This window comes from Snodgrassella sp. W6238H11 (assembly GCF_016100525.1).
GTDB classification, from domain to species: Bacteria; Pseudomonadota; Gammaproteobacteria; order Burkholderiales; family Neisseriaceae; genus Snodgrassella; species Snodgrassella alvi.
In genome coordinates, this window is record NZ_JACFSH010000002.1 from 496,630 (window position 1) to 680,931 (window position 184,302).

General features: G+C 41.0%; 154 protein-coding genes and 6 tRNA genes. 76 read left to right on the top strand and 84 right to left on the bottom strand.

Annotated elements, in window-relative coordinates; translation table 11 throughout:
• The 5 genes from H3V00_RS05620 to H3V00_RS11430 form a co-directional block, all read left to right on the top strand.
• Nucleotides 1-894: calcium-binding protein (locus H3V00_RS05620; RefSeq protein WP_304944955.1), on the top strand; the 894-nt coding region annotated here is incomplete at its 5' end.
• Between the two features lie 360 nt (nucleotides 895-1,254).
• Nucleotides 1,255-2,139, top strand: a complete 885-nt coding sequence (locus tag H3V00_RS05625; protein WP_198206838.1) for a hypothetical protein — start codon at nucleotides 1,255-1,257, stop codon at nucleotides 2,137-2,139.
• Nucleotides 2,140-2,223: 84 nt separating this feature from the next.
• Nucleotides 2,224-2,445: a hypothetical protein gene (locus H3V00_RS05630; RefSeq protein WP_198206837.1), complete on the top strand. Its 222-nt coding sequence runs from the start codon at nucleotides 2,224-2,226 to the stop codon at nucleotides 2,443-2,445.
• Between the two features lie 72 nt (nucleotides 2,446-2,517).
• Nucleotides 2,518-3,504 carry a hypothetical protein gene (locus tag H3V00_RS05635; protein ID WP_198206836.1) on the top strand — a complete coding sequence of 329 codons (987 nt, stop codon included), beginning with the start codon at nucleotides 2,518-2,520 and terminating at the stop codon, nucleotides 3,502-3,504.
• 104 nt (nucleotides 3,505-3,608) lie between these two features.
• Nucleotides 3,609-9,860: a calcium-binding protein gene (locus H3V00_RS11430; protein WP_304944950.1), complete on the top strand. Its 6,252-nt coding sequence runs from the start codon at nucleotides 3,609-3,611 to the stop codon at nucleotides 9,858-9,860.
• Nucleotides 9,861-10,295: 435 nt separating this feature from the next.
• Here H3V00_RS11430 and H3V00_RS05660 read toward each other — a convergent pair whose 3' ends face one another.
• From H3V00_RS05660 to H3V00_RS05675, 4 genes are all read right to left on the bottom strand, one after another.
• Nucleotides 10,296-11,816 carry a catalase gene (locus H3V00_RS05660; RefSeq protein WP_198206835.1) on the bottom strand — a complete coding sequence of 507 codons (1,521 nt, stop codon included), beginning with the start codon at nucleotides 11,814-11,816 and terminating at the stop codon, nucleotides 10,296-10,298.
• 292 nt (nucleotides 11,817-12,108) lie between these two features.
• Complete coding sequence (gene erpA, locus H3V00_RS05665; RefSeq protein WP_078474723.1) at nucleotides 12,109-12,456, bottom strand: iron-sulfur cluster insertion protein ErpA; 348 nt, start codon at nucleotides 12,454-12,456, stop codon at nucleotides 12,109-12,111.
• 54 nt (nucleotides 12,457-12,510) lie between these two features.
• Complete coding sequence (gene argC / locus H3V00_RS05670; RefSeq protein ID WP_198207159.1) at nucleotides 12,511-13,557, bottom strand: N-acetyl-gamma-glutamyl-phosphate reductase; 1,047 nt, start codon at nucleotides 13,555-13,557, stop codon at nucleotides 12,511-12,513.
• Nucleotides 13,558-13,588: 31 nt separating this feature from the next.
• Nucleotides 13,589-15,460, bottom strand: coding sequence for a potassium transporter Kup (locus H3V00_RS05675; protein WP_084585113.1), 1,872 nt, complete (start codon nucleotides 15,458-15,460; stop codon nucleotides 13,589-13,591).
• Nucleotides 15,461-15,902: 442 nt separating this feature from the next.
• On the opposite strand from H3V00_RS05675, the gene rimP reads away from it, so the two are divergent.
• From rimP to rbfA, 4 genes are all read left to right on the top strand, one after another.
• Nucleotides 15,903-16,385 (top strand): ribosome maturation factor RimP, encoded by a 483-nt coding sequence (gene rimP, locus H3V00_RS05680; RefSeq protein ID WP_084585112.1) that lies wholly within the window; start codon nucleotides 15,903-15,905, stop codon nucleotides 16,383-16,385.
• 47 nt (nucleotides 16,386-16,432) lie between these two features.
• A complete protein-coding gene (gene nusA / locus H3V00_RS05685; RefSeq protein WP_037392462.1) occupies nucleotides 16,433-17,920 on the top strand; it encodes a transcription termination factor NusA in 1,488 nt (495 codons plus the stop codon).
• A 10-nt stretch (nucleotides 17,921-17,930) separates the two neighbouring features.
• Nucleotides 17,931-20,852: a translation initiation factor IF-2 gene (gene infB, locus H3V00_RS05690; protein ID WP_198206834.1), complete on the top strand. Its 2,922-nt coding sequence runs from the start codon at nucleotides 17,931-17,933 to the stop codon at nucleotides 20,850-20,852.
• An 80-nt stretch (nucleotides 20,853-20,932) separates the two neighbouring features.
• Nucleotides 20,933-21,304 (top strand): 30S ribosome-binding factor RbfA, encoded by a 372-nt coding sequence (gene rbfA / locus H3V00_RS05695; protein ID WP_025330989.1) that lies wholly within the window; start codon nucleotides 20,933-20,935, stop codon nucleotides 21,302-21,304.
• A 76-nt stretch (nucleotides 21,305-21,380) separates the two neighbouring features.
• Here the strand turns inward: rbfA and H3V00_RS05700 are convergent, their stop codons facing one another.
• A complete protein-coding gene (locus tag H3V00_RS05700) occupies nucleotides 21,381-21,866 on the bottom strand; it encodes a YbhB/YbcL family Raf kinase inhibitor-like protein (protein WP_084551039.1) in 486 nt (161 codons plus the stop codon).
• 218 nt (nucleotides 21,867-22,084) lie between these two features.
• Here H3V00_RS05700 and H3V00_RS05705 point away from each other — a divergent pair, with 218 nt between their 5' ends.
• Nucleotides 22,085-22,777, top strand: a complete 693-nt coding sequence (locus tag H3V00_RS05705) for an alpha/beta fold hydrolase (protein ID WP_198206833.1) — start codon at nucleotides 22,085-22,087, stop codon at nucleotides 22,775-22,777.
• A 78-nt stretch (nucleotides 22,778-22,855) separates the two neighbouring features.
• On the opposite strand, the gene H3V00_RS05710 is transcribed toward H3V00_RS05705, so the two are convergent.
• The 3 genes from H3V00_RS05710 to eno form a co-directional block, all read right to left on the bottom strand.
• Nucleotides 22,856-23,233 (bottom strand): STAS/SEC14 domain-containing protein, encoded by a 378-nt coding sequence (locus H3V00_RS05710; RefSeq protein WP_198206832.1) that lies wholly within the window; start codon nucleotides 23,231-23,233, stop codon nucleotides 22,856-22,858.
• Between the two features lie 293 nt (nucleotides 23,234-23,526).
• Entirely contained in the window at nucleotides 23,527-23,847 is a 321-nt protein-coding gene (gene ftsB, locus H3V00_RS05715; protein ID WP_198206831.1) for a cell division protein FtsB, read from the bottom strand.
• A gap of 30 nt (nucleotides 23,848-23,877) precedes the next feature.
• A complete protein-coding gene (gene eno / locus H3V00_RS05720; RefSeq protein WP_100125926.1) occupies nucleotides 23,878-25,161 on the bottom strand; it encodes a phosphopyruvate hydratase in 1,284 nt (427 codons plus the stop codon).
• 459 nt (nucleotides 25,162-25,620) lie between these two features.
• Here eno and H3V00_RS05725 point away from each other — a divergent pair.
• Nucleotides 25,621-25,713, top strand: a tRNA-Ser gene (locus H3V00_RS05725).
• Between the two features lie 303 nt (nucleotides 25,714-26,016).
• Entirely contained in the window at nucleotides 26,017-27,996 is a 1,980-nt protein-coding gene (locus H3V00_RS05730; RefSeq protein WP_198206830.1) for a ligand-gated channel protein, read from the top strand.
• 207 nt (nucleotides 27,997-28,203) lie between these two features.
• On the opposite strand, the gene H3V00_RS05735 is transcribed toward H3V00_RS05730, so the two are convergent.
• From H3V00_RS05735 to leuC, 12 genes are all read right to left on the bottom strand, one after another.
• Complete coding sequence (locus H3V00_RS05735) at nucleotides 28,204-28,971, bottom strand: TatD family hydrolase (protein ID WP_025330982.1); 768 nt, start codon at nucleotides 28,969-28,971, stop codon at nucleotides 28,204-28,206.
• Between the two features lie 44 nt (nucleotides 28,972-29,015).
• Nucleotides 29,016-29,453, bottom strand: a complete 438-nt coding sequence (locus H3V00_RS05740) for a ProQ/FINO family protein (protein WP_025330981.1) — start codon at nucleotides 29,451-29,453, stop codon at nucleotides 29,016-29,018.
• A gap of 101 nt (nucleotides 29,454-29,554) precedes the next feature.
• A complete protein-coding gene (gene aroC / locus H3V00_RS05745; RefSeq protein ID WP_198206829.1) occupies nucleotides 29,555-30,670 on the bottom strand; it encodes a chorismate synthase in 1,116 nt (371 codons plus the stop codon).
• Between the two features lie 253 nt (nucleotides 30,671-30,923).
• A complete protein-coding gene (locus H3V00_RS05750; protein WP_084584731.1) occupies nucleotides 30,924-31,178 on the bottom strand; it encodes a hypothetical protein in 255 nt (84 codons plus the stop codon).
• Between the two features lie 429 nt (nucleotides 31,179-31,607).
• A complete protein-coding gene (locus H3V00_RS05755; RefSeq protein WP_198206828.1) occupies nucleotides 31,608-32,144 on the bottom strand; it encodes a membrane integrity-associated transporter subunit PqiC in 537 nt (178 codons plus the stop codon).
• Nucleotides 32,144-33,781, bottom strand: a complete 1,638-nt coding sequence (gene pqiB, locus H3V00_RS05760; protein ID WP_084564496.1) for an intermembrane transport protein PqiB — start codon at nucleotides 33,779-33,781, stop codon at nucleotides 32,144-32,146. Before pqiB ends, H3V00_RS05755 begins: the two co-directional genes overlap by 1 nt.
• Complete coding sequence (locus H3V00_RS05765) at nucleotides 33,768-35,105, bottom strand: paraquat-inducible protein A (protein WP_198206827.1); 1,338 nt, start codon at nucleotides 35,103-35,105, stop codon at nucleotides 33,768-33,770. Before H3V00_RS05765 ends, pqiB begins: the two co-directional genes overlap by 14 nt.
• Before the next feature lie 108 nt (nucleotides 35,106-35,213).
• Nucleotides 35,214-36,284, bottom strand: coding sequence for a 3-isopropylmalate dehydrogenase (gene leuB, locus H3V00_RS05770; protein WP_084553471.1), 1,071 nt, complete (start codon nucleotides 36,282-36,284; stop codon nucleotides 35,214-35,216).
• Nucleotides 36,285-36,375: 91 nt separating this feature from the next.
• On the bottom strand, nucleotides 36,376-37,017 hold the full coding sequence (gene leuD, locus H3V00_RS05775; RefSeq protein WP_198206826.1) for a 3-isopropylmalate dehydratase small subunit: 642 nt from the start codon (nucleotides 37,015-37,017) through the stop codon (nucleotides 36,376-36,378).
• A 66-nt stretch (nucleotides 37,018-37,083) separates the two neighbouring features.
• The gene (locus H3V00_RS05780) at nucleotides 37,084-37,224 is read right to left on the bottom strand and encodes an entericidin A/B family lipoprotein (protein ID WP_051506459.1); all 141 of its coding nucleotides are present in this window, start codon (nucleotides 37,222-37,224) and stop codon (nucleotides 37,084-37,086) included.
• Nucleotides 37,225-37,242: 18 nt separating this feature from the next.
• Nucleotides 37,243-37,368, bottom strand: a complete 126-nt coding sequence (locus tag H3V00_RS05785; RefSeq protein WP_078474712.1) for an entericidin A/B family lipoprotein — start codon at nucleotides 37,366-37,368, stop codon at nucleotides 37,243-37,245.
• A gap of 95 nt (nucleotides 37,369-37,463) precedes the next feature.
• A complete protein-coding gene (gene leuC, locus H3V00_RS05790; RefSeq protein WP_025330973.1) occupies nucleotides 37,464-38,870 on the bottom strand; it encodes a 3-isopropylmalate dehydratase large subunit in 1,407 nt (468 codons plus the stop codon).
• A gap of 606 nt (nucleotides 38,871-39,476) precedes the next feature.
• Between leuC and gshA the strand changes: the two genes are divergently transcribed.
• The 10 genes from gshA to H3V00_RS05840 all read left to right on the top strand — a co-directional run bounded on the left by gshA (nucleotide 39,477) and on the right by H3V00_RS05840 (nucleotide 48,911).
• The gene (gene gshA / locus H3V00_RS05795; RefSeq protein WP_198206825.1) at nucleotides 39,477-40,835 is read left to right on the top strand and encodes a glutamate--cysteine ligase; all 1,359 of its coding nucleotides are present in this window, start codon (nucleotides 39,477-39,479) and stop codon (nucleotides 40,833-40,835) included.
• A 95-nt stretch (nucleotides 40,836-40,930) separates the two neighbouring features.
• On the top strand, nucleotides 40,931-41,941 hold the full coding sequence (gene trpS / locus H3V00_RS05800; protein WP_198206824.1) for a tryptophan--tRNA ligase: 1,011 nt from the start codon (nucleotides 40,931-40,933) through the stop codon (nucleotides 41,939-41,941).
• 70 nt (nucleotides 41,942-42,011) lie between these two features.
• Entirely contained in the window at nucleotides 42,012-42,983 is a 972-nt protein-coding gene (gshB, locus tag H3V00_RS05805) for a glutathione synthase (RefSeq protein ID WP_198206823.1), read from the top strand.
• Between the two features lie 50 nt (nucleotides 42,984-43,033).
• The gene (locus H3V00_RS05810) at nucleotides 43,034-43,441 is read left to right on the top strand and encodes a diacylglycerol kinase (protein WP_198206822.1); all 408 of its coding nucleotides are present in this window, start codon (nucleotides 43,034-43,036) and stop codon (nucleotides 43,439-43,441) included.
• A gap of 147 nt (nucleotides 43,442-43,588) precedes the next feature.
• Entirely contained in the window at nucleotides 43,589-44,515 is a 927-nt protein-coding gene (locus tag H3V00_RS05815) for an AEC family transporter (protein ID WP_198206821.1), read from the top strand.
• Nucleotides 44,516-44,677: 162 nt separating this feature from the next.
• Nucleotides 44,678-45,610, top strand: coding sequence for a DMT family transporter (locus tag H3V00_RS05820; protein WP_198206820.1), 933 nt, complete (start codon nucleotides 44,678-44,680; stop codon nucleotides 45,608-45,610).
• A gap of 27 nt (nucleotides 45,611-45,637) precedes the next feature.
• Nucleotides 45,638-46,555 (top strand): LysR family transcriptional regulator, encoded by a 918-nt coding sequence (locus H3V00_RS05825; protein ID WP_198206819.1) that lies wholly within the window; start codon nucleotides 45,638-45,640, stop codon nucleotides 46,553-46,555.
• Nucleotides 46,556-46,849: 294 nt separating this feature from the next.
• Nucleotides 46,850-47,707, top strand: coding sequence for a diaminopimelate epimerase (gene dapF / locus H3V00_RS05830; protein WP_084586417.1), 858 nt, complete (start codon nucleotides 46,850-46,852; stop codon nucleotides 47,705-47,707).
• Nucleotides 47,704-48,357, top strand: a complete 654-nt coding sequence (locus H3V00_RS05835) for a DUF484 family protein (RefSeq protein ID WP_198206818.1) — start codon at nucleotides 47,704-47,706, stop codon at nucleotides 48,355-48,357. Before dapF ends, H3V00_RS05835 begins: the two co-directional genes overlap by 4 nt.
• Nucleotides 48,357-48,911, top strand: a complete 555-nt coding sequence (locus H3V00_RS05840) for a hypothetical protein (RefSeq protein ID WP_025330963.1) — start codon at nucleotides 48,357-48,359, stop codon at nucleotides 48,909-48,911. The genes H3V00_RS05835 and H3V00_RS05840 overlap by 1 nt, the downstream gene beginning before the upstream one ends.
• Before the next feature lie 109 nt (nucleotides 48,912-49,020).
• Here H3V00_RS05840 and H3V00_RS05845 read toward each other — a convergent pair whose 3' ends face one another.
• Nucleotides 49,021-49,236, bottom strand: a complete 216-nt coding sequence (locus tag H3V00_RS05845; RefSeq protein ID WP_025330962.1) for a hypothetical protein — start codon at nucleotides 49,234-49,236, stop codon at nucleotides 49,021-49,023.
• Nucleotides 49,237-50,302: 1,066 nt separating this feature from the next.
• Here H3V00_RS05845 and H3V00_RS05850 point away from each other — a divergent pair.
• Nucleotides 50,303-51,958 carry an electron transfer flavoprotein-ubiquinone oxidoreductase gene (locus tag H3V00_RS05850; RefSeq protein WP_084550991.1) on the top strand — a complete coding sequence of 552 codons (1,656 nt, stop codon included), beginning with the start codon at nucleotides 50,303-50,305 and terminating at the stop codon, nucleotides 51,956-51,958.
• A gap of 77 nt (nucleotides 51,959-52,035) precedes the next feature.
• On the opposite strand, the gene H3V00_RS05855 is transcribed toward H3V00_RS05850, so the two are convergent.
• The gene (locus H3V00_RS05855; protein ID WP_084563845.1) at nucleotides 52,036-52,287 is read right to left on the bottom strand and encodes a hypothetical protein; all 252 of its coding nucleotides are present in this window, start codon (nucleotides 52,285-52,287) and stop codon (nucleotides 52,036-52,038) included.
• A gap of 142 nt (nucleotides 52,288-52,429) precedes the next feature.
• On the opposite strand from H3V00_RS05855, the gene H3V00_RS05860 reads away from it, so the two are divergent.
• Complete coding sequence (locus tag H3V00_RS05860) at nucleotides 52,430-53,365, top strand: hypothetical protein (RefSeq protein ID WP_198206817.1); 936 nt, start codon at nucleotides 52,430-52,432, stop codon at nucleotides 53,363-53,365.
• Between the two features lie 166 nt (nucleotides 53,366-53,531).
• Here the strand turns inward: H3V00_RS05860 and H3V00_RS11655 are convergent, their stop codons facing one another.
• From H3V00_RS11655 to H3V00_RS05880, 4 genes are all read right to left on the bottom strand, one after another.
• A complete protein-coding gene (locus H3V00_RS11655) occupies nucleotides 53,532-53,696 on the bottom strand; it encodes a carboxymuconolactone decarboxylase family protein (protein WP_198207157.1) in 165 nt (54 codons plus the stop codon).
• Nucleotides 53,633-53,863, bottom strand: coding sequence for a carboxymuconolactone decarboxylase family protein (locus tag H3V00_RS05870; RefSeq protein WP_198206816.1), 231 nt, complete (start codon nucleotides 53,861-53,863; stop codon nucleotides 53,633-53,635). The genes H3V00_RS11655 and H3V00_RS05870 overlap by 64 nt, the downstream gene beginning before the upstream one ends.
• Nucleotides 53,864-53,962: 99 nt before the next feature.
• On the bottom strand, nucleotides 53,963-54,301 hold the full coding sequence (locus tag H3V00_RS05875) for a sigma-70 family RNA polymerase sigma factor (RefSeq protein WP_198207155.1): 339 nt from the start codon (nucleotides 54,299-54,301) through the stop codon (nucleotides 53,963-53,965).
• On the bottom strand, nucleotides 54,289-54,477 hold the full coding sequence (locus H3V00_RS05880) for a hypothetical protein (RefSeq protein WP_198206815.1): 189 nt from the start codon (nucleotides 54,475-54,477) through the stop codon (nucleotides 54,289-54,291). The genes H3V00_RS05875 and H3V00_RS05880 overlap by 13 nt, the downstream gene beginning before the upstream one ends.
• A gap of 571 nt (nucleotides 54,478-55,048) precedes the next feature.
• On the opposite strand from H3V00_RS05880, the gene H3V00_RS05885 reads away from it, so the two are divergent.
• A tRNA-Thr gene (locus H3V00_RS05885) sits at nucleotides 55,049-55,124 on the top strand.
• 287 nt (nucleotides 55,125-55,411) lie between these two features.
• Here the strand turns inward: H3V00_RS05885 and H3V00_RS05890 are convergent.
• On the bottom strand, nucleotides 55,412-56,389 hold the full coding sequence (locus H3V00_RS05890; RefSeq protein WP_198206814.1) for a bile acid:sodium symporter family protein: 978 nt from the start codon (nucleotides 56,387-56,389) through the stop codon (nucleotides 55,412-55,414).
• A gap of 303 nt (nucleotides 56,390-56,692) precedes the next feature.
• Complete coding sequence (locus tag H3V00_RS05895) at nucleotides 56,693-58,288, bottom strand: inorganic phosphate transporter (protein ID WP_198206813.1); 1,596 nt, start codon at nucleotides 58,286-58,288, stop codon at nucleotides 56,693-56,695.
• A 117-nt stretch (nucleotides 58,289-58,405) separates the two neighbouring features.
• Between H3V00_RS05895 and thiE the strand changes: the two genes are divergently transcribed.
• Nucleotides 58,406-59,032 (top strand): thiamine phosphate synthase, encoded by a 627-nt coding sequence (gene thiE, locus H3V00_RS05900; RefSeq protein ID WP_100116510.1) that lies wholly within the window; start codon nucleotides 58,406-58,408, stop codon nucleotides 59,030-59,032.
• A 214-nt stretch (nucleotides 59,033-59,246) separates the two neighbouring features.
• Nucleotides 59,247-60,254: a ferrochelatase gene (gene hemH, locus H3V00_RS05905; protein ID WP_198206812.1), complete on the top strand. Its 1,008-nt coding sequence runs from the start codon at nucleotides 59,247-59,249 to the stop codon at nucleotides 60,252-60,254.
• 72 nt (nucleotides 60,255-60,326) lie between these two features.
• Here the strand turns inward: hemH and yegQ are convergent, their stop codons facing one another.
• Nucleotides 60,327-61,694 (bottom strand): tRNA 5-hydroxyuridine modification protein YegQ, encoded by a 1,368-nt coding sequence (gene yegQ, locus H3V00_RS05910; protein WP_078474241.1) that lies wholly within the window; start codon nucleotides 61,692-61,694, stop codon nucleotides 60,327-60,329.
• Between the two features lie 196 nt (nucleotides 61,695-61,890).
• Between yegQ and recO the strand changes: the two genes are divergently transcribed.
• From recO to tssH, 9 genes are all read left to right on the top strand, one after another.
• Complete coding sequence (gene recO / locus H3V00_RS05915) at nucleotides 61,891-62,622, top strand: DNA repair protein RecO (RefSeq protein WP_078474242.1); 732 nt, start codon at nucleotides 61,891-61,893, stop codon at nucleotides 62,620-62,622.
• A 581-nt stretch (nucleotides 62,623-63,203) separates the two neighbouring features.
• Nucleotides 63,204-63,707 carry a type VI secretion system contractile sheath small subunit gene (gene tssB, locus H3V00_RS05920; RefSeq protein ID WP_025330951.1) on the top strand — a complete coding sequence of 168 codons (504 nt, stop codon included), beginning with the start codon at nucleotides 63,204-63,206 and terminating at the stop codon, nucleotides 63,705-63,707.
• A 21-nt stretch (nucleotides 63,708-63,728) separates the two neighbouring features.
• A complete protein-coding gene (tssC, locus tag H3V00_RS05925; protein ID WP_037392136.1) occupies nucleotides 63,729-65,261 on the top strand; it encodes a type VI secretion system contractile sheath large subunit in 1,533 nt (510 codons plus the stop codon).
• Between the two features lie 64 nt (nucleotides 65,262-65,325).
• Nucleotides 65,326-65,589 (top strand): PAAR domain-containing protein, encoded by a 264-nt coding sequence (locus H3V00_RS05930; RefSeq protein WP_025330949.1) that lies wholly within the window; start codon nucleotides 65,326-65,328, stop codon nucleotides 65,587-65,589.
• 27 nt (nucleotides 65,590-65,616) lie between these two features.
• Complete coding sequence (gene tssK / locus H3V00_RS05935; RefSeq protein WP_078474412.1) at nucleotides 65,617-66,960, top strand: type VI secretion system baseplate subunit TssK; 1,344 nt, start codon at nucleotides 65,617-65,619, stop codon at nucleotides 66,958-66,960.
• Nucleotides 66,950-67,591, top strand: coding sequence for a DotU family type IV/VI secretion system protein (locus H3V00_RS05940; RefSeq protein ID WP_171991476.1), 642 nt, complete (start codon nucleotides 66,950-66,952; stop codon nucleotides 67,589-67,591). Before tssK ends, H3V00_RS05940 begins: the two co-directional genes overlap by 11 nt.
• 8 nt (nucleotides 67,592-67,599) lie before the next feature.
• Nucleotides 67,600-69,210, top strand: coding sequence for an OmpA family protein (locus H3V00_RS05945; protein ID WP_198206811.1), 1,611 nt, complete (start codon nucleotides 67,600-67,602; stop codon nucleotides 69,208-69,210).
• A 34-nt stretch (nucleotides 69,211-69,244) separates the two neighbouring features.
• A complete protein-coding gene (locus tag H3V00_RS05950; protein ID WP_037392137.1) occupies nucleotides 69,245-69,730 on the top strand; it encodes an Hcp family type VI secretion system effector in 486 nt (161 codons plus the stop codon).
• A gap of 61 nt (nucleotides 69,731-69,791) precedes the next feature.
• Nucleotides 69,792-72,482: a type VI secretion system ATPase TssH gene (gene tssH / locus H3V00_RS05955; protein ID WP_198206810.1), complete on the top strand. Its 2,691-nt coding sequence runs from the start codon at nucleotides 69,792-69,794 to the stop codon at nucleotides 72,480-72,482.
• 453 nt (nucleotides 72,483-72,935) lie between these two features.
• On the opposite strand, the gene H3V00_RS05960 is transcribed toward tssH, so the two are convergent.
• Together H3V00_RS05960 and H3V00_RS05965 are read right to left on the bottom strand one after the other, a co-directional pair.
• Nucleotides 72,936-74,165 carry a hypothetical protein gene (locus H3V00_RS05960; RefSeq protein ID WP_198206809.1) on the bottom strand — a complete coding sequence of 410 codons (1,230 nt, stop codon included), beginning with the start codon at nucleotides 74,163-74,165 and terminating at the stop codon, nucleotides 72,936-72,938.
• A 309-nt stretch (nucleotides 74,166-74,474) separates the two neighbouring features.
• Nucleotides 74,475-75,677 carry a hypothetical protein gene (locus H3V00_RS05965; protein WP_198206808.1) on the bottom strand — a complete coding sequence of 401 codons (1,203 nt, stop codon included), beginning with the start codon at nucleotides 75,675-75,677 and terminating at the stop codon, nucleotides 74,475-74,477.
• Nucleotides 75,678-75,966: 289 nt separating this feature from the next.
• Between H3V00_RS05965 and H3V00_RS05970 the strand changes: the two genes are divergently transcribed.
• The gene (locus tag H3V00_RS05970) at nucleotides 75,967-76,182 is read left to right on the top strand and encodes a DUF4177 domain-containing protein (protein WP_025330941.1); all 216 of its coding nucleotides are present in this window, start codon (nucleotides 75,967-75,969) and stop codon (nucleotides 76,180-76,182) included.
• Entirely contained in the window at nucleotides 76,175-76,390 is a 216-nt protein-coding gene (locus H3V00_RS05975) for a hypothetical protein (protein ID WP_198206807.1), read from the top strand. Before H3V00_RS05970 ends, H3V00_RS05975 begins: the two co-directional genes overlap by 8 nt.
• A gap of 323 nt (nucleotides 76,391-76,713) precedes the next feature.
• Here H3V00_RS05975 and xerD read toward each other — a convergent pair whose 3' ends face one another.
• The 8 genes from xerD to rph all read right to left on the bottom strand — a co-directional run bounded on the left by xerD (nucleotide 76,714) and on the right by rph (nucleotide 83,467).
• The gene (xerD, locus tag H3V00_RS05980; RefSeq protein WP_037392951.1) at nucleotides 76,714-77,613 is read right to left on the bottom strand and encodes a site-specific tyrosine recombinase XerD; all 900 of its coding nucleotides are present in this window, start codon (nucleotides 77,611-77,613) and stop codon (nucleotides 76,714-76,716) included.
• Entirely contained in the window at nucleotides 77,607-78,065 is a 459-nt protein-coding gene (locus H3V00_RS05985; protein ID WP_198206806.1) for a methylated-DNA--[protein]-cysteine S-methyltransferase, read from the bottom strand. The genes xerD and H3V00_RS05985 overlap by 7 nt, the downstream gene beginning before the upstream one ends.
• Nucleotides 78,058-78,504, bottom strand: a complete 447-nt coding sequence (locus tag H3V00_RS05990; RefSeq protein WP_084550013.1) for a peroxiredoxin — start codon at nucleotides 78,502-78,504, stop codon at nucleotides 78,058-78,060. Before H3V00_RS05990 ends, H3V00_RS05985 begins: the two co-directional genes overlap by 8 nt.
• Before the next feature lie 36 nt (nucleotides 78,505-78,540).
• Complete coding sequence (locus tag H3V00_RS05995; RefSeq protein WP_198206805.1) at nucleotides 78,541-78,924, bottom strand: hypothetical protein; 384 nt, start codon at nucleotides 78,922-78,924, stop codon at nucleotides 78,541-78,543.
• 71 nt (nucleotides 78,925-78,995) lie between these two features.
• Nucleotides 78,996-80,234 carry an MFS transporter gene (locus tag H3V00_RS06000; RefSeq protein ID WP_037392964.1) on the bottom strand — a complete coding sequence of 413 codons (1,239 nt, stop codon included), beginning with the start codon at nucleotides 80,232-80,234 and terminating at the stop codon, nucleotides 78,996-78,998.
• Nucleotides 80,235-80,245: 11 nt separating this feature from the next.
• A complete protein-coding gene (ttcA, locus tag H3V00_RS06005; protein ID WP_198206804.1) occupies nucleotides 80,246-81,175 on the bottom strand; it encodes a tRNA 2-thiocytidine(32) synthetase TtcA in 930 nt (309 codons plus the stop codon).
• Nucleotides 81,176-81,284: 109 nt separating this feature from the next.
• Entirely contained in the window at nucleotides 81,285-82,526 is a 1,242-nt protein-coding gene (locus H3V00_RS06010; protein WP_025330933.1) for an aspartate kinase, read from the bottom strand.
• Nucleotides 82,527-82,729: 203 nt separating this feature from the next.
• A complete protein-coding gene (gene rph, locus H3V00_RS06015) occupies nucleotides 82,730-83,467 on the bottom strand; it encodes a ribonuclease PH (RefSeq protein WP_198206803.1) in 738 nt (245 codons plus the stop codon).
• Nucleotides 83,468-83,629: 162 nt separating this feature from the next.
• Here rph and H3V00_RS06020 point away from each other — a divergent pair, with 162 nt between their 5' ends.
• Complete coding sequence (locus tag H3V00_RS06020; RefSeq protein ID WP_084585119.1) at nucleotides 83,630-84,502, top strand: YicC/YloC family endoribonuclease; 873 nt, start codon at nucleotides 83,630-83,632, stop codon at nucleotides 84,500-84,502.
• A gap of 104 nt (nucleotides 84,503-84,606) precedes the next feature.
• On the opposite strand, the gene dapC is transcribed toward H3V00_RS06020, so the two are convergent.
• Nucleotides 84,607-85,794 (bottom strand): succinyldiaminopimelate transaminase, encoded by a 1,188-nt coding sequence (dapC, locus tag H3V00_RS06025; RefSeq protein WP_198206802.1) that lies wholly within the window; start codon nucleotides 85,792-85,794, stop codon nucleotides 84,607-84,609.
• Between the two features lie 153 nt (nucleotides 85,795-85,947).
• The gene (locus H3V00_RS06030; protein ID WP_025330929.1) at nucleotides 85,948-87,117 is read right to left on the bottom strand and encodes a nitronate monooxygenase family protein; all 1,170 of its coding nucleotides are present in this window, start codon (nucleotides 87,115-87,117) and stop codon (nucleotides 85,948-85,950) included.
• A 340-nt stretch (nucleotides 87,118-87,457) separates the two neighbouring features.
• Between H3V00_RS06030 and H3V00_RS06035 the strand changes: the two genes are divergently transcribed.
• Together H3V00_RS06035 and H3V00_RS06040 are read left to right on the top strand one after the other, a co-directional pair.
• Nucleotides 87,458-87,985, top strand: coding sequence for a C40 family peptidase (locus tag H3V00_RS06035; protein ID WP_198206801.1), 528 nt, complete (start codon nucleotides 87,458-87,460; stop codon nucleotides 87,983-87,985).
• 55 nt (nucleotides 87,986-88,040) lie between these two features.
• The gene (locus tag H3V00_RS06040; RefSeq protein WP_078474396.1) at nucleotides 88,041-89,246 is read left to right on the top strand and encodes an acetate kinase; all 1,206 of its coding nucleotides are present in this window, start codon (nucleotides 88,041-88,043) and stop codon (nucleotides 89,244-89,246) included.
• 227 nt (nucleotides 89,247-89,473) lie between these two features.
• Here H3V00_RS06040 and H3V00_RS06045 read toward each other — a convergent pair whose 3' ends face one another.
• Together H3V00_RS06045 and hemG are read right to left on the bottom strand one after the other, a co-directional pair.
• Nucleotides 89,474-92,242, bottom strand: a complete 2,769-nt coding sequence (locus H3V00_RS06045; RefSeq protein WP_198206800.1) for a calcium-binding protein — start codon at nucleotides 92,240-92,242, stop codon at nucleotides 89,474-89,476.
• 757 nt (nucleotides 92,243-92,999) lie between these two features.
• Nucleotides 93,000-93,557, bottom strand: a complete 558-nt coding sequence (gene hemG / locus H3V00_RS06050) for a menaquinone-dependent protoporphyrinogen IX dehydrogenase (protein WP_198206799.1) — start codon at nucleotides 93,555-93,557, stop codon at nucleotides 93,000-93,002.
• 124 nt (nucleotides 93,558-93,681) lie between these two features.
• Here hemG and H3V00_RS06055 point away from each other — a divergent pair, with 124 nt between their 5' ends.
• Entirely contained in the window at nucleotides 93,682-95,400 is a 1,719-nt protein-coding gene (locus H3V00_RS06055) for a proline--tRNA ligase (RefSeq protein ID WP_198186160.1), read from the top strand.
• A 149-nt stretch (nucleotides 95,401-95,549) separates the two neighbouring features.
• Here the strand turns inward: H3V00_RS06055 and nadE are convergent, their stop codons facing one another.
• Entirely contained in the window at nucleotides 95,550-96,341 is a 792-nt protein-coding gene (gene nadE, locus H3V00_RS06060; RefSeq protein ID WP_025330923.1) for an NAD(+) synthase, read from the bottom strand.
• A 153-nt stretch (nucleotides 96,342-96,494) separates the two neighbouring features.
• Here nadE and H3V00_RS06065 point away from each other — a divergent pair, with 153 nt between their 5' ends.
• From H3V00_RS06065 to H3V00_RS06080, 4 genes are all read left to right on the top strand, one after another.
• A complete protein-coding gene (locus H3V00_RS06065) occupies nucleotides 96,495-96,881 on the top strand; it encodes a gamma-butyrobetaine hydroxylase-like domain-containing protein (RefSeq protein ID WP_232335922.1) in 387 nt (128 codons plus the stop codon).
• Nucleotides 96,882-96,950: 69 nt separating this feature from the next.
• The gene (gene ubiE, locus H3V00_RS06070) at nucleotides 96,951-97,688 is read left to right on the top strand and encodes a bifunctional demethylmenaquinone methyltransferase/2-methoxy-6-polyprenyl-1,4-benzoquinol methylase UbiE (RefSeq protein ID WP_025330921.1); all 738 of its coding nucleotides are present in this window, start codon (nucleotides 96,951-96,953) and stop codon (nucleotides 97,686-97,688) included.
• 72 nt (nucleotides 97,689-97,760) lie between these two features.
• Entirely contained in the window at nucleotides 97,761-99,203 is a 1,443-nt protein-coding gene (locus H3V00_RS06075; protein ID WP_198206798.1) for an aminoacyl-histidine dipeptidase, read from the top strand.
• A gap of 217 nt (nucleotides 99,204-99,420) precedes the next feature.
• Entirely contained in the window at nucleotides 99,421-100,608 is a 1,188-nt protein-coding gene (locus H3V00_RS06080) for an LD-carboxypeptidase (RefSeq protein WP_198206797.1), read from the top strand.
• A gap of 41 nt (nucleotides 100,609-100,649) precedes the next feature.
• On the opposite strand, the gene H3V00_RS06085 is transcribed toward H3V00_RS06080, so the two are convergent.
• Both H3V00_RS06085 and hmpA read right to left on the bottom strand, forming a co-directional pair.
• The gene (locus tag H3V00_RS06085; protein WP_198206796.1) at nucleotides 100,650-101,099 is read right to left on the bottom strand and encodes an Rrf2 family transcriptional regulator; all 450 of its coding nucleotides are present in this window, start codon (nucleotides 101,097-101,099) and stop codon (nucleotides 100,650-100,652) included.
• Nucleotides 101,100-101,186: 87 nt separating this feature from the next.
• The gene (gene hmpA, locus H3V00_RS06090; protein ID WP_198206795.1) at nucleotides 101,187-102,404 is read right to left on the bottom strand and encodes an NO-inducible flavohemoprotein; all 1,218 of its coding nucleotides are present in this window, start codon (nucleotides 102,402-102,404) and stop codon (nucleotides 101,187-101,189) included.
• Between the two features lie 307 nt (nucleotides 102,405-102,711).
• Here hmpA and lgt point away from each other — a divergent pair, with 307 nt between their 5' ends.
• Nucleotides 102,712-103,563, top strand: coding sequence for a prolipoprotein diacylglyceryl transferase (lgt, locus tag H3V00_RS06095; protein WP_198206794.1), 852 nt, complete (start codon nucleotides 102,712-102,714; stop codon nucleotides 103,561-103,563).
• Between the two features lie 86 nt (nucleotides 103,564-103,649).
• Here the strand turns inward: lgt and H3V00_RS06100 are convergent, their stop codons facing one another.
• From H3V00_RS06100 to H3V00_RS06120, 5 genes are all read right to left on the bottom strand, one after another.
• The gene (locus H3V00_RS06100) at nucleotides 103,650-106,010 is read right to left on the bottom strand and encodes a DNA translocase FtsK (protein ID WP_084586327.1); all 2,361 of its coding nucleotides are present in this window, start codon (nucleotides 106,008-106,010) and stop codon (nucleotides 103,650-103,652) included.
• Nucleotides 106,011-106,122: 112 nt separating this feature from the next.
• Nucleotides 106,123-107,238 carry an anhydro-N-acetylmuramic acid kinase gene (locus H3V00_RS06105; protein WP_174830270.1) on the bottom strand — a complete coding sequence of 372 codons (1,116 nt, stop codon included), beginning with the start codon at nucleotides 107,236-107,238 and terminating at the stop codon, nucleotides 106,123-106,125.
• Complete coding sequence (gene xth / locus H3V00_RS06110) at nucleotides 107,238-108,002, bottom strand: exodeoxyribonuclease III (protein WP_174830268.1); 765 nt, start codon at nucleotides 108,000-108,002, stop codon at nucleotides 107,238-107,240. The genes H3V00_RS06105 and xth overlap by 1 nt, the downstream gene beginning before the upstream one ends.
• Nucleotides 108,003-108,077: 75 nt before the next feature.
• Entirely contained in the window at nucleotides 108,078-109,409 is a 1,332-nt protein-coding gene (locus tag H3V00_RS06115) for a M23 family metallopeptidase (protein WP_198206793.1), read from the bottom strand.
• Nucleotides 109,410-109,488: 79 nt separating this feature from the next.
• Nucleotides 109,489-110,715, bottom strand: coding sequence for a YihY family inner membrane protein (locus H3V00_RS06120; RefSeq protein WP_198206792.1), 1,227 nt, complete (start codon nucleotides 110,713-110,715; stop codon nucleotides 109,489-109,491).
• A 126-nt stretch (nucleotides 110,716-110,841) separates the two neighbouring features.
• On the opposite strand from H3V00_RS06120, the gene wrbA reads away from it, so the two are divergent.
• Both wrbA and nfsA read left to right on the top strand, forming a co-directional pair.
• Complete coding sequence (wrbA, locus tag H3V00_RS06125) at nucleotides 110,842-111,441, top strand: NAD(P)H:quinone oxidoreductase (RefSeq protein ID WP_198206791.1); 600 nt, start codon at nucleotides 110,842-110,844, stop codon at nucleotides 111,439-111,441.
• Between the two features lie 20 nt (nucleotides 111,442-111,461).
• Nucleotides 111,462-112,202, top strand: coding sequence for an oxygen-insensitive NADPH nitroreductase (nfsA, locus tag H3V00_RS06130; protein ID WP_100125383.1), 741 nt, complete (start codon nucleotides 111,462-111,464; stop codon nucleotides 112,200-112,202).
• Between the two features lie 72 nt (nucleotides 112,203-112,274).
• Here the strand turns inward: nfsA and H3V00_RS06135 are convergent, their stop codons facing one another.
• The 3 genes from H3V00_RS06135 to H3V00_RS06145 are packed head-to-tail and all read right to left on the bottom strand — an operon-like array spanning nucleotide 112,275 to nucleotide 116,128.
• Nucleotides 112,275-113,438: an SGNH/GDSL hydrolase family protein gene (locus H3V00_RS06135; protein WP_198206790.1), complete on the bottom strand. Its 1,164-nt coding sequence runs from the start codon at nucleotides 113,436-113,438 to the stop codon at nucleotides 112,275-112,277.
• The gene (locus H3V00_RS06140; RefSeq protein ID WP_198206789.1) at nucleotides 113,428-114,636 is read right to left on the bottom strand and encodes an SGNH family hydrolase; all 1,209 of its coding nucleotides are present in this window, start codon (nucleotides 114,634-114,636) and stop codon (nucleotides 113,428-113,430) included. Before H3V00_RS06140 ends, H3V00_RS06135 begins: the two co-directional genes overlap by 11 nt.
• Nucleotides 114,623-116,128, bottom strand: a complete 1,506-nt coding sequence (locus tag H3V00_RS06145; protein ID WP_198206788.1) for an MBOAT family protein — start codon at nucleotides 116,126-116,128, stop codon at nucleotides 114,623-114,625. The genes H3V00_RS06140 and H3V00_RS06145 overlap by 14 nt, the downstream gene beginning before the upstream one ends.
• 700 nt (nucleotides 116,129-116,828) lie before the next feature.
• On the opposite strand from H3V00_RS06145, the gene H3V00_RS06150 reads away from it, so the two are divergent.
• From H3V00_RS06150 to H3V00_RS06160, 3 genes are read left to right on the top strand one after another with little or no spacing between them, the layout of a single operon-like run.
• Nucleotides 116,829-117,818, top strand: coding sequence for a cation diffusion facilitator family transporter (locus H3V00_RS06150; RefSeq protein ID WP_198206787.1), 990 nt, complete (start codon nucleotides 116,829-116,831; stop codon nucleotides 117,816-117,818).
• A 44-nt stretch (nucleotides 117,819-117,862) separates the two neighbouring features.
• Nucleotides 117,863-118,516 (top strand): HAD family hydrolase, encoded by a 654-nt coding sequence (locus H3V00_RS06155; protein WP_084564201.1) that lies wholly within the window; start codon nucleotides 117,863-117,865, stop codon nucleotides 118,514-118,516.
• 25 nt (nucleotides 118,517-118,541) lie between these two features.
• Complete coding sequence (locus H3V00_RS06160) at nucleotides 118,542-119,240, top strand: aspartate/glutamate racemase family protein (RefSeq protein ID WP_198206786.1); 699 nt, start codon at nucleotides 118,542-118,544, stop codon at nucleotides 119,238-119,240.
• A gap of 70 nt (nucleotides 119,241-119,310) precedes the next feature.
• Here H3V00_RS06160 and H3V00_RS06165 read toward each other — a convergent pair whose 3' ends face one another.
• The 6 genes from H3V00_RS06165 to H3V00_RS06190 form a co-directional block, all read right to left on the bottom strand.
• Complete coding sequence (locus tag H3V00_RS06165; protein ID WP_198206785.1) at nucleotides 119,311-120,195, bottom strand: NAD(P)H-hydrate dehydratase; 885 nt, start codon at nucleotides 120,193-120,195, stop codon at nucleotides 119,311-119,313.
• 23 nt (nucleotides 120,196-120,218) lie between these two features.
• Nucleotides 120,219-122,783 carry a [protein-PII] uridylyltransferase gene (glnD, locus tag H3V00_RS06170; protein WP_198206784.1) on the bottom strand — a complete coding sequence of 855 codons (2,565 nt, stop codon included), beginning with the start codon at nucleotides 122,781-122,783 and terminating at the stop codon, nucleotides 120,219-120,221.
• 2 nt (nucleotides 122,784-122,785) lie between these two features.
• The gene (locus H3V00_RS06175) at nucleotides 122,786-124,024 is read right to left on the bottom strand and encodes a multifunctional CCA addition/repair protein (RefSeq protein WP_198206783.1); all 1,239 of its coding nucleotides are present in this window, start codon (nucleotides 124,022-124,024) and stop codon (nucleotides 122,786-122,788) included.
• 253 nt (nucleotides 124,025-124,277) lie between these two features.
• Nucleotides 124,278-125,591, bottom strand: a complete 1,314-nt coding sequence (locus H3V00_RS06180; protein ID WP_174833615.1) for an SLC13 family permease — start codon at nucleotides 125,589-125,591, stop codon at nucleotides 124,278-124,280.
• A 338-nt stretch (nucleotides 125,592-125,929) separates the two neighbouring features.
• A complete protein-coding gene (locus H3V00_RS06185) occupies nucleotides 125,930-127,258 on the bottom strand; it encodes an SLC13 family permease (RefSeq protein ID WP_198206782.1) in 1,329 nt (442 codons plus the stop codon).
• Between the two features lie 780 nt (nucleotides 127,259-128,038).
• Nucleotides 128,039-128,221: a hypothetical protein gene (locus H3V00_RS06190; protein ID WP_078475752.1), complete on the bottom strand. Its 183-nt coding sequence runs from the start codon at nucleotides 128,219-128,221 to the stop codon at nucleotides 128,039-128,041.
• Between the two features lie 307 nt (nucleotides 128,222-128,528).
• On the opposite strand from H3V00_RS06190, the gene H3V00_RS06195 reads away from it, so the two are divergent.
• Nucleotides 128,529-129,233, top strand: coding sequence for a hypothetical protein (locus H3V00_RS06195; RefSeq protein WP_198206781.1), 705 nt, complete (start codon nucleotides 128,529-128,531; stop codon nucleotides 129,231-129,233).
• Nucleotides 129,234-129,238: 5 nt separating this feature from the next.
• Entirely contained in the window at nucleotides 129,239-129,862 is a 624-nt protein-coding gene (gene ribA / locus H3V00_RS06200) for a GTP cyclohydrolase II (RefSeq protein ID WP_025330895.1), read from the top strand.
• Between the two features lie 377 nt (nucleotides 129,863-130,239).
• Here ribA and H3V00_RS06205 read toward each other — a convergent pair whose 3' ends face one another.
• Nucleotides 130,240-133,686, bottom strand: coding sequence for a PilC/PilY family type IV pilus protein (locus tag H3V00_RS06205; RefSeq protein ID WP_198206780.1), 3,447 nt, complete (start codon nucleotides 133,684-133,686; stop codon nucleotides 130,240-130,242).
• A gap of 394 nt (nucleotides 133,687-134,080) precedes the next feature.
• Nucleotides 134,081-137,440 (bottom strand): PilC/PilY family type IV pilus protein, encoded by a 3,360-nt coding sequence (locus H3V00_RS06210; RefSeq protein WP_198206779.1) that lies wholly within the window; start codon nucleotides 137,438-137,440, stop codon nucleotides 134,081-134,083.
• A gap of 880 nt (nucleotides 137,441-138,320) precedes the next feature.
• On the opposite strand from H3V00_RS06210, the gene H3V00_RS06215 reads away from it, so the two are divergent.
• The 4 genes from H3V00_RS06215 to H3V00_RS06230 all read left to right on the top strand — a co-directional run bounded on the left by H3V00_RS06215 (nucleotide 138,321) and on the right by H3V00_RS06230 (nucleotide 138,982).
• Nucleotides 138,321-138,396, top strand: a tRNA-Val gene (locus H3V00_RS06215).
• Between the two features lie 32 nt (nucleotides 138,397-138,428).
• Nucleotides 138,429-138,505 (top strand) — tRNA-Asp (locus tag H3V00_RS06220).
• A gap of 28 nt (nucleotides 138,506-138,533) precedes the next feature.
• Nucleotides 138,534-138,609, top strand: a tRNA-Val gene (locus tag H3V00_RS06225).
• Nucleotides 138,610-138,897: 288 nt separating this feature from the next.
• Nucleotides 138,898-138,982: transfer RNA gene (locus H3V00_RS06230), tRNA-Leu, on the top strand.
• 403 nt (nucleotides 138,983-139,385) lie between these two features.
• Here the strand turns inward: H3V00_RS06230 and argS are convergent.
• The 4 genes from argS to H3V00_RS06250 form a co-directional block, all read right to left on the bottom strand.
• On the bottom strand, nucleotides 139,386-141,107 hold the full coding sequence (gene argS / locus H3V00_RS06235) for an arginine--tRNA ligase (RefSeq protein WP_198206778.1): 1,722 nt from the start codon (nucleotides 141,105-141,107) through the stop codon (nucleotides 139,386-139,388).
• Nucleotides 141,108-141,389: 282 nt separating this feature from the next.
• Nucleotides 141,390-141,986, bottom strand: a complete 597-nt coding sequence (gene metW / locus H3V00_RS06240; RefSeq protein ID WP_025330891.1) for a methionine biosynthesis protein MetW — start codon at nucleotides 141,984-141,986, stop codon at nucleotides 141,390-141,392.
• Nucleotides 141,983-143,122, bottom strand: a complete 1,140-nt coding sequence (locus tag H3V00_RS06245) for a homoserine O-acetyltransferase (RefSeq protein ID WP_198206777.1) — start codon at nucleotides 143,120-143,122, stop codon at nucleotides 141,983-141,985. The genes metW and H3V00_RS06245 overlap by 4 nt, the downstream gene beginning before the upstream one ends.
• 336 nt (nucleotides 143,123-143,458) lie before the next feature.
• On the bottom strand, nucleotides 143,459-144,436 hold the full coding sequence (locus tag H3V00_RS06250) for a malate dehydrogenase (RefSeq protein ID WP_025330888.1): 978 nt from the start codon (nucleotides 144,434-144,436) through the stop codon (nucleotides 143,459-143,461).
• Between the two features lie 220 nt (nucleotides 144,437-144,656).
• On the opposite strand from H3V00_RS06250, the gene H3V00_RS06255 reads away from it, so the two are divergent.
• From H3V00_RS06255 to H3V00_RS06305, 11 genes are all read left to right on the top strand, one after another.
• Nucleotides 144,657-145,421: a GntR family transcriptional regulator gene (locus H3V00_RS06255; protein ID WP_172397395.1), complete on the top strand. Its 765-nt coding sequence runs from the start codon at nucleotides 144,657-144,659 to the stop codon at nucleotides 145,419-145,421.
• Nucleotides 145,422-145,562: 141 nt separating this feature from the next.
• On the top strand, nucleotides 145,563-145,943 hold the full coding sequence (sdhC, locus tag H3V00_RS06260; RefSeq protein WP_198206776.1) for a succinate dehydrogenase, cytochrome b556 subunit: 381 nt from the start codon (nucleotides 145,563-145,565) through the stop codon (nucleotides 145,941-145,943).
• The gene (gene sdhD, locus H3V00_RS06265) at nucleotides 145,940-146,287 is read left to right on the top strand and encodes a succinate dehydrogenase, hydrophobic membrane anchor protein (RefSeq protein WP_025330885.1); all 348 of its coding nucleotides are present in this window, start codon (nucleotides 145,940-145,942) and stop codon (nucleotides 146,285-146,287) included. The genes sdhC and sdhD overlap by 4 nt, the downstream gene beginning before the upstream one ends.
• A 2-nt stretch (nucleotides 146,288-146,289) precedes the next feature.
• Nucleotides 146,290-148,059, top strand: coding sequence for a succinate dehydrogenase flavoprotein subunit (gene sdhA / locus H3V00_RS06270; protein ID WP_232335939.1), 1,770 nt, complete (start codon nucleotides 146,290-146,292; stop codon nucleotides 148,057-148,059).
• A gap of 12 nt (nucleotides 148,060-148,071) precedes the next feature.
• Nucleotides 148,072-148,776, top strand: a complete 705-nt coding sequence (locus H3V00_RS06275) for a succinate dehydrogenase iron-sulfur subunit (RefSeq protein ID WP_025330883.1) — start codon at nucleotides 148,072-148,074, stop codon at nucleotides 148,774-148,776.
• On the top strand, nucleotides 148,776-149,027 hold the full coding sequence (locus tag H3V00_RS06280) for a succinate dehydrogenase assembly factor 2 (protein WP_037395189.1): 252 nt from the start codon (nucleotides 148,776-148,778) through the stop codon (nucleotides 149,025-149,027). The genes H3V00_RS06275 and H3V00_RS06280 overlap by 1 nt, the downstream gene beginning before the upstream one ends.
• A 78-nt stretch (nucleotides 149,028-149,105) precedes the next feature.
• Nucleotides 149,106-150,389 (top strand): citrate synthase, encoded by a 1,284-nt coding sequence (gene gltA, locus H3V00_RS06285; RefSeq protein WP_037476469.1) that lies wholly within the window; start codon nucleotides 149,106-149,108, stop codon nucleotides 150,387-150,389.
• Between the two features lie 187 nt (nucleotides 150,390-150,576).
• Complete coding sequence (locus H3V00_RS06290; RefSeq protein ID WP_025330880.1) at nucleotides 150,577-153,399, top strand: 2-oxoglutarate dehydrogenase E1 component; 2,823 nt, start codon at nucleotides 150,577-150,579, stop codon at nucleotides 153,397-153,399.
• 66 nt (nucleotides 153,400-153,465) lie between these two features.
• Nucleotides 153,466-154,683: a 2-oxoglutarate dehydrogenase complex dihydrolipoyllysine-residue succinyltransferase gene (gene odhB / locus H3V00_RS06295; RefSeq protein ID WP_198206774.1), complete on the top strand. Its 1,218-nt coding sequence runs from the start codon at nucleotides 153,466-153,468 to the stop codon at nucleotides 154,681-154,683.
• A gap of 151 nt (nucleotides 154,684-154,834) precedes the next feature.
• Complete coding sequence (gene lpdA, locus H3V00_RS06300) at nucleotides 154,835-156,247, top strand: dihydrolipoyl dehydrogenase (protein ID WP_110414283.1); 1,413 nt, start codon at nucleotides 154,835-154,837, stop codon at nucleotides 156,245-156,247.
• A gap of 200 nt (nucleotides 156,248-156,447) precedes the next feature.
• The gene (locus H3V00_RS06305; protein ID WP_037395175.1) at nucleotides 156,448-157,008 is read left to right on the top strand and encodes a toll/interleukin-1 receptor domain-containing protein; all 561 of its coding nucleotides are present in this window, start codon (nucleotides 156,448-156,450) and stop codon (nucleotides 157,006-157,008) included.
• Nucleotides 157,009-157,085: 77 nt separating this feature from the next.
• Here the strand turns inward: H3V00_RS06305 and H3V00_RS06310 are convergent, their stop codons facing one another.
• The 6 genes from H3V00_RS06310 to H3V00_RS06335 all read right to left on the bottom strand — a co-directional run bounded on the left by H3V00_RS06310 (nucleotide 157,086) and on the right by H3V00_RS06335 (nucleotide 161,818).
• Complete coding sequence (locus H3V00_RS06310) at nucleotides 157,086-157,496, bottom strand: RNA-binding S4 domain-containing protein (protein WP_096765525.1); 411 nt, start codon at nucleotides 157,494-157,496, stop codon at nucleotides 157,086-157,088.
• A gap of 108 nt (nucleotides 157,497-157,604) precedes the next feature.
• Nucleotides 157,605-158,843 carry a nicotinate phosphoribosyltransferase gene (gene pncB / locus H3V00_RS06315; RefSeq protein WP_198206773.1) on the bottom strand — a complete coding sequence of 413 codons (1,239 nt, stop codon included), beginning with the start codon at nucleotides 158,841-158,843 and terminating at the stop codon, nucleotides 157,605-157,607.
• 387 nt (nucleotides 158,844-159,230) lie between these two features.
• On the bottom strand, nucleotides 159,231-159,668 hold the full coding sequence (locus H3V00_RS06320) for a PaaI family thioesterase (protein ID WP_084551261.1): 438 nt from the start codon (nucleotides 159,666-159,668) through the stop codon (nucleotides 159,231-159,233).
• Nucleotides 159,665-160,144 carry a PaaI family thioesterase gene (locus tag H3V00_RS06325; RefSeq protein WP_084551259.1) on the bottom strand — a complete coding sequence of 160 codons (480 nt, stop codon included), beginning with the start codon at nucleotides 160,142-160,144 and terminating at the stop codon, nucleotides 159,665-159,667. The genes H3V00_RS06320 and H3V00_RS06325 overlap by 4 nt, the downstream gene beginning before the upstream one ends.
• Nucleotides 160,145-160,202: 58 nt before the next feature.
• Nucleotides 160,203-161,036, bottom strand: a complete 834-nt coding sequence (locus H3V00_RS06330; protein WP_198206772.1) for a ScpA family protein — start codon at nucleotides 161,034-161,036, stop codon at nucleotides 160,203-160,205.
• An 8-nt stretch (nucleotides 161,037-161,044) separates the two neighbouring features.
• Nucleotides 161,045-161,818 carry a ThiF family adenylyltransferase gene (locus tag H3V00_RS06335; RefSeq protein ID WP_198207152.1) on the bottom strand — a complete coding sequence of 258 codons (774 nt, stop codon included), beginning with the start codon at nucleotides 161,816-161,818 and terminating at the stop codon, nucleotides 161,045-161,047.
• A gap of 102 nt (nucleotides 161,819-161,920) precedes the next feature.
• Between H3V00_RS06335 and H3V00_RS06340 the strand changes: the two genes are divergently transcribed.
• Nucleotides 161,921-162,391, top strand: a complete 471-nt coding sequence (locus H3V00_RS06340) for a universal stress protein (RefSeq protein WP_198206771.1) — start codon at nucleotides 161,921-161,923, stop codon at nucleotides 162,389-162,391.
• A 136-nt stretch (nucleotides 162,392-162,527) separates the two neighbouring features.
• Here the strand turns inward: H3V00_RS06340 and H3V00_RS06345 are convergent, their stop codons facing one another.
• From H3V00_RS06345 to trkA, 4 genes are all read right to left on the bottom strand, one after another.
• Entirely contained in the window at nucleotides 162,528-163,070 is a 543-nt protein-coding gene (locus H3V00_RS06345) for an isochorismatase family protein (protein ID WP_037395161.1), read from the bottom strand.
• Nucleotides 163,071-163,177: 107 nt separating this feature from the next.
• Nucleotides 163,178-165,046, bottom strand: a complete 1,869-nt coding sequence (locus H3V00_RS06350; protein ID WP_198207150.1) for a lytic transglycosylase domain-containing protein — start codon at nucleotides 165,044-165,046, stop codon at nucleotides 163,178-163,180.
• 50 nt (nucleotides 165,047-165,096) lie between these two features.
• A complete protein-coding gene (locus H3V00_RS06355) occupies nucleotides 165,097-166,602 on the bottom strand; it encodes a TrkH family potassium uptake protein (protein ID WP_198206770.1) in 1,506 nt (501 codons plus the stop codon).
• Nucleotides 166,603-166,614: 12 nt separating this feature from the next.
• The gene (trkA, locus tag H3V00_RS06360) at nucleotides 166,615-168,012 is read right to left on the bottom strand and encodes a Trk system potassium transporter TrkA (protein WP_084551249.1); all 1,398 of its coding nucleotides are present in this window, start codon (nucleotides 168,010-168,012) and stop codon (nucleotides 166,615-166,617) included.
• 364 nt (nucleotides 168,013-168,376) lie between these two features.
• Between trkA and H3V00_RS06365 the strand changes: the two genes are divergently transcribed.
• The 4 genes from H3V00_RS06365 (at nucleotide 168,377) to H3V00_RS06380 (ending at nucleotide 174,017) form a co-directional block, all read left to right on the top strand.
• Nucleotides 168,377-169,276, top strand: coding sequence for a M48 family metallopeptidase (locus H3V00_RS06365; protein ID WP_198206769.1), 900 nt, complete (start codon nucleotides 168,377-168,379; stop codon nucleotides 169,274-169,276).
• A gap of 230 nt (nucleotides 169,277-169,506) precedes the next feature.
• On the top strand, nucleotides 169,507-172,092 hold the full coding sequence (gene acnB, locus H3V00_RS06370) for a bifunctional aconitate hydratase 2/2-methylisocitrate dehydratase (protein ID WP_084564385.1): 2,586 nt from the start codon (nucleotides 169,507-169,509) through the stop codon (nucleotides 172,090-172,092).
• 327 nt (nucleotides 172,093-172,419) lie between these two features.
• Nucleotides 172,420-173,352 (top strand): cysteine synthase A, encoded by a 933-nt coding sequence (gene cysK / locus H3V00_RS06375; protein ID WP_025330864.1) that lies wholly within the window; start codon nucleotides 172,420-172,422, stop codon nucleotides 173,350-173,352.
• A gap of 173 nt (nucleotides 173,353-173,525) precedes the next feature.
• On the top strand, nucleotides 173,526-174,017 hold the full coding sequence (locus H3V00_RS06380) for a hypothetical protein (RefSeq protein WP_025330863.1): 492 nt from the start codon (nucleotides 173,526-173,528) through the stop codon (nucleotides 174,015-174,017).
• Nucleotides 174,018-174,146: 129 nt separating this feature from the next.
• On the opposite strand, the gene H3V00_RS06385 is transcribed toward H3V00_RS06380, so the two are convergent.
• From H3V00_RS06385 to H3V00_RS06405, 5 genes are all read right to left on the bottom strand, one after another.
• Nucleotides 174,147-174,428 (bottom strand): YciI family protein, encoded by a 282-nt coding sequence (locus tag H3V00_RS06385; RefSeq protein WP_037395153.1) that lies wholly within the window; start codon nucleotides 174,426-174,428, stop codon nucleotides 174,147-174,149.
• Nucleotides 174,429-174,657: 229 nt separating this feature from the next.
• A complete protein-coding gene (locus H3V00_RS06390) occupies nucleotides 174,658-175,089 on the bottom strand; it encodes a carboxymuconolactone decarboxylase family protein (protein WP_198206768.1) in 432 nt (143 codons plus the stop codon).
• Between the two features lie 463 nt (nucleotides 175,090-175,552).
• The gene (locus tag H3V00_RS06395; RefSeq protein WP_198206767.1) at nucleotides 175,553-176,044 is read right to left on the bottom strand and encodes a peptidylprolyl isomerase; all 492 of its coding nucleotides are present in this window, start codon (nucleotides 176,042-176,044) and stop codon (nucleotides 175,553-175,555) included.
• 52 nt (nucleotides 176,045-176,096) lie between these two features.
• Entirely contained in the window at nucleotides 176,097-177,077 is a 981-nt protein-coding gene (locus H3V00_RS06400; protein ID WP_198206766.1) for a class 1 fructose-bisphosphatase, read from the bottom strand.
• 278 nt (nucleotides 177,078-177,355) lie between these two features.
• Nucleotides 177,356-178,204 (bottom strand): 23S rRNA (adenine(2030)-N(6))-methyltransferase RlmJ, encoded by an 849-nt coding sequence (locus tag H3V00_RS06405; protein WP_198206765.1) that lies wholly within the window; start codon nucleotides 178,202-178,204, stop codon nucleotides 177,356-177,358.
• 140 nt (nucleotides 178,205-178,344) lie between these two features.
• Here H3V00_RS06405 and H3V00_RS06410 point away from each other — a divergent pair, with 140 nt between their 5' ends.
• Nucleotides 178,345-179,076, top strand: a complete 732-nt coding sequence (locus H3V00_RS06410; protein WP_198206764.1) for a glutathione S-transferase family protein — start codon at nucleotides 178,345-178,347, stop codon at nucleotides 179,074-179,076.
• Nucleotides 179,077-179,135: 59 nt separating this feature from the next.
• On the opposite strand, the gene H3V00_RS06415 is transcribed toward H3V00_RS06410, so the two are convergent.
• The 3 genes from H3V00_RS06415 to H3V00_RS06425 form a co-directional block, all read right to left on the bottom strand.
• Nucleotides 179,136-180,197: a hypothetical protein gene (locus tag H3V00_RS06415; RefSeq protein ID WP_198206763.1), complete on the bottom strand. Its 1,062-nt coding sequence runs from the start codon at nucleotides 180,195-180,197 to the stop codon at nucleotides 179,136-179,138.
• Nucleotides 180,198-180,413: 216 nt separating this feature from the next.
• Nucleotides 180,414-180,863 carry a large conductance mechanosensitive channel protein MscL gene (mscL, locus tag H3V00_RS06420; RefSeq protein ID WP_025330856.1) on the bottom strand — a complete coding sequence of 150 codons (450 nt, stop codon included), beginning with the start codon at nucleotides 180,861-180,863 and terminating at the stop codon, nucleotides 180,414-180,416.
• A gap of 269 nt (nucleotides 180,864-181,132) precedes the next feature.
• Nucleotides 181,133-181,477, bottom strand: coding sequence for a hypothetical protein (locus H3V00_RS06425; RefSeq protein ID WP_198206762.1), 345 nt, complete (start codon nucleotides 181,475-181,477; stop codon nucleotides 181,133-181,135).
• A gap of 292 nt (nucleotides 181,478-181,769) precedes the next feature.
• Here H3V00_RS06425 and H3V00_RS06430 point away from each other — a divergent pair.
• Nucleotides 181,770-184,302: DUF6531 domain-containing protein (locus H3V00_RS06430; RefSeq protein ID WP_232339796.1), on the top strand; the 2,533-nt coding region annotated here is incomplete at its 3' end.

Here is a 184,302-nt window from a genome sequence, read left to right on the forward strand (position 1 = left end):
AACACAGGAGATTCAATTGAAATACGAGATTTCTTTTATCCGCATAGAGGGTATGCGATAGAAAATTTTGTATTCAAAGATAAGACAATTACCCTAGAGCAATTCCAGAAAGATGGAATGGTAATACACGGTACTGCCGGCAATGATAGTATTTCGCTTGATACAGGCAGAGCAATATTATTCGGAGAAGATGGGGATGATATTCTCAGTGGAGGAAAATATAATGATGTTTTAGTTGGTGGTAACGGAAATGACGTTTTACAAGCTTATGGAGGAGATAATACATTAATAGGAGGAACAGGTAATGATGATTTAAGAGCAGATGATGGAAAAAATATATTTGTGGGCGGATCTGGTGATGATAATCTTTCCGGCAGTGGCGGTGATGACATATATATATTTTCAAAAGGACATGGAAACGATTTTATCTGGGATGGAAATGTATTATTACAACATAATAATGGTACAGAAGATACTATAATATTTACAGATGTGAATATGAGTGAAGTTATTTTTAGAAAAAAAGGAAATTCATTATTTCTTCTAGGTTATAATCAAGGTGATTCCATTGAAATAAGAGATTGTCTTTCTAAAGGTGTTGGAAATTGGGCTGGGGTTGAGAAATTTGTTTTTAAAAATCAATTAATTACATTATCAGAAATTTTTGCTAGTTTTGAACGAAATGGAAATAAAGATGGTGATTACTATTTTTATACTGGAAATAATGTAAATCATAACGACATAACCGGTCATCCTCAGGTCACACAACAAGTTCAACAGCTTGTTAATGCAATGGCAGGATTAAATACAAATGCAATAGATGATGTGCAATTGTGTGAATTATTAGAACAAAACAGATTACTGGGTAATATTGCAACCAGTTTTGATAAATAATTGAAATTTAATTATTAAAGTCTGTGTAAAATAACCTGTGATTAATATTAATCACAGGTTTATAATATATTTGACAAAGATATTTATATAAAATAAAGGTCTATATTAATTATAAAAATTTTGAAAAATATAAATCCAAGATTTTATTAAAATTATTTCAAATACAGCAAATATAACAATTATACTCGGGTAAATATTAATTTTAAATATTTTATTATTTTATTATTTGAAAAAATTTTTTCTAATGGGATATATTAGCAATGTTTAAACTTATATTGATATTGGATCAGATAGGTACGATCATAATCTTTTTAACATTACTATATTGTCTAGTAAATATGATAGATAAAGTACTGATTATTGAAAAAAATCAAAAAAACAAAATATATAGTAATAGTTTTATCCATGATATTAATTATTGCAGGAGGATTTAAAATAAAAAAGCTATATTATAAAAGACCCCCTTATCACTTTTGGTATGAATTATTAAAAAAGAATTCTAAACCTTTTTACATTTCACAAAACGAGTTTGAGGAAAAGAATAGAGAAGGATACTGCTGGCGAGACAGGAAATATTACACCAAAAAAGAGCTTTGGCATAAAGCAATGAAAAGTCTGATAGGAAAAATCATATATGAAAATAAATTATATTGGGAAAATCGGACAAAAAATATGGATGGTAAATTTTTACCTACTTATGGTCAATGTACCAGCTCGGATAATTGCAGAGTATGGCAAGTACCAGTTGATCTAACAAATCAGAAGCTTAATAATTATATAGGTGTTCAAGATAATTATTTGGATAATATTAATGAACTTATTAAATTACCAAAAGTACAGACTTTTATATATGACTCAGATAAAAATTATATTAATTATAATTTTGGATTAGAAAAATTTATTTTAATACACCGAAAAACAAGTGAAGATTCTATTAAATTATATGGGAGTGATTGTTGTACAGTATATAATAAATCTGAATGGCAATTAATGAAGAAAAGAAAAAATTATGTCTTAGCATATAAAGAATCGATTTTTGATACTTTTGTAGAAGAATCAAGAATTCCTCCAGATGAAGATATAAATTCATTGGGAGTAGGTAATTATTATTTTGGTATAGATGGTTTTTTACCAAAAACCAAAACAAACTATTATCCGATAAATTATCCGTATGAAGTATTTTATTTAAATAATTGTGGCGATATTTTATATAAACCATATTTCTATAAAATAAATAAAATGTAATTATATGACAAATGTGATATATTTTGTAAAGCTTATTAATAATAAGTTTTATTAATCTAAAATTATGTATGAAAGTATAAATATATGGCTTATGAATTAGAAAATGGGAAAGATTTAGTGAGTGTAGATGAGATTCTCGCCAGATATTTATGGAATCAGAAAACAGCACCGTCACCTTTGGAACTAGTTGATGATAAGTGGATACAATATGCAAATACTGAGGGAGACGCCTTGATGATCGAGGCACAGGAATATATGACGCATGGTGGTCGACGATTTGTATCGGCAGCTGATTTTGAGTTGTAAATAGTTTTTATAAGTAATAGTTCTTTCAGTTTAAACAGATGAAATGCTTATGTACAGGGAGGATATAAAGGTATGTTTTTGATATTTTTTGGAATTATCACAATCTATTTTGTCTTACTCTTACTTAGTGTATGGATTTTCGTTAAAGTAATTTCTTTAGCAAAAGCACACCCAAAACCGGCAAAATATACATTAATAACTATGTTCATTATATTGATGGTAGCAGGTGGCTTAAAAATACGAGATATATATTATGAAAAATCGCCGTATTACTTCTGGAATGAATTAATGCGGAAAAATCCTAAACCATTTAATGTATCACAAGAAGAGTTTGAGGCTAAGAACATGGCTGGGTATTGCTGGCGGGATAAGAAATATTATAGCAAGGAAGAGCTATGGCATAAGGCGATGAAAAGTTTAACTGGTCGAATGATATATGAAAATAAATTTTATTGGGATAATAAAGTAACTAATGTCGATGGCGAATTTTTACCAACTGCAGCTGATTGTAGACGTTCTCAGGGTTGTAGGGTGTTCAAGATTCCGATGAATCCAGATAAAGAAAAATTTCTAAAAGATGATATTGAAAATGAAGATGATTTTGGGAGAGTACTTGATATATTAATTAAACATAATGAAGCGGAAAGCTTTATATTTGCGTCGGATAAAAATTATATTAATGATGATTTTAAGTTAAAAAACTATATTTTGATACATAAATTAGATAATCCAAATTATCTTTCTGTCTATGATAGTAATAGCTGCTGTACTGTTTTAAATAAATCAGAGTGGTCATTGATGAGAAAAAACTATATTTTAAAATATATCGGAATGGAAACAGCAGTATTTACGGGAAAATCTAAAATTCCCATTGATATTGACCTTAACTCTTGGGGGGTAGGTAATTTTTATTTGAGTGTTACATATTATGATTCAATAACTTTGCCAGAATTTGTAGCTAAAGATAAAAGTAAAACTTTTAAGGATACCAGAAGAGTTTATTTGTTAAATAATTGTGGCGATGTTTTATATAGACCAAATTATTGGTGGCGCAGGTAATTTAGAATAAATTACATATTAAAACTTTAATTATTTTTTTTGTTAATATAAGTTTTAATTTGTTTAATCTGTGGTTTTAAATATTAAATAAAAGGGGTAATAACATGGCTTATGACGTGAATGCAGGTGAAGATTTAGTGAGAGTAGATGAGATTCTCGCCAGATATTTATGGAATCAGGAAACAGCACCGTCACCTTCGGAACTAGTTGATGATAAGTGGATACGAGATGCGAGTGCTGAGGGAGACGCCTTGATGATCGATGCACAGGAATATATGACGCATGGTGGTGGGCGTTTTGTATCGGCAGCTAATTTTGAGTTTTTTAAAAATTTCTTTTCTTCAGAGTTTTCGGCTGGCAGTTATGATTTTATTTCCATGTGGAATATATTAAAAGCGGACGACCCTCTTAGCCCAGAAATAAGCAATGATAAAAAGATAAAGAAGTTTACAAAATCTATTAGTCAATATACTACTGGTATTGGATCTAGTGATTACTTAACTCGTGCCTTTATTTTTGGTTCAACAGGTTTTACTATTGATTTTGATTCAATAAAATTTGTGGTTAAAGCGGATGGCACAAAGGAAATTCAAGGGTTAAAAATAATTCCATGTGAAGATAATTTTGATTTTGATTCTAAAAACGGGGTTGCTAATTACTTAAATGAAGATTTTAAAAAAGTGATCGATCCCTTTGGTATAGGCAGAACGGTACCGATTAAATTTACAGGAGATGTGTCCGCCGTTACTGTGACAGATAAAGATTTTGCTCAATTGAAGAAAACTAAATTAGAGCAAGAAGATATCGATAAAGTTGGTCTTCTAACAACACCAGCTTATTTAGCTGTAATTTGGAAACTAATCAAAGAATCTCCATCTATTAATTTTAGAGATTCCTTGGGAAGAAAAGTTATTTATGATGCAGATAGTAAATTTCACAATGGTATTTTAGAGGCCGAATCTATAGATGATATTGGAATGGTATTTAATGGCCCTGGATCTGTATTAGTTGGTGGTGGTGGTGAAGATGATTTAATAGGTTGCGATGGTGATGATTTGTTAATGGGCGCCAGTTCCTACTCATATGAAAAAGATCTACTTAAGGGAAAAAACGGATATGATACTTATATTGTTGATACCATGGATGTTATTGAAGACTCAGATGGTTCTGGAGAAGTATATTTAAGAGATGGCAGAAATAAATGTCTTGTACCAATCAGCAGCTATAAAGGTAATAAATTAACCGGTGGTGTTCATGCTGAAAATGATCCTGAAAATACTTACTATGGTGGCGGAATCAAGTATTTTTGGGAAGGCGGGGATTTAATTATTAATGATGGATTGATCATAAAAAATTTCAGAAATGGAGATTTAAATATCCGGCTGAGAGAAAAAGATGATACTCGGCCGGATTTCAAGGATGCGGAGAATATCAGATCACCTATTATCATTGATATGAATGGAGATGGTGTAAAAACTACTGCACAAGGTAAGCATACATATTTTGATCATGATGGAAATGGTTTTGCAGAGAATACTGGCTGGGTTGATAGTAATGATGCACTACTGGTTTTAGACCGTAATCAAAACGGATTGATTGATGACGGAAAAGAGTTATTTGGCAGTAATACTTTATTATCTTCTGGTAAAAAAGCACAAAATGGATTCGAAGCCCTAGCTGAATTTGATGAGAATCGAGATGGTGTAATTGATACTGCTGATTCAGTGTGGTCGAGATTACAATTATGGCAAGATAAAAATCAGAATGGTTTAGTTGATGAGGGAGAATTATTGTCGCTGAGTAATACTCAGATTACAGCTATAGGACTTAATTATCTGAAAGGTGATAAAAAAGATGAGAATGGTCATGAGCACAGAGAAACATCTCAAGTTACCTGGGCAGACGGGCATCAGACAGATGTAACAGATGTATGGTTTAAGGTAGATAAAGGAGATACTTTTAATACTGATTACTTGGCAATTGATAAAGATATAGCGAAATTACCTTATATACAAGGCTTTGGTAATGTATCAGATCTGCATACTGCTATGCAGAAAGATGCTGTTCTAAAGGAAATGGTTAAAGCTTATCTGACAGCTGATACTAAAACACGTGAATCACTACTGAACAATTTGATTTATAGATGGACTGGTTCTGAACAGGTTGATCCCGTAAGTCGAGGAAAATATATTGATGACGCACGGAAGTTGGTAACTTTAGAAAATCTAACCGGCTCAGATTTTTTAGGTATTTGGTGCTCAGGAAGACTTGATTCAGATCCTCATTCACACGCAGCACCTATACTTATTAAGGAGTTTAATAAATTTGCAGAATATGTTTCCGCCAGTTTATTGGCCGAAGGAGTATATAAGGAGCTATTTTTCCCAGTTATTCTGGCGCAGTGGAATGCTGAACAGCAAAAAATCGGATATGATTACTCTAAGCTAGATCAAGAGCTTGTAAGATTAGTTGAAAATAATCAGCTGGCCGAAGCTAGAGAATTGATGCAAATTGATAAGAATCTGGGGAAATATAATAGTGCAGCGCGGGAAAGGCGGCAAGCCAATCTATTGAAAGTAGCTCGTGATAATGGATTAATAGCTCAACTTTATGGTGAGATAGATAATATTTTTATTAGTTCAAATGGAAATGATAGCTTTAATGGAAACAAATGGCAGAAAGATCGCTATCTATTTCGCTCAGGCCATGGGCAGGATGTAATAAAAGATTTTGGATATGTCAGTGAAAAAAGTAAGCGCAATGATTTATGCTTTGAAGGAGCCAAGCTGGCAGATACACAGTTTGTACGTATGGGCAATGATTTAATTATAAAGGCGTATGGAACGAGTGACTCAGTAACCTTATTGGATTATTTTAATAGCGATAATCGTGCATTTAATTTTGTATTTGATAATGAAACGATTACTTATGAAGAGTTGATGAGTCGATACACTTTTACTCATAGTGGAGATGATGGAGATAATAAGATTTCCGGCTGTGATGGAAAAGACATTTTGAGCGGAGGAGCGGGCAATGATACTTTATGGGGAGGAGCTGGCGATGATATTTTGGATGGAGGCGAAGGCAATGATATTCTGGAAGGAGGAGAAGGTTACGATATTCTGATAGGGGGGACAGGCAATGATATCCTGAAAGGAGGAGATTGGCATAAAGACCGTTATGAATTTGAGGCAGGTCATGGTCAGGATGTAGTTAAGGATGATGGTAGAGATTCTAAAGACGATCTAAATGCTCGTAATGAATTGGTATTTAAAGGAGCGAAACTGGCAGATGCAGAATTTATCCGCTTTGGAACAGACCTGATTATTAAAGCGTATGGTTCAACAGATTCTGTGACTCTCTTAGGATATTTCAGCGATAGTTATTACAGCAGATCGTTTAATTTTATATTTGATGATCAGAGCGTTACTCCCTATATAGACCCCATCTGGGGCAAAGGCAGTGATGATATTCTGAATGGAGGAGCTGGTGATGATATGCTGAATGGATTAAATGGTGATGATATTCTGAATGGAGGAGCTGGTGATGATATTCTGAATGGAGGGAATGGTGATGACATTTTAAATGGAGGCGTTGGCGATGATATTCTGAACGGAGGAGCTGGTGATGATATTCTGAATGGTGGCACTGGAAATGACTTTCTGAATGGAGGTGATGGGGGTAAAGATCGTTATGAGTTTGAGACTGGGCATGGCCAAGATGTGATTAATGACCAGGCTTATGATTCACAAGGTTATCAGTTTGGATCTAATGACGTAGTATTTAAAGGAGCCAAACTGGCAGACGCAGAATTTAGTCGATCAGGGAACAGTCTAGTTGTTCGAGCGTATAAATCAGCAGATTCGGTAACTTTATTGGATTATTTCATACATAATAATTATAAGGCTTTTATCTTTATATTTGATGATCAGAGTATTTCTTATGATAATGTTATAAAAGACTATATTTTCACTCAGAATGGAGATGGAAAAGACAACGTTATTTTTGGCTGGCAAGGAACTGATATTCTAAATGGGGGGATGGGCAATGACACGCTATGGGGAGGAGCTGGTAATGATATTCTGAATGGAGGCGAAGGCAATGATATTCTGGAAGGAGGAGAAGGTTACGATATTCTGAATGGTGGTGCTGGAAATGATATTCTGAATGGCGGCTATTGGCATAAAGACCGGTATGAATTTGAGGCGGGGCATGGTAAAGATGTAATCAATGATAGAGGTGATGACAATTATCCTGAAAACTATAATGATTTAGTATTTAAGGGAGCCAGTTCGGCAGATGCAAAATTTTTGCGATATGGAGATGATCTGGTTATTCAGGCGTATGGATCAGCAGATTCAGTAACTCTACCTGATTACTTCATCAATAAATACATTGTTAACAGAGCATTTAACTTTATATTTGATGATCAAACTATCATTTATAAAGATATCTTAAAGCACTTTACGATTAATCAGAGCGGAGATGAGAAAGACAATGAGATTAGTGGCTGGGATGGAAAGGATTTGATTAACGGAGGAGCGGGTAATGATGTTTTAGGTGGAGGATATGGCGATGATATTTTAAATGGAGACGAAGGCAATGATACTTTATGGGGAGGAGCAGGCGATGATGTTTTAAATGGAGACGAAGGCAATGATAATTTAAATGGAGGTACAGAAAATGATATTCTGAATGGAGGAGCTGGCGATGATATTCTGAATGGAGATAAGGGTGATGACATTTTAAATGGAGGAGTTGGCGATGATATTTTGAACGGGGGAGAAGGCTATGATATTTTAAATGGGGGCGCAGGCAATGATATTCTGAAAGGAGGAGATTGGCATAAAGACCGTTATGAGTTTGAGGCGGGGCATGGTCAGGATGTAGTTAATGATAAAGGTGATAACTATTATTCTGAATCCTATTTGAAAAAGCGTAATGACCTTGTATTTAAAGGTGCCAATCTAGCAGAAGCAAAATTTTTGCGATATGGAGATGATCTGGTTATTCAGGCATATGGATCAGCAGATTCAGTGACTCTACCTGAATACTTCAACTATGATAACAGATATAGCAGAGCATTTAACTTTATATTTGATGATCAAACTATCGTTTATGAAGATATCAATAAGCACTTTACGATTAATCAGAGCGGAGATGAAAAAGACAATGTTATTAACGGCTGGTATGGTAAAGACATTTTGAGCGGAGGAGCGGGCAATGACACTTTATCAGGTGAATATGGCGATGATATTTTGGATGGAGGTGAAGGCAATGATATTCTGGAAGGAGGAGAAGGTTACGATATTTTGATAGGGGGGACAGGCAATGATATCCTGAAAGGAGGAGATTGGCATAAAGACCGTTATGAGTTTGAAGCAGGTCATGGTCAGGATGTGATTAATGATAAAGGTAGAGATTATGAATTCACAAAACATGAGCGAAATGATGTTGTCTTTAAAGGTGCCAAGCTGGCAGATGCAAAATTTATTCGCTCTGGAACCGATCTGGTTATTCAGGCGTATGGATCAATAGATTCAGTGACTCTACCTGATTACTTCAACTCTACATACTATAAAGACGATAGTAGAGGATTTAACTTTATATTTGATGATCAAGCCATTACTTTGGAAAATATCAAAAAAGATTATGCCTTCATCCTGAGCGGGGATGAAAAGGATAATATTATTTCAGGCTGGCAAGGAAACGATATTCTTATCGGAGGTGCAGGAGATGATGTTTTAAAAGGTGGTTCTGGTAATGATATTCTGAATGGCGGTGTCGGTAATGATATTCTCAACGGCGGTGATTTTGATAAAGACCGTTATGAATTTGAAGCCGGTCATGGTCAGGATGTGGTGAATGATTTAGGCTATATGGATAAAAAAAATAAAGATCAGCGTAATGATTTGGTGTTTAAAGGTGCTAGTCTGGCCGATGCTGAATTTATCCGTTCTGGTAATGATTTAGTCATTTATGCATATGGATCAGCAGATTCAGTGACCTTACCTGATTATTTTGATACTAAAAATAAAAATAGCCGGGCTTTTAATTTTGTGTTTGAAGATAAAAGCGTCACCTATGAAGATATGAAGAAAAATCGTTCCTTTGGTGTAACTAAAGCTAAAAATGGAAATGATATTGTTAATCTACGGAAAATTGCTTCCAGTGATTTGGCAGATAACTCACCACTTAAAGGTAAATTTGTTTCTAATCATAGTAATGATCCTTCAGCACAGATTCAGAATTTACTTTCAGCCATGGCAGGATTTACTCCCGCTATTGATGATAGATTAAATTCGGTGGAGCCGATACAGCAATCTATGCATTTAACAAGTGCCCCTGCTTATTGAATAAATTGGTTTATTTATTAATTAAGCCTAGGTAATAAAATACCCGTAATTGCTGATTACGGGTATTTTTTATTGTGCATGAAATTATCTGTGGAAAATTTAGAATAAAGATAAATGTTAATTTAATGCAGAATTTGAAGGTTTGAAATAAGTCGATGATCGATGAATAGTCATTAAAGAAATCCAGGTAATTAATATTATGAATTTTAAATATTAAAATATTTTGATACATTTTTATGTTGTAGTTTAATTTATAGTTTTTCATTCCCTTTATATAGAACATTTTTCTGATTAAATTATTTTAATGTTTTAGTTGTTTATGAATCTGGATTAATAAAGATTTTAGTTTTAATAAATTATCTAACGGAAATATATTTCTTTATAAAAATCCTTAAACGTTATTGTTTAAGGATTTTTATCAATTAATGATTAAGTTTAAATCAGAACAGCACATCCCTGTGCTGGGTCACTGCTGCGTGCTGCTATAGCTGCTTCTACTGTCATGCCCAGTGCTTTGGCTACGCCTGCACCATAGTCCGGATGGCAGGCATTGCAGTTACGAATATGTCTGTATTTGATAAAGTCAGGTGCATCACCCATAGCTCGTGCTGTGTTTTCAAACAGTACCTGCTTCTGGTTATCATTCATTAAGTTAAATAAGGCGCGGGGCTGGCTGAAATAGTCATTATCGTCTTCGTGGAAATTCCAGAAATCAGCATCACCATGTATTTTAAGCGGAGGTTCACGAAATTCAGGCTGTTCCTGCCATTGATGGAAGCTGTTAGGCTCGTAATGGGGCAGACTTCCATAATTGTCATCTACCCGGGTTGTACCATCACGATGGTTACTGAAAACGGGACAGCGTGCTTTATTAACGGGTATCTGATGATGATTGACCCCTACACGGTAGCGGGCAGCGTCTGCGTAATTATACAGGCGTGCCTGTAAAACTTTGTCAGGAGAAACGCTGATTCCCGGCACCAGATTACTAGGAGCGAAAGCAGCCTGTTCAACGTCAAGATAATAGTTATCCGGGTTGCGGTTTAGTTCGAATTTGCCCACCTCGATAAGCGGATAATCGCCATGCGGCCATACTTTAGATAAATCAAACGGATGATAGGGTACTTTTTCTGCATCGGTTTCCGGCATAATTTGAATATACATTGTCCATTTAGGAAAATTACCGGATTCGATAGCATTGTAAAGATCGCGCTGATGGCTGTCGCGATCTTGTCCCATAATAGTGGCGGCTTCTTCATCGGTAAGGTTTTTAATTCCCTGTTGGGTACGGAAGTGAAATTTAACCCAGAAGCGTTCTTTATCAGCGTTAATGAAACTGAATGTATGTGAACCGAAACCATGCATATGCCGGTAACTGGCCGGTATGCCTCTGTCGGACATGGTAATGGTTACCTGATGAAATGATTCCGGCAGTAAAGTCCAGTAGTCCCAGTTATAAGTAGGGCTGCGCAGATTGGTACGGGGGTCGCGTTTGACGGCTTTATTAAGGTCAGGAAATTTACGCGGATCACGCAGAAAAAATACAGGTGTATTATTGCCTACCAGATCCCAATTGCCCTGCTCGGTATAAAATCTCATGGCAAAGCCACGGATATCGCGCTCAGCATCTCCACCACCGCGTTCAGCTGCTACTTCAGAAAAGCGTACAAACATTTCGGTTTTTTTGCCAATCTGGCTGAATAGTTTGGCACATGTATATTGGGTTATATCGTGGGTAACTGTGAAAGTACCAAATGCACCTGAGCCTTTTGCATGCATCCGGCGTTCAGGGATAACTTCGCGGACAAAATTGGCCAGTCTTTCGTTCAGCCATAAATCCTGAGCCAGTAAAGGACCGCGTGGTCCGGCTGTGAGACTATTCTGATTATCAGATACAGGCGCCCCCTGATCTGTTGTGAGATGGGTTACCGGGCATTTTTTTATATCATGGTTCATGGCAAAGCTCCTTGTTAATTTATTATTAAAAAAGGCCTTTACTGCTTTTGGCTACCCAGATGATTATAGGCTTAAGTATAAAATCGAATGTTAACTGTTTGTTATTTTTACATTTTATTGTAAATGACAATTATTTTTAAATTGTGTGAAATTTTTAATGTATTGAGTTTTAAAGTGAACAATTTTTGGTTATCGCTGGTTGTTGCCCATAAATAAACCAGCCTGCTTTGGCTGGTTTAGAAAATTAATTCAGTTGTTTGAGTAAAGAAATCTTGCTATATAGTCGATTCACTTAAACAGAGAAAGACGAGCCACAGCCACAGGTGGTAGTTGCATTAGGGTTACGGATAACAAATTGTGAACCGTGCAGACTTTCAGAATAATCGATTTCAGCACCAACCAGATACTGATAACTCATTGGATCGATCAGAAATGTTAAGCCATTTTTCTGGATTTCAAAATCATCATCATTAACGATTTCATCAAAAGTAAAACCGTACTGGAAACCTGAGCATCCTCCCCCTGTTACAAATACGCGCAGTTTCAGGTCCGGATTGTTTTCTTCTGCAATTAAATCTTTTACTTTGGTACAACAGCTTTCAGTAAAGATAATCGGTGTTTCAATATCGGTTTCTGACATGGTGTAGTCCTTTTAATAATATGTGCATACTTGATTGTCTATCCTGCTGACCGGTTATGGCAAGAGGGGAATAAGATTTAATCCGCTTTTTTCATCAAGCCCGAACATGATATTCATATTCTGTACAGCTTGTCCGGCTGCACCTTTTACCAGATTATCAATTACAGAAAGAATAATCCAGGTATTATTCTGCGGCGCAGGTTGTATACTGATGCGGCAGAGATTTGCTCCGTGGACTGAGCGGGTTTCAGGTGTGCTGCCAGCAGGCATGACATCAACAAACGGGCTGGATTGATAATAATCGGCAATCAACTGATATGGGTTGCAACCTTCTTTTACCTGAATATATATGGTGGCATGCATGCCGCGAATCAAGGGCGTCAGATGAGGTACAAACACCAGACTGTTACCTGAATTAGGTTGTAAAAGATTCAGTGTTTGCCTGATTTCCGGTAAATGTCTGTGTCCGCTGATACCATAAGCTTTGAAATTATCGCTGCATTCTGCGAACAGGTTACCGGTATTTGCTTTGCGACCTGCACCAGATACTCCTGATTTACAATCGGCAATAAGCGGCATGTCATGAATCAGACATTGTTGCTGCAATAACGGTAATAAAGGCAGGCTGACACAAGTCGGATAGCAGCCCGGATTGGCTACCAGCTGCGCCTGAGTAATGGCAGTACGGTTCAGTTCTGCCAAACCATAAACAGCTTTTGCGATCCATTCGGGGCTGGCATGAGTAAACGGATACCATTTTTGCCAGACTGCTACATCTTTGATACGGTAATCTGCAGACAGGTCGATTACTTTAACTCCCTGTGTCAGTAATATTGGAGCCTCATGCATGGCTACACCGTTAGGTGTTGCAAAAAATACTAAGTCACATTTACTTAAGTCGGCCTGATCGGGATGTTGGAAAATCAAATGATCATAGATGCCGCGCAAACTGGGAAAATAATCGCTTAGCGTTGTTCCGGTAGTGCTGCGGCTGGTAATGGTGATGATTTCAGCTTCCGGATGCTGTGCCAGTAAACGTAATAGTTCTACACCAGTATAACCTGTGGCTCCGACTATGCCGATTTTAATGCTCATATGGATCTCTCATGAATTTTTTGCAATTGCTGTGTAGTTAAATCACGACCTGAGCGCCGAGTTCGACGACGCGGTTAGCCGGTATATGATAGTAATTACCGGCTGAAGCACTGTTTTTATATAACCATTTGAAAAGGCGTGCACGTAACCGCCCCATATTGCCATGTTTGGTTTTGGCGGCAACAACAATGCTGTCGTGTGACAGAAAAAAAGAGGTATCCATGGTATCAAGTTTAATTCCTTGTTCAGCCATCAATTTCAGAATATGGGTGATATTGGCTGTTTCCTGAAAACCATAATTGGCGATGACTCTGGTAAAGCGGGGACCAATCTGTTTCATGGCAATACGGTCATTATCGGCCACATAGGGTATTTCTTTGGTTTTGACGCTGAGCAATACATTATAGCTATGCAGTACTTTATTGTGTTTCAGATTATGCAGGAGTGCTCGTGGAATGCTGAACGGGTCGGAAACCATGAATACTGCATTGCCGGAAACAATCTGAGGCGGGTAGTCGTGCAGGTTTTCAACAAAATTATCCAATGAAAATTCCTGATTTTGCTGTGCCTGTAGCAATTGTGCCTGTCCGCGACGCCATGTTGAGAATAATGTAACCACAATCAGGGCTACCATTACCGGGAACCAGCCGCCATGAATTAGTTTTAGCAGGTTACTGCTGAAGAAAACCAGATCAAAACACAGAAAAACCGAAGTAAGCAGTAAGGCAAGCGGGATTGGCCAGCGCCAGTTTTTAATCATTACTACGCAGAACAGACATGAGGTAATAACCATGGTACCCGTAACTGCAATACCGTAAGCTGAAGCCAGATGTTCTGAATCGTGAAAAGCCAGTACTACTAATGTGACTGCTACCAGTAACAGCCAGTTAACCAGCGGCAGGTAAATCTGACCAACTTCTTCATTATTGGTATGGATAATATTCATGCGTGGGGCAAAGCCAAGCTGTATTGCCTGACGGGTAAGCGAGTAGGCTCCAGCAATAACGGCCTGACTGGCAATAATAGTTGCAAAAGTAGCCAGAATAATTAATGGAATCAATAGCCAGTGCGGTGCGCTGAGAAAAAACGGGTTATTAATTGCATTCGGATTATGCAGAATCAGGGCACCCTGACCCAGATAATTGATAATCAGACTAGGTAAAACAATTTTTATCCATGCTGTCTGGATTGGTTTACGACCAAAATGTCCCATATCGGCATAGAGGGCTTCTGCACCGGTTACAGCCAGTACAACGCAGCCCAGCCCGATAAAACCGTCCCAGCCATGATTAATGGCAAAATTAATTGCATAGAAAGGGCTGAAAGCAAGAATAATTTTCGGAGCCTGAACTATCTGATACAGACCTATCAGTGCAATAGCACTAAACCATATCAGCATAACCGGACCAAACAGTGTACCGATTTTGTGTGTACCTTTTTTTTGAATGAAAAAAAGTCCGAACAGGATAATCAATGCTATAGGCATAACATAAGGGCGGAAGTTTTCACTGATTACCGTTAACCCTTCTGCAGCGGATAAAACCGATACGGCCGGCGTAATCATGGCATCACCGTAAAAAAGGGCGGTGCCGGTAAGCCCCATCATCATCACAATCCATACAGGTTTACCCTTAAGATGCTGCATTGCCTGCTGCATCAGTACAACAACGCCGCCTTCACCATTATTATCGGCTCGCAGAATAAACAGAACATATTTCAGAGTAACGATCAGGAGTAATGACCATACAATCAAAGAAACAAAGCCCAGTACATTAGTTTCTGTGGGAGCGATTGTAGAAGCGCGGAAGCTTTCTTTTAAGGCATACAGAGGACTGGTTCCAATGTCACCGTAAACAATACCCAATGCAGCCAGTGTCATTGCGGTATTGGCAGAAAACTGTTTACGCATTTATTTACCTCTAGTGATTATAGGGGAGTGCAGTTTAGTCTTAACGTCAACTTTAGCCAATCCCTTAAGTGTGAGTTTCTTTAGTTTTTTATTCAATAGTCATAGTAACTTATAATTAATTCATATTAATTTTGTGCTTTTGGATATGATGCAGATGCCTCATTTATCAGTATATCTGAACGAAACGGTAAATTGTTGACATTATTTCATAATTTGTTATGAAAAATTTACATAATGTTAATTATTATGACTGATTTCAGACAGTGATTATACAGTGCCGATGACGCAATTAATTGATATGTTTGTGCTAATCGGTATTAATTTTAAATTTGAATAATGGCAGGTGGTTTCTTTTTTTTCAACAATGAGTTAAAATAAAGAAATTTTTCGAATTATTGAGAAATGGCCCTAAGGCCATTTTTTTTGTTTTTATGGAGCACAGATGGATATTCAGGGCATTTTAGAAAAAACTTTGCCGGGTCTGGGCTATGAGCTGGTTAATTATGAGCTGACTGCTCAGGGGGATTTACGCGTCTTTATTGATAAGGCAGAAGGCGGTATTTCCCTGGATGATTGTGTTGCGGTCAGTAATCATTTAAGCCGGGTATTGGCTGTAGAGGATGTGGATTATCAGCGTCTGGAAATTTCCAGCCCGGGCTTAGACCGTCCTTTAACCAAACCGGCAGATTTTACGCGTTTTACCGGGCAACTGGCCAAGATTAAGACACGTTTGCCTATAGACGGGCAGAAGAATTTTATTGGCCGGATTAATGGTATTGATGAAAACGATTTAATCAGTATTACGCTGGAAGAAATTAATGAAGCGCGTCGGGCCAAACGTGCTGCTGTGGCAGCCGGTAAGACAGTTTTAATAGAATGGCAGAATATTGATAAAGCACGTTTAAAACCAGAATTTGATTTTTAAATTGAAATTTCATATTTTTGTAAGCAAAGGCTTACAAGGAGAATTAAATGAGTCGTGAAATTTTACTACTGGCTGAAGCTTTGGCGAGTGAAAAAAATGTAGATACAGAAGTAGTATTCAGCGCGCTGGAATTTGCTCTGGCCAGTGCGGCAAAGAAAAAAACTGAGCGTGAAAATATGGATGTGCGGGTGGTGATTAACCGCAATACCGGCGATTACAGCAGTTTTCGCCGCTGGCTGATTGTGGCTGATGAGGATTATACCTATCCCGATATTCAAAAAACCATTGAAGAGATTCAGGAAGAAATTCCGGGAACTACGCTGCAGATTGGTGAGTATTACGAAGAACCAATCGAAAATGTAGAATTTGGCCGGATTGGCGCACAGACAGCCAAACAGGTTATTTTGCAGCGCATTCGCGATGCAGAGCGTGAACAGATTTTAAATGAATTTTTACAGCGTAAAGATAGCCTGGTTCTGGGTACGATTAAACGTGTGGAACGACACGGTGCAATCGTGGAAATTGGCCGTCTGGAAGCACTGTTGCCGCGAGATCAGATGATTCCGCGTGAAAACTTCCGTAATGGTGACAGAGTACGAGCTTTGTTTTTACGGGTAGACCAGATTGGTAACCGCAGTCAGGTTATTCTGACACGTACTTCGCGAGAATTCCTGTTAAAACTGTTTGAAATGGAAGTGCCGGAAATTGAAGACGGTCTGCTGGAAATCAAGGAAGTAACACGTGATCCGGGTTTACGTGCCAAAATTGCGGTGAAATCCAATGATGCACGTATTGATCCGCAGGGTACCTGTATTGGTGTACGCGGTTCGCGTGTCAATGCAGTAACGGAAGAATTAGCAGGTGAGCGTATTGATGTAGTGCTGTGGTCACCTGAAACTGCACAGTTTGTGATTAATGCGCTGAGCCCTGCAGAAGTAACTCGTATTCTGATAGATGAAGATCATCATTCTGTTGATGTGATTGTGGCAGAAGATCAGCTGGCCCTGGCAATCGGACGTGGTGGACAGAATGTACGTCTGGCAGCCGAACTAACAGGCTGGCAGCTGAACATCATGACTGTGGATGAGGCTCAGGAACGCCACGAAGCTGAAGATAAAGCCGTACGTGAGCTGTTTATCAATAACCTGGGTGTTGATGAAAACGTAGCTGAGGTACTGGTTCAGGAAGGCTTTACCAGCCTGGAAGAAGTGGCTTATGTTCCTGTTCAGGAAATGCTGGAAATTGAGGGTTTTGATGAAAGTACGGTAGAAGAATTGCGTAATCGTGCCCGTGATGCCATTTTAACCCTGGCCATCGCCTCTGAAGAGCAGTTAGAGCACATGGACGAAGATTTGAAAAATCTGGAAGGTGTTGATCAGGAAATGCTGCATGATCTGGCCAATGAAGGAATTAAAACCCGTGATGATCTGGCCGAATTGTCAGTAGATGAACTGATTGAAATTACAGGCATTGATGAGGAAACCGCCAAGAAAGTGGTGATGGCAGCACGCGCCCACTGGTTTGACGAAGTATGAGGGTACGCGAATGAGTAATCAAATAACTGTAGAACAATTTGCCTCGGAACTGCATTTATCAACCTCAAGGTTGCTGGAACAGTTAGCCGAAGCAGGAGTACACAAACAGGCAGCGACGGATAAACTGACAGCTGCAGATAAAAAACAGTTGCTGGTTTATTTAAAGCAGTCTAATGGTAGTCAGTCTGCCGGTACCATCACGCTGAATCGTAAAAAACCAGCTGAAAAAAGTACTGTTGGCGGCGTTGAAGTTGAAACCCGCCGGCGGCGGCGTATTGCTGTACCGCCGGAAGAACAGGAAGCCAGACAGGCAGAAGAAAAACAGAATCTTCCGCAGCCTGAATCCGAACCGGTGAAAACAGCAGATACTGAGGCTGAAGAACTGGCAAGAAAAGCTGCTGAAGAGCAGGCTGAAGCGCGACGCAGAGAAGAATCTGCTGCGGCAGCAGCTGCAGAAGCAGCACGTCTGAAAGCAGCAGCGGCGGCCAGTAAAACCGAACAGAAACCTAAAGTGGAATCTGTGCAGACAGAAGTGGTAAAACAGGAAGTGAAACAGCAACAGAACGCAGCAGCTCAACCTGCAGAAGTACCTGCTGATAAAAAGCCAGCAGCAGACAAAACTGAGCAGTCTAAATCCAAACGCAACAACCGTAACCGGAATGCGAAAAAAATTGATTTGGCTGCACTTAAGGCTGAAGCAGCTAAGCCGATTATCAGTCCTGAAGAGCAGGCTCAGCGTGATGAAGAAGCCAGACGTGCTGAAGCCATGCGCGCTCATCGTGAAATGTTACTGAAACAGAAACAGGAACGTCAGGCACGGCGCGAAGCAGCTAAACAGCAGGCTAAGGAAGAAAGTAAAGCAGTTAGTGAGCAGAAAACTGCTGAAGTGCGTTCGGCTAAGCCAACTGAGAAAAAGCCGGTGAGCAGTAATGCACCGAAAGCGGCAGAAAATGTGTCTGAATCAGCAGGCCGGCGTAAAAAGGATGAACAGCGTCATCAGCGTGAAGATGATATGCCAAAAGGTAAATCAGCACGCGGTGGTAAAAACCGGCGTTCGGCAGATGCGGCCAACTCTGAAGAGGGACGCAGCAGCAGACGAGGCAGTAAAAAAGGTGGTAAGAAACAGCTTAAACTGGAACCGAATCAGCATGCCTTCCAGGCACCTACTGAACCTGTAGTACATGAAGTGCTGGTGCCGGAAACCATCACAGCTGCTGAGCTCGCACACAAAATGGCTGTTAAGGCTGCAGAAGTGATTAAAACCCTGATGAAGATGGGTATGATGGTGACCATCAACCAGTCACTGGATCAGGAAACTGCTCTGATTGTAGTAGAAGAAATGGGGCATATTGGTAAGGCTGCTGCAGCTGATGATCCTGAAGCCTTTCTGGATGAAGATACTACTGTTACTGAGGCTGAAAAATTACCCCGTCCGCCGGTGGTTACTGTGATGGGGCATGTAGACCATGGTAAAACATCCTTACTGGACTATATTCGCCGTGCCCGTGTTGTGCAGGGTGAAGCAGGTGGTATTACACAGCATATTGGTGCCTATCATGTGGAAACACCGCGCGGTGTGATTACATTCCTGGATACACCGGGCCATGAAGCATTTACTGCTATGCGTGCTCGCGGTGCGCAGGCTACCGATATTGTGATTCTGGTGGTGGCCGCTGATGATGGAGTAATGCCTCAGACTATTGAAGCCATTGCACATGCTAAAGCTGCAAAAGTACCTTTAGTGGTGGCTGTAAATAAGATTGATAAAGAAGGCGCCAATCCTGAACGTATTCGTCAGGAACTGACCGCACATGAAGTCATCCCTGATTCATGGGGTGGTGATGTACAGTTTATTGATGTTTCAGCCAAACAGGGCACCAATATTGATGCATTGCTGGAAGCAGTATTGCTGGAAGCAGATGTTCTGGAGCTGAAAGCACCTGTAGATTCTGCTGCTAAAGGTATTGTTGTCGAGTCACGTCTGGATAAAGGGCGTGGTGCGGTAGCAACCTTGCTGGTACAAAGCGGTACGTTGCGTAAAGGTGATGTTGTGCTTGCCGGTACAACTTTTGGTCGTGTACGTGCCATGGTAGATGAGAACGGCAAAACCATTACTGATGCCGGTCCGTCTATTCCGGTAGAAATTCTAGGATTGTCAGATGTACCTAATGCCGGTGAAGATTTTATTGTACTGGCTGATGAGAAAAAAGCACGTGAAATTGCTCTGTTCCGTCAGGGTAAATATCGTGATGTACGACTGGCTAAACAGCAGGCCGCCAAACTGGAAAACATGTTTAACAACATGGGTGAAAATCAGGCGCAAAGCTTGCCGATTATTATTAAAGCAGATGTTCAGGGTTCTTATGAGGCCTTAGCAGGTAGTTTGCGTAAACTGTCTACTAATGAAGTACGGGTTGATGTATTGCATAGTGGTGTAGGTGGTGTGACAGAGTCTGATGTGAATCTGGCTATCGCCTCGGGCGCAGTTATCATCGGCTTTAATGTACGTGCTGATGCCACTGCACGTAAACTGGCTGAACATGAAGGTATTGAGATCCGGTATTACAATATCATTTATGATGCTATAGATGATGTGAAGGCAGCTTTAAGCGGTATGCTGGCACCAGAGCAAAAAGAAAATGTGATTGGTACAGTAGAAATCCGTCAGGTTATTAACGTATCAAAAGTGGGTAATATCGCCGGCTGTATGGTAACTGATGGTTTAATCAAACGTGATTCTCATGTTCGGTTAATTCGTAATAATGTGGTTGTGCATACTGGTGAACTGGCTTCATTAAAACGCTTTAAAGATGATGTTAAGGAAGTACGTCAAGGCTTCGAATGTGGTCTGATGCTGAAAAACTTCAATGAAATTATGGAAGGTGATCAGCTGGAAGTCTTTGAGGTAGTTGAAGTTGCCCGTAAGCTTTAAAATGATTTAGGGTATAACAGGCAGCCAGAGAAGTTTCCGGCTGCCTGAATTTACTGGCCTGATCACAGAAAGGAATGATTATGCGTAAACCTCAGCGTGGTTATGCTCGTCAGGATCGTGTTAAAGAGCAGATTATGCGTGAACTGGCCGAACTTGTACGTGTTGGTCTCAAAGATCCGCGTGCCGGTTTTATTACGATTAATGAAGTAGAAGTAACCCGCGATTATAGTCATGCTACTATTTATTACACTGTGCTGGATGACAGTACCCGTGCTGTAACCGAAGAAGCACTGGAACATGCTAAGGGTTATTTGCGTAGCGAACTGGCTCGTCGAATAACTTTATTCCGTACACCTGAGCTGACGTTCATTTATGATGACTCGCTTGAACGAGGTATGAGTATTTCGCATTTGATTGATAAAGTTTCTAAAGAAAAACCGGTTGAAGATTAAATGAAGCTTAAAAAAGAGGTTGTCCAAGATTGGACAACCTCTTTTTATATTATTTAACCTGATTTATATTATGAATTTAGCGGCCATAGTGAACCATTACTGAGGCTTTGGCAATGGCATGACTATTCACTACAAAACCCGTATAACTAGTAGTTGCATCCTCGGGTAAATCAATTTTATCAGTATTCAGAGCATAAACAGTAAAAATATAACGATGGGGCGGATGACCTTCTGGCGGATAAAAACCCGAATAACCTAAAGTTCCGCTATCGTTACGTAGCTGACGTGTTCCGGCAGGTAAATTCTGCCCACCTTTTGCACCAGCATTTCTTTTCAGTTCAGTTAAGTCTTTTGGCAGATTAATCGCCATCCAGTGCCACCAACCTGCACCTCCTGTAGGGGCATCGGGATCATGGCATTGAATTGCAAAACTTTTGGTATTAGCTGGTGCATTTTCCCAAATTAAAGCAGGAGACTGGTTATCACGATCACTTTGATAAGAGGAATCAACAGTATCGCCATTTTTAAATTCAGGACTGGTTAAGGTAAATGTATTTGGCATTATATTTCTCAATGTCATTGGAAAATAAGATATGTAGTGATTTAATTTAGCTGGATAAGGTTGGGTAAGTCAATGTAAATGTAAAAATATTAAATAACAATGGAATTAGTTAAATGGGTTTTAAATTGGCAGCAAACTAATTGCAAACATTAATTTGGCTGATTGATAAACTGTTATAAAATATCAGACCAGTGGTTTGCTCTATTGGGAATATCAAGATGAAAGAAATATTACCTTGGGTATGCATTCCTGGTTTTATGCTCGATGAAACATTATGGAATGATATGAAAGCTAATTTGGCTGAATCCCAGCCGGTATTATGTGCATCACTGGTAAACGGAGACAGTATTGCTGCTATGGCAGAAAATATTGCTGTTTCTGCTCCTGAACGTTTTGTGCTCATTGGTTTTTCGCTTGGCGGCTATGTTGCAAGAACACTGGCCGCCCAGTATCCGCAGCGGGTTGCTGCCCTTGTCTTAATTGCTACTTCATTGCGTGAGGATACACCACAGCAATACGCAGCAAAGCAAAATACTTTACAAATTCAGCAGCATCTAAATTTTCGTGGTTTGGGACATAAGGCTATAATTCAGACGTTGCGACCTGATAATCAAAATAATCAAGAGATGATTAGCAGAATCCGGCAGATGAGTGAACGTTTGGGTTTTGATGTGTTAAGCAGACAATCTTTGCTAAACCGTAAAACTCCGACAGGTCAGAAAATTTCCTGCCCGACTTTGATTATTGTTGCTGCGCAGGATCAGATGCGCTCTATCGATGAAGCTAAGGAGTTGCAGGAATTTATACCACAGGCTAGTCTGAAAATAATCGAAAATAGCGGACATATGTTGCCACTGGAGCAACCGGAAATATTGGCTGAAATGATATCCGGCTGGCTCAATCAGCTTTGATGTAATTAAATTTAATTAAAAATATTTTTGGTTTTATCAGTTAAATATATTAAGTGTGCTTACTGATAAATAAAGCAGTTAATTATTGCGGATGGCATTTGAATTTTGTGTATTCTGTTCCAGCCATTTTTGCGCTGTAGCTGTATCACTAAAGTATCTGGGTCGTTGCAAAGTTAGTAAATTAGCAAGACGTATACCTATACGAATCCAAATATCGTCAACGACAATAGCAGTGCGACCAAAATCATGGGCATGCTGACGCAGAAATCTGAGATGTTCTAAAGCCATATCTATAGTGAAATCTTTCATCTGGCTCAGATCAAGTAACAGATTAGGTAAATGAATGTGTTCAATGGCTTTTAACAAAGCATTTTCCAGCTGATGAAAGTCTTCCAGTGTAAATTCATTGTATAGTACAACGTCTAAACCGTAACTTTTCTGATGGATAGAAATCATATATTTACCTTTAATGCCCAGAACAATTTATCTTAACTGATTCAGCAGATTTTAAAATATCATACTAATTGATTAATACATTGGCTATGATTCTTTTAAGTCTACTCTGATATTGATTAGAAAATTTTAAAACCTGTGGTATTGATACAACCAAGCTATAGGTTGATGGATTTTGTTAGTTAAATTAAATCATCTGTTGGAAATAGAATATATTGCAATTTATTGCTATAAAATAAAACCAGCAGTTTTTAGCACTAAAAACTGCTGGTTTGGTAATGCCAAAGTGTTTTTCTTTATCTTTGAGGAATATTATTCTGATTATTTGTAGTAGTTACAAATGCGCCTGAAGGTACAAAACGATAGAAAACTTCGCCATCCTGTATATAACCCAGTTTATCCCGGGCCATTTCGTTTATCGCATCTTTTCCATCGGCGAGATCTTTAATTTCGGCGGTAAGAGCACGATTACGCTGTATCAGGGTTTCATTACTGGCATTCTGATTTATGACTTTGTTCTCCAGATTCCACATATCGTGCCAGCCGCCATGCCCCATCCACAAGTCGTATTGTAAACCGGCCAATGCTAATAACAGTACCCAGGTTACCCACTTCATTTTATTTGCCTATAATATTCCATACCAGAATTAGCTAAGCTGATAAAAAGCTTTTTTACCCGGATAGTAGGCTGCAGAACCAAGTTCTTCTTCAATTCGCAGCAACTGATTATATTTGGCAATACGATCAGAGCGTGAAAGTGAACCAGTTTTAATTTGCATGCAGTTTGTACCTACAGCCAGATCAGCTATGGTGCTGTCTTCGGTTTCGCCAGAGCGATGGCTCATTACGCTGGTATAGCCAAAGCGTTTGGCTAAATCTACCGCTTTAAGTGTTTCGGACAATGTACCAATCTGATTGACCTTAACCAGAAGTGAGTTAGCCAGACCCTGGGTTATACCTTCGCTTAAAATAGCCGGATTGGTAACAAACAGATCATCACCAACCAGCTGTACTTTTTTACCCAGACGTTCTGTCAGAAGTTTCCAGCCTTCCCAGTCGTGCTCGCTCATACCGTCTTCAATAGACACAATAGGGTATTTGTTAACAAGGTCAGTCAGGTAGTCAGCAAACTCGGCACTGGTCAGGCTCAGATTTTCTGCAGTTAATTCATAATGCCCGTTTTTGTAAAACTCACTGGAAGCGCAATCCAGAGCCAGTACGATATCTTTGCCCGGAATATAGCCTGCTGCCTCTACAGCAGACAGAATCAGCTGAATGGCTTCTTCATGACTGGCTAAATCTGGCGCAAAACCGCCTTCATCACCAACACTGGTAGACATACCTTTATCATTACATAATTTTTTCAGATGGTGAAATACTTCAGCACCACAGCGCAATGCCTGACGAAAAGATTCTGCGCCCACCGGCATAATCATGAATTCCTGAATATCAAGGCTATTATTGGCATGTGCACCGCCATTGATAACATTCATCATCGGAACAGGCATGGACATTGGCCCGGCACCGCCTATATAACGATATAGTGGCAAACCGGCATCTTCTGCTGCAGCACGGGCAACTGCCAGTGAAACTGCCAGCGTAGCATTGGCTCCAAGGCGACCTTTATTATCAGTACCGTCCAGATCAATCATAATCTGGTCGATATAGCTTTGTTCACTGGCATCAATGCCGATAAGTGCCTGTGCAATTTCATTATTAACATTCTCTACAGCCTGTAATACACCTTTGCCCAAATACCGCTGTTTATCGCCGTCACGCAGTTCCAGTGCTTCTTTTTCACCGGTAGACGCGCCGGAAGGCACGGCAGCTCTGCCCATTACCCCAGATTCAAGCAGAACATCACATTCAACTGTCGGGTTACCGCGTGAATCCAGTATTTCACGCGCAAAGATGTCAATAATTGCACTCATGCAAGTCTCCAGAATTTTAAATTTTATATTGTTATGCGATAAAGACTACAAACAATAATTTTGCCAGTCATCGGGTTGACCAGATGGTTAAACTTTGTATTATACCGGAGGCTGAGTATGAGAAAAGGGTAATTTACACTTGATTTTTTGAGCAGTAAATTAAATAGAACAATCAGGTAGCATATGTTTATTATATAAAGTAAACAAATTGATTTCTGTTAAAGGTGCTTTGGAGAATCAGCTAAAACTCTCAGGAACTTATGGTGGCTATATATCAACTTTATCTGAGACCTGAATTTTAGTATAGCTCAGATTTGTATCCATCGGTGGTTTATAGGCGTAAAGAAAATGTTGTTTACTGCTATAGTGTTAGCAAATAGGGCATCATTTCGGAGTTTTTTTTGTATATTTTTGTTTGACAGTTAAGAGTTGATTAGGTATAGTTCGCAACTTCTCTACGGAGAGTTGGCCGAGTGGTCGAAGGCGCTCCCCTGCTAAGGGAGTATACGGGCAAAACCTGTATCAAGGGTTCGAATCCCTTACTCTCCGCCATATTACAAAAAATCCCTGAATTAAATTTCAGGGATTTTTTATTTACTGGTTTTAAAATGAGAGTATGTATCGCTATTGGTAAATCTTATTTTCAAATCATTTAGTTATGTCATTACTTGCCATGACATAATACCTACGCCAACTCAAATGGTATTCTTTTTTATATTTTGTCAATAAATCTGATGCTTTTTAGGTATATTTATGTTAAATTATATAATGATTACTATTATCATTTAAATGAATTTAACTAAATAATTTATTTAAATTTTATTAAAATAAATTCGTCAGAGGTCCGTCTTCATTATGCGTAAACTGGTTCACCATTCGTTTTCACTGGCATTACTCTCAACTTTAATATCTCCGTTATATGCTGCAGAAGCAGTACTGGATGATGTAGTGGTAACAGCTTCGGGATTTAAACAACAGGCAAAAAATGCAGCAGCATCAATTACTGTGATTAATGCCAAAGAACTCGAAACTAAGGAATATCACGATGTCACTGATGCTTTGCTGGATGTACCAGGAGTGGTAGTAACCGGTGGCGGCAGTACGAAAGATATCAGTATCCGTGGGATGTCGGGTGCTTATACTATGTTGCTGATAGATGGCAAACGGGTCAATTCGCGCGGGGTTCGTCCTAATTCCGATGGTCCGGGAATTGAGCAGGGCTGGATGCCACCAATTTCAGCGATTCAGAGGATTGAGGTGATTCGTGGTCCTGCTTCAGCTTTATATGGATCCGATGCAATGGGTGGGGTGATTAATATCATTACCAAAAAAACAGCTGCTGACTGGACTGGTTCAATTAAGGCAGATGCTACTATACAACAGCATAGTAATAGCGGTAATACTCTGCAAAGCAGCGTTTATGTTTCCGGTCCGTTAATTCAGGATAAATTAGGTATCCGTGTTAATGCAGGATATTCTCACCGCGATGAAGATAAATTTATCGGCGGCTATAAAGAACAGCGTATGCGCAACGGTGATCTGGTTCTGTCCTGGACACCGGATGATAAAAATACAATTGATTTTGAATTAAACCGAAGTTTACAGAATCGCAATGGTAAAGTAGGTAAAACAATTGATACAGCACCGCGCAGGGGTGTAAAACCTACAGATGATTACACGCTGTATGATCGCAATCAGTATAGTATTACTCATCGTGGCTACTACGATAAAATTGATACTCAGACATATGTTCAGCGTGAGGAAAATGATAATCCATCACGTGATATGCATGAAAAAAATACTATTTTTAATACCCAGACTCAGTTTCGCCTGAATAAACATACTTTGAGCATCGGCGGCAGATGGCAACGGGAAGAACTGAATGATACTGGTAACCAGCTTGTTATTAACGGGCGGCGGTTAACTCATCTGGAGCGTGATTCTTGGGCAGTTTTCGGACAGGATGAATGGCGTATCGTACCAACATTTGCACTGACTGGTGCAGCACGACTGGATCATGATGAAAATTATGGTTCTGAGATCACTCCAAAGTTTTATGGTGTATGGACGCCTAATAAAGAATGGACAATAAAGGGTGGTTATTCCCGTGGTTATAAAGCACCTGCACTGCGTGCAGCATCAGATGGCTGGGGGCAGGTAACCGGTGGTGGATATTCTAATGGTATTATTATAGGTAACTCAAATCTGAAACCGGAAAAATCAGATAATTTCGAAATCAGTTTCAACTGGGATAATAACCGTAATCTTTCTGCTGGTTTAACTACTTATTATACAAAGTTTAAAAACAAAATAACGGAAGTACGTACCTGTCAGGGTAAGGCCGGTTCAAATGCCTGTTCTTGGCGTAATGAGTATTTTGACTTTATCAGTCAGCGCGAAAATGTGGATAAAGCAGTTTTACGCGGTATAGAAGCAACATTTGGCTGGAAAATTACACCAAAAGTAGACTGGTCTGCGAATTATACCTATACACATAGTGAGCAGAAGAGTGGTCAGTTTAGTGGTAAGCCATTAAATGAAATGCCGAAAAATATGTTTAATACCACGCTTAACTGGAATGCGACGGAAAAATTATCTACATGGGCCAGATGGAATTTCCGCAGCAGAACTTCAGATTATCTGTCACGGACCTCAATGGCAATTGGTAAGCCATCATATGGTTTTGTAGATACAGGATTGGTATTTAAACCGAAAAAAGATCTGATTTTAAGTGGCGGTATTTATAATATATTTGATAAAAGAGTTGATCAGAAAGATTATGGTCGTACTCTGGATGGGCGCCGTTATAGTATCAGTGCACAAGTTAATTTCTAATCCGAAGTTATTGCTGTTTCAAAATAATTTCTTATTATTAATTTTTGAAAAAGTATAAATCTGCCAGCTTTCAATTATTGAAAGCTGGCAGATTCCTAATGATGAATAGTTATTTAAATTTCTGTATATGAGTACTAAGCAAAAAACATTCTAGTGTTATTCATGCCTTTCACCAATGATTCTTTCAGTTAATAAATAATACTGAGACTAAGTTTTTTGTGAAATAACTTGAAACGTATTTTTGCTAGTAATGGAAGCTATATCCTGCCAGTGACTATTGCGCAAGCCGGCTATGATTTCAGCAATCTGGCGTAAATTATCAGGAGTGTTATTCTGATGCGGCAGAGGAGACATATAAGGTGCATCAGTTTCGATTACTATATGTTGTAAAGGTAGCTTTTCGGCAATGTGCCGAATTTTTTTTGCCTGTGTTCGTAATAATAAAGAACCAACACCAATAAAAAAACCATGCTTAATCCAAGCCTGTGCTTCTTCCATACTGCCGGAAAAGGCATGAGCAATCCCGCCAAAAGTAAATTGGCAACGTTTAATACTGTGTATGCAAGCATCGGTAGCATGGACGTTATGAATAATGACAGGACGCTGCAGAGATTTGGCCATTCTTAGTTGGGCTTCAAAACAGTTAATCTGCAAATTTTTGTCTGCTGTGTTATTTATTCGTGCAAAATCCAGACCAATTTCTCCCATCATAATATCTGGATGTGTATGTAGTAATGATTCGAGTTGATTGAGTGCAGAATCATTGTGACTGTTGATATACCAGGGATGAATGCCTATTGCCGCATATATGCAAGAATAAGCTTCTTGAAGTTCGATGGTTGTCAGCCAGTCAGCAGGACTGGTAGCGGGTACGAGAAAATGACCAATATGTTTATCAGCAGCCTGTTGCAGTACTTGGGTTAAATTTTCTGTCAGGGGGCTGTGATTGAGATGGCAGTGGCTGTCAAATAGCATGAGAATAAAAAACACGAGCTTGAGGGCTCGTGTATCTGCTGGTATCAGTTCTGTGATGATTCTTCGCTGCTACTGCTATGATCAGTTTCAGCTTTTGCAGAGGGGGTTTCTGCGACTTCAGTTGCTGATGCCGGTTTTGCTGTCTGCATAGAGGGATGTTGTTTAGCAATAGCCTGCTCTTCTGGTGAAACTTCACCTTTAAAGCGGTTATTCAAATCAAAACGCTTTCCTCCGCGTGCCAGAGATTTGATATATCGCGGCCGGCGGCAGTGATTGGCCAGAACGCGTGCTATAAGAGCAGGATCATATTGTGGTAATGCAGTAATTAAATCCTGATCAATGCCGATTGCCAATGGTTTAAAATGCTTAAATACATCATATTTGCGATAGATATGTTCGGCAATCATATCAGTTTGCTTTTTTTTGCTCATGGTCTGTACAGCTGATTTCAGGGCTGCACCCAAAGCGGTTTCTTGACTCATAAAGTTACTTCCTTGTGGGTTTATGGCCATTTCAATGAAATAATAATGAATTAAATCATTGATACAGATGATAACTTTGCAGTTATGGCTATAAAAAATATTCAGATATTAGCTTCATCAGATAAATAATGAGCAATATCAGGTGTATCTACGTGAATATCAGTATTTTGTGCACGCTGGCGTAAAGCATGATCCATGAGAACCAAAGCAAGCATTGCTTCGGCAATTGGCGCTGCGCGCAGTCCGACACAAGGATCGTGACGACCTTGGGTCGATAGTAGAACCGGCTTGCCATGAATATCTATTGAATGACGAGGTGTGGCAATGCTGCTGGTAGGTTTAATGGCCAGATTAATGTGTATGTCCTGACCACTGCTGATGCCTCCTAATATACCGCCGGCATTATTAGATCTAAATCCTTCAGGTGTCAGCTCATCTCCATGTTCACTACCTTTTTGGCGTATACATTCAAAACCTGCACCTATTTCTACGCCTTTAACTGCGTTAATGCCCATCATGGCATGAGCTATATCGGCATCAAGACGATCGAAAACCGGTTCACCCAGTCCGACCGGAACATGACGAGCAGTAACATGCAGTTTGGCTCCGATGGAATCACATGCTTTACGTATGCTATCCATATATTGTTCCAGTTCTTGAATCTGGCTTTTATTGGCGACAAAAAAAGGATTATTGTTTATATAGGCATAATCTTCAAAAGAGATATTTTTTTCACCAATCTGGGTGATATGGGCAATTATTTCAGTATTAAAATGCTGACGTAACCATTTTCTGGCTACTGCGCCTGCTGCTACCCGGGCAGCTGTTTCACGAGCTGAGCTACGTCCGCCGCCGCGATAATCTCTGATACCGTATTTATGCCAATATGTGTAGTCCGCATGTCCGGGGCGGAAACTCTGAGCAATATCACTATAATCTTTACTGCGCTGATCAGTATTTCTGATTAATAAAGCTATTGGTGTGCCGGTGGTTTTTCCTTCAAATACGCCGGAAAGAATTTCGACAATATCTGCTTCACGACGCTGAGTAACATGGCGGCTGGTACCGGGTTTACGTCTGTTCAGATCATGCTGAATATCGGCCTCATTCAAAGCCAGTCCCGGCGGACACCCGTCTATGATACAACCAATTGCAGCACCGTGGCTTTCACCAAAGGTGGTAACAGTAAGGATTTGTCCGAAAGTATTGCCGGCCATAAGTTTTACTCTTACATTTTCAGTATCAGAAATAATTTTGCTGTTGAGTTTAGCATGGTTTATACGGTTTAGGCATAATTTGTCTGGCAGTTCGTTTGTTTTTGGCGCAGATGCTTTGATATGGTTATAAATTTACCTTTTTTGCCAGAAATTTTTGTCTGTTATCAACAGAAATATGGGTGTGATAAGCCTGATAGGTAAAAAATATGTTAAATGGATAATAAAATTTAATAATGAATCAAATGTAATATTTTTATTTGTTGATAGGCTGTTTTTTCTGATCGGTTGTTTTTGCAGCCGGTTTCTCAGGCTGACCGGATGGTTCTGTACCGGCTATAACGGGTGGTTCTGATGGTAGGGGCTTGGTTTTAATCGGAAAGTTAATTGTCGTGCCAAGACCAAAATTGTGATTGCCACCACCAATACCGACTGCCACATTAGAAGGCATGCCAATACTACATGCGCCAACTAGAAGTAAAGCAATAAGGGAAACGAGTTTTAATCTCATAATTCTCTTCGGATAGAAATATTGTTTTATTATAAATCTTTCTGGTTATCTGGCGAATAAATTTATGGTGTCATTAGTGTAATTTTGTTGTTCTTGCTACATTAGATAATTTTGTTATCTGAAGAGTATAGAATGAAAAATCATTTAGCTGAAAGTATCATTATTAATATAGAGAATATCAATATTTTTACTGATTTATATTATTGTTTTATTTATATTTATTAAATAGGGTATTAAAGGAATAATTTTTTATCATTATAAATGATGGGGTATTGATAAATACCCCATCATAGCTCATCTAATCTGCATGTTCATTTGCTGAATTAGCCATCTTATACACTTGAGTCAGTAACGGTATGTTCTGTTTAGAAAAAAATTTATCAAATGTGCTTATTAGGCAAACTGCTATCCTGGTTAGTATTGCAATAATTAATTATATGGAGCAATGCTTTTGGCTACATTACTGAGTCCTTGAGCCAGAGCATTAACCATATTATTGTAGCCATTGCCTTGCTGAGGTAGCCGGACATTAAAATTATGACCGTGTTCATTATTAATACCCTGCCAGCTGCTGTAACCACTGATGTAGATATAACCATCATAGCTACCTTGAAAAGACTGTATATATACAGTTAGTGTGGTTTTAGTTTTATTTTCAGGAGTAAACAGATAGCGAATACTTTGTTTATTAAGTTCATTGGCCAGAGTCTGACTAATTTCACCGCCAAGATCATCAGCCCATAGATGCTGCTGAGCAAAGTGCAGAGTTGTCGGACTGTCCTGATAAACTAAATTTCCCTGATTAAGGCGTTCAGCCAGTACTACTTTAAGTTGTACCGGAATTCTCTGGCTGCCGGCCGGTAATTGATAGTTACTGCCGGGTAGCTGATAGTAAGTAACTGGATTACTGGCACATGCACCAAGTGTCAGACTGACAGCACAGACAAGTGGTAACAAAATTTTCATTATCTGGCTCCTTTTGGTTCCGGATCATGCCCGCGACGATTAAAAATCAGGGCATTGGGTTGTTGTTTCAGGGTTTTCAGTGTTGGCTGTGCATCTTTCAGGGTGCTGTCAATACTTTTCAGGGTTTGCTGAATATCACCATATAGAGGTGAAGTGCTGGATACACCTTGTAATGTAGTCCGTAATTCTTTCAGAGTAGCCGCCAGCTCAGCAGGTAGTTGCTGAGTTTTATTTTGTGACAACAACCGGTCTGCACTGGCCAGAGTCGTTTTTAATTGTGCCAGTGTCATATCCAGCTGTTTCATGGTGTTTTCTATAGGCAGCTTATTCATTTTGGCTAATAGTGCAGTCAATTGATTCTGGATCATATCAAGTCCGGTATGGGTGCTGCTGATAACGGTATATCCCTGATATTGTGTTACTGGTTTAAACAGTGATTCTCCCGGTTGTGCCTGAGATAAACTAATATACTGATTACCAGTAATCAAATTATCTTTTTCCAGAGATGCAGATAAACCCAGATTAAGTGCCTGCTGGATTTGCTGCTGCCAGATTTTATCGTCCTGTTTGCCGGCATTTATTTCCATACGTCCCGGCTCAATACGTAAACGTACTGGTATCCAGCCATGCTGGAAGAGTTTATGGCTGTCATTCGGGGCAAAGTATGGTACATCTGCAACAGAACCGATATTAATACCCTGATATTCTACCGGAGCACCAACGCTGAGTCCGCGTACAGACTGCTGGAAGAATACAACATAGTATTGGGCACGATTTGTCGGCAGGTTATCCAGTTCCCGTTCGCTATTGTAGAGAGTAAATTCAGTGTTGTTGGCAACAGGATTGCCTTTACCCTCAAACATGGTTTTGAATACGATTGCACCGGAGAGCAGTGCGGGTATGGGAGCAGAATCAATATGTACACCGCCGCCAGAAGCAGTAACCTGCAGACCGGTCTGCAGCCAGAATTTAACTTTGTCGCCTATCAGGCTGTCATACGGACTATTGATGTAGACCTGATAATGTACGCTGTTGTCTTTAGGGTCAAAATAGGCTTTTTCAATTTGTCCGGCACTGATATCTCCGTAAAGTACCGGGCTGCCCGGATTAAGCAGTTTGTCACTGTGGCCTTTCAGACGCAAACGCATACCACTTTGCGATATGGCAGTAACAGGAGGTAAATCAGCTACGGTAAATGTTTCTGCTCTTTCTTTGCTGTGCCCCGGAGTGAAAGCGATATATGAACCGGAAACTAAGGTATTCAGGCCGGTAATACCACTCTGATCTATGCGTGGTTTAACAATCCAGAACTGAGTGTCTTTACGTAACATATTTTTGACGTCAGCGGTCATCTGCGCTTTGATTTGTACGCCTTTTTCATCCGGGCTGATTCTGATTGCAGTAACTTTACCGACGGTGACGTTCATGACTTTAATGGTAGTCGTGTTAATTTCAAGCCCGTCCGCGTCTTTTATATACAAAGTAATTTCCGGCCCTGTATGCCGAAGATGCTGAAAAAGCAGCCATGCCCCGGTTAATAATGCCAGCACCGGAATAATCCACACCAGTACGTTAAAGGGTGGATTACGTTTTACTGTGGCAGTTGCCTGTGGCGTCTGATTGTCAGATTGACTCATGATGAGAATGCCTTTTACTGCTGTTTTTATAATGAGGTTTATGGTGTTTTCTTTGTTGTACTGCTTCATCCCAGAGTAAACGCGGGTCGAAACTCAGTGCAGAAACCATGGTCAGGATGACAACTGCACAAAAATAAATGGTGGCAGCACCCGGGGTTACATTGGCCAGTGGTGTGGAAAATGCCGACATGAGAATGATAACGACAAATATATCAATCATTGACCAACGCCCGATTGATTCGGTAATGCGGTAGAGTATGGTTAATTTGTGTGCAGACATTAATGGACGGTAAGCAGCAGAATACAGTAAAACCAGCATAGAAATAATTTTCAATATGGGAATGGCCATACTGGCACTAAATATAACAACTGCAATTAAAACGTCACCATCATTCCACATGTATTCTATACCATCAAGAATGGTACTAGAAAGATTGGTGCCCGGCGAGCGGGTAATCATCATCGGCAATAAATTAGCCGGTATATAGAAAATAATGGCTGCCAGCAGAAAGGCCATACTAATGCTCAGACTTAACGGTTTACGGCGGCTCAGATACGAACCGCAAACGCTGCATACATTCAGGCTGGCTGGTTGCTCAAAAAGACAATAATTACAGTTGATGGTATCAGCACTATTGTTCTGTAAAACAGGATCATTGCCGGTAAGGCGCTGTATCTGATAAAAAATCCAGTGTTCAGGTACACCCTGAGAAGTGCGGATAAGTAAAATGGCCAGTACCATCATCAGCCAGAAAGCAAGTCCGAAATGAATTTGTGCCATACCACTGATTTTAATATAAGCTACCAGTGTGGCAATATAAAATACATCGACCATAATCCAGTGGCGCAGACGAACCAGTGTACGGGTAGCGTATAGCATACCGGGTAATATCTGCCGGTAGCGCAAACCTGTGTATACGTACAGACACAATAACAGAAACAGTACCGGCGAACCAAAAGTTAACAGGAACATGACTTCCGCCAGCAAAGAATAATCCTGCTGGGCCAGTGTCTCAACCATATACGGAATAGTTAGCTCTACATGTATGCCAAGTAAATCTATGCTCATGTATAACTGTGTATACACAATTAACATGATAATTAATGAAGCAATAGCATAAGCTGTTGGCGTATCCAGTGGATGATGTTCAATTCTGACCAGATGCTGCCTGCAACGGGGGCAATGAGCATATTCGCCGGGAGTCAGCGAAGGAATAGACAGAGAAAGACCACAGCAGGGGCAGCCAACATGATGTGCCGGCAGGCTGCCATCTGGCAAGTCAGTTAATGAAGTTTGCGCCTGTTGTGTGGAACGGTAGCTCAAGATATCAAATTTCAATTATAAAAATAGCTATATAAAAAATAACTTAACAGAGATATAAATTCTCTGTTAAGTTTAATATACGTAATTTAATGATAATGTGCAATTATCTTATAACGCAGCAAGTACGGCATCACCCATCTGGCTGCATGAAATACGCGTACAACCTTCTTCAAATATATCATTTGTTCGCAAACCTTGTGCCAGCACTTTGCCTACAGCTGCTTCGATTCGCTGAGCAGCATCTTCGTTATTCAGGCTGTAACGTAAAAGCATCGCTAAAGAAAGTATAGTAGCCAGTGGATTAGCCAGATTCTGACCGGCAATATCAGGAGCAGAACCATGTGAGGGTTCATACATGCCCTTACCGGTTTCATTAAGAGAAGCGGAGGGCAGCATACCAATAGAGCCGGAAAGCATTGAAGCCTGATCAGAAAGAATATCACCGAAGATGTTGCCTGTTACGATAACGTCAAATTGCTTAGGTGCTTTAACCAGTTGCATGGCGGCGTTGTCTACGTACATATGGCTAACACTGACATCAGGATAATCTTTACTCATTTCTGTAATGATTTCACGCCATAATTCTGTTGTTTCCAGAACATTAGCTTTATCAACGGAACAAAGTTTTTTGTTGCGTTTTTGTGCTGCTTCAAACGCAATTTTACCGATACGGCGAATTTCACTCTCACTGTAACGCATGGTGTTGATACCTTCGCGTTCACCGTTAGCTAATGTATGAATTCCGCGCGGTTCGCCAAAATAAATATCGCCGGTTAATTCACGCACGATAAGAATATTCAGTCCGGAAACTACTTCCGGTTTTAATGTAGAAGCATTGGCCAGCTCTGGATAGAGAATTGCCGGACGCAGATTGCCAAAAAGATTGAGGTCTTTGCGTATGGCCAGCAGACCGCGTTCGGGGCGTAAAGAACGTTCCAGTTTATCGTATTGAGGACCACCGACTGCGCCAAGCAATACTGCATCTGCCTGACGACAGATATTCTGAGTAAATTCAGGGTAAGGATGTCCGTATTCATCATAGGCTGCTCCGCCCAATGGTGCATACTGATAATCTGCATCCAGCCCCTCTGCAATCAGTTTATCCAGAACGCGTACGGTTTGTCCGATGATTTCCGGTCCGATACCGTCACCGGGAAGAATAGCAATATGTTTGCTCATTTTATTCTTTCTGCTTATCGATTAATGACTGATAATTTTGAGTTGTCAGTTAGTTTTTCAGATTATAAATGATTGAAAATTTCTGATTCAGTCAGGACTGATACAGCCATGGTTGTTGTTGCTTATGTTTATTTTCATATGCTTTGATAGCATCAGCGTGTTGTAATGTCAGTCCGATTTCATCCAGACCGTTGAGCAGACAGTGTTTGCGGTGTTCAGTAATCTCAAAATGATAATATTTTCCGTCCGGCGTGTTAACAGTTTGTTCCGGCAGATTAATATTTAGCTGATAACCTTCGTTAGCTGTCACATCGTGAAATAAGAGATCAACGATTTCTTCAGGCAGAACGATAGGTAATAAGCCATTTTTGTAGCAGTTATTGAAAAAGATATCAGCAAAAGAAGGTGCAATAATGGCACGGAAGCCATAATCATCCAGAGCCCAGGGAGCGTGCTCACGGCTGGAGCCGCAACCGAAGTTTTTCCGTGTGAGCAGAATATGCGCGCCCTGATAACGTGGCTGATTAAGCACAAAGTCTGGATTTAGCGGACGTTTACTGTTATCCATACCTGGCTCACCATGATCCAGATAACGCCATTCATCAAATGCATTCGGCCCGAAGCCGCTGCGTTTAATGGATTTAAGAAATTGTTTGGGAATGATTGCATCAGTATCTACATTAGCGCGGTCAAGAGGCGCTACGAGTGCAGTAAGAGTAGTAAAAGATTTCATGCGGTATTTTAGTATTTTGTAGTTTATGATTGAATTTTATGCAAGCCCTTGCGGGCTTGCATGCAGTTACATTTCTGAACGTACGTTGTCAGAAGCATTACTTACAGCCTGACCGCCGGCAGAAATATCGCGGCCTACACCGGAAACAGTATGACAACCGGCCAGAAAACCAACAATAGCAAGACTCAAAAGCATTAATTTTTTCATGATTTTATCCTTGTATTGTTATCTGTTGGCAGCATTGGATAAATGTTGACCACCAGCTTTGACATCCTGTCCCACACCGTGAATTGTGTGGCAACCAGTAACTACGGCCATAACCATTGCAGCAATTAACAACATTTTTTTCATACCGTACTCCTTCAACAAAGATAAATATTAACAAATTCAATCAGAACTACATGCTTATCATGCACGTGCTGGCTTAAAACTGCAAGTTATTCACTTTATATCTGTCGCACATCGGTAAAATGTCCGGTAATGGCAGCAGCCGCTGCCATCGCCGGACTAACCAGATGAGTACGTCCGCCGTTGCCCTGTCTGCCTTCAAAATTCCGGTTAGACGTTGAGGCACAGCGCTCCTGCGGCTGTAAGCGGTCTGCATTCATGGCCAGACACATTGAGCAACCCGGTTCACGCCACTCAAATCCGGCTGCTGTAAAGATTTTATCCAGTCCTTCTGCTTCTGCCTGCTGCTTAACCAGACCTGAACCGGGCACAATCAATACCCTTTTTACATTATCTGCTTTGTGATGTCCTTCTGCGACACTGGCAGCAATGCGTAAGTCTTCAATTCGTCCGTTTGTACAGGAACCAATAAAAACAACATCAACCGGAATCTCATTAACTGGTGTACCGGCTGTTAATCCCATATATTGTAATGCGCGCTGCATACCTTCCCGTTTAACCGGATCAGTTTCTGCAGCCGGGTCTGGTACCTGCTGATTGACTGCAATCACCATTTCGGGTGATGTTCCCCATGTTACCTGTGGTTCTATATCAGCAGCATTAAAGTGGTAGGTTTTATCAAAATGTGCGCCTTCATCGGATACTAAAGTGTGCCAGTAGCTGACAGCCTGATCCCACAGCTCACCCTGAGGTGCAAAATGACGGTCTTTAATATAATCAATAGTTGTCTGGTCGACGGCAACCAAACCAGAGCGGGCACCGGCCTCTATGGCCATGTTGCATAAGGTCATGCGACCTTCCATAGAAAGATTACGTATAGTCTCGCCGCCAAATTCGATTGCATAGCCTGTACCGCCGGCTGTACCAATTTGCCCGATAATATATAAAGCAATATCTTTGGCTGTGATACCTGTTTTTAGGGCGCCATCGATTTTAATCAGCATGGTTTTTGATTTTTTCGCAGTAATACACTGTGTTGCCATCACGTGCTCTACTTCTGATGTGCCAATACCATGAGCAAGTGCACCGAATGCACCATGTGTAGAGGTGTGTGAATCACCGCATACTACAGTCATCCCGGGTAAAGTTGCTCCCTGTTCAGGTCCGACAACATGCACAATACCCTGATTGATATTTTTAAACGGATAATATTTCTCTACCCCGAATTCGCGAATATTTTTATCCAGTGTATTGACCTGAAGTTTGGATATCGGGTCAGTAATTCCTTCGTCCCAGTGATCGGTCGGTGTGTTATGGTCAGCAGTGGCCACAATGCTTTGTTCACGCCAGAGCGGACGGTGAGCAAGTTTCAGTCCCTCAAAAGCCTGCGGACTGGTTACTTCATGTACAAGATGGCGGTCAATATAAAGTAAAACTGTACCATCAGCCTGTTCTTGGACAATATGGCTATTCCACAGTTTTTCATACAAGGTTTGTGCATTCATTGTAGTAGCTTTGTTTTGTTATGTTTTATGTGTGATGCATCTTAATACTGTTAAGGTGGTTTTACAAGTATTTTGTCTAAAAAATAAATTTTTGGACTAAAATAAATAAAATTATCGAATATTTTAGACTAAATGTCTAATTGTATGTTTAAATTCTCTATAAATCATTTGATTTGAGCTGGTTAATCTGAATCATGTGTGGTAAAGACTGTAGATAATAGTTTCTGCTCTATAAAGATTAGAAGTTATTGGTTTCAAGCTGGCTGGCACTTTTTCAAATAATAGTAAGCGATGCTTTTATCTAGATATCTGTGTTAACTTAATAATATGTGTTTATATATTCGGTAGTAATCAGAAAAAAGTATGTACAAAGGATAGTTTATCTGTCGGTATCTAAATTTTTATATTAAAAAAATAATATTTTCATTGTGTTATATTCTTGTGACTGGTTTGGTTTATATTTATGGCTGCCTGCTTGAATCTGTCTGAAAATAAAACCTTTAGTTGAGCCAAACTTAAAAAGAATACCCTCTGAACCGGCAAAATTATATAGAATACCGCATGTGCAGCAAAAATGCTGGGTATGAATGTAGAAAGGAATGAAATATGAGTTTACCTGATGTAGCCTCAGCGCATCGTGAAGAATTGCAGGATTTTGAACGTGCAATTTTAGCCAGTCAAACACAGATTGAATCATGGTTTCGTGCTCAATGGCGACATCACCACGCTCCTTTTTACGGTTCTGTGGATATTCGTAACAGCGGATATAAATTAGCCAGCATAGATATGAATCTGTTTCCGGGCGGATTTAATAATCTGAATCCCGTTTTTCTTCCGCTGGCATCAGTAGCAGCACAGGATGCCGTAGAACGTGCCTGTGCAGATGCACAATCAGTTTTACTGATCCCCGAAAATCATACGCGCAACACTTTTTATTTACAAAATGTCTATGCGCTGTATTCTATCTTGCGCCATGTCGGATTAGATGTTCGTATCGGAACCCTGAATCCTGAGATTACAGAGATTACTACGCTGGAAACGGCGTTGGGTGATCACATTACGCTGGAACCGGTACAGCGACAGGGCAATCTTTTACAGCTGGCCGACGGTTTCACCCCTTGCATGATTCTCCTGAATAATGATTTATCTGGCGGTGTGCCGGAAATATTGCAAGGTCTGGAGCAAACATTATTGCCTCCGTTAAAAGCAGGGTGGACTACAAGGCGTAAAAGTACACATTTTCAGGCCTATAATCAGGTAGCTTCTGAGTTTGCACAATTAGTAGGTATAGATGAGTGGACAATTAATCCTTACTTCGAAGTATGCAGTGGTCTGGATTTTACCAGTCATGAAGGAGAAAACCGGCTGGCTGAAACTGTCGAAAGATTATTGCAGCGTATTCAGCACAAGTACGATGAATCAGGTATTCAGGATAAACCATTTGTTATTGTTAAAGCCGATGCCGGTACTTATGGTATGGGTGTCATGAGTGTGCATTCTGCTGAAGAAGTACGCGGTTTAAATCGTAAAAAACGCAATAAAATGGCTAAAATCAAAGAGGGCCTGGAAGTAAGCGAAGTAATTGTACAGGAAGGAATTTATACTTATGAAACGCTGAATGGCGCAACAGCCGAGCCAGTGGTATATATGATGGACCGGTTTGTCATTGGTGGTTTTTACCGGGTACATCAGGATCGCGGACCGGATGAAAATCTGAATGCAGTTGGTATGCATTTTGTACCATTACAATGCAATATTGCTTCTCTGGATACTCAGAGTGCTGAAGAAGCAGCCAGTAAACGGGAATTTAAACCATGGGAACAGCTGGGCATACCACAAACAGAAAATGTTACTCAGGCAAGAGATTGTGAAAGTATCCGCTTATATGTTTACGGAGTGCTGGCCAGACTGTCACTTCTGGCCGCAGCTATTGAGTTGGAAAATATGTCTGAACCGGCGGTTTAATTTATCCGGATCGATTATATGATTTGCTGAATGTTAAAAGTATGAAAACCGGCCTCAGTATTAATAAAAATTTATTTTTAAAGTAAGTGTTTATAATGAAAAAAATTCGTGTTTTAACTGGTGTAACGCCAAGCGGAATTCCGCACCTGGGTAATTATGTTGGAGCAATTCGTCCGGCAATACAAGCAAGTATGAACTCAGAAGTAGAATCTTTTCTGTTTTTATCTGATTATCATGCGCTGATTAAATGTCATGAACCTGAAAAAGTACATGAATCCACCAAAGCAGTAGCAGCAACCTGGCTTGCCTGCGGTCTTGATCCGGAACGGACAACTTTTTACCGTCAGACAGATATTCCTGAAGTAATGGAATTGAACTGGATACTTACCTGTAATACAGCCAAAGGTTTGATGAACCGGGCACATGCCTATAAAGCTGCGGTACAGGAAAATGCAGAAAAAGGGCAGGAAGATCCGGATCACGGAGTTGAAATGGGGCTGTTCTGTTATCCGATGCTGATGAGCGCGGATATACTGATGTTTAATGCGGATAAAGTACCGGTAGGACGTGATCAGATTCAGCATCTTGAAATGGCGCGCGATATTGCCGGTCGATTTAATCATCGTTATAAACCGTTATTTACGTTACCGGAAGCTCAAATTGATGACAACGTTGAAACTCTGGTAGGGCTGGACGGCCGGAAAATGAGCAAAAGTTATGGCAATACCATTCCATTGTTTGAGTCTGAAAAAAAATTGCAGAAAGCTGTTAATAAAATTGTTACCAATCTGAAAGAACCCGGTGAAGCCAAACAACCGGATGAAAGTCCGCTGTTTGATATTTATAAAGCATTTGCAACACCGGCAGAAACTTTACAGTTTACTCAGATGCTGGCTGACGGGCTGGCCTGGGGTGAGGCTAAAAAAATTCTGGCTGCAAAAATTAATGAAGAACTGGCTGAAAAACGTGAACGTTTCGAGCAGCTTAACGCACAACCATCCTTAATTGAGGATATTTTGCAAGCTGGAGCAGTAAAAGCACGTCAGACAGCAAAACCTTTTCTGGAAGCGGTACGTGAAGCTGTGGGTATTCGCTCACTTAAATAAATAATGTGGTAATTATCCGGACGGGAATAATTTTATCCTGGCCGGATAAAAATTCTAACAGGTAAATTCAATGAAAATCTTATTTATTGCAGACCCGATGGCGAGTTTCAAGACTTATAAAGATACGACTTATGCCATGATGCGCGAAATGTCTCAGCGGGGCTGGAAACTGTTTCATACCTTAGCCGGTGACTTGAGTGTGCAAAATGAGTATGTGACAGCAAAGGCAGATGAATTTGATTTTATTGGAGCAAAAGATAAATATGACCATGCATGGTTTAATGTTTTATCTCAGCAGCAATGTACCTTAAATAGTTTTGATGCAGTAATCATGCGTACAGATCCGCCTTTTGATATGCAGTATCTGTACGCTACTCATTTGCTGACACTGGCTGCTACTCAGGGTGCGCATGTATATAACAGTGGTCAGGCTATGCGTGATTTTAATGAAAAACTGGCTATTCTGAATTTTCCTGAGCTTACCGCACCAACTCTGGTTACTACCCGCGCTGCAGACATACGTGAATTTTTAACCCGGCATCATGACATTATTATTAAGCCTCTGGATGGTATGGGAGGAATGGGTATCTTTCGTCTGACGCTAAGTGATCCCAATATCGGCAGTATTTTGGAAATGCTGATGCATCTGGATAGTCGAACTACCATGGCACAACGTTATATTCCGGAAATTGTGCATGGTGATAAACGTATATTGGTTATTGGTGGAAAAGTCGTTCCGTATGCGTTGGCTCGTATTCCGCAGCAGGGTGAAACGCGCGGAAATCTGGCTGCCGGAGGAAAGGGTGTGGCTCAGCCATTGAGTCAACGAGATCAGCAGATTGCAGAAACACTTGCTCCGGAACTGGTACGCAGAGGGATTTTACTTGCCGGTCTGGATGTTATTGGTGATTACCTCACTGAAATTAATGTAACCAGCCCGACAGGTTTTCAGGAAATTACCAGTCAGACTGATTGTAATGTACCGGCACTTTTTGCTGATGCAGTGGAAGAAGCCTCCCGCTTATATGGCTCTCCGGTTTGATACTTAAAAACTCAATTAAAAATTCAATATAACAAGGATAATATTTGATCATGCCTGAAAATAATCAATCGTTTGCAACATCGATTAAAGGTAAAAAGGGCTTACGCCGTATATTCAATGCCTATGGTTATTCTCTGGCGGGTTTGAAGGCGGCTTGCAGTGAATCGGCTTTTCGCCAGCTGCTGGCATTAAATAGTGTATTGATTGTACTTGTATTTGTGCTGGATTTTGGTAGCCTGACACGAATGGTATTAATCATGGCATCGTTTTTAAGCTGGATTGTGGAATTATTTAATACTGCTATTGAAGCTGCAGTAGATCATACTTCGCTGGAAAAGCATCCTCTGGCAAAGCGAGCCAAAGATACAGCTTCAGCCGCTCAATTATTAACTATGTTATTGCTGGCTGTACTATGGTCAATGGCATTGTGGTGCGACTATTTTGTAAACTGGTTTTAAGTCATAATTAAATTTAGAATCAGGGCAGAATAATTACATAATAATGACAGCCTGATTCTAAAAAATATTGCCAAACTATTTACATTTTCTTCATATAGCAGAATATATACATATCTGGCAGATATACTGAGAAGGAAAGGGCAGACAATGCATTTTTTGCTGATTTTATTACCGGTGTTTGGTATTTTCGTCACTGGTTTTATCGCTCAGAAGACATTGAAATTTGATATTGCTGGTTTATCAAAAATGTCTTTGTATATTCTGTCTCCCTTTCTGGCTTTCAAAACTTTCTATAATCACCCGCTAACCAGTGCTTATGTTTATTATGCTTTCTATGTTCTGGCATTGTGTGTCGGGCTGATTGTACTGGTTTATCTCTGGTCGGCATTTTGTCATTATAAAAATCAGGATAATTGTGCTCTGATTCTGGCTTCATGCTTTATGAATAACGGTAATTATGGCACTCCGGTAATTCTGGTATTTTTTGGTAGTGCTGGTTTTGATATTGCTGTTATTCTGATGGTATTACAGCAATTTATTATGAGCACCATCGGCACTTATTATGCTGCTAAAGGCAGTAGTGATGTTGATGGTATTAGCCAGAATACCGTACTGAAAAAAGTCTTACGAATGCCGATTATTTATGGCGCATTGTTCGGATTAATATTTCAATTACTGCATATTCCTTTAAGTAAGGAAATTATGCTGGCAGTGGGCATGATCGGGGATTCATCTATTCCGGTAATTATGCTGATTCTGGGCATGCAGCTGGCTACATTGCATATCAGGCAGATTGAAACAGCCAAAATCAGTTTTGCGCTGGTTATCCGATTACTGATTTCACCTGTGTGGGCAATGCTGCTTGTATATTTTATGCCAATAGATCTGATGGCTAAAAAAGTGCTTATAGTGTTGGCGGCAATGCCTACCGCGGCTAACACTACATTACTGGCTGTCCAGTTCAATACCAGACCACAGCTTGTATCTACAGCTACCTTTATCAGCACGGTTTTAAGTTTAATTACTTTGCCTGTTGTTCTGATGCTGGTTCAGCCTCCGGTTATGCATTTATAAATAATATAAATAAAATTCTTACAAATGCTTCTGGTTGAGATATCTGTATTTAATAACAGTTATTACCTGATGTAATAACTGTTATTACGGCTGCTGTAATGCACTTTTACCTGAGAACTGCTATAAAAATAAAAAATTTAATACTGAATCAGGTTTAATGATATGAAAGTCAGTCAGCTGCAAAATTATAAAAGTATCTTGTATTTATTAATCACGGTTGCAGGCTGGGGAATTATGTATCCTGCCTCAAAACATGCTGTTTCTTCTGGTATTGATGGTTATTATCTTACCTGTATTCGCTATGTGCCTGGTGCCCTGCTGGTTAATCTGGTATTGATTATTCAGGAAGGAAAACAGAGTTTTCGAACAGAAAATAAAACTTTGCAGCTTTGGTTTTTCGGTAGTATCGGTTTTGCCGGATTGAATTTTTTTACATTTATCGGTATAGGATTCTCATCAGCCGAACATGCAACGATTATTCTGGCTTTAATGCCTTTATTATCCCTGATTTTATTTTCAATAATTCATCGCATTTTGCCGGATTTTCGCACAATCATCTGCATGCTATTGGCTTTTACTGGTATTGTTCTGGTTATTACCGATGGAAATTTTAGCCATTTACTTGCCTCATCAAGTTTTATCGGCGACATATTATTACTCACAGCAACTGTTTGCTGGGTAATATATACTTATTTTGCCAATACGATGATTTCAAAATATGATTGGAGTGCATTGCGTGTAACTGCTCTGAGCTCTTCATTAGGAATGTTAACCATCATAGCAATAACTATAATTGCGACTTTGCTGGGATATGCCGGCAGGCCGGAAATGAAAGCCATATTAGCAAGCAGGCTGGATATTTTTATACTGATTATCACTGCGCTGGTTATCATTAGCTGGAATGCCGGTATTAAAGGTCTGGGTGCAGTTAATGGTATTTTGTTTGTTAATCTGGTACCGGTTATTTCGTCTGTTATTGGAATTTTTCAGGGGCATAAAATTTCTGTAGTGGAAATGTGCGGTATGGCTATAACTTTGGTCGCGTTGGTGCTAAATAATATTTTTATGCGAAATAATCAACAGACTAATGATTAGATTCAAATGATTTAAAGCATTATCAGAATGAAAAAACGTTTAAAAAGCATGCATATAGCTAGTCTTGAATTGTTTTTGACGGCTGCTGAAAATGAAAATTTTTCTACAGCTGCACAATATCTGAATATTACACCGGCAGCAGTCAGTCGTTCAATTAAGCGGCTTGAGGAAAGAATAGGGGTTGAATTATTTAGTCGCAATACCCGTAAAACAAAATTAACGCCAGAAGGACGAATTTATTATACAAAATGTACTGAAGTTCTGGAGTCATTAATCAGTACCGAAAAGGCACTGAAAGTAAACAAAGAGGCAATTTCCGGTAAATTAAAAATAAGCGTTCCGGAAACTTTTTTTAATTATAAAATAATACCCTATGTAAAATGCTTTTGTGCACAGTATCCGCAGCTTAAGCTTGACTTTCATGTAACAAACCGCAATATTGACTTTGTAACTGAAACTTATGATGTTGCTGTAAGACTGATTCAGCCGGATACCAGACTGGAACCATTTTTAGTTAAAAGGAAATTATATTGTGCCACATCCGGTTTGTTTGCCAGTCCTGAATATTTGTCTGAGAATAATATAATATATGAACCGGCTGATATTCAAAATCATAAGTGTATCAATTTCAGTATCAGCCAGAATAATAAAAAATTTTCATGGAAATATATAGATAAAAGCACAGCACACAGTAATGGAACTGATCAGATACACGTATTTGACAGTATGCTGGCAACAAAATTTCTGGCCATTAATGGCAATGGTATTGTTCAGCTTTTTCGATTTGCTGTTCAGGAAGAGTTACAATCCGGCAGGCTGGTCGAAATATTACCGGAATGTTCTCAGGATAATCAATGGGAGTTTTGTTTTCTTTATTCGCAAAGCAATAAAAATTCGGCAAAACTACGGGTTTTTATTGATTATTTCAGTAAACAAATAAAATAATCAGTTTTTCTGCATAATTTATATAAACAGATTTATTTATCTGGATAGGTTCTGTTTGATAAATTGACAAAATCTTTTGCTGCTGTTTTCTCTTGCCGGCAAAATAATCGGGCTATTCAGGTTAATTGTAAATAAAATAGCTGGTTTAGTGATCATTAACGCCTGTTTTCAAGATAATTGTATTTTTTCCGGATAAAGATATTTGCTAATTAGTACAGTGCAGAACTTATCGTTACGGTGATAAATCGGTATCATAGCTGCTTAAACCAGTTGTGATGACAGACTGAATGGCATATGACTAAACTAAAATTTACTAAAATGCATGGTTTGGGTAATGATTTCATGGTGATAGACGGAATTAGCCAGAAATTTTATCCGGATACAGCACCAATCGCTGCATGGGCTCAGCGCCATACAGGGGTGGGATTTGATCAGCTTCTGCTCATTGAAGCACCGCAGACACCGAACGCTGATTTTCGTTATCGTATTTTTAATGCAGATGGCTCCGAAGTAGAGCAATGTGGTAATGGTGCACGCTGCTTCGCCCGTTTTGTTTATGATAAAGGATTAACCAGCAAAAAACAGATTGTGGTAGAAACTGCCGGCGGAATAATTGTGCCGCGATTGAATGAAGATGGGCTGGTAACAGTGGATATGGGTATACCGCTGTTTGCACCGGAACAGATTCCGTTTGCGGCTATTGATGAAAATGATGCCAAGAGTATCAGCCATGAACTGGTTGTCGGAGCTGATACCGTTAGTGTGACCTGTATCAATATGGGTAATCCGCATGCAGTGGTGGTTGTAGAAGATATTAATCATGCGCCCGTGCACCGGCTTGGTGCAGCCATTGAAAGTCACAGACAGTTTCCTCAGCGGGTTAATGTCGGATTTATGCAGATAAAAGCGCCACGAGAGATTTATTTGCGTGTGTTTGAACGAGGTGTCGGAGAAACACAGGCTTGCGGTACCGGTGCCTGTGCTGCGGTTGTAGCGGGAATCAGTCTGGGCTTACTGGGTGATGATAAACCGGTACAAGTGAATTTACCTGGCGGGCAGCTATCAATAAGCTGGCAGCAGAAACCTGATGCGCATGTCTGGATGACCGGGCCGGCAGAGACTGTATTTGAAGGAGAGATAAATTACTTATGAGTATTAAGGAAGCTGAAGTACTAAAATTTTTACATGCACAGCCACAGTGGTTATACGAACATGCTGCTGAATTTAATCTGCGCCCGATTGAAAGCAAAATATTGTCATTTCAACAGGGCAAAATGCAGGTAATGCAGCAAAAAACTGAAAAAATGGCCTCACAGCTTATTCAAATGCTGGGCGATGCTGATGCTAACCATACATTAATGGCCAAATTTATGGCGTTTACTCAGCGTCTGCTTATCGTCAATACTCTGGCACAATGGCAGCGAGCCATCAGCGATGGATTAAACAATGAATTTACTTTACCTTATCATGCACTAATCATCACTGCAGATATTCCTAAAAACGTTCGTGTACCTGTAAATTTACATGTGAATGAGAAATTTAAGGTTATTGGTAAAAAATTAACTGCTCCTGCTTGTGGCGGTTTACCGGTTGCTGCTTTACTGGAATTATTGCCTGAACAACCGCGACTGGAAAGTTTTTTGCAATTACCTTTACGCTGGAAAGAACAGACGCTGGCTATTCTGGTAATTGGGCATGAAGATGAAGCACATTTTTCCCCTGATATGTCTACTGAATGGGTCGCAGCTATAGCTGATAATATGGCGGCTGTGCTTGCACGTTTGCTGAAACTGGTGCGTTAATGGGTACGCTAATCAGTTATGCAGTTGTATTGGTATATACAGGAGTATTTGTCTGGCAATGCTATAAATACCGTATTTATGGCTGGCTGGTTGTTTCACTGGTACTCTGGATAATTCTGGCCGCAATGAGTAGCCTGATATTACCGGGTATTGCTGATTTATTTAAGCCACTAAATCTGTATTTGATGCCAGTGTATATCTTACTCGGTTCATGTTTTGCTCTGCATCGGCGCGATCAGCTGAAACAAAGTGCATATTTAACTGCGTTGCTGTATGGTGGCTGGTTGCAGTTTAGTGCCTTGGTTGTTTGTTTGGTTTTGGTATTATGCTTAGTGAAAAATGTTATCCTGCAAATTCCATTACTGGTCACTTTATTCCAGATGTTTGTCTGGCAACCGGTTTTCTGGATAGGAAGTCAGTGGATAATAATGCTTCTGCTATTTTTACGCAGTACAGAAACTGAAAAACCTCTCTGGAGTGTACGAACTGTATTATTTTTCTGTTTATTTGAACAGTTGTTATATTTGATGATGAGTTTCAGAGGCAAACTGTAAAAAAATTTTAATCAATACAGGTTGCTTGAATAATTTTATTATATTACTCGATACGATTAAGCAACAAAAAAGCCAGACTTTCCAGTCTGGCTTTTTTGATTTCTTGTGCTTAGTTAGAAGCAGCAGAAGCTTCAGAAGCTACAGCAGGAGCAGAAACTTCAGATGCCGGAGCTGGAGCAGGTTCAGAAGCCGGAGCTGCTTCAGAAGCTGTAGCAGGAGCAGAAACTTCAGATGCAGCAGACGCAGCCGGAGTTTCATTTTTATCATTGCAGGCAGCCAAGAACAAAGACATCAGAGCTGCAGCAACTAATAAAGATTTTTTCATGATTATGTACCTTAACTTGTATCAAAAAGTATTACTTTAGTGATGGAAATCCAGTTTTTGCACACTATATCATTCGTCAATAAACAGCTATAGTGCGCATAACTTGTGCAAAGCGAATTATGCCCCGCCTTGCAAACTAATGCAATCAGCCAAGTGTGTATTTTCGTTAAATAAGTAGTTTCTTTGATACATGTATATAGTCTATATAGTCGAAAACATGGATTGATAGTGTATTTACTTCTACCCGCGCCCATAGAAAGGTGTTGTAATTTAAAATATAAAGTATTGATAAATTTTAATAAAAATAAATATTAAGCAACAATATTGTTATTAAAAAGTAATTATGTGATTAAATTATTAGTAATCGAAAAAGTTGCTTTTTTACAACAAATTTACATGTTTGTTGTTTTATATACTCAATATCTGATTAGCATTTACTAACAGTGGTGATATTTGATGAAAAGTAATAGAAAAAATCAGCTATATTTTACTGATGGGTTTAATTTATACATAACTATATAATATATATATTTTTTATTTAAATATAAATTATTAATATCGTTGTGACTGTAATTCTACGATGGATAATTTACATAGATTGTTGAAGAGCATATCTGATAACAGATATATTTTGTTTCTTTCTTGAAGGCTTGAAGGGCTGATTAATTTCTTGCTGTTATATTTATAGTTTTTACGGTTTTTATTGTGAAGTATTAATAGTTAGCAATGATGCAAGTCGTTTAAACTTTTTTAAGTAGAGTGAAAAACGGCTCCAAATCAACAAAATTTACATTAAATACTTTTATAAGATAGTGGTAATTACGGGTAAGTTTAATTTACCTGCTTTCATCAATATTTATTATTTGATCAAAAGTGTTCGAAATTAATTCTATATATAATATTTTATCTGTTTGATTACTAAATTAATATATAAATTCGTTAATCAGTGTAGTCGATATATCCAGTCATTGTTCGATATAATGCCAGTTTTTATTATACGGTATATATATATTGTTTATGTCTGCCGTAGATTTAGTTATTATTGTTTCAATGCAGGAAATCGACCATGACAGAATCCATAGAACGTGAAAGCATGCATTATGATGTTGTGATTGTTGGTGCCGGACCGTCTGGATTAGCTGCTTCCATACGATTAAAACAACTTGCAGCTAAAGAGCAACGTGACATTAGTGTATGCATTGTCGATAAAGGTTCTGAAGTGGGGGCGCATATTCTTTCAGGAGCCGTCATTGACCCGCGTTCATTATCTGAACTGATTGAAAACTGGCAAGAAAAAGGCGCACCTTTAAGCTGTGCAGTTAAAGAAGACCGGCTGCTGTTTCTGACTGAAAAAAAAGCTTATCGTTTACTTACTCCGTCCAGCTTTAATAATCATGGTAATTATATTATTAGTCTGGGGTTGTTTTGTCGCTGGCTGGCTCAGCAGGCTGAGGAAATGGGGGTAGAGATTTATCCCGGTTTTGCTGCTGCAGAAGTTCTTTATCATCCTGATGGTTCCGTACGCGGAATTGCTACCGGTGATATGGGACTGAATAAAGACGGACAACCGGGAAGTAATTATCAGCAGGGTATGGCGTTACTGGCAAAACAAACTATATTTGCTGAAGGATGTCGGGGCTCGCTTACCAAAACTTTAATTCGGCAGTTTCAGCTGGATAAAGATTGTCAGAATCAGACTTATGGAATTGGTATCAAAGAATTGTGGTCTGTTGCCCCGGAAAAATCCAAACCGGGCACCGTCATTCATTCAATTGGCTGGCCGCTAGACCGGAAAACTTATGGTGGTTCATTTCTTTATCACTTAAATGATAATAAAGTTGCTGTTGGGTTTGTGGTCGGACTGGATTATCAGAATCCGTATATGTCACCATTTTCTGAAATGCAGCGCTATAAAACCCATCCGGCTATCCGGGAGGTGCTTGAGGGTGGTACCCGTATTGCTTATGGGGCACGTGCATTAAGCGAAGGTGGATTGCAAAGTTTGCCTAAACTGACTTTTCCGGGTGGTTTGCTTGTCGGTGATACTGCCGGTTTTCTGAATGTTCCCCGAATCAAAGGCATTCATGCTGCAATGAAGTCAGGTATGCTGGCAGCAGAAGCTATTGCTGAGGTGTTAAAAGAGGAACATGTCAGTGATAATAGTAATACTGAAGCAGTGAAATATAGTGAATTGTTTCGAGACAGTTGGCTGTATCATGAGTTACATAAAGTACGAAACATCCGGCCGTCATTTAAATGGGGGCTGTTTGGCGGTCTGGCCTATAGCGGACTTGAAGAATATATTTTCAGAGGTAAGGCACCGTGGACGCTACGTCATCAAAGTCCGGATTATGCATCTTTACGAAAAGCACAAGAATGCCGGCCTATTGATTATCCCAAAGCCGATGGTAAATTAACCTTTGACCGTACGAGTAGTGTTTATCTTGCCAGTATCAGCCATGATGAGAATCAACCCGTACATTTAAAATTGAATAATCCTGAGCTGGCGATATCTGTCAATTATCGTGAATATGGCAGTCCGGAAACACGCTATTGTCCGGCTGGTGTTTATGAAATTGTAGATCAGGCCGGTGAACCGCATTTACAGATTAATGCGCAAAACTGCGTGCATTGCAAAACCTGTGATATTAAAGATCCTGAGCAGAATATTAACTGGGTTTGTCCTGAGGGTGGAAGCGGACCCAATTATGCAGAGATGTAAGAAAATAATAATTTATTTTAACTGAATCTATTTAATTAAACAGGCTGGCAATTATACTATTGCCAGCCTGTTTAGGTTTAATGTTCACGTTCGTGAAAAAATGCATAAGTGGCATCGTGAAATAATTCTACTTGCGGATTTTCCTCATACTGTAATTCCGCAATTTCATTATCAAAAGCCGCGCGTATGGATTCAGTAGCCAACTCAGCTATGTCTGCAGGCAGCGCACGCAGCAGACCTTTTATTGCGGTGGCCAGCACCCGGTTTTGCATCATCAGAACCTCGTTGCTTTCTTCCAGAAACTCTATTCGCTGCTCAATGGTACTCATGCGTTATTCCTAATTTAATTGAACACTATGTAGTTTATTTTAGCATTTTCACCTATAAAAGTTGCTATAATTACTCAGCTATAGCTTACATAAAAATATGCATAGCCAGTTAAAATATACCGGACTGATCGGAAGTGGGGGCATGGTGAAAAATCAGTATGAACAACAAAATCAATTTGTTTTTACTTTGAGTGATGATCTGCCTGAACAGCAATCTGTCGCTAATCCAACTGTCAGCCCTGCAAAAATGGCTACAGAGACTATGCCCGAATGGGAGCGAAGTCTTGAGCAGTTGCGCCAGCACAAAAAAAAGCAAGATAGCCGGTCAAACCATCAGGAAGAAGTCATATCAGATGCACCGCCGTTATCTATACCTAAAACCAGAAGACGCCCGCATGATTTCAATGTGCCTCCGATAGTTACCAATACGATAAAAAATCGCGGCAGACAACCTGAGCCAGAGCTTAAAACGGTATCTACATCCCAGCCTGCTGAAGTTTTACTTGATCCAGTACAGCGTGAGCGGGTTTATCGGGCTTATCTGAAACAATGGCAGCAGCAAAGCACACTAGAAGCGCAAAAGCAGGAATCTGCATTAAATGATACAGCCTTGCTTATTCAGGAAGACTGGCTGGCTGCACAAAACTGTTTACAAAGCGCTCCTGTTGATGAAAATCTGCCTTCAAACTGTACTATCCAGCTAAAAGGCAAACAGTCTACTGTTATACCAACAGAAGTAAGCCGGCAGAAAACAGAAGATGAGCTTTCTGCTACCAGCGATAATGGACAGCCAATCATTCATGTACATATGCATGTCATAGAACCGCGTGGTACAGCTAACAGGGCAGTAACCTGTATTTCCGAGCAGGCTTTACTGCAACAGTTAACTGAAAAATTACGTCCGCATCTTACAGATGTATTAGCCGGTATGGTTCGTGTTGCAGTACAAAAGCATACAGCCGGTCTGGTAACCACATTACAGCGTGAATTAATGGCTGAAGTACCCGGAGCAGTAGAGGATGTACTGCAGCATAATCTGACACAGGTTATGAATAATTTTAAGAAAAAACAACGCTAAATCAGGTCTTGCTTTAATGTAATATTTATCGATAATGCAACTGAGTACACTAGCCATTCAAGTGTACTCAGTTTAATAAAGTAGTTAGAAATCCAGAAAATTTAAAGAATTGCACCTACAAAGTATATACATAAGTATTTATTACTGTTTTACTAAATCAACTATTTTATTGCTCAAATAAACGCATTGCCAGCAAACCATGTACCATGGTTGCGCCTGCTTTTACAGAAGCTGAAATTGAAATTAATTCTGCTAATTCTTCTTCACTTACTCCTGCTTGTTTTGCTCCTTTAATATGAACATCAATACAATATGCGCATTGTGTAGTGATGCTACGGCTAAAGCAATTAACTCTCTTGTTTTTATCGGAATATTTCCTTCTCTGCGTTTGATGGTTTTATGGTCAAAATCTATAAATGCCTGTGTTTCTTCGGGTGCATATTTTAATAATGCAGCAGTGTATTTAAAATCATTGCTTGATTGATATTGATTAGTCATTTTATCTACCAGTTTAAATTTAAAACTAACATTCCTGATAAATTCTCTGCGAAAAGAACAAAGCTATTATGTTGTCTATAAATTATTGAATTTAAATTTTTATAAATTAATTTTTTCTTTTACCATTAATCTGGCACGGTGTAAGCGACTTTTAACTGCCTCAACTGTGATGCCAAGCTTTTCAGCAACTTCCGGCGTGGAGTACTCCTGAATATCTCGCAAAATCAACACCTGCCGGTAAATCAAAGGTAAAGAAATAATTGCATTAGTTAGATCTATTTTAAGATCGATATCTGCAGAAGATGCAGACAGCTTATCAATATCTGCCCGGGTTTCAATGTTTTTGGATTGTCTGACTTTAAATAAACAATAACATTCTCGTTCTATAATTCGAAATAACCAACTTGTAAAAGAAGAGATAGTTTTCAGCGTACCGATTTTTTATGTAATTGCCATAATGTGAATTGCACAGCATCTTCAACATCTTCTGTTGTGGAACAAGTTCGTCTGTCAAATCTTCTGATGTCTGACTGACATACTAACAATAACTGATTAAGTGCATGTGCATCACCCAGACAGGCACATTTAATGAGTTGCTCTCTGTTTTGCTTCATTTTTTATCCATTGCATCCGGCTTAAAATTAATGCTGAACAAGCCTGAATGAATAAATATCTATTGTTATCAACACATCTATATAGAGTGCTAAATATACACAATGGATTCAAAATATTTGATTAAATTTGTAGAACAAAGTTTATTAGTCAGACTGAATTGAAAAAATCTAATATTGAATGAACATTGATTATTAAAATTTTTTTATAAATATCTGATTAAAAATAAATCTAAGAGAAGATAATTGATTATGTGGTTTGACTGAAATATGGTTAATATTAATTTTTGAATCTTCTATTAATTTTGAGATAAAAAAATTAATCTCGAAGAAGAAAATAAAATATAAATTATTTTAGATAAAATCTGAATATTTTTAATATTCAATTCAATTATTAAAAGCCCGATTAAAAATTTCAGGTATAAAGCGCAGAAATAACTTAAGGCTCAATTAAACAGATATTATATTTATGAGCAAAACTATTATATTAACAAATAAATAAAATTGGATAGCAATGGTGAGTATAGAGCGATTATGCTATACTGCGCGCCATTCAGAGTATTCTGAATTGGAAGCCAGTATAGCTCAGTTGGTAGAGCAGCGCACTCGTAACGCGAAGGTCGTAGGTTCGATTCCTATTACTGGCACCATAAGATAAAATCAATTAGTTACAAATATTTTATCACTAACTCGTGACTACCAGTCTATTCACAGCAGCTACTTTTAAACCTAATTGTTTCAGCTTATGGTATATCTATATTTTTGATTTATGTCATTGTATCAAAATCAAGTAAATACCATATTTGCAGCATTATTGAGTGATTTGATGTAAATAGATTAAGTGCCAGCAAATCTTATTGCTGGCACTATGATACAGAGATTATAAAAAACCAAATAGCAAGCCTTATTAGAAATAAAACCTACACTCGAAGGTAATCTATTCCGTTTTATTCAAACGTGCATAGCGTTGTGCCAGTACTGCACAGATCATTAGTTGTAACTGATGAAAAATCATCAGTGGTAATAACATAATGCCTACTATGCTGGCAGGAAAGAGTACATTGGCCATGGGTACGCCATTTGCCAGACTTTTCTTGGAGCCGCAAAAGACAATAGTAATTTCATCAGCACGGTTAAAGCCCAATGAACGGGCAACCAGTGTATTAATGCTGATAACCAGAAACAGAATCAACAGACTCAGAATCACAATCATACCAATTGAGCCTAGATTAACTTTGTGCCATAGTCCTTCAACAACAGCATCACTGAATGCTACATAAACGACTAAAAGAATCGAGCCCCGGTCAGTACGGTTTATCCATACTTTATGTTTATGAATCCGATTTGCAATTAATGGCCTGGCCAGATGGCCTAAAACAAATGGCAGCATTAGTTGTAATAAAATCGATTCGATAGCAGCTGTTGTGTCGACACTATTGCCACTGGTGGGCATCATTAGACCAACCAGTACAGGTGACAGGAAAACGCCCAGAATGCTGGAAGCAGATGCACTACATACTGCTGCTGCAACATTTCCGCCGGCAACAGAAGTAAAAGCAATTGCGGACTGTACTGTAGCCGGTAATGCGCACAAATACAGAAAGCCCAGATACAGTTCGGGAGAGAGCCAGTGGGGAACCAGAATACGCAAACCTAAACCGATTAGCGGAAATAAAATAAATGTGCTGCAAAATACAACTAAATGTAATCGCCAGTGTCTGATACCTTCTGTAATCGCCTGCCGTGATAGCTTTGCACCATGCATAAAAAATAGTAAGGCAATGGCAACTGTGGTCAGATAGCTAAAGAATGTTTTTGTGCTGCCCTGACAAGGCAAAACAGTAGCTGTACCTACAACAGTCAGCATTGCCAGCAAAAAGGGATCTATATAAAATTTTTTAAGCAGGTTATTCATTGGCAACAACCAGTTTGTGCTGAGTTTGTGACAAAAGTCATCATTTTAGCTTAAATGGTTGAATAAAAAACAGCCAGCGACTAAGTTAAAAAGATTTAATCTGATTTTAAAATTACTTTGTAAATTTAAGAAATACGGAAAAATAGTATTGAACTAAATTTAATACCGACTATTTGTAGTGTCATTCAAATCAGGGTTAAATTTATTCTATAAAATCTTTGAAAATTTACTTTAGACAATCGCTTTAGTCATAATAAAACCGGATAAGCATATTTATCCGGTTTTATTAAGATAATTGTTAATTTAAAAAAATGAATTGAGTCCCAAAAATATCAATACAGATAAAACTGCAGCAGAGGGCAGGGTTATCACCCAGGCCAGTGCAATTGGTTTCATCAATTTCCAGTTAGCATTACGATTAACCAGTCCGATACCCAGAACGGCACCAACCAGAATATGTGTACTGGATACCGGCAGCCCCATCAGTGTAGCCAGCATCACAATAGCTGCAGAGGAAAGCTCTGCTGTGAAGCCGGATGCAGGATGCATTTTGGCCAGATTGGTACCAACAGTCTGGATGACTTCTTTGCCGATAAACCATAAACCAACAATCAGTGCCACACCAAATGTTATCATCACTGGTGCCGGAATCATGGCATTGGCATCTATACCAATATCACCGGTACGGATAATATCCATAATGGCGGCAAACGGGCCAACTGCATTGGAAATATCATTAGCGCCGTGACTAAAAGCAAAGCCGGCAGCAGTAAATACCTGCATCCAGCTGAACATCAGAAAGGTTGATTTGCTTAAATCTTTGCGCCTTAAGGTTTTGGCGTAAATGAATGTGGCCATCCAGATTAGCGCGCCAATCATGATGATTAACAGGAAATTGGTAATAACAGATAAACCAAGATGCAGATTAGTCAGTCCTTTAAATAACATCATAGCGGTAATCATCATGCCACCACAGGCTGAAATTAAGGGTACCCAGCTATGCAGTGCCTTAAATGCGTCGATGTTATTTTTACGGCTTTCAATATCTGCCAGGCCTTTATAGTAATCTGATTCGAGCTCTTCGACGCTATAATCAGGATCACTGTAATTTTCGGCGTCACGGGCTATAGCAGAGGAAATGCGAATTTTTTCGGTTTCACTTAGTTTTTCAAACCAGATTTTGTGTTTTTCTTTATATGCTTTTTTTTCCTGCTTAATTTCTTTTAAAGCTATAACCATCCGGTCATTGTAGTCCAGTACATGCTTTTTTATCTGGCTGAACAGGATATAAGAAAACGCACCTCCTAAAACAGGTGAGATAACCCAGGACAGACCAATTTCTGCCATTTTGTTCCATTGGATTAAATCTAAAGCGCTGCCATTACCGGTTATCAAATACCCCAGACACAATCCGCCACCCACCAGTCCGCCTATCAGCGAGTGTGTTGTTGAAACCGGTAAACCTTTTTTGGAGGCAATTAACAGCCAGATTGCCGCAGCCAGTAATGCTGCCAGCATGACATTAATACATTGTGAAGGTGTTAAATGCATGGCACCAAGGTCTATAATGCCGTGACGAATTGTTTTTGTTACTTCGCCGCCGGCAATAACCGCACCAGAAACCTCAAAAACAGCCGCTATACCCAATGCCTGCGGTATTGTAAGGGTTCCGGCGCCTACACTGGTACCAAAGGAGTTGGCAACGTCATTGCCACCGATGTTAAATGCCATGAAGGCGCCAAACAGAGTGGCAATAACAAATAATAATGGAGAATGATGGTTGGTATATCCAAGCCCCCAATAAATAAAGTATGCAATTGTGCCGAATAATAATGCAGCAAAAGTATAATTAACCCGGGTGATCAGGGGAGAGCGAACAGAGGATGTGTCTGAGGCCATAATATATTTTTAAAAGTGGAAAATTCAGTACAGACATCTGCAAACATTATTGTGTATATGCAGTGCTGCGTGAAAAAACTATCATTATAAAGATTTTTATTTCAAAAGGAATATTTTATGTATGCAAATTCGTTTTTACCTATAGTTGCTCCGCTGAAATTCTATACTGTTGTTCCTACTGCGGATTGGGTAGCGCGGATGGTCGATGCAGGAGCGAATACTGTGCAGCTGCGTAATAAAACTCAGATTGGTTCAGCATTGTACCGTGAAATTCAACGCAGTGTCGCTTATGCAAAAGATACACCTACACAACTATTTATCAATGATTTCTGGTGGGAAGCCGTAGATTGCGGTGCCTATGGAGTGCATCTTGGACAGGAAGATCTGGACAGTGCTGATTTAGTGATGATTCAGAATTCAGGCTTAAGGCTGGGGGTAAGTACACATTCGCCAGCAGAACTGAGTAAAGCATTAGCAGTTAAACCAAGCTATGTAGCCTGCGGGGCAATTTTTCCTACTACAACCAAAACTATGCCTACTGAACCTCAGGGATTGGACAAATTAAAGCAATACGTGATTCAAGCCGGAAATACACCTACAGTTGCTATTGGTGGAATTGATTTAAATAATGCACGCGATGTACTGGCTACCGGCGTAAGCTCTCTGGCTGTAGTTCGTGCTGTTACTGAATCAGCTGATCCTGAAAAAGTAGTAAAAGACTTTCAGGCGCTTTGGGATAAATAAAGATTTACCAGTCTTTTGTAAACTAAAGTAGTTTTATCAGGGTGAGCAGGGGATTAGGTTAAGCACAGATAATCGCTGCATCAGGTCTGTTGCAGAGGTAATGCCTGATGTCAGTAAAGTATATAACTGGTGAAATTGCTAACAAGCAGAAGATATAGGCTATACTCGCAGTACTTTTATCTGATTGACTGATAATTGATTGCTGCCAAATATTATGTCAAAAATTTTTCTTTCTGAACCAAAAACTTCTAAACCGGCAATTGGTGTTTTATTGCTGAATCTCGGTACACCTGCTGCACCTGAACCTCAGGCTGTACGCCCGTATTTACGCGAATTTTTATCCGACCAGCGTGTAGTCGAATTACCGCGTTTTTTATGGCAGTTAATATTACGCGGGATTATTTTGCCTGTTCGCGGGCGTAAAAGTGCCCACGCGTACAGCACCATCTGGCAGGAGGCTGGTTCTCCTTTATTAATCGGAACACAACTACTTAGTGCTTCTTTAGCCAGTGCTATGCCAGACGGTGTTATTACCCGTTTTGCTATGACCTACGGACAGCCCAGCGTAATTGATGTTATGCAGGAAATGAAACAGCTTGGTGTGCAGAATTTGCTGGTGTTGCCGTTGTATCCGCAATATGCGGGTTCCAGTAGTGGTGCTGCACTGGATCAGGTATGGCGGGTGATGCTTAAGCAACGTGTACAAATGGCAGTACGAAGTATCACAGGCTTTTATGCAGATAACAATTATATAAAAACACTGGCCAGACATATTCAGACATACTGGCAAAAGCATGGCAGAGGACAGTGTTTATTAATAAGCTTTCATGGTATACCAGAGGCTCAGCATCAGGCTGGCGATAGTTATGTTGAGCATTGTAAAACCACGACCTGTTTACTTACTGAAGAGCTTGGGCTGCAATCAGATGAATATCGGCTGGCATTTCAGAGCCGTTTTGGCTATGCACCCTGGGTCGGACCAAGTACTCAGGATTTGCTTATCCAGCTTCCTCAGGCCGGAATCAGTAGACTTGATGTCGTATGTCCGGGTTTTGTTACTGATTGTCTGGAAACACTTGAAGAAATCAATATTCGTGGTAAAGCAGACTTTCTGGCGCATGGCGGAAAACAGTTTCAGTATATTCCCTGTATGAATAGTGAGCATGAATGGGTTGAAATACTGGCTCCGCTTGTGACGCAGCATTTACAAGGCTGGCTGTAAATTACACAAATATAGAAACGGATAATAAAAAAGCCATAGTGTAATATCACTATGGCTTTTTCAGAAGCTAATTTAATTAGCTTCTGCCTGGGGAATAATGCGTGCAATCAGTGCATTATCTTTGCCAAGCATCTGTGGAATTTTTACTTCAATTCCGTTTCCGGAAGCCACTTCTACCGGATAGCCCTTACGTGTCATTGCTTCAAGGCGGATAATCTGATTACCGCCCGGATGAATAATTTCCAGCTGGTCACCAAGGCTGAATTTATTTTTTACCTCAATGGTTGCCCATCCTTCAGAATCAACAGCCGTAACTTTGCCTACATACTGACTTTGTTTTGATAAAGAATGCCCAGAAAGGTAATTCTGGTACTCTTGTGTCTGATGTCGTTCCAGAAAACCAGTTGTATAACCCCGGTTGGCCAATCCTTCGAGTTCTGCCAGTAAGCTATAATCAAAAGGTTTACCTGCAACTGCATCATCAATAGCACGCCGGTATACCTGTGCTGCCCGGGCTACGTAATAGACTGATTTAGTCCGGCCTTCTACTTTTAAAGAATCTACACCGATTTCTGCCAGTTTGGCGACTTGTTCTACCGCGCGTAAATCTTTGGAATTCATGATATAGGTGCCATGCTCATCTTCCATTATGGGCATCATATCACCAGGCCGGTTTGCTTCTTCAATCAGATAGACTTTATTTGCCAGCGGGTGACGTTGCTGGTCATTTAAGCCATATAATGCATTATCAGCCAGACTTTTCGCCTGATTAAAGTCAAAATCGGGTAATAATTGAGCATCGCCGCTGTCGCTATCAGCCGTATTATGTACTTTATAATCCCAGCGGCAAGCATTAGTACAAGTACCCTGATTAGGATCACGATGATTAAAATAACCGGAAAGCAGGCAGCGGCCTGAATAGGCAATACACAAAGCTCCGTGAACGAATACTTCCAGCTCAATATCCGGGCATTGCTGCCTGATTTCGGCAATTTCATTAATACTGAGTTCGCGCGACAGAATAATACGTTCTATGCCGATACTTTGCCAGAACTGTACCCCCCATGCATTGGTGGTATTAGCCTGAACGGATAAATGAATCGGTATTTCCGGCCATTTTTCACGCACTTTCATAATAAGACCCGGATCAGCCATAATCAGCGCGTCTGGCTGCATAGCAATAATCGGTTCCATATCGGCCAGGTAAGTTTTCAATTTTGCGTTATGTGGCAAAATATTACTGGCCAGAAAAAATTTCTTTCCGCGTGCATGTGCTTCAGTAATACCCTGTTCCAGTACTGGCAGATGTGCAAATTCATTATTACGTGCGCGCAGAGAATAACGCGGTGTGCCGGCATAAACAGCATCTGCGCCATAATCAAAGGCTGTGCGCATCCGCTCCAGTCCACCAGCGGGCAATAATAATTCTGGTGCTTTCATGGGTATTTAAACTTTCCTGATTATTTCGAATACATTCAGGCAGCCGGCTTTAAAATAGCCGGCTGTTTAAAATAGCCGGCTGCCTGAAAAATATAGTCTATATTGTTAATAGAATTATCCGCTTTTTCCTGTACATGGTCAATTGCATGCCATAACCGGCTATAATTGAAAAATCTACATCTGACATAAAACGGCTATGTCTAATAATCGCATCAATCATCAACCTGCTTTTTTGCTCACCTCCCGTCCATGGAGTGAAAGCAGTCTGCAAATTGAAGTATTTTCCCGGGATTATGGCAGAGTAGTGATGCTGGCGCGCAGTGCGAGGCGCCGGCAAAGTGAATTGCGAGGTGTACTCGTTCCTTTTGTGCCCCTACAGCTATCATGGTATGGGAATAATGAATTGAAAACTCTGCACCGGGCAGAATGGATAGGCGGCTGGCCTCAGCCTCAGAATCAGGCGTTATTCAGTGCCATGTATGTAAATGAGCTGGTACTAAAACTAACAGCCCGGGAGGATCCGTTACCTGATGTTCACGCGGCACTACATACCGTACTACAACATATTTCAAACGGCGAACACTTATCTGCACTGCGTTATTTTGAGTGGTCATTACTGCGTGCTTTAGGTATTGCTCCTGATATTAGTCAGGATAGTCAGGGGAAGGAGATCATTAATCATGAACGCTACTGGCTGCGTGCCGAACATGCCCCTGTTTTATTGATGCAGGCACAGATGTCAGCGCAGGAAAATGGTATTGTTGTTCACGGACACACTCTGAATGCATTAAATAACCGCTCACTAGCTGAACAGCCTGAATGGCATACCGAGGCCATAAGGCTGACACGTATGCTTCTGGATTTTCGTCTGCCTGAAGGTATCCTTAGCCGGCGTGTATTAAAACAATTGCAGCAATATACCGTATAGGAATAAAGAAACCTGGTTTGAAAAATAAAAAAAATGAATTCACAATTAGATTATAGTTTTTTTCTATAAAATTTTATTTTATGATCAATAAAATAATTATATTTTTTTGGTTAAATTGAATAAAAAATGTTCAGAACATTATCAGCTGAAAATTATATTTCATTTAAAAAATAATTATTTACATATATCCAATAAAAGAAATCTTTACAATAATTTTAAAAAATTTAATATTTATTATGGCTAATATTTAACAAATTTTTTTCATAGATAAAATTTATGAAAAAAATTGGTTAATAAACGACAGATGAAATGATTTTTGTAATCAATATAGCATTAAATTTTATAAAATTATTTACTTGGTAACCAAAATAAGTCAAAATAAGTTAAAACATGTATATATAGGCAGAATAAAATTTAATTTAACTTCCAATTAATTTAAAGCTGTTGTAACTTAATTATTATTAAATTTTTAAAACAAAATTTATTGAAAATTTTCATTTTGCTTTATATTCCGTATCAAAACGCAGTAATGTAATGACTCTGATCTGTTATCAGTATTCAAATTTCAACAAGGAGTAATCATGTCAGAAAGTTTTCAGAACGAAGTACCACCAGCACGTGTCAATATTAAACTGGATTTACATACAGGAGGTGCTAAAAAACAAGTTGAATTACCTTTGCGTTTATTAGTGGCTGGCGATTTCAGCTTCAAAGAAAGCGATACTCCGCTGGCAGAACGTGAAAAAGTTTCAATTAATAAAAACAACTTTGATGCAGTGCTTGCTGAAATGAATCCAGCCGTAAAACTGTCTGTTCCAAATGCTCTGGCTGATGATAATTCCGAAATTCCTGTGAATCTTGAATTCAAATCAATGAAAGATTTTCATCCTGAACAGATTGTTCAGCAAGTACCTGAACTGAAATCGTTGCTAGCTATGCGAAATCTGCTGAGAGATTTGAAGTCCAATATTCTGGACAATGCAGTTTTACGCAAAGAACTGGAAAAAATTCTGCAGGACAAAAACCTTTCTGATGAGTTGCGCAAAGAACTTGAAGCAATCTCACCGATCATTTCTAAAGAATAAATACCGCAGAGGAAAATAAGTATGCAAAAAAATGTGCAGAATGCTGGTTCCGTTAAAAAGGGAAATGCTGTTCAACAGTCTGTTTATGAATCATTATTTGATAAAATAAATCTGAATACCGTCTCTACAGCTCCGACTTTTGACCATTACACCAATAATACAGCATTATCTGAATCTGCTACCAATGAACGTATCTCAGTAGCGATAAACGTATTCCTGAAAATGATTCAGGACAGTGCCCAAACTGTAGACAGATTGGATAAATCCTTACTGGATTTCCATATTGCCAAGCTGGACAAATTAATCAGTAATCAGTTAGACAATATTCTTCACCATCCTGAATTTCAGGCAATTGAGGGTACATGGCGTGGTCTGAAATTTTTAGTAGACCGTACCGATTTCCGTCAAAATGTCAAAATTGATGTACTTGATGTTTCAAAAGATGCTCTGATTCGCGATTTTGAAGACTCACCGGAAGTCATCCAAAGCGGTCTGTATAGCCATACTTACATTAACGAATATGACACCCCGGGCGGACAGCCTTTTGCCTCAATCATTTCGGCTTATGAATTTGACCGCTCCCCTCAGGACATTGAGCTGCTCAGAAATATTTCAAAAGTTTCCGCTGCTGCACATATGCCATTTATTGGTTCTGTAGGCCCTCAATTCTTTGGTAAAGAAACAATGGAAGAGGTTGCCTCAATCAAAGATATCGGCAACTACTTTGACCGTGCTGAATACATCAAATGGAACAGCTTCCGTAATACTGATGATGCCCGCTATATCGGTCTTACTTTACCGCGCTTTCTGGCACGTTTGCCTTATGGCAGTGAAACAGTACCGGTACGCAGTTTTAATTATAGTGAAGAAGTTAAAGGCCCTGATCACAATCGTTATTTGTGGGCTAATGCCACCTTTGCATTTGCAGCCAACATGGTAAGAAGCTTTATTAAAAATGGCTGGTGTGTTCAGATTCGTGGCCCGCAGGCTGGTGGACTGATTGAAAACCTGCCAATTCATTTATATGATCTGGGTTCCGGCGCACAAATGAAAATTCCGACGGAAGTATTAATTCCTGAAACACGGGAATTTGAATTTGCCAATCTGGGTTTTGTGCCATTATCGTTCTACAAAAATCATGATTTTGCATGTTTCTTCTCTGCAAATTCAACACAAAAACCAGCCCTGTACGATACTAAAGAGGCGACAGCCAATAGCCGTATCAATTCACGTCTTCCTTATATTTTCCTGCTGTCACGTCTGGCTCATTATCTGAAACTGATTCAGCGCGAAAATATCGGTATGACAAAAGACCGGCGTGTTCTGGAAGTAGAAATGAATAACTGGATACAGAATCTGGTTACAGAAATGACTGATCCAAGTGATGAGCTGCAGGCTTCACATCCGTTACGTCAGGCAAAAGTGGTAGTAGAAGATATTGAAGATAATCCGGGTTTCTTCAAAATTAAACTATTTGTCATTCCGCACTTCCAGATTGAAGGTATGGATATTAATCTTTCATTAGTATCTCAAATGCCAAAAGCTAAAAAATAATCCGGTATAAGCGAAAAATCTACCGATAGTTCCCTATCGGTAGATAACCATAAAGGATTGCTAAATGTCACGCGCTATTATTTGTAAGGGAGATACCACTACACATGGTGGGGTAGTACTTGAAGGTGATCCTATCGCAAAAATTGAAGGAAGACCGGTAGCACGTAAAGGCGATAAAGTTAGTTGTCCGAAATGTAGTGGTACTCATTACATTGTAGAAGGTGATCCCAAGCTAACAGTAAAGGGGCGTCTTATGGTTCTCGAAAACATGAAAACCAGCTGTGGTGCTCGATTGTTATCCAAACAATCATTAGCTAAATGTGAATAATCTATCTAATTTAGAACAGGTTGTAAGTTGAAAATCATCAATCCGATTTGGTACGAAGGTACCTTACTGCTGCCACAAATTTTCCAGCAACAGGAATTACTGCAACAGGCAAATGCCTTTAGCATAATGCAGTGTACGCGAATTATGCCATGGGGCGTAATGCGTATGGAAATAGACACTAATAGTCTCACTCTGAAAAAGCTTAAATTATCGGATTGTGCAGTATCATTTCAGGATGGTACTTGGTTTGATTCACAGCAGATGCAGTTTCTGCCGCCTGCCCGTGACTTGTCACAACTACCGGATGACATACTCGAAACAACAGTATATTTAACATTACCAGAACTAAATACCGTAGGCAGTAATCTGCTTGAAAACAGCAGTAATGCACCACTACGATTTTCTAAACAGTTTGTTTCGGTTACTGATCTTTACGGTAGCCAGCAAACAGAAATTGCAGAAAAAAGATTGAATTTCAGCCTGAAATTCTCTCATGAGAACCGTCAGAATTTTTTGGCAATACCCATTCTTCGTCTGATTAAAAATCAAAATAATATCTGGCAGCTTGATGCACAATATATACCGCCAATATTCTTTATTGGCAGCAATATTTTTCTAATGGAGATGCTGTCAAGACAGATACAAATTCTGCTTAATAAAAGTCAGCGTCTTGGTTCATTACGAAAAGAACGTAATCAGCAATCAGCAGACTTTCTTGTATCCGATATTTCATTATTTTGGCTGTTGAACATACTCAATCAGTCTATACCGGAAATGGTGCTGTTACAAACACATAAAAATATTGCACCAGAAAACTACTACATCTTACTGGCACGTTTGGTTGGAAGTCTGCTGTCGTTTTCAATTGAATCCAGTATCAAAGACATACCGCAATATGATCCATTTAATTTAGGTACAACATTCATCCGGTTAAATGAAATGCTTATAGAGCTGCTGGATACAGTTATACCTACAGTACTGGTACTGGTGGATCTTGAAAAAGTTGGTAATACCCGCTGGATTGGTCATCTGTTAGATGCACGTTTGGATGAAAACACAGATTACTATATTTCTGTTCGTGCCAGTGTTCCGTTATATGAACTTCAGGAACGCTTTCCGAAACTATGTAAGATTGGTTCTCCTGATGATGTTGAGCGAATTCTGCCGTCAGCATCCAATGGTATTCCATTAAGAATGATGCAGCGTTTACCCAGCGCATTACCCATGCGTTCAGAAGCTACCTATTTTGCATTAGATAAGTCGCACCCGGGCTTTAAAGCCATGATAGCAGCCAGATCATGCTGTATTTATTCACCTAATTCATTTGATGGATTAAATATCGAATTATATGCGGTGCCAAATGAAGAATAACGAAATTCCAGATTACGTACGGGAAAATTTACGTAATTATATTTTATTTGTAACGCGGTTAAGTTTAGGGCATGCCATTCAGGATATGGATGAAGTGCAGTTGCTTGCTATTCATTTTGTTTCAGAGTTTGATCAGAAACTGAGTGAAAATCACCTGCCTGAGCATGAGCGAAAACAGATAAAGTATGCATTGTTTGCACTTGTTGATGAGCTTGCCTTACGCTTTTTAGATAGCAAAAGTAAATCAATTTGGGAAAACAGCCCGTTACAGGTATCCCAATTTGGTGAGTATGATGCTGGTATACAATTATTTGAAGATATTCAAACTGAATTGCATAAACCGGATCCTTCATTCTGGCTTTTAAGTGTTTGGCAGCTGGTATTTGCTCTTGGATTTAATGGTAAATATTTATTTGAAGAAACACATGCTCGAAATGAACTCATTACCAAAATTGATTCGCATTTGCCTGAAATAATCATTCCTTCACTTCAGACTAATCGAAGATTGCGCCCGATTACTATACGTTCTTTTTCGACAGTGAGCTGGTGTTTAGCTTTTCTGGTGTTCACTGTGGTTATATATCTGGTGCTGAATAAATATCTCAGTAATCTGGTTGCCAGTATTGGATAAGGTACCAAATGAGTAAACGCATTTATTACACATTACTGCTTGTCTGGATTGTTTGCCTGTCGCTATATTTTATCTGGCAAATTTGGGATATATACTGGGTAATCAAAATATGCTTGAGTATACTTATAGTACTGGCATGCGGATTTCTGTGGTATCAGAATCAATTTTGGTTTCGTAAGCAAAGTGCAGCAAGTCTGTACAATATACCTAAATCCCAGCGCATCATTCTCGTAGCAGGCGATGATATATCTGATTGGATAGAATCTTCTGAACGTTGGAGACTGTTGCGTGATTCAATGTGGATCAGGGTAGAAGACTGTGCGCAGTTAATCAGCATTTATCAGAATCTGGATGAACAGAATAAAATTGCTAACGGTATATTTCTGATACTTAATCCAGATAAATATCCTCATGTGGCAGCATTAGAGCAGCGTATTTCACAATGGCGGCAAGAAATCGAAACCATTCAGGCTTCATACAAACGTTGCCTACCGCTGACATTGGGTATCCATACCGATCTGCTTAATGAAAATCTTGATTACTGGCCTGAAAACAATAGTAACCATTTGTGCAGGGAGCGTACAGATGTGCAAGAGTACTTTTCCTGTTTACAAAAACAATTGGATAGCAGAGCAGCATTGAATGCCCGACAGCCGGAACATCTGGACTATACAACTACATCCACACTTTATCTGAATCAGCAATGGCTTAGTAAATATGTGATTAAAAATTTGTTACCGGAAAAATCATATCGTTATTCTCTGTTTATGATGTCATGTGTCTGGTTAAACAGTTTCAATACTAATCAGCAAGCAGGCTGGCGTAAATTTGAAATTGAAAAAACAGGATTTGTTAGTCCGACTCATGTTTTTACAGTTAACGGTCTGAAAAATTTTCCGGTTATTGAGAATAGCTTTGTTCGCCAGCATTATTTAAGTAAAGGTGCAAAATATCTGTGCTACGCAATTGACTGTTTCCTGATGTTCATTCTTATTGGTACCGAGTATTCGTTTGTTCAAAATAAAAAATGGCTGCAGGAAGTTATTGCTGCTCATCAGCAATATATAGCAATACCTCAGCACCTTGAAAATGAACGTATAGATAGTATTAAAAATTTAAAAATCATTCAGCAGACCTTACAGGATTATAAGACATTCGGTGAGCCCAGAAGAATGGGATTTGGTTTATATCATGCTACTGAATTATTACCAGTTATCAATAAAGACATAAATTCTTTCCAGATAGAGAAGCAGAAAAAACAAATTATCCGTTTAGATACCACAGCATTGTTTGACGTGGGTCAGAGTCAGCTTAAAGCGGATGCGAAACTGGTTTTACAAGGGGTTTTAACCTGGGTACAGGCAAACCCGAATAAAAGAGTACTAATAGATGGTCATACCGATAACACCGGAAATGCCGCCAGCAATAAAACTCTGTCATTTCATAGAGCTGAAGCTGTACGTGACTGGCTAGTGAGTGCATCCACCTTTCCGGAAGACCATTTTACTGTACAGGGATATGGGGATAGTAAACCCATAGCAACCAACGACGACCCGCAAGGGCGTAGTAAAAATCGTCGTGTCGAAATTACCTTGGTTGATATGAATCATACCGACTAATGTAATATTTATTAACTAATTAAAGGATATTCATATGGCAATTCCTGCTTACTTATGGATCAAGGATGACGGTGGTTCAGAGGTTAAAGGCTCTGTAACTGTACAGAATCGTGAAGGCACAGTAGAAGTATTGGCATTCGATCACGAAGTTTATATTCCTACTGACGGCAATACCGGTAAACTGACAGGTACTCGTGTACACAAACCTATTTCCTTTGTAAAAGAATATGATGCTTCTTCACCATATCTTTACAAAGCAGTAACTAATGGTCAGAACCTTAAATCCCTGGAATTTAAATGGTATCGCATTGACGATGCAGGTCAGGAGAAAGAATATTTCAACACCCTGCTAGAAAATGTGAAAGTAGTGGCTGTGCGTCCTAAAATGCACAACATTAAAGAAACCAGTAAAGAACGCTATAACCATCTTGAAGAAGTGGAATTGCGTTACGAAAAAATCACCTGGGCTTACAAGGATGGCAATATTGTTCATTCCGACAGCTGGGTTGAGAACCGTTAATTTTAATTAACTCAAGGCGCACGCATCTGTGCGCCTTTTTATGTATTTAGCCGGAGCCGTAATGAAAGATTCAATGCAATTATTAAGAAAACTCAATGAAAATTGTGCACGGGCACTGAATGAGGCTGCTAACTTCTGTTTAAGCCGTGGCCATCATGAAATATTGCCTGAACATTTTCTCGTCAAATTACTTGAAACAGATAATAATGACCTGAATCTCTTATTGCGCCAGAACGAAATCAACGTCAACCGTTTGTGGGATGACTTGCTGGCCGGACTGGATAAACTGCCCTGGCAGCGAGTACCTCAGAAACCTGAGCTTTCACGCGCATTACTTAAATGGATAGAACAGGCATGGATGCTGGCATCTATTGAACACGGACAGGAAGAAGTCCGCTCATTGCATTTGCTTGAAGCTATCCAGAAAATTCCTAGCATCTTTACACTTACAGATTTATGGCAGTTACTGATATTCAGAGCAGGACAACTGGCTGAAGCAGGACGATGGCTGGATAAATACTCAGTTGAAGCAAACACAGAAAATGATGCGATCTTCACCAAGAGAATAGATGCCGATAGTAAAACAGCAGAACCTGCTGAAACACCGGCCACACAGAATATACTCAATACCAGTAACTTACAGGATAAACAATCGCCGGCAGAACAGGAAGCCTTGTCGCGCTTTACCATCGATCTTACTCAAAGAGCCAGAGACGGATATATTGATGCAATTTTCGGGCGGGATGAAGAAATCAGCCAGATAGAAGATATTTTGAGCAGACGGCGTAAAAATAATCCAATATTGGTTGGCGAACCGGGAGTAGGTAAAACAGCACTTGTTGAAGGGCTGGCATTGAAAATCGCCAATGACGAAGTGGGCAGCCATCTGAAAAATACCCATATTCTTGCTCTTGATATGGGACTGTTACAGGCTGGTTCCGGCTTGAAAGGTGAATTTGAGCAGCGTCTGAAAACGGTAATCGAAGCCATTCAGCATGCTTCTGAACCAACCATCCTGTTTATAGATGAAGCTCATACCATTATTGGTGCCGGTAATCAGGCCGGAGGGTCTGATGCAGCCAACTTACTCAAACCTGCACTTGCCCGTGGTCAGTTGCGCACTATCGCAGCAACCACCTGGTCTGAATACAAACAATATTTTGAAACCGATGCTGCTCTTGAGCGCCGTTTTCAGCCAGTAAAAGTAGATGAACCGGATGATGAAAAAGCCTGTCAGATGCTGCGCGGTATTGCTAAACTCTATGCAGAACATCATCAGGTGCATATTAAAGATGATGCGATTAAAGCCGCTGTTACATTGTCACGCCGGTATTTACCGGATCGTCAGCTTCCTGATAAAGCCATCGATTTACTGGATACCGCTGCAGCTAAAGTCAGACTTGGTATGCAAACATTACCACTGAATCTGATTAAAAGAATCTCCCTGCACAGCGCACTTCAAGAAGAAATCGACCGTCTGCAACAGGATATTCTTCTCGGACACCAGATAGATAACGAAAGATTGGAGCAGTGCCGGCAGCAGCTACAGCAATTAGATCAGGAAATAGAAGAAGAAAAACAAAAATTTGTTCAGGAACAGGAAGCTGCTCAGGCAGTACTGGATGCGCGTACAAAAGATGAGCATAAAAGCAATCTGCATACACATAATCAGTCTTTTCAGCAATTGCAGCAAAACATTAGCCTGGATGTGGATCAGCAAGTCATTGCCAGTGTAATTAGTGAATGGACAGGCATTCCTGCCGGTCGCATGCTGGATGATGAAATTGAGCGTCTGATGACCTTATCTGAACAGCTTAACAGTGAGGTAATTGGTCAGGAAGACAGCGTTAGTAGTATTGTTAATCATATTCGTACCCAGAAAGCCGGACTTGGCGAACCCAACAAGCCGCTTGGAGTATTCCTGTTAACAGGTACATCCGGCGTTGGTAAAACCAGAACAGCCAAAGCACTGGCCAGATCACTTTTTGGTAGTGAAGACACAATGATTACCATCAATATGTCTGAATATCAGGAATCACATACAGTAGCTCAGCTTAAAGGTGCGCCTCCGGGATATGTGGGCTATGGCAAAGGCGGAGTCCTTACTGAAGCAGTACGTAAGCGTCCTTATTCAGTAGTACTGCTAGATGAAATAGAAAAAGCCCATCCGGATGTGCTTAATATTTTCTATCAGGTATTTGACCAGGGTGTTATGCGAGACGGAGAAGGGCGCATCATCAACTTCAAAAACACCATTCTGTTGATGACATCCAATCTGGGCAGCGAAGCTTTACAAAATGCTCCTGATGCCGATTTACCAACCCGACTGGAACTGGTCGATCAGCCCATCCGGGAAGTTCTTGCTCCTGCTTTGCTCGGGCGTATGAATGTACTGGCTTTTCGTCCGTTATCTGCTGACGATATGCAGATTATTATCCGTCAGCAACTAGACCGCATTGCAGCTAAAATTGCAGCTCAGTTTGCTGTTACCTGTGAGTATAGTAATACACTGGTAGCGGCGCTGGCGCAAACAACAGCCGGTCATGATTTGGGCGTACGCTATTTTGAACAGATGTTGCAGCAGCAAATTGTCCCCGAACTGGCCAGACAATTATTGCTGGAAAAGCAGCAAGGTCAGAATAGTGCCTATATCCAGCTTGATTTGGGAGAGCAAGGCGTAGTCATCACTTTGAGTGATGAACCATTAAAAGAGGTGGCAGCTGAAACAAATAGCGAAAATCAGCCAATATAACTTTTAATCACCGAATATAGTAAAAAGGGCAGATTTAAGTAAGTATATGTCCTTTTTACTATTCATATATCAGCATATTAGTTTTTAATTTGGCTATACTTTGAAACTAATAAGCTACAGATTGAATTATTATCGAATAAAAATTGTGTTTGAATTAAATTACCCAGATTCTTTGTTTATATTTTGTTTGTAAATAGACGAATTTATATTTGCCAAAATGTGTACTGAGCCATTTAGGCATAAGTATTTGCAGTTGGTTTGTTATATATTAAACGTGTAGAGTAGTTTATTATGAATAACAATAGAAAAATCAGTTAAAGTATACCCTGCGTGATTAATTCAGTCTTTATCCATATTTTGACATAACATTCAGAAAAAATTATCAATATAAAATAGCCAGTATGTTTTAGTATACTGGCTAAAAATACTTGAAACTGATAAATTGAATTTTAATTAATTGAGCTCAGGTCGAGACATTATATTAATTGAATTCTGCGGCGTAGGTGGCTGCATAGTAAATTTAGGGTTTGTTGTGTATTTTAGGTGGATTTTGGTATCTATTTTTACTGTTCCATCTATACTTTCCACCTCCTTAGGAAATGCTAGCTGTTCACGGATGCCTATAATTCTTCCTTTCAAATCAAAATAATAATTATATTGTATGGGGTTTTGATTATTTTTGAATTGCTTTATAACTCCAAAATAGGGATTTTTAAAAACGCCGCTGTCATCAGAATCATGTTCATCAAAAAAATAAGAATTAAAAGTAGAAGTGAATTCGTCAATTATATTTTGTAATGCAGCATAATCCTCAGGTTTATATTTACTATTCTGATCAGCTTTGTCTGCAGCCTCTTTTAAAGCCTTTGAAAGGCTTTCAAGCATTGTATTATCAATTTTCTGCATTAGAGCGTAGTCTACATTCAGATTAACCTGATACTTTGCTTTCAGTGTTTTTCCATACTCATCAACGTTTACTTTTTTGAATGCATCGCGATCAATTGCTGCATAACCATCATCAATTGATTTTGGTAAGCTTTTTAACAGATCGGATAAAGGCATATTTTTTATTTGAGATTTTAGTACAGCTAATTGTAAATATTTGTCACCAATTACCATTCTAGTATGAGGTATTTTATCTAGCAAATGTGTAATAGCGGAAACATCTGTGTATAGAGATAGATTTTTGAAGTCTATATAGGTAGGAAATTTAAAAGAAACCAGTACATTTTTGTTTTCATAACGAACTTCCGGAATTATTTCCATTTGCCCTTTTCGTATATCTATAGCACCGGTAAAGGGTACAGAAAAAGATTGACTGAATTGCTCAAAAAAGGGCGCCAGGGAATTTTTTTGTTTTGGTTCATTATCACCATCGTCGTCATCTGCTTCTGTTTGAGGTAGTGGTTTTGATGAAGTATTTAGAAGCTTGTTATGTGTTTCATTAGTTTTAATTATTTCAGATGTATCAGAAGAAATTTCATTTTCATTGTTTGTATTAGAATTAATATGATACTCTCCTTGAAAAGAACCACTGAAGTTCAAGCGATTATCTTTTAAAATCATTTGCTGGACACCAGCCCGCACCATTTTATCCGGAGAATTGTCATTTATGTGGCTGCATGCTGAAACTATCCCAGCTACCGTCAATGTTAATATTATTTTTGTAAAATTTAACCCCATAAAATTTCCTTTGAATTAACCGATTTTTTGTTAGTTGTTATTTTATTTGTAAATATATTAACTTATGTTTACCAAATATATACCGTTGAGCTTATGGTATCTGTATTTGCAGACAGTTTGGTATACATCAAATGAGAAGGTAATTTTTATGACAATATTATAAAATTCACTCAAGGTATACTTGTCGTGATTAATTTTATCAGGATTTATGTTTTTGAATTAATATATAATAAATAACTTATCAATGAAAAAAGCCAATATGTAAAACATACTGGCTAAAAAATTTAAATCAGATAAGAAAATTAATCATTACCAACCAAGACGAGCCCCTATATTGATTGAGTTTTGTGGTGTAGGCTGCATGGTAAATTTAGGGCTTCCGGTGTAATCCATTCGAACTTTATAATCTATTCTGATTGTTCCTTTTGGCTCTTCCATACCTGTTATTGCCATTGGAAGGTCAGTCTTAAAGCGTACACCTATAATGCGACCTTTTGAATCAAAGTAGAAATTATTTACCATTAGATTAGATTTATTTTTGAGCTGCTCTAAATAAGCACCCATAGGAGTATCTGCAAGAGCATTATCACTATCGGAATAAATTGAAGCTAAAGCGTCAATTATATTCCCCAGTAAAGCGTAATCTTCTGGTTTATATTTATTATTCTTATCAGCCTTGGCTGATGTCTCTTTTAGAGCCTTAGAAAGACTTTGTAGAAGTACAGTATTATATTTAAGGCTTGAAGCATAGTCTGTATTCAGATTAACCTGATATTTTGCTTCCAGTGTTTTTCCAAATTCGTCGACATTTACTTTTTTGAATGCGCTCGGATCAATTGATGCATAACCGTCATCTACAGATTTAGGTAAGCTTTTTAATAAATCTGCTACAGGTATGTGTTGTGCTTTATCCTGCGGTACAGCGAATTGCATATATTTGTCACCAATTACCATTTTATTGTTAGGCATAGTGTCTGACAAATGTGTAATTGCAGAACCATCGAGATATAAGGACAAATTATTAAAATCTAAATAGGTAGGAAATTTAAAAGAAATTAGTACGTTTTTATCTTCATAACGGACTTCAGGAATCACTTCCATCACCCCTTTTTTCATATCTACAGCACCAGTGAAAGGTACGGAAAAAGATTTACCGAATTGTCCTAAAAATTGCCCTATAGATTTGTTATACAAATCCATTTGTTTGCGGTGATACTCTGTTAATTCTGCAGTATCATCATCATATTCTTCTGATACAGAGGCTTCTGATGCAGAAACTTCAGATGCAATTGTTGGTTCAGTTATTTCTGAAGAGCTTTTATTCTCATTATTTTGAATAATAAATTCTGTCTGATAAGAACCACTAAAATTAAATTGATTGTCTTCTGTCATTATGCGCTGAATACCAGTGCGCACCATTTTGTCAGGGGATTTTTCAGTTTTATTACCACATGCCGAAACCATACCGGCAACAGCCAGCATTAATATTATTTTTGTAAATTTCAATCTCATAAGAGTCCCTTAGTTTAATAAGCAAAATATATTGTTAATAATTGTATTTTAATTGTAATAAAATGACCAGAAAAAATTAATAAATTACAATTCTAATCAGATATTATAACGAGAACATTATCTATTTCAAGGTTTTAAGCTGAGCATCTATTAAAACCATTTTAAAAAAGTTATTGCAAAAATAAATTAAATTAATGATAGTAAATATAAATTATAAATTGTTTTGTTGAGAAAAATAATTTATAATTCATAAAATTTTTATAAATTTGGTTTAAATTTTGGAGTTTTTATGAAAGAATATAAAGTTGTTATTTATCAGGAAGGTGCTCTGGCTTCTATGTTTCTGGGCGCGGCAAATGCAGATCCTGTAAAATTTTCCAACTTTCTAAATCGAAATGCTAAAGAAGGATGGCGTGTAGTAACAATGGAAAAAGATATGCGTCGTCTATTTTTATTGTGGAGAAGAGAAGCTTATTTATTAGTAATGGAGAGAGATATTGGTTAAAAAAGCCGGATTAGGATGCCTTTATATTTTCATATTCTGGTGTGCTTTACTGATACTGGAATTATGGTGGGATATTTTTTCTGCTGAATTTTTTCTAAAAATATCTATATCTTTAGCAATTTTATTCTTTGCTTTGTTGGCGATAGCCGTGGTTATTGATCAGTTGAACTCAGATAAAAAGCTAAAAGATAAAAATTATTTAGAATAATATTTATTTTGTACTTGAAAATCCAAGTTTAATATTAAATAAACTAGTTAAAAATTTAAATGATTTCGAATTTTTTAAATTAAGTATAAATATTAGGTAATTTATTATTTCACTTGGTTTATCTTTTTCTAAGTGGTTAATATTTTTGTTTTAAAATTAAATAGCTTTGTCATTTAATTTGATTAAGCTTATAAAGTGTTATTCATTTGCGCAGCATATACCAAGTTGTGAACAGTTTTTTATTACTTCTTCAATAAATAAAAACAAAATTTCTGGATTTATAATCTCTTACTCTATACAAAGCAGAATAAACAAATAATTTTTTATCCACGCGGATGATGCTGATGCACAATCTGTTTTAGGCGTTCATTGGCAACATGTGTGTAAATTTGTGTTGTGCCGATATCAGCGTGTCCCAGAAGCAATTGCACTACACGTAAATCTGCACCATGATTCACGAGATGCGTAGCAAAAGCATGACGCAAACCATGCGGGCTAAGATGATGGATGCCGGCTGCACTAGCATATTTGGTCACAATCATCCAGGCCAGCTGCCGAGTGATGGCTGTTTTTTTCTGACTGACAAATACTGCATCACAAGCACGTCCTTTAAGTAAAGCAGGGCGGGCATCTGTAAAATAATTTTCCAGCCAGTCGGTTGCTTCTTCCCCTAATGGAACCATACGCTGTTTATTTCCTTTTCCGATGGTACTTAACAGGCCGTTTTGTAAATCGATTTCATTGATTCGTAAATTAACGGCTTCGCTAACCCTCAATCCAGTAGCGTACATAAGTTCCAGTAAGGCTTTATCACGCAGACCCAGAAGGGTTTTGGTATCCGGGGCTGCCAATAGAGCATCTATCTGTGTTTCGGAAATAATATCCGGCAAGTATTGGCCTTTTTTAGGCATTTGCAGCTGTTCGGTAGGTATATCCTGACGGCGGTTATATTCATGCATCCAACTGAACAGACGTTTACAGGCTGATAATGCCCGTGCCTGTGAAGATGGTTTTTCACTAGGGATAAATACAGCAGATGCAAGTGACAAGGGATCTACATTCAGCCAGTTCAGATGTTCGGCTTGTATGCGACGAGCAATTTTATTCAAATCCCGCCGGTAACTTTCCAGTGTATTGAATGCCAGCTGCTCGCTAAGCCAAAGATGTTCGAGCAATGACTCGATTGGTTCGAGTAGTTCTGCCGGTAAAGTATCATTTACCATGTTGCTCCTTCGTGTTTAAGCAGCCAACGCTTTATATTTAGTTCAAAAGCATTGGTACTGAGGCTGAACCCTCCCAGACCACTGGCTGATACAACCCGATGACAAGGAATAATAATTGGTAACAGGTTTTTACCACAGGCCTGACCTACGGCTCTGGGTGAACTGTTTAGCACACGCGCGATATCTCCGTAAGTGGCAATCTGACCATAGGGGATATCGGCAATAACCTGCCAAACTTTTTGCTGAAATGCAGTGCCGTCAGTGGAAGGAGGATAGTTAAATTTTTGCAGGCTGCCATTAAAATAGGAGTCAAGCTGCTTTGCCCAGAATCCAGTCAGGTTAGGTAAGGCTTCGGAAAAGGGTGTTTGCCAATGGATAGCCTTTAATTTTTGCTCAGGACTGAATTCCAGTTTTAATGAGCAGCAGGGCGCTTGATATGAGTAACTAGGCATGCTGTTGCAGTGTATTTAAAACAATTTGGGCGTGACCGGCCGCTTTAACTTTACGCCATTCCTGTGTAATTTGCCCGTCCTGATTCAGGATAAAGGTACTTCTTTCAATACCGAATACTTTTTTACCATACATGTTTTTCTCTTTAAGTACATCAAATTGTCTGCATACTGTTTCTTCACTGTCTGAAAGCAGGGTAACGTTGAGTTCATATTTGCAGATAAAATTATGATGGCTTTTCATACTATCACGGGAAATACCAATCACGTTATAGCCCAGTTGTTTGAATTGGGGCAGTAAAGCACTGAATTCCTGAGCTTCGGTCGTACAGCCCGGTGTGCTGTCTTTCGGATAGAAATAAACCACAGCTGGTAAATGTTCTGCAATATTAAAGTTATTGCCTTCGGTATCTGGAAGTGTAAACAGCATAGATTGAGACATTATTTATTTTCCTTTGTATGTAATGATTACTTTGATTTAATCGCGAATAAAAGCCGTAATCAGAGGAACATCGCCAATTAGACGGCTGCAGTGTCCATGAATATTTGAGTCGAAGGTAATGCCTTCAGGTAAAGTGTCGGCAGAATAAAAATGTTCTCCGGGACTAAAGCGGCGGGTACTACCATCGCGCAGTCCGATTTCCATCACTCCTTGCAATACTATCAGCCATTGTGGTTTACCAGTGCAGTGAAAATCACTTTTAAAACCCACCGGACTGTAACGTAATTGTAACCCTTCTGCATTAAACCAAGGTGATAACTGGCTTTTTTCATTACCTTCGTTTAATTCAATTTTTTCTTCTTTGAAGCGGGCAAAACCATCATTTCCGGTATATAAAATTACTTTAGTGAATGTTGTCATAATTTCTACTCATGGCCTAATGGTAAAAAAATCAGTGCAGAGATATATATCTGCACTGAAAGAATAATAAATCAGCCTATAACACCAAGATTGTCATCATTGGACGGGGTATTATTGTGTTTGGGAAGCAGCCATAAAGTGGCAATGATGTCCAGAAGGTAAATAGATGCCAGCAAGCATAAGGCAACATAAAATGACCATTCTTTGACCAGAAAACCGATAACCAGCGGCCCTAATCCGCCAATGCCACGACCCAGATTAAATAATACATTCTGGGCAGTTGCACGCACATGCGGGGGGAAGTTATCAGAAATCAGTGCTCCATAGCCGCCAATCATGCCATTGACAAATAAGCCCATAATGGCACCGCATATCAGTAATGCAGTGGGGTCCTGCAACTGTGCATATTGTGCCACCATGATAAAAGAACCAATCTGGTAAATCAGAAAGATTTTCCAGCGGGCAAAATGGTCGGCCAGAAAACCAAACAGCCAGATACCGATAATCATGCCAATAACGGTGACCGCAGTCCAGTTGCCGGAATCTGTAAGGCTGAATCCGAGTTTTTTGGCAAGATAACTGGGCATCCAGATCATTAAACCGTAATAACCGAAATTTTGTACGGCGCAAAGGATAAATATGCCCAGACTGGTTTTAGCTGTCTGACGGTCTTTAACCAGTAATTTAAGACGTGCAGAAAATGACAACTCACCATTTGCTTTATGTTCGCGGGTAAATTGTTCCGGTTCGTTGGTATCATGACGAATAAAATAGGATACGATAGCCGGAAATAATCCTACGACAAACATGCCGCGCCAGCCGATATGCTGCAGCAGGAATGGTGTAATAAAAGTAGCCGCCAATACACCCAGCTGCCAGCCAATACCGACGAAAGCTGATGCGCGATTACGTTTTGATGCAGGCCATACTTCTGCAATCATAGCCATACCGATACCGAACTCTCCGCCCAGCCCCATACCGGCCAGAGCCCGGTAAATAAGCAGGTCGTAATAACCTTGTGCAACCGCACACAGACCAGTAAAAACGGCAAACATGAGAATGGTTAGCGATAACATGCGTATCCGGCCGAAGCGATCACTTAAATGTCCGAAAACGATACCGCCGATAACAGAACCAATTAATGTCCATGTTACCAGTGAACCTGCCTGAGAAGTATTCAGTCCGAGATCAGCACTGATGGCGCTGAGCATAAAACCGAGTATCAGCAGGTCAAAACCATCCATGGCATAGCCACTGATAGCGGCAACCATAGCTTTTGCAGGAGTTAATTTTTTTCTTGGTTGTTTCATAAGGGGACTTACTATCGAGAATCTAAAATGTTAATAACAGTTTTGCCTGCACCGGCAGGCTGATTAATATCACCGGTCTGTGCTGGTGTTGTAATTGGAGAAAAATGTTCACGGTCAAAGGCAATATCGCCGCCATGTGGCAGTTGTTGTCCACGTTGCAAGCCGGCAAAATTGAATAAATGATAATCAGCCAGATGCGAGGGTACGATGTTTTGCATGGCCGAAAACATGGATTCAATGCGCCCGGGAAACTGTTTGTCCCATTGCTGGAGCATATCTTTGATAACCTGCCGTTGCAGGTTGGGCTGTGAGCCGCACAGATTGCATGGAATAATTGGAAATTCCAGCATTTGTGCATACCGGATCAGATCTTTTTCTTTAACATAGGCTAATGGTCTGATGATGATATGCTCACCGTTATCTGACAGCAATTTGGGCGGCATGGCTTTAAGTTTGCCTCCGTAAAACATGTTCAGAAACAGGGTTTCCAGAATATCATCGCGATGGTGACCTAAAGCAATTTTGGTACAGTTATTTTCTTTGGCTACCCGGTATAAAATACCGCGTCGTAAACGGCTGCACAGACCACAGGTAGTTTTGCCTTCATCAATTACCCGTTTGACTACGCTATAGGTGTCTTCTTCAATAATTTGAAACGGAACGCCAATACTTTGCAGATAATCCGGCAGTATATGTGCAGGAAAACCAGGTTGTTTCTGGTCGAGATTAACTGCAAGAATTTCAAATTGTACTGGTGCAGATTTTTGTAATCTGAGCAGGATGTCCAATAATGCATAGCTGTCTTTACCACCGGAAAGGCAAACCATGATTTTGTCGCCGTCTTCAATCATCTGAAAATCATTAATAGCAGCGCCAACCTGATGACGAAGTCTTTTAATCAGTTTATTGTTTTCGTATTCGCGTTTTGGTGTATGAGACATGGATACAGCACTAATTTATGCAAATACCTGCAATTGTACAATAATTAAAGGCCGGCAGATGTGACTTAGCCGGCCTGTGTTAATTTTTACATGAATTAAAAAGGAGTTTTCAGCCTTTTTTTACTGGTTCTTTATCAAGCTCAAACACTTGGTGCAGTACACGGGTGGCCAGCTCCAGATATTTTTCATCAATTAACACGGACACTTTGATTTCAGAAGTAGAAATCATCTGGATATTGATATTTTCTTTAGCCAGAGTACGGAACATGGTAGAAGCAATGCCAACATGTGAACGCATGCCCATACCAACTATTGATACTTTACATACGGTATCATCGCCGCAGACTTCACGCGCTCCTATTGTTTTCTGCACTTCATGAAGAATATCCAGCGTATTCTGATAATCACTGCGTGGTACGGTAAAGGAAAAGTCTGTGGTTCCTGCTGAGCCGACATTCTGAATAATCATATCCACTTCAATATTGGCATCGGCGACAGCTCCCAGTATCAGTGAAGCCATTCCCGGCGTATCCGGTACCCCGCGCACATTAATTCGTGCCTGATTTTTATCAAAAGCAATACCGGATACTGCCGCATGTTCCATCATATTCTGATCCTCTTCAAATGTGATTAATGTGCCATTACCGCTGTTTTCCAGACTGCTTAATACGCGCAGCCGCACTTTATATTTACCGGCAAACTCTACTGAGCGGATTTGTAATACTTTACTGCCCAGACTGGCCAGTTCCAGCATTTCTTCAAATGAAATGGTATTGAGACGGCGCGCTTCCGGTACGACACGCGGGTCGGTGGTGTATACGCCATCCACATCAGTATAGATCTGGCATTCGTCTGCTTTCAGTGCTGCTGCCAGTGCTACTGCTGAGGTATCCGAACCGCCACGACCCAGAGTGGTAATATCATTGTTGGCATTAACACCCTGAAAACCGGCTATGATAACAACTTTACCGGCATTGAGATCTGTGCGGATGCGTATCTCATCAATCGCATCAATGCGTGCTTTGGTATGAGCGCAATCGGTTTTAACGGCTACCTGCCAGCCTGTATAGCTCTTTGCGTCTACGCCAATGCTGTGCAAAGCCATGGCAAGCAGACCGATAGTGACCTGTTCACCCGTTGATAAAACAACGTCCAGTTCACGCGGATTGGGCTTTTCCTGAATTTCATGTGCCAGTGCAACCAAACGGTTGGTTTCTCCGCTCATAGCGGATACAACCACTACTACATCATCACCATTGGCTCTGGCTTGTGCTACACGACGAGCTACATTTTTTATACGTTCAACTGTTCCAACTGATGTACCGCCGTATTTCTGTACGATTAACGCCATAATACTGCTTGCTTTCCGGGTTGTTATAATGTCAAAAAAGGACAGGTTGTGTTAACTCTGCCTGCTTAAATATCCTGTCGGACATTCTTTTTAGCATTTTTATCATGCAAAAACAAGCTGCTGAGTGAGTATTTTGTCAGGTTCAGGCAGCTTGTTTTAAATAATGTTTAAATTCGGAAAATAGGTGATTGTATTTTTGTGAATTAATTTTCAGCCAGTGCTTGTTGCTGAGCAGCAAGAATTTGTTTAATTCCTTTTTGTGCCAGGGTGATTAAATCATTTAACTGACCGATACTGAAAGTAGCTCCTTCGGCTGTACCCTGAATTTCAACCAGCTGTTGTGAGGCGGTCATCACTACATTAATATCCGCATCACAGGAAGAATCTTCCGGATAATCCAAATCGAGCAGGAGATTACCGTCAATCATACCGACAGAGATAGCAGCTACAGCTTCACGAATCGGATTTTCACTGATTAAGCCTGTTTCTAGTAATTTTCTGACTGCCAGAGCAAGAGCAACATAAGCGCCGCTGATGCTAGCGGTGCGTGTGCCTCCGTCGGCCTGTATAACATCACAGTCAATCAGTATCTGGCGGCTGCCCAGTTTTTCTAAATCTACGACTGCCCGTAAGGAACGGCCAATCAGGCGCTGAATTTCCTGAGTTCTCCCCGATTGCTTTCCTGCTACTGCTTCGCGGCGCATACGGCCATTGGCAGAGGCGGGCAGCATGCCATATTCTGCTGTTACCCAGCCACGACCCTGATCTTTTAAAAAGCCGGGTACATTTTCATCAATAGTTGCTGTGCAAATTACTTTAGTATTACCACAGCAAATCAGTACAGAACCGTCTGCCTGTGCGAGGAAATCGGGCACGATACTAAGATGACGTGGCTCATCGTCAGCACGTCCGGAACGATTGGATATAGGTGTGTTTTTCATACTTAGAGACTTTGTCGGGAGATGAATGCAGAATTATATAACCAGTGTGTTGCGATTCATATCAATTAAACCTTTTATGGATTAAGCCGTTTTCGTTATACTTGATTTAATTGCCAGTTTGAATATAACCCGGCAGGAATAAACGGTTTAAGGAAAATATATATGTTATACAGTATGACTGGCTATGCAAATGCTTCAGAACAATGTGGAAATCGTCAAATCAATGTTGAGCTCAGAGCAGTTAATCATCGTTATCTGGATATCCAGTTTAAAATTGCAGAAGAATTACGTCCGTTTGAAGGTAAGATGCGTGAATTAATCAGTTCTCAGGTGGCACGGGGTAAACTGGAATGCCGTATTCAGATTCAAACTCTGCCCAGCGAAAGTACTGATGATTTACCGGTTAATCACAAACTGGTAGAACAACTGGCATCATTTAATCAACAGTTGCGTCGCAAGTATAAAGATTTAGGTAAATTAACTGTTGCAGATATTTTGCATTTCCACGGTGTTATTGTGGCGCCAACGGAGGACGAGGAAATATTACATAACGGTGTACAGACTTTACTGGGACAAGTCCTCACCGAATTTAAAGCAGCGCGGGCTCGTGAAGGTGAAAAACTGCAGCAGCATTTGCTGGATCGTCTGAATGATATGACAGATATCGTGGCAGCTATGCAGCAGTTGTTCCCGCAATTATTGCAGGACTATATGAATAAGGCTGAAGCCCGTTTGCGCGAGGCAGTGGCTCAGGTAGATGCAGAGCGCCTGAAACAGGAATTCGCATTGTTTATGCAAAAAGCTGATGTAGATGAAGAACTGAATCGTTTAAATACGCACATTGCCGAAGCACGACGTCTGATAGAAGAACATCGGGGTAGTGTGGGTAAACGTCTGGATTTTCTGATGCAGGAACTAAATCGCGAAGCCAATACGCTTGGCAGTAAAGCGATAGCCATTGAATGTACACAGGCATCAGTAGGGCTTAAAGTACTGATTGAACAAATGCGCGAACAGGTACAGAACGTAGAATAAACAATAGCTGTTTATACCATACTATTAAAAACCAGAATTGCTTTTAAAATTGAAGCCGGCAATTCTGGTTTTGTTTTAATTCCAGTATCTGTTTGAAACCAATTCTAAAAAACCAGTTTGACCATACGATTGGCGGCTTCAACACATTCTTCGACACTGGATACCAGTGCGATTCGCACAAAGCCTGCTCCGGAGTTACCGTATGGTGTATTACGGGCAAGATAACGTCCCGGTAATACACGAATCGCTGCTTTTTGCCATAATTTCTGTGTAAAGGCTAAATCATCACAATCGGGAACATTCAGCCACAGATAGAATGAAGCATCAGGTTTATGCAGAGCAAATTTTTGCTGTAATATCGGAATTACTTTATCAAATTTTTCCCGATACAGATTACGATTGGCAATGACGTGTTCTTCATCATTCCATGCTGCAATACTGGCGTATTGTGTGGGCAGACTCATGGCACTGCCATGATAGGTGCGGTAGAGCAGAAAATCAGCCAGAAGTTTACTGTCACCTGCTACAAAACCGGAACGCAGACCGGGTGCATTAGAACGTTTTGACAGGCTGGTAAACATAATCAGACGGTCGAATGTCCGGCCTAATTGACTAGCCGCCTGTAATGCACCCAGAGGCTTATTATCATCATCAAAGTAAATTTCTGAATAGCATTCATCTGACGCAATCACAAATCCGTATTTGTCCTGTAAATCAAATAGTTTTTTCCATTCGTCCAGATTCATTACCGCGCCACTGGGGTTGCCCGGAGAACAAACGAAAACCAATTGTACCTTTGGCCATGTATTCTGATCGATTTCCTGCCATTGCGGCATAAAATGCGGAGCGCGGCAATTGACATATTCTACCCGCGCACCAGCCAGCAAGGCTGAACCTTCATATATCTGATAAAAGGGGTTCGGGCTGACAACTACAGGCTGATATTCAGTAGTACTGTCAATGATGGTTTGAGTAAATGCAAATAATGCTTCCCGGCTGCCCAACACGGGTAATACTTCAGTATCAGGATTAATTTTTACCCCTGAGTAGCGGCGCATAAGCCATTGAGCACAAGCCTGACGAAGCTCAGGAATGCCGGCAGTAGCCGGATAGGCTGCAAGTCCGTCCAGATGCTGAATCAGTGCATCAGTTAAAACCGACGGGGTAGGGTGTTTGGGTTCACCAATATGTAATGATATAGGCTGGAGATCAGCCGGTGGTTCCAGACCATCCATTAATTTACGTAATCTGGCAAAAGGATAGGGCTGTAACAATTCCAGTTTCGGATTCATAATCGTAAATACAAATTATTGTAAATGCTTTGATACTACCACCAATCAAATTACTGCGGCAGTAAGTATTCATCTTTAGCTCCAGAAAATACCGGTTACAGACAAATAAAAAGCCACATGCATGCATGTGGCTTATAAGATTATTCAGCAATTTCAGGCAGATTTCTGGACAGCCTGAATTTCGCCGGTCAGTAAATATTCAATGGTTTCTTTAACAGTGCGCATCGCTGAACCGAATGGCAGTGGATCTTTACCACGGAAAAATAAACCTTTGTCAGTTTCTCCGCGCCAGGCTGCAGCAAGTTTCAGATCAATACAGAATTGTCCGACTTTTTCCAGACCATCACGTAAGCCGCAAACGGACAAACAGTTAATCCCCTGCGTACAGCGCCGCGGGTCTGCTTTGGCATTAGCCTGTAATACGCTTTCACGTTTCAGATAGCTATCCAGAAATTTAGTTTTAACGCCACGTGCCGGCAAGCCGGCTACCGACATGAATTCTACAATTTGTTCGCCTTCGGCACCGGCGAGAGTTTTTTTGAAATTGATATGTGCATCACCTTCCTGAGTCACAGCAAATGCTGTACCAATTTGTACAGCAGCTGCCCCCCATTCTTGTAAGGCTACAGTGATTTTCTGAAAATTAGCCATCCCGCCAGCAATGATCAAAGGAATTTTTTCCCGTTCCAGATCAAGTTTTTTAAATAATTCGAATGTTTCAGTCAGTACCCGTTTAAATTCAAAACGTTCATCATTAACACCGGCAACAGTAGCTGCACCAAGATGCCCGGCAGCATGGGCGGGATGTTCGATTACAATTGCATCAGGCAGACGGTTCTTTTTCATCCAGCGTTTAAGCACAATACCAATACCGCGTGATTCCGACAAAATAGGCAGTAAAGCAACATCAGGAAAATTTTCAGTCATATCCGGCAAGTCCAGCGGCAGACCGGCTCCCATTACAATTGCATGTGCACCGGATTCACAAGCCTGCTGTACCATAGCATGATGGTCTTTAACCGCTTTCATTACATTAACGGCGATCATTCCGCGTCCTTCAGACTGGGCAAGTGCGGATTTGATTTCACGATCAAGTGCAATCCTGTTTAAGGTATCGTATTTTTCCTGTGTAGGATTTTCTTTGGACTGCTCAAGTAAATCGGGATGCAAATGACGTAAATCCACGCTGGCAATCGTTCCTACTCCATTTTCTCGTGCTACTGCACTGGCCAGACTTGAGGCGGAAACACCTACGCCCATACCGCCCTGAACAATCGGAATGAGATGATGATTGCGAATAACTAGTGGTGCAAATTCCTGCATATTGCTTCCTGTATTTTGTTTAGTAAGCGATGCTTTAAAGTATTGCTTCGAATAAAAGCCTGTAATTACAGTAAAAAACGTTGGAAAGCATTTTAATTCAGCTGGCTTTTATCAATTAGTGCTTCTACTCTATTCTTGCGCAAGGACACTGTCAAGAGATTAAAACTTCTCAGAGCGATATGGCTTTCTCAAAATGGTAAAATTTGTATGATTTGTACGACAAGGTTAGTTAATGTAATGATTGTCATTTAAGCCTTAATGCTTAGAGCAATTATTACCAACTCATGTTATATTCACTGAGTAAGCATGATTCAGGTAATCACAACAGGGCAAATAACTAATGGTTACATGTAATGCACAGCGGCGTGCTGTTTTAGGTGCGCTTGTTTTATTTCTTTCTGCTTGCAGAAGCAGTAGTCGAAAAATAGTTCAGTCTGGTACTCAACCCCGTCTGGCTCCTATTCGAATTACTAAAGTCAGTCATCAGGCAGGGAGTCAGGAATTGCTGTTGCATAGCATGAGTCTGATAGGTACACCCTACCGTTATGGCGGCAGTAGCCGGGGTAGCGGATTTGATTGCAGTGGTATGGTGCAATATGTTTACCAGCAGGCATTGCAGGTAAATCTGCCTCGTACCGCACGTGATATAGCAGCTGTTTCCGCCCCGATCCGCACAAAAGATTTGCAGGTTGGGGATTTGGTGTTTTTCAACACTTCGGGACAGGCTTATTCACATATGGGGCTGTATATTGGCAACGGTGAATTTATTCATGCGCCTTCCAGCAGCGGTGTTATTCGCACGGCCAGACTGGACCAGCTCTATTTTAGCCAGCGTTTTACAGGTGCACGCACGCTGTTTGCCCGCTGAATAAAATTAATTATTCATTTTGAATTTAATAATCACGATATAACAGGACAACAACATGAGTGAGCAGGATTTAGTATTGGTACTTAACTGTGGCAGTTCTTCAGTAAAAGCCGCAGTAATGGATTTAGCCGAAAAAGAAGTTTTAATGAGCTGTCTGGCTGAAAAAGTAGGTAATACTGATGCTTTCATCACCTTTAAAATCAATGGTGAAAAACATAAACACGCTTTAACCGGCAATCATGATCACGTCGCAGCTGTAATGGCTTTGCTGGAACAGTTAAAAGATCTGGGCTTATATGACCGTGTCAAAGCTATCGGCCATCGTGTCGTACATGGCGGCGAACGATTTACCCAGTCTACAGTGATTACTCCTGAAGTAATGCGTGATATTGAAGCCTGTATTGTACTGGCTCCGTTGCATAATCCTGCTCATATTCTGGGCATTCAGGCAGCACAGCAGGCGTTTCCTGAGCTGCCGCAGGTAGCAGTATTTGATACAGCATTCCATCAGACTATGCCACCGCATGCTTATCATTATGCTATTCCGTCAACACTGTATACCCGTTACGGTGTACGCCGTTATGGTGCGCATGGTACCAGCTACCGTTATGTTGCTCAGGAAACCGCAGCATTTTTGCGCCGTGATATTAATGAAATGAGCATGGTGATTGCTCATCTGGGTAATGGTGCCTCTATTACCGCTGTTAAAAACGGTCGTTCACAGGATACCAGCATGGGGCTGACCCCGTTGGAAGGTCTGGTTATGGGTACCCGTTGCGGCGATATCGATCCGAGTATTTTCTCTTTCCTGGCCGCGAATGCCAAAATGAGCATTGATGAAATTACCGAAATGCTGAACAAAGAAAGCGGTATGCTGGGTTTATCCAATCTTTCCAACGATTGCCGTATGCTGGAAGAAGCTGCTGCCAACGGACACAAAGGTGCCGAGCTGGCTCTGGATGTATTTGCCTACCGTCTGGCTAAATATGTGGGCGGTATGATGGTTGCCTGCGGCAATCTGGATGCATTGGTATTTACCGGTGGTATTGGTGAAAACTCAACTACAATGCGCGAAAAAGTAGTTAATTATCTGAATGTATTTGGCATGATTCTGGATCATGATGCCAATATGGAAGCCTGCTTCGGTACACCGGGAGTAATTAGCACAAAAGACAGTAAAGCAGCAGTTTTGGTTATTCCGACTAATGAAGAGCTGATGATTGCTCAGGATACTGCCCGTTTAACAGGGATGCATGTGTAAAGAAATGAATTCGAAACAGTGAAATAACTGTGAGATATTCTTAAGACTTTTAAAACAGGCTTTGTATGATTACAAAGCCTGTTTTTGTATAACATTTTATTTATTTAAATAAATACTTTAATATTTCATAAAAAATATAAAATCAGATATCAACTAATAATGAAAAAGGAATCCGTAAGATGGATTCCTTGAGAAGCAGATATTATAAATAAATAACTATTTATAAATTAATTTCCCCAATATGAAGAAATAATTGCCTGCTGATTAAATTGCATTTTTTGATTATCTGTCGTGGCAATATCATGAGTACTCGCAGTAAAACTCGACATGGCATTTACTAACTGTTCAACTTGTGAAGCATAAATTTCCTTACCATCAGCAGTGGTTATACTATACTGACGGTTATATTCAGAAACAAACCAGCTTTTTACAGTAACCTGATCAGAAGTACCGATATGACTGATAATTAAATCATTTCCGTTTTGACTAAACCATAATTCTCTGCTGCTATAGTCTTTGAAGGCAAGAATATCGCCTTGTTGTCGGTTTATTGCTATATCTTCAACAACATCTCTGCCATGATTAGCGTTGAAAACATATAAATCTTTTTCAAAGTTACCGCCGAAAAGATAATCATCGCCGGCACCGCCATTCAGTATATCGTAACCTTCTTCTCCAAAAAGTGAATCATTACCTTCTTCACCATAAAGGGTATCGTTACCCTGTCCTCCATAAATGTAATCGTTGCCCTTACCGCCATAAAGAATATCATTTCCTTTTTTACCATTGATAATATCATTACTGTCCCAGCCGGTAAGTACATCATCATTATCAGTACCCTCTAGTACAAATGTCATTTTTGCAATATCAATTGCAGTTATTGTTTTATCTTCAAAGATAAAATTAAATGCACGTGTATTTGCATAACCGGAGATGAAGAAATCAGTAAGAGTAACTGAATCATTATTGCCATAAGCCTGTATGACTAAATTGTTTCCTGAACGGCTGAATCTGGCATCAGCAGCAAAAGCTTTTTCAAATTTAACATCATTATAGTTATTGCAATCGGAAGATAAGCTTTTATCATTGATAATGTCATTACCGTGACCTGTCTGAAAGATATAGAGGTCTTTTCCTTCACCGCCAGCCATAACATCATTACCAGTACCACCAATCATAACATCGTAGCCGTCTCCTCCCAGCAGGATATCGTTACCATTGCCGCCAATAAAAATATTATCTCCCTGGGTGTCTTCCAGGTAATCGTCACCGTCGCCGCCATTAAGAATATCGTTACCATTGCCGCCGTATAGCTTGTCATTGCCGGCTTCGCCGTTGAGTATATCGTCGCCGTTACCGCCATACAGAATATCATCACCCAGCCCGCCATTAATAATATCGTTACTATCCCAGCCATGTAGTACATCATTACCATCAGTACCATTCAGAACCAATGTCATCTGGGCAATTGCTTCCGCCGGAAGAGTGATATCCGCAAAGATAAAGTTAAAAGCGCGTGTGTCTGTACTATCTGGTTTAAAGAAGTCTGTAAGAGTAACCGAATCCTGATTACCATAAGCTCTGATAATTAAATTATTTCCTGAACGGCTGAAAATGGCATCTTTGATGAACGCATTTTCAAATACAACATCGTTGTACTTTTCATGATTTCTGTCTTCATAACCTTTATCATTAATAATGTCCTGACCGTGTCCTGACTGAAAAATATAACGATCTTTTTCCCAATCACCGCCATTTAGAATATCATTACCTGTACCACCGTCAAGAATGTCATATCCGGTATTGCCAATCAGCGTATCGTTACCATTACCGCCGATAAGAATGTCATTTCCATCTCCGCCATCGATATAATCGTCACCGTTTCCGCCATCTAAATAGTCATTACCATTATCACCGCTAAGAAAGTCATTTCCATCGCCGCCGTTAAGAATATCATTTCCATATCCGCCGTACAGCCTGTCATTACCCAGTCCGCCATTAATGATATCGTTGCTGTCCCATCCCTGCAGTTCATCATCACCGTCAGTACCATTTATGATAAATGTCATTTTTGCAATATCGACTGCAGTTAATGTTTTATCTTCAAAGATAAAATTAAATGAACGTGTATATGAGTTATGAGTGATAAAGAAATCGCTAAGAGTAACTGAATCATTATTGCCATAAGCCTGTATGACTAAATCGTTTCCAGAACGGCTGAATCTGGCATCTGCAGCAAAGGCTTTTTCAAACTTAACATCATTATAACTATTACTATCAGAGGACGAGCTTTTATCGTAGATAATGTCATTACCGTGGCCTGTCTGAAAGATATAAAGGTCTTTACCTTCACCACCAGCCAGAACATCATTACCAGTCCCGCCAATCAGGACATCATAGCCATCATCACTGCCAAGCAGAATATCATTACCGTTGCCGCCTATAAGTACATTATCACCATGTTCGCCAACGATATAGTCGTCGCCATCGCCGCCATTAAGAATATCGTTACCATTGCCGCCATATAGTTTGTCGTTACCGGTACCTCCGTTAAGAGTATCGTCGCCGTTTCCGCCATACAGAATATCATTACCAGCTCCGCCATTAATAATATCGTTACTATCCCACCCATGCAGGACATCATCACCATTAGTGCCATCCAGTGTGAATGTCATCGCTGCGATATCATTGCGATATAAAACTTTATCGGCAAAGATAAAATTGAAAGCACGGCTATCAGCATTATCAGTGTTAAAATAATCCGGCAGGATAACAGCATCTGTTGCACCATATGCTTTGATTACCAGATCATTACCGGAACGAGTGAAAATAGCATTAGCTGCTTTAGCCTGCTGAAAAATAAGATCATTGTACTGAGATACATCATATTCATTACCTTTATCTTGTATGATGCTCTGTCCATGACCCGGCTGGAAAACATAGCGATCTTTTGTCCAGTCGCTCCCGGTTTGTATTTTTTTAACAGTTTTAATCATTTCTAGATCCTTATAGGTTTTCAAAAATAAATATTAAAATTATTTGTATGTAAATATTTTATAATTCAAATAATATGTTTTTTTAAATATAAATATTAATAATTTACTAATTTGTTGCGGTAGATAATAAACTATAATATTTATATATTAAAGTTTATTAATTTATAATTATATATTTTGATTTATATTTTGTCTGTATCTGTTTAAAACTGTTGTATTTTTATTTACTTTGATATTGTTTCAGGTTCATATTTAATTGAGTATTGATAACCATAAAAAGATAGGTTGATTTATATATTTATGAATTTTGTTTTTAAATTTTCTACTGTTACTATATCTAAATATAAGGAAATTTACTTTAAAACATTTAGGTAAAATATTTTTAATACATTAAAAATATTTAAATATAAAATCAATATAATGTCAGAACGTATAAATATAATTCAATTGTCTAAATGATACCGATTAAATATTAAGTTCTAAAAAATATTTATTTGAGATTTTTTACATGAAAATAATTTAAAATTAAATTTTATATATATAAAATGATATTATTAAAAATAGTGAATTAGTAATCAGTATTAAATTTAAATTTCATAATACTGAGATTTTTATAATCCATTATTTATAGTCTTTTAATTAAAAGATTAGATTTAGATAAAGCAAATATTAGTATTTATATAAATACTTATAAGAATATGAGTGTTAAGCTGATCGAAACGAATATCAATTTTGTGGATAATGCTAATGTAATATTTTATAACTTGAGTACTTCTTCACCGAAATTCCGTACCTTTTGCCAGTCGGTATATTCAATATGGGCATCCAGACGGGTTTCGCCTTTGTTCAGTTTCATAACCAGACGCATCATGTAGCGGTCGAGCAGGTTATATTTGGCATAGTGCAGCTCTCCGGCAAAAATTCCAATTAACTGAGGGCGCCATGGGCTTTTGGTGAAAAATTTACGTGTGTAGGTATGTGTTTGCGGTGTACTGCGATGAGGTTTGTTTGCCAGTATGCTGACGCTGAAAAAGGCACTTGGGGTGTTGTTGAGGATTTGCTGATGGCGTTCTATCCAGGGTGCCAGCTGAGAAGCGTAGTGTCCGTACCGGATAGAGGCACCAATAATAATTTTATCGTATTCTCCCTGCTGAATAAACGGCTCATCTGCCAGATTAACCATATCAACCGTGATACCGGCAGCAGTCCATTGCGCTTCAAGTGTCTGGGCAATTTTAAGGGTATAGCCAAAACGGCTGCTGTATACAAGCAGATATTTCATGGTGCACGGATTCAGATAAATAAGACTTATCATATCACGTCTGCCGGTTTTTACTCAGGGTAATTATTTAAAGCTGATTTTGTTTATTCAGGTACAAGATATTGGCTTTTTTACTGCGCGGAGGCTGGTACAATGGCGGCTGTTTTTGGAGATATATATGAAAGCCAGTCAGTTTTATATTTCAACATTAAAAGAGGCTCCGGCCGAAGCGGAGTTGGCCAGCCATAAGCTTATGCTGCGTACCGGGATGATCCGGCGTCTGGCCAGCGGATTGTATACATGGATGCCGATGGGGTTACGGGTACTGCGCAAGGTTGAACATATTGTGCGGGAAGAGATGAATCGTGCCGGTTCGATTGAATTGCTGATGCCGGTAGTTCAGCCGGCTGAATTGTGGCAGGAAAGCGGCCGCTGGGCATTTTATGGTAAGGAATTATTGCGTATTACTGATCGTCACGAACGTGAGTTCTGTATGGGGCCGACTTGTGAGGAGGTAATTACGGATATTGTGCGCAGTGAAATTCGCAGCTACAAGCAGCTGCCACTGAATTTTTATCATATTCAGACTAAATTCAGGGATGAGGTACGACCACGGTTCGGGGTAATGCGTGCCCGTGAGTTTGTTATGAAAGATGCTTATTCATTCCATACTTCATTTGAATCATTGCAACAGACTTATCGGGATATGTTTGATGCCTATTGCCGCGTTTTTGACCGGCTGGGACTGGATTATCGTCCTGTGGCAGCAGATACCGGCAGTATTGGCGGAACGGGTTCGCATGAGTTTCAGGTTCTGGCGGAAAGTGGTGAGGATGTTATTGCCTATAGTGATACATCTGATTATGCAGCTAATGTTGAGCTGGCTGCTACTTTGCCATTATCAGGAGAACGCCGGAGTGCAGGGCAGGCTTTAAGCAAAGTTCATACGCCGAATGTACGCAGTATTGAAGATTTAGTGGCATTTTTAAATATTCCGGTTGAGCAGACTCTGAAATCGCTGGTTGTTGAGGGTGAAGAAGAGGGGACGGTAGTATTGCTGCTGGTTCGCGGAGATCATCATTTGAATGAAATTAAGGCTGAGAAGCTGGCAGGGGTAAAAGCACCGTTAACTATGGCTTCTGTGGCAGCTATTGAAGCTGCTTTCAATGGCGCACATGGTGGTTCGCTTGGTCCTGTGGGCTTTAAGGGTAAGGTATACGCCGATTTTGCTACTGCAAAATCTGCAGACTGGGTAATTGGTGCTAATGAAGACGATCATCATTACACAGGCTTTAATTTTGGCCGTGATGCAGCAGAACCGGAATTTGCTGATTTACGTGAAGTAATCGCCGGTGATCCTAGTCCGTGCGGAACCGGAAGTCTGAAGCTGGCTCGCGGAATTGAGGTTGGCCATGTATTCCAGTTACGGACTAAGTATTCTGAGGCTATGCAGGCTACTGTTCTGGATCAGAACGGTAAAAATGTTGTGCTGGAAATGGGGTGTTATGGTATCGGGATTACGCGTGTGATTGCTGCGGCAATTGAACAGAATAATGATGAACGCGGTATTATCTGGACAGAAGCTATGGCACCGTTTACGGTGGTGATTGTGCCGATGAATTATAAAAAGTCAGCTGATGTAAAAGCTGCCGCAGATAATTTGTATGCGCAATTGCAGCAGGCCGGAATAGATGTACTGCTGGACGATCGTGATGAACGTTCCGGTGTATTACTGCATGATTCTGAGCTGATTGGTATTCCGCACCGGATTGTGATTGGTGACCGTGGTCTGAAAGCAGGTAAAGTAGAGTATCAGGCACGCAGGGATACTGAAGCTACTGAGCTGGCCGTTGATGCAGTAGTGCCGCATATTTGTGCTTTATTCAGCCATAATTAATATTTTAATGTGTATAAACCGGACATTGTGCGTCTGGTTTTGGCTAATTATTATTAGAAAATAATAATCTGATTTGATAATGTAATTATGGTTGCAGTTTGAAGATTAACGAATAAAAAACCAGATTTTGCAATCTGGTTTTTTTTCTATTATTTAAGTAATTCGTCCGGAATCTTGCATACTGGAATCGGGTTGATTTTATGCTGCATGGCACGATGATAACGTTCATAAATAGCAAATACTTCGCGCTCGCGGCCAGTAAAATCGTCTATTTTATGGGTATCGTAGACACTCATAGCCCATTCGAGCTCAGGATAGGTTGCACCAATCTGTTCTTCATCGGTTTTATCGGCATCCCATAATCCATCCGTAGGCGGAGCATCAATAATATTCTGATCTATGTTCAGCTCTTCAGCCAGTGTATATACCTGACTTTTGAGCAGATCGGCAATCGGGCTGAGATCTACGCCGCCATCGCCGTATTTGGTAAAGAACCCGACGCCGAAATCTTCTACTTTATTACCGGTTCCGACCACAAGCAGGCCGCGTTCCTGAGCGTAGTAATATAGTGCAATCATACGCAGGCGGCTGCGTGCATTGGCCAGTGCCAGCTGGGTTTGTTCATCTTTATTGTCACCAATGTCTACCGCCATGGTAAATGAGTCAAAGGTGCGGGTAAGGTCTACCCAGTGTTCTTCTATGTTGTTATAACGGCTTTTCAGCTGACGAATATGCTCCTGTGCCCGTGCTATCTGATTAACTTTCTGATGAATAGGCAGTTCCAGTACTAATGTGGGCAAGCCTGTTCTGGCAGCAAGAGTTGAGACTACGGCAGAATCGATACCGCCGGAAACGCCTACAACAAAACCTTTGCATTTTGCCTGAGTGGCATAATCACGTAACCAGTTAACAATATATTCAATGATGGCTGCTGTTTGCATGGTGTATTCTTTCGCTGATTATTGAGCAGGATTAATATACTTCTTTAAGCTTTGCCTTGCAAAGGGTCTGTTGCGACTGTTGCTGCCGGCTTATGTATTTAATCTGATTGGGCAGTAAATGGTATATTAGGTTAGAATAGGTATAGTTTGTTAATGTCTTGTGACGGAAAAAATAGTTATATGCAGGATATGGTGCCAGCTGAAATCCGCTTAAGTCAGAACCGGAAGAGATTACGGCTGGTTTACGGAGCAAAAACATATGAGCTTGAGGCTGAGTTTCTGCGGGTATTTTCACCCAGTGCTGAAGTGCGCGGTCACGCGGCGGGGCAGGAAGTATTACAGACAGGTAAGCGTGATGTAACGATTACTGCTTTGTCTCAGGTTGGTAATTATGCTTTGCGTATTGCATTTTCAGACGGACATGATACAGGGTTGTACGACTGGGATTATTTGTATGATCTGGCTGTTCGTCAGGCAGAACTCTGGGCTGGTTATGAAAAGCAGTTACTTCTTGCCGGCGCCAGCCGTGACCCCGACTGATTTGCGGTTATTCGGATGCAGGCAGCCGGATAAGTTTATTTGGGCAATATTTAATTCTGAAAGTGTGGTATGAGCGATCACAAAACTCATTTTGGTTATCAAACTGTTGATGAAGATGAAAAAGCGGGTCGTGTTGCCGGTGTATTCCATTCGGTGGCCAAAAACTATGATGTGATGAATGATGTGATGTCCGGCGGTTTACACCGGATCTGGAAGCACTTTACCATTACCACAGCTCCGGTACGTAAAGGCGATAAGGTACTGGATATTGCCGGTGGTTCAGGTGATTTGTCGCGCGGCTGGGCCAGACGGGTAGGACGCAGCGGTGAAGTCTGGCTTACTGATATTAATTCTTCTATGCTGACAGTGGGCCGGGATCGTTTACTTAATGAAGGGCTGGCATTGCCGGTGGCGCTGTGTGATGCAGAAAAACTGCCTTTTCCGGATAATTATTTTAATCTGGTGTCGGTATCGTTTGGTTTGCGTAATATGACGCATAAAGAAGTGGCACTGGCTGAAATGTATCGCGTTTTACAACCCGGCGGTACTTTGCTGGTGCTGGAATTTTCGCATGTATTCAAGCCGCTCAAGCCGGTTTATGATTTATATTCATTTAAGATGCTGCCGCTGATGGGTAAGCTGATTGCTAAAGATGCAGACAGCTATCAGTATCTGGCAGAATCAATCCGTATGCATCCTGATCAGGAAACGTTAAGAAAAATGATGCTGGATGTAGGATTTGATAGTGTGAATTATCATAATTTAACCGCTGGCGTGGTGGCTTTGCATAAAGGGGTTAAGTTTTAGTTTGTCAGTTGACACTGTGTTCAGGCTGCCATATGGTGGCCTGATTTGTTTTATATGTGACTGGATAATGTTATGAGTGAAATTGAACAATTACAGCCGCAGCCGGTATGGCAGTGGTTTGCGCGTTTGTGTGCGGTACCGCGTCCGACATTTCATGAACAGACTGTGCGGGAAATGCTGGTTAAGGCAGCACAAGAACATGGTCTGAAAACAGATATTGATGCTAAGGGAAATTTGCGTATTTGCAAACCTGCCACACCAGGTATGGAAAATTGTGTGCCGGTAGCCATTCAGGCGCATATGGATATGGTGGCACAAAAAGGTGCTGATTCGCAGCATGATTTTCAGCGTGATCCGGTGCAGACCAAGATTAAAGATGGCTGGGTTTGGGCTAATGACACGACCCTCGGTGCTGATAATGGTATCGGTCTGGCTATGGGGCTGGCAATAATATTCAGTGAAGGTATTGCGCATCCTGAATTAACCCTGATTGTTACGGTTGAAGAAGAAATCGGTATGGGCGGAGCAGAAGCGCTAAGTGCCGATTGGTTGCAGATGCCCTATCTGATTAATCTTGATACCGAAGAAGCGGGTGAGATTTTTATTGGTTGTGCAGGTGGTCGTGATGCCAGTATGACCTTACCTCTGAACTGGCAAGCCGGTAAGCTGTCTGCATGTACTGTTCGGGTGTCCGGTTTACGCGGTGGTCATTCGGGCGTGGATATTGATAAAAATCATGCCAATGCCAATGTATTGCTGGCACGAGTGCTGTCTGGTCTGTATGCACAGATACCTTTTGCTCTGGGTTCATGGCAGGGTGGCGAGCTGCGCAATGTAATCACACGTGAGGCTCAGGCTGTGATTGGTCTGGACGCTGATACAGCTCGTGCAGCTGTTGCACCAATTGCTGCTGTTATTGCTGCAGAATGGGCAGAAGAAACACAGTTGGATATTGAAGTTGTATCGGCAGAGAACCTGACTCAGGCCGCTACTTTGGAAAGTACTCAGAAAGCGCTTGATTTGCTGCTGGCTGTGCCCAATGGTGTAATGCGCATGAGTGAGCAGTTTAAGGGGATTGTGGAAACTTCTTCTAATATGGGGGAAGTGAAAACCGGAACCGATGGTTTACTGATACATTGTCTGATGCGTTCGCTTCTGGAAACACCTAAAGATGAATTCAGTTTACGTCTGGCTGCATTAGCGCGGATGGCCGGGGCGAATCTGGAGTTAACAGCAGATTATCCGGGCTGGTCGCCGAATGCAGACTCTCCTTTACTGAAACTAACCAGCACTATTTTTGCCCGTCACTATGGTAAACAGCCACCGTTGCAGATTATTCATGCCGGACTGGAATGCGGGATTCTCAGTGGTAAAGCACCTCATCTGGATATGGTGTCATTCGGACCGACAATATGTGCAGCACATTCTCCTAAAGAACGGGTAGAAATTAAAGCTGTGGCTGAATGCTGGTCTGTTTTGCTGGATTTACTCAAATCTATACCGCCACGGCAGTAATCTGGTTGCCGGTTGGTACTGAAAAGGCATGGCTGTGACATGCCTTTTTGCTATTTTTTTGCTGCTATTCTTCGTAAACAGGGATATAGTAATCCTTAGCCGGTTTGTACCGGCATAAATAATTTCGGTTCTGACTGTTGTTAATCAGAATGAATTACTTTTACAATGGCCCGTATATTTTTTGTCCGGACATCTGCCGGATCAGGAAGTGAGTTTTATGGATACTCAACAAAATAGCCGTCGTAATTTTCTGCGTGCCGGAGCTGCTTTTGCAGGTGCCGGTCTGTTGCAGGCTTGTCGCAGCAATCCGAAGCCTGACGTCAAAACAGCATCAACACCTAAAGTACCTGTGCAAACCAATAATAATCTTAATACTATGCGTATTTTTGCCTGTTCCGGATTTGGTGAAAGTGTCAGCCGGAGTGAGCTGGCAGCCCAGCGTCTGGCTATAGCCGGTTTTGCCGTGAGTAATCAGCAGGCGTTTATGCGTCGCTATCAGCGTTTTTCCGGCAGTGATGCTGAGCGCGCTGCAGATTTGCAGGATGTTGCTATCGGCCGGGTACCTGTACCGAAGGTGCTGATGGGGCTGCGTGGCGGATACGGGGCGATGCGTATTCTGCCTCTGGTTAACTGGTCTTCTCTGGGTGCAAGAATGCGTGAGCAGGGTACATTACTGTATGGCTACAGTGATGTTACTGCTGTGCAACTGGCATTGCTGGCTCAGGGGAAAATGTGCAGCTTTGCCGGACCAATGCTGTATAGCGAGTTTGGCAAACCACAGATGAGTTTATTTACCACCCGTTCTTTTATTGAGAACAGCTGTAATCCGAAAATGTCGGTTACAGTTGCCGATATGCAGAATTATCAGATACGGGCTGAGGGTATTTTGTGGGGAGGCAATCTGAGTGTGTTGTCTGCGCTCGCCGGCTCTCAATTTATGCCACAGGTGAATGGCGGTATTTTGTTTATTGAAGATGTGGGTGAACAGCCATACCGGATAGAACGCATGCTTCAGACATTGTATCTGAGCGGAGTACTTGCACGACAGCAGGCAATTATTCTGGGTAATTTCCGTATGGGCTCGATTCGTGATGTCTATGACAGTAGTTATACTTTGAATTCTGTGATTCAGACGATGGCAAGGCTGACAAAGGTTCCGGTACTAACCGGATTTCCTTTCGGACATATTACCGATAAGGTTACCTTTCCCCTGGGCGCCAAAGCAAGTTTGTATTCTACCAATAATGGTGGTTATCAGATTGATTTCAGTGATTATCCGGTTTTGAATCCTTCTGTACTGGCTTTAAATACGCTGCTTCCGCAACCGCCTGCCGTTGAGGGTTTACTTAACGGATCTGCTGCGCCTGCTAATGATTCTTCATCTGAAACCGAAGACACGATGTAATTATTCAGGCAGTAATTTGTCAGTTTGTATTTTCGGTTGATTTATTCTGGCTGCTCCAGCCATTTGATAATTGCCTGATTATCAGCCGGAGCTTTGAGCTGACTGAGGGTATAGCGGTTCAGAGAATGATAAAAGGCTTGCTGCGCCTCGCTGAATAGTCGGGGAAGATAGCAAAATTCTGCCATTGAGCATGGGGGTTGCCGGCAGTTTATTAAATGAGGGGTCTCTGATGAGGCCAGCTCCAGTGCCTGAACAATATCACCCAGTTTAAGCTGATAGCTGGAGGCAGCCAGTTTTATACCGCCTTTTCTGCCCTTAAAGGAATCAATCCAGCCGCTCTGTGCCATGAAATATACAATTTTTACCAGATGATTTTTAGATACGCTGAGCTGTCTGGCCAGACTTTCTACGGTAGAAAGTCTGTTCTCAGGCAGGTATTGTAAAGCTAATAATACGCGTAGGCCTAAATCGGTAAAACGGTTTAATTGCATGGCAGACTGTCAGACTAATGGAAGGTCAATTTTGCCTGTTTTCAGCTGCCATGAAAAGATTTCGTTTAAATAATTTCAAAATGGTTATTATGCTGCCAGCTGGCTGAATCCGCCTGTGCCGAACAATTCCATGAAAATCTGGTTTTGTGGTATTTGTAAATCACGCAGAGCCTGATATTGTGCATGCATAAATTCTATCGGGCCGCAAATATAATAGTCTGCATCAGCAGGCAGCAGTGAGCTGTCCAGTTCGGATAAATTCAGACGACCAGTTTTATCAGCCGCTAATTCTTTACCCGGGTTTTCACAGGCCAGATAGCTGCGCAGGTTAGGCATGCTTTGCTGCAATTCGGTGATATGCTGGTGCATCGCCAGTACATTACTGTTGCGGCAGGCATGAATAAAACTGATTTGCTGATGCGGATTTTTTTCTGCGGCAAGGGTATTCAGAATAGCAATCATGGGTGTGATACCAACACCTGCGCTAATCAGAACAGTATTTTTATGCGGATGGTGGAGTATAAAAGTACCTGTCGGGTTGGTTACTTCCAGTTCATCACCGATCTGGTAGTGCTCATGCAGAGTTGTAGACACATAACCTTCAGCATGTTGTTTGTCACCAATTTCTTTTTTGACGCTGATGCGGAAATAGCTCGGGTGATTGCTGTCGGAAAGTGAGTACTGACGCGGTTGCCGGATACCTAGCTGAGGTACCATAACCCGAACGGAAATATACTGACCGGGCTTATACTCCGGCAGCGGGCTGTTGTCTGCCGGTTGCAGATAAAAAGAGGTAATTTCGCTGCTTTCAATCTGCTTATCAACTATTTTAAATTTTTTCCAGCCATTCCAGCCGCCTTCAGTTTTATCTTGTTTCTTATATAGATTTGCTTCTGTGGTAATAAGAATGTCGGCCAGTTGCTGATAAGCGGCAGTCCATGCTTCTATCAGTTCACTTTCCATGGGGACATTCAATACTTCACTGATGGAGTGCAGCAGATTGGTACCAACAATTGGATACTGATCCGGCTGAATATCCAGACTGACATGCCGGTGAGCGATCTGACTAACTGCATCGCCGAGGTTCTGTAATTTAGTAATGTTTTGAGCATAAGCCAGTACTGCACTGGCCAGTGCATGTGGTTGCGCATCATTGCGCTGGTTGCCAAGGTTAAATATTTCTTTCAGGTCGGGGTTATTGGTGAGCATCCTGTTGTAAAAGTAGCGGGTTAGTTCAACACCGTGTTCCTTTAGGGTTGGAATAGTAGACTGAACCAGTTCGATTTGTCTGCTAGTAAGTTGCATGATTGTTCTCCCGAAAATTTTGTATAATTTAATATGTATATAAAATACATATTTTATATTAGGCTGCTTAATAATGGCTGTCAATAAATACTGAATCAATCAAATGAATAATTTTTCTATTTCAATCTGTTCGGTATTGCTATCAAGGGATGGAATGCGGAAAGTAGCGCATAGAATGGCTAATATGAGTTAAACTGTCTGCTATTTTGGTTGTGGTATTTCTGGTCATTCCGGCTGTTATCGAGAATAGGGTGACTGGCTGTTGTGACTGATGAAATAAGCAGGATATCTGAGGAATGCTAAATTTATGATGATCCATCCGAATTTTGATCCAGTACTGATACATCTGGGTCCTCTGGCCATTCGCTGGTACGCATTAAGTTATATTGTTGGTTTTTGTTTGTTTATCTGGCTGGGACGCAGACGGATTAAAAGCGGACAGACCATATTTACCAATGAGTTGTTGGAAGATTTATTTACCTGGGGTGTATTCGGCGTGATACTGGGCGGGCGTCTGGGCTATGTGTTGTTTTATCAGTCTGCGTACTATTTCAGTCATCCGCTGGATATTTTGAAAATCTGGCAGGGTGGTATGTCGTTTCATGGCGGCTTTATCGGAGTACTGGTCGCTATGTGGCTGTTTGCCCGCAAACACAAGGTTAAATTCTGGGCGGTAGCCGATTTTGTGGCGCCGCTGATACCGCTCGGACTGGCATGCGGCCGTATCGGTAATTTTATTAACGGCGAGCTGTGGGGGCGTGTTACCAGTGCTGATGCTTTCTGGGCGATGGGTTTTCCGCACGCGCATGATGATGATGTTGCGCTGGTGATGCAGGATCCGCAAAAATGGCTGCCGGTATGGGAAAAATTTCAGATGCTGCCGCGCCATCCTTCACAGTTGTATGAATTTATGCTTGAAGGAATTGTGCTGTTTGTGATTATGTGGCTGTTTACCAAAAAACCTCGTCCTCTGGGGCAGGCATCTATGCTGTTTTTACTTGGCTACGGTGTATTCAGGTTTATTGTTGAGTTTGCGCGTGAACCTGATGACTTTCTTGGTTTGCTGGCGATGCATATGTCTATGGGGCAATGGCTCAGTCTGCCGATGATTGTGATTGGCGCAGTCGGATTCGCTTATACTTGTAGAAAAGCAGCTTAAACTGAATTTATAAAGCTGTTAAAGCCGCAATAAAATATATTTATTGCGGCTTTAATTATTGGCGGACAGAGAAGGGTAATTAATCTTTACAGGCTGTCTTTGTGTGCCAGAATCCGCCGGCTGCCGCCCAGCTCGGCTGGTGAAACGATACCTGCGGCTTCGAGTGCTTCCATCAGATTTGCTGCACGGTTGTAACCAATGCGCAGATGGCGTTGTAAAGATGAAATAGATGTTTTACGGGTTTCCAGTACAAAGGCTACCGCCTGGTCGAATAATTCGTCACTGTTGGCGTTCGGATTAACCTGATTAACATTGGTCTGAGCAGCCTCTCCTGATAATAAGCCTTCTACGTATTGGGCAGGAGCCTGCTGTTTAATGAAGTTAACGATGGCATGAACTTCATCATCGGAGACAAATGCACCATGCAGACGGGTAGGTTCTGCCTGACCGGGCGGTAAAAACAACATATCACCTTTGCCCAGCAGGTTTTCAGCGCCCATCTGATCCAGAATGGTACGGCTGTCAATTTTGCTGGATACCTGAAATGAAAGCCGGGTGGGGATATTGGCTTTAATCAGTCCGGTAATCACATCAACACTCGGGCGCTGTGTTGCCAGTATCAAGTGGATACCGGCAGCACGGGCTTTTTGTGCCAGCCGGGCAATCTGTTGTTCTACTTTTTTGCCTTCTACCATCATCAGGTCAGCCAGCTCATCAATAACAACCACGATATAAGGTAGTTTATCCAGTGGTTCCGGATCGTCCGGATTGGTACTGAATGGGTTAACCAGTGGCGTTGATGCTGCTTTGGCAGCTGCTACTTTGTCATTAAAGCCGGTAATGTTGCGTACTCCGACATGCGCTAACAGCCGGTAACGTTTTTCCATTTCGGTAACACACCAGTTGAGTGCCTGAGCTGCTTCTTTCATATCGGTAACCACTGGAGCAAGCAGATGCGGAATGCCGTCGTATACGCTTAATTCCAGCATTTTTGGGTCTACCATGATAAAGCGTACTTCGTCTGGCTGTGCTTTGTATAAAATCGACAGAATCATGCAGTTAACACCGACAGATTTACCAGAGCCGGTAGTACCGGCAACCAGTAAATGCGGCATTTTCGCCAGGCTGGCAATCACGGGTGCACCGGCAATATCTTTCCCCATAGCCATGGTTAATTTATCAGCGGCTTCATGAAAGATTTTTGCACCCAATATTTCTGACAGCAGAACGTTTTGGCGTTCTTCATTAGGCAGCTCAATACCCATCGTGGTTTTACCGGCGATGGTTTCTACAACACGCACGCTTTGTACTGAAAGGGAGCGGGCCAGATCTTTATTAAGATTGACTATCTGGCTGCCTTTCACTCCCTGTGCCGGCTCGATTTCATAGCGGGTAATAACCGGGCCGGTAGTGGCACTAGTTACTTCTACTTCAACGCCGAATTCTTTCAATCGGGATTCGATGTGTGCAGCCGTTTGCTGCAAAAGCTCGCTGTTAACTACAGCAGGCTGACCAGAGGGTTTGCTGAGTAATTCTGTATCCGGTAAATGAATCAGACCATTATCACTTTTTACTATAGGTTCAGATACCGGTGCCGGTTCTGTTAAATCCTGTGCAACGGGTACTTCTGTACGTACAGCCACGGTTTTACGGTTGCTGGTGGTAAGCTCGGGCGGTTCGATATTTTTTGCTGTAATATTTTTGGCCTGTTTGACTACACGCCGGACGGTTTTGTTGTTAGGAAATTCAGTAATTAACCGCTGCGGCCGGCGCAGTAATTTGCACCAGAACCATTCAAACTGTGCACCAAGTTTTTCGATTACGGTTAACCACGATACCTGCAATAACATTGACAGCCCGATCAGCATCATAAATATACTGATAATCAGACCGCCGGTCATACCGAAGAACTGATGTAATAGTTTTCCGAAACTCTGCCCGGTTAAGCCTCCTGCACCAATAGGCAGAGCATTCTCAAGCATACTGGTAAATACCAGATTTTCCAGGGCAGGGCTGAAAACCAGAAGTACAGCTAAACCACTCAGAGCCAGCCAGCTGCTGTAGGGTTTACTGTCAACGCTGGTGTTAAGAGAGCGTGCATTGAGCGGACGAAAGCTTTTATACAGGGCGATAATGGCAGCAATAATTAACCACCAGACAGATAAACCGAAAATGTAGTAGCCGATATCAGACAGCCATGCTCCGGTAAGACCAGCCAGATTATGAGTTTTATTAATTTGTGCAATACCGCGTGACCATGCCGGATCAGCCATATCAAAGCTGGCTAATGACAGTATGACAAACAGGGTAATCATCAGTGCCAGCAGCCAGAAAATATCATTAATGAGGTTCATTAACCATGGCTGTCTGGGTTTGCTGATTTCCTGTGGTTTGAGTTTTTTCGGTAACTGCTTGCTCGGAGCAGTTTTTTTTCGTGTTGTGGCCATAAATGTTGCAGCTTAATTTGGTATTTTTATCAAAAATTAACTGGTTATTATACGTTCTGTCAGGCTCTGTATCTGATATTAGTAACAGGATTTAACGGTTTTTTGCGGAGTATCAAACCCAGTAACCGCAGCCGGGTATACGTGCACCATGAGCACCCGTAGCATGATGAGTGGCTACAGGCTGACGCTGATACCAGCATGCAGCCAGCCAGGCAAAGGCAGAAGCCTCAACCAGTTGTGCCGGAAGTTGTAAAGTATCGGTGCTGTATAGAGATATCCGGTGTAAATCAAGCTGCTGTGCCAGTGTTTGCATCAGAAGCAGATTTTGCGCCCCGCCGCCACATGCATATACGCTGCCGGCATCAGGTGCGGCATTTATAATGGCGTTTACTGCACTGTGTGCGGTTAGTTCAAGCAGAGTGCGTAATACATCTGCGGGATTTTCCTGTCCGTTAAGATACTGGCTGAGCCAATCGAAACTGAATAAATCACGGCCGGTGCTTTTGGGGTAAGGCTGGCTGAAATAGGCATGGCTGAGCATGGCTTGCAGCAATGGCTCAATTGTCCGGCCTTGTGCGGCCAGTGTGCCGTTAAAATCAAATTCCTGCTGCCAGTTTTGCTGTACCCATGCATCCATCAGCATATTGGCCGGACCGGTATCAAAGCCGAATGCCTGCTGGTGTGGTTGCAAAACACTGATATTGGCAATGCCGCCCAGATTCAGAACCACACGGCATTGCTTTTCATCAGCAAAAACTGCCTGATGGAAGGCCGGTACCAATGGCGCACCCTGACCACCGGCAGCCAGATCGCGGCTGCGAAAATCACCTACTGTTGTGATACCGGTAAGTTCGGCCAGTAGTGCCCAGTCCATTAGCTGAATACTGTAATGCTGTTCCGGTACATGACGTATGGTCTGACCGTGACAGCCCAGTGCTGTCACGGCTCGTGCTTCAGTTTGTGCTGTAGTGAGCACTGTACTGACAGCCTGCGCATTCAGGTGTGCCAGCTGCTGTGCCAGTACGGCTGCCTGTGCCAGTTCGTTCTGCTGTGGTATTTGTAATGATAATAGCTGCTGCCTGAGTGTTTCCGGGTAGGCGACGAATGCATGTGCACAGACACCCAGCCATTGAGTACCGGAAAGTTTGGCCAGTACGGCATCAATACCATCCATGCTGGTGCCTGACATAAGGCCGATATAGTATTGAAAAGAAGGTGTGCTGTTCATCAGGCGAAAGTAGCCATTACCGGTGCATGATCACTGGGGCGTTCCCAGCCGCGGGCTTTGCTGTCTATCTGTACTTCACGCAAAGCCGGCAATAACGCATTGCTGATCAGTATATGATCTATGCGTAAACCAAGTTTGCGTTTAAACATATTCATACGATAATCCCACCATGTATAGTTTGTGCTGTCCGGGTAAAGATAATACAGACTGTCTGTTAATCCCAGATTCAGCAACTGCTGAAACCAGCTGCGTTCCTGTGCTGAACACAATACTTTGTCCTGCCATTTTACCGGGTCATAAACATCTGTATCGTGTGGTGCGATGTTAAAATCGCCCAGCAATATGGTTTTGGGATATTGTGTCAGCTCAGTGTTGATATAGTTATTCAGTGCCGCAAACCAACGCTCTTTATAGGCAAATTTTTCGCTGCCTACAGCCTCACCATTGACGCAATAAGCACAGATAATTCTGACATCATTAACCGTTGCCGCAATAATACGTTTTTGCGGTTCATTCAATTCGTGGATATCAACTGTTACGTCCTCAAGAGGCTGTCTGCTGAGTATGGCAACGCCATTATAGGTTTTTTGCCCGTTCCATGCTGCATGATAGCCAATTTGGGTAAAATCAGTTTCCGGGAATTTATCCTGCTCAAGTTTCAGTTCCTGCAAAGCCAGTATATCCGGCTGGTTTTCTTCGAGCCAGCGCAGCGTATGCGGCAGGCGCACATTGAGGGAGTTCACATTCCAGGTGGCAATTTTCATGATGGATTCTGTTTCAGCAAAACGGGTATTGTATGCGTAAAGTTTGGTGAGTTCCAGAGCAGATACCGCTATCAGTTAATCCAGCTGGGCAATGGTAACATTCAGATTACGAAAACCGGATAACTGCTTATCCCAGTGATGCTGTTTCTTTTTAAAGTCAGCCAGTTCACGTGCATTCAGTGTGCGGGTCGGCAGGGCAACGCTGGTCGGATTTACCGGCTGTCCGTTAATCCGGACTTCGTAATGCAGATGCGGGCCGGTAGAAACGCCGGTACTGCCTACGTATCCGATAATATCACCAGCCTGTACATGCTGACCAACACTCAGATTAGCAAAAGCACTCATGTGTCCGTACAGGGTTTGCATGCTTTCGTTGTGCCGCAGCACAACTGCATTGCCATAGCCCCCTTTGATACCAAAGCTTTCTACAGTACCATCCGATGGGGCATGTATGGGTGTTCCGCTGGCAACAGCATAATCGATACCGCTGTGCATGCGCAGAGTTTGCAGTATCGGATGAAAACGTGTACCAAAGGGGGAAGAAATCCGTGCACCATCGACTGGGACACTGGAAAACCCTTTGCGCAAAGGTTTACCGTTTATATCATAGTACTGGCCGTTACCATCATTACCGGTATCGTAATAATAGGCATGATAAATATTGCCATTGTGGCTGAATTCTGCTGCGCGTATATCACCTGTTGCCAGCTCCTGACCGCGATAATACAGGCTGTCGTAAATCAGGCGGATAGTATCGCCACTTTGCAGCGAGTTAATATCAATTTTGTCTTTGAAAATTTCACGCAGTGATTCTCTGATTTCTACCGGAATACCAGCTTGTGCCAGTGCTCCGCGTGCAGAGGTTTTAACGACAACAGCTTTAAATGTCGGCAGGGTTTCAGTATCCACTGCGCTGATATCGGCATTCCAGTTATTACCGGTTTTTTTCAGTGCCACCAGATTTTTTTCGCCATTATCATCATCATTAAAAAACTGGATATCGGTAAGGAGACCATTGTTATCCGTGCGTATACTGAAAACCTGATTGACCTGTAAATGCTGTACCTTATTTTTGATGATGTTAAGACTGGTAATGCGCTGAATTTCAGCAGCACTGATACCAAAGCGGCTTAGTACCATGTTAATTGTATCACCGGGCTGGACGATTTCGTCCCGCCAGAAATTCTGTACAGGTGCCTGGGTTTTAATGTTAACCGGAGCCAGTTTGAGTGTTATATGCTTTGGCTGATAACGATCTGAATTGTGTTTACGGCCGGATATGAGTACAACCAGTATAATCAGAAGCAATACGATTGCCACGGCAATACCACACCAAAGTTTTGGTTTGGCGGCTATTTTCTGTTTGAACTGCTTTAACAAGGCTGATGATTGAGTTAACAGGGACATGGTTGTGTATCGGGCAATCCATCCTAAAACAGGTAAATGTAAAACTATTTATCTGAAATTACCAGTGTCAGAATAATTTTTATGATTGATTTTGTGTTTGCTGTTGTAGTTGTCTTGCCCATCGGGACAGACTGATATTCAGTTGCTGTAAACATGGCTGTAGCAGGGTGTTTACGGAAGTAGCTACGGCTGAATTGTGATTAGGCTGATAAATAAATAGTTGATACAAATCTGACAGCGTGATTTTATCCGGATCTTTTTGCAATATCCAGCCGTCACTACAGTAAGCAATATAATGCCGCTTTTCGAGTTTAGAAAGTATCTGGTCTAAATGTTTATCACTGATTCCGAGCTTTTGCTGCAACAGACAGGATTTGACAGCCTGTCCTTGTTGCTGAGCTGTTACCAGCAGATACAACAGATCAAGTGCATTTTCAAATGGCTGATACTGACGCAGATGGCGAAATCTGTCCTGATGCCAGTAGGGCAAAGAAGAGGTAAGTACAGCACCGGCAAGTAATAGTAACCATAATAAATTCAGCCAGATTAAAAATACCGGTATTGCTGCAAATGCACCATATACTTTCTGATAATTGCCGAAATAGGTAACAAAAATGGCAAAACCGCGCCGCAATAAATCCAGCCCCACTGCTGTGATGAAAGCACCCAGCAAAGCATGCTGCCATCGAACAAAACAAAATGGTACCAGTTTATATAATAAAAACAACAAAATGGTGAATAGCGCCAGATTGGTGATAATTTTAAAAAGTGTGCTGTAAAACGGTATCTGATTGGCCATATTGGCCGGATTAGATAATAAATTAATAAAAGACAGGCTCATTCCCAGCACGACCGGTCCCAGGGTTAGCAGTGCCCAGTAAATCAGAATACGAATCCATAGTGGTCGCTGATCGCGTGCCTGCCAGATTTGATTAAATGCATGCTCGATTGTCTGTATCAGCATCAGTGAAGTAATAATCATAAAACTGATACCGACAGCAGTTAATCCGCTGGCTTTATCACGAAAGTCATACAGATAGTCACTGACAGAATCGGCACCGGCTGCCGGTACAATAATATGAGTCAGAAACTGATTAAAGCGTGTGGCCATATCTGCAAACATGGGAAACGCATTAATGACAATAACAGTAATGGTAAAAAAAGGTACCAGTGTCAGCAGCGTAGTAAATGTCAGGCTGGCGGCAATAAGCGGCAGCTTGCAGCGCTGATAGTTATGCGCAACAAACAATAAAAACTGTGGCAGGCGCTGCTGTAAATATTTGCTTTTAAATAATTGTATATTCATGGCGACTCCTCACATGGCTGATTGTAACCAAAAAGAGCAGGCGGCGCAGACTTTCCGTGCAGGCTGGTCAATTTATGACACTTACGGCACAATAATAGCCTTCAGACAATCTTTAAGGAGCAGTATATGGCCGATTTACCTATTCTGGTGGTGTATTACAGCCTGTCAGGCAGTACCCGTAATCTGGCACTGGCACTGGCTCGTGGGGCAGACAGTGTAGAAGGGTGTGAAGCTTTGTTACGCACTGTACCGAAAGTGTCGGCTGTATGTGAAGCAACAGCAGCGGAGATTCCGGATGAAGGAGCGCCTTATGTTAATCTGGATGAAGTTCAGAACTGTGCAGCACTTGCTCTGGGCAGCCCGACGAGGTTTGGAAATTGTGCTGCACCGGTTAAATATTTTCTCGACAGTACCAGCAGCCTGTGGCTGGCGGGTAGTCTGATTGGCAAACCAGCCTGTGTATTTACCAGTACCACCAGTTTGCATGGTGGTCAGGAAAGTACGCTTTTAAGTATGATGACTCCGCTTTTGCATCACGGGATGCTGTTGTGCGGTATTCCGTTCAGTGAACCACAGCTTAATGGTACCCATAGTGGCGGAACACCTTACGGTGCCAGCCATGTGGCCGGTCATAATAATAATACTCAACTAAGTGCTGAAGAAGAGGCACTGGCTTTTGCTCAGGGTAAACGGCTGGCTGAACTGGCGCTGCGTCTGAAAAGCTAAAATTAATATCAGGAATAATCATGAGTTACCACACCAATCTAAAGAGTGAAGCTACTTTACCGACTATTTACCGTCATCGCTCTATCCGTAAATTTACTGAAGAAGCTTTAACGGATGAGCAGCGTGAAGCGATCTGGGAGGCCGGTCGTGCTGCTTCTTCATCCAGTTTTATGCAGAGTACCCATATTATTCGCGTTACAGATGCGGAAAAACGTGCGGCTTTATGTGAAGTTGCAGCTAATCAGAAATACGTACGTACTGCTGCAGAATTCTGGGTATTTTGTATTGATTACACAAAACACAGGCAGGCTTTTCCTGAAGCCCAGCTGGATTGGACTGAAGGATTAATTCTCGGTGCTGTGGATGCCGGTATCATGGCACAAAACTGTCTTCTGGCAGCGGAATCAATGGGCTTGGGCGGTGTGTATATTGGTTCTCTGCGTAATGATGTCGCCCGTGCGGCAGAAATACTGGCGTTGCCGCCATTAACTTTTCCGCTGTTTGGCATGTGTATCGGGCATCCGGCTCAGGATCCGATGTATCGTCCCCGTCTGCCTTTGGAAACACTAGTGAGTGAAAACCGTTATAAGGCACTTGATGCAGCCAAACTGGCTGCTTATGATGAACAGCTTACTGCTTATTATAAAGAGCGCAGTGGTCTGGATCTGAACTGGAGTAAAGCTGTGACTAACAATTTTTCTCAGCCTTTACGTCCGCAGATTCTGCCATTTTTGCATCAGCAGGGGCTGGCGAAACGTTAAACAGACTGAATAAAAATAACCGGTTTTGCAGGATAATTACCCGCAGAACCGGTTTTTTATTTAAATGTAGAATTACCGCTGCTGACGCATGGATAAAATACTTTCACCCAGTGCCTGACCAAGCCGCTGATAACCTTTTGAGGTAAAGTGAACACCATCATTGCGGGCCAGTCCCTGATTAATCCATGGTTTCATACTGCATTCACCACCCATTACAGCCTGCCAGTCCCAGAAAAATACCTGCTGGCTTTGTGCCACTTCTTTTTGCATTTCCTGTAATTCAGTGAGTTTTTCCGGTCGTACGCCGCATGAGCCGGCTGTACTTTTCAGGCTTTCCGGTGCACCAAGAATCATAATGGCGCTGTTGGGTGAGGCCGCACGAATGCGGTTAATAGTTTCAATCAGATTTTGTTTAACGATTTCAATCTCAACTCCGTTATAGGCTTCGTTGGTACCGTAGGCAAGAATAATCAGGTCGGGAGCAATAACATTCAACTCCTGCTGCCATGCCTGAGTATTCCAGCGTTGCCACTGAGTAAGCTGCGCACCATTAATCCCCAGAGCAGAAAATACCACACCCTGACGGTTTTGATTACGTACCCACCAGCCTCCTATAGCTGTCTGAAAATTCATACCTGCGGTAACGGTAATCGGAAAACGTGCGTTAAACTGACTGAAATGCCATTGATTATCTTTGGGTTGTGCGCCAAGAACAATCTGTTTACCGTTACTGTCGGTAATCGTTAAATCTTCATCATTTGGTCCCTGACGGATAGTGACGGTAACTGTTTGTTCGGCTTCGGGCTCTCCGCGTGTTCTGATGGTCATTACTGACCCCACGGAAGGAACAGCTACCAAACCGCCAAGTGCATAATTCTGGCTGGTATCGGTACGGCTGGAAATAGCCTGCCAGCCCTGATTCTGGTAGGTAAAACGCGCCAGACGTAAACCCGGAAACTGAGTCGGCATAGCCCAGCCGGGACCGCCATTGCCTAATTGCTGCTGTAAGTACACACGGGCAGCGTCAGTAAGGTAATCCGCTGCTGTATGTGAATCACCGATTTGCACTATATTGATACTTTTTTTCTGTAATGCCTGGGCAATCTGTGCGGCATGATTATTCTGCGAAGATGCTGATACCTGTTTGCGGGCAGATTGTGCCGGAGCCGGATCCGCTGAGCAGGCCATAATGAAAAGGCAGCAGCCCAGAATGGCAAGATGCTTTTTACTGTACATTTGTTGTATCGTTATCCGTAATTTGTGCTGGCAGATTGAAGCGGTTAAAAATATTTCTGGCAATAATTTTTTGCCCAGAAAGTGTGAAATGAATCCCGTCTGAACTTCGGGTTTTAATTTTCTTTCCATCAGCTTGTGTTACCGTATCATAAAATTGATCACCATTACTACCCAGCATTGCACGGGTATCTACGACATATCCATGATTTTTGCTTACTTCATCGGCAGTAATCTGACGCAGATAAATCATTTGTTCATTCAGTTTTTGCTTTCTCATATCCGGCGGAGTCAGCCACAAAACGGTGACCTGATGCTGTCGGGCGCTATCCATAATGGTTTTGATGTGGCTGCGGTAAATACTTTCCCATTGAGGAGATGCGAAGCTGACAAATCTGCTGCCGTTATGCGGATCAGGAATATCCCATGGATCATTCGGTCCGAGAAACATAACCAGTATTTTGATATGCGGATTATTATCCAGCGTATTTGCAATAGTCTGCGGCCAGTTAAAGAAGCCCGGATAGGTTAATCCGGTACTCTGTTTGCTCAGGTTGATACTTTTAATACCATAAACTTCACTGAGCCATTTTTGCACATGCGGTGCCACCCCCTGCATTAATGAATCACCGGCAAAAAACACTTCATCAGCAGCTGTAAGCGTAAAGGCTGCCTTCATATCATTTTCTATTGCTGCTTTTTTCTGGGCTAACCGATGCTGTTCCTGTGCAAGTTTTAGTTGTTGCTGCAATTTGGCTTTATAGCTGTCCGTATAGGCGTAATTATCATTAAAAGCAGTGATGGTGCTGAGGTTAGCAGACTTGATTGACTGATTAAGCTGGCTGACACCGTTATTAAGTGCTTCACCAGCACGGCTGCCTGTTTGCCACCATGTATACTGTTTTAGTTTCGTTAAAATACTGTTGCTATGGTAAGTTTGCTGATAATAGGCGATAATTGAGTTTTGCATCAGCCATAATGCAATACCGGCAGTAATGATGAAAACAAGCAGGACAAAACGAAATTGCTGTTTATTGCTTTTCTTCGGCTGCTCTTTGGTTTCTGTTTCTTCACTCTCAACAACAATAGGCATTGTTGTAATGGTTTTTACACTAACCACAGGTACTTCCTCAACATGAGGATACTTTTTTTTCTGTTTGTTGTGGTAAGAAGGCACGCGGCGGTATTTAGAAGTTGGCATAAATGAATCCCGGAATACCTGTTGGCGCGCAAATTAATACCAGAACCACTAACAGTAATAAAGGAAGAATCAGACGGTATCGTGGCAGAGAATCCGCGCGCTTGTATAACATATTGGTAAATTTTGCCAGAAATGGATACAGTATCCATGCCAGCAATAACAAACTAAAAAAATAAAACGGATTGGTACTCAGAGGTACATTGATATTGTTGTAAAACAGTGCGTGTAACAAAAGCAGAGCATCATTAAGTGTAGGTGCGCGGAAAAAAATAAAACAAAAACATACAAAATGTACAGTCACAACTATGCTGATAATTTTAGCTGGCCGGCTGCTTTTACTCAAAGCGTCGCGAGCTTTATTCAATTCACAGTGACGCAGACGACTGTACATCCAGTCGCCCAGATTAAGCAAGATCATCCCGGCTGCATGCAATAAGCCCCAGATTAAAAAATGCCAGCCTGTCCCGTGCCAGATTCCGGATAATGCCATGGCTATCAGTAGGTTAAGCTGGGTGCGCGCCATTCTATGTCGGCCGCCGCCCAGCGGGATATAAATATAATCCCGTATCCAGGTTGATAAGCTGATGTGCCAGCGCAGCCAGAATTCGCGGATATTATGTGCCAGTAATGGTGCGCGGAAATTTACCGGAAGGCGAAATCCCAGTAGCAGCCCAATCGCTATCATCAGGTCACTGTAACCGGAAAAATTAAAAAACAGCTGAACAGTATAGCCATATATGGCAGCCAGTATTTCCAGACTATGATATTGCATGGGATTGGCAAATACCGGATCTACCCAGTTGTCGGCAATCCAGCCGGACAGCCACCAGTTTTTCATTAAAGCCATTACAATCAGACACAATGCCAGAGTAGGTGCCAGAATTCTGCGGCGTTGCGGAGTATAGATTTGTGTTGCCATGCCGCAGGGCTGGTTATATATATCCGTTAACCCGCGTGCATCGTAGGCGCGTGCAATCGGGCCTGCAGTAATAGTAGGGAAAAAAGCCAGATGCAGGGCCAGACCCGGTAATGTAAAAACTTTACCGGCAGGCTGATTGTGGCATCGCTCCTGATAAAGCGAAACCAGATAGCTGATGGCCTGAAATGAGTAGTAGGACAGTCCCAGCGGTAATATGATACCCGACAGCCAGTCGGAACTCAGTTTCAAACTATCCAGGCCATAGCTGACAGAGGTGCGGAAAAAATCAAAATACTTCCATAATGCCAGATTCAGAATAGTGCATATGATTGCAGTTATCAGCCATATTCTGGGTTTAGCGGCATGAACTATTCGTACAGATATGGCATAAATAAATACCGTGAATAGCAGTAATGCAATTAATGCCTGTATTTTTCCGCACAAATAAACAATCAGATAACTGGTGCACAGTAAAAGCAGATTTTGCAGTTTCGGTTTGCTGCCCAACAGCCAGTAAAGACAGAAAAAGGCAATAAATGAAAGGCCGAATTCAATAGATATAAAACTAAACATGAAACAGATAAACAGTCAGAAAGTAGTGATTGTTAAACCATGCCAAACATAAATAATAAAAAAAGCAACAGTTGAGAATCAGTTAATTCATGTTTTTGCTTAAATCCGGATTATTTCCGGCAGCTAATATGCATACAATATTCGCTTTGTAAAAGCATATAATCAATCAATGATCCGGTATTATGAATAAGCTTGCAAAAAATCTCACATTACCAGAATAAACAAGTATTCTCAGTGTGAATGAAAACTACATATTCATAAAATATAAACACTTCAAACCGGAATATGTATTCTTTTCGCTTAATCTGAATTGGCTGTCAATTCTCAAGTCTATTAATGATTCAGTAGCTCACTGAACATGACTTGTACAAACAGGTATTTTACCTTGATATGTGAAACAATGTAAGGAAATTAATAAATAAAAATTTATTATTTAAATAATAAACATATTAAAAATATTTACTGCTTTTGCTGATATCAATATTTGTCAGTACAAAGCCTGAGTAAACACCGGCAAAATTTCTGTGTTTTCTGCTATTATCAACTTATGTAAAAAATTTATTGCCGGTATGTATATAAATATTAACTATGGATTCCAGAATGTTCTGAGCTGAAATCTGCTGATATTCACATTTGACTTTTACCATATGTCAGGGTTTAACGTATTAATGGTATTAGACAATATTTATAAAGGAATACTATGCACGACCACGACCATAACCATATACATGAGCATAAACATGATGAAACTCATCATCACCATCATCATCTAGGTGCACATAGTGCAGATAAAAAAGTTTTAAGTATTTCACTGCTGATTATCGGTGCATATATGGTGGTAGAGATTATTGGTGGCTGGTTAACCAATAGTCTGGCACTGTTGTCGGATGCTGGTCATATGTTTTCGGATGCACTGGCGCTGGCGCTGTCTTTAATCGCATTTCACCTGAGTGAGCGGCCGGTAAACGGTCGGCAGACCTTTGGCTATAAACGCTTTGAAATTATTGCGGCGGCAGTAAATGGCCTGGCACTAATGGTAATTGCAGTTATGATTGTTTATGAAGCCATAGGCCGTTTTGTTAATCCGCCAGATATTGCTACCCGGGGCATGCTGGTTATCAGTACGATTGGTTTACTGGTAAATATTATTATTGCCTGGTATATGCACAGCAGTAGTGAAACAGAACATAATGTAAACATGCGCGGGGCGTTTTTACACGTACTGGGTGATTTACTCGGTTCGGTGGGTGCTATTGCCGCGGCTGTACTGATGATGCTGTTTGGCTGGCGCTGGGCTGACCCGGTAGCAAGTATAGTGGTAGCCTGCCTGATTGCTTACAGTGGAATCGGAATCTTGAAAACCACTTTGCGTATTCTGATGGAAGGCACACCGGATGCAATTGAGCTGGAACAGCTGGGCAGAGTGATTCAGGATATGCCGGGAATTAAAGCTGTACATGATTTACATGCCTGGACCATTACCAGCAATATGAATGCTTTGTCCTGCCATATTGTTGTTGATGGTACATTAACGATAACGGAAGCAGAGAAACTGGTTAATGAGCTGGCAGAAGTATTGCTCAGACATGATATACATCATGTTACGGTACAGACAGAAAGCGCAGCCCATAAACACAGCAATAATCTTTTATGCTGTATCCCTTCTGTTGCCGGTCAGCATGTTCATTAATACAATATAATCAGATTATCAGACCATATTTCAGGTAGAAAATCATGATTAAAGCTGTGTTATTTGATCTGGACGGTACCTTGGCCGATACGGCGCCGGACTTAGGGATAGCCCTTAATAATGTGCTGAAAAAGCAGAATTTACCGCCTAAAACTATGGCAGAGATTCGTCCGGTTGCCAGCCATGGTGCAGCAGGACTGATTAAACTCGGTACAGGTATGCAGCCTGATAATCCTGCGTTTGCAGCTTTGAGGCAGGATTTTATGGCTGAGTATGAACTGCATTTTACTGATCAGACTGTTTTATTTGGCGGCATCAATGAGTTATTAGAAAAACTGGCTGAACAGAATATAGTCTGGGGGATTATTACCAATAAGCCGCATGTTTTTACTGACCGTCTGGTACCAAAGCTCGGATGCAGTATTGAACCGGCTGTAATCGTAAGCGGAGATACCACCAGTGCGCCGAAACCCAGTACCGAACCCATGTTCTATGCCTGCCGTCACATTGGCGTAGCTCCCGAAAATTGCCTGTATATCGGTGATGCAGAGCGTGATATGCAGGCAGGACGTAATGCCGGCATGATTACAGTGCTGGCGAACTGGGGATATATCGGTGCAGAAGATAACATATCGCAATGGCCAGCCGATTATATTGTTGAGCAGCCAAAAGAAATTCTTCAGCTATTAAGTAAATAATTTTTTAAACGAACAAGGGGAAAACATGAAAACCATTGGGTTGCTCGGTGGCATGAGCTGGGAAAGTTCTGCTGAATATTACCGCATGATTAATGAACAAGTACGTGAGCGTCTTGGCGGTACGCATTCAGCCCGCAGCATCATGTTATCTGTAGATTTTGCCGAAATCGAAGCTTTGCAGCATCAGGGACGATGGGATGAACTGGCTGAAAATATGTGTACAGCAGCATGTCAGCTGGAGCAGGGCGGAGCACAGTGTATTGTAATTTGTACCAATACCATGCATCGTATGGCTGAACAGGTACAAAATAGTATAACAATACCTTTGCTGCATATCGCTGATGCAACGGCTAAGCAAATTTGTAGCCAGAAACTGCAAAAAGTTGGCTTACTTGGTACCGAATTCACTATGAAGCAGGATTTTTATAAAGGCCGGCTTACAGAAAAATTCGGTTTAGAGGTATTGATTCCTGACGATAAAGATTGTCAGACAGTACATAAAATTATTTATGAAGAGCTGGTATCAGGTATCATACGTGAAGAATCACGCCAGCAGTACCGGCAGATTATCCGGCGTCTGGCTGATAAGGGCGCTCAAGCCATCATTCTTGGCTGTACCGAAATTATGTTACTGGTTTCGCAGGATGACAGTCCGGTACCGGTATTTGATACTACGGCAATTCATGCTACTGCAGCAGTAGACTGGGCTTTAACAGATAAATAATGCAGTTTCCGAAATATAAAAGCGGATAAACTGATAAAACAGATGGCTATCTAACCATCTGTTTTGTTTTTCAGATAGATTCAGTTAAACGGTTGCGCAGCCAGCGTGCAGCTGTAGCTATTTCACCGGCGCATAAACCTATAGGGCCGGTATCATTGGCAGCAAGAATATCTGCCGCAGCACCATGTAACCATACTCCGGCTGATACTGCCTGCTCCGGTGGGATTTGTTGAGCCAGCAAACTGCCGATTATACCGGCTAAGACATCACCGCTACCTGCTGTTGCCAGTCCCGGATTGCCGGTTTCATTTTGCTGTATCTGCCCGTGAGGTGAAACAATCAGACTCTGGTGACCTTTTAAAACTATCCAGGCTGAATATTTTTGCGCCAGCTGGCATGCGGCCTGATAACGGTTACTCTGAATTTCACTAATACTGCATTGCAGTAAGCGTGCTGCTTCTCCCGGATGCGGCGTTAAAACAACATTTTGATTATTTTGCCTGCCAGTCAGCAAAGCAGGCTGCTGAGCAAGTAAATTCAGTGCATCGGCATCGACTACCATCATATGCTTTTGTTGCAAACATTCAGTCAGTGTTGCTAGTGCCGTAGTTGAGGTGCTCAGACCACAGCCAATCACCCATGCGGTAATATCGGAACGGTGTAAAAGTCGCTCGGCAGTATTTAACATAATTTCTGGCTGCTGGCTTAGTATTGGCATTGGTAATGCCGGTTGCTGAAAACCAAGCCATACTTTACCGCAGCCACAATGCAGTGCAGCTATTCCGGCCAGAATGATCGAACCGGCCATGCCTTCTGAACCACCCAGAATACCCAGCGTGCCAAACGTACCCTTATGGCTCTGAGATGGACGTTGCTGACATAATGCAGGATACTGTCTGTGTGCCTGCCGTTGCCACTGGCTGAGAATATTTTTATCAATCTGAAAACTGTTCATTACTTGTTTCCCGTTATCACTGCTTAGCGCAGTAATTGATCCAGAAGGGCATTTTTAAGCTGCAATTGCTGTTGAGTATCGGCCAGTTGAGGCGCATATACCAGAAAACTGTCTTCTACCCGTTCATCCAGAGTAGTGATTTTGGCAAAGCGAATACTAATATTTAAATCGGATAAAACAGCAGCAATGTTGGCAAGTAAAAAACGCCGGTTTGCTGTAATAATGTGCAGGCTGTACCAGCCGGGATTATCTTCTTCATCAATACTGATTCGCGGTGCAATCGGAATATGACGGCTGCGCCGGCTCAGACTGGCCGGATTGCTCGCAGACATCGGCAATTTACCATTTACAAACTGATTAAGCGCCAGCTCGGTTTTATTCTGTATGGTGAGATAATCATTCGGGTTGAGATTCGGCGGAAATTGCAGAATAAAAGTATCCAGAATAAAGTTGTGTTCGGTGATATAGGCACGGGCAGTCAGAATGTTCATTCCTGCTTCACTGAAAACCGAAGCCAGCTCAGTGAAGAGTTTCGGGCGGTTAGGCATATAAACCATCACCTTCAGGGTATCATTATCCGGTAGCATCTGGCTGTGCGCCTGAGCCTGCTGTTCGTAATTAATAATTTTTGATAAATGCCATAAAATATCCTGCCACTCATGGCGGGCAAAATAAGCCTGACCGAGAATATGCCACAATTGGCGCTGCTGTGATTCGCTGATGTGATATTGATTTAACTCATGCATTGCCTGTTGCCGGCGGTCAAGAATAGTCGTGTGCCGGTTGCTTTGTTTACCATTGAGCTGATGCAGCGTGGCTTTATATAAATTTTCCAGCAAACTGGCTTTCCATGAATTCCAGATTTTCGGATTGGTGCCCCGGATATCTGCTACGGTCAGCAGATATAAAGCAGTGAGCCGTTCAACAGTTTTAACCTGTTTGCTGAATCGGGTAATCACTTCAGGGTCCTGAATATCTTCTTTCTGCGCTGTCATAGACATCAGCAGATGCTGTTCTACCAGCCACGCCAGTAAATCGCTTTCTTCACTATCCAGAAAATGATCTTCGGCAAAGGAGCGGGCATCGGCTACGCCTTTTTGTGCATGGTCACCACCACGGCCTTTGGCAATATCATGAAACAGTGCAGCCATATACAAAATATGTTTGCGTGCAAAAGTATGCATTAATGTTGCGGCAAAAGGCAGTTCATGGCTGTGCTGTTCCATGGCCAGACGCCGCATATTGCGTACCACCATTAAAATATGGTCATCTACCGGATAAATATGAAATAAATCATGTTGCAGCAGACCGACTATTTTTCCCCATGCCGGCAAATACCGGCCGAGCACACCATACAGATTAATAAAGCGTAATAAATGAGTCAGACCCTCTCCGTGTTTGAAGAATCCGGCAAAGCATTCGCGATTTGCCGGATTCTGATAAAACTCTTCATTCACCAGCTGATGTGCAGCCGCCCACCATACACGCAGAGTTTTTGGTGCCAGACCAATTATGTCATTGTGTTCCTGAGCAACACGTAAAATGGTAAATATATGCTCAGGCTGTTGCGAGAAAAGTTCAAGATTATGCACCGCCAGCATATTACCTACCTGATAATAATGCTGATCCAGATTAACCACTACACGCGGCAGAGAAGCGTAGACACGGTCGCGCAGCATAGGTACCAGAATACCACTGAGTTGTTTCACGCCTTTTAGTGCACGATAAAAATCATGCATTAGTTTTTCACTGGCACGGGAATTTGCATCATCGCGATAGCCAAGATTCTGTGCTACCTGAGTTTGTAAATCAAAAATCAGTCTGTCTTCAGCCCGTCTGGCAGTCAGATGCAGCTCAATACGGATTCTGGCCAGCTGTTTCTGGCAGCTCAGTAACAGCCTGGCTTCAGTTCGGTTCAGAATAGCATTTTTCATCAGCTGATGAATCTGAGGAGGTAATCCCTGAACTTTTGCCAGCCACAATAAAGTATGAATATCGCGTAAACCACCCTGAGTGGTTTTTACATTGGCTTCCAGCAGACTGGCTTCACCGGCCGCTTTGGTATATCGTTGCTGTTGTTCCAGTATTTTACCTTCGATAAAAGCAGCCACATCCCGCTGTAAATCAAGCTGATGAATCAATTCAGCAGCCAGATCCTGCCGGCCGCATAAGTACCGGCTTTCCAGTAAGGCTGAATCACCCGTTAAATCAACCCGGGCACTTTCACATAACTCATTAATTGTTCCCACCTTAGGGGCGGGCTGTAAATGGATATCCCATAATATTTGAACAAAAGCACCAATTTTTTGCTGAATAACGTCATCAATCGGATTTCTGCTGACAATAGCAATATCCATATCCGAATACGGATACATTTCGCCGCGTCCGAATCCACCTATTGCCAGCAGACACATTTCTTCTCCGGCAAACAATTCCTGCCACAGTGTAGACAGCACATCAGCAATTACTCCGGTATGCTGGCGAAAATAGACAAACGGATGCCTGCGCTGCCGGTATATTTCTGCCGCTTGTTGTTTGTGCTTGTGTAGCTTGTCCGACAACTGAGTAATAAGTGCTGAAGATGACATAATTAATAGCCGTGTGGTTGAGATTGACAATATGCATTTTGTATCGGGCGAATCTGATTCAGCCTTGCCTGATCGATTGCCTGAGCTATCTGCCGCGGTTCAGCCACTGTCCGGGCAATTGATGCTGCATCAATTGCCATTGCCGCAGACTGTAAATTTAGCCAGTGCTGTTGCTGAGGATATGGCTGATGTTCAAATCTGAGGCGTCCGCGTATATCAGCGAGGCATACACGCAAAATTTGCCTGAATCGATCCGGACGGCGCAATGCATCGGTTTTTTTCAGAATATCCAGTGTCGTTTTGGGTTTAAGCTGGCTGACACTATGTAACCTGATATGATATTCACATACCAGTAATGCCAGTTGCGCACAGGCTTTGGGTACCTGCCAGCGCCGGTTTACCGCTTCTACAGGTTCTATTCCGGCATAATCATGTCCGGGGTGGCGTGGTAATTTATCTGCCGGAGTCAGTGCTTTGCCCAGATCATGAGTGAGAGCAGCATAACGTTCTTCCAGTGAATAATCATTTTCAGCAGCATACTGCAGACACAGTAATGTATGCTCACCGGCATCTATTTCAGGGTGGAAATCAGCGCGTTGCGGTACGCCGAATAACGCATCAACCTCTGGTAAAATTACTTTCAGCGCACCGCAGGCACGTAAAACGTCTATCATCAGCCGCGGATTCTTTTCCATCAGCCCTTTAGCCAGTTCCTGCCATACCCGTTCGGCAACCAGAGCATTTACTTCACCATTATTTACCATCCGACACATCAGTGCCATAGTTTCATCGGCTACTTTAAATCCATAACGCGCTGCAAATCGGGCAATGCGCAAGATACGTACCGGGTCTTCTGCAAAAGCAGGGCTAACATGACGTAATATACCGCAGCGTAAATCAGCCAGCCCGTTATACGGATCAATCAGATTACCCGATGCATCTTCGGCCATAGCATTAATGGTTAAATCGCGTCGTTGTAGATCCTGCTCCAGTGTCACATCTGCCGCTGCATGAAAAGTAAAGCCATTGTAACCGGCAGATACTTTACGTTCGGTACGCGCAAGCGCATATTCTTCATGAGTTTGCGGATGTAGAAATACCGGAAAATCCTTGCCTACAGGCTGATATCCGGCTTCCAGCATTTTTTTTGCATCTGCGCCAACCACTACCCAGTCGCGGTCGACCACCGGACGTTGCAGATACTTATCTCTTACTGCACCACCAACCAAATAAATTTGCATATAAAATATAAAAAAGTATTAACAGAAAACAGATGATCATTGTGCCGTAGTCCAATCAGCTTGTTAACTGGTTTTTTGCAAACATGCAGCTGGCAGTTCCGTCAGCCAGCATTAATAAGCAAAACAGCCTTTGGAAAAGAGCAGGCTGAATCCAAATCATCTTAAAGAATATTTAACAGGCAGATAAATATCTGCTGTACGGAAATATAAAACGCTCTGCTTTAAAGCAGAGCGTCTTTAAATAATATTAATATTACATCATCAGAGCCGGAACAATCATAGCTAGTCCGGGAAAAAACGGTACAGTTGCAAAAGCAATAATCAATAAACGTTTAAACATCATTTCCTGCTGTTTTTCTTCGGTCACACTTACCACCAGAGTACCGGCAATATGAATCGGATTAACGACACTGAGCATAGCTGGTGCCGCACAGGCAGTCAGAATCAAAGAAATTTGCGGAGAATCGCCAAAAATCGTAAATACCATCGGAATCATCAAGCTGATAACACCCAAAGTAGAGGACTCCACATTACTCAGGAACGTAGTCAGGTAAGCGAGCATAAACAATAAAGCAATTTTACTGCTGGTCATACTAAGCAGACCTTGCTCTACCGCTTTCATTGTATCTACCTGCATCATGGTGCCGATGAAAACCAGCAGACCACTAATAACCACTACAGCATTCCATGGGATTTTTTTCACAAAATCTTTACTTTGCTGCGTAAAAAACAGCATCATAATTACAGCCAGCGTCAGAGCAGTCAGACCGACATTGGCTTTAGCAAATATCACTAATATCAGAAAAATCAATACCGCAATAGTAGAACAGATTGCATAAAATGGCTGTAACTGATGGTTATCACCATTTTCCTGTTTAATTGGTTTTAGCAGTACAAAGCCTTTTTCAGGCGCTTTAGAATCACTTGTTTCGACTACTCTTTTATCCTGAAATACAATTTGCAGTGCAATAACCAGCACAAAACTGATTAACATTCCCAGAAACCAGACTAGCCACGGACTATACTCAACATGTGCTTTTTTTGCTGCATCCAGAATAACCTGACCAGTAGGATTAATAGGTGAAAGTGCACCGGTATTGGCACCAATAATTGCTGCCATTTCACAGATGAAAAATAATCTGGGATGTTTTCTGCCTAAAGCAGCAATAACCGGAACCAGCAACGTTATCGATGCCGTAGAAAAGGCACCGGCTGTCGAAATCGCAAATCCGATAAAATAGCCAATCCAAGGAACAATATTAGTGCGATGCCCCATTTTTGCGTAAATCTGATCTGTAAACCAGCTTAAGCCACCGCTTTTTTCCAGATGAGCAAAAAGTAAGGACACACCGATTAACAGCGTTACAATAGCTCCGGGAAAATGACTGAGTACATCCTTGCTGGTTAAGACTGTATATGTATCAGAACCATCAGCAATTGCAGTTGTTGCCATAACCATTATCGCCGCAGCACTAAAACCTAAAAGACCAATATTGACATGTCGCCAGACTGCCAGAACCAAAATCACAACCAGTAATATAAGCGATAAAATTTGTGGTAAGTTCATAAAGTGTCCTGAATGGTTATTGTTTCAGAATGAATATGCTGAAAATCGCACAATAAATAACATTTGTATTTATTTCGGATTCAGAGAACTCTTCAGCCTGCAGCTAATATACGGATATCATTAAATTGTCATATAATTAGATTTAAAAAATATATATTCTTTATAAAATAATATAAAAAATCACTTTTTATGTAAAGTAAAGTACAAGATATCTTTTTTAATGTTAAATCAAAGAGAATAAATCTGTTAGTCTGAATTCAGATATCTATATATAGTACAGCCATGAGAATCCTGTAACCGGTCTTAACAGGAGCCAAACGGCAGCATTTAACTTAAAGCTAAAGCATCACTGCCGGCAAAATCATTGTTAATCCCGGAATAATCGGAACAATGAAAAAAGCAATGGTTAGCAGGCGCCTGAACATTGCATCCTGCTGCTTTTCATCGGTATAACTTACCACCAGCGTACCGGCAATATGAATTGGATTAATCACACTGAGTAAAGCCGGTGCTACGCAGGCAGCCAGAATCAGCGACATATGCGCTGAACCGCCGAATATCGTAAAAATCATAGGTGTCATCAGACTGATCACACCAATAGTAGAAGATTCAACATTACTCAGACTGGTAGTTAAATACGTAATAATGAATAATAAAATTATCTGATTGGTAGTCATACCGAGTAAACGGTTTTCTAATGCATCCATGGTATGTACCGACATCATCGTACCAATAAACACCAGTAAACCACTGATTACTACCACAGCATTCCAGGGGATATTTCTGGCTAAATTTTTACTATATTCCGGAAACAATAACAGCAATAATACAGCCAGAGAAATTGCTGTTAATCCCACGTCAGTACCTGCAAATACCACCAGAGTGATAAAGAGCAATACAGATAATGTTGAGCAAATTGCATAGGCAGGATTCAGTTGTCCTTTATCATTATTATCAATGGCAACAGGTTTCAGTAAAGCCAGACCACGAGCCGGTTTTTTTCCATTCGTACTGTCCTGCATGCGACTAGGACTAAAAATTATTTGCAATACCAATACAGTACTGACACTAACTATTGTGCCCAGTAACCATAACAGCCATCCGTTAAAATTGACCTGGGCATGATTTGCAGAGTCACGAATAACCGTACCTACCGGATTAATCGGAGATAAAGCACCAGTATTGGCGCCCACAATTGCAGCGACTTCACTGATGAAGAATATTTTTGGCATACGTCTGCCTAAAGCCGCAATAACCGGTACCAGTAATGTAATTGTCGCAGTAGAAAAAGCGCCGGCTGTAGAAATAAACAAACCAATCATGTAGCCAACCCACGGAATCAGTAAAGTATGTTCACCAATTGCCTTATATACTTTATCCGTTAGCCAGCTCAGACTTCCGCTGCGTTCGAAATGCCCAAAAAGCAGCGATACACCTATGAGTAAAGTAACAATTGAACCCGGAAAATGCTCGAATACTGATTTAGAAGTCAGTAGGAGTGCCGAGCCTGGTGTTGTCGCTGAACCAGTTACCGCATAGAATTGTGTTGCTGTAACCATTACTGCGGCTGCACAAAAACCCAGTAAGCCTATATTTACATGCCGCCAGATTGATAATACCAATATCAGTACCAGCAATACTAAAGATAGTATTTGTGGAAAAGTCATAAAAAATCCGTAACTTATAATTTATTTAATAAATTAAATATTTAAAATGTTTAAGTTTTAATGGATTAGATTAATCATGTACTTTATTTCTTCATGGATTAATACCTTCGATGTGTGTGAACAATATATTATTTTTTCTTTAACTTTATAACTATTATCCATAACAAATATTATTATCAATTAATTAGCTTTATTCAGCCAAAATAATAATGATAAAAACAATATTGATGCTTATAGTTAATATAGGTATTAAATATCTGTACAGCCGTAAAGTAAAGTAATTTATCAGACAAACTTAAAAATTAAATTTTGATTCAGATAGTATTTGGAACCGGATATTAAAATTTATTAATAAAAAACATAAACTAAGCATAAAAATAAAATAAAGTACATCAGTTTCGGTGTTGCATATTTATGCAGAACGTTTATCCGGATTCAGAGCAAAACCAGTTTAGTTTGTCTGTTTTAAGCGGAAATATTGAATCAGAGAATAAAAATAGCTTGATATTCAAAGAAGATTTGATGATTCAGATGGAACTTTGATAAAACAAAATAAACAGATTAATATCAAAGTATTCCATCAATTCGGTCTGTTGTAAGATTTTTTTCTGAAAAAAGCGGCAAATAATATCAATTGATATAAGACTGATTTTTCTAATCAAGTAACATGATCAGGATTAAATAAAAGAAAGCTGCCTGATTACATTGATACAAGCTGTAAATATAGTTTATCCGAAAAAATACATATATGTAATCAGACAGCTTAATAACAGAAAATATTTAATGTTTACCGTCAGGAGTCCTGTTTTTTAATTTCCAGGTATTACCCGGATGCTGGGTTGGAGGTACTTTTTCATGGTCTTTAATCGTGGCAAAATTATCCAGCTCATGACCATGCTGATCAACTTCTTGATAAATCCCGCCATTGGTTCCAGAGTTATCGCCGGGTTTCAGATTGCTCATATACAACTCCTTTTCAATAATTACCGTGAATCTACGGTAGCTTTATTATTCTTTTAAATTTTAAATAATACAAGTACTTAACTATAATTTAATTAGCCAGAATTAAATTAACACAGTAAATTCCATTAAGGTAATGAAAAGTAAATTGCTTAGTGCCAATACTGCCATAATAATGTCGGTTCTGCTTATACCGGATAAAATGAATAAAAAATATAAATTGCTTTAAAATGCCTGAGCTTTTGCTATCCGGTATCTGCATCGTTTTCGGTTACAATACCTGTTTGCAAAGAAAAAAGTAAGGAAGTGTATGACATGCGCTCAGGTGCGTGATTACCTGCAAACGCAAGGATTGAAATTACCAGAGCAGGAAGTCCGGATGGCAATGCTGGTTGCGCAATCTGTACTGGAGCTTGCTCAGGCAGAAATCGACATGTCTGTGCTATGGTATGAAGAAAACGGATTTAGTCTGGCTCGTAAATTCAATTTAAGTCCAGATTCACTATACCAGATTCATCCGGCAGACTTATTTACAGCCAATGAGAACAGTGCATATACCTTGCGCCAGCTATATCTGGCTTTCGATTCAATAGCAAGCCGGCATCATAATGATGTATTTGCTTTATATTTATATGAAGGAAATAATGAAGCAGGGGAGTTATGCCGGCTACTGGCACGCGGGTATCATTTTCCCGCTGTATTAAACTGCGATCAGCAGCAGGTCAATCAGTATTTGTTTGCACGTACAGCTTCTACTGGCTGGTTGAATCAGATAAATAATGTACAAATATGGATTAATGACAGCAGTCTGACAAGAGAGCAAAGCGGGGCTTCACAGCTGGCTGTTCCTGTTACCGGTGAAGAAGGGCAAGTACTGGGTGTATTGTTTGCTGCTCATCAGCAGCAAGATGCCATTACCGATACGGAACTTATCGACTGGATTGCTCTGGCAATGGTAATTACACCACTGATGCATAATTTGCATAACGCTGCCACAATACATACCAAGGGATAAATATTATGTCAAAAATATATCAAAACCAAATACAAGATAATAGTCCTGTACGCTTTATTGCTTCCTGCCGTTTACCAACGCAATGGGGTGAATTTACCATGCATGGATTTGAAGATGTACGCAACAGGCAGGAACACATTGCTCTTACCGTAGGTGATATTTCTACAGGAGAAGATATACTCGGACGAATTCATTCTGAATGTCTTACCGGTGATGCTTTATTTTCCAAGCGCTGTGATTGCGGCCCCCAGCTTGAAGCTGCGATGAAAGCAGTACAAGAGGCAGGAAAAGGTGTAATTATTTATTTACGTCAGGAAGGCCGGGGTATAGGCTTACTGAATAAAATCCGGGCTTACAAACTTCAGGATGAAGGGCTGGATACCGTAGAAGCAAATCTGGCTTTAAATTTACCCATCGATGCCCGTGATTTTTCTTTGGCCAAACATATTCTTGATCATCTTGGCATACAGTCTGTACAGTTAATGACCAATAATCCGCAGAAAGTCGATACACTAAAAGCACTCGGTATTCATGTAACTAATCGTGTTCCCTTACATGTCGGACAAAATCCTGAAAACCGGCATTATCTGCATACCAAAATGGAAAAACTCGGACATTTTGCGGATTAATCTGATTAAATGACATCGAGGATGTTCTCCATAATATTTTTGCAATAAGTTAAATATTATGGATTAAATTTAAAATTTTAGTAAACAGATACTGTAAAAACTGCAACTGTGTGCCAGTAAATGAAATAAAGCCAAAAATTGCAGCTGAACGGTTTCAACAGCTTTAAATATTACATGAATCACAATCTGAATTATTTTTGAATGTAGCATAACATTCTGTTATTACTCTTTGATTCACATCTGGTGATATCACCAAATACAATCAACTCGTCAGAATCATTACCCATAAATAATAAATTATCCCCTGAAATTTTATACAAATAAAATTTCAGGGGATGAGTGTAATGTCTATGTTCAGATGAAGTTTATGAATCTTCTTAGCTTAAATAACCAGTTTTAATTTCTCTCCATGATAAACGATTGATGCTGACAGGGCACATAACAACCCCCTCAATCTCAAATTTTTCACCTTTATCATTCATCCCAAAAGGTTTTTTTCGAAAACAATTATTTGGTTTTCTTCGCTTTTCAGGATCTTCCTCTTTACCCGAACCTCCGGCATCCAAAGCATCAACAAATCCATCATTTGTATTTGAAACCATCATTCCAATAGCTTTATCCATTTTAGAACTGTTAGCAAGTGAAAAGTCTGAGTTTACTACAATGTGTGCGTCGTTTTCGGTTAATGCTCCGCCTGTAAGTGCATTAAACTGAGTAAGACGACTAACAAGATTTGTTTTTTCAACCATTGTTGAATCTTCACAAGGATCATTCAATTTACCATTTTGGCTAACGGAGTATGATCTTGTCATTACAATACCTGTTGTTATTAATTTTTGTACTGACTCTGTTACGCGTTCTCCGTCTTTATTCAGGTTAAAATACCAGCCCTTATTTCTTTCTGATGAAAAAGGTTTGTTGGTCAGATAACTATAATCATCCTTATATGTCATAACCTGTTGCACTAACGAACTTTTGTTAATTAACATATTTGTTTGTTCGTTGTAATTATCGTAAATTCCATACATGGTTTGTTGCTGCAAACTATCACGATCAGACTGATAAATATCACTTCCTGTTCCAAATACAATGACCAGTTTGTTTTTTGCTAAGGGATCTTTCAGGTTTTCGGCAGCTCGATAGACAGCCGGAGCAACCGTTATAGGTGCATTAGCTGAAAAAATCTTTTTTACAGTCCATTTGTTTGGATTCGGATTTCTGAAATCAAATCTATAAAGATTCCCTTTATAATCACCAGCATATGCAAGGTCAGTAATCCCGTCGCTATTGATGTCCACAGCTGTAGGGCTGGACAATCCGCCACCATCTGGTGAAGCAATCATTTTACTGATTAGTGTACCTTTAGGATCACCTGTTATTTGATAACTCTCTACGCCTACATCAACACCTAATGCATCATAGATATACAATGCGGATTCATCATTAGAATCTTTAGAGTTATAACCACTACTGATTAAAGCTGTTTGACGAAGATGGTCTGTTATTGTTGTATCTGATGCATTTGTATCTCTGTTAACCCTTATTCTCGCAATCGCCGGCTTACCAATAGTATAGCCGAACTGATTATTTGCACCGCTTGGTGTCTGAAACAGCGATACATTGTTATACCAGCTCGCACTGCCAATATTATCTGCAGCAATATTGTTACCAGTAACGATATCCTGTCCGCCAATATTAATAGCAAAAGCTCCGCGCCCTGCCTGTCCCATTGTTGATACCATAAATATTTGGTTTACGCCTGGTTTGTCTTCTCTGTCGGAGGTTTCTCTTACTACGATCCCCCCGTTTAATAGATATCTGTGAGGATGTTTAGAATCTTTACCATAATCATTATCTAGCATATCCTTATAATAGTGACCAACTATATCACTTCCATCACTACTGTCCCGTTCAATAGACATTGGCATATAATTAAATTTAAGATCATACGGATGATTCGAATTATCTGCTGCACGGAAAACATATACCATTCCATCATTAGCCGAAGTGACGAGATATTTCTGTTTATTAAACTCAACTCCACCTGCTGTTACAATAGTATTATCAATAATATCACCCATATTACGGGCATTATCCGGTCGCTGACGATAACCTAAAACGAAGCCATCCTGCTTAATTTTGTCATCATCTTTGGCACGGCTCAACCAAGTGAGCAGACCATCAAGCCATTCTTTTTTATTTTTATCAGCATTCGTACTAATTTCAAATGAGTTATTATCCAGGCCTTGATCTGGTGTCAGATTTGAATATAAATAAGTAGTCTTGCCATTATTAATTAATAGCTTTCTATTAGTAAAAGATGGTTGCACTTTACAATCATTTTTATCGACTGTTTGTCCTTTGTCTTTTGAATTTTTATTAGTTAAATCATGTATGCAAATCTGGCTACTCCAGTTACCGGTTTCAATTTTAGCTGTAATGCCCAGATCATTTGTTGATGAGCTTGAAATACCCATACTTGGAGCATTTGTCGTTACATTAATTACATCAGTTTTTACTTCTCCATTAATTTTGTCAAAAATAGTTTTAAATGCTGCTATGATTTCATCTCTAGAATTTGCGTTAAAGAAATTACCTTTAGGATGAAGTCCTTCTGGTGTTGCACCATTTTCAAGATAGAAATAAGCACGATCATCTCTATCATCATCTGGTTCTTTATCGTCTGGATCGATGTTAGCTAGCGCAAACCCGATAGTATATGTTTCAGCAATTTGATAGAAGGGTTTCTTTGTAATATTATCTATTGAATTCCACGGTTTGCCTGCCTCATCAGTTGTGCGCAAATACTTTGAAATCCCCGGCGTTACAGTACCACCACTTCCTGAATAATAATCTTTGCTATATATATACGGACCAAAACCAACTGGGTATTCAGATTCTGTATTAGTATTTGGGTCTACAAATTTTTCTGTATGAGTACTTGGGTCTGCTAATTTGTTTGTATAAAATTTCAGTCTATTTATCATCTGAGGCGCATCTCTTTTTTTAAAAAAAGTATCTCTCTCAGCACTTGTAGCGAAATTTTTGTCAAAAAATTCATCTAAATCTTTGTTTGGTTTGTTAGTGAAGTTTTTATCTGAAGTTGAATATTCAGCAGTAGCCAGACCATCACTTAAGAGGATAATATAAGATCTTTGACAACGGTATTTCAATTGATTCATGACCAGATTTCTTGCCATTACAGGGAACTGTCGAGTAGTTGGGGTACCGCATGGTGCATCTAACTTATTTATTTTCTCAATCATTGTTTTAAATTCAGATGGATTAGAAGTATCATGAAAACTATTATTCCACTGGTTTGTTTCGCTGCATAAAGGACGTAATGCGAAATACATTTTATCCCGATTGTCGGTAACTATAGTATTGAGAATTTCTTTAGCCGCATCTATTCTTTTGTATCTCTTACACTTCCATCCTTCGTTTTTAGCAAGAAGTGCTTCTTTTTGATCGAAAGTTAAATTCAATTTCCAGCCAGGTCTGCCGTCCCATAAATCACTCGCTCTTCCTTGAATACATTTATAAAAATAGCGTTTTCTAGCTGGTTTTCTAGTTGGATCATTTACTAATCCTTTCAGCATACTACCAGAATCATCAATAAATAAAGCAATATTAGGCTTTACGTTGTAAGCTTCCTGAGTAATAGATTTTTGCTGAAGTCGTAAAGGTGTATCCGCGAAAGAATTTGCTGTAGCATAAGTATATGGTGCCATAAGAATACCTAAGGCTCCAGTAACAGCTGAAACTAAAACTTTTTTACCTTTAGGAAATCTGGGTTTCCTGTTATTTTTAATCGCAGTATTCATGCTTTACCTTGCTAAGCTGATAATAGATGTTAAATAGATTCAGGCGAAAATTAAATTTCGCTAAAATCAACATACGAATTTTAATGTTATATTGTTTGATAATATAAGTAAAAATAATCTATAAGTCAATAAAATTGAAATGTATTTCATTGTGTAATTAAATCTGTGGTTTATATACATAATATTTCTCTTAAATTGACTTTATATAATTATGTATGTATCTAAAAATTAAAATTTTAAAAAAAATATTAATTTTATTTGGCTACATAAAAGGAATGTTTTCTGATTGAACCGAATTTATTGGTATTTTGTATATTTGTTATAAAAATGCCGATTAAACTATATAGCTTAATCGGCTAAATAAATTAAAAAATTGTAATTAATATAAGTTTGATTAAAGATAACTTTCTTTTATTTCACGCCATGAAATCCGGTGAATTATGATCGGACAACGCGGAACATTAATAGTTAATTTATTCCCGTCTGTTGTCGCTGCTATCACGGCGGCACGCGAGCAGTTTTCCACCGGAGGAGATTTTTCAGTTAATGGTTTTTGGGTATATGAGCCGCCGATATCGATATTATTATTGCCTGAAACGGTAAAACTAAAAGGTCCTTCCGTACTCACGCTACTGCCAGCTGGCGCTGCTTCATCAAAGACAAAATTCGGATCTGTGCTTTGTAATGCGCCCCCGGTTTTTACATTAAACTGAATTTTACCGGTGGTAACGGAGTTACGCTGGACGACAGAAGTAATTTTGCACGGATCAGGCAGTTTATTTTCTTTTTCTACATTATAAGTGCGCGATAGCACTGCGCCAGCATAAGAAACAATTATCGGTTTGGATACTACACGCTCACCGGTGTTTTCTTTGAGATTAAAATACCAGCCTCGATGAACTGCCGGGTTTTGCGGATAGTTACTCAGTAAACGGTAATCGCCAATTTGAATAAATTCTTGTTTTACCAGACTGCTTTTGCTGATTTCGTGCACTTCCGGCTGGCTCAGATCATCATAAATACCGTATACACTTTGCCGATCTTTATTTGTCAGGTCTGACTGATAAATATCGCTACCTGTGCCAAAAGTAACAATTGCTGTTGGTATTTCGCTGTTTGTATGCTGTGCTCCTTTTGCTTTAAGAAGAAATACTCCGGGGGCTGAAGTGATGGGGCCATCAGCAGTAAAGATTTTATACACTTTCCACTTTGACGGATTAGGGGCGCGTAAGTCAAACCGGTACAAATTACCCTGATAATCACCTGCATAGACAATATCAGCTACGCCGTCTCCGTTTATATCGATAACTGTCGGGCTGGAAAGGCCGCCGCTGCCATTAGGAGCAACCAGTTTGGCAATTAAATCTCCTTTTTTGCTGCCGGTATGAGTATAGGCCTGAGTGCCTACATCTATTCCCAGTATGTCGTAAATATATAAAGCTGATTCAGGTGAGGGTTTGGCTGTGATATCCTGAGCCAGGGACGGGGAGTAGTTATAGCCATTGCTGATAAATGCAGCCTGACGTATATGGTCTGTAATAGATGAATCTGAGGCATTAATATTTGAATTGACCCGCACTCTTGCAATGGCAGGTGTACCGACAGTATAACCAAACTGATTGTTTTTTCCGCTGGGTGTCTGGAACAGGAAAACATCTTCATACCAGCTAGGCGATTGCATGTTGTCTCCGGCTAATGGCCTGCCGGTAATAATGTCGTTTCCGCCGATATTGATGGCAAACGCGCCTCGTCCCGCTTGCCCGAGGGCAGAAACCATAAATATCTGCTGTGGTCGCCCGTTGCTGCCATCTGTCTGTTGTACCGTCATGCCTCCGTTAAGCAGGAAACGATGAGGAAAATTATCATTAGCACCATAGTTTTTGCTGGTTAAATCCTTGTAATAGTGAGCAACCAGATCAGAACCGTCATTACTCTGCCTTTCAATCCCCATTGGCATGTAATTAAATTTTAAATCATAAGGAAATTTGGAATTATTGCTTGAGCGGAAAACATAGACCATTCCATCATTAGCTGATGTAATCAGATACCGCTGGCGGTTATTTTCTATATTGCCGGCTGTAAGAATCGGATTATCTATAATATCTCCTAAATCCCGCGTATTCCCGAAGTCTGGCAAAGAGCGGCGGGTACGATAATCCAATACAAATTCATTTTTTTTCTGAGTATCCGCAGTAAGTGAACGGTTTAGCCATGCTAGTAAGCCATCGTGCCATTCATTACGATTTTTATTATTGTTGCTGATTTTAAATGTGCTGTTATTAAAGCTGTTCAGGCTTTCGTTAAAGAGATGTGTATATTTACCATCATTAAGCAATAACTGCCGGTTGCCGTATGTAGGCTGCATCGGGCATGAGCTGCTGTCATTTTTGGTATTGATATCGTAAATACAAATCCTGCTGCTCCATGAACCGGTTTCAACCTTGGCGGTAATCGACAGATTGCTCAGGTTGGTATTGGAAATGGCTACAGTCGGAGCTGTTGTAGTAGTCTGAATGGTTGATGCGGTCATTTCTCCTTTGATGGTTTTAAATATTTTTTCAAAAGCGCTGATAATTTCATCACGGGAATTGGCGTTAAAGAAACGTCCGTCAGGGTTGGTTGTTTCATTGTATTCGCCACTTGGTGTTGCGGCATTTTCCAGATAAGGAATGGCGATTTTGGCTTCATTTGTATTACGCTGCCCGAGACCTACTCCGATGGTGAATGTTTGTGCAGTTTGGCGGAAACGTTTTTTTGTTTTTGGATCAACTTCATTCCACGGCTGACCCGCATCATCAGTTTTTTTCCGCACTGGTGAGGCATTAATGGATTTACCGGTTGAGCTATAGTAATCACTGGTGTAGATGTAGTCACCAAAGTTATAGTTATTGAGCCTGTCTGTATAGTATTTCAGACGCAGCGGTTTATTGGTATTGTGATTGCGGGCAAGAAAATTTAAGCGATCGTTATTAGTTTCAAAATCCCGATCAAAGTAGCTATCGTAGCGTGAATCTGTATTTTTGGTGAAATTTTTATCTGAAATAGAATATGTATTATCAGCTTCACCATCACTTAGCAAAATAATATAGGATTTTTGGCAGCGATATTTCAGTTTGTTTATTACCAGATTGCGCGCAATAACAGGAAACTGGCGTGTAGTGGGGGTGTCGCATGGTGTCTCCAGTTTTTTGATGTTATTTAGCATGCTTTCATAATTGGCCGGATCAGAAGTGTCATAAAATTTATTGAATTTTTTCTGGTCACCGGTGCCGCACATCGGGCGAAATGCAAAGTACATATCATCATGATATTTTTCGATGATATCTGTCAGTACTTCTTTAACGGAATCAATACGCCGGTAGGTATCACAGCTATATCTGACTTCTGAGGTATTTTTGGGTTTTTCTGTAAATCCGTATTCATAACTACCAAATGGTGGCCATTTGCCCCCTTTACCATCCGGATTGGGAATCCATTTACTCACCCGACATTTATAGGTAATCGGTACGATGTTCATAGACATACTGCCTGAATCATCGATGTAAAAGGTAACATTGGGTTTAACGCTATATGACGAAGTAGTAATGGATTTACTTTGCAGATGCAGCGGAATATCAGCAAAGATATTTGCCGCAGCCAAAGCTGACGGAATAGCAAAAAGATTAAAAAAGCCCAGGACTGTGCAGCACAAGGTTCGACCGGATGTGATGTGTTTTGCTCCGGTAATTTGGAATTTATCTTTTTGTTTTTTCATGGAATTCCTTATTCAGTAGCATCTGTTGCTTACTTTTAGTAAATTCTTAGGCAATTAAGCTTTTTATGTGACAGACAGAAAATAAAATATGAATGTGCAGCTGATTGTCAGAGAAAATATAAAGATTCAAATAAAGGGTTATATTTAACTTTCCGGTAATAGTTACTCAGGAAAGCTCTCAGTCATGCTTCTGATTCAATACCGACGGCATTAATATGCTAAATAACTTATTTAGCAATTTTATGCTATTAAAGTTTAAATCTGAAAAATTAAAATCTATAGTTTATTTTAGAAGAAGATTGATTAACTTTGATTAGTTTATGCTGATAAGTTAGCGTAAAATTCTTAATTATTGCTCTTTATCTATTTTTATTATTATAAATTGCTATTTAATTTTATATAAATAATTTTTTATTTTTATTTAATAAATATTTAAAATCATTATTTCAATGTGAATAATTTATTTTAAAATTAATTTTATAGATTTTTAGCAATTTTATTGCTTAGAATATGATAATAAGCGTTTGTTGCTGTAAATATTGTATTTGGTTTTATATATTTTTTTTAATTTTAGGTGAATATGAAAGTATTGTTTGATATAACAAAAGTTCTATATGCCTTGGTTTGTTTTGCAGGTATATAGAATATCGTTTTCCACTTTCAATATAGAGATAATAGGGAAAGGAACAGAATTTTATATATTGAATATCTGAATCAAACAGGGCATCTAACCCATGCTATTGGTTAATCAATAACAAGTTTCAAGTGCCCTAAAATTTAAATTTAAAAAACAGTAAACTAAAAAAAATGTGCAACATTGCAATAAAAAGGGCTTGCTGTGTTTCTTACTCTGTGATTAAATACGCGCCTCGACAGCACAGGGTGATTAGCTCAGTTGGTAGAGCGTCTGCCTTACAAGCAGAATGTCGGCGGTTCGACTCCGTCATCACCCACCAGTTTTCTGTTTTATGCATTGCATAAAACTTGCGCGGTGGTAGCTCAGTTGGTTAGAGTACCGGCCTGTCACGCCGGGGGTCGCGGGTTCGAGCCCCGTCCGCCGCGCCAATTTCATAATTGCTGTTTTCTCTCTTAGGGGTGATTAGCTCAGTTGGTAGAGCGTCTGCCTTACAAGCAGAATGTCGGCGGTTCGACTCCGTCATCACCCACCAATATTTTTTCTCCTGATTTCTGATTTAATTAAATTCTTGATTGTTAATGGGCTATTTGTTTGCTGTTTTTTGTATGCAATCAAACTATCTGTGCTGGTGGCATTCATAGTCGATTATCAGTTTGTGATATTCAGACTGTTATTACTGGGTATATGCAATCAGAAACCCCTAGTTATTAATGTTCACTCACAGCTTATTTGCATCTGTCTGTATATGCTTAAGATATTTCACTTGGCACAATTTGCAAACTAACCTATAATTCATCGCTCAATCTTTTACTGATTGATTGCGGATATGGCGAAATTGGTAGACGCACCAGATTTAGGTTCTGGCGCTGAAAGGCGTAAGAGTTCGAGTCTCTTTATCCGCACCATCGAATTTTAAAGATATCTTATAAGCTAAGATATCTTTTTTTATTTCTACTCAGTCTGTCTAAATACTAACTAAAAACTACTTAGAAATTTTTTATCTGCTGTCAATTTTGTATTTTAAGTATAAATATCATTGGCATGATATTCGAATTTACCTGAATTCGTAGTTAAATTAATTCAATTTATATCTGTTATTAGCTTTTATTGACAGGTATTGATACAGATATATAGTTTATGCGTATGGTATGGTTTACGGATAAATAATATTTATCAATAGGTACGATTTGAAACAGTATATTGTAGATATTATCTGACTGATGTTGGGCTGATTTGCCAGTTGAAAAAAATGCACCATTATATAAATTTAAATGGTGCATTTTTATTTTGCTGATATGTTTGTTTTAGTTACATGGTTTCAAGTGTATCTATACCTAATAATGCCAGACCCTGTTGCAGGGTTTTGCCGGTAAGGCTGGTGAGCTGCAACCGGCTGTTGCGAGTGGCTTCGTCTGCTTTCAGTATTGGGCAGGCTTCATAAAAGCGGCTGAACAGGGTAGCAATCTGATACAGATAAGCGGCGAGATAGTGCGGATAAGAGGTATTGGCAACACTATTCAGAACATCTTCAAATTTAAGTAATTCTACAGCCAGTTGCTGTTCCATGGCTTCGTTCAGAGTGATCGCAGCATTGTTATCCCAGGTACCTGCTTTGCGAAAAACACTTTGCACGCGGGTATAGGCATATTGTAAGTAAGGAGCAGTATTGCCTTCGAAAGAGAGCATGCTGTCCCAGTCGAATATGTAATCACTGGTACGATTTTTGCTTAAATCTGCATATTTTACGGCACCTATGCCTACGACTTCACCTATATGTGCGATTTCATCGGCGCTCAGTTCAGGATTTTTGCTGGCAACCAGAGCAGATGCACGTGTTACAGCTTCGTTTAGTAAATCCATTAATTTTACTGTGTCACCGCTACGGGTTTTAAACGGTTTGCCGTCTTTACCCATCATGGTACCGAAAGGTACATGTTCCGCATGCACGGTATCAGGCAGCCAGCCGGCTTTACGGGCAACTGTAAATAATTCATCAAAGTGCAGGCTTTGGCGCGCATCCACAACATATAACAATCTGTTGCCGTGCAAGGTATTAATGCGGTAACGCAGGCAGGCTAAATCGGTGCTGGCATACAGGAATCCGCCATCTTTTTTCTGAATAATAAATGCTGCCGGTTCATTATCCTGATTTTTAAATTCATCCAGAAAAACAACTTTAGTGCCATCACTGTTAACGGCAATACCTTTGGCAAGAAGTTCATTCACTGTTGATTGTAATTGGTCATTGTAAAATGACTCGCCGGTTACATCGGCTGGTAAGAGTTTTAGGCCAAGTTTTTTATAGACCGCCTGAGCATGTTGCAAAGAGGTCTGTACAAACTGTTGCCACAATGCCAGTACGCTGGCATCTCCGCTTTGAAGTTTAACTACGTAATCACGTGCTGTGTCAGCAAAGTTTTTATCTTCATCAAAACGTACTTTGGCATTACGATAGAATTGTTCTAAATCCGCTAGTTCGAGATCTGCACGCCCGTTTTGCTGTTGTTCTATCAGGTAGGCGACCAACATACCAAATTGTGTGCCCCAGTCACCTACATGATTTTGGGCAATAACTTTATGTCCGAGAAAAGTAAGTACCCGGTTAAGGCTGTCTCCTATGATGCTGGAGCGTAAATGACCTACGTGCATTTCTTTAGCCAGATTGGGTGATGAGTAATCTATAACTATTGTTTGTGGCTTGCTGTTTCTGGCAATGCCCAGATGCTCATCCTGCAATGAGGTCTTAATATATTGTGCCAGTTTTTCAGGGCGAAGTTTTAAGTTAATAAAACCAGGGCCGGCAACTCTTGCTGTGGCAATCAGTGGGTTCTGCTGTAATGCATCGGCAACTTTTTGTGCCAGTTCGCGAGGGTTTTGTCTGGTTTTTTTGGCGGCACCCATGACGCCGTTAATCTGATAATCGCCAAAGTCACGATTTTTGGCTGGTTGCAGAATAATTGGCTGGTCTATGAGCCCGTTTGCGCTAAATGCTTGTTCAACTTCAGCTGCAACTAGTTGATGTAATTTCATGTTGGTCTGATAAATAGGAAAATGGCTAATTTTCGCATAAATAAGCGTAAATCGCATTAGCGCAGCACAATGAATAAACAGACTTGACGGGAATAATGCCTAAATTAGTTAAGAAAATTTTTTTGTGGCTATATAAGAATACTATATAGATAAATAGATTGGTAATTATCAATCAGATTAGCTGATTTATGCTGAATATGATTTGTGCGTTTTTAGTGTGTAAATGGATAATGTTGTTAAAGTATACCGGATACCAGCCGGTATACTTTAACTGTGTGATGATCAGCCTACGCGATAAAAGGCCAGACTACCAAGCAAGTTTGGCCAGAGGGAAATGCGTTTATTTCCGCTCATTACTGCTCGTTGCAAAATTTTTAAATGATTTTTGGCACATAATTTATCAAAATCCTGAAGGGTGCACCAATGAATGTTCGGGGTGTTATACCATTGATAGGGCATGCGTTCGGATACCGGCATATGTCCGCCCAGTGCGATTTGCAGGCGGTTGCGCCAGTAGCCGAAATTGGGAAAGGTGACAATAGCTTCTGCGGCGACTCGTTTCATTTCCTGCAGGATGTTTTCCGTATTTTGCATAGACTGAATGGTTTGGCTCAAAACGATAATGTCAAAGCTGTTATCATTAAAATGTTGCAAACCGGCTTCCAGATCAGCCTGTATTACGTTGATGCCACGTTGCATAGCAGCTAATACGCTATTGGTATTAATTTCTAATCCATATCCCTGACAATTTTTGTGTTTGACTAGTGCGGCCAGCAGTTCTCCGTCTCCGCAGCCTAAATCCAGTACACGACTATTGGGTGTAATCCAGTCGAAAATCATTTGCAGGTCATCACGCAGTGGTACTGATGATATGTTCATTGTGTTAGTTCAGTGGCAATATTGTTGAAATAAATGCGGATAGCCGCCTGATAATCAGCATCTTCCATTAAAAAGGCATCATGTCCGTGAGCTGATTTAAGAGCAATATATTGCACGGGTTTGTTGGCTGCTACCAAAGTATCGAGTAATTCCTGTGAGCGTCTGGGTGAAAAACGCCAGTCGCTGCTGAAGCTGGCTATCAGTATTTTTGCCTGAATTGCCGATACTGCGGCTACCAGATTACCATCATAATCACGCGCCGGATCAAAATAATCAAGTGCTTTTGTCATCAGTAAATAACTATTGGCATCGAACACTTCAGCGAATTTATCGCCCTGATAGTGAAGATAGGATTCAACTTCAAATTCAACGTTGTAATCATACTGGTAGTTTGGTTGTCGCATCTGGCGCCCGAATTTTTTACCCAATCCGTCTTCTGCCAGATAGGTAATGTGTCCCATCATGCGAGCGATACGCAAACCTCGTCGTGGAATTTTCTGCTGTTGCGCGTATTGTCCCTGACAAAAATCCGGATCGGTAAGAATGGCTTGTCTGGCTACATCATTAAAGGCAATATTTTGGGTAGATAATCGTGGAGCTGAGGCAATAATCAATGCATGTCTCAGGCGTTGCGGTTTGTCGATTGCCCATTGTAGTGCCTGCATTCCACCCAGACTTCCGCCCATAACCGCAGCCCATTTATCAATGCCGAAGCGGTCGGCCAGCATAGATTGACTTTCTACCCAGTCCTTTACGGTTACCATCGGAAAATCAGCGCCGTAAGCTTTTCCTGTGTCCGGATTGATACTCAACGGCCCGGTGCTGCCGTGACAGCCTCCCAGATTATTTAAGCCGACAACAAAAAAACGATTGGTATCAACAGGTTTTCCCGGACCAATCATATTATCCCACCAGCCGGGGTGTTTATCATTTTTACTATGGTAACCCGCTACATGGTGATTTCCTGACAGGGCATGACATATTAATACCGCATTACTTTTGTTTGCATTAAGTGTGCCGTAGGTTTCAATCATTAATTCAAACCGGGGCAGAACACAACCGTTTTGCAGGGTGAGCGGGCTGTCAAAAGACCACTTTTGCGGGGTTACAATGCCAATGCTGTCTATTTCTTTCATAAGATTAGTTAAAAGAATAGAAAACTGGCATTATAACGACTTTGTCTGGTTTGCACAGATATAACGTGTTTTGGAAAATAAATGATAGGCCGTTTGCTGCGTCTGTTTCTTTTTGTAATGTTATTGGGTGTTTTGCTTAAGTATTTACTCGGAAGGCAGCAAAAACAGACGCTCGGATACTGGGTAAACTGTCTGGCACTGGTGTTGATAGTAATTAGTTCGCTAATATTGCTGATATTTGTATTTAAATCTATCTTGTATTAATCAGCATTAATACAAACAGGTGATAAAAAAGCCGGTCTGATGTTTCAGGCCGGCCAGAGATATTTTCAGTATTTAAAGTAAGCTGCTCACTTCTGCTTTTTCTTCTTCAAGTTCAGCCAGTGTCTGATTAATACGCTGCTGACTGAATTCATCAATAGGTAAATCCTGGACAATAGTGTACTCGCCATTTTCACAAGTCATGGGAAAGCCGAATACTATTTCTTCCGGGATGCCATAAGAACCGTCTGAGGGTACGCCCATAGTAACCCATTCTCCATTACTGCCGATTACCCAGTCATGAATCTGATCGATAATTGCATTGGCGGCACTGGCAGCAGAAGACAGACCACGGGCTTCAATGATGGCTGATCCGCGTTTGCCTACTTTAGGCAAATACTCTTTTACATACCAGTCCTGATCATTAATCATTTCTGCTACGTTTTCATTATCTATCCGGGCAAAGCGGTAATCAGTGTACATGGTAGGACTGTGATTTCCCCATACACACAGCTGTTTTATTTTGCTTACTGGTTTATTAATTTTTTCTGCCAGCTGACTAAGTGCGCGGTTCTGATCCAGACGCATCAGTGCGGTAAAATTTTTTGCCGGTAAATCAGGGGCAGACTTCATGGCGATATAAGCATTGGTATTGGCAGGATTACCTACAACAAGGACTTTCACATCGCGGCTGGCCACTTTATTCAGTGCTGCACCCTGTGTTTTGAAGATTTCGGCATTGGCCTGTAATAAGTCGCTGCGTTCCATACCTTTACTGCGCGGACGTGCACCGACGAGGATAGCTATATCTGCATCTTTGAATGCCACTTCAGGATCATGAGTCGCAAACATATCGGTGAGCAGGGGAAATGCGCAATCCTGTAATTCCATCATTACCCCCTGGGCAGCAGTTTGCGACTGAGGCAAATCAAGCAATTGCAGGATAACCGGAGTATCAGCTCCCAGCATATCACCGCTGGCAATCCGGAACAGTAAAGCATAACCAATCTGACCGGTAGCACCCGTCACGGCAATGCGTACAGGTTTTTTCATAACATATCCTCTTAAAATAAAAACACGACTATAAATATTTTTTCTTGTCTTAAAGGTATTTAATATGTCTGTACTACAAGAATTTGAGCTGTATGATAGCAAAATTATTTTCAAAATTAAATTAATTGAAGTAATAGATTGATGCTTTTTTGAGAATATTAAGTGAGTTTTTCTGTGTTATCTTATGTCTTATATAAGACTTTATTTACATGAGTTTGAAATGTCGTACAATAGATTTAAAATCAGTTCGCTTAAAAGACACATTCCTTTATACCAGTCTGTAATGCAGCGGGTTTTTCATTTGCTTGCTGATGGTGATTTCAAGCCTGGTCAGCCTTTGCCTAGTGAATGGGATCTGGCCAGGCAGTGGAATGTAAGTCAGGGAACCGTGCGTAAAGGTCTGAGTGAACTGGCCGCGCGGGGTATTCTGCAGCGTTATCAGGGGGTAGGAACCTTTGTTACCCAGCAAAACTGGGACTGGGGATATTATCCTTTTACTGAAATTCCGGTATTGCAACAAGCTAAAACTGAGCAGGTTTGGCCGGTAGCTGAAGTTCTGAGTGTGACTGTTGCTGTTGCGGATGAAGAAACTGCTATGCAGTTAGGTATAAAAATCGCAGAACCGGTATGGAAAATTATGCTGCTATGGCGTACCGGTTATATTGAAGTGGCGGTGGATGAATTATTTTTACCTGTTGCGTTATTGCAGGATTTAAATGTACGTTTTATGCGCCGCCGCCGTAGTTTTTATGCTTTTTTGTTGCTTGAGTATGATGTTTTGATGGATACTTCGCGACAATGGCTTTGGCAGACAGTTCTGCGTCCTGAGATTGCCAGACTGTTGAAGGCAGATATGGCTTCGCATGCCCTTTGTATCGGGCGTTTGAGCCAGAGTGTCGACGGTGTTCCTTATGAATGGCGCCGGCGTTATTTACAACTTGGAAATCAGTCTTTGCAACTAAGTGGCAGCTCTGCTGAGTACTGATGCCAGTATTGTAAATAATTGGTGTGTAGTAATGTTGCCTGTTTGTTAAAAACTGGGTCAATTGCAGTAAATTTCGGTTGGGTGCGGCTTTGGTCGCTGGTTTTGAGTTTATATCTTCTAATAATACAAGAGGAGTCACCGATGCAAAAAGAAAGGCCAGTGTATCTGGATATACAAAAGATACGATTACCCATTCCGGGTATTGTGTCTATTTTTCATCGTTTTAGCGGTATCGCGCTATTTATCTGTATTCCGCTGTTTTTATGGCTGTTTTCAGGTACGCTTTCCCATGAATCTGCGTTCAATACTTATCAAGAGCTTGTGCATCATCCTATGGTGAAGTGCATTTTTTTTGTTCTTTTGCTGGCATATGTTTACCACAGTCTGGCCGGTGTGCGCTTTTTGTTTATGGATATTCATAAAGGTACAGAACTAAAAACGGCACGCGCTTCGGCTAAAGCGGTGGTTATTTGTGCAATTGTATTGTCCGTTATTATTTATGGAGCGTGCTTGTTATCATGATTGATCGTAAATTAGCCGGCGCGCACTATGGTCTGCGCGATTGGATTATGCAGCGTATCACGGCAGTAATCATGCTGGTGTACTCAGTCTTGTTTTTAATTATGATTATCTGTTTACCGCATAGTTATCAGGAATGGCAGTGTTTCTTTGCTCAGACGTGGGTTCGTCTGATAACACAGATTTTTGTGCTGGCACTGGTATTGCATGCATGGGTTGGTATACGTGATTTGTGGATGGACTATATCAAACCAGCAGGTTTGCGCCTGTTTTTGCATGTTGCCACTATCCTGTGGCTGGTTGGCTGTCTGATTTATTCTGTTAAAGTGATTTGGGGGGTAGCATGAATATGCCCAAGAGTTTGCCGATACGTCGTTTTGATGCCGTAATCGTAGGCGGCGGTGGTGCAGGGCTTCGTGCCGCTCTGCAATTATCTAAAGCAGGTTTAAATACAGTAGTGCTGTCTAAGGTTTTTCCAACCCGTTCTCATACGGTAGCTGCCCAGGGCGGGATTTCTGCTTCGCTGGGTAATGTACAGGAAGACCATTGGAACTGGCATATGTACGATACCGTTAAAGGTTCCGACTGGCTGGGTGATCAGGATGCAATCGAATTCATGACACGCCGCGCTCCTGATGCTGTAGTTGAACTTGAACATATGGGTATGCCGTTTGACCGAGTTGAATCCGGCAAAATTTATCAGCGCCCGTTTGGCGGACATACTGCTGAGTTTGGTAAACGTGCTGTAGAACGTGCCTGTGCAGTGGCAGACCGTACCGGTCATGCAATGCTGCATACCTTATATCAGCAAAATGTGCTTGCAGAAACTCAGTTTTTTGTGGAATGGGCTGCTTTGGATCTGATTCGGGATTCAGAAGGTGTGGTAATTGGGGTTATTGCAATGGAAATGGAAACGGGTGAAGTTTTCATTTTGCATGCAAAGGCTGTACTTTTTGCTACTGGCGGTGCCGGACGTATCTATGCTTCTTCTACCAATGCCTATATGAATACTGGTGATGGTCTGGGTATGGCTGCCCGTGCAGGCATTCCTCTGGAAGACATGGAGTTCTGGCAATTCCATCCTACTGGTGTGGCGGGTGCCGGGGTGCTGATTACTGAAGGTGTGCGTGGTGAAGGCGGAATTTTGCTTAACAGTGAGGGCGAGCGTTTTATGGAACGTTATGCGCCAACTGTAAAAGATCTGGCCTGTCGTGATGTGGTGTCCCGTGCAATGGCTATTGAAATTCATGAAGGCCGTGGAGTAGGTAAAAATAAAGACCATGTACTGCTGAAAGTGGACCATCTTGGCGCAGAAAAAATTATGGAAAAACTGCCGGGCATCCGCGAGATTTCCATTCAATTTGCCGGTGTGGACCCAATTAAAGATCCGATTCCGGTGGTTCCGACCTGCCACTATATGATGGGCGGTATTCCTACTAATTATCATGGTCAGGTGGTAATGGCCAAAGGTGATGATCTGGAAGCTCCAGTTCCCGGTTTCTATGCAGCAGGTGAATGTGCCTGTGCTTCAGTGCATGGTGCAAACCGTCTGGGTACCAATTCTTTACTTGACCTTGTTGTGTTCGGGAAAGCAGCCGGCGATCATATGATTGACTACATCAAAAAGCAGGTAGCACACCGTGAGTTGCCGGCAGATGTTGGTGAAAAAACACTTGCACGTCTGAGCCGTCTGGAAAATCAGACTAATGGTGAAGAGGTATCTGAAGTACGTAATGATTTGCAGCGGTGTGTACAGTCACATGCCGGGGTATTCCGTACAGATGCTCTGCTGAAAGAAGGAATTGAAAAAATCAATGAAATTGCCGAACGTGTAGCCAAAACCCAGATTCACGATAAGAGTAAGGTTTGGAATACTGCACGGCTGGAAGCGCTGGAGCTGGATAATCTGATTGAAGTGGCTCAGGCGACCCTGGTTTCTGCTGAGGCACGTAAAGAATCACGCGGAGCACATGCTTCCGATGATCATCCGAACCGTGATGATGAAAACTGGATGAAACACACATTGTACTACGCTGAAGATCAGCATCTGGAATATAAACCAGTACACACTAAACCTCTGAGTGTGGAATACATAAAACCAGCTGAACGCGTTTACTAAGGAACTATCAAGATGGAAAAAATCCGCTTCCAGGTGTACCGCTATAATCCCGATGTGGATGATAAGCCGTACATGAAAGATTATGAACTCGAAATTGAACCGACTGATGTAAAGCTGTTGGATGCGCTGATTAAACTTAAAGCGCAGGATGACAGTTTGTCATTCCGCCGTTCCTGCCGCGAAGGTATTTGCGGTTCTGATGGTATGAATATTAATGGTAAAAATGGTCTGGCATGTCTGACTGATATTCGCAGTCTGAAACAGCCGATAGTGTTAAAACCGTTACCTGCTTTGCCGGTTATCCGTGATCTAATTGTTGATTTTACTCAGTTCTTCAATCAATACCATTCAATTAAACCCTATGTGATCAATGATACAGCTGCTCCGACACGTGAACGTCTGCAGTCACAGGCTGAGCGTAAAGAGCTGGACGGTTTATATGAATGTATTCTGTGTGCCTGCTGTTCTACTTCATGTCCTTCTTTCTGGTGGAATCCTGACAAGTTTGTTGGTCCTTCAGGTTTGCTGAATGCTTACCGCTTTATTGCTGATACTCGTGATACACGCACCAATGAACGTTTGGACAATCTTAATGATCCTTACCGTCTGTTCCGTTGTCATACGATCATGAATTGTGTGGATGTTTGCCCTAAACATCTGAATCCGACTCGTGCTATCGGTAAGATTAAAGATTTAATGTTGAGAAGAGCTATCTGATGCAGGATTTTGATGATAATGCTAAACGTCGCATACGCTGGCTAACCCGACGCGGTTTACTGGAACTGGATATTATTCTTGGCCGGTTTATGACACATGCTTTTGATCAGTTATCTAATGAAGAGTTAGCTGTGTTTGTGGCGTTAATGGATTTGCCTGATCCGGAAATTCTGGCGTTAATCAATCAGTCTGAGGGTTGTACTGACTCTGAATTTGAGCCTGTTCTGGCTAAAATCAGGCAGGCTCAGTAGTTGTAAATACTTTGCTTTTATTAACGTATTTAAGTTTAGTTTATTTAAATAGAAAAATTGAAAATTAAGGAGTTATGGATGACTAAGAAAGCTATACTGAGCATTGAGGGGCAAGAGCCTTTTGAGATGCCGGTTTTGTCTGGCAGTTTGGGTCCGGATGTAGTGGACATTCGTAAACTGTATGGTGAGACCGGGACATTTATGTTTGATCCCGGGTTTACTTCAACCGCATCCTGCGAATCCAAAATCACTTTCATTGATGGTGAAAAGGGGCAGTTATATTATCGGGGATATCCTATTGAGCAGCTGGCTGAACACAGTGATTATCTGGAAACATGCTATCTGCTCGTATATGGTGAATTACCTGATGCAGTCGAAAAGCAGAAATTTGAACTGGGTGTTTTGCGCCATAATATGGTGCATGAACAATTAACCTGGTTTTTCAGGGGTTTTCGTCGTGATGCTCATCCGATGTCAATGATGGTCGGGGTAGTAGGTGCACTGGCTGCATTCTATCAGGACAGTTTGGATATCAATAATCCTGAACACCGCCGAATTGCGGAATACCGCATGATTGCCAAGATTCCGACTCTCGCAGCTATGTGTTACCGCTACTCAAAAGGATTGCCATTTAATTATCCGCGGAACAATCTGACTTATACCGGTAATTTCCTGCATATGATGTTTGCTAAACCAACTGAGGATTATGTTGTTAATCCTGTGCTTGAACGTGCTTTAGACCGGATTTTCATTTTGCATGCGGATCATGAGCAGAATGCATCTACTTCCACAGTACGCATTGCCGGTTCTTCTGGGGCAAATCCGTTTGCATGTATTGCTGCCGGGATTGCCTGCCTGTGGGGACCTGCTCATGGTGGTGCCAATGAAGCAGTATTAAAAATGCTGGATGAAATTGGTGATGTGTCCCGCGTTGAAGAATTTATGCAGGGAGTTAAAGAAAAGCGTTATCGTCTGATGGGTTTTGGACATCGCGTGTACAAAAATATGGATCCGCGTGCCAAAATCATGAAGCAGACATGTGATGAAGTGTTAAAAGAACTGGGATTGCATGATAGCCCTAAATTCAAGCTGGCAATGGCTCTGGAAAAAATTGCGCTTGAAGATCCTTATTTTGTTGAACGCAAGCTTTATCCGAACGTGGATTTTTACTCCGGTATTGTGCTGAGTGCTTTAGGTATTCCGGTAACTATGTTTACCGTGCTGTTTGCACTGGCACGTACAGTAGGCTGGGTATCACACTGGCACGAAATGATAGCTGATCCGAATCAGAAAATCGGTCGCCCGCGTCAGCTGTATACAGGCTCCGGTCGGCGCGATTATCTCCCGGTGGATAAACGCTAGTTATTTATGTATTCAGGCAGCTTTATTGCTGCCTGAAGCATACTGATGCTTCATCACCATGCTTATGCGTGGTGATCTGGAATCGGTATGTTGATATGCGGTAATCTGGAATCGGCAATCGATTCTTTATTGGTAGGGGATAGTGATATTCCTGTTTTATTAGTTTGAGGTAAAAAGGATTTTTACCATGATGGAAGAACAAACCAATCTTTCTTATTTATATGGTGCCAATGCTCCTTATATTGAGGAGCTTTACGAGAGCTACCTAAAGGATCGTGATTCAGTTGACGAATACTGGAAAGATTATTTTGACAAAGTAGCTGCATTACCGGGCTATGTTGCCAAGGATATACCGCAATTACCGATTCAGGAATCTTTTGTTAATCTGTCCAGACAGCATGCTGCTACTCAGGGTAGTGTTGATTTAAATGTATTGCAGAAGCAGGTATCAGTATTAAATCTGATGAACGCTTATCGTATACTCGGTGCGCGTAATGCAAATCTGGATCCGTTAAAACGCCGTCCTAAAGAATATCTGGCTGAACTTGATCCGGCACAATACGGGCTGACTGCGGCAGATATGTCTACTAAATTTTATACCGGCAGCGATTTTGGAAGCAGTCCTAAACTGCCTTTATCTGAAATTATTAACCGCCTGGATCAGACTTATTGCAGCACCGTGGGTGTTGAGTATATGCATATTACCCGGCCGGATGAACGCAACTGGGTACAAGAGCGAGTGGAAAAAGATTTATCAGTTTCCAGTTATACGCCTGAACACAAACGTCGCATTCTGAAGCAGCTGACTGCGGCTGAAACGCTTGAACGCTATTTGCACACCCGTTATGTCGGTCAGAAACGCTTTTCACTTGAAGGTGGTGAAAGTACAATTGTCGCCCTTGATTATCTGATTCAGCACTGTGGTAGTCAGGGTGTTGAAGAAGTTATGATTGGCATGGCCCATCGCGGCCGCCTGAATGTGCTGGTAAATATTCTGGGTAAAGAACCCCGTGATTTATTCAGCGAATTTGAGGGTAAATATACAACTACTCTGCCAAGTGGTGATGTGAAATACCATATGGGTTTCACTTCTGATCTGGCTACCGGTAACGGCCCTTTACACGTTTCACTGGCTTTCAATCCTTCTCATCTGGAAATTGTTAACCCTGTTGTTGAAGGGGCAGTACGTGCGCGGCAGAAACGCCGTGGTGAATCCGGTCGTAATGCGGTATTGCCGGTATTGATTCATGGTGATTCTGCATTTATTGGTCTGGGTGTCAATCAGGCTAATTTCAATCTGTCACAAACCCGCGGCTATACTACTGGCGGTACTATCCATATTGTTATCAATAATCAGATTGGTTTTACGACTTCTGATTTACGTGACACTCGTTCTACAGTTTACTGCACAGATCTGGCTAAAATGGTTGATGCGCCGATTTTCCATGTGAACGGTGATGATCCTGAAGCTGTTAGCTATGTAATGGGTCTGGCAATGGATTACCGTAAGTCTTTCGGTAAAGACGTGGTGGTGGATATTGTCTGCTTCCGTAAACTGGGTCACAACGAGGGTGATGATCCGATGCTGACTCAGCCAATGATGTATAACAAAATTCATCAGCATCCGGGCACCCGTTCTCTGTATTCTGATCGTCTGGTAAGTGAAAATGTCATTACCAAAGAACAGGCTGAGGGACTGATTCAGGCTTACCGTGATGCACTGGATAAAGGTGAGCATGTTGAGCAGACTACTCTGACTGATTATAACCATAAGTATGCAGTAGACTGGACACCTTATATGGGTACCCACTGGAATCATCCGGTTGAAACCGGTATTCCTGCTGCTGATATTAAACGTCTTGCTGAAAAATTTACTGCATTGCCGGAAGGGTTTACTCCGCATAATACGGTGAAAAAAATGCTGGCCGGTCGTATGGCGATGGCAGAAGGTACGCAGCCGGTAGACTGGGGTATGGCAGAAACTCTGGCTTATGCCAGTCTGGTAACTAATGGTAATGGTGTACGCATTTCCGGCGAGGACTCCGGTCGTGGTACTTTCTCACACCGTCATGCAGTACTGCACGATCAGAAACGTGAAAAAAGTGATGCCGGTGCTTATGTACCATTGCGTAATCTGAGCGAAAATCAGGCTTCTTTCTTAGTAATTGATTCTATTCTGAATGAAGAAGCTGTATTGGCTTATGAATACGGATTTGCCTGCAGTGCGCCTGACCAGCTGGTTATCTGGGAAGGGCAGTTTGGCGACTTTGCTAATGGTGCTCAGGTTGCCATTGACCAGTTTGTCACTTCCGGTGAAACCAAATGGGGACGTTTATGCGGTCTGACGGTCATTCTGCCGCATGGTTACGATGGTCAGGGTCCGGAACACTCTTCTGGTCGTCTGGAACGCTGGTTGCAATTATGCTCTGAAGAGAATATTCAGGTTGTCATGCCGTCTGAGGCTTCTCAGATGTTCCACCTGCTGCGCCGTCAGGTATTACGTCCATACCGTAAACCACTGGTTATTTTCATGTCTAAACGTCTGCTGCGCTTTAATGAATCCATGAGCCAGCTCAGTGACTTTACTGAAGGCCACACTTTCCGCCCGGTTATCGGCGATCAGGTTGAAGGTAATGAAAATAGTGTTAAGCGTGTGATTTTGTGTGCCGGACAGGTTTACTACGATATCAATAAAGCACGTCTTGAACGTGATCTGGGTAAAGACATTGCGATTATCCGCGTAGAACAGTTATATCCGTTCCCGTACGAACAGCTGGCTGCTGAACTGAGCCGTTATCCTAATGCAACTGAAATTCTTTGGGCTCAGGAAGAACCGAGAAATCAGGGTGCCTGGTTCCAGATTCGCCATCGCATTGAAAAGATTGCTGGTAGCAAGCAAAAGGTTATTTTTGCAGGCCGTCCGGCTAGTGCCTCACCAGCAGTGGGTTACATGAGTAAACACGTTGCCCAGCTTAAACAGCTGGTTGATGATGCGTTGGACTTGAAGTAATCCGAATCTGTTATGAATAACTGGCCACTGTAGTGGTGGCCGATACCCTTTTTTTAGGAGTAATCCATGATTATTGATGTAACCGTTCCTATGCTTCCGGAAAGTGTGACCGAAGCTACCCTGATGACCTGGAATAAAAAAGTGGGTGATTTCGTACAGCGTGACGAAAACCTGATTGATCTGGAAACAGATAAAGTTGTACTGGAATTACCGGCTCAGCAGGCAGGTAAACTGGTTGAAATCATTGAAGCAGATGGTGCTACCGTAACTGCCGGTCAGTTACTGGCAAAAATCGATACTTCAGCTACTGTAGAAGCCGCAGCTCCGGCAGCAGCCGCTGCTGAAACTGCTCCGGCAGCTGCTGCAACTCAGACTGCCGCTCCGGCTAATCAGTCTCAGGCTGGTGTTGCCATGCCTGCTGCTGCCAAACTGGCTGCAGAAAAAGGTGTGAATACTGCTAATATTCAGGGTTCAGGCCGTGACGGACGTGTACTTAAAGAAGATGTTGCCGCTGCAGCTTCAGCTCTGGCTGCTGCTCCGGTTATGGCGACCAGCAAAGCCTCTGCACCTTCTACAGCCGGTGAACGTGTGGAACAACGTGTACCTATGTCACGTCTGCGTTCTCGTGTTGCTGAGCGTTTATTACAGTCACAGCACGAAAATGCTATTCTGACAACATTTAATGAAGTGAACATGAAGCCGGTTATGGATTTACGTAACCGTTATAAAGAACAGTTCCAGAAAGAGTATGGCGTTAAACTGGGCTTTATGTCTTTCTTTGTTAAAGCTGCTGTTGCCGCATTGAAAAAATATCCGGTTGTTAATGCTTCTATTGATGGTACTGATGTTGTATACCATGGTTATTTTGATATTGGTATCGCAATTGGCAGCCCGCGCGGTCTGGTAGTACCGATTCTGCGTGATGCAGATCAGATGAGCATAGCCGATATCGAACAGGCTATTCATGATTATGCAGTTAAAGCGAAAGACGGCAAGCTGGCACTCGAAGACCTGACTGGTGGTACCTTCAGTATTACTAATGGCGGGACTTTCGGTTCTATGATGTCTACACCGATTATTAATCCGCCTCAATCTGCTATTTTAGGCATGCATGCGACTAAGGAACGTGCAGTAGTAGAAAATGGTCAGGTTGTTGTACGTCCGATGATGTATCTGGCTCTTTCTTACGACCACCGTTTGATTGATGGACGTGAAGCCGTACTGACTCTGGTAGCGATTAAGGATGCTCTGGAAGATCCTGCCCGTCTGTTGCTTGAACTGTAAGCAAATAAACTGGCTGCTATAGTTAGTATTTTTATCTGGCAGGCAATAATAACAACCGTAATGATGGCCGCCACACATTATCAAATGGCGTTTGTGCCGCATTACGGTTTATTTTATCAGTCAGAAATATTCATGATTGAAAGGAATTTTAATGTCTCAATTTGACGTTGTGGTAATTGGTGCAGGTCCTGGTGGTTATGTCGCTGCTATTCGTGCAGCTGAACTGGGTTTTAAAACTGCTTGTATTGATGCCGGCTTGAATAAACAGGGTGATGCACCGGCACTGGGCGGTACCTGTCTGAATGTTGGCTGTATTCCTTCTAAAGCTTTATTACAGACCAGTGAAAATTACCATGCAGCGCAAACTGAATTTGCCGAACATGGTATTGATGTTCAGGTTAAAGGCTTTGATGCCAGAAAAATGATTGAACGTAAAGATGCCATTGTAAGTAAACTGACTAATGGTATTGGTTTTCTGTTTAAAAAAGATAAAGTAGAAAGTATTTTTGGCCGGGGTTCTCTGCAAGGGCAGGCTGATGGTTTATGGCAGATTGAAGTTGATACTAATGGTAACAAGCAACAGATAACTGCCAAACATGTAATTGTGGCGACAGGATCTTTACCTCGCCCGCTGCCTTTAACTGAAATTGACAATGTTAATGTACTGGATAATGAAGGTGCGCTGAATCTTGAAGCGGTACCAACTAAACTGGGCATGATTGGTTCCGGTGTTATCGGGCTTGAAATGGGTTCAGTTTGGAATCGTCTCGGTTCTGAGGTGACTATTCTGGAAGCAATGCCGTCCTTCCTTGCTGCAGCTGATCAGCAGGTAGCGAAGGAAGCTTTCAAAATTTTCACTAAAGAACAAGGTCTTAATATTCACCTTGGCGTAATGGTTAAAGAAATTGTTAAAGGTGAAAACAATGTCACTGTTAAATATACAGTTGACGGTGAAGAAAAGACTGAAACTTTTGATAAACTGGTTATTGCTATCGGACGTATTCCTAATACTAACGGTCTGAATGCTGAAGGTGTTGGTCTGCAGAAAGATGAACGTGGCTTTATTGTCGTTGATGATGAATGCCGCACCAGTTTGCCAAATGTCTGGGCAATTGGTGACGTGGTTCGTGGTCCGATGTTGGCGCATAAAGCTTCCGCTGAAGGCGTGGCTGTGGCTGAACGAATTGCCGGTCAGAAACCTTTTGTAGATATGAACACTATTCCTGCGGCTATGTATACTCATCCGGAAATTGCATGGGTTGGCCAGACCGAAGAACAGCTAAAAGCTGCCGGTGTAAAATACAAAAAAGGTCAGTCCAGCTTTGCTGCCAACGGCCGCGCCCTGGGTATGGGTCAGGCTAAGGGATTTGTGAAAATTCTGGCTGATGCAGATACTGATCGTGTACTGGGTGTGCATATTATTGGCCCCGTTGCATCAGAACTGATTGCTGAAGCAGTTATGGCAATGGACTTCAAAGCTTCCAGCGAAGATATTACCCGAATTGTTCACGCTCATCCGACTTTATCTGAAGTGACCCATGAAGCAGCATCTTCAGTTAAATAAGTTTTAAATAATATTCAAAAACAGCCCGTATCCATGAGGATACGGGTTTTTTAGTGGATTATTTTGCATTGCTTGATTTATCTATTTGTACTATCTATTTGTATTATATAATTATTTTTGTGGGTTTTTGTTTTGTTTTATTGTAATATCTGTAATATTGCTATTTTATTCATTAGAAAAAACTAAATCAGGGAAGAAATATGGCGCATAATTACAGTATTTTTCATGTTGAAGAACCGTTCAATGAGCTATCTGCGGGTGCTTTAGCTCAGAAGGACTATTATTATTATAATCAGTTAAGAACATGGAAATTTAAGGATGAACTTTTTCCTTTTAATGATATACATCATAAAAAATATGATGTCCGTGACGGTAGCGACTGGGACAGTGTGTTAAAACCTCGTATTAAAGAGCGTCTGGACAAAGCTGATAATATAATTTTGTTTTTGAGTGAAAATACTTTTCAGTCAAGAGGGGTAAAAGAAGAATTGGAGTATGGTATAGGATATCTGAAATTACCGGTTATTGTGCTGTATGCAGACATACAGGATAAAAAACTTATGATGGTAGAGGGTAAAAAAGACATGAGTTTTAAGGTACATTATTTTATAAATAAATTACCCTTATTCAAACAATTGAAATCGCAAGTTCCTGTGTTGCATGTACCGCTAAATAAAGAAATGGTATCTAAAGCCTTAAAGAAAAATAATTTTGTTAAAAATAGTCATCTTAGTCCGAATAATTATATGCTAAATGATTAAAATATAATTATTTTTAATCGTTATAAATTTTAATGTATTTTAGAATCTGAATATTATTACCTATTAAGGTTAAAGAATTATTCCTGCCAGTGTTTTTTTATTTTATCAAGTGCTCTGCGATCACGTTTGGTGGGTCTGCCGTCCGGATATGCAGCAGTTATCTGACTTGCCTGATTTAAAGCCTTGATCTCTTCACGCTTAGCGATGCTATTGTTGTCTTCGCTATAAAGTAAACGGGCTTCAGGAGCCGGGCGGCGCATATGATTTAATCGTTTTACCTGAATTTTGTAAGGAAGAGAATTTAGAGTTAAATCAATGGTATCACCAATCTGAATATTCTTACTGTTTTTGACTTTGGCGCCGTTGACCTGTACCCGTCCCAGTTCAATGTGTTTTTGTGCCAGTGCGCGGGTTTTAAAGAATCTTGCAGCCCAAAGCCATTTATCCAGACGCATTGCTACTGTGCTGATATTGTTGCTGTTATTCATATAATTTATATATTCCTGCTTGTAATTTTTATTTATTTTAGTTGCTGATAATTGTTGGATTAAATAATTTAGCTTATTTAAAACAGATTTTGCGCGAAATGTATAAGTTTAATCCGGTTTAACAGAAATTTTGTCGGTTATATTGAAAACCTGACGTAAATAAGCCAGAAAAGTGCTGTTGTCTGTCATGGTTTTACCTGGCGAATCCGATATTTTGGCCACAGACTGACCATTACATTCAACAAGTTTTAATACGATATTCAACGGGGTTAAACCCATATCATTGGTAAAATTGGTGCCGATACCAAAGCTGGTTTTAAAACGGCTGTTAAAATGAATATATAAGTCCCACGCGCGTTGTAAATCCAGACTGTCGCTGAAAGTCAGCATTTTGGTACGGGTATCTATTTTGAGTTTCTGATAATGGGCATAGGCTTTTTCACCCCAGATATACGGATCACCGCTATCGTGGCGCAGTCCGTCAAATAATTTGGCAAAATACAGATCGAAATCACACAAAAATGCATCCATACCGACTACATCTGTTAAGGCAATACCCAAATCACCACGATACTCATGTACCCAGGCTTCCAGTGCCGCTTTTTGAAAATCACGTAACCGGACATCTAAAGCCTGAAAAGCCTGCAAAAATTCATGAGCCATAGTGCCAATCGGAATCAGATTGAGTTCTTTGGCGATATGTACGTTGCTGGTTCCTCTGAAAACGCCGGGTGCCGCCTCATGAAGAGTTTTAATCACATGCTTTTGCCATGAATAACGATAACGCCTCCGGGTGCCAAAATCGGAAACAACAAAAGGAGAGTTGTAATGATGCTGTTCATTAGCATAGTAATGAATCAGTTCAGCCTTTGCTTGCAGACGGCGCTCTCCCTCTGCCAGTATTTCCGGAGATTCCAGCCGATGAAAGTACAATTCGTTAACAATAGACAGCACAAATATTTCGAAAAACATTGCCTGAATAATCGGTCCTTCAATGCGGATATTCAGGTATTGATTATCATCTACAGATGTTTTGATAAAACGCCGTTTTAGTTGAAACAGCTCCATATAGTCGACGAAATCACTTTTAATAAAGCGCAGGCTGCGCAAATATTGCAATTCATCTTCAGTGAATTTCATCTGGCATAGCCGGTCAAGCTCCCAGTCAAGTTCTTCTAAAATTTCACCAAGCGGGTAGGCTGTTTCATGATTGTTACGGCAACGAAACTCATAGACACCGGTTGCCTGAGGGAATTGATGCAATACTACCTGAAGCATAGTGAATTTATATAAATCTGTATCCAGTAAAGACTGGATAATGGGCGGACGGTTGGTATCTATGGTCATATTGCTGGAGCAATTCATAAAAGTAATTGATATGTACTATGCGGAAATAGATGTACTGAATTCTGTTTCAGAATTGTTACAGAGTTTTTATCCGCATTTCAAAATTTGAGCTCATTCATTTAACAATCCTCATTTATTCGGGGCTAAACTTTCCGCTCCTGTTTCATTTGAGAAATGGGTTTTATCAGCATAGTTGTAATCTTTACCCGGCTGCTGTGCAGTTCGTTTGAATAACTGTAACATGATTTATTATTACAGTTGCGTTGCTTGAATATAATTTACTATCAGTATTGTTTCTGATCTGCTTTGGATTTGCTTAAACTGGGATTGAACTTAATTTCATGTTCAGCCGAGATTTAATACTGTTTACTTTTGAAAAGCTTTTTATCAGTTAGCCACTGCCGGCATTTGCAGATGTGCCCGTGCAAAAGCAATGGGTTTATCTGACTGATCCTGCCACATAGTTGCAGTAACATGTGAAATGCGCTTTCCGGCATGCATAATTTCACATTGTGCATAACTGTCTACAGGTTTACCGCTTAATAAATAATCCGTTGAGTAGTCAATAATCCGGGCAGATTCTTGCAGGTTTTGCTGCTCCATCAGATATAAGCCGATACAACTCTGTAAAAAGCCGCCAATCAGCCCTCCATGCAGTGCAGGCAGGAAAATGTTACCAATATTTTGTCTGGCAAAAGGCAAGCTGTACAGACGTTTATTAAGACTATCCGTACCAATTTGCAGATTAATTGCTGCACAGTACGGTATGCGCTGATGAGCTTGAATAGTCAGCTGTTCATCCGGTTGAAAAATTGTTGAGTTCATTTTGCCTGCTCCTGTTGCAGATACGCCTGTAATGCTTGCTGTTCTGCTTGGGTTAACGGGTTATGAATAAAAGTAGACATTCCCAGTGCAAATGGCCGGGTTTCATCATTTTGAAAGCAGTGGCTGCGGATAAAGGCAATTGAACCTTCCTGCCGGTAACAGTGTGCACGTACATGTATAGGCTGATCAGGCACTGGCTGCATCAGATAATCTATGCGCATATCCAGTGTAGCAGTCGTTTCAAACTGTTGAAACAATGCTGCTAATGTACAGGCGGAAGCCATATCTACCAGAGTAGTAATAATGCCGCCATGAATATTGCCGGTTTTCGGACTTTCCAGCAATTCGTCGCGCCAGTCTACCGAAATAACAGGTTCATCAGAACTACTGTCACCGTAGATTTTTAACCAGCGGCAATGCGGAATATTTAAGTAATGATTAAACAGAGTTTGAAATAATACAGGGTTAGCAGGCATAAGATTATCCTGATTGGAATATTAACTGTTATATTAGGGTTTTTTACAGTTATTGTCACTAGAATGCTGGTTTTTTAATCAATTCTTGATTGTTGCCGGATTCGATACCGGCAGTCTGGATAGAGATCGGATCTCCGGTACTATGCTGGGTAATAAATACAAGCCCTTCTTTGGCCAGTTCCAGTAATGCTATGAAGGTGGTGACAACCAATGCCATACTGTCGTTATGCTTAAAGAGTTCTGTGAAATAACAGTGCTGCCGAGTTTGCAGGAAGCGCAGGACAACGGTCATCTGGGCGCGTACTGATAATGTTTCTTTGACCACATTATGGCTACGATTGTGCTGAGAGCGGGCAAGAATCGCCAGCCATGCCCGGGATAAATCAGCTACTTGTACATGCGGTGGTTGCGTTACGGCTACCAGTTCAACTGGTAACCATGCCCAGCCGAAATCACGTCCGGCACGCGGTAAAGCATCCAGTCCGGCTGCAGCCAGCTTCATTTGCTCATAGGCAAGCAGACGGCGTACCAATTCAGCACGCGGATCGGCTAATTCTTCTTCGCTGGCGGGCGGAGCAGGGAGAAGTAAACGGGTTTTAATTTCAATCAGCACCGCAGCCATTAGCAAATATTCAGCGGTTAAATCCAGCTCATGCTGTTGCATCTGATGAATATAGGATAGATACTGCTCAGTAACAGTAAGCATAGGAATATCCAGTACATCAATATTTTGCTTACGAATCAGATACAGTAATAAATCCAGCGGACCTTCAAAGCTTTGTAATACCACTTGAAGTGCATCCGGGGGAATAAACAGATCCTGTGGAATTTCGGTAACAGGCTGCCCGAAAAGCATAGCAACGGTTTTATCCGCTATACTTTCTTTACTCATGTTATGGTTCAGTGTTTGCACAGATATTCCAGACAAGCCTGAGCACAGCGCAAACCGAAGCTGGCTGTTACTACCATAGAGGCACCATAACCGGCGCAGGAAAGACCTTGCGGAGCAGTTTGTTCTGTTAGGCAGATACCGGACTGAGGCAGAGTTATAGTCTCGCTGGAATAAATACAGGGGATGTGCATTTTATCTGCCGGCTGACGGCTAAAACCATAGTGTTTACGTAATGTATAACGCATATTTGCCAGCATGCGGTCATGGGTTACTCTGCTTAAATCAGCGCATTGAATCAAACCGGCATTTTTTTGTCCGCCTGCTCCACCGGAAACAATAAAAGGCTGGTTTCGGGAGGTAAAAAATGCAGCCATGGCCGCTTTTACGCGTACCTGATCAATAGCATCTATTACGAAATCAAACGGCCGGCTGAATATTTGTTCGATATTATCTGCTTCCACAAAATCTTCAATGCAGTTAACCTGACAATCTGGATTAATATCAGCAATACGTTCGGCCAGAGCTTCGACTTTGGGTTTGCCAATCAGGCTGATTAAGGCCGGAAGCTGGCGATTGATATTTGATTCGGCTACATTATCCAGATCAATCAGGGTAAGATAACCAATACCACTTCGTGCCAGAGCTTCTACTGCCCATGAGCCGACGCCGCCCACTCCGACTATACACACATGAGCCGAGGCAAAACGCTGTAGACAATCTTCACCGTACAGTCTGGCAATGCCGCCGAAGCGACGTTGATAATTTGTAGAAAAAGTGAGTATTTGCGACACGTAAATTAAATCCGTAAAGCTGTTTTGTACTGGTAGTGGTATTATACTGTATCTGCCATGTGATTCGAATTGCTAAAAAGATAGGAGGGTTTCATGTATAAACATTTACTGGTAGCGGTAGATGGCAGCCATACTTCGGAAAATGCTTTAGATCATGCTATTGGTCTGGCTAAGGGTGAGGATGCAGAATTAACTGTCGTGAATGTTGCCAATCCGACTGAATATATGGCTTTGGCTCCTGAGTTTCTCCAGCATGAAAGTTATGAAGCTGCTGCGTTGTCAGAAGGCAATACTGTACTGGATGCAGCAATCGAAAAAGCAAAAGCAGCTTTACCGGAAAATAAAGTTCACCGGCATTTGCTGATTGCCAATAAAGGGGCAAGAGAAATGGCTCAGATGCTGGTTGATTACGCTGACGGACATGGCAGTGATCTGATTATTCTCGGTACTCACGGACGCAGTGGTCTGATGCATTTATTAATGGGTAGTTTTGCCGAAACTGTCATGCGTGAAACTAATCTGCCGTTACTGATTATTCGCAGTGAATCCAAAAGTGAAGGATAAATAGTTTGATTTTATAAGTTAAGTATAAAGTCACAGCTGAAAAATAAAGCTGAATCCGTAACAAATCGGGTTCAGCTTTTTAGCTATTTATCTGAATTGCATTAACCGCATAATAACTTAAAAGTATTCTGGCAATTTAGCGAATATATTTTTTATGAATGTCTCTGAATAGCGGGTTATTGGCACTACCCAGCCATTCAAATGCAATCATCTCACGGCTGACAATTTCACAACCAGCCGCCTGCATTCGTGCCAGACCTAATTTAACATCTTCCGGTTTGCGAGAGCTGACAGCATCAGCAACCACAAAAACCTCATAGCCATGTGCGCGCAGATCCAGGGCTGTTTGCAGCACACAGATATGAGCTTCAATGCCGGATATGATGATTTGGTTAGCCTGTTGCAGGCTGTCTTCATTCAGCACACCGGCAGCATATACAGAAAAACTTTGTTTCTGAACGATTCTTGCTTGTGGTGCAGCAGTGATGATTTCTTCACGAGTTGCACCGATTTTATCAACACAATGCTCACTGATTAGGGTAGGAATCGCCATATCATGCGCCAGACCGGCCAGCCAGATATTATTGGCCAGCAATTCTTCAGTGTTGTTTAAAGCAGGCAACAGGCGTGTTTGTAAATCAATCATTAATACTGCGGAACGTTTACTGTCTAACAACATAATGTGCTTTCAGAAAGGTTAAATAATTTGCATGTAAATTATGCAGTATTTATATGTAGCTTAAGGTAAACACAGGTTAATCAGAGCAATGATGCTCACTGGCTGTATTAGCGGGCGGGAACGGTACCCATGCGTTCTGTCAGGGTGGTTCTGGGTTCACCAAACAGATTGGCGTAATAAGTTGTATTGGCCATTACATTTTTAACATAAGTTCGCGTTTCATCGAAAGGTATCGTTTCCGCATAAATTGCTCCTTCAAGAGGCGTATTGGCCTGCCAGCGACGAGCACGTCCGGGGCCGGCATTGTAGCCGGCTGTAGCCAGTACTTCATCGGCAAATTGTTTACGTACGCTACTCATATACCATGTACCCATGCGAATGTTTCCGCTCATGGTATACAGCTCACTGCTGTCCATGCCCAGACGTTTGGCTATATCACGGGCTGTAGCTGGCATGACCTGCATCAGTCCGGTCGCGCCAACACTGGATCGTGCACCTATCATAAAACGGCTTTCCTGCCGGATTAAGCCATACACCCAGGCAGGATCTATGCCGACTTGCTGAGCAAACGGAACAGTCAGTTCTTTAAATGGTGCCGGATAGCGCAATTCATAATTAAGCTGGTTATCAGCCCGGTCTGCACTATAGATACTCATTTCATAAAAACCATTGTTTTCGGCTAATGTTGCGGCAGCAATTAAGGTGTCATCATTGAAATTACGTGTCGCATAGCGCCATTCCTGCTGAGCCTGACGCCGCATTGTCCAGTTGTTTTCAGCCTGTGCAGTTTTAAATAAAGTCAGGGAGCGGTCAATATTGCCATCGGTTGCTATTTTGCTTTGAATTTGCTGGCTACTTTTAGCAACAGTGTTTTGAACACTTGCTTTGTTCCCGAGTGCTTCTTTTGCAAGCAGAGAGTAAAAGTTGTGTCCGCGTTTGGCAGTTTGTTCGAATATTTCCCGTGCCTGATTATTTTGCCCTAAAGCACGGTAGCTGCGTGCCAGCCAGTACTGCCATGTAACTTGTTGCTGCAAAGCTTCCGGCATGCTGCGAATAATATTATTCAGTTTCTGCCAGCGTTGTAAACGCAGCGCAGAACGGGCATACCATTCCCACATTTCATTATTCATCTGAGCCGGATCGGCACGGTCGAAATATGTCAGTGCATTTATAGAATTCAAACTATAAGCCTGCGCCAATCCCAATTGCCCCCAGCCAAAACCGATTTGTTCTTTAGTCAGACTGGCTGATATTTGCATTAATGTGTTTGCAGCACTGTCTTTACTGCGGTTTTCTTTATTGGTTACCTGATATAACAAAGCTTCCTGTGCGCCCTGACTGTTTCCTGCGCTGGCATTCAACGGATCAGGTAAAGGACTGCCCAAAGCCTGAGCCAGATTACGTGCATTTGTAATTTGATTCAGTGCAAGCAGATAACGTACACGCCGCCAGCCATTTTGTGCATTAATTTGCTGGCTGGCAGCAGCTTGTACAAGCAGGCGATTACATCCTGTCGGCAGATTACCCGTTTCCTGACTCAGACTGGCGATCAGGCTGGAATCACTTTCTATACCACCTTGTACCGCATAGCAACGGGTTTCCATATCACGGGCATTTTTATCCAGTAAAGCATATTGCTGACGAAAAACAGCCCAGTTTCCCCTTTTTCCCAATTGCTGTAACCAGTTATTACGAATACTGTTACTCATTGCACTGTCCGGCTGACGGGCCAGGAATTGAGCAGGTAAAACATCATCTCCGTCTTTAACTGCCTTAAGGGCATTCTGATATTGCTGGAAGCTGCTAATAATTTTATCTGGTGTTTCGCTAGCCTGAGTCCCCGGCAGAACCGCATTACCTGTATTAGTATTGATTGGCTGGACAGCTACTTCATGCTGATTGCTGCATGCTGTTATTAAAAGCACAGTACCAGAAATCAGACGATGCCGTTGAACTAATAATTTTGATTTCAGCATCATTAAATGTTTTATCAATTTTTTTCCTTCACTTTTTCTCATAATGTAATTTATTTTTTCCAGTAAGCTGGCGTAAAGAGTATAAAAACAGTAAAAATTTCCAGACGACCAAGTAGCATAATCATAATACATAACCACTTTTGAATGTCTGAAAGAAAAGCAAAATTATTGGCCGGTCCTACAGCACCCAGTCCGGGGCCGGCATTAGTAATACAGCTTATGGCAGCGGTAAGTGCAGACAGAAAATCCAGTCCGCTGATCATCAGTGCAAAGCTGAATAAAATAATAGTTAGCACATATACAAATACAAAGGCCATTACTGTCAGTGCACGCCGGTCAGGAATATTGCTGCCGTTTATTTTAACCATACTGACAGCATTTGGATGCAGCATCAGCAGCATTTCTCTCAGACTGAATTTAAATAATACAATAGCTCGTACCGTTTTGATACCGCCACCGGCTGAACCGCCATTAGACAGTATATTGGACAGAAAAAACATCCATAATGAAGCAATTAAAGGCCATTTAGCAAAATCGGTATTTGAGTAACCGTTTGCCAGCCCGATTGAAATCAGATTGAAACTGGTGTAGCGAAATGCTTCTGAAAAAGAATAAAAGCTATGCCACCACAGATACAGGCTGATACCGACAATGCTGAATAAGAGTACACATAATAAAACTCTTACCTCTTCATCACGCCAGTAATAACGTAATGAGCCTTTCTGTAATGCATTAAAATGATTACTGAAATTGATTGCGCCTAATAAGGTAGCAATACTAAGAATTATTTCAATCGGAACGGAATGAAAATAGGAAATACTGTTGTCGTGGGTAGAAAATCCGCCCAGTGAAAAAGCGGACATGGCATGACAGACAGCATCAAACCAACTCATTCCGGCCAGACGCAACGCCAGTAAAGCGACTATAGTAAATAAAACATAGACACCCCATAAACGTTTAGCCGTTTCAGAAATACGCGGTGCCATCTTACTGTCTTTATTTACACCGGGTATTTCTGCTTTAAATAGCTGTGTACCTCCTACTCCTAGCATTGGCATCACCGCAACAGCCAGTACAATAATACCCATGCCACCCAGCCAGTTAAGCATGTGGCGCCAGAAATTCAATGATGGCGCAAGTGAATCCAGACTGGTAATAATGGTAGCACCGGTAGTAGTCAGCCCTGAAATAGCTTCAAAATAGGCGTTAGTAAAGCCTAGTCCGGGTAAATAAATATAAAAGGGCAGACAGGCGATCAGCGCAAAGCCAATCCACAGCATAAATACAAGTGTATAACCATCACGCGGTCGCAATTCACGGTTATAGCGCATGGTTAATAACCATGCCACTATACATACACTCATGCAAATGCCGGCAGTAAAAGCAAAGGCTGGAAACACATGATCCATATAGATTAAAGAAACAATCGTCGGAGCAAGCAGTAACAAGGAAAACAGAAAACCGGTTTTAGCCACAATATGTGCCGTAGGCGCAATTTTATTTAGAAAACCTGATTCCTTGTGATGCAAAACAAAGCGATTGGTAAAATGGCTCATAGTCTGGCAGCCTTAAGCAAAAAAGCCCAGTTTGACCTGAATCATTTTTTCCAGATCCTGAACAGCCTTACGCCGAGCGATAAAAAATATAACATGATCTCCATCTGCGAGAACTGTATCCTGATGATACATAATTAATTTTTCATTGCGAATGACTGCGCCAAAATAACAGCCGGCTGGCAGTCGCAGCTGAGTCATGGTACGACCGATTAACTTAGATGTATGGCGATCTCCGTGCAGCACTACTTCAATCGCTTCTGCAGAACCGCGGCGTAGCGGATAAACTGCCATAATATCGCCCAGATGGACATGAGTCAGGATAGAACCAATCGTAATTAAATGCGGAGATATCACAATATCAATGGCACTTCCCTGCAATAAATCAACGTAGCTGGAGCGATTAATAATCGCCATTACTCTTTTCGCACCGAGATTTTTAGCCAGCATTGCCGACATGATATTATTTTCATCATCGTTAGTAAGTGCACAGAACACATCTATTTCATCGATATATTCGTTTTCCAGCAGACTTTCGTCTGATCCATTGCCTACCAGCACAAGAGTATTGTTCAGGTTTTCCGCCAGCCATTCGGCACGGTTTTGTTTCCGTTCAATAATCTTGATATCCAGCTGAGTTTCCAGTTGTCTGGCAACACGATAGCCAATATTTCCGCCACCGGCAATCATAATCCTGCGAGTGCGTTTGTTAATCGGGCGCAGCTCACGCATGATGTTTTCAAGATAGGCTGTGGGTGTAAGAACAAAAACCTCATCATCTTCCTGTATGACTGTACTTCCGGTGGGAACGAGCAGATGATTATTGCGGTAGATAGCACAAATCTGACAATCTACACCTTCTTCCAAATGCTGTTTCAGGTTACTGATAGGCTGATTGACCAGCATACCGCCATTCTGAGCACGAATTACCAGTAAACGAATTTTATCGTGTGCAAATCGCAGAATTTGCAGTGCACTGGAATGTAGTAATAAATTGACAATTTGCTCTGTTACCAGTTGCTCCGGACTAATGGCTTCAGTGATGTTGAATAAATCCAGACTGGTTTTATAATTATTATTACCGGTTTCGAATTCAACAAAATCGCTGTAGCGAATCCGGGCTATACGGTTAGGTGTATTGAATAGAGCATAGGCAATCCGGCAGGCTGCCATATTGGTTTCATCATTCTGAGTTAATGCTAATATCATGTCTGCATCTTGTGCACCGGCTGCGGACAATACAGAAGGCCAGGCACCATTGCCTACAATAGTTTGTACGTCAAGGCGTTGGTTAATTTGCTGCAAGGCACTCTCATTGATATCAATAATAGTGACATCATTATTGGTCATTCTGGCCAGATTACTGGCAATAGTTGAACCAACCTGCCCGCAACCGAGTATCAGGATTTTCACGTTATTTACATCACCTCAGTGGTACCTTCATTATTGTAGCCTTTGTGCTGAATGGTGGAAATATTGGTGTAAAACTACGACACTTATGTTAATTGAATATTAAAGATAGCAGAAAATCCAAATAGATTTAAAACTGATAAGAATAATATTTAAATAATTGAATCTATGTATTAATAATAATTCAGACGAACACGGATGGCGGTTGAAAATTGCAGTATGGAATACTTCAATGTATTATTAAGTTAAATTAATCATATGTAAATTAATGTAATACAATACAATAAAACCCATTATTACATTTTTAGCTAAATGTAAGGCATTTAAAAGTGTTAATTTTCAATTTACTTTTATACTTGGATAAATTATGAATTTAATCAGGCTTAAACCGAAATTAATTACTCTGGCATCTGTTTTAATGGCTTTGAGTGGTTGCGCTCAGGTTGCAGAAGTAATGGGTTATGATACTCAGACATTAAATGCCGCTGCTGCCAAAAGTTATACTCAGATGATGGGGGAGGCTAAAGCCAAAGGTGAAATTGAAACCAATACTCCTGTTGCGAAGCGTGTACATACAATATTTCAGCGATTAGTACCTTATGCTAATGAAGCTAATCAGACAGGCGTACCATTTGACTGGCAGCTTAATGTAATTAATAGTGAAATACCAAATGCCTTTGCAATGCCGGGTGGAAAAATGGTGGTTTATACCGGTATTGTTAATCGTCTGAATCTGAGTGATGATGAAATTGCGGCAATTATTGGTCACGAAATGACGCATGCTCTTCAGGAGCACAGCAAAAAAGCTGCCGGTCAGCAAATTCTGACTAGTGTTGCTCTTGAAATAGGTAGTTCTGCTTTACAGTCAAAAACAGGTGCCAGTGCCAACAATGTAGGCATTTATAAAGATGTTTTAAATCAGTTTGGGCTGACTCTGCCTTTCTCACGTCATCAGGAAAGTCTGGCAGATGCCGGCGGGCTGAAACTAATGGCACAGGCCGGATATGATCCGCATGCAGCCATTACGGTATGGGAAAAAATGAATAAAGTTATGGGTAACAACCGTGGCACAAGCTTACTCTCTACTCACCCGAGCAATGATGCCCGTATTAATGCACTGAAGAAAATGCTGCCAGAGGTATTACCTGTTTATGAACAGGCCAGACAAAATAATTTAGCAATAAAGACACAGTCTGTTACTGCACAGAATATTCAGGGAGCCAATAATTTCCGCAAAGGAACGGTTAAAAAGAAAAAGCGTTCCTGAAACAAACTGATCAGGATGTAATTTTTATCCTAATTCCTGTTTTTGTTTTTAGTGCAGCCTGTCTGAGGCTGCTTTTATTTTAATCTTTACATTTTCTTATCCTGACTACATTCGACTACAAATTGTTTCAATTGTCCCTGTTTTCGGTTATCATTCAGCTTATTGCATTGGGAATGCATAATAAATTTACAAGAAAAATTTAAAAAACCATTACATTAAGGACATTCAAGATGTTAGAAGCCTACCGCGCAGCCGCTGCTGAACGCGAAGCACTGGGTATTCCGCCATTGCCGCTTACAGCTAAGCAGACAGAAGAGTTGGTTGAATTGCTGAAAAATCCTCCCAAAGGAGAAGAAAAATTTCTGGTTGAGCTGCTGTCGCATCGTGTACCGCCAGGTGTAGATGATGCATCTAAAGTAAAAGCATCCTTTCTGGGCGCAGTTGCAGAGAAAACTGTTACCAGTCCGTTAATTACACCGACTTTCGCCGTAGAATTGCTGGGTACCATGCTGGGTGGATATAACGTCCGGCCTTTAATAGAATTTCTTGATAATGAAGAATTGGCTTCTACTGCAGCCAATGCCTTAAAACATACCTTACTGATGTTTGATGCATTCCATGATGTAGAAGAAAAAATGCGTGCTGGTAATCAGTATGCAAAGGAAGTCATTGAATCATGGGCTAATGCAGAATGGTTTACTGCGCGTGAAAAAGTACCGGAAAAAATCACGGTTACCGTATTTAAAGTGGTAGGTGAAACCAATACCGATGATTTATCACCTGCACCTGATGCGTGGAGCCGTCCGGATATTCCTTTGCATGCACTGGCTATGCTTAAAAATCCGCGTGAAGGTATTCAACCCGATAAACCGGGTGAGGTAGGACCTATCAGACAACTGGCTGAACTTAAAGCTAAAGGTAATCTGGTTGCTTATGTAGGTGATGTAGTTGGTACAGGTTCGTCACGTAAATCAGCAACGAATTCCGTAATCTGGCATACCGGTAAAGATATCCCTTATGTACCGAATAAACGTTTCGGCGGCGTATGTCTTGGTGGCAAAATTGCTCCGATTTTCTTCAACACACAGGAAGACTCAGGTGCACTGCCTATAGAAGTTGATGTATCCAAATTGGAAATGGGCGATGTAGTTGATATTTTGCCTTATGAAGGCAAAATTATCAAAAACGGCGAAACAGTTGCTGAATTCGAATTGAAATCACAGGTAATTCTGGATGAAGTTCAGGCGGGTGGCCGTATTAATCTGATTATTGGTCGTAGTCTAACTGCTAAAGCCAGAGATGCATTAAATCTGGGGCATTCAGAAGTTTTCCGCTTGCCACAGTCTCCGGCGCCAAGCACAGCCGGCTTTACTCTGGCACAAAAAATGGTTGGCCGCGCTTGTGGTTTGCCGGAAGGTCAGGGTATTCGCCCGGGTACTTATTGTGAACCGCGCATGACTACAGTCGGTTCACAGGATACTACAGGCCCCATGACCCGTGACGAGCTGAAAGATCTGGCCTGTCTGGGATTTAGTGCGGATTTAGTGATGCAATCTTTCTGCCATACCGCCGCTTATCCGAAACCGGTTGATGTTAAAACCCATAAAGAATTGCCGGTATTCATGTCTTCACGCGGTGGTGTGGCACTGCGTCCGGGTGACGGCATTATTCATTCATGGCTGAACCGTATGCTGCTACCCGATATGGTAGGTACTGGCGGTGATTCACATACACGTTTTCCTCTGGGTATTTCATTTCCCGCAGGTTCCGGTCTGGTAGCTTTTGCTGCTGCAACCGGTGTTATGCCGCTGGATATGCCGGAGTCAGTACTGGTACGCTTCTCCGGTAAAATGCAGCCGGGTATTACTTTGCGTGATTTGGTTAATGCTATTCCCTTACAGGCTATCAAAGAGGGTTTACTTACCGTTGCCAAGGCAGGTAAAAAGAATATTTTCTCTGGCCGAATTCTGGAAATCGAAGGTTTACCGGATTTGAAAGTTGAACAGGCCTTTGAGCTCACAGATGCTTCTGCAGAGCGTTCAGCTGCCGGCTGTACGGTAAAACTGCACAAAGAACCTATTGAGGAGTATCTCAAATCCAATATCGTATTGCTGAAAAACATGATTGCCAATGGTTATCAGGATGCACGGACACTGAAACGCCGTATTGAAAAAATGGAGCAATGGCTGGCAGAACCGAAATTACTTGAAGCTGATGCAGATGCAGAATATGCTGCCATTATTGATATCAATATGGATGAGATTAAAGAGCCTATTCTAGCTTGCCCGAATGATCCGGATGATGTGAAAACCTTGTCTGACGTGGCCGGTACCCATATCGATGAAGTATTTATCGGTTCATGCATGACAAATATTGGTCATTATCGTGCCGCCTCAGCATTACTGGATGGTAAATCTGATCTGCCAGTCCGGCTGTGGGTAGCTCCTCCTACCAAGATGGATGCTAAAGAGCTGTCTGATGAAGGGTATTACGGTATTCTGGGCAGGGTAGGTGCGCGTATGGAAATGCCGGGTTGTTCTTTATGTATGGGTAATCAGGCACAGGCAAGAGAAGGATCAACTGTTGTTTCAACCTCTACCCGTAATTTTCCGAACCGACTGGGTAAAAATACCAAGGTATATCTGAGCTCAGCAGAACTGGCAGCCATCTGTTCAAAACTGGGACACATTCCGAATATCGATGAATATCGCGAAAATATTGCCATTATCAATGATAAAGGTATTGAAATTTATCGTTATATGAACTTCAATGAAATTCAGGAATATGTAGATGTAGCGGCTAAAGTAGATGCCTAAGATGTAACATATATACTGATTGCTTTATAAGAGGCTGCCGGTAACGGCAGCCTTTTTATTGGCTGAAAATTTTTAAGGCAATATCAAACCTGAATAAGTTTTCTGTTTGAGTAGTTGTCAAAATGTTAAGATTAAATAATTTTTCAGATTACTGTTATAATAATTGATAGCATTTTAGCAATAATATTAATATTTTAAGCCTATATCATATATATTTAGTACGCCTATATAAATATTAATTGTATCTATCCGCATATAAATTATTTAGGCTGGTCACAATTTTCATCTAAGATAACAAAGATAGTTTCTCATGACGAAGGATAATAAATGAATATCGCCTCTAGCATCACCGATTTAATTGGTAATACACCACTGGTACAGTTGAATCGTCTAAGTGCGGGTTTACCGGGTAAAGTTGTAGTCAAACTGGAATTTTTTAATCCGGGCAATAGTGTTAAGGATAGAATAGCAGCCAGTATGATTGATGCTGCAGAAAAGGCCGGTAAAATTCATTCTGATACAGTGATTGTAGAGCCGACAAGCGGTAATACCGGTATTGGGCTGGCTATGGTTTGCGCTGCACGCGGATATAAACTGATTATTACCATGCCGGAAACAATGAGTAAAGAACGGCGCATGTTATTGCGTGCTTTTGGCGCTGAGCTGGTATTAACGCCCGGAGCAGAAGGCATGTCTGGTGCCATTGCCCGTGCACAGGCTTTCGTTGATTCAGACCCGAAAAAATATTTTATGCCGCAACAGTTTGAAAATCCAGCTAATCCGGAGATTCACCGCGAAACTACTGCGCAGGAAATATGGCATGATACCGATGGAAAAATTGATATTTTCGTAGCTGGTGTGGGTACAGGAGGTACCATAACCGGGGTTGGGGAAGTATTGAAAGAGAAAAAACCTGAAGTAGAAATTTATGCAGTTGAACCCGAAGCTTCTCCGGTATTGTCCGGTGGTTGCAAGGGGCCGCACCCGATTCAGGGTATTGGCGCGGGTTTCATCCCCAAAACTCTGAATACCAAAATATATGATGGTATTATTGAAGTGCCAAACGAAGTTTGTTTTGATACCGCTCGTGACATGGCATCTAAAGAAGGTATTCTGGTCGGTATATCTTCCGGTGCTGCCGTATGGGCTGGCCTGCAGCTTGCAGCTAAACCGGAAAACAAAAATAAATTGATTGTAGTTTTAATCCCTTCTTATGGTGAGCGTTATCTCTCTACACCACTATTTGCAGATCTAGCTTGATAATTTATTTGTCTGAATAATGCCGAACCAGAAAACAACTGGTTCGGTTTTTTATTACAGTCATGGCTGTGTTACAATTGTAAACGATATATGTACAGCCACACGCTTAAGCTAGCTGGCTTTTAATTTTGTTTTAAGCAATATTTTCAAGCAATATACTGAGTAAACAAATGATGAAAAAAACATTAGCATTATGTGTCGTTGCAGCCTTTTTGGGTGGTTGTTCATCTGTTAATAACCCTTTAACGGCTAAGAATAATAAAGAAGTTAAACCAGTACAGGTGGTAGATGGAACTGCAAATAACGAATTTCATTTAGCCAGCAGTCATTGGTCTGATGTGGCACGAATTCGGGATGAAGCTACCCGCCTGAGCTTTCAGGTTTCACAGGGAAGCATGACCAAAGTTCAGGCTGCGCAATTACTGGATCAGTTCCGCATTGCTCAGGTAGGACATAACATGGTAGATGATGACATGTATGCCATTTATTTACGCAGTGTGGTCGAAAGTCAGCAAGGTTCAATTGATACAGCCCAGTCGAAAGCATATATTCAGAATGCCTTATCAGGCTGGCAGCAGCGCTGGCCGGTAATGCGCTCCAAACCGGCTAATCCGGCATTCACTAATTTCCTGATGGAAGTAATGAATATGAAGCCACTTCAATAAATCATTTTATATAGCTAAATACCCTGCCAAAATAGTTTAGCAGGGTATTGTTTTATTCATAGATATAGTTTTATTTGATAGCATAAAAAAAGCAGCCTTTAAAAGACTGCCTGCTGTGAAAAAATGAACTTAATTACTTAATAAGTTAGGTGAGATTTTAGCAGCCTGAAATAAAGTAAATTCTAAATCAACAAGATCATAAACACAAAAAGGATCTGACTTCATAATGTTTTTGACTTCTTCAATTGAATCACTCATTACTATAATAATAGCACCAGTTTTATTGTCTAAAGGACCTGATGCTATAAACTTATTTTTAGCAAAATACTCATCTAAAAATTTATTATGTTCTTCAAATTTAGCTAGTAGTTCTTCCAGCGGTTTTTTGAATTTGAAAGTTACTATAATCATTAAGTACTCCTCGTATTTTAAATTATTGAAGTAAATCTTTAGCAGAATTTTTCAATGCCAGAAAATTTTGTTTATTCAAGTGAATCACTCATTACTATGCCGCGACGCTTTTAATGACTTCATATAAAGAATTTAACCAAAAGCTTTTGTGGACATTCCCATCAGGTGCAATAAATTCTTTTTCAATATAGAAATGGTCTATATTCCTATTCGGATAAGCTAATGTACCTCATTGCCGCATAGAAATGGCAAGTCTGTTCATTCCATTCATCAGCGATATCGCAAATGTAAGGTCAGATATCTCTGTATCATTGAAGTAATTTTTTAATAACTCAAACGACTCATCATCGGCGTGGCTTGTCGATATTAGTGTTAACTGCTCTGCCCAGTTAAGTGCCGCTTGTTCTTTTTGTGAAAATTGATCACTAACACGCCATCCTGCCACTTCAGATATGCGGCGTTGCGTTTCACCAGCTTTTAGCAGGGAATTTGTATGTAGATTCAGGCAATATGCGCATCCATTAATTTGAGAAACTCTGAGATAGACTAACTCAATAAGATTCTGATCTATAACGCTTTTCTCAAGGGCGACTTTCACGGCTCTAAAACCACTCATGAGTTCTGGTGATAAGTCAAAATATTTCATTCTAAGATTTTTCATGTTCTCATCTCCTTATTATCATTATTGTTTGCTAAATATATTAATAACGCAGCGGCACAACAAACTATAACATTAAAATTAATCATCATTTTTACCACAAATAATATTAACATATTTGCAATAATAATGATTTTGTTCTTTACGTTAATAATAGCACCAGTTTTATTGTCTAAAGGACCTGATGCTATTAACTTATTTTAGCAAAATATTAATCTAAAAATTTATTATGTTCTTCAAATTTAGCCAGTAATTCTTCCAACCGTTTTTTAAGTTTGAAAGTTACTATATTCATTAAGTCTTCCTTGTATTTTAATTATTGAAGTAAATCTTTAGCAAAATTTTTCATTGCCGAAAAATTTTGCTTATGAAGACTTCATTAATTATACAAAAAAGAGTTAAAAAAGCAGTTAATTGCTGTTTTAAAATGCATCAGGATTATCTAATGCATTTATTTTAATGTTATTTAAACAATTTCAGCTTTTTCAATAATCACATTTTCAACTGGTACATCCTGATGCGGGCCATGATTACCGGTTTTGACGCCTTTAATCTTATCAACTACATCCTGTCCTTCAACTACCTGACCAAATACAGCATATCCCCAGCCGTGTAAATCCGGTTTAGTATGGTTCAGAAAATCATTATCTTTTACATTGATGAAAAATTGTGTGCTGGCTGAATGAGGCTGCATGGTACGAGCCATTGCAATAGTATAGCGATCGTTTTTCAAACCATTATTGGCTTCATTTTCAATCGGTTCATGAGTGGGTTTTTGTTGCATATCTTTATCAAAGCCGCCACCCTGAATCATAAAACCATCGATAACCCGGTGAAAAATGGTGCCATCATAAAAGCCTTCACGAACATAGCGTTCGAAATTTTCAGCGGTTTTGGGTGCTTTCTCATGATTAAGCTCAATACCGATAACACCAAAATTTGTAGTTAATTTAATCATTAAAATCTCCTGAGGGAGTAAAATAAAAAAATTGCAGAAGGATCTGCAATGGTTAGTCTGCATTATGCATAGCAGTAACGTAGTCTACTTCTTCCTTGCTGCCAAGTACAACGGCTACACGCTGATGCAGGCCTTCTGGTTGAATATCAAGAATGTTCTGACGAGTGTTTGTAGCAGCTCCTTGAGCTTGCTCAACCAGCAAACTCATAGGATTTGCTTCATACATTAAGCGTAGCTTACCAGGTTTATCAGGGTTGCGATTATCCTGCGGATAAGTAAATATACCGCCACGAATAAGAATTCGGTGCACCTCGGCTACCATCGATGCCACCCAGCGCATATTATAGTCTTTTCCGCGACAGCCACTTTTACCTGCTAGCAACTGAGCAATATAATTTTGCATAGCTGGCTGCCAGTGGCGCTGATTAGACATATTAATAGCAAATTCAGCTGTAGATACTGGTATCTGCGGATTTTCCTGAGTCAGTTGAAACTGGTTATGTTCATTCAGAGTAAACATGGCAATACCATGTTTCAATGTCAGTACCAGAATGGTTTGCGGTCCGTACAGCACATAACCACTGGCAAGCTGTTGCCGGCCGGATTGTAAAAAGCTTTCTATAGTAAGCGCACCATCCGGTTTAGCCAATACCGAAAAAATAGTCCCGATGGATATGTTCACATCAATATTGGAACTTCCATCCAGTGGGTCGAATAACACCAGAAACTGTCCATTCTGACTGGCTGTAACAAATGAATCCTCTTCCTCGCTGGCCAGTCCGGCAATAGCCGGATTAGCAGAGAGGGTATCAATCATAATCTGATTGGATAAAACATCCAGTTTTTTCTGCTCTTCACCTTGTATATTACCAGTATGAGCACTGCCCAGAATATTATCCAGAGCGCCCATGCGTATTTCACGATTAATGTGTAGACAGGCCTGACTAATGCTCGTAATCACATCAGGCAAATGCGGTGTAACAGCATATTTTTGCTGCTGCTGTTGCAGATAATCAGACAGTAAAACAGACATGCGAATACTCCCTTTTAAAACTCACTGTTATTATACATTTCTTAAGTATTATTCAGCTCGTTTAATCACTATATACATTAGATTTTATTTATCTTTGAATGATTTTTTTCAGAAAATCAATGAAGTTATTCAGCGATAATGATTGCGGATTTCCACTTTAATCCGATCTTCTTGATTTATTTATTACAGGCCGGATACACTTCGCATGAAAGCTTACAGAATAGCTTTAACTTTTCTCGACTAAATAACAGACTTTACTAACCATAAATTATTTATATTCAGGCAATCACAGAGTTAAGAACGAAATGTGCGCTGTCATCCTGAGCCAGTAACCGAGTCATTGCCGGTAATACCTTTTCCAGTATCCCGGGCAATGTGTACGGCGGATTGATAATAAACATACCACTGCCGTGCATACCAAAACCATCCGGGCGTGGTGCGTGTACATACAATTCTGCCTGAACAAAATTATCAGGAGCCAGTTTTTGCAGATTTTGGGGTAATTTCAGACTTTCACCACGGCTCAGACATGGATACCATATTAAATAACAGCCACTAGCAAATTTTTTCAGGGCGGTCTTAAGCGTGTCTGTTACCTGTTGGTAATCTTGCTTTAATTCATATGGCGGATCAATTAACACGACTGCACGCCGGCTTGGTGGGGGTAGCATAGATAGCAGACCTTTAAAGCCATCATCGCAAAAAACTTGAGCACGGTTTGGCTGTTTAATATTACGCATATTATTACGCAATAGTTCTGCATCCGCGGGATGTAATTCAAACAGGCGCAGACGATCTTGTTCGCGGGCCAGAGCCTGAGCCAGCCATGGAGAGCCGCAATAAAGATTTGTATCATCCGGCAGGCAGGAGACAACAGCATTACGGAATTGTTCTAAACTATTATCCAGATTAGTTGCAGCCAGAAGCCTGCCGATTCCCTCCCTGTATTCACCAACCTTCTGAGCTTCTTTACTGGTCAGGCTATATAGCCCTGCACCTGCATGAGTATCAACATAGCAAAAAGGTTTGTCTTTCAGTTTGAAATATTCCAGTACTGTCATCAGACAATAATGTTTAAGAATGTCGGCATGATTACCGGAGTGAAAAGCATGGCGATAGCTGAGCATGTACAATAACTGCTGTAGGACTGATTAATTTAGCCTGTTATTGTACCGAATTTACCGGCACGGGCAAAAAAATCTGTATTAAAGCACTTTTCTGATTTATCTTTTCTTTGCGCTAGATTACACAAGATTAAGCTGATACTATGCTTAATCAATTAGAAAATATGACTACTAAAAGAGAAAAGCGAATGAATTACACACTTTATATCGGCAATAAAAATTATTCTACCTGGTCAATGCGGCCATGGGTAGTCATGAAGCATTTTCAGATAGATTTTACTGAGCATCTGGTACGCTTTGACAGTTTTGCACCCGATTCGGTTTTTAAACAAACCATACTGCCGCTCAATCCTTATGGTACTGTGCCTGTATTAACAGATGATGATCTGATTGTTAGTGATTCTCTGGCAATTTGTGAATATCTTGCAGAACAACATCCGGAACTGGCATTATGGCCGCAAGACTATAAAGCCCGTGCCAGAGCAAGAAGTATAGTGGCTAAAATGCATAATGGTTATAATCATATACGCCGGCATTTACCCATGAATATTGAGGCAGTGCTGCCTGAAATCGGCCAGATTATCCTGCGGGATTTTCCCGCAGTAAAACAAGAAATTGATTTCCTTGATCAGCATTTGTCATCATTTCTGGCTGTATCTGAAGGACCGTTTCTATTTGGTAAATTTAGTATTGCCGATGCTTTTTATGCACCCATGTGTTTAAGATTAAAAGGTTTCCAAATTCATACTTCAGCAATACTGACTAATTATATAAATGCATTATGTGCCAATGAAGCAGTAGCAGCATGGATTGCTCAGGCGCTTGAAGAAAAAGATTTTATTGCTATGGATGAACCTTATCGCATAAAGCGATGAAAAAATTCTGAACATATAAAGCAGACAGCCTGATCAACTTCCGGCTGTCTGCTTTTATATTATTTATTCAGACTTTTCTTAATTTCTATAGCCAGCTGCGAATTCCACATGGCACCAGTAGCACTCATCACAGCATCAGCTCCGGCGGCACGGTAAGCCTGATAATGTTCAGTACAGCTTACACCGCCAACACCAATAATCGCAAAATGGTTTTGCAGACGGGCTCTTAATCTGGCCAGACGTTCTACCATTTCTAATCCGGCCCAGCGGATGGCATCACCACAAACACCACCGGTAGGTCGGTCTGTACCTAAAGCAGGTTTACCATCTGCATCAACCGGTCTGGCTGATAACGTATTTATAGTACTGTAGCCGTCAACTACTCCGTCCAGCTTACTTAATAAGGGGAAGATAGCATTATCATCTGCAAAATACGCTAGTTTCAGAAACAAAGGTTTATCCGGAACAGCATTTTTAATTTCTTTAGCTATCCGCTCCACTTTGTCAAAATCAAAGCACAATAATTTATTTACCCCTTCATTCGGACAGCTTAAATTAGCTTCCAGTATCGGTGCCTTTGTTTCATTTACTAGAACGGCCGTTCGGGCATAATCTTTTTCTATACTGGATTCATTACCCGGTGTTCCCTGAAAGCTGCCGATAACATATTGGCCTTTCTGCGCAGCCTGAATTGCTTCTGCCATATCAGCCTGCCAGATATCCGGATTATAAGAAGGTACGCCAAAAGAATTTGTTATAGATAAAGGCTGAGTGTACTGATTATCAGCCAGAACAGTATCCACATTAGCAGAAAGCTTACCGGCAGGATGAATAGATAGAACATTAGGCAACGGGTGGCTGGCCTGAGCTCGGCTTCGGACAGTTTTATAAACACATAAATCAAAACCATGCTTAAATGCAGCCAGAATAAAATTTGCATTTAACAAAGGGCCGGCAGGAATACCAAAAGGTAAATTAACCTCCATATTCAGAAAACGCTCAGGCTGGCTTTGAATATCAGCAGATACATTTAAATTTCTGAAATCACCGAAAGGCCCTTGATGATAATTATCTTCATAGCTTAATAAAGGGTTATAAAACGGAGTCGGGCTATTTTGCATTGTTATTCCTGTAAGTTTAAATTATTTTCTGTGGCATATTGAGTAAATATTTAATACGCACACTTATCCATTGCCTGCCTGAAAATATATATATAATTCGCTGGCGCAAAAAAAGCTACAGGTAATTTGTAGCTTTTTTCAATTGTCTCAAAAACTCAGATTTTGTTTGATAACTTGTAGTGTACACCACGTTTTAAAACAAAATATTGTTTTAAATTAATTTAACTCGGATGTGCAGTTCGGGCAGCGTTTTGCCTGAATCGGAATATCAGTACAGCATTGCGGGCACTGTTTTGTGGTGGCTTTTGGTGCAGGGCTTTTATGCAGTTTGTCGATTCCTTTGACAACCAAAAAAATCGCAAATCCAATGATTACTAAACTAATAACAGTATTGATGAATAAACCAATATTGAGTGTTACCGCACCAGCAGCCTGTGCCGCCCCCAGTGTTTCATACGGGCCCGGATATTTAGAACCACTGCGTAAAGTAATAAATAAATTGGAAAAATCTACCCCGCCAATCAGCAGACCAATTGGTGGCATAATGACATTATCTACCAGTGATTTCACCATATTAGTAAAAGCAGTACCCACTACCATACCGACAGCCAGATCAATGACATTGCCTCGTAATAAAAAAGCTTTAAACTGTTCAATAAATTTCATGTTTGCCTCCATAGTTGGCCTGAAAATCAAGTATTTGGCTTTTTCATAGTAGCGCGATAAGGCAGGCAGTCATACCAGAGCTAAGTTATTCAATGTAAAAATAATAAAAGATATAACTTATTTAAGAATAAATTAAGTTGGCTAAGGAGAATAGGATAATTAAAACAGATAGCTTCAACTTAAATTGTCAATCTGGTTACTTTATATACAGTTTGCTAACCAGATTAGTAGCATAATAAAGCAAGTCAGGTTTTGTTTATTAGCTTGGTTTAATTTTCAGATTTCTTAATATCTGAATATTTAAGTTCAATAATAGAATATTCGCACATATCTATATAATGCATACAATGGTCAATCGCTTCATCCATGACTTTTCTGTCAGTTGCATGCGTTGCCTTCATAAATGCCCGGAAATTTTTCTTTTCCATTTTATGCAGAGCAGATGCAATACAGATATTTAATTCCTGACAATAATCATGCTGTACCTGCTGTTTAATAAATTGTTTTACTGTTTTTTTCTGTCCCAGAGAACCATCGTAATCCATCGGATGAATAAATTCAGCCCGTGCAATTGCAGAAAATAATAATGTTAAAAATAATATGTTTTTCTTCATTAAATTCCGCTTTCTGCGTTTTTATTTATTATTGAAAAATTAAACATAAAAAATAATAAATTTCAATAGATATGTTATTTAAATAAGTAATTTTATGGTGTTTGTAATTAAATTGGAATTGATTAAAATTATTTTCATATTATTTTAATAATATACAAAAAAATACAATATAAAATATAATAATTATATATGTAATTTATAGTAAAAATAATATAATATTACTTATTAGATTTCAACTATTTAAATGTAATATTCGCAGCGATAAATACTCAATTAAAAAAAGGATGCGGCTATGGGGGAAGCATACTGGGCTGCCAGGAAGGATGATATTCTTTTACATACTTCAATATGGGCTGATATAGCAGGCGCAGCAGTCGAGCTAGCTTGTTACGGAGCTATAAGTTTGATACCCGGTGGTTTGATAGTGTCTGCTCTGGTCGGAGTGGCTGTTGAACTATCCGGGCTTGGTTCTGTCATATCAGATTTGGCAGATGCAGTCAGCGGGCTATTTCCACCGGTGGAAGACGGAATAATTTTTACAGGTTCAGCCAATACTCATACCAATAGTAAGCCGGCAGCCCGGGCTGCGGGTATTTTAATTGAAGAAGTTGCCGGCGAACCTGAACAACCTGAAAGCTTTATCGATACCGCAAAAAACATCTTAAAGAATTTCGGTGAAAATCCTGTACAGTCAATCACAAAAGCTGCTCAGGAATTCATGAGGCCAACCGTAGCTTCACCACAGCAACCGGTGATACCTCAAAACGAAGATACCATTACCTGTGCCAAACATCCTTCCCCTGTTTCCTCACCTGAATATCTGGCAGAAGGTTCCAAAAAAGTCTACATCAACAGCCAGCCGGCGGTACGCAGCAATGACCGCAGTACCTGCGAAGCCAAAGTCACTGATAACTGTGAAGGTGGTATCAAAGTTTCTAATAATGTACGCATCGGGGGTGAATCGGTTGTCGTCCGTGAAATCAGAAGCGGTAAACATCCTATAGGCCAGTTAATTTCTTTAGCTACATTAGTTTTTAATCGCAAAAAAATCTGTAGTTCATTTGGCTGTTTCGGGCTGGGATTTATGCTCGATTCCGCCGCTAGCTATACTGGATCCAAAATAGCAGCAGCTCTGAATAAAGGTAATCCCGTCCACCTGCCAACCGGTGCCAAAATGCTTGGCGGTCCCGAAGAACTGGACTTCTCCCTGCCGGCTCATCTGCCCTTCGAATGGCAGCGTTTCTACAGCAGCGTCGACACCCGCACCCACAACATGTTCGGTGCCGGCTGGAGTGTCGGCTATGAAACTGAAATGGAAATCGACCCACAGCCTGATGGTTCCTGTGCCGCCGTCTTTACCGACGAACAAGGTCGGCGGCTGGAAATCGAGCCCATGCAGCCGGGTGAGAATATGCGTGGTCTTAACGAAAATCTATCCATCTATCGTGGCGGGCAGGACCGCTGGGTAATTGAAGATGATGACGGCTTCTACCGCCTGTTCGAGCCCGATCCCAACAACCCCAAACGTCTGCTGCTAAGCATGCTGCAGGACCGTAACGACAACCAGTTACTTATCTACCGCGATTCCCGTAACCGCATCGTCGAAATTGCCGATAACGACAACGCCGCCCGCATCAGCCTGCACTATCAGGATCAGCGCCATCCGCAGCGCGTGACCGAAATCCGCCAGCAGCTGAGCGACGGCAGCAGCCGCTTACTGAACCGTTACCAGTACACCGAACAAGGTGACCTGCAACAGGTCTTTGATGCCGAGAACCGCCAGACCCGCGAATTTGCCTACAACAGCGACCGGCGCATGACCTACCACCGCCTGCCCACTGGCTTACAGTGTTATTATCAGTGGAGCTACTTCAGTACAGCAGCGGCAGAGACCGCATGGCGGGTAACCCGGCACTGGAGCGAAGCCGACGGTCAGCGACTGGAAGACTATCACTTCCATTATGACCCGGAAAAACGCCTGACCACAGTAGAGGACAGCCTGGGTCGTGTCAGCGAACATTACTGGAATGAAATTTACCAGATTACCCGCTACACCGATGCCCTTGGTCAGACTACCGAATTTGAATGGAATGATAACCAGCAGCTGGTCAGTGCGACCGATCCGCAGGGCGGACAATGGCACTACAGCTACGACGAACAGGGTCGGTTAACCGAAGAAACCGATCCGTTGGGCAGAACCACCCAGACCCAGTGGTTGCCGCACTGGGCACTGCCGACCATCAGCGTCGACCCCGACGGCAGCAGCTGGCGCTATTACTACGACGAGCGCGGTAACCTGCTCACCGTCACCGACCCGTTACAGCAGCATACCCACTACCAGTACGACCGACATGGCCAGGTTGTCTGCATCACCGATGTACGTGGCGGCAACAAACATCTGCGCTGGAACGAAAACGGCCAGCTTATCCAGCATGTAGACTGTTCCGGCTCCATCACCCATTTCTATTACAATACCGCCGGTAACCTCACCAGCATCACCAATGCCATCGGTAACAGCAGCAAATACCAGTACAACGCAGCCGGCCAGCTCATTGGCGCCACCCTACCGGACGGACGGCAGGAACACTACAGCGTTAATGCCGCCGGCCAGCTACAAAGCTATACCGATCCGGCCGGCCACACCACCCGCTACCGCCGCGACCAGCGCGGGCTGGTACATACCCGCATCGATGCTGCCGGCCGTCAGCTCGGCTTCAGCTACGATGCTTACGGACGCCTTACCGCCCTGACCAACGAAAACGGCGAACAGTACCGGTTTCAGTATGATGCCGGCGACCGCTTAATTGAACAGACCGATCTGGACG

Coding starts and splice junctions, on each gene's coding strand:
- H3V00_RS06140 (WP_198206789.1), bottom strand. CDS start 114,636: ATGCCAACTTCTAAATACCGCCGCGTGCCTTCTTACCACAACAAACAG.
- H3V00_RS06350 (WP_198207150.1), bottom strand. CDS start 165,046: ATGCTGAAATCAAAATTATTAGTTCAACGGCATCGTCTGATTTCTGGT.
- leuC (WP_025330973.1), bottom strand. CDS start 38,870: ATGAATGCACAAACCTTGTATGAAAAACTGTGGAATAGCCATATTGTC.
- H3V00_RS05960 (WP_198206809.1), bottom strand. CDS start 74,165: ATGGGGTTAAATTTTACAAAAATAATATTAACATTGACGGTAGCTGGG.
- H3V00_RS06305 (WP_037395175.1), top strand. CDS start 156,448: ATGGCGCATAATTACAGTATTTTTCATGTTGAAGAACCGTTCAATGAG.
- ftsB (WP_198206831.1), bottom strand. CDS start 23,847: ATGAAGTGGGTAACCTGGGTACTGTTATTAGCATTGGCCGGTTTACAA.
- H3V00_RS05705 (WP_198206833.1), top strand. CDS start 22,085: ATGAAAGAAATATTACCTTGGGTATGCATTCCTGGTTTTATGCTCGAT.
- xth (WP_174830268.1), bottom strand. CDS start 108,002: ATGAAAATTGCCACCTGGAATGTGAACTCCCTCAATGTGCGCCTGCCG.
- H3V00_RS05855 (WP_084563845.1), bottom strand. CDS start 52,287: ATGAGTACCATTGAGCAGCGAATAGAGTTTCTGGAAGAAAGCAACGAG.
- pqiB (WP_084564496.1), bottom strand. CDS start 33,781: ATGAGTCAATCTGACAATCAGACGCCACAGGCAACTGCCACAGTAAAA.
- H3V00_RS06185 (WP_198206782.1), bottom strand. CDS start 127,258: ATGACTTTTCCACAAATACTATCTTTAGTATTGCTGGTACTGATATTG.
- H3V00_RS05940 (WP_171991476.1), top strand. CDS start 66,950: ATGAAGAATAACGAAATTCCAGATTACGTACGGGAAAATTTACGTAAT.
- H3V00_RS06030 (WP_025330929.1), bottom strand. CDS start 87,117: ATGCAGGAATTTGCACCACTAGTTATTCGCAATCATCATCTCATTCCG.
- H3V00_RS05730 (WP_198206830.1), top strand. CDS start 26,017: ATGCGTAAACTGGTTCACCATTCGTTTTCACTGGCATTACTCTCAACT.
- H3V00_RS06355 (WP_198206770.1), bottom strand. CDS start 166,602: ATGAGCCATTTTACCAATCGCTTTGTTTTGCATCACAAGGAATCAGGT.
- H3V00_RS05990 (WP_084550013.1), bottom strand. CDS start 78,504: ATGTCTCAATCTATGCTGTTTACACTTCCAGATACCGAAGGCAATAAC.
- H3V00_RS06390 (WP_198206768.1), bottom strand. CDS start 175,089: ATGAAAAATCTTAGAATGAAATATTTTGACTTATCACCAGAACTCATG.
- ribA (WP_025330895.1), top strand. CDS start 129,239: ATGTCAAAAATATATCAAAACCAAATACAAGATAATAGTCCTGTACGC.
- H3V00_RS06405 (WP_198206765.1), bottom strand. CDS start 178,204: ATGCTCAGCTATCGCCATGCTTTTCACTCCGGTAATCATGCCGACATT.
- H3V00_RS05815 (WP_198206821.1), top strand. CDS start 43,589: ATGCATTTTTTGCTGATTTTATTACCGGTGTTTGGTATTTTCGTCACT.
- H3V00_RS06065 (WP_232335922.1), top strand. CDS start 96,495: ATGTCTTGTGACGGAAAAAATAGTTATATGCAGGATATGGTGCCAGCT.
- erpA (WP_078474723.1), bottom strand. CDS start 12,456: ATGTCAGAAACCGATATTGAAACACCGATTATCTTTACTGAAAGCTGT.
- H3V00_RS06425 (WP_198206762.1), bottom strand. CDS start 181,477: ATGAAGAAAAACATATTATTTTTAACATTATTATTTTCTGCAATTGCA.
- H3V00_RS05700 (WP_084551039.1), bottom strand. CDS start 21,866: ATGCCAAATACATTTACCTTAACCAGTCCTGAATTTAAAAATGGCGAT.
- H3V00_RS05850 (WP_084550991.1), top strand. CDS start 50,303: ATGACAGAATCCATAGAACGTGAAAGCATGCATTATGATGTTGTGATT.
- H3V00_RS06255 (WP_172397395.1), top strand. CDS start 144,657: ATGTCGTACAATAGATTTAAAATCAGTTCGCTTAAAAGACACATTCCT.
- lpdA (WP_110414283.1), top strand. CDS start 154,835: ATGTCTCAATTTGACGTTGTGGTAATTGGTGCAGGTCCTGGTGGTTAT.
- dapC (WP_198206802.1), bottom strand. CDS start 85,794: ATGAATCCGAAACTGGAATTGTTACAGCCCTATCCTTTTGCCAGATTA.
- glnD (WP_198206784.1), bottom strand. CDS start 122,783: ATGTCATCTTCAGCACTTATTACTCAGTTGTCGGACAAGCTACACAAG.
- H3V00_RS05840 (WP_025330963.1), top strand. CDS start 48,357: ATGGGTACGCTAATCAGTTATGCAGTTGTATTGGTATATACAGGAGTA.
- hemH (WP_198206812.1), top strand. CDS start 59,247: ATGTCAAAAATTTTTCTTTCTGAACCAAAAACTTCTAAACCGGCAATT.
- H3V00_RS06310 (WP_096765525.1), bottom strand. CDS start 157,496: ATGAATAACAGCAACAATATCAGCACAGTAGCAATGCGTCTGGATAAA.
- yegQ (WP_078474241.1), bottom strand. CDS start 61,694: ATGAAAGCACCAGAATTATTATTGCCCGCTGGTGGACTGGAGCGGATG.
- H3V00_RS05750 (WP_084584731.1), bottom strand. CDS start 31,178: ATGAGATTAAAACTCGTTTCCCTTATTGCTTTACTTCTAGTTGGCGCA.
- H3V00_RS05785 (WP_078474712.1), bottom strand. CDS start 37,368: ATGAAAAAAATGTTGTTAATTGCTGCAATGGTTATGGCCGTAGTTACT.
- H3V00_RS06180 (WP_174833615.1), bottom strand. CDS start 125,591: ATGAACTTACCACAAATTTTATCGCTTATATTACTGGTTGTGATTTTG.
- ubiE (WP_025330921.1), top strand. CDS start 96,951: ATGAGCGATCACAAAACTCATTTTGGTTATCAAACTGTTGATGAAGAT.
- aroC (WP_198206829.1), bottom strand. CDS start 30,670: ATGGCCGGCAATACTTTCGGACAAATCCTTACTGTTACCACCTTTGGT.
- H3V00_RS06325 (WP_084551259.1), bottom strand. CDS start 160,144: ATGCCTGCTAACCCTGTATTATTTCAAACTCTGTTTAATCATTACTTA.
- hemG (WP_198206799.1), bottom strand. CDS start 93,557: ATGATAAGTCTTATTTATCTGAATCCGTGCACCATGAAATATCTGCTT.
- H3V00_RS06035 (WP_198206801.1), top strand. CDS start 87,458: ATGGTTACATGTAATGCACAGCGGCGTGCTGTTTTAGGTGCGCTTGTT.
- H3V00_RS06340 (WP_198206771.1), top strand. CDS start 161,921: ATGTATAAACATTTACTGGTAGCGGTAGATGGCAGCCATACTTCGGAA.
- nusA (WP_037392462.1), top strand. CDS start 16,433: ATGAGTCGTGAAATTTTACTACTGGCTGAAGCTTTGGCGAGTGAAAAA.
- H3V00_RS05845 (WP_025330962.1), bottom strand. CDS start 49,236: ATGAAAAAATCTTTATTAGTTGCTGCAGCTCTGATGTCTTTGTTCTTG.
- lgt (WP_198206794.1), top strand. CDS start 102,712: ATGATGATCCATCCGAATTTTGATCCAGTACTGATACATCTGGGTCCT.
- H3V00_RS06330 (WP_198206772.1), bottom strand. CDS start 161,036: ATGAGTAAAGAAAGTATAGCGGATAAAACCGTTGCTATGCTTTTCGGG.
- H3V00_RS05970 (WP_025330941.1), top strand. CDS start 75,967: ATGAAAGAATATAAAGTTGTTATTTATCAGGAAGGTGCTCTGGCTTCT.
- H3V00_RS06280 (WP_037395189.1), top strand. CDS start 148,776: ATGCAGGATTTTGATGATAATGCTAAACGTCGCATACGCTGGCTAACC.
- nadE (WP_025330923.1), bottom strand. CDS start 96,341: ATGCAAACAGCAGCCATCATTGAATATATTGTTAACTGGTTACGTGAT.
- H3V00_RS05735 (WP_025330982.1), bottom strand. CDS start 28,971: ATGCTATTTGACAGCCACTGCCATCTCAATCACAGCCCCCTGACAGAA.
- H3V00_RS05945 (WP_198206811.1), top strand. CDS start 67,600: ATGAGTAAACGCATTTATTACACATTACTGCTTGTCTGGATTGTTTGC.
- H3V00_RS06195 (WP_198206781.1), top strand. CDS start 128,529: ATGACATGCGCTCAGGTGCGTGATTACCTGCAAACGCAAGGATTGAAA.
- H3V00_RS06415 (WP_198206763.1), bottom strand. CDS start 180,197: ATGCAAAATAGCCCGACTCCGTTTTATAACCCTTTATTAAGCTATGAA.
- sdhA (WP_232335939.1), top strand. CDS start 146,290: ATGCCCAAGAGTTTGCCGATACGTCGTTTTGATGCCGTAATCGTAGGC.
- H3V00_RS05995 (WP_198206805.1), bottom strand. CDS start 78,924: ATGACAACATTCACTAAAGTAATTTTATATACCGGAAATGATGGTTTT.
- H3V00_RS06380 (WP_025330863.1), top strand. CDS start 173,526: ATGAAAAAAACATTAGCATTATGTGTCGTTGCAGCCTTTTTGGGTGGT.
- H3V00_RS05675 (WP_084585113.1), bottom strand. CDS start 15,460: ATGCGTAAACAGTTTTCTGCCAATACCGCAATGACACTGGCTGCATTG.
- H3V00_RS06245 (WP_198206777.1), bottom strand. CDS start 143,122: ATGAAAGAAATAGACAGCATTGGCATTGTAACCCCGCAAAAGTGGTCT.
- sdhC (WP_198206776.1), top strand. CDS start 145,563: ATGCAAAAAGAAAGGCCAGTGTATCTGGATATACAAAAGATACGATTA.
- sdhD (WP_025330885.1), top strand. CDS start 145,940: ATGATTGATCGTAAATTAGCCGGCGCGCACTATGGTCTGCGCGATTGG.
- H3V00_RS06395 (WP_198206767.1), bottom strand. CDS start 176,044: ATGATTAAATTAACTACAAATTTTGGTGTTATCGGTATTGAGCTTAAT.
- H3V00_RS06345 (WP_037395161.1), bottom strand. CDS start 163,070: ATGTTGTTAGACAGTAAACGTTCCGCAGTATTAATGATTGATTTACAA.
- trpS (WP_198206824.1), top strand. CDS start 40,931: ATGAAAAAAATTCGTGTTTTAACTGGTGTAACGCCAAGCGGAATTCCG.
- H3V00_RS06075 (WP_198206798.1), top strand. CDS start 97,761: ATGAGTGAAATTGAACAATTACAGCCGCAGCCGGTATGGCAGTGGTTT.
- H3V00_RS05780 (WP_051506459.1), bottom strand. CDS start 37,224: ATGAAAAAATTAATGCTTTTGAGTCTTGCTATTGTTGGTTTTCTGGCC.
- H3V00_RS05820 (WP_198206820.1), top strand. CDS start 44,678: ATGAAAGTCAGTCAGCTGCAAAATTATAAAAGTATCTTGTATTTATTA.
- H3V00_RS06020 (WP_084585119.1), top strand. CDS start 83,630: ATGTTATACAGTATGACTGGCTATGCAAATGCTTCAGAACAATGTGGA.
- H3V00_RS05985 (WP_198206806.1), bottom strand. CDS start 78,065: ATGCCTAGTTACTCATATCAAGCGCCCTGCTGCTCATTAAAACTGGAA.
- H3V00_RS06175 (WP_198206783.1), bottom strand. CDS start 124,024: ATGCAAATTTATTTGGTTGGTGGTGCAGTAAGAGATAAGTATCTGCAA.
- H3V00_RS05965 (WP_198206808.1), bottom strand. CDS start 75,677: ATGAGATTGAAATTTACAAAAATAATATTAATGCTGGCTGTTGCCGGT.
- H3V00_RS06365 (WP_198206769.1), top strand. CDS start 168,377: ATGAATTTAATCAGGCTTAAACCGAAATTAATTACTCTGGCATCTGTT.
- H3V00_RS06155 (WP_084564201.1), top strand. CDS start 117,863: ATGATTAAAGCTGTGTTATTTGATCTGGACGGTACCTTGGCCGATACG.
- H3V00_RS06385 (WP_037395153.1), bottom strand. CDS start 174,428: ATGATTATAGTAACTTTCAAATTCAAAAAACCGCTGGAAGAACTACTA.
- recO (WP_078474242.1), top strand. CDS start 61,891: ATGTCTAATAATCGCATCAATCATCAACCTGCTTTTTTGCTCACCTCC.
- H3V00_RS06165 (WP_198206785.1), bottom strand. CDS start 120,195: ATGAACAGTTTTCAGATTGATAAAAATATTCTCAGCCAGTGGCAACGG.
- rbfA (WP_025330989.1), top strand. CDS start 20,933: ATGCGTAAACCTCAGCGTGGTTATGCTCGTCAGGATCGTGTTAAAGAG.
- H3V00_RS05755 (WP_198206828.1), bottom strand. CDS start 32,144: ATGAAAATTTTGTTACCACTTGTCTGTGCTGTCAGTCTGACACTTGGT.
- H3V00_RS06410 (WP_198206764.1), top strand. CDS start 178,345: ATGCTTAATCAATTAGAAAATATGACTACTAAAAGAGAAAAGCGAATG.
- gshB (WP_198206823.1), top strand. CDS start 42,012: ATGAAAATCTTATTTATTGCAGACCCGATGGCGAGTTTCAAGACTTAT.
- H3V00_RS06000 (WP_037392964.1), bottom strand. CDS start 80,234: ATGAAACAACCAAGAAAAAAATTAACTCCTGCAAAAGCTATGGTTGCC.
- H3V00_RS06085 (WP_198206796.1), bottom strand. CDS start 101,099: ATGCAATTAAACCGTTTTACCGATTTAGGCCTACGCGTATTATTAGCT.
- H3V00_RS06045 (WP_198206800.1), bottom strand. CDS start 92,242: ATGATTAAAACTGTTAAAAAAATACAAACCGGGAGCGACTGGACAAAA.
- thiE (WP_100116510.1), top strand. CDS start 58,406: ATGTATGCAAATTCGTTTTTACCTATAGTTGCTCCGCTGAAATTCTAT.
- H3V00_RS06290 (WP_025330880.1), top strand. CDS start 150,577: ATGATGGAAGAACAAACCAATCTTTCTTATTTATATGGTGCCAATGCT.
- gshA (WP_198206825.1), top strand. CDS start 39,477: ATGAGTTTACCTGATGTAGCCTCAGCGCATCGTGAAGAATTGCAGGAT.
- H3V00_RS05895 (WP_198206813.1), bottom strand. CDS start 58,288: ATGGCCTCAGACACATCCTCTGTTCGCTCTCCCCTGATCACCCGGGTT.
- H3V00_RS06100 (WP_084586327.1), bottom strand. CDS start 106,010: ATGGCCACAACACGAAAAAAAACTGCTCCGAGCAAGCAGTTACCGAAA.
- rph (WP_198206803.1), bottom strand. CDS start 83,467: ATGAAAAACACACCTATATCCAATCGTTCCGGACGTGCTGACGATGAG.
- H3V00_RS06210 (WP_198206779.1), bottom strand. CDS start 137,440: ATGAAAAAACAAAAAGATAAATTCCAAATTACCGGAGCAAAACACATC.
- gltA (WP_037476469.1), top strand. CDS start 149,106: ATGACTAAGAAAGCTATACTGAGCATTGAGGGGCAAGAGCCTTTTGAG.
- tssC (WP_037392136.1), top strand. CDS start 63,729: ATGCAAAAAAATGTGCAGAATGCTGGTTCCGTTAAAAAGGGAAATGCT.
- H3V00_RS06040 (WP_078474396.1), top strand. CDS start 88,041: ATGAGTGAGCAGGATTTAGTATTGGTACTTAACTGTGGCAGTTCTTCA.
- H3V00_RS06105 (WP_174830270.1), bottom strand. CDS start 107,238: ATGAACAGCACACCTTCTTTTCAATACTATATCGGCCTTATGTCAGGC.
- nfsA (WP_100125383.1), top strand. CDS start 111,462: ATGAGTTACCACACCAATCTAAAGAGTGAAGCTACTTTACCGACTATT.
- H3V00_RS05710 (WP_198206832.1), bottom strand. CDS start 23,233: ATGATTTCTATCCATCAGAAAAGTTACGGTTTAGACGTTGTACTATAC.
- mscL (WP_025330856.1), bottom strand. CDS start 180,863: ATGAAATTTATTGAACAGTTTAAAGCTTTTTTATTACGAGGCAATGTC.
- dapF (WP_084586417.1), top strand. CDS start 46,850: ATGACTAAACTAAAATTTACTAAAATGCATGGTTTGGGTAATGATTTC.
- H3V00_RS05630 (WP_198206837.1), top strand. CDS start 2,224: ATGGCTTATGAATTAGAAAATGGGAAAGATTTAGTGAGTGTAGATGAG.
- H3V00_RS05635 (WP_198206836.1), top strand. CDS start 2,518: ATGTTTTTGATATTTTTTGGAATTATCACAATCTATTTTGTCTTACTC.
- H3V00_RS06080 (WP_198206797.1), top strand. CDS start 99,421: ATGGATACTCAACAAAATAGCCGTCGTAATTTTCTGCGTGCCGGAGCT.
- H3V00_RS06010 (WP_025330933.1), bottom strand. CDS start 82,526: ATGGCGTTAATCGTACAGAAATACGGCGGTACATCAGTTGGAACAGTT.
- H3V00_RS06160 (WP_198206786.1), top strand. CDS start 118,542: ATGAAAACCATTGGGTTGCTCGGTGGCATGAGCTGGGAAAGTTCTGCT.
- leuD (WP_198206826.1), bottom strand. CDS start 37,017: ATGAAATCTTTTACTACTCTTACTGCACTCGTAGCGCCTCTTGACCGC.
- H3V00_RS05860 (WP_198206817.1), top strand. CDS start 52,430: ATGGTGAAAAATCAGTATGAACAACAAAATCAATTTGTTTTTACTTTG.
- xerD (WP_037392951.1), bottom strand. CDS start 77,613: ATGGTAAATGATACTTTACCGGCAGAACTACTCGAACCAATCGAGTCA.
- leuB (WP_084553471.1), bottom strand. CDS start 36,284: ATGAGCAAACATATTGCTATTCTTCCCGGTGACGGTATCGGACCGGAA.
- H3V00_RS05870 (WP_198206816.1), bottom strand. CDS start 53,863: ATGACTAATCAATATCAATCAAGCAATGATTTTAAATACACTGCTGCA.
- H3V00_RS06115 (WP_198206793.1), bottom strand. CDS start 109,409: ATGTCCCTGTTAACTCAATCATCAGCCTTGTTAAAGCAGTTCAAACAG.
- H3V00_RS05810 (WP_198206822.1), top strand. CDS start 43,034: ATGCCTGAAAATAATCAATCGTTTGCAACATCGATTAAAGGTAAAAAG.
- wrbA (WP_198206791.1), top strand. CDS start 110,842: ATGGCCGATTTACCTATTCTGGTGGTGTATTACAGCCTGTCAGGCAGT.
- H3V00_RS06275 (WP_025330883.1), top strand. CDS start 148,072: ATGGAAAAAATCCGCTTCCAGGTGTACCGCTATAATCCCGATGTGGAT.
- H3V00_RS05890 (WP_198206814.1), bottom strand. CDS start 56,389: ATGAATAACCTGCTTAAAAAATTTTATATAGATCCCTTTTTGCTGGCA.
- H3V00_RS05740 (WP_025330981.1), bottom strand. CDS start 29,453: ATGAGTCAAGAAACCGCTTTGGGTGCAGCCCTGAAATCAGCTGTACAG.
- H3V00_RS05880 (WP_198206815.1), bottom strand. CDS start 54,477: ATGAAGCAAAACAGAGAGCAACTCATTAAATGTGCCTGTCTGGGTGAT.
- H3V00_RS11430 (WP_304944950.1), top strand. CDS start 3,609: ATGGCTTATGACGTGAATGCAGGTGAAGATTTAGTGAGAGTAGATGAG.
- H3V00_RS05825 (WP_198206819.1), top strand. CDS start 45,638: ATGAAAAAACGTTTAAAAAGCATGCATATAGCTAGTCTTGAATTGTTT.
- acnB (WP_084564385.1), top strand. CDS start 169,507: ATGTTAGAAGCCTACCGCGCAGCCGCTGCTGAACGCGAAGCACTGGGT.
- ttcA (WP_198206804.1), bottom strand. CDS start 81,175: ATGTCTCATACACCAAAACGCGAATACGAAAACAATAAACTGATTAAA.
- H3V00_RS06190 (WP_078475752.1), bottom strand. CDS start 128,221: ATGAGCAATCTGAAACCCGGCGATAACTCTGGAACCAATGGCGGGATT.
- tssB (WP_025330951.1), top strand. CDS start 63,204: ATGTCAGAAAGTTTTCAGAACGAAGTACCACCAGCACGTGTCAATATT.
- H3V00_RS06120 (WP_198206792.1), bottom strand. CDS start 110,715: ATGAATATACAATTATTTAAAAGCAAATATTTACAGCAGCGCCTGCCA.
- H3V00_RS05835 (WP_198206818.1), top strand. CDS start 47,704: ATGAGTATTAAGGAAGCTGAAGTACTAAAATTTTTACATGCACAGCCA.
- tssH (WP_198206810.1), top strand. CDS start 69,792: ATGAAAGATTCAATGCAATTATTAAGAAAACTCAATGAAAATTGTGCA.
- odhB (WP_198206774.1), top strand. CDS start 153,466: ATGATTATTGATGTAACCGTTCCTATGCTTCCGGAAAGTGTGACCGAA.
- H3V00_RS06150 (WP_198206787.1), top strand. CDS start 116,829: ATGCACGACCACGACCATAACCATATACATGAGCATAAACATGATGAA.
- eno (WP_100125926.1), bottom strand. CDS start 25,161: ATGAGTGCAATTATTGACATCTTTGCGCGTGAAATACTGGATTCACGC.
- rimP (WP_084585112.1), top strand. CDS start 15,903: ATGGATATTCAGGGCATTTTAGAAAAAACTTTGCCGGGTCTGGGCTAT.
- H3V00_RS06135 (WP_198206790.1), bottom strand. CDS start 113,438: ATGTACAGTAAAAAGCATCTTGCCATTCTGGGCTGCTGCCTTTTCATT.
- hmpA (WP_198206795.1), bottom strand. CDS start 102,404: ATGCAACTTACTAGCAGACAAATCGAACTGGTTCAGTCTACTATTCCA.
- H3V00_RS06145 (WP_198206788.1), bottom strand. CDS start 116,128: ATGTTTAGTTTTATATCTATTGAATTCGGCCTTTCATTTATTGCCTTT.
- H3V00_RS06400 (WP_198206766.1), bottom strand. CDS start 177,077: ATGTCTGTTTTACTGTCTGATTATCTGCAACAGCAGCAGCAAAAATAT.
- pncB (WP_198206773.1), bottom strand. CDS start 158,843: ATGACCATAGATACCAACCGTCCGCCCATTATCCAGTCTTTACTGGAT.
- H3V00_RS06055 (WP_198186160.1), top strand. CDS start 93,682: ATGAAAGCCAGTCAGTTTTATATTTCAACATTAAAAGAGGCTCCGGCC.
- H3V00_RS06250 (WP_025330888.1), bottom strand. CDS start 144,436: ATGAAAAAACCTGTACGCATTGCCGTGACGGGTGCTACCGGTCAGATT.
- H3V00_RS06205 (WP_198206780.1), bottom strand. CDS start 133,686: ATGAATACTGCGATTAAAAATAACAGGAAACCCAGATTTCCTAAAGGT.
- H3V00_RS06320 (WP_084551261.1), bottom strand. CDS start 159,668: ATGAACTCAACAATTTTTCAACCGGATGAACAGCTGACTATTCAAGCT.
- infB (WP_198206834.1), top strand. CDS start 17,931: ATGAGTAATCAAATAACTGTAGAACAATTTGCCTCGGAACTGCATTTA.
- metW (WP_025330891.1), bottom strand. CDS start 141,986: ATGAACATATCATCAGTACCACTGCGTGATGACCTGCAAATGATTTTC.
- argS (WP_198206778.1), bottom strand. CDS start 141,107: ATGAAATTACATCAACTAGTTGCAGCTGAAGTTGAACAAGCATTTAGC.
- H3V00_RS05950 (WP_037392137.1), top strand. CDS start 69,245: ATGGCAATTCCTGCTTACTTATGGATCAAGGATGACGGTGGTTCAGAG.
- H3V00_RS05930 (WP_025330949.1), top strand. CDS start 65,326: ATGTCACGCGCTATTATTTGTAAGGGAGATACCACTACACATGGTGGG.
- H3V00_RS05660 (WP_198206835.1), bottom strand. CDS start 11,816: ATGAACCATGATATAAAAAAATGCCCGGTAACCCATCTCACAACAGAT.
- cysK (WP_025330864.1), top strand. CDS start 172,420: ATGAATATCGCCTCTAGCATCACCGATTTAATTGGTAATACACCACTG.